The sequence below is a fragment of the Pseudomonas maumuensis genome, assembly GCF_019139675.1.
GTDB lineage: Bacteria > Pseudomonadota > Gammaproteobacteria > Pseudomonadales > Pseudomonadaceae > Aquipseudomonas > Aquipseudomonas maumuensis.
In genome coordinates, this window is sequence record NZ_CP077077.1 from 278,372 (window position 1) to 507,280 (window position 228,909).

The following is a 228,909-nucleotide window of genomic DNA, read 5'->3' on the forward strand; positions in this document are numbered from 1 at the left end:
CCGGGGCGACGTGCCCGCACCATTCGCAACCGACTGCCCGTTCTATGCCCTGCTGGAGTTCGAAGCCAGCACCGACGAGGTGGCCAACGAGGCGCTCGCCACCTTCGAGCACTGCGTCGAGCAGGGCTGGGTGCTGGACGGAGTGATGAGCCAGAGCGACACCCAGCTGAAGAACCTGTGGAAGCTGCGCGAGTACCTGTCCGAGACCATCTCCCACTGGACGCCGTACAAGAACGATATCTCTGTCACTGTCTCGAAAGTGCCGGCGTTCCTGCGCGACATCGACGCCATCGTCGGTGAGCATTATCCCGACTACGAGGTGGTCTGGTACGGCCATATCGGCGACGGCAACCTGCACCTGAACATCCTCAAGCCCGACCATATGAGCAAGGATGACTTCTTCGCCTCCTGCGCCAAGGTCAACAAGTGGGTGTTCGAGATCGTCGAGCGTTACAACGGCTCGATCTCCGCCGAGCACGGCGTGGGCATGACCAAGCGCGATTACCTGGGCTACAGCCGCTCAGCGGAAGAAATCGCCTGCATGAAGGCGATCAAGGCGGTGTTCGACCCGAACGGCATCATGAATCCGGGTAAGATCTTCGCTCCCGAATAAAAGCAGTGTTCACAGGAGTCGGCCATGAGTTACCAGCACCAGTACGTAGACGGCACGCGCATCCACTTCCCGCTGGGCAAGGTGGTGTGCATCGGCCGCAACTACGCCGAGCATGCCAAGGAACTGGACAACCCCATCCCCAGCGAGCCGCTGCTGTTCATCAAGCCCGGCAGTTGCGTGGTGCCCCTGGAAGGTGGCTTCAAGATTCCGACCGAGCGTGGCTCGGTGCATTACGAGGCGGAAATCGCGGTGTTGCTGGGCAAGCCGTTGTCGACCAAACCGACCGAGGAAGAAGTGCTCGACGCCATTTCCGGCTATGCCCCGGCCTTGGACCTAACCCTGCGCGACCTGCAGAGCAAGCTGAAGGAAAAAGGCCTGCCGTGGGAGCTGTGCAAAAGCTTCGACGGTGCTTGCGTGCTGCCGCCGTTCGTCTCGGCAGGGGCCGTCGAGGATCTGAAAGATATCGGTATTCGCCTGACCATCAACGGCGAAGTGCGCCAGGACGGCAACAGCGCCATGATGCTCAACCCCATCGTGCCGATGATCCAGCATATGGCTGCGTGCTTCTCGTTGCAGGCAGGTGATGTGATCCTCACCGGCACCCCGGCGGGTGTAGGACCGTTCGCGGTCGGCGACGAGTTGGTACTGGAGTTGCCAGGCCTCAGCCGGTTCGAAAGCCAGGTACTCTGACCCGAAGGTTCGCGCCTTTCCTCAAGAATGCAGCCGCGTTTACCGTTTTTTCACACCCTTTGCGGATAATGCGCGAACCTACGCTCACCCTCCAGGACCCTTGCATGCCTTCTCCTTCCAGCGCCTCCGTGTCCACCAAGCGCCCTTTCTACCGGCGCTGGTCCTTCGGCCTGGCTGCAGCAGCGGTTATCGGCTATGGCGTGGTATCGGCCATGCACTGGGACGACCGTGGCCTGCTGTGGATAAAGGAAGGCTTCGAAAGCCAGGCCGAGCGTCAGGAAAGCATCTGGCTGCCTAGCTACGTGGTCGACATCGATGCCAAACCATTGCCCGGGATGGAGCGCGACGAGGCGTCGGACTTGGCGTTCAACCCGCACACCCGCTCGTTGTTCGCAGTCATGGGCAAGCATCCGTTTCTGGTCGAGCTCACCCTCGATGGCGACGTGTTGCGCAAGATCCCCCTGGTGGGTTGGTCCAATCCGGAAGGTGTCGCGGTGCTCGAGGATGGCCAGATTGCCATCGTCGACGAGCGCAACCATGACCTGACACTGGTCAAGGTGGATGCCGCCACCACCTCGCTGAACCGTGCCGACTACCAGCCCCATGATCTGGGTGAAACGGAGGATGGCAACAAGGGCTTCGAGGCTGTTGCCTGGGACTTGATGCGCCAGCGCCTGATCATTGGCGCTGAACGACCGCCCAAGATGTATATCTGGAACACCGATGGGCGGAGCCCGCTCAAGGGCGAGAAACAGCCGTTGCCCAGCGAGGAACTGGATTTGCGCAACCTGTCCGCGCTGGGTATCGACCCGCGCACCGGGCATCTGCTGGCATTGTCGGCAGACTCCAACATGCTGCTCGAGCTTGACGAAAAGGGTGAGCAGGTCAGCTTCATGACCCTGCTGGGCGGCTTCAATGGTTTGGCTGACACCATTCCCCGGGCCGAAGGTGTGGCAATGGACGACCAGGGCAACCTGTACATGGTCAGCGAACCGAATCTGTTCTATCGCTTCAAAAAGAACTGACCGATCAGCCATTTCTGATGATGGCATTAAGCTTTGCTTCAGTTGATAGTGGTTAGCTACGCGCTCCTATTGCCGAGTCCGCCCGCATGCGCCGCCACATTCGCCTGATCTTCGTCTTCTTCGTGTTTGTCTGCCTGCTCATACTGGGGGCTGCCGGGCATGAGTTCCGCTTGTTCGAACGGGGCTGGTTCAACCTCAAGACTTGGTGGCAGCCGGCTGAGCAGAGCATCGGCCTGGATCGTTATCAGGTGGTGCTCGAGGCCAGGCCTATCGAGGGGCTGGACGACGACATCTCGGCGCTGACCTACGACCCCGACCGCAAGAGCCTGTTCACCGTTACCAATGCCAAGTCCGAACTGATCGAGCTGTCGCTGGATGGCCGTATCCTGCGCCGTGTCCCGCTGACCGGCTTCGGCGACCCCGAGGCGGTGGAGTACGTCGGGCCCAACAGCTACGTGATCACCGATGAGCGCCAGCAGCGGCTGATCCGCGTACGCCTGGACGATGACACCCTGTTCCTCGATGCCGCCGACGCCGAGCAGTTGTCCCTGGGCATTGGCCTGAACGGCAACAAGGGCTTCGAGGGTCTGGCCTACGACTCGGCGGGCAAGCGCCTGTTCGTGGCCAAGGAGCGGGACCCGATGATGATCTACGAGGTGCATGGCTTCCCCCACGAAAACCCCGGCAAGCCCTATGCCGTGCATGTGGTGCAGGATCGCAAGCGTGACCGGCGGTTGTTCGTGCGCGATCTGTCGAGCCTGCAGTTCGACGAGCGCAGTGGGCACCTGCTGGCGCTGTCCGACGAGTCGCGGCTGGTGCTGGAGCTCGATGTGAAGGGGCGGCCGCTGAGTACCTTGTCATTGCGCAAGGGGTTCCAGGGGTTGAAGCAGACCGTGCCGCAGGCGGAGGGGATCGCGATGGACGACGCCGGGACCATCTACCTGGTCAGCGAGCCGAACCTGTTCTATGTGTTCAAGCAGCCTTGATGGGATGAGGATGGCACCGGCTTCGCCGGTGTTCGCTGGCAAGCCAGCTCCCACAGGGTAGGGAGCTGGCTTGCCAGCGATTCGAGGGCGCAGCCTCGCTGGCGACTACTCGGCCTTCAGGCTCTTCACGCCCTCGGCGGTCCCCAGCAGCAGCACATCCGCCGGCCGCGCCGCGAACAGGCCATTGGTGACCACGCCGACGATGGCGTTGATCTGCGCTTCGAGTTCCACCGGGTTGGTGATCTGCAGGTTATGCACATCGAGGATGACGTTGCCGTTGTCGGTCACCACACCTTCGCGATAGACCGGGTCGCCGCCCAGCTTGACCAGCTGGCGCGCCACGTGGCTGCGGGCCATCGGGATGACCTCGACCGGCAGCGGGAAGGCGCCCAGCACCGGCACCAGCTTGCTCGCGTCGGCGATGCAGATGAAGGTCTTGGCCACTGCCGCGACGATCTTCTCGCGGGTCAGGGCCGCGCCACCGCCCTTGATCAGGTTGAGGTGGGCATCGCTCTCGTCGGCGCCGTCCACGTAGAACTCCAGCTCGCTGACGCTGTTCAGCTCGTACACCGGGATGCCATGGCCCTTCAGGCGCTGGGCGGTGGCCTCGGAGCTGGCGACGGCGCCGTCGAAGGCGGTCTTGTGCTGGGCCAGGGCGTCGATGAAGAAGTTGGCGGTCGAGCCGGTGCCGACGCCGACGACGCTTTTTTCATCCAGCTTGGGCAGGATGAGGTCGACGGCGGCCTGGGCGACGGCCTGTTTGAGTTGGTCCTGGGTCATGCGGGCTCCGGGAGGGGCAGGGCGGATATCGAAAGTTGCCTAGTATAACGGCTCCCGCGGCGTTGCTGTGGTCGTCCGACGTGGCGCTGCGGTAGACTCCCAGCCCTTGTCCCGCGGCCCAGTGATGCTTTCCGATGCTCGAACAGTACGTCAAGAAGATCCTCACCTCGCGCGTCTACGACGTTGCTGTCGAAACCCCGCTGCACACTGCCGGGCAACTGAGCAAGCGCCTGGGCAACACTGTGCTGCTCAAGCGCGAAGACCTGCAGCCGGTGTTCTCGTTCAAGATCCGCGGGGCCTACAACAAGCTGGCGCAACTGAGCGCCGAGGAGCTGGCCCGTGGCGTGGTCACCGCCTCGGCTGGCAACCATGCCCAGGGCCTGGCCCTGGCTGCGCGGGAGCTGGGTATCAAGGCGACCATCGTCATGCCCAAGACCACGCCGGAGATCAAGATCGAAGGTGTGCGCTCGCGCGGCGGCAAGGTGGTGCTGCACGGCGATTCCTTCCCCGAGGCGCTGGCCTACTCGCTGAAGCTGGTGGAGGAGAAGGGCTTCGTCTACATCCACCCCTACGATGATCCGCACACCATTGCCGGGCAAGGCACGGTGGCCATGGAAATCCTGCGCCAGCACCCCGGGCAGTTGGACGCGATCTTCGTGCCGGTCGGCGGCGGCGGCCTGATCGCCGGCATCGCTGCCTACGTGAAGTATCTGCGCCCGGAAATCAAGGTGATCGGCGTCGAACCGGACGATTCCAACTGCTTGCAAGCTGCCATGGCGGCCGGTGAGCGCGTGGTGCTGCCGCAGGTGGGGCTGTTCGCCGATGGCGTGGCGGTGGCGCAGATCGGCCAGCACACCTTCGATATCTGCCGTCATCATGTCGATGAGGTGATCACCGTCAGTACCGATGAGATCTGCGCGGCAATCAAGGACATCTACGACGATACCCGTTCGATCACCGAACCTGCCGGTGCCTTGGGCGTGGCGGGCATCAAGCGGTATGTCGAACTCAAAGGTGTGAGCGGGCAGACCCTGGTGGCCATCGACTCCGGCGCCAACGTCAACTTCGACCGCCTGCGGCATGTGGCCGAGCGCGCCGAGCTGGGCGAGAAGCGCGAGGCGATCATCGCCGTGACCATCCCCGAGCGCCCTGGCAGTTTCAAGGCCTTCTGCGAGGCCATTGGCAAACGCCAGATCACCGAATTCAACTACCGCAAGCACACCTCGGACGAGGCGCACATTTTCGTCGGTGTGCAGACCCACCCGGAAACCGATCCGCGTGCGGCCTTGGTGCAACATCTGACGGAACAAGGTTTTCCGGTCACTGATCTGACCGACAACGAACTGGCCAAGCTGCATATCCGCCACATGGTGGGTGGCCACTCAGCCGGCGCCAGCGACGAAATGGTGCTGCGCTTCGAGTTTCCGGAGCGGCCTGGTGCCCTGTTCAATTTCCTCAACAAGCTGGGCGGGCGCTGGAACATCTCGATGTTCCACTACCGCAACCACGGCGCCGCCGACGGGCGCGTGGTCGCGGGCCTGCAGGTGCCGGAGGAAGAGCGTCACCTGGTGCCGGCAGCCCTGGCCAAGATCGGCTATCCATACTGGGACGAGACCGAGAACCCGGCTTACCGGCTATTCTTGGGCTGAACCAGCCTCCCCACGATGAGGCCATTAGCGAAAAAGCCCGCTGAAGGATGATTTTCATATGGAACACCTGACCACCCTCAAGACCCTGCACATCCTCGCCACGGCCCTGCTGCTGCTCGGCGCCCTGGGCTTGGCGGTGTGGACCTGGCGTGCCCGGCGCAACGGCGACACCGAGGCCTACGGCAAACTGTTGCGCCGGCCGCTGGTGTTCGTCTGGCTGTTGATGGGGCTGTGCCTGGTGAGCATGCCGTTCACCGGCTGGTGGCTGGTACACCTGGTGGGCTGGCCGCTGGGGCAGACCTGGGTGCTGGCCTCCAGCGTCATCTATACCCTTGGCGCGTTTGCCGTGTGGTGGCTGGTGGCACGCCTGAACCGGCTGCGCAAGGCCGAAACCGTCGGTTTGAAATTCACCCTGGCGCTGGCGGTGTTCAGTGGCGTGTGCTTCTTGTCGATCGCCGGCCTGATGGGCGCCAAGCCGATCTGATAGCCCATTGCGTCACCTTGCCTTCATGCAAACCCGGTATATCAGTGCCATACCCGCTATGGCGACGTTCGCCCGATACGCAGTTTCCACCTCGCCGTAGATAAGCTTGGCGGGCGCGTTGCTGCGCGCTCAGGCTTTGTGGAACAATGCGGCGACATGCGTTTGCGAGGTTGCTGCCGTGATCGACCCGGATGGTTTTCGCCCCAATGTCGGGATCATTCTCACGAATGATGCCGGACAGGTGCTATGGGCTCGGCGGATCAACCAGGATGCCTGGCAGTTTCCCCAGGGTGGCATCAACCCTGATGAAACGCCGGAAGATGCCCTGTACCGCGAGCTGAACGAAGAAGTAGGCCTGGAACGCCAGGATGTGGAAATTCTTGCCTGCACCCGTGGCTGGTTGCGTTATCGTTTACCCCAGCGCCTGGTGCGCACCCACAGCCAGCCGCTGTGCATAGGCCAGAAACAGAAGTGGTTCCTGCTGCGCCTGGTGAGCAATGAGCAACGGGTGCGCATGGACCTGACCGGCAAGCCGGAATTCGATGGCTGGCGCTGGGTCAGCTACTGGTATCCGCTGGGCCAGGTGGTGACATTCAAGCGCGAGGTATACCGCCGCGCCCTGAAAGAGCTAGCCCCGCGCCTGCTGACGCGCGACTGACGACGGAGTCCGACCCCGAGCCATGCTCAATACGCTGCGCAAGATCGTCCAGGAAGTGAACTCCGCCAAAGATCTCAAGACGGCGTTGGGTATCATTGTCTTGCGCGTCAAGGAGGCGATGGGCAGCCAGGTCTGCTCCGTCTACCTGCTCGACCCGGACACCAACCGCTTCGTGCTGATGGCCACCGAGGGCCTGAACAAGCGCTCCATCGGCAAGGTCAGCATGGCGCCCAACGAGGGCTTGGTCGGCCTGGTCGGCACCCGCGAGGAGCCGCTGAACCTCGAGAACGCCGCCGACCACCCCCGCTACCGCTACTTCGCCGAAACCGGCGAAGAGAAATTCGCCTCTTTCCTCGGCGCACCGATCATCCACCACCGCCGCGTGGTCGGCGTGTTGGTCATCCAGCAGAAGGAGCGCCGCCAGTTCGACGAGGGCGAAGAGGCCTTCCTGGTCACCATGAGCGCGCAGCTCGCCGGGGTTATCGCCCACGCCGAGGCGACGGGTTCGATCCGTGGCTTGGGCCGCCAGGGCAAGGGTATCCAGGAGGCTCGCTTCGTCGGGGTGCCGGGTTCGCCGGGCGCCGCCGTCGGCCGCTCGGTGGTGATGCTGCCGCCCGCCGACCTGGAGGTTGTGCCCGACCGCACCGTCGAGGACATCGACAACGAACTCAAGCTGTTCAACAACGCCCTCGAAGGCGTGCGCGAGGACATGCGCAAGCTGTCGGCCAAGCTCGCCACCCAGCTGCGCCCCGAAGAGCGTGCGCTGTTCGACGTGTACCTGATGATGCTCGAGGACGCTGCCCTCGGTGGCGAGGTGGTCGAAGTCATCAAGACTGGCCAATGGGCCCAGGGCGCCTTGCGCCAGGTGGTCGGCGAACACGTCAATCGCTTCGAGCTGATGGATGACGACTACCTGCGCGAGCGGGCATCGGACGTCAAGGACCTGGGTCGGCGCCTGCTGGCGTACCTGCAGGAGGCCCGTTCGCAGTCGCTGGTCTACCAGGACAACACCATTCTGGTCAGTGAAGAACTGACCCCCGCCATGCTCGGCGAGGTGCCGGAGGGCAAGCTGGTGGGCCTGGTTTCGGTACTCGGCTCGGGCAACTCGCACGTGGCGATCCTCGCCCGGGCCATGGGCATCCCCACGGTCATGGGGGTGGTCGACCTGCCGTACTCGAAGGCCGATGGCATCGAGATGATCGTCGACGGCTACAAGGGCGAAGTCTTCACCAACCCCGGCGAAGTGCTGCGCAAGCAGTACAGCGACGTGGTCGAGGAAGAGCGCCAGCTGGCCAAGGGGCTCGATGCCCTGCGCGAGCTGCCGTGCATCACCCCGGACGGCCACCGCATGCCGCTGTGGGTCAACACCGGCCTGCTCGCCGATGTGGCCCGCGCCCAGCAGCGCGGCGCCGAGGGCGTGGGCCTGTACCGCACCGAAGTGCCGTTCATGATCAACCAGCGCTTCCCCAGCGAAAAGGAACAGCTGGCGATCTACCGCGAGCAGCTGCAAGCATTCCATCCGCTGCCAGTAACCATGCGCAGCCTCGACATCGGCGGCGACAAGTCGCTGTCGTATTTCCCGATCAAGGAAGAGAACCCGTTCCTCGGCTGGCGCGGCATCCGCGTCACCCTCGACCACCCGGAAATCTTCCTGGTGCAGACCCGCGCCATGCTCAAGGCCAGCGAGGGCCTGAACAACCTGCGTATCCTGCTGCCGATGATTTCCGGCATCCATGAGCTCGAAGAAGCCCAGCACCTGATCCACCGCGCCTGGGGCGAGGTGCGTGACGAAGGCACCGATGTGCCGATGCCGCCAGTGGGGGTGATGGTGGAGATCCCCGCCGCGGTGTACCAGACCCGCGAGCTGGCGCGCCAGGTCGATTTCCTTTCGGTCGGTTCCAACGACCTCACCCAGTACCTGCTGGCCGTGGACCGCAACAACCCGCGGGTAGCCGATCTGTACGACTATCTGCACCCGGCGGTGCTGCAGGCCCTGCAGACCGTGGTCAGCGTGGCCCACGAAGAAGGCAAGCCGGTGAGCATCTGCGGCGAGATGGCCGGTGACCCCGCCGCGGCGATCCTGCTGATGGCCATGGGCTTCGACAGCCTGTCGATGAACGCCACCAACTTGCCGAAGGTGAAGTGGATGCTGCGCCAGATCAACCTGAGCAAGGCCAGGGAACTGCTGGCCGATGCCATGAGCCATGACAACCCGCAGGTTATCCACAGCTCGTTGCAGCTGGCGCTGAAGAACCTCGGGCTGGCGCGGATGATCGGGCCTGGGGCCAATAAAACCCTTTGAATTTGAAGTTGCCTGTACCGGCCTCATCGCCGGCAAGCCGGCTCCCACAGGTTTGGTGTGATCCTTGTGGGAGCCGGCTTGCCGGCGATGAGGCCGGTACAGGCTGCAATCAAACCTTCAGGCTAACCTCGCCCAGATGCCCACCAAACGGCCCGAAACTGCGCTCGATCATGCGCCGTCGGCCTTGGTCATCGACGATCAACACCGTGCTCGCCCGCGTCCCATAGTTCTGGCTGGCGATGAACACGCTCGACAGCAGCCGCTCGGTGGCCAGCCCCACGCCAGTCTCAGGCAGTTCGCCGTCCGGCGCGGGCTGTGCATCGCCCAGCAGTGTCAGTAGCTGCCGTGGGTCGGCGTTCTCAAGCAATCCCTCGAGCCCGCTGCGCGCTTTGACCAGCTTCGGCCATGGCGTGTCCAGGCCGGCATTCGACAGCCCGTATACCCCAGGCTCAAGCAGGCGTGGCGCCGGCTCACGGGCGTGCAGGTAGCCCAATCGCTTGTCATCACCGACCAGCAGGTTGAACCCCGAGTACAGACCACTGCGGCTGGCTACCCGGTCCAGATAGGCTTCGACCCCCAGTTCGCCCTGTAGATAGGCCGCTACCAGTTCACCGCGTGAACGTGGTCCCAAAGGCTGGCGTGGGTCACGGATATTGGTCAGCGCCGCGAAGCGCCCGTTCGGCCCGAGACCCAGCCAGGTGCCGCCGGCTTCCAAGTCACGCCCGGCGTATACGCCAGGCGCGTCCTCCCAGGCACTCAGGGCCTGGGTCGGCCGCGCATAGAACTCGTCTCGGTTGGCCGCGACGATCAGTGGCCGGGCTGTCCCCGGCTGCCAGGCGAATACGATCAGGCACATAGGTTGTCCCCTGTGTTTTCGGCCACTCTACCCGCGCCGCCGGCCGCTATCCATCATCTGACACAGAGTTCACTAGAGCGCCGGGCGTGGCTTCCGTTACCATGCCGGATTGTTTTCCACAGGGGCGGCGAATGGAATTCGTACTCTATCTGCTGTTGGGCGCTTGCGCCGGCGTGCTGGCCGGGCTGTTCGGCGTCGGCGGCGGCATCATCATCGTGCCGGTGCTGGTGTTCAGCTTCACCTTGCAGGGCTTCGATCCTTCGGTGCTGACCCACCTGGCGGTCGGCACTTCGCTGGCGACCATCGTCTTCACCTCGATCAATGCCGTGCGCGAGCACCAGCGCAAGGGCGCGGTGCAATGGCCGATCTTCGCCTGGATGACCGTGGGCATCCTGCTCGGCGCGCTGGTCGGGGCCAAGACCGCCTCGCTGATACAGGGCCCGATGCTGCAGAAGATCATCGGCGTGTTCGCCCTGGTGATCGCCGCGCAGATGGCCCTGGACCTCAAGCCCAAGGCCAGCCGCGGCATTCCCGGCAAGCCCGGATTGACCGCCGCCGGCGGTGTGATCGGCTGGGCCTCGGCCATTTTCGGGATCGGCGGCGGATCACTGACCGTACCGTTCCTCACCTGGCGCAGCCTGCCCATGCAGCAGGCAGTGGCGACTTCGTCGGCCTGCGGCCTGCCGATCGCCCTGGCCAGTGCCCTGGGCTTCATGTGGCTGGGTTGGCACGAGGAACACCTGCCGGCCCACAGCCTGGGCTACGTCTATCTTCCGGCGCTGGTCGGCATCGCCGCCACCAGCATGTTCTTCGCCCGCTACGGCGCGCGCCTGGCGCACAAACTGTCGCCGCGCGTGCTCAAGCGCCTGTTCGCCGCGCTGCTGTTCTGCGTCGGACTCAGCTTCCTTATCTGAACCTAGAGGAAAGACAATGCTGCCTTACCCGCAGATCGACCCGGTGGCCGTGGCCCTCGGTCCACTGAAAATCCACTGGTACGGCCTGATGTACCTGATCGGCATCGGCGGCGCCTGGCTGCTGGCTTCGCGCCGGTTGAACCGCTTCGATCCCACCTGGAGCCGCGAGAAGCTTTCCGACCTGGTGTTCTGGCTATCGATGGGCGTGATCGTCGGCGGGCGCCTGGGTTATGTGCTGTTCTACGACCTGCACCAGTACCTGGCCAACCCGACGCTGATCTTCGAGGTGTGGAAGGGCGGCATGTCGTTCCACGGCGGTTTCATCGGTGTGATGCTCGCCGCGCTGTGGTTCGGCAAGCGCAACAACAAGTCGTTCTTCGAGCTGATGGACTTCGTCGCGCCGCTGGTGCCGATCGGCCTTGGCGCCGGGCGTATCGGCAACTTCATCAACGCCGAACTGTGGGGCAAGGCCACCGACGTGCCATGGGCCATGGTCTTCCCGCCGTTCAGCGACCCGGCTCAGTTGCCGCGTCACCCGTCGCAGCTGTACCAGTTTGCCCTCGAAGGTGTGGCATTATTCGCCATCCTTTGGCTGTACTCGCGCAAGCCGCGCCCGACCATGGCGGTTTCCGGCATGTTCGCGCTGTTCTATGGCATCTTCCGCTTCATCGTGGAGTTCGTGCGCGTACCCGACGCCCAGCTCGGCTACATCGCCTTCGGTTGGTTGACCATGGGTCAGTTGCTCTGCGTGCCGATGATTCTCGGCGGCATCTTCCTGATCTGGTGGGCCTACAACCGCAAACCGTCGGCCAAGGCCACCGTCTGATTTCCACGGCAGGGGCGCTCCCCCTGCCGTTCTTGTTACAGGTAAGCCATGAAACAGTATCTAGATCTGGTCCGTGACGTCATCGAAAACGGCACGCTGCAGGAAAACCGCACCGGTATCCGCACCATCAGCCTGCCGGGAGCGATGCTCAAGTTCGACCTGCAGAAGGGCTTTCCGGCCATCACCACGCGCAAGCTGGCGTTCAAGTCGGCGATCGGCGAGATGGTCGGCTTCCTGCGCGGCGTGAAGAACGCCGGCGAGTTCCGCGAGCTGGGCTGCAAGGTCTGGGACCAGAACGCCAACGAAAATGCCCAGTGGCTGGCCAACCCGTTCCGCCAGGGGCATGACGACCTCGGCGAAATCTACGGCGTGCAATGGCGCCAGTGGCCCGGCTACAAGCGCATCCCGCTGAGCAACCCGGCCGCCATCGAGATGGCCGAGAAGGCCGGCTTCCGACGTATCGCCCAGGACGAGGAGGACGGCCAGGCGTTCGTCATCCTCTACAAGGCCATCGACCAGGTGCGCCAGTGCCTGGACACCATCGCCAACGACCCGGGCAGCCGCCGCATCCTGTTCCACGGTTGGAACTGCGCCCAGCTCGACGAGATGGCCCTGCCGCCGTGCCACCTGCTGTACCAGTTCCACCCGAATGTCGAGACCCGGGAAATCTCCCTGACCCTCTACATCCGCTCCAACGACCTGGGCCTGGGTACGCCGTTCAACCTCACCGAGGGCGCGGCGCTGCTGTCGCTGTTCGGCCGCCTGACCGGCTACACCCCGCGCTGGTTCACCTACTTCATCGGCGATGCCCATGTGTACGAGAACCACCTCGACATGCTGGGCGAGCAGATGAAGCGCGAGCCGCTGGCGGCGCCGAAGCTGGTGATCAGCGACCGCGTGCCGGCGTTCGCCGAGACCGGCAAGTACGAGCCGGAGTGGCTGGAGAAGATCGAGCCAAGCGACTTCTGGCTGGAAGGCTACGAGCACCATGCGCCGATGACGGCGCCGATGGCGGTCTGACTCAAGGAAGTCGGGGGCTGCTTTGCAGCCCATCGCCGGCAAGCCGGCTCCCACAGGGGGACGCGTGACTCTGTGGGAGCCGGCTTGCCGGCGATGGGCCGCAAAGCGGCCCCAAGTCTCTAATGCCCGTGGCTACGCCCCACATGCGAATGCTCGGTCTCCGGTACCGACACCGCCCCATTCGTCTCCAACTGCTGCAAGATCGCGCACTCCGCCCCCTGCGCATTGCACTGTTGCCGCAGTTCCACCAGCTGTGCCTGCAGTGCCACCAGCCCATCGATCCTCGCCTGCACATGCTCGATATGCTCGTCGATCAGCGCGTTGACGCTGCCGCATGAGCCGTCGGGGCTGTCGCGCAGGTTCAACAGGCTGCGGATTTCGTCGAGGGTCATGTCCAGGGTGCGGCAGTTGCGGATGAAGGTCAGGCGCTCGACGTGGGCCTGGGTGTAGAGCCGGTAGTTACCGTCGCTGCGGGCAGGTTCCGGCAGCAGCTGTTCACGTTCGTAGTAGCGGATGGTTTCGACGGCACAGTCGGTGGCCTTGGCCAGTTCTCCGATCTTCATGGTGGCTAATCTCCAGCGAGGGGCTTGACCCTATAGTGGCTACAGGGTGTTCACTTGGCAACAACCCACTCTGTGGATATCTGCAGAGGCCAGTGCTCAGTTAAGGATGATTCCATGAACCAGCCTGTCAGCCCCGACCACAAACATGATCACGATCATGGCCACGGGCCCCACGCCCACGACTGCTGCGCCAGCAAAGCCGCCCCGGCTTTGGTGCAACTGACCGAGAAAGCCAGCGCCCAGGCGCAGCTAAGCCGCTTCCGCATCGAGGCCATGGACTGCCCCACCGAGCAGACACTGATCCAGGACAAGCTGGGCAAGCTGGCCGGTGTCGAGCAGCTGGAATTCAACCTGATCAACCGTGTGCTCGGCGTGCGCCATACGCTCGAGGGCACCACGGAGATCGAGCGGGCCATCGATAGCCTGGGCATGAAGGCCGAGCCCTTGGCCGCCGAGGATGATGGCGCCGCCAGCGCGCCCCAGGCCAGCAAGACCCGTTGGTGGCCGCTGGCATTGTCCGGTGTTGCGGCGCTTGCCGCCGAAATCGTGCATTTCTCTGGCAAGGCACCGGAGTGGGTGGTAGCCGCGCTGGCCCTGGCGGCCATCCTCGGTTGCGGTCTGGGTACCTACAAGAAGGGCTGGATCGCCCTGAAGAACCGCAACCTCAACATCAATGCGTTGATGAGCATCGCGGTGACCGGCGCCGTGTTGATCGGCCAGTGGCCGGAAGCGGCCATGGTGATGGTGCTGTTCACCGTTGCCGAATTGATCGAAGCCCGTTCACTGGACCGCGCGCGCAATGCGATCGGAGGGCTGATGCAACTGGCCCCGGACATGGCCACCGTGCAACAGGCCGATGGCCAATGGCGTGAAGTCGAAGTACGCGAGGTGGTCATCGGCGCGCGGGTGCGGGTGCGCCCGGGCGAGCGCATCGGCCTGGACGGTGAGGTGGTCAGTGGCCAGTCCAGCGTCGACCAGGCGCCGATCACCGGTGAAAGCCTGCCGGTCGAGAAGGCGGTCGGCGACAAGCTGTTCGCCGGCACCATCAACCAGGCCGGCGCGATGGAATACCGCGTCACCGCTGCCGCCGGTCAGTCGACCCTGGCCCGCATCATCAAGGCCGTGGAAGAAGCCCAGGGCGCCCGTGCGCCTACTCAACGCTTCGTCGACCAGTTCTCGCGCATCTATACCCCGGTGGTGTTCGTCGTTGCCCTGGCCGTCGCGATCATCCCACCGCTGTTCATGGCCGGCGCTTGGTTCGAATGGATCTACCGTGCCCTGGTGTTGCTGGTGGTGGCCTGCCCGTGCGCACTGGTGATCTCCACCCCGGTGACCATCGTCAGCGGCCTGGCCGCGGCGGCGCGCAAAGGCATCCTGATCAAGGGCGGTGTGTACCTGGAGGGCGGGCGCAAGCTGGACTTCCTGGCCCTGGACAAGACCGGCACCATCACCCACGGCAAGCCAGTGCAGACCGACAGCAAGGTGCTCGACCCACTGTTCGAAGGCCGCGCCCAGGCCCTGGCCGCGAGCCTGGCTGCACGTTCCGACCACCCGGTGTCCGGTGCCATCGCCCTGTTCGCCAAGGACCAGGATCTGCCCCTGAGCGAAGTCGCCGAGTTCGCCGCCCTGGCCGGTCGCGGCGTGCGCGGTGATATAGAGGGCCAGACCTACCACCTGGGCAACCATCGCTTGGTGGAAGAACTCGGCCTGTGCTCCCCGGCCCTTGAAGCCCAGTTGGATGTGCTGGAGCGCCAGGGCAAGACCGTGGTGCTGCTGCTCGACCGCTCCGGCCCTCTGGCGCTGTTCGCCGTGGCCGACACGGTCAAGGACAGCAGCCGCCAGGCCATCGCCGAGCTGCACGAGCTGGGTATCAAGACGGTCATGTTGACCGGCGACAATCCCCACACCGCCCAGGCCATTGCGGCCCAGGTGGGGATCGACCGCGCCGAGGGCAACCTGCTGCCGGCGGACAAGCTCGCCAGCATCGAGAGCCTGTATGCCCAAGGGCATCGCGTCGGCATGGTCGGCGACGGCATCAACGATGCGCCGGCCCTGGCCCGCGCCGAGATCGGTTTTGCCATGGCCGCCGCTGGCACCGACACGGCCATCGAGACCGCCGATGTAGCGCTGATGGACGATGACTTGCGCAAAATACCGACCTTCGTCAGGCTGTCGCGCCAAAGCGCGGCGATCCTCACCCAGAACATCGTGTTGGCCCTGGGGATCAAGGCCATCTTCCTGGCAATCACCTTCGCCGGCATGGCGACGATGTGGATGGCGGTGTTCGCCGACATGGGCGTGAGCTTGCTGGTGGTGTTCAACGGCTTGCGCCTGCTGCGCAAGTAAGCATCCGCAGCGCAGAATAGAGGTTATCCACAATGCTGAGCGCCGAGCTCAAAGCCTTCTACATGGTGGCCCGCCTGGGCAGCATCACCCTGGCGGCGAAGAAGCTCGGGCTCAGCCAGCCCACGGTAACCACGCACATCCGCAATCTCGAGGGCCAGTACAACGTCGAGCTGTTCTACCGCGGTGGCCGGCGCCTGGTTCTGAGCGAGGAGGGCGTACGCCTGCTGCCGATGGTTAAGGCGCTATTGCAACAGGAAGCCGACATCGAGTTCGAGCTGCGCAACAGCGGCCAGGCCCAGGGCAGCCTGCGCATCGCCGCCACCGCGCCGTACTACATCCTCGATCTGGTGAAGATCTTCCGCGAGCGCTTGCCGCAGGTGGAGGTGGCGGTGGACATCGGCAACTCGCAGCAGGTGCTGGAGATGCTCGAGGATTACCGAGTGGACATCGCCGCCTCGTCGCAATTGCTCGAAGACGCACGCCTGGTGCGCCGGGTGCTGGGCACCGACCCGCTGGTACTGGCGGTGCATCGCAATCATCCCTTGGCGCAACGCCAGGCGGTGTCGATCGAGGTGGTGGCCGGGCATTGCCTGCTGATGCGCGAAAAGGGCTCGACCACCCGCAAGCTCACCGAGCAGATGATGCAGGACGCCGGGGTTAAGGCCGGGGCGCTGCTGGAGATCGGCAGCCGTGAGTCGATCCGCGAGGCGGTGCTGCGCAATATCGGCATCAGCATCATTGCCCGCCATGAGGTGCCGCATAACCCCGAGCTGCGGGTGCTGGCGCTGGACGACGCACCAGTGATGCACGAGTACCTGTACTGCCTGAAAGAGCGGCGCCAGGCGCGGTTGCCGGCGGCGTTCCTGGGGGTGGCGCAGGAAGTGGTGGGTTCGCAGTTCTGACAGTTCTCTACTGGTTGCACCGGCCTCATCGCCGGCAAGCCGGCTCCCACAGTGTTGGCGCCGACTTGCTTTTGTGGGAGCTGGCTTGCCAGCGATAGGGCCCTCAAGGCCACTACAAAATCTGCCTATACCACTATCACCGGCTTTTGCCCCAACGCCACAGAACCTTCGCACAGCCTGCCTAGCATGGCCCCCATCGCTTCGATGAGGACCTGCCATGAACCACGTCACCCCGGGCGCACAGATGAAAGTGCGCGGCATCCACAAACGCTTCGGTGCCTTCACCGCGCTCAACGACGTGTCCCTGGACATCGCCGCCGGCGAGCTGGTGTGTCTGCTCGGTCCCTCGGGCTGCGGCAAGACCACCCTGCTGCGTTGCATCGCCGGCCTCGAGCGCCAGGACCGCGGCACGCTGTACATCGGCGACCGCGATATCTCCGAGCTGCCGCCCCAGGCCCGTGACTACGGCATCCTGTTCCAGTCCTACGCACTGTTTCCCAACCTCACCGTCGAAGCCAACATCGCCTATGGCCTGACCGGCAGCAACCGCGAGGCATCGCGCCAGCGGGTTAGCGAGATGCTCGAGCTGGTGGGCCTGGCCGGCAGCGAGAAGAAATACCCCGGCCAGCTTTCCGGTGGCCAGCAGCAGCGCGTGGCCCTGGCCCGCGCCTTGGCGCCGTCGCCCTCGCTACTGCTGCTCGACGAGCCCATGTCGGCCCTCGACGCTCGTGTTCGCGAGCATCTGTGTACCGAGCTGCGCCAACTGCAACGCCAGCTGGGCATCACCACGCTGATGGTCACCCACAACCAGGACGAAGCCATGCTGATGGCCGACCGCATCGCCGTGATGAACAACGGCCAGGTCGAGCAGTACGCCACGCCCCAGGAAATCTACGATCAGCCGGCCACGCCGTTCGTCGCCGAGTTCGTCGGCCAGGGCAACTGGCTGCCGTTCCAGCGCAGCAGTGCCAGTCATGCCCAGGTCGGTGGCATGCACATGCGCCTGGCCGACAACGCCGGCGCGGTCAGCAGCGGCCGACTGTTCTGCCGGCCCGAGGCGATCACCGTCAACCCGGTGGTGCATGAGGAAAACCTGTTTCCGGCCAAGGTCCGGGAAGTCACCTTCCTCGGCAACCGTTGCCGCATGAGCTTCGAGCTCGAGGCCCTGCCGGGCCATGCGCTGCTCGCTGAGTTGGCGCCCGAAGCCATGCCGCGCCTGGGTTCGCAGGACATCTGGGTGGCCCTGCCACCGCAGAGCCTGCAGGTGTTTGCCTGAGATGGCCGCGCCCATGACCCTGCCGCTCGCTCACACCAACGACAAGGCACGCAACGACGTCGCCCTGGGTGACCGGCTGTTCGTCGTCGGTGGCAAGAGCCTGCTGCTGATCCTGCTGGTGCTGGCGGTGCTGCTGCCGTTGCTGGCGATCTTTTGGCGAGGCTTCAGCGCTGAAGCCGGGCAGGGCGGGGGGCTGCTGGCCGCCCGCGAACTGTTTGCCAGCGCGAACTTCCACTGGCTGCTTGGCAACAGCTTGTCGGTGGCCCTCACCGTTGCTGCCATCGTCGTGCCGCTGGCCTACCTGTTCGCCTATGCCCTGCAACGCACGCTGATCCCGGCCAAGGGTTTGTGGCGCGGCATTTCGCTGCTGCCGTTGCTGGCGCCGTCGATGCTGCCGGCGATCGCGCTGGTTTATCTGTTCGGCAACCAGGGCCTGCTGCGCGGGCTGCTCAGCGACAACATCTACGGCTTCTGGGGCATCGTGCTTGGCGAGGCCATCTACACCTTCCCCCACGCGTTGATGATCCTGCTCTCGGCGCTATCACTGGCCGACGCACGGTTGTTCGATGCCGCTTCGAGCATGGGCGCGGGGCCTGCCCGGGCATTCTTCAGCATCACCTGGCCGGCTACGCGCCAGGCGGTGTTCGCAGCATTCTGCCTGGTGTTCACCCTGACCATCACCGACTTCGGCGTGCCGGTAGTGGTCGGTGGCGATTACCAGGTGTTGGCGCTGGAAGCCTACAAGGCGGTGGTCGGCCAGCAGCAGTTCGGCCGTGGTGCGCTGATCGGCATGGTGCTGCTGGTGCCGGCGCTGCTCAGTTTTGCCGTGGATGCCTGGCTGCGCCGCCGCCAGGGCGAGGCCATGAGCGGCCGCGCCCAGGTGTTCGAGCCCAAGCCTTCGAAGCTGCGTGATGGCTGCTACCTGGCCCTGGTGCTGCTGGTGTGCGCGGCGCTGCTGGCGGTGATCGGCATGGCGGTGTACTCGTCGCTGGTCAAGTTCTGGCCGTACAACCTGTCGCTGTCGCTCAAGCACTACATGTTCGAAGACACCGCTGGCGGCGGCTGGCTGGCCTATCGCAACAGCGTGACCATGGCCATCGGCACCGCGCTGATCGGCAGCGTGGTGATCTTCACCGGTGCCTACCTGATGGAGAAGACCCAAGGCCAGCGCCTGCTCAATCAACTGTTGCGCCTGCTCAGCTTCATCCCCATGGCGGTGCCCGGCCTGGTGCTGGGCCTGGGCTACGTGTTCTTCTTCAACCTCAACGGCAACCCGTTGCACGTGTTCTACGGCAGCATGGCGCTGCTGGTGGTTTGCACCATCGCCCACTACCTGACCACCGCGCAGATGACCGCCACCACCGCCCTGCGCCAGCTCGACGGTGAGTTCGAAGCCGCCGCGCTGTCGCTCAAGGCGCCGCTGTACAAGCACTTCGTGCGGGTCACCGTGCCGATCTGCCTGCCCGCGCTGCTGGACATCATCCGCTACCTGTTCGTCTCGGCGATGACCACGGTGTCGGCGGCGATCTTCCTCTACAGCCCCGACACCATCCTCGCCGCCGTTGCCGTTCTGAACATGGACGATGCCGGCAATGTTGGCGGCGCCGCTGCCATGTCGACCCTGATCCTTTTGACCAGCGCCGCTGCCTCCCTACTGTTGGCCGGCGCCTCGCGCGGCCTGCTGCGCCGCTCCCAGGCCTGGCGCCAACGTGCTCCCGGCCATTGACCGACTGCCCATACCAATAGGAACCGCATCATGTTCAAGCCCCTCGTACTTGCCGCTGCCGTATCCGCCGTGTTCAGCCTGCAGGCTTCGGCCGCGACCCAGCTGACCGTCTACACCGCCCTGGAGGCCGAGCAGCTCAAGAGCTACAAGCAGGCCTTCGAGAAGGCCAACCCGGACATCGAGATCAAATGGGTGCGCGATTCCACCGGCATCATCACCGCCAAGCTGCTGGCCGAAAAAGAGCGCCCGCAGGCTGACGCCGTGTGGGGCCTGGCGGCCTCCAGCCTGGCCATCCTCGACCAGAACGGCATGCTCGAAGCCTATGCGCCGAAGGACCTGGGCAAGATCTCGCCCAACTACCGCGACGCCGCCAATCCGCCGGCCTGGGTAGGCATGGACGTGTGGGCCGCGACGATCTGCTTCAACACCGTCGAGGCCGAGAAGCAGGGCCTGAGCAAGCCGGTGAGCTGGCAGGACCTGACCAAGCCTGAGTACAAGGGCAAGATCGTCATGCCCAATCCGGCTTCGTCCGGCACGGGCTTCCTCGATGTGAGCGCCTGGCTGCAGACCTTCGGCGAGCCGCAGGGCTGGGCCTACATGGATGCGTTGCACCAGAACATCGGCCAGTACGTTCATTCCGGCTCCAAGCCATGCAAACTGGCGGCGGCAGGTGAATTCCCGATCGGCATCTCGTTCGAGTACCCGGCCGTGCAGCTCAAGCGCCAGGGCGCACCGCTGGACATCGTCCTGCCCAAGGAGGGCCTGGGCTGGGAGATCGAGGCCACGGCGGTGATCAAGGGCTCGCCGAAAGTCGATGCCGCCAAGCGCCTGGCCGACTTCTCCGCCAGCCCTGCCGCCATGGAGCTGTACAAGGAGAACTTCGCCGTGCTCGCCGCCCCCGGCATCGCCAAGCCGCAGACCGAACTGCCGGCCGACTATGAGCAGCGCCTGATCAAGAACGACTTTGCCTGGGCCTCGAAGAACCGCGACCAGATTCTCGCTGAGTGGCGCAAGCGCTACGACGGCAAGTCGGAGAAAGTCGCCCAGCAGTAAGGCCCTCATCGCGGGGCAGGCCGGCTTCTATACTCAGGGAGCGGCTTGCCACGCGATGGCGTCAGACCAGGCAACGCAGGAGCCCACGCATGCCAACCTCTTCCCGGATCATCGACGACACCTTCGCCTTATATGAGCGCCATGGCAGCGCCGACTACATCGGCGAGGCCATCACCCAGCTCGAGCACATGTCCCAGTCAGCCCAACTCGCCATGGCCGAAGGCTACGACGACGAAGTGATCCTGGCCGCCTTCTTCCATGACATCGGCCATCTGTGCGAGGGCGAGGACATGGGCGGTTATGGCGTCGTCAGCCATGAGCGCATTGGTGCCGAGTATTTGCGCCGGTGTGGTTTCAGCGAGCGGCTGGCCAGGTTGGTGCAATACCACGTCGAGGCCAAGCGCTACCTGACCTTGCGCCAGCCCGGATACTACGATCGTTTGAGTGAAGCCAGCCGACGCACCTTGGCGTACCAGGGTGGGATGATGAACGATGCCGAAGCCGATGCGTTCGAGGCCGACCCGTTGTTCGGGGTCAGCCTGCGCCTGCGCGAGTGGGACGAGATGGCCAAGCGGGTCGGAGTGCCGGTGATGGATCTGCAAGTGTTGAAGGCAAAGGCATTGGCCGTACTCTGAACAATCTGGCGATTCTCCCTGCTGCTAGGTCCGCATCACTTCTCTGGGTCCTTGGGCAATCGCACGCTGACCCGCAACCCGCCCCCTTGGCGGTTCATCAGCTGCAGTTCACCGCCATGGCTGGCAACGATGCGCTGGGCGATGCTCAGCCCCAGCCCATAGCCGCCAGAGGCTTGGTTGCGTGAGCCCTCGCCGCGCACGAAAGGCTCGGTGACAGTCGCCAGCAAGCCTGGGTCGATGCCCGGGCCGCGATCGTCGATATGGATGTAAGCATCGGATGGTGTGCTTTCCAGCACTACCCCGACCTCCCTGGCATAGCGCAGGGCATTGACCAACAGGTTTTGCAGGCACCGTTGCAGTAGCAGGGCATCTACCTGGGCCAGGCCCACCTGGCCATGGATCGGCAAGGGCTCTTCGGCGCTGGCCAAATCCGCGCATTGGCGTGCCACCAGGCGGTCGAGGTCGACCGTTTGCAGGTTCTGCTGCTCGCCCGCCCGCAGGTAGTCGAGCACCTGGCCGATCATGCCGTCCATCTGCGCGATGTTCTGGCGCAGGCGTTCCTTGTGTTCGCTGTCCTCCAGCCGTTCCAGGCGCAGGCGCATGCGCGTCAGCGGCGTACGCAGGTCATGGGACACGGCGGCGAGGAAGTAGGCCTTGTCGTTGACCATGCGGATCAGCCGTTGCTGCATGGCATTGAAGGCCTGGGCGGCGTGCCGTACTTCCTCGGGGCCGTCCAGCGGCAACGGCGCCTGTTCCAGATTGCCACCCAGGCCACGGGCGGCATCGGCCAGGCGGCGCAGCGGGCGCAGGCACAAGCGTACCGCCACCAGGCACACCACCAACACGGCGGCGATGCGCAGGGCATAGACGCGCAGCAGGTAGTCGCTGATCAGCAGCCACGCCGACTCGCCGCTCCAGCCCTGCAACTCCTGGCCATCGATGACCAGCCAGTGGCCATCGGCGAGGGGCACGGTGAACGCGATATGCGCCTGGGCGGTGCGCAAGCCGAACAGGCTACGCCAGACGATGGGCTGGCCCAGTTCGTCGGTGAGCCTGGCTTCGAGCAAGCGTGCCTGCGGATCACGACCCAACTCATAGGTCAGCGCCTGGTGCAGCAACAGTTCGATTCTGCGCCAACCGCGCCGCTGGTCGTGCGCGCCCTCGGGCGGCGCTTCGGTGCAACGTACCTGGTAATGCCTCGCGACCAGTGCAGTCCCCTGGCAATCGGCCTGGGCGATCAGGCGCGCGCTGCGCGCTGCGATCAACCGCACGGGCGCTTCCAGCACCTGGGCGAAGCGTACGTCGAACCAGATGCTGCTGGACATCAACTGGATCACCAGGGTGCCGCTGATCATGATCAGCAGCAGTTGGCCGAAAAGCGTGCGCGGCCACAGCCGGCGAAGCAGCCGCACCTCAGGCGCCCAACGCTTCGCGAGCCAGGCTGAGCAGATAGCCTTCGTTGCGGATGGTGAGAATCTGCGCGCCGTGGCCTGGCGCCCGGCGCAGTTGCTGGCGCAGGCGGCTGATGCACATGTCCACCGAGCGATCGTCGGGCAGATGGTCGCGGCCGAACGCGCTGCGTGTCAGGTGGTCCCTCGAGACCACGCGGTTGTTGGCGTCCAGCAGTTCACGCAGCACACGGTAGTCGGAGCGTGGCAGGTTGAAGGCTTGGCCGTCCGGGTGAACGAGCAACCGTTTGACGTGATCGAGACGCAAGCCTGCAAACAGTTGTGCCTCGCTGGCCGACGTTTCGGGTTCTGTCTCCAGGCGCTGGGGGCGGCGCAGCACAGCCTTGATCCGGGCGACCAGCTCGCGTGGCTCGAAGGGTTTGGCCAGGTAATCATCGGCGCCTACCTCCAGGCCGATGATGCGGTCCAGGGTGCTGCCCCTGGCCGACAACATCACCACCGCCAAGCCCGGCTGTGTCTGCAGCTGCCGGCACAGGCTCAGGCCGTCCTCGCCGGGCAGCATCAGGTCGAGTACCACCAGGTCGACCTTGTGCCGGGCCAGTTGTTCGCGCATCTGCTCGCCGTTGGCGGCGGCACATACCTCGTAGCCGGCTTCTTTCAAGTAATCGCAGAGAAGTTCGCGGATCTCGTCGTCATCGTCGACGACCAGCAAGGTCGTGCTCATGGTCTTGGTGTACCTGTGCAAAGGGGAACTGTGAGGCTCATTACGTTCGATTACATCCCCGTACATGCCATCCATGGAGCCGAAGGGGCAGATGCCTAGAATCGTAACAAAAAATCATCTGCGAATACGAAACCTTCCCAAATGGTATGCAAGAGCATCATGACTGACACAACCCCCTTGGTCCGAGGCGGTAGTCGCCTCTCCCCGCTTGCCTTCTTCGTGGCCCTCGGGCTTAGCGGCACCGCCTTCGCTGACGGCCCGGTGCTGGAACTGGGCGCCACCAACATCGACAGCAGTACATTGCCGCTGGCCGACGATAGCGGCCAGATCGGCTACACCGTGCAGAACACACGCAGCTCGACGGGCTTGCAGCTGACACCCCGGCAGACGCCACAGACGGTCACCAGCATTACCCGCCAGCAAATGGAAGACCGTGATATCCACACCCTCGAGCAGGCCCTGGACACCACGCCGGGCGTGAGCATGAGCAAGATGGAAGTGGGCGGGCGCACCGACTTCCGCGCCCGCGGCTACTCGATCAGCAACTGGAAGATCGACGGCTTGCAGTTCCCCGGCGGTTCGGACTTCAGCGGTGGCGGCAACGCGCTGAACATGGACCTGTACGAGCGCATCGACATTGTCCGTGGCGCCAACGGCCTGCTCGGTGGTACCGGCGACCCTTCGGCCACCGTCAACCTGATCCGCAAGGCGCCGACCCGGATCTTCGGCGGCAGCGCCTACGCCACCTACGGCAGCTGGGACAAGCGCCGCCTGGGTGCCGATCTGAACCTGCCGCTGTCCGAGGACGGCCGCCTGCGTTCGCGTCTGGTCATGACCCAGCAGGACGCCGGCTCGTTCCGCGACAACCAGTCCGAACGCTCCCGCGCGGCCCTGGCCAACTTCGAATTCGACCTGGACGATACCACCACCCTGGGTGCCGGCTACCAGTACGAGTACAGCAAAGTGGTCGGCGGCGGCTGGGGCGCCAACATCCCGATCTGGTACGGCGACGGCAGCAAGACCGACCTGCCGCGCAGCACCAACGTGGTACCCAGCTGGAGCTTTGGCGAGTACATCACCCGCACCGCCTTCGGCTCGCTGGCGCACCGTTTCGACAACGACTGGAGCCTGGACCTCAAGGTTGCCCAGAGCAGCGGCGAGACGCTCAACCACCGTGGCCTGGCCAAGGTCAACTCGTCCGGCCGCGGCGTCTACGGCGGCTACTGGAACCAGGACGGCAGCGGCGCGGTGCTCAACGGCCTGCACAGCTCCACCGACACCACCCAGCAATCGGCGCAGATCGACCTGTCCGGCCCATTCCAGCTGTTCGGGCGCACCCATCAGGCGATGGTCGGCTACAACGACAGCCGCACCGTGGCCTGGTCACCGCAGTACACCTGCAGCATGGTCGGCGGCGGCAAGGCAGTGAACAGCGGCGTGGGTTGCCAGTTCCGGGCGAACAATGGCCTGGGGCTGGGCAACTGGCTCGACGGCGTGGACGACGACTACGCCATGCTGGCCTCGAAAACCGGCCTGCACAGCAAGACCACCACCCGTTTGCAGGGCTTTTATGCCGCCACCCGCCTGAGCGTCACCGACCCCCTGTCGCTCATCCTCGGTGTGCGCAGCACCGACTATTCGGCCACCACCGTCAGCGTCAACGGTGCGCGCAGCAACCAGCAGAACAACGGCATCGTCACCCCTTACCTGGGCGCGGTGTACGACCTGAACGACAACTACTCGCTGTACGCCAGCTACACCGACATCTTCAACCCGCAGACCGAAGAGAGCGCCAGCGGCACCAAGGTCGAGCCGATCCGTGGCCAGAGCTACGAAACCGGGATCAAGGGTGAATGGTTCGATGGTCGCCTGAACGCGTCCGCGGCCTACTTCCGCACCAGGCAGGAGAACAAGGCGGTGATAGACGGCGACCTGCTGACGCCGACCGGCGCCACCGCCTACAAGGCCGGCTCCGGCCAGGAAACCGACGGTATCGACCTGGAAGTCGCTGGCGCCCTGACCCCGAACTGGAACGTCTATGCCGGCTACACCTACCTGCACTTCCGCCGCCTGGACAGCGACGGGCGCAGCGACCCCTCGCACCTGTTCAAGGCCTCGACCACCTATCGCCTGTCTGGCCCGCTGGACCGCCTGACCCTGGGCGCTGGCGTGAGTGCGCAAAGCAACATCCGCGCGGTGTCCACCCCTGCCGGGCAGCCGAGCAACGGCGTCAGCCGCAGCGCCACCGACGTCAACTGGTCGGGTTATGCGATCTGGAACGCTATGGCCAAGTACCAGCTGACCGACGACACCAGCGTCAGCCTCAACGCCAACAACCTGTTCGACAAGCACTACTACACCCGTTACGGGTTCTATGCCGGGGCAATCTATGGCGACCCGCGCAACCTGGCGGTGACGGTGAGCACGGCGTTCTAGAACAGCTTTTGGCACCGCTGATGCTGGTTGATTTTTGATCATGTTCCTTATACGTTACATTCATCTAAATTTGTCACGTATAAAGAACATGGATCACTCATTGATCGTTGAGCGCCTGGGCGCGCAGGTTCGCACGCGAAGGCTTAACCGGGGATTGACCCAGCAGGCGCTCGCAACCTTGGCCGGTATCACCCGGCAAAAGATCATTGCCATGGAGAAAGGTAGCCTCTCAGTGGCCATCGGTGCATATGCACGTGCATTGGCGGCGCTCGGCTGCGAACTGCAGGTCATAGCGGCGGTGATGCCGACGCTTGACGAAATCGAGGGGATGTTCGAATGACGCCGCTGATAGTCGCGACACCCGAGGGTGACAGTGGAGCATTGCTGAGCAGTGCAGGCGACTATCTCTTCCGCTATGGCCCGCATACCGTCGCTGATGCCGCGATCAGCCTGTTGATGCCGGTCCGAACCGAGGAATACAGGCATCGCGAGCTGCATCCGGTGTTCCAGATGAACTTGCCCGAAGGGTATGTGCTCGAGCAATTGCGCAACCGCCTGGCGAAGATCGTTCAGGTCGACCCCATGCTTCTCCTGGCGTTGTCCGGCAGCAGTTCGCCGATCGGGCGTGTGCATGTCAGTTCGCAGGTAGTGGACACATTGCTGCGGCGGCAGACGTTTCCGGGAGAGAAGCTGGCGAATATCCTTTCATGGGATGGGGGAGAGGATATTTTCGCCGATCTGGTGGATCGCTACATTCTGCGCGCCGGCATTTCTGGTGTGCAGCCGAAGGTCCTGGTTCCGGAGCAACTGGACCCGTTGTCACAGCGCTTTACCTCGAAAACAGCCGAGCTGATCATCAAGAGCGGGCGCGACGAGTTCCCGGGCCTGGCGATCAACGAATTCCTGTGCATGTCGGTTGCGCAAACCTCTGGTCTGCCAGTGCCTCAATTCTTCCTGTCCGACAACGGCAAACTGTTCGTCATGCGCCGTTTCGATCGTGACGAGCAGAACAATCCACTTGGTTTCGAAGACATGGCTGCCTTGATGGGGCTTGGCGCCGAACAGAAGTACAGCAAGAGCTACGCTGCCATTGCCAAGGCGATCCGCCTGTTCTGCGCGCCTGAGCATCTTCGGCAATCGCTGCGGCAACTGTTCGAAATGGTTGCGCTCAGCTGTATCGTCGGAAATGGTGACGCCCATCTGAAAAATTTCGGGTTGTTGTACACCGATCCTCTTCGAGGCGATGCGCGCCTGGCTCCGGCGTACGACATCGTCAATACCACGGCTTACATACCGGAAGACGTGCTGGCGCTTTCGCTATCCGGCAACAAATCCTTGTTTGCGTCGCGGCAAGGCCTGCTGGACTTCGCACCGCTTTGCGACGTGAGCAACCCGGCTGAAGTCATTCGCAAGCAGCTTGAAGCATTGGAGCGAACACTGGCCAGGGAGTCCGCGCTTTGCGATCAGGCACCCAAGGTGGTTACCGCCATCAAGGCGAGCGCGGCGCCGTTCATTCAGACTTTTGGTTGAGCGGCATTTCCAGTCCGGGCGCGGCATGCGAAGTGGCCATGGTCGCATCCAGATGATCGTCGAGCTGTTCCCAATCCTCGCCGAACAACTCCACCGGGTGCATGGTCCGGTCCGCGCCATTGCCGCAGGCCAGCGCCTTGGCCGGGCAGTACAGGTTGCAGCCCCAGCAGATCCGTTCGGGATGGCTGGGGTTCGTGGGAAATCGCTTGGCCATGGTCTCCCTCCATGAAGTGGATGCCTGCGCTCAGGCTATGCCGCGCATGGCCAAGGGGCTTGATGCGGATCAATACCGCTAGCGGATCGGCCCGGGCGCCTGCACCTGTTTCATCAGGTCGTCATTCCACTGCCCCTCCACCTGCACATGCGCGGCGGCGCCGAGCATCACCGCCTCGATCAGGTTGTGATTGAGATAGGTGTACAGGCCGGGCTGGCGGAAGGTGTACAACGCCGCCCCCGCCGCGCCGCCGGGGATGAACCAGGTCTCCAGGTTGCGCTGCGGCGGGTTGGCGAACTTGCCCGAGGCCCAAACATAGTCGCCGTGGCCGCCGATCAGGTGCGGGCGGGTATCACGGTTGGCCTGGGAATGGACGATCAGCACGGTCTCGCCCACCTTGGCGGTGAGTGCCTGCTTGCCGGTCAGGGCGCCGACGCTGCCGTTGAACACCACATGGCTCGGCACCAGCCCTTTCATCAGCTGGCTCATGTCACCGAAGCTGGCCATGGGGTTGGCGTAGCGCTTGTACTTGCCGTCCTTGTCGCGGGGGATGTAGTAGTCCTGCTCGCCGATGTACCAGGCCTTGTCGTACCGCAACGGGCGGCCCTCGGGATCTTTCAGGCCGTCACGGGGCAGCACCATGATCGCGCCGTTCATGCCACACACCACATGCCAGGGAATCATCGCCCCGCCCGGCGCGCAGTGATACACGAACACCCCGGCACGGTCGGCCTTGAAGCGCAGCACCACCTGCTCGCCCGGCTTCACATGGGTCAGCTCACCGCCGCCGAGGGCGCCGGTGGAGGCGTGGAAGTCGATGTTGTGCATCATGCTGTTGCTGGCCGGGTTGACCAGTGTGAGCTCCACGTAGTCGCCTTCATGCACCACCATCAGCGGGCCGGGCACCGAGCCGTTGAAGGTCATGGCGTGGATGTAGGCGCCGGCGCTGTCGACAGCCAGTTCCTTCTCCTCGATGACCATGCGGAACTCGACAATGCGCGGCTTGCCGGGAGCGCGCTGGCTGTGAGGGTGGACCTGCGGCGGTGCCACCAGTTCGACGCTTACCCGCTCCAGTTTCGCCAGGTCAGGCACCGGGCCGGCGGCGGGCGAAGCAGTCGCGGCCTGGGCCAGGCTACTGCCTAGCGCCGAGGCACCCACGCCCAGCAACACAGTGCCGGCCAACATGCCACGCCGGGTCAGGGACACGCCTTCTTGCTCGTTCATGGGACTTCTCCTTAAGTCGACGAAAGTCGTCGGGCACAGGAATAGCCGCTTTGAAAGTAGGGTTTATTGAGCGAAAACAAGAAGTGGAGAGGGTGGACAATGTGTCGCAGGAGCGGAAACGAAAAAGCCCCGACATTCGTCGAGGCTTTTGAGGATGGTGCCGGCACCAGGAATCGAACCCGGGACCTACTGATTACAAGTCAGTTGCTCTACCATCTGAGCTATACCGGCACAGGGGCGTCATTATAGCGATGGATTCGGCGCTGTAAACCACTTCGTTGCATCCAGCGCACAAAACCCTAAGTCACCGAACTGAAAGGAGAATTTTCTTACCAGCCGCGGTGCATGGAGTTGACGCTTGGCTCGGGCTGGCCGGGGTTGAAGAACAGCTTGCCGTTGTCGCAGCCGCGCTTGCGGCAGCTGCCGTCGGCGTTGTGCAGGGGCAGGCCGCGGTCACCGCCCAACTGCATGCCGGGCATGTTCCAGTTCAGCGGGGCCGGCTTGCTGCTTGGCAGGCTGTTGGCGCAGCCGGTCATTGCCAGGGCGAGGGTCAGCAGGGCGAAAGGCTTGGTGTGTTTCACGATGTTCGAGTCCGTTCCGGGATCAGTCTTTGTTCAGGATGCGCTGGATGGTGCCGCCGCAGGCCATGTAGCAGGAGTCGTAGTCATTGCCGCAACTGTAGCTGCTCCCCGTGTTGAAGGGGTAGCTCGGGTAGTGGCAACTGTGACGCGCTTCCTTCTTGCTCTTGCCGTTCTGGCAGTACTGGTAGGCCCTCATCTCGGCCTGGTACAGCGCACGTTCGCTGTTGTCCTGCAGGCGGGCCATCTGCTGGCAGTGGTTGCGCTCCGTCGAACAGCTGTTGATGCAGTTCATGCCATGCGCGCTGGGCGGTGGCGAGTATCTATAGGTGTAGCTCGGGCCGCAGCCGGTCAGGGCCAAGGCCAGGCAGGCCAGCACGAGGGCGGCCAGACCATTGTGGAAAAGTGCCATGGGTGTTGCAGTCCTTGATCATTCGTCGCTGAACTCCAGCAAATCGCCGGGCTGGCAGTTCAGGGCGCGACACAGCTTCTCCAGGGTCTCGATCTTGAAACCCTTGATCTTGCCGTTCTTCAGCAGCGACAGGTTCGCTTCCGTGATACCGATGATTTCCGCCAGGTCCTTGGAACGCATCTTGTTCCGGGCCATGACGACGTCGAGGCGGATGATTATCGGCATAGGAAGCAGTCAGACATAACAGTTGTGTTCATCGCTGATGGTCTTGGCGTCACGCATGAGCAGCGAGAAGGCACACAGCAGGATGCCTTTCATGATCTCGTAGACAGCCTGCGATGATACACCGATCGAGAAGCTGAAGCTCCTTTCGCCGGCCGGCAGGTCGATGGCCAGGGCCAAGCCCTGCAAGGTGTAGGTCACCGGCCAAAGCAGCGGGGTGAAGATGCACAGCAGGCCGACCCACCACAGCAATTTGATATTGGCCGAGGTCCAGGTCTGCCCACGCGAGAGGCGGTGGAAGAACAGGCCGGTCAGGCCGAGGGCCACAACGGAAATCAGCGTGGGAATCATGTCCACCGCCAGTACCAGGCCGACGACCAGGGGGGATGCCTGGTAGCCGGGTTCGAGCAGCAGCGGCATCTGGTCGCCGTAGGCTTGCAGGTAGCCGTTGAAAATCTCGGGGAAGTCGAAGATGAAGAGCAAGGGCGTGATGGTCAGCTCGACGACCGCAGTTGCCCAGGCCAGGTAGGCGGCGAATGCGCCGATAGTGCGTAGGCGCGAACGCGCATAGGCCACGGATCTACTGTTCATGGGGTGCCTCCGTACAATGATGAACGGAGCGGATTATTCTTGAATAATTATCGTAAAACAATAATTAATTTTGAGTTTGTCTCGATGGCGACGGTTTGTCGCAGGGGTGGCCTTGCTGGTGATTGCTGGGCAAGCCGGCTCCTGCAAAGACAGCGTGGGGATTATAATTTACGAAGCTTTCAGCAAGCTTTACGGGGTTTTTTCTTGAGAAGTCCATTTTTCTCGAGAAATAATTAGACTCAACCTATCATTTTGACTAAGTCGATCAGCTAAGCTAATCTTGTGTTCATTATGTTGAACAGTAAAGCTTTCAAGCTCCTCTCCTCCTCCCGCCTGGTTTCCCGTGAACGTCACTGGACCGGCGACCTCTAGCGCCACCCTCCCTCTACAGCCGTAAACGTCTCTGTCTGGCGCCGATGCCTGTGCGCTCGGCCGCTGTCGCCCATGGGAGGGCACCATGCGTTCCTGGATCTACCTGATCGTCGCCATCACCTTCGAGGTGATCGGCACGGCGTCGATGAAACTCGCCGCCACTCATTTCCCCTTGATGGGGCATGCCGTCATGTACGTCATGATCTGTCTGTCGTATTTCTTCCTGGCCCTGGCGGTCAAGCGCGTGCCGGTGGGTGTGGCCTACGCGCTGTGGGAAGGGTTCGGTATCGTGCTGATCACCTTGATCAGTGTGCTCTGGCTCGGCGAAAGCCTGGGTTGGACCAAGGCCCTGGGCCTGGCGGTGATGATCGCCGGTATCCTGCTGGTCAAGGCCGGTACCCGCGCCAAGCCCGTCGAGCGTGAAGGGGAGGTCGTGCCATGCTGATTCCCTTCGCCTGGCTGGGCCTGGCCATCGTGCTGGAGGTACTGGCCAACCTGCTGCTCAAGTACTCCGACGGTTTCCGCCGCAAAGGCCTGGGTCTGGCCTCGATCCTCTGCGTGCTGGCGGCGTTCACCGCGCTGGCGCAGGCGGTGAAGGACATCGACCTGTCGCTGGCCTATGCCATCTGGGGCGGTTTTGGCATCCTTGCCACCGTGGCCATGGGCTGGGCCTTGTTCGGTCAGCGTCTGGCCGGGCGTGGTTGGTTGGGGCTTGCGTTGCTGCTGGTAGGCATGGGCTTGCTCAAACTGGCTTGACAAGTGCGCTGCCAAAGCGCTTGGCAAAATTGCTTATGCACAAGAAGCATTGGCCGCTTGCGCGAAAGGCATGCCGACCGGCTCTACCACCGGTCTTTGCGCAAAGGCCTGTTTTTACTGGCTTTGCGACCCGAGTCGGAATAAGCAAAGCAGCGCAAATAGCCCAAGGATCCAAGATTTGGTGATTTTCATCACAAGCTTGTTCACAGAGTTATCCACAGGCTGTCAACCGCGCTGCGGCGTTGCGTCGCGCTCAGCTAGTACCAGCAGATTGCGAGGCGTCAGCGGGTAATCGCAGAAAACACCGACACGCACCGCGTAACCGTGCTCCTGCAAAAACAGGGCTCGGTCGAGTACCAGCCACATCTCCAGGGGGCGGCGGAAGAGGTTGCGTACCAGCTCGAGGTTGCGCACATGGGCCAGGCGCCGCTGGCCGGCGGCCTCCAGGGCAGCCCAGTCGGGATGGCCGCAGATCGTCAGTTGCTTGAGTTCAGCCAGGTCGCGGCAATATTGCTCGTAGGATTTAGCCAGCCAGCTGACCGGCAGTGAGGGTGTAGGCAGGTATTCGTCCACACCCCGTTGTTGGCGCTGCAGCAGTTCGAACCCTAGGCGACGGGCCATGGACTGGTCGCGCTGGCGCCGAGTGCGCAGGCTGGAGGTGACCGCCTCGCTCAGCGGCAGGCCCAGGTCTTCCTGGGTCAATGCAAGGGCCGAGGTCTGGGCGGCGCCGGAGATCGGCTGATAGACCTTGCCCTGGATGCGGTTATAGCAGCAGGGCGCTACTGCGATCTGCCGACACCCTTGCTGACTTGCCAGTTGCAGCAACCGAACATGCAGGTCGCCGCAGGCGTGCAGGGCGACTGCGCTCTTGTCGCCATCCAGATGCCGGGCGCTGTCCGTGGCCATGACGTCCTGGTGGACATGGGTGGCGGCCAGGTGGTGATGTTCGCTCAGGGCCTTGCCGGCATCGACCAGTTCGGCGTCGTACTCCAGGCAGGTCAGTTGCTGGCCGGGTTGCAGCAGGCGTCTGCCCAGGTGGCCTTTGCCGGAGCACCAGTCGAGCCAGTGCCGCGCAGGCTGGTTGAACGCCAGGCGGCGGCTGAAGGCTTCGATCTGCTGCCATTTGCGGCCAGGGACGTTGACGTCGAGACGGTGGCCGGCGGGGTGCAGTCCGGCATCGGGCAGCTCGCCGACGACGGACAGTGCCTGCGCTTGTGAGGCCAGTTGTGCAAATGGGGCCGGGGCCGCAGGTTGCTCGGGCGCTTCGGCTTGCTCAAGGGTACGTTGGCGCAGCCATTGGGACAGCTCGGCGTGCTCGTCTTCCCAATCCAGGCGCAAGTGGTTGAACGGGCGCGGGCGCCACAGCTGCTGGTGCTGGAGCAGGAAACGGTCGAGGGCCTGGAAGCGCTCGAGCAGCTGCTGGTCGTGGAGGTAAGGCGTGGTCGGCATGCAGGCACCGCAGCGCTATCGAAAGGGGCCGCCAAGCAGCCCCGATGGTGTTTACAGCCTCAACGCCCTTGGCAGGCATCCACGCGCAGCCAGCGCTCCAGCACTTTGAAGCCCTGCACCAGCACGAACGAGATCACCAGGTAGAACACCCCGGCGGCAAAGAAGATCTCCACCGGCAGATAGGTGCGGGCAATGATGGTCCGCGCCATGCCGGTCAGTTCCAGCAAGGTGACGGTACTGGCCAGGGCGCTGGCCTTGAGCATCAGGATCACTTCGTTGCTGTACGCCGGCAGGCCGATGCGCGCAGCACGTGGCAGCATGATGTACAACAGCGTCTTGCCCCGCGACATGCCCAGTGCCCGGGCCGCTTCGATCTCGCCCTTGGGGATCGCCTGCAAAGCACCGCGCAGGATCTCGGCGATGTAGGCGGCGGTGTGCAGGGTCATGGTCAGCACCGTGCACCAGAACGGATCGCGCAGGTAAGGCCACAGCGAGCTGTTGCGTACCAGGTCGAACTGGGCCAGGCCGTAGTACACCAGGAACAGCTGCACCAGCAGCGGCGTGCCGCGGAAGAAGAAGATGTAACCGAAGGGCAGGGCGCGCACATACCAGTGTCGCGACGAGCGCGCCACGCCCAGTGGAATGGCCAGGATCAGGCCGGCGATGACGGCGATGGCCACCAGTTCCAGGGTCAGGGTGGCACCCTGGGCCAGGCGTGGCAGCCACTTGATGATGACTTCCCAGTTCATTTATTCGGCCCTCATGAAGCCGCGAGCGGCGCGCTTTTCCAGGAAGTGCATGCCGGTCATGGCAATCACGGTCAGGCCCAGGTAGATGCAGGCGGCCACGGCGTAGAAGGTGAACGGTTCCTTGGTGACGGTCACGCCGATCTGCGCGTGGCGCATGATCTCTTCCAGGCCGATCACCGACACCAGCGCAGTGTCCTTCATCAGGATCATGAACAGGTTGCCCAGGCCCGGCAGGGCGATGCGCCACATCTGCGGCAGGATGATCCGCGACAGGATGCGACCCTTGGACAGGCCCAGGGCCAGGCCCGCTTCACGATGCCCCTTGGGGATGGCCAGGATCGCGCCGCGGAATACTTCCGTGGCGTAGGCGCCGAAGCACAGGCCAAGGGCGATCACGCCGGCGGTGAAGGCACTGAGCTCCAGGCCAGGCATGTTCAGCAGTTCGCCAAGGCTGTTCATCAGCCCGACGGTGCCAAAGTAGATGAGCAGCACCCAGAGCAGTTCGGGTACGCCGCGCACCAACGTCGAATAAGTACCACCAAGCCATTGCAGCGGCTTGATCGGTGAGGTCTTGGCCAGGGCGCCAAGCAGGCCCAGGACCAGCCCCAGCAGCAAGGCGCAGAGCGCCAGTTTTACGGTCATCAGGGTACCGGCCATCATGGCCGGGCCGAATCCGTGCAGGTCGATATTCATGGGTAATTTTGTTCAAGGGACAGGCATCGCCAGGGCGGCGATGCCTGTCGGGGCGAATCAATAGATGCTGAACGGGAAGTACTTGTCGTTGATCTTCTTGTAGGTACCGTCGGCGACGATTTCCTTCAGTGCGGCATTGAGCTTGTTACGCAGCTCGTTGTCGCCTTTGCGTACTGCGATGCCGACCTTGTCGCTTTCGTTGACCGGTTCGCCCTTGAACTCGTAGTTCTTGCCGGCTTCGGACTTCAACCAGTCGTAGTTGGCGTACTTGTCGGCAAGGATGGCGTCGACGCGGCCGGAGGTCAGGTCCAGGTAGGCGTTTTCCTGGCCGTCATACAGATTGACCTTGAATTTGCCGTCCATACCGCCGTGATCGTCCAGCCAGGTAGCAGCCTGGGTGGCGCGCTGGGTGCCAATGGTCTTGCCTTCGAGCGATTTGTCGTCAGTCTTGAAGTCGACGTTCTTCGGCGCGATGAACTGCTGCTTGTTCGAATAGTACGGGTCGGTGAAGTCCACGGCCTGCTTGCGCTCGTCGGTGATCGACAGCGAGGAGACGATGAAGTCGAACTTCTTGGCGTTCAGGGCGGGAATGATGCCGTCCCAGTCGGAGGTGACCACTTCGCATTCGACCTTCATCTTGGCGCACAGGGCGTCACCGATGTCCTTGTCGAAGCCGACGACCTGGCCGCTGGCATCCTTGTTGTTGAACGGTGGGTAGGCAGCTTCGATACCCATGCGCAGTTTTTCCGCGGCCATGGCGTTGGCCGACATCACCAGCGTGGCAGCAGCTGCCAGGAGGAACTTCTTGTAGGTCTGCATGTATTGCTCCGTTAGCGGTGGCTGGACATGAATTGCTTGCAACGCGCCGAGGTCGGGTTCTCGAAGACCTGCTGCGGCGATCCTTGCTCTTCGACCAGGCCCTGGTGCAGGAAGACCACTTCACTGGACACCTGGCGGGCAAAGTTCATCTCGTGCGTCACCAGCAGCATGGTACGGCCTTCTTCGGCCAGGGCGCGGATGACGTTAAGCACTTCCTGAACCATTTCCGGATCGAGCGCCGAGGTTGGCTCGTCGAACAGGATGACCTTGGGTTTCATGGCCAGGGTACGGGCGATGGCGGCACGTTGTTGCTGGCCGCCGGAAAGCTGGGCAGGGTAGCTGTGGCGCTTGTCGAAGATGCCGACCTTGTTCAGCAGCGCCTCGGCATGCTCGATGGCCTCGGCCTTGCTCTGGCCAAGCACGCGGCGCGGCGCCTCGATGATGTTGTCGAGGATCGACATGTGCGGCCACAGGTTGAAATTCTGGAAGACAAAGCCGATCTCGCTGCGCAGGCGGTTGATCTGGCGATTGTCGGCGGCGATCAGGTCGCCGTTTTTCTGCGCCTTGAGCTTGAGGGCTTCACCGGCGACCAGGATCTCGCCCTGGTGCGGGTTCTCCAGCAGGTTGATGCAGCGCAGCAGGGTGGACTTGCCAGAGCCGGACGAGCCGAGGATGGAGATCACGTCACCGTCGCGCGCGGTCAGCGAAATGCCCTTGAGAATTTCCTGCTCGCCATAGCGTTTGTGCAGGTTGCGGATTTCCAGCGCGGGCGTGGCCTGGGCCATTTGCGGTCCTCATGTGTTCGGGTGCGTTCCCAGCTGTTGGCGGCCTTCCTGGCGAGCGCCACGCTAGCATAGCGGCGCAACGGCGGCCAACCGGGTCGCGGGGTGCTCGGGTCGCTGGTGGGACAGTTTGTCGCATCGCTGCAGTGGACTGTCGCCAGGATGTCCGCAATAGCGTTTTGCCCAGCACCGGAGCCTTGATGAAAAAAGGCGCGATGGTGCCAGCTTTGGCCCGGTCTGGGAAGCCGTTTTTGGCCGGGTGGCACTGTATCGCGGAGTTGGCAGGGGTCGGGTTGCGCCTGTTGGTTGCGCTTTCGGGTGTGCCAGTTTCGTGCGCTGGTGTTACCGAGGGGCACTTTCTGTGCGTTTGTAAGTGAGTATTTCCGTAATCCAGACTTGGCATGGGGTTTTGACGACCTTTCGGTCAAAGCTTGGCACAATGCCCTGCAAGCCGCGTCATTATTGGTGGCAGAAACATTTCAGACGAAAGTTATTCTCAGGTGGCCCGCTTATTGCCCTCTGGAAACCACTGAATGCGGCGACGCCTTTTCACACCCCGGCGCGCTGGCCAGTCATTCGTGTAGTCCACCTCCTTACAAAGGTAGTTTTATGAGCGGTAACAATTCCAATGACCTCGCTCAGGGGCTCAAGCAACGGCATGTGACCATGCTGTCCATCGCCGGCGTGATCGGTGCCGGGCTGTTCGTCGGCTCCGGCCATGCCATCGCCGCCGCCGGCCCCGCCGTGCTGCTGGCCTACGCCGCGGCCGGTACCCTGGTCGTGCTGGTGATGCGCATGCTCGGCGAAATGGCCGTCGCCTCGCCTGACACTGGTTCCTTCTCCACCTACGCCGACCGCGCCATCGGGCGCTGGGCCGGTTTCACCATCGGCTGGCTGTACTGGTGGTTCTGGGTGCTGGTGATTCCGCTGGAGGCCAACGCTGCCGCCGCCATCCTGCATGCCTGGTTCCCGTCGGTGGACCTGTGGGCGTTCTCGTTGATCATTACCCTGGCGCTGACCATCACCAACCTGTTCAGCGTGAAGAACTATGGTGAGTTCGAGTTCTGGTTCGCCCTGCTCAAGGTGCTGGCGATCATCGGCTTCATCGTCGTCGGTTGCGCGGCCATGTTCGGCATGGTGCCGAGCAGCCAGATCAGCGGCGTCAGCCACCTGTTCGACACCCAGGGCTTCATGCCCAATGGCCTGGGCGCCGTGCTGGCCGCCATGCTGACCACCATGTTCTCGTTCATGGGGACCGAGATCGTCACCATCGCCGCCGCCGAGTCGAAGGATCCGGGCAAGCAGATCAGCCGCGCCACCAACTCGGTGATCTGGCGTATCTGCCTGTTCTATCTGGTATCGATCTTCCTGGTCGTGGCCATGGTGCCTTGGAACGATCCGGCCCTGGCCGAGAAAGGTTCCTACCAGACCGTCCTCAGCCTGATCGGCGTACCTAACGCCAAGCTGATCGTCGACATCGTCGTGCTGATCGCCGTGACCAGCTGCCTGAACTCGGCGCTGTACACCTCTTCGCGCATGCTCTTCTCCCTGAGCAAGCGTGGCGACGCTCCGGCGGTTGCCCAGCGCACCACCAAGGCCGGCACCCCGCACTGGGCCGTGCTGCTGTCCACTGCCGCAGCCTTCTTGTGCGTGTTCGCCAACTTCCTGGCCCCGGCCGCGGTGTTCGAGTTCCTGCTGGCCAGCTCCGGCGCCATCGCCCTGCTGGTTTACCTGGTGATTGCCGTGTCGCAACTGCGCATGCGTGCCCAGCGTGAAGCCAGCGGTGAGAAGATCTCGTTCAAGATGTGGCTGTTCCCGGGCCTGACCTGGGCGACCATCGCCTTCATCGTCGCCATTCTGGTGGTGATGGCGCTGCGCGAGGATCACCGTGCCGAGATCATCGCCACTGCGATCCTGAGCATTGGTGTGGTGGCAGCTGGTCTGCTGGTGCATCGCAAGCGTGGCGCTGCTGCGCGTGTGGCGCTGGATAGCTGATCCACAAGTGAAATGAAAAGGCCGCGTCCTGTGAAGGGCGCGGCCTTTTTTGTCTGCACGGGGTGCGGTTCGACTCAGCCGAACTGCTTCTGCTGTTGTTGCTGCTTGGCCACGACCTCCGAGGCGGTGACATAGGCGTCCTGGAACTCGTCGCTCTCCAGCCAGGCCATGGTCGCGTCCTCGTCGGTGCCGTCCAGCCATTTGCGGTAGGCGGTGAACACCATGACGATGTAGTCGGTGGCGTGCTCTTCCTTGTGGCCCTTGAGCACCAGTGCCAGCAGTGGGTCGACCAGGAACACCGAGATCATCGGCACCAGGCCGTTTTGCTGGGATTCCTTCATCTTTTCGAACAGGCTGTTGTAGCTGCCCGATTCCATGGCCTTGTTGAACACCTGCTCGACACTGGCACTGTCGCCAGCGCTGGCCTTGACCGCCTGGCCGCTGCGCACCATGCGGTTCTGCTTGGCCTTGGTGGCGGCGCGCTTGGCGCGTTTCTGTTGCTTGGTGTTGGTGGCCATGGGTGGATCCTTGGGCTGACTGGTAAAGGCGCGTATTGAAGCGTAGTTGCGCGAGAAACCCAAGAGGCCGCCCAGCGGCCCCAAAGTGTTCAGCTCACCAGCGCCACCGGCTCATCCTCTTCGAACCCCCGCGACGCCCGCCCGACCAGCAGCGGATCCGGCGCATGCGCCACGCTGTGGTCCTTGTCTGGATAATCCAGCGAGTGCAGGAAGTGACGAATGCAATTGATCCGCGCGCGTTTCTTGTCGTCCGACTTGATCACCGTCCATGGCGCATCGGCCGTGTCGGTATGGAAGAACATCGCTTCCTTGGCAGCGGTGTAGTCCTCCCACTTGTCCAGCGACTTGATGTCGATGGGCGAGAGTTTCCAGTGCTTGAGCGGGTCGTCGCGGCGGGAGATGAAGCGGCGCAACTGTTCTTCGCGGTTCACCGAGAACCAGAACTTGAACAACAGGAGGCCGCTGTTGCACAGCATGCGTTCGAGGTCTGGTGCCTGGCGCATGAACTCCAGGTATTGCAGCGGCGAGCAGAAGTCCATCACCTTCTCGACCCCGGCGCGGTTGTACCAGGAGCGGTCGAAGAACACCATTTCACCGGCGGTGGGCAGGTGCTGCACATAACGCTGGAAGTACCACTGGCCCTTTTCCTGCTCCGAAGGTTTCTCCAGCGCCACGATTCGGGCGCCACGCGGGTTCAGGTGCTCCATGAAGCGCTTGATGGTGCCACCCTTGCCGGCAGCATCACGGCCCTCGAACAGTACGACGATGCGCTGGCCGGTTTCCTTCACCCAGTTCTGTACCTTGAGCAGCTCGATTTGCAGGTCGTGCTTGGCCTTCTCGTAGTCCTGGCGGCGCATGCGCGTGCGGTAGGGGTAGCTGGCCGGCAGGCGCGCCGAGGTGCTGTCCTCGCTGCTGCCTTTGCGGGCGTTGGCCACTTCCAGGGCGGCGGGTTGCTGGCTGACTTGGGTGATGGTCTCTGGCGCGGCGGCGCTGGCGGCAGGCTTGCGCTGGCGTGGGCGTCGGGTGCGGGGGGCAGGCTTGGCGCTATCGCCAGTCTCGGAAGTTGGAGGCAGGAGGATGGGGGTGGATTCTTCGCTCATGGAGGTCCTTGCGGGGTCGTTCGAATGTCCACCTTCCATCCTATGGACGTATGGCGAGTGGCTTTTTGATATCGATCAACCGGGCATTAAGGAGCTAAAGGAAAAATCGCAGGCAACAAAAAACCCGCACTAGGCGGGTTTCTTGTGTCGCTTCGGGTAACTTTGCAACCACCAGAAGCTGAAGGTGGTGCCCAGAGACGGAGTCGAACCGCCGACACGAGGATTTTCAATCCTCTGCTCTACCGACTGAGCTATCTGGGCGACGAGGTGCATTAAATAGATTTCCGAACCGATCGTCAACGACTTTTTTGAAAAAATTTAAATTAATTCCGTCGCTTACGTTTTCCAGGGTCAATTCGAGGGTGGCACGTAGCCTTCGGCCTGGGCGTAGTCCTCGCCGGCGAAGAACTTGTCCATCTCGGCCTGGATGAACTTGCGGTCCTCGGCATTCATCATGTTCAGGCGCTTCTCGTTGATCAGCATGGTCTGGTGGTCCTGCCACTCCTTCCAGGCCTTCTGCGAGATGTGCTCGAAGATGTCCTGGCCCTTGGCGCCCGGATAGGGTGGGCGGTCGAGGCCTGGGAGTTCTTCGTTGTACTTGCGGCACTTCACGGTGCGGGTCATCGCTTCTCTCCTGCAATCAGTTCGTCGGCCGCGCGTTGCAGCAGCTTCTTGACCGGGGCGGCGAGGCCCAGGCGCGGCGGGGTGGCGAGGTTATACCAGAGCCAGTCGGGCTCGGCCACGTGCGCGCCGACGGGGTCGACACGCACCAGCCAGGGCTCGATGGCCAGCTGGAAATGGCTGAAGGTGTGGGTCAGGCCTGCCAGGGCCTGGCTGCCGGCCAGGCGCAGACCGTGCTGGTAGGCGAGGTCTTCGAGCTGCTCGAGGCTGTCCAGCTCCGGCAGGCTCCACAGGCCGCCCCACAGCCCGGTGGAAGGCCGGCGGTAGAGCAGGATCGCGCCTTCGTGGTTGGTCAGCAGCGGCATCAGGGTCTTGCGCTGGGGCAGGGCCTTGCGCGGCTTGGGCTCGGGATAGCGGGTCTCTTCGCCGTGCAGGTGGGCTTCGCAACCGCGCTGCAACGGGCAGATCAGACAGCTGGGCTTGCTGCGCGTGCATAGTGTCGCGCCCATGTCCATCATCGCCTGGGTGTAGTGGTTGGCCCGGGTCATCGGCGTGAAGCGCTCGGCGCTGGCCCACAGTTGGTTGGCTACCTTCGGCTCGCCTGGGTAGCCGGCCTGGGCGGTGAAGCGGGCCAGTACGCGCTTGACGTTGCCGTCGAGGATCGGCGCGCGGATACCCATGCTGATGCTGGCGATGGCCCCGGCGGTGGAGCGACCGATACCGGGCAGCTCGGTGAGCTGCTCGACGCTGCGCGGAAACTCGCCGCCATGTTGCTCGACGACGATCTTCGCGGCCTTTTGCAGGTTACGGGCTCGGGTGTAGTAGCCCAGGCCCGTCCACAGGTGCAGTACCTCGTCCTCTGGCGCCTCGGCCAGCGCCTGCACGGTGGGCAGGGCCTGCATGAAGCGGTCGAAGTAGTTGAGCACGGTGCTGACCTGGGTCTGCTGCAACATGATTTCCGACACCCACACCCGATACGGGGTGATGCCCTGTTGCCAGGGCAGGTCATGGCGACCGTGCTGGTCGTACCAGTCCAGCACGGCGCTGGAGAACTGCTGGGGTGTCATCGCTTGAACAGCCCCTTCAATGCATCTTTGAGTTCAGGGCTCACCTTGTCTCCGAGTTTCTCTTCGAGTTTTTCATCGATCTTGTCTTTCAAGCGGTTGCCGGCCAGCTTGGCGGCAACCTTGCCCAGGCCGTCCTGATCCAGGCGGCAGGCCTTGGCGCCCAGCTCCAGCGGGCCGCGGCAGCGCAGCGGCACTTCGACGCCGACATAGCGCTCGTTGACCTGGCAGGCCGGGTCGGGCATGGCGCGCTGGTCGCCTTCGACGACCACGCCGACGTTGTAGTCCATGCCCAGCACGCGCAGGTCGAGGTCGCCGTGGCCGTTGACGGTCAGGCCTGGGATACGCACCTTGAGGTCCGGGTTGCTGGCCACGCCGTTACGCATTACCAGGCTGCCGCGCAGCTCGTGGAACGGCGTGTCCTTGCCACGGGGTTCGCCGCTGAGTTGCTTGCGGTTGAGGGTGGCGATGGCCTGGCACAGTTGCTGTTCCAGGTTGGCGTTGACCAGCACGCCGTCGTTGATGGTGAAGCTGGCATTGCCATTGAGCGTATCGACCAACGCCTTCTGGCTGTTGCCGGTGGCGGTGAGGTCGCTGTTCAGGGTAAGCAGGCCCTTGACCGGCGGCGCCTGCTCCGGGGATTCACGCTTGATGAAGTGTTCCACTGGCACGCGGTTGATCTTGGTATTCACGCCGATCTGCGGCACGGCAGGGCGTACATCCACGGTGCCCTTGGCCTCGAAGGTGCCGTTGTACAGGGCGCCGCGCAGGGTCTGCAGGGTGACCAGGCCGCCTTGGCCGCTGGCGGTCAGCTGCGCATCGCTGATCGGCAGCTTGTCCAGCGTCAGGGCGCCGAACGACAGGTCGGCCTGCAGATCGAGGGCGCGCAGACGATCGACCGGCAGCAACTTGTCGCTGCTCCAGGCAACTTGCGTCGGTGCGTCGGGTAGCGGCGTGGAGCCGGCGCCGGCGACGGCGCTGGCTTCCTGCTGCTTGACCTCGGCCTGGCGCGCTGCGGTGGCACCCTTGGCTTCCTCGCTCTTGGCCGGCAGGTAGCGGTCGGCGTCGAACTTGTCGCCCTTGAGGCGCACGCGCAAGGCCTGCTTGGCGAAGTCGTCCACGGCGACACGGCCGGTGAAGGTGCTGTCGTCCAGTTTCACCGCCAGGTCTTCGAGGGCGAGACTGTTCGGCGTGCCTTGCAGGCGGGTGACCAGTTCCAGCTTCTTGAACGCTGCCGCGTCCGCGGTGGCGGGCAGCGGGTGGCCGATACCGTCGAGGAAGGTGCGCAGGTCGAACTGGGCGATGGACAGGCCGCCGCTGACCTGCGGCGCCTTGTCGAGGTCGCGTACATTCAGCTCGCCCAGGGCGCGCAACTGGTTGGCCGAGACCTTCAGGCCGCTCCAGGAGGCGACATTGGCCGCCAGGTCGACCTGCACCTGGCCTTGAGCGGCGAAGGTCATGGTCTTGCCGGCCAGTGGCTCGCCCGAGGTTTCGCCGGACAGGCGCATGTCCTCGAGGTTGTAGCGCTTGAGCTTGCGGTCGAAGCGCAGCTCGCCGGTCAGCTCGGTGCGCGCCTTGATGTTCGGCTGGCTGGCGCTGAGGAAGGCGCTGGCCTTGAGCGGGATGTTCACGCCTTCATGCACCGGGCCGGTGCTCAACTGAATGCTTTCGGCGCCGTAGGTCAGGCCAGCTTTCTCATCGGTGTAAAGCACGCGGGCGTTGTTGACGGTCAGGCTGTCGATGTCGAGTTTGACCGAACGCTCGCCACTTTCCGGCTTGGCAGGTTCCGTCGCTGAGCTTGCATCGGGCGTGCTCGCCGGTGCGTTGGCGATCGCCGGGTCCGGCAATGGCTTGCCGATGTCTTCCCAGTTGCCATGGCCGTTGGCATCGCGGGTCAGCGTCAGGTTCAGGCCTTCGACCCGCACGTCGCTCATCTGCACTTCACGGCGCAGCAGCGGCAGCACGCGCACCGACAGGCCGAGCATCTGCAGGTCGGCGAAGGGCACCTTGGGATTTTTCAGCGTAGCGATGCTGGCCTCGTGCAGCTCCAGGCCCAGCCAGGGGAACAGGCTCCAGCCGATGTCGCCGTTGAGGGTCAGTTCCACGTGGGCCTTGTCGCGGGCCAGCTGGCGGATTTCTTCTTTGTAGTCGTTGGGATCGAAGAGGTGGGTCAGGGCGAAGCCCAGCGCCACGATGATCAGCAACAACCCGAGAAGCCCCAGCCCCAGGATTTTGCCGAACGCTTTCATGGGCGAGTCCTTGTAGTCCGATTATGAAATTCAGCGGCGAGTATAGCGCCGTGGCACTTGGCTCTGCGTATCCGACATTTCGACAGTGGCAATGGCAGCAGTTCATTTATTGCCTGTCCGGGCCTCATCGCCGGCAAGCTGGCTCCGACAGAGACGGCGCGATCCGTGTGTAAGGGCGTGCCGGAGAAAAAGCCGAATCTGGACTTGGATCGACCGATTCAGCTGACGAAAAAAACACGATATCAGATTGCTTTCATATCACCCGCTGCTGGTAATCTTGCGCCCGCCCGTGGAGCCCCGCGACCCATTGTCGCGGGTGATGCCTGAAACGGCCGGGCTGCCTTGCGTGCAGCCATACCAGAGCCGTCCACGCGCACAGCCCACCTACAAAAGGATCAATCCATGAACAGCAGTATCACGGCAGGAGCGGTGGCCAGCGCGCCAGGCTTTCTGTCGAAGGAGCGCATCATCGCCCGCCCGGGCTTCAACCGCTGGCTGGTGCCGCCGGCGGCCCTGGCCATCCATCTGTGTATCGGCATGGCCTATGGCTTCTCGGTGTTCTGGCTGCCGTTGTCCCAGGCCCTGGGAGTCAGCGCGCCAGTGGCCTGCGCCGCCGACATGGGCTTCGTCGCCCGCCTGTTCAGCGCCGAGTGCGACTGGCCGATCTCCATGCTCAGCTGGATCTACACTCTGTTCTTCGTGTTCCTCGGCTGCTCGGCTGCGGTACTTGGTGGCTGGCTGGAACACGCCGGCCCGCGCAAGGCCGGCCTGGTCTCGGCACTGTGCTGGTGCGGCGGCCTGCTGATCTCGGCGATTGGCGTGAAGACTCACCAGCTGTGGTTGATGTGGCTGGGCTCGGGGGTGATCGGCGGGATCGGCCTGGGCCTGGGCTACATTTCGCCGGTGTCGACCCTGATCAAGTGGTTCCCGGACAAGCGCGGCATGGCAACCGGCATGGCGATCATGGGCTTTGGTGGAGGTGCCATGGTGGGCGCTCCTCTGGCCACCGCGCTCATGGGCCACTTCGGCAGCACGACCGAGGTGGGCGTATGGCAGAGCTTTGTCGCCATGGCCGCGATCTACTTCGTGTTCATGACCGCAGGCGCCCTGGCCTACCGGGTGCCGCCAACCGGCTGGAAGCCCGAAGGCTGGACACCGCCGGCGAAGAAAGCCAACGCCATGGTCACCGACCGCCACGTGCATGTGAGCGTGGCCTGGAAAACCCCGCAGTTCGCCCTGGTGTGGCTGGTGCTGTGCCTGAACGTCTCGGCCGGTATCGGCATTCTCGGCATGGCTTCGCCACTGCTGCAGGAAGTGTTCGCCGGCAAGCTGCTGGGCAACGAGCTGACCTTCAGTGAGCTGAATGCCGCGCAGTTGGCGCAGATTGCCGCGATCGCCGCTGGTTTCACCGGTCTGCTGAGCCTGTTCAACATTGGCGGGCGCTTCTTCTGGGCGTCGTTCTCCGACTATATCGGCCGCAAGAACACCTACTTTGCGTTCTTCGCCCTGGGTGTGGGCCTCTACAGCCTGGTGCCGAACATGGGGCACATCGGCAACGTGGCGCTGTTCGTGGCGGCGTTCTGCATCATCCTGTCGATGTACGGCGGTGGCTTCGCCACCGTGCCGGCGTACCTGGCCGACCTGTTCGGCACGCAGATGGTCGGTGCCATCCATGGTCGCCTGCTGACTGCCTGGGCGGCGGCCGGCGTGCTCGGTCCGGTGCTGATCACTTACTTGCGCGAGGCGCAGCTGGCGGCGGGCGTGGAGCGGGCCGCGGCCTACGACATGACCCTGTACATCCTGGCCGGCCTGCTGGTGCTGGGGTTCATCTGCAACATGCTGGTGCGCCCGGTGGCGGACAAGTACTTCATGACCGACGCCGAACTGGCGGCCGAGCGCGCGCTGAGCCATGACAAGGGCGCCGATTCCGCGCGTTCGCTGGAGTGGCACGCGGCGCCGGGCAGCCTGCCGCTGGTGCTGGTGGCCTGGGCGGTGGTGGTGATTCCGCTGGCCTGGGGGGTGTGGATCACCCTGCAGAAGACGGCCGTTCTGTTCCATTGATGTAGCTGTACTGGCCTCATCGCCGGCAAGCCGGCTCCCACAGGTATTGCACTGCCGCGATCTCTGTGGGGACCGGCCTGCCAGCGAAAGGCTGCAAAGCAGCCCCAACTACACGCTTGTATAGACCTGTAAGCCTGTTGTCCCCCCGCAATTGCTTGCCTTGCCATATGTCATCCGCGTTTCAAGCCGGCGCGTTCTGGGCCTATAATGGAGCCCTTTTCGCCCAATGATTTTGCGGAGCTGGTGATGGTCGAACGTAAGGCTTCCGTCGAGCGCAATACCCTGGAAACCCAGGTCAAGTGCTCGATCAACCTCGATGGCAGCGGCAAGGCCCGATTTGAAATCGGCGTGCCTTTCCTTGAACACATGCTCGACCAGATCGCCCGGCATGGGCTGATCGACCTGGACATCGAGTGCAAGGGCGACCTGCATATCGACGACCACCATACCGTCGAGGACGTCGGCATCACCCTGGGCATGGCGTTCGCCCAGGCCATCGGCGACAAGAAAGGCATCTTCCGCTACGGCCATGCCTATGTGCCGCTGGACGAGGCCCTGTCGCGCGTGGTCATCGATTTCTCCGGCCGTCCGGGCCTGCAGATGCATGTGCCGTATACCCGCGCCAGCGTTGGCGGCTTCGATGTCGACCTGTTCCAGGAGTTCTTCCAGGGCTTCGTCAACCATGCCCTGGTGACCCTGCATATCGACAACCTGCGTGGCCACAACACCCACCACCAGATCGAGACCGTGTTCAAGGCGTTCGGCCGCGCGCTGCGCATGGCCGTTACCCTCGACGAGCGCATGGCCGGGCAGATGCCGTCCACCAAAGGGTGCCTGTAAATGCAGACGGTAGCCGTAATCGACTATGGCATGGGCAACCTGCACTCGGTGGCCAAGGCCCTGGAGCATGTGGGCGCCGGCAAGGTATTGGTGACCAGCGACGCCGCGGTGATTCGTGAAGCCGACCGCGTGGTGTTCCCAGGCGTCGGCGCGATCCGCGACTGCATGGCCGAGATCCGCCGCCTGGGCTTCGACAGCCTGGTGCGCGAAGTCAGCCAGGACCGCCCGTTCCTCGGCATCTGCGTGGGCATGCAGGCGCTGCTCGAGCGCAGCGAGGAAAACGACGGTGTCGACTGCATCGGCCTGTTCCCCGGCCAGGTGCGCTTCTTCGGTAAAGACCTCAAGGAAGACGGCGAGCACCTGAAGGTGCCGCACATGGGCTGGAACGAAGTCGGCCAGACCATCGACCACCCGCTGTGGCATGACATCCCCGACCGTGCGCGTTTCTACTTCGTGCATAGCTACTTCATCGAGGCAGGCAAGCCGGGCCAGGTGGTTGGTCGTGGCCACTACGGCGTCGATTTTGCTGCCGCGCTGGCCGAAGGTTCGCGCTTCGCCGTGCAGTTCCACCCGGAGAAGAGCCATACCCATGGCCTGCAGCTGCTGCAGAACTTCGTCGCCTGGGACGGGCGCTGGTAAATGAGCCGATCGAAGACCAAGGCCCCGATCATCACCCTGACTCCTGAGCAGGAGCGCGACGCGCTCGACACGCTCAAGCGCTTTCTCGAAGACCGTTTCGAGCTGGAGCTGGGATCGTTCGAGGTGGCCGAGGTCCTCGAGCTGTTCAGCAAAGAGATTGCACCCCATTACTACAACAGGGCGATTGCCGATGTTCAGCTGCACCTCAAGGAGCGGTTCGAGAGCATCGAAAGCGACCTGTGGGCGCTCGAGAAGCCCTGAATTCCAACGATTAGACAGGTTCCTCACATGCTGATTATCCCCGCTATCGATCTCAAGGACGGTGCCTGCGTACGCCTGCGCCAAGGCCGCATGGAAGACTCCACGGTATTTTCCGACGACCCGGTGAGCATGGCCGCCAAATGGGTCGAGGGTGGCTGCCGCCGCCTGCACCTGGTCGACCTCAATGGTGCTTTCGAAGGCCAGCCGGTCAACGGTGAAGTGGTCACGGCCATTGCCAAGCGCTACCCGAACCTGCCGATTCAGATCGGTGGCGGCATCCGTTCGCTGGAAACCATCGAACACTACGTCAAGGCTGGTGTCAGTCACGTGATCATCGGCACCAAGGCGGTCAAGCAGCCGGAGTTCGTCGCCGAGGCGTGCAAGGCCTTCCCGGGTAAGATCATCGTCGGCCTGGACGCCAAGGACGGCTTCGTCGCCACCGACGGCTGGGCCGAAGTGAGCAGCGTGCAGGTCATCGACCTGGCCAAGCGTTTCGAGGCCGATGGCGTCTCGTCGATCGTCTACACCGACATCGCCAAGGACGGCATGATGCAGGGCTGCAACGTGCCCTTCACCAAGGCCCTGGCCGAAGCCACGCGCATCCCGGTGATCGCCTCGGGCGGCATCCACAACCTGGGCGACATCAAGGCCCTGCTGGACGCCAAGGCACCAGGCATTATCGGCGCCATCACTGGCCGTGCCATCTACGAAGGCACCCTCGACGTCGCCGAGGCCCAGGCCTTCTGCGACAACTACCAAGGCTGAGGAGCGACCATGGCACTGGCCAAGCGCATCATCCCTTGCCTGGACGTGGACAACGGCCGGGTGGTCAAGGGCGTCAAGTTCGAGAACATCCGCGATGCCGGCGACCCGGTGGAGATCGCCCGGCGCTACGACGAGCAGGGCGCCGACGAGATCACTTTCCTCGACATCACCGCCAGCGTCGATGGCCGTGACACCACCCTGCATACCGTCGAGCGCATGGCCAGCCAGGTGTTCATCCCGCTGACCGTGGGCGGTGGCGTGCGCACTGTGCAGGACATCCGCAACCTGCTCAACGCCGGCGCCGACAAGGTGTCGATCAACACCGCCGCGGTGTTCAACCCGGAGTTCGTGGGCGAGGCGGCGGACCGTTTCGGTTCGCAGTGCATCGTCGTTGCCATCGACGCCAAGAAAGTCTCCGGCCCGGGCGAAACGCCGCGCTGGGAGATCTTCACCCACGGTGGGCGCAAGCCTACCGGGCTGGATGCGGTGGAGTGGGCGAAGAAGATGGAAGGCCTGGGGGCCGGTGAGATCCTGCTGACCAGCATGGACCAGGATGGCATGAAGAACGGCTTCGACCTGGGCGTGACCCGCGCCATCAGCGATGCGCTGGGGATTCCGGTGATTGCTTCCGGTGGCGTGGGTAACCTGCAGCACCTGGCCGACGGCATTTTGGAAGGGCATGCCAGCGCGGTGCTGGCGGCGAGCATCTTCCACTTTGGCGAGTACACGATACCGGAAGCCAAGGCCTACATGGCTTCGCGCGGGATCGTCGTACGCTGAAAAATTGATTGGGGCTGCTTTGCAGCCCTTTCGCCGGCAAGCCGGCTCCCACAGGTAAAGCGCAGGCCTTGAGGTTGGCGCGGTTGGTGTGGGAGCCGGCTTGCCGGCGAAAGGGCCGCAACGCGGCCCCGGTTGCTTTACCCGTGATTCTTGCCGAGCAACGCGTGATACAACTCGGTATCCCCGAGTATCCCCACCACCTTGTCGTTATCCTGCAGCACCAGCTTGTTGCCGGTTTGATAACGAATCTGCAGTGCCTCGCGCATGCCGATATCGGCATGCACCACGGTCGGCCTGCGTTCCAGCAAGCCCACGTCCTGCCCCGGCGCCCAGTTCTGCATGTCCAGGCCATTCTGGCCCTGGCGTGCGCGCTTGAGCGAGCCGCCTTCGCCAAGGTCCAGCCATGAGTCGATGCCAGGGTCCAGGCACACCGAACCGTTGACCCGCCGGCAATTGTCCAGGCTGCGCATCAGGCTGCGCCCGCACAGCACATTCAATGGGTTGGTGTGGGCGACGAAGGTGCGCACGTACTCATCGGCCGGGTTGAGCACGATCTCTTCCGGCTTGCTGTACTGGATAATGCGTCCGTCCTTCATGATGGCGATGCGGCTGCCCAGTTTCAGCGCCTCGTCCAGGTCGTGGCTGACGAACACGATGGTCTTGCTCAGCTTGCTCTGCAGGGCCAGCAGTTCGTCCTGCAGGCCCTGGCGGATCAGTGGGTCGAGGGCCGAGAACGGCTCGTCCATCAACAGGATATCGGCGTCCATCGCCAGCGCCCGGGCCAGGCCCACGCGCTGCTGCATGCCGCCGGAGAGTTCGTCCGGTTTCTTGTTGCGCCACTGGGTCAGGCCCACCAGCTCGAGCTTTTCATCCACCAGCTTGCGCCGTTCCTTCTCCGGCCGGCCCTGCATCTCTAGGCCGAAGCTGATGTTCTCGCGCACCGTCAGCCAGGGCATCAGGGCGAACTTCTGGAACACCATGGCGATGCGCTTGGTGCGCATCATCTTCAGCTCTGCCGGGGTGCAGTGGGCGATGTCGATGTGCTTGCCTTCGTGCTCGACGAACAGCTTGCCGCGGCTCACGGTGTTGAGGCCGTTGATGCAGCGCAACAGGCTGGACTTGCCCGAGCCGGACAGGCCCATCAGCACACAGATCTCGCCCTTGTTGATGTCCAGGTTGGCCTTTTCGACGCCGACCACCAGGCCCGTCTGCTTGAGGATCTGCTCACGGGTCTGGCCTTGGTCTAGCAGGGCCAGCGCTTCGCGCGGCTTGCTGGAGAAGATGACGTCGACGTCTTCGAAACGAATGATGCTCATGCCTCACCCCTTACCGGCAGCTCCGGTTGCTTGCAGATACGGTCGAGCATGATCGCCAGCAGCACGATGGCCAGGCCCGCTTCGAAGCCCAGGGAGATATCGGCGGTGTTCAGTGCGTTGACCACGGGTTTGCCCAGGCCGTCGGCGCCGACCAGGGCGGCGATCACCACCATCGACAGCGACAGCATGATGCATTGCGTCACCCCGGCGGCGATGCTCGGCATGGCGTGTGGTAGTTCGATGCGGGTCAGCAGTTGGCGGCGCGAGCAGCCGAAGGCCTTGCCGGCGTCCATCAGCTCCTGCGGCACGTCGCAGATGCCCAGATAAGTGAGGCGGATGGGCGCGGCGATGGCGAACACCACGGTGGAGATCAGCCCCGGCACCACGCCCAGGCCGAACAGGGTCAGGGTCGGGATCAGGTAGACGAAGGTGGGCACGGTCTGCATCAGGTCCAGCACCGGGCGCATGGCGGTATAGAACATCGGTTTGTGCGCCGCGGCGATGCCCAGCGGCACGCCGATGACCACGCAGACCACCGTAGCGAAGGTGACCTGCGCCAGGGTTTCCATGGTTTCCTGCCAGTAGCCCAGGTTGAGGATCAGCAGGAACGACAGGGCGACGAAGACGGTGAGCGCCCATTTGCGCTGAATCAGGTGCGCGAGGGCGGCGAACAGGGCGATGAGCACGAATGGGTTGAACCAGGTCAGGGTGCTGGTGACCCCATGGATCATGAATTCCAGGCCTGCGGCGATGGCGTCGAAGTAACTGGCGCCATTCTGGGTCAACCATTCGACGAATGAGGCGATGTACTGCCCCAGGGGTATTTTCTGATCGATAAGCATGATAGCGAGCTTCCACCTGCAAAGATTGAAATCAGTTCGGGGTGGGCACGGTCCCACCCCGCGGTGTTGCCATGGCGTCTTGCGTTATTGCGTCAGTTTGGCCTTGGCCGCCTCAAGGCCGGGTTTGCCGTCCACGGTGGTCACGCCGGCGAGCCAGGCGTCGAGCTTGCCGGGGTTATCCTTCAGCCATTTTTTCGCGGCCGCCTCGGGCTTCATCTTGTCGTCCAGGACATAGCCCATCATGGTGCTTTCATCCTTGAGCTCGAACGACAGGTTCTTCAACAGCTGGCCAACGTTGCCGCATTCCTGCGCGTAGCCCTTGCGGGTGTTGGTCAATACGGTGGCCTTGCCGAAGTCGGGACCGAAGTAGGCGTCCCCGCCGGTCAGGTACTGCATCTTGAAGCGGGTGTTCATCGGGTGCGGCTCCCAGCCGAGGAAGACGATCGCGTCTTCGCGCTTCTGCGCCCGGTCGACCTGCGCCAGCATGCCCGCCTCGCTGGACTGCACGATCTGGAAGCCGGCGTCCTTCAGGCCGAAGGCGTTGTCGTCGATCATCTTCTGGATGGTGCGGTTGCCATCGTTGCCCGGCTCGATGCCGTAGATCTTGCCCTTGAGCTCCTGCTTGAACTTGGGAATGTCGGCGAAGTCCTTCAAGCCCTTGTCATACAAAGCCTGGGGCACGGCCAAGGTGTACTTGGCGTTTTCCAGGTTGGCGCGCACGGTCTCGACGGTACCGGCATCGCGGTACTGCTTGATGTCGTTCTCCATGGTCGGCATCCAGTTGCCGAGAAACACGTCCAGGTCCTTGCCGGTGGCCAGCGACTTGTAGGTCACCGGTACCGAGATCATGGTGGTGTGGGTCTTGTAGCCCAGGGCTTCGAGCACGACGCTGGTGGTGGCGGTGGTGACCGTGATGTCGGTCCATCCGACATCGGAGAAACGCACCAATTGACACTGCTCGGGTTCGGCGGCCTGGGCCAGCAGTGGAGCGGACAGCAACGCGACCAGCAACAGCTTGGGTACACCTTTCATGGATGGACTCCTGTGATTTTATCTTCGGGTTCGCGTGGGGCGCCGGGCGTTCTCAGGGCTCCGGTCGACCAGGCCTGCAGAGGGCAGGATGCGAGGCCGTGCAATACGAGTCGCTTTCGATAATCCTCCAGCGTTCGGCAATCGCCTACTGGTGGCGTCGTATCCAGTACAGGACGGGTCGTATCCAGTACGGACGATGTCGTAACTGGATTTTTCCACCCCCTTACCTCGGTTTTTGCGTCGCCCTGCCGCTGGAAAACGGCGCACGAATGGCCCGTGCAGCGGCGGCGCTGCTGGACAAAAGTACGTCGGTTGCAGACGGCGAGGGGCTGGGCAAAAGCCCGATGATGCGAGCATTCAAGGCGGCTCGACTGATTCAGCCTAGCAGTTGCTCCGCCCTGCGCCTGGCGCGCAGAGACAAGCCCAGCAAGAGGTGATTCGACAATGGCCATCAGCGTGTTCGACCTGTTCAAGATCGGTGTCGGGCCTTCCAGCTCGCACACCGTCGGCCCCATGCGCGCCGGTGCGCTGTTCGTCCAGGGGCTGCGTGAGCGCGGCGAGCTGGAGCGGGTGCGGCGTATCGAAGTGAGGCTGTATGGCTCGCTGTCGGCCACCGGCGTCGGCCATGGCACCGACAACGCCACGATCATGGGCCTGATGGGCGAATGGCCGGACGCCATCGATCCCAGCCAGATCACCCCACGCATCGCCGACCTGCGCGAAACCAACGTGCTCAAGCTCGACAACCGCCTGCTCATCGAGTTCGTCTGGGCCCGCGACATGCTGCTGCTGGACGAGAACCTGCCGTACCACCCCAATGCCATGACCCTGATTGCCGAAGGCGAGGCGGGCGAGCTGCACCGCGACACCTATTACTCGGTGGGTGGAGGCTTCGTGGTCGATGCCGCCCAGGCCGCCAGTGGCGTGCTGGACGCCGACCAGACCGTGCTGCCCTACGACTTCGACAGCGCTGCCGAACTGCTGCGCCTGTGCAAGCAAAACGACCTGCGCGTGTCGCAATTGATGCTGAAGAACGAAAAGGTCTGGCGCAGCGAAGCCGAGATCCGCGCCGGCCTGCTAAAGCTCTGGCAAGCCATGCAGGAGTGCGTGAACAACGGCCTCAAACATGAAGGCATCCTGCCCGGCGGGCTCAATGTGCGCCGTCGCGCCGCCCGCCTGCACCGCAGCCTGCAGGAGCTGGGCAAGCCCAACGTGATCGGCTCGACCATGAGCGCCATGGAGTGGGTCAACCTGTTCGCCCTGGCGGTCAACGAAGAGAACGCCGCTGGCGGGCGCATGGTCACCGCGCCCACCAACGGCGCGGCGGGCATCATCCCGGCGGTGTTGCACTACTACATGCGTTTCTCCGATGCGGTGGATGAGTCCAACGTGGTGGACTTCTTCCTCGGCGCGGCTGCCGTGGGCATCCTGTGCAAGAAGAACGCCTCGATCTCCGGCGCCGAGGTTGGTTGCCAGGGCGAGGTCGGTTCGGCCTGCGCCATGGCTGCCGCGGGCTTGGCCGAAGTGCTTGGCGCTACCCCGGCGCAGCTGGAGAACGCCGCCGAGATCGCCCTGGAACACAACCTTGGCCTGACCTGCGACCCGGTCGGTGGCCTGGTGCAGGTCCCATGCATCGAGCGCAACGCCATCGCCGCGGTAAAGGCGATCAATGCCGTGCAAATGGCCCTGCGCGGTGACGGCGAACACTTCATCTCGTTGGACCAGGTGATTCGCACCATGCGCGACACTGGCGCCGACATGCATGACAAGTACAAGGAAACCTCTCGTGGGGGCCTGGCGGTCAGCGTCATCGAGTGCTGATGCGCTGTTCTGGCCCACACGTGACCGATGCGCCACATTCTGGCGCAGCGGTTGTCATCTACCGGCCGTCGCCTGTCGTTACCAGCAGGGTCGTTGTCGGTGACACTCAAGTCTGTCGCATCTGGGCAACCTTCCCACAAGTGCTACCGAATTGCTCAGAGCTGACACGCAAGGGCGCTGGCGCGCCCGTTTGCGTTTGACCTGACGCTCATCACCCAGGCCGCTGGAAGGCGCATGCCGACGTCGTTTTTGGGTTTTATTGGATGAGCGTTCAATTTCAGGCATGCCATTTGCGTTGAGATTGGCAAAGCCCCTGCATACGAAACGGGGCCATTACAAGAACAGTGCTCGCCTGAGGCACACCCTGCATTGTGTGAGGAGAAATCGCGATGACGTCGTACACCTCCGGGACCCCAACCCAGAACCGCACAGCACCCCAGTCCATTGGTTTTCTCCTGCTGGATAACTTCACCCTCATCTCCTTGGCATCCGCGGTCGAACCGCTGCGTATGGCCAACCAGCTGTCGGGCCGCGAGCTGTACCGCTGGCACACCCTGACCGTCGACGGTGGCCAGGTCTGGGCCAGCGATGGCTTGCAGATCACCCCCGATGCGGCCATGCACAGCGCTCCGCCGATCGACACCGTGATCGTCTGCGGTGGCGTCGGCATCCAACGCACCGTCACCCGTGAGCACGTCACCTGGCTGCAGGCCCAGGCCCGTCAGTCGCGCCGCCTGGGCGCGGTGTGTACCGGCAGCTGGGCATTGGCCTGCGCCGGGCTGCTCGACGGCTTCGATTGCAGCGTGCATTGGGAATGCCTGGCGGCGATGCAGGAGGCCTACCCGCGGGTGAACATGAGCACCCGCCTGTTCACCCTCGACCGCAACCGCTTCACCAGCTCCGGTGGCACCGCGCCGCTGGACATGATGCTGCACCTGATCAGCCGCGACCATGGCCGCGAGCTGTCGGCGGCGATCTCCGAGATGTTCGTCTACGAGCGCATCCGCAACGAGCAAGACCACCAGCGGGTACCGCTCAAGCACATGCTCGGCACCAACCAGCCGAAGCTGCAGGAAATCGTCGCGCTGATGGAGGCCAACCTCGAGGAGCCGATCGACCTCGACGAACTGGCGGTCTATGTGGCGGTGTCACGGCGCCAGCTGGAGCGCCTGTTCCAGAAGTACCTGCACTGCTCGCCGTCGCGCTACTACCTCAAGCTGCGGTTGATCCGCGCCCGGCAACTGCTCAAGCAGACGCCGATGTCGATTATCGAGGTGGCCTCGGTGTGCGGGTTCGTCTCTACACCGCACTTCTCCAAGTGCTACCGCGAGTATTTCGGAATTCCGCCGCGTGACGAGCGGGTTGGTTCGAATACCACCCAGCAGGTGGCGATGATGCCGATCCCGCAGGCCATGGCGCTGTCACCGCACAGTGGGCCGATGGCGGCGCTGAGCCAGGCGCGCAACGAGTCGACGTTTGCCAGCGTGCGTTTGTAGCAGGCATAGCACTCTCCTGAAAACGGGCTTGCCCGCGATAGTGTCGGCAGGGGCAACGTCGCTGCCTGATCGGACGCTATCGCGGGGCATGCTCCCTCCCACAGGTACAGCGCCCACCTCAGGCGCGCTTGTTGTACTGCGCCAGCGCTGGCAAAAGCTGCTTGTCGATGGCTTGGCGAACCGCCGGCAGGATCGTCGCACTGCCGGTGTACATCTGTTCCACCATGCCCTTGAGCGCTCGCGCGTTAGGCTCGGTAAGCCCCCGTACCACGACTTCGCACGCCTCTTCGGCACTGGCACCGGCCGGAATGTCGAAGCCTCGTGAGCGCAATTGACCTAACAGGTCGTCCTGGTCGATCAGATCCGCATGCATCATGGCTGTTGTCCTTTGCTCGTGGTGTTCAAGATCGATTCTGGGACGACAGCGCCAGGGGCGGCAAGGGTAGATTGTCGCGATGGCCGCTTTGGCTAAGAACAGGTCGTTTACGGCTAAATCGGACGGAGGCGAAGGACGCACACTGAAGTCATTCACGGCACCGAGGGCTTGGTCACCCTCACTTCATGCACAGTGGATGTTGCTCGCTCTTGATCCCGGAAGCTCACGGCTTTCCGGGATTTTTTTTGTTGCCTGGCTAAGGCACCTAGTAATTCTGTCAGTTGCTGACGGGGTGTCGATGGAGTCTTATGAAGCCGCGTGCAGTATCGATGAAAGGTGGGGTCGATACGGGCGGTGTTGTAAGTCATCAAAGACAGGGGAATAAAATGCATAAGATTTATAAGGCGGTACTCTGTGTTGGTCTACCTATTATCCTTTCGGCATGTGCTACAAAATCCGCTGTGGACGAGTCTCCGACTGCGAATAATTTGGTAGTTGGTTTTAGTAAATACAAGTATGGGGCAGGTGGATCCGAGTGTGCGGTCTACGTGCCTGATAACGGGACTGCGCCAGTATGCAAGGAGGCGCTGGATAACATGGAAGGAATCACTTCGTTAATTTTACATCAATGGCAGGGAGCCCGCATTGTTTGTTTTCGGACAGCGCAGGATCGGGACGCATTCTGCCTGCAGGGAGTTCTTCCAGATAACAGCATGAGAGAACGAATTGTTGCGGATATCAATTTTTTGACGGGTTATCCTGAGTTCCTTGATCCTTTAACGGCTAATAGAGTGGTTCCAATTTCATTCAAGGACGTCGTCAAGATTCAGAGCTGGAGGTTTGAAAATTGAATTGCTTGCCAGCTTCATGTCAGGGTGCATCCTGCGTAGTATTTAGTGATCTTGGGTTAGGTTAGATTTTGCTCTGCGGAGTACGTATTCGATGTATCGATTCAAGGAGAGTGATATGGCTATTCAGCGATGCTTGCCGTTATGCTTTGTTTTTTTCGGGGTTCTCTTGCTATCGGCTTGTAAAGTGCATGACCACTCGAAGGCCTCATCGGTGAACGATGAACCTAGGCTCTTTGAGATCAAGCAACCCATGGACCTCCAGCGTTTGTCGACCCAGGCTTCCAGCGATCCAGACGAAATTTTTCTGAAGGCGCTGCAGGGTTCGGCTGCTATAAAAGACGCACGATTTATCGATATCGATCCGGCCCTGGTGAAGGCGGGAACCAGTCGGCTGTCGGTGCCACTGCCGAACGGGAAAACCGTCACGTTCCAGCGGCGGCATGTTCATGAGGAGGGTGGCGATATCGCGTACTGGTATGGCGATATTGTGTCTGATCGCAAGCTACTCTACCCGTCCCCAAGCGAAGTTGAAATAGACCCGACCAGTCAAATGATACTGATGCGCCAAGGGCAGCGCCTGAATGGGACGATCTCTCTTCCCGGCCAGCGCTATCGCTTGGAGAATGCTGGCAATGGTCGACATACTATCCTTACGCTGGGTGCAAGCAACTTAGTATGTGAACCTATAGAGGGTTTGTCAGGAAGAAATGATGAACGCTCAGGCGGCGCTCCACCGCCCAAAGCGCGCAGTACTATTCGGGTCATGTTCGCGAGTACGGAGGAGGCGCGTGCAGCTTATCCTAATAGTCTTGAGGGAAGACTCAAGTGGCTGTTGTGGCAGGTTTCTACAAACTTCCAGAATAGTAACGTCGATGTCGAGTTTGAGTACGCCGGCTATATGCCGTTGGACCTCAGTGAACAGAGCTTTAATTTGAATCTAGACAAATTACTGGCCGAGATTCGCGGGCCAAACACAGATCTCGCAAAAAAAGTGGCTGCCGTCAGAGAGTCGAATCGGGCTGATTTGGTGCTCACTGCGGGTCTATTCACTCTCGCTGCTGGCAAGGCCCCCATCGGAGTCAGAAAGACGACGGCATTTAGTCTATTCTCTATAACTCATCAAGGCGATGCTCTCTCGAATCAAATAGGACATATGTTTGGGGCGCGGCATACCTGGAAGGATGGAAGCCCGCCGCCGCCGGGGGCTCCTTACGCTTTCGCACATGAGTTACGCGTGAATAACGCTAAGTATCGTACGATAATGGGTATTTTCGATGGCAGTGATCATTATGAGCTCAATCAGTTCTCTGATCCCACTGTCACCTTCGGGGGTATCCCGCTGGGAACGAAAGAGCACAGTGACACCGTTCGTCTGTTCAATGAGGTGCGTGATGAAATCGCCAATTTCTATCCTTAAATTTTAATATGCTGGTTGTTTTTCTCCGCTTTGTATAAGAAGGCATATCGACAGTTGATATGCCTTCTTTTTTCGATCAGGCATATTTACTTATGCATACCAATGGTCCGCCCCAGGTAGGCCGGAACCGTTTGGTTATCCTGCCCATCGACCAAGGTTTCCAGTTGCGCGAGGGTGCCTGCCGCAAACGGCGCAGACTTGGGCCCGGCCATGTCCACATGCACTAGCATTTGCTCGCTGGCGGCGAGCGCTTCATCAAAATCTTTCCTGTGCAAGCTGTGGTAAAGGTGCAGACGCTTGTTATCGAAGCCGATGATGTGTGTCTGCACCTCTACTTCAGTATCGAGTTTCACCTCGTGCAGGTAGTTGATGTGCGCCTCCAGGGTGAACAACGAATGCCCGCTCTGGCCCCGGGCATCGGCATCCAGGCCGATACGTTCCATCAGTGCGTCGGTGGCGTAGCTGAAGATCAGCAGGTAATAGGCGTCGCGCAGGTGGCCGTTGTAGTCGACCCAGTCCGGCAGCACCGGCGTGCGGTAGGTGATCAGTGCGGGCATCGTCGTCTCCTCTAGTCGCCGAAGGCCATGCCGTGGCTGGCCTTGCTGCTTTTCACCGCGTCCAGCACCGCCAGCAGTGTGTCATCACGATAGCGCTCCAGCGCGGCGATGCTGCGCTCGCCCAGTTGTTCGGCGGTGCCTTCGACCACATCGTCGATCAGTTTTTCGGTCAGCTCCGGCGCAGGCAGATAGGTCCAGGGCAGCTTCAACGCCGGCCCGAATTGGGCCATGAAGTGGCGCATGCCTGCATCGCCACCAGCCAGGGTATAAGTGAGGAAGGTCCCCATGAACGACCAGCGCAAACCGGCGCCAAAGCGAATCGCGTCGTCGATCTCGCCGGTGCTGGCGACGCCGTCGTTGACCAGGTGCAGGGCTTCGCGCCAGAGCGCTTCGAGCAGGCGGTCGGCGATGAAACCGGGGACCTCCTTGCGCACGTGCAGCGGGCGCATGCCCAGGCTGGTGTAAATGACTTTCGCGGCTTCGATGGCCTCGGCGCTGGTGTTACGGCCACCGACGATTTCCACCAATGGCAGCAGGTACACCGGGTTGAACGGGTGCCCCACTACGCAGCGTTCGGGGTGGGTCGCCGACTCGTAGAACTCGCTGGGCAGCAGCCCCGAGGTGCTGGAGCCGATGATTGCGTCGGGCTTGGCGGCGGCGCTGATCTTCGCGTGCAGGTCGAGTTTGAGGTCCAGACGTTCGGGGGCGCTCTCCTGAATGAAGTCGGCGCCGCGCACGCATTCCTCGATAGTGCTCACGAACCTCAGACGATCTTGCGATGCGCCGGGTGCCAAGCCTTGTTTTTGCAGGGCCGGCCAGGCATTGGTGATGCGTTTGCGCAGTGCGGTCTCGGCACCTGGGGCAGGGTCCCAGGCAATCACGTCCAGGCCGTGGGCCAGGGCACGCGCGACCCAGCCGCTGCCGATCACGCCACTACCCAGGGCGGCGAAGGTCTTGATGTCGGTGATGAAAGGCATATCTGGCTCCTACGGGGATATTAGCGGTGCTTGAGGTTCATCTTTTCCCGGCCTTCAGCCGGGGTGAGCACGCGGCCACCCATGCGGGTGATGATCTCGGCGGCCCGCTCGACCAGTTGACCGTTGCTGGCCAGCACGCCACGGTCCAGGTACAGGTTGTCTTCCAGCCCGACCCGCACATTGCCGCCAAGCAGCACCGCCTGGGCAGCCATCGGCATCTGCATGCGACCAATGCCGAAACCGGCCCAGGTAACGTCGGCAGGCAGGTTGTCGACCATGGCCTTCATGGTGGTGGTGTCGGCCGGGGCGCCCCACGGGATGCCCAGGCACAGCTGGAACAGCGGGTCTTGCAGCAGGCCTTCCTTGATCATCTGTTTGGCGAACCACAGGTGGCCGGTATCGAAGATCTCCAGCTCCGCCTTCACGCCTAGCTCGGTGATGCGCTTGGCGCCAGCACGCAGTTGGGCGGGGGTGGAGACATAGATGGCGTTGCCATCGCCGAAGTTGAGGGTGCCGCAGTCCAGGGTGCAGATTTCCGGCAGCAGTGCCTCGACATGGGCCAGGCGCTCCAGCGGGCCGATCAGGTCGGTGCCTGGGCCGAACTCCATGGGCGATTCGCCGGGACCGATCTCCAGGTCGCCGCCCATGCCGGCGGTGAGATTGACGATGATGTCGACGTCGGCCTCGCGGATGCGTTCCATCACTTCGCGGTAGAGGTTGACGTCGCGGCTGAAGCGGCCGGTCTGCGGGTCGCGAACGTGGCAGTGGACCACCGTGGCACCGGCCTTGGCGGCTTCGACGGCGGACTCGGCAATCTGTTTCGGGGTGACCGGGACCAGGTGGCTCTTGGCTACGGTGTCGCCGGCACCGGTGAGGGCGCAGGTGATGATGACGTCGTGGTTCATTGATCAGTTCCTTATGGTGTCTTTGCTGGCCCTATCGCCGGCAAGCCGGCTCCCACAGGGTTGGCGATGAACCCTGGCCGTGTGGATGTTCCGTGGGAGCTGGCTTGCCAGCGATGAGGCCGTGTCAGTTGGCGGTGAGCTTGAGGTTGTCCGCGGCTGGTTTGCCGTCGAAGGTGGTCACCCCGTCAAGCCAGCGGGCCTTGTCCTCGGGGTGGTCCTTGAGCCACTGGCGTGCGGATTCCAGCGCGTCCTTGTGGTCGAGCAGCGGCTGCATCATGCGGCTCTCGTCTTCGGCGCTGAAGCTCAGGTTGGCCAGCAGGCGGTGGGCGTTGGGGCAGCGCTGGGCGTAGTCCGGTGCGGTCACCGTCCACACCGTGGCGCGGCCCTCGTCCGGGCCGAGGGCGTCCTGGCTGTCGCCGAGGTAGACCATGTCGATGTTCACGTTCATCGGGTGCGGCGCCCAGCCGAAGAACACCACCGCCTCCTTGCGCCGCACGGCGCGGTCGACGGCGGCGAGCATGCCGGCCTCGCTGGACTCGACCAGCTGGAACTTGCCCAGGTCGAACTGGTTCTTGCTGATCATCGCCTTGATTTGGGTGTTGGCGCCGGAGCCGGGCTCGATGCCGTAGAGTTTGCCGCCGAGCTCCTTGTGGAACTTGTGGATGTCGGCGAACGTCTTCAGGCCCTTGTCGGCCAGGTACTTCGGCACGGCGAGGGTGGCACGGGCGTCTTCCAGGCTGGGCTTGTCGAGCACCTTGACCTGGCCGGCCTGGACGAACGGCGTGATGGTCTGGGTCATGATCGGGTTCCAGTACCCGAGGAACATGTCCAGGCGCTTGTCGCGGATACCGGCGAAGATGATCTGCTGCGAGGCGCTGGTCTGCTTGGTCTGGTAACCCAGGCCATCGAGCAGCACCTGGGCCATGGCGCTGGTGGCGATCACATCGGTCCAGTTGACCACGCCCAGGCGCACGTCCTTGCAGGCGGCGGGTTCGGCGGCAAAAAGCGGAGTAGCTACGGTAGTGCTGAGCGCGAGGGACAACAGGCTGCGGCGGATAAAGCGATGCATGGTGGCTCTCCATCGGCAGTGCGTATTGTTATCGGTTCTGGCCTCTGCGGGCCGTGAGAACACGCTACGCTGGCGGCAGGGTGGAAAATCGCACCCTGGCGACCAACACTTGCACGGAGGCGACCACCTTTGCCGCGGAGCATGCGATGCCGGAAACCATAGACTTCCTGTTGCTGCCAGGCTTTTCCGCCATGGGCTTCATCAGCGCCATCGAGCCGCTGCGCGTGGCCAATCGCTTTCGTGGCCCGCTGTACCGCTGGCGCGTGCTGAGCCTGGACGGTGAGGCGGTGCAGGCCAGCAATGGCATGTCGGTGAATGCCGACGGTGCGCTGGGGGAGGGTGAACACGGGCGCCTGCTGCTGCTGGTGGCCGGTTTCGAGCCGCTGGCGTGCTATGGGTTGAAGTTGCAGCACATGCTGCGTCGTCTCGACCATGAGGACGTGGTGCTGGGCGGGATCGACACCGGCGCCATGGTACTGGCCGAGGCCGGCCTGCTCGATGGTCACCGGGCCACCCTGCATTGGGAGGCGCTGGACGCGTTCAAGGAGCGCTATCCACGCCTGCAGGCAACCCAGGAGCTGTTCGAGATCGACCGCCGACGCATCACCTGCGCCGGCGGCACGGCCTCCATCGACCTGATGCTCGACCTGATCGCCCAGGCCCATGGCAGCGAGCTGGCGGTGCAGGTGTCCGAACAGTTCGTGCTCGGGCGCATACGTCCGCGTCAAGATCACCAGCGGATGCAGATAGCCACCCGTTATGGCTTGCGCAACAAGAAGCTGGTGAGGGTGATCGGCGAGATGGAGCGCAACACCGAATTGCCGTTGAACACCCAGGTGCTGGCCGATGGGGTGCAGGTGACACGGCGGCAGTTGGAGCGGCTGTTCCGCCTGCACCTGGATGACACGCCCAGTGGCTTTTACCTGCGTCTGCGCCTGGAGAAGGCCCGGCAGCTGTTGCGCCAGACCGACATGAGCGTGCTGGAGGTGGCGGTGGCGTGCGGGTTCGAGTCGGCGTCGTACTTCACCCGTTGCTACCGGGCGCGGTTCGAGCGGTGCCCGCGGGAGGATCGGCGGGTGGCGGTAGTGTCATGATGTGAACATGTGTGTTGCCTGTACTGCCCCATCGCCCGTAACCCGGCGATGAGGCAGTACAGGATCACTGCTGCCCGATGGTCTGCAGATACTCCGAGCGCTCATCGCTACGCTGCGCCACGCAGGTATTCCACGCTGCCTCGAAGGCCTTGCTCCCCGGTTTTTCGGCCCAGGTCTCGACCTTGCAGTCAGCGTCGCGCAGCTGGAGCCACAGCTTTTCGGCGGCCTCCATCTTGCCGCTCAGCGCCACGGCCTTGTCGCTTTCATCCGCGTACTGGTCGCGGATGCGCTGCATCAGGTCGTCGTAGGCCGCCTTCAGCTCGCGCTCGGCGGTTTGCTTGTTGTAGGCCGCGCACGCATAGCTCTGCTGGTCGGTGTCGACATTGTCGCAGGGCGTGCTTTCTTCCTCGGCGGCCTGAGCGCCGCCTGCGACGGCCAACAGAACCAGCCATGCCATTGATTTCATCCGTTTTCTCCTGAACAGGCTGACGAATTGCTGGGATTCTCGCTCAGCCCGACGGTAGGCGATAGCTCCCGCGGCGAAATGTTCATGAACGGCGTTATCGAGACTGTCTCTCATCTGCCAGGGCCGGGCCAGAGCATGCCGTTCCGGCCTTTGACGCTTTCGGCAAACCCCCTGTCGTTTTTGCATCGGGGCGCCTCGGGCCGCAGGCATATGCTGGCCCCAAAGCGCCGGCACAAGGTTCGGCGCCTGCAAACTCAAATAAAAGGGGACAGCCTGATGAGCCCAGCCGAACTTCACGCCGACAGCATCGTCATCGACGGCCTGATCATTGCCAAGTGGAACCGCGAGCTGTTCGAGGACATGCGCAAGGGCGGGCTGACCGCGGCCAACTGCACGGTCTCGGTGTGGGAGGGCTTCAAGGCCACCGTCGACAACATCGCCGCCAGCCAGAAGCTGATCCGCGAGAACGGCGACCTGGTGATGCCGGTGCGCACCACCGCCGACATCCGCAAGGCCAAGGAGCTGGGCAAGACCGGCATCCTCTTCGGCTTCCAGAACGCCCACGCGTTCGAGGACCAGATCGCCTATGTCGACGTGTTCAAGCAGCTCGGCGTGGGCATCGTGCAGATGTGCTACAACACCCAGAACCTGGTCGGCACCGGTTGCTACGAGCGCGACGGCGGGCTGTCGGGCTTCGGCCGCGAGATCGTCGCCGAGATGAATCGCGTCGGCATCATGTGCGACCTCTCCCATGTCGGCTCGAAAACCTCCGAGGAAGTCATCCTCGAATCGAAGAAGCCGGTCTGCTATTCCCACTGCCTGCCTTCGGGCCTCAAGGAACATCCGCGCAACAAGTCCGACGCAGAGCTGAAATTCATTGCCGACCACGGCGGTTTCGTCGGTGTGACCATGTTCGCGCCGTTCCTGGCCAAGGGTATCGACTCGACCATCGATGACTACGCCGAGGCCATCGAGTACACCATGAACATCGTCGGTGAAGACGCCATCGGTATCGGTACCGACTTCACCCAGGGCCATGGCCAGGACTTCTTCGAGTACCTGACCCACGACAAGGGCTACGCCCGGCGCCTGACCAACTTCGGCAAGATCATCAACCCGCTGGGTATTCGCACCGTCGGCGAATTCCCCAACCTCACCGAGACCTTGCTCAAACGCGGCCACAGCGAGCGCGTGGTGCGCAAGATCATGGGCGAAAACTGGGTCAGCGTCCTCAAGGATGTGTGGGGCGAGTAAGCCGCACTCCAAGCCTGAAAACCCCGGCCAGCAACGCCGGGGCATCCAAACAAAAATTTTATGGAGTTGAGTTTCCATGGCCAAGATCGCCCCGCAATTGCCAATCGAAGTCGACAGCGAGACCGGTGTCTGGACCAGCGATGCCCTGCCGATGCTCTACGTGCCCCGGCATTTCTTCGTCAACAACCACATGGGCATCGAGGAAGTGCTGGGCGCCGACGCCTATGCCGAGATCCTCTATAAGGCCGGCTACAAGTCCGCCTGGCACTGGTGCGAAAAAGAGGCCGAGTGCCATGGCCTGGAAGGCGTGGCGGTGTTCGAGCACTACATGAAGCGCCTTTCCCAGCGTGGTTGGGGCCTGTTCGAGATCCAGGACATCGACCTGGATAAAGGCACCTGCAGCGTCAAGCTCAAGCACTCGGCGTTCGTGTACGTCTATGGCAAGTGCGGCCGCAAGGTCGACTACATGTTCACCGGCTGGTTCGCCGGCGCCATGGACCAGATTCTCGCCGCTCGCGGCAGCTCGATCCGCACCGTGGCCGAGCAGGTCTACGGCGGGTCGGAAGAAGGCCACGAAGATGGCCTGTTCGTTACAAAGCCGTTGTAAGCCGGAGATAGCGTCATGGCCTTCGAAGCAATGTTCCAGCCGATCCAGATCGGCAAGCTGACCATCCGCAACCGCGTGCTCAGCACCGCGCACGCCGAGGTGTATGCCACCGACGGCGGCATGACCACCGACCGCTATGTGAAGTACTACGAAGAGAAGGCCAAGGGCGGTATCGGCCTGGCCATCTGCGGCGGCTCGTCGGTGGTGGCCATCGACAGCCCGCAGGAGTGGTGGTCGTCGGTCAACCTGTCCACCGACCGTATCATCCCGCATTTCCAGAACCTCGCCGACGCCATGCACAAGCATGGCGCCAAGATCATGATCCAGATTACCCACATGGGCCGCCGCTCGCGTTGGGACGGTTTCAACTGGCCGACCCTGATGTCGCCGTCGGGTATCCGCGAACCGGTACACCGCGCCACCTGCAAGACCATCGAGGTGGAGGAAATCTGGCGCGTGATCGGCAACTACGCGCAAGCTGCGCGCCGGGCCAAAGAAGGCGGCCTGGACGGCGTCGAACTGTCGGCCGTTCACCAGCACATGATCGACCAGTTCTGGAGCCCACGGGTCAACAAGCGTACCGACGAGTGGGGCGGCACCTTCGAAGGCCGCATGAAGTTCGGCCTGGAAGTGCTCAAGGCCGTGCGCAAGGAGGTCGGTGACGACTTCTGCGTGGGCATGCGCATCTGCGGCGACGAGTTCCACCCCGATGGCCTGAGCCACGAGGACATGAAGCAGATCGCCGCCTACTACGACGCCACCGGCATGCTCGATTTCATCGGCGTGGTCGGCTCGGGCTGCGACACCCACAACACCCTGGCTAACGTCATCCCCAACATGAGCTACCCGCCGGAGCCGTTCCTGCACCTGGCGGCGGGCATCAAGGAGGTGGTCAAGGTACCGGTGCTGCACGCGCAGAACATCAAGGATCCGAACCAGGCCACGCGTATCCTCGAAGGCGGCTACGTGGACATGGTCGGCATGACCCGCGCGCACATCGCCGACCCGCACCTGATCGCCAAGATCAAGATGGGCCAGGTCGACCAGATCAAACAGTGCGTCGGCGCCAACTACTGCATCGACCGCCAGTATCAGGGCCTGGATGTGCTGTGCATCCAGAACGCCGCCACCTCCCGTGAATACATGGGCGTGCCGCACATCATCGAAAAATCCACCGGGCCGAAGCGCAAGGTGGTGGTGGTCGGTGCCGGCCCAGCTGGCATGGAGGCTGCGCGGGTGGCCGCCGAGCGTGGTCACGACGTTACCGTGTTCGAGAAAAAGGAGCAGATCGGCGGACAGATCACCATCGCCGCCAAGGCGCCGCAGCGCGACCAGATCGCCGGTATCACCCGTTGGTACCAGCTGGAGTTCGCCCGCCTGAAGGTCGATCTGCGCCTGGGTACCGCGGCGGATGTCGCGACCATCCAGGACCTGCGCCCGGACATCATCGTCCTGGCGGTGGGCGGCCATCCGTTCGTCGAGCAGAACGAGCACTGGGGCGCCGCCGAAGGCCTGGTGGTGAGCAGCTGGGACGTGCTCGACGGCAAGGTCGCGCCAGGCAAGAACGTGCTGGTGTACGACACCATCTGCGAGTTCACCGGCATGTCGACGGCGGACTTCATCGCCGACAAGGGCAGCCAGGTCGAGATCGTCACCGACGACATCAAGCCGGGCGTGGCCATGGGCGGCACCAGCTTCCCGACCTACTACCGCAGCATGTACCCGAAAGAAGTGATCATGACCGGCGACATGATGCTGGAGAAGGTCTACCGCGAGGGCGACAAGCTGGTGGCGGTGCTCGAGAACGAGTACACCGGCGCCAAGGAAGAACGCGTGGTCGACCAGGTGGTGGTGGAGAACGGCGTGCGCCCCGACGAGCAGCTGTACTACGCGCTCAAGGAGGGTTCGCGCAACAAGGGCCAGATCGACGTGGAGGCGCTGTTCGCCATCAAGCCGCAGCCGATTCTCGGCCAGCCGGGCGACGGCTACCTGCTGTACCGCATCGGCGACTGCGTGGCCCAGCGCAACGTGCATGCGGCGATCTATGACGCCTTGCGCCTGTGCAAGGATTTCTGAGCCCAGGACCAACGCGGTCCCTATAGGTGCGGGCTTGCCCCGCGATAGCGTGACTGGACGCCATCGCGGGGCAAGCCGCTACTACAGAGAGACCGGCGCACGCTTACCGCTGTTGTGGGAGCCTCCCATGTTGAACACCCTTCTACCCATCCTGCTGTTCACCGCCCTTGCCCTGGCGGTGCTCGGCGCCCTGCGCCGGGTGCGCATGTGGCGGCGTGGGCGACCAAGCAAGGTCGACCTGCTCGGTGGCCTGCTGGCCATGCCACGGCGCTACCTGGTGGATCTGCACCATGTGGTCGAGCGCGACAAGTACATGTCGAAGACTCACGTCGCCACGGCAGGCGGCTTCGTGCTCTCGGCGTTGTTGGCGATCCTGGTTCATGGCTTCGGCCTGCACAGCAAGATCCTCGGCTACGCCTTGCTGGTGGCCACGGTGATCATGTTTTGTGGCGCCCTGTTCGTCTTCAAACGCCGGCTCACCCCCCCTTCACGGTTGTCGAAAGGCCCGTGGATGCGCCTGCCCAAGAGCCTGCTGATGTTCGCGGCGAGCTTCTTCATCGCCACCTTGCCGGTGGCGGGCATCCTGCCTGAAGGCACGGGTGGCTGGGTGTTGGTCGCACTGCTGGGTATCGGCGTGCTGTGGGGCGTGTCCGAGCTGTTCTTCGGCATGACCTGGGGCGGGCCGATGAAGCACGCCTTCGCCGGCGCCCTGCACTTGGCCTGGCACCGCCGCGCCGAACGCTTTGGCGGTGGTCGTTCCACCGGCCTCAAGCCGCTGGATCTGGAAGACCCGAATGCGCCGCTGGGCGTGGAAAAGCCGGTGGACTTCACCTGGAACCAGTTGCTCGGTTTCGACGCCTGTGTGCAGTGCGGCAAGTGCGAGGCCATGTGCCCGGCGTTCGCCGCTGGCCAGCCGCTGAACCCGAAGAAGCTCATCCAGGATATGGTCATCGGCCTCGCCGGAGGCACCGACGCACAGTTCGCCGGCAGTCCATACCCCGGCAAACCGCTCGGTGAACACGGCGGCCACCCGCACCAGCCGATCGTCAACGGCCTGGTCGATGCCGAAACCCTGTGGTCGTGTACTACCTGTCGCGCCTGCGTCGAGGAGTGCCCGATGATGATCGAGCACGTCGATGCCATCGTCGACATGCGCCGCCACCTGACGCTGGAAAAAGGCGCCACCCCGAACAAGGGCGCCGAGGTGCTGGACAACCTGATCGCCACCGACAACCCCGGCGGCTTCGCCCCTGGCGGGCGGATGAACTGGGCGGCCGACCTGAACCTGCAACTGCTCAGTGATGTGAAGCGCACCGAGGTGCTGTTCTGGGTGGGCGACGGCGCTTTCGACATGCGCAACCAGCGCACCCTGCGCGCCTTCGTCAAAGTGCTGAAAGCGTCCGGCGTGGACTTCGCCGTGCTCGGCCTGGAAGAACGCGACAGCGGTGACGTGGCACGCCGCCTGGGCGATGAAGCGACCTTCCAGCAACTGGCCAAGCGCAACATCCAGACCCTGGCCAAGTACCAGTTCCAGCGCATCGTCACCTGCGACCCGCACAGTTTCCATGTGCTGAAGAACGAGTATGGCGCCCTTGGTGGCGACTACCAGGTGCAGCACCACAGCACCTACATCGCCGAACTGATCGCCGCCGGCAAGCTCAACCTCGGCCAGCACAAGGGCGGCAGCGTCACCTACCACGACCCGTGCTACCTGGGTCGTTACAACGGCGAGTACGAAGCCCCGCGCGAAGTGCTCAAGGCCCTCGGTATCGAAGTGCGCGAGATGCAGCGCTCGGGCTTCCGTTCCCGTTGCTGTGGAGGCGGCGGCGGTGCGCCGATCACCGATATCCCCGGCAAGCAGCGTATCCCCGACATGCGCATGGACGATATCCGCGAGACCGAGGCCGAGCTGGTGGCCGTGGGCTGCCCACAATGCACGGCGATGCTCGAAGGCGTGGTCGAACCGCGCCCACAGATCAAGGACCTGGCCGAGCTGGTCGCCGATGTGCTGATCGAAGATGAGGCCCCCGCCAGCGCAAAGTCGCCAGCGGCCAAACGTGAACCTGCGGAGGTGCATTGATGAGCGACATCATCCGCCGCGACCCACGCGCCGAGTGGATCGCCCGTAACCGCCTGCACCCGCTGCATGCGGCGATGCAGACGCAACAAACCAGCTGGATGGGCCCCAATGGGCTGATGCGCAAGAACCCCCATGCGCTCGCTGCCGGCTTCATCGGCCCCGCCGGGATAAAGCGCATCGACCGCAGCGGCGCCCAGCAGGGCACCGGCGTCGGCGGTCGGCGCACGGCGGCTGCCGAAGTGCAGTTGCCGCTGCATAGTGTGGCTGCGCCTGCGTACTACATCGCCGTGGTGCCAGACATGGTCGGTGGCCGTCTCGGCAGCCACGACCGCGACCTGCTCGGCCTGGCCCACAGCCTGGCCGGTAGCGAGGGTGCGGTGCTGGCCGTGGTGTTCGGCGAGCATAAGGAAAGCAACTTTTCCACAGCCGGCGTCGACCGCCTGCTGGTCATCGAGGGTGAGGCCTTCGAGGGTTATGCACCGGAACAACTGGTCCAGGGTCTGCGGGCTGTGGATAACCAGTTCGCGCCGCGCCACTGGCTGCTGCCCGACAGCCGCAGCGGTGGCGGCGAGCTGGGCCGGCGCTTTGGCGCGGCCCTAGGCGAACGCCCGGCAACGCGGGTGTGGCAGATCAAGGACGGCCAGTGCATCGGCCGTGCCGGCGCGGGCCAGCAGGATATCCAGCGTGAGGTGCCGCGACTGATCCTGGCCGCCGCCGAATGCGCCGAACCGGTGAGCGAAACTCGGCATGAAGCCCTGCCGGTGGAGTTGTCCACAGGCGTGGCGCGCAGCCTGTCGCGTATCGAAGACCTTGGCTCGGTGGCCGTGGACCCGGCCGCCATCGCCATGGCCGAGGCCGAGTTCATCGTCTCTGGCGGTAACGGCGTCAAGGACTGGGATTTGTACCACCGGGCCACGGCGGCTCTCGGCGCTACAGAGGGTGCCTCGCGGGTGGCGGTGGACGACGGCTTCATGCCGCGCAACCGCCAGGTCGGCGCCACCGGCACCTGGGTCACCGCGCGGGTCTATGTGGCTGTGGGTATCTCCGGCGCCATCCAGCACCTGCAGGGCATCGGCGCCTGCGACAAGGTGGTGGCGATCAACATGGACCCGGGCTGCGACATGATCAAACGGGCTGACCTGTCGGTGATTGGCGACAGCTCGGCGATTCTCCAGGCACTGATCGAGGCTGTGGACAACTTCCGCAGCGGCGGCCAGCGCGACGCGGCATAGGGGCATGAGCATGAGTACCAAAGTCATCAGCCTGGTGTCGATCGGCGCCCACCCCAGCTCAGGCCGCGCCCGTCGCGCCGAGCAGGATGCCCGTGCCGTGGAACTGGGTTTGCAACTGGCTGGGGATAACTTGCAGGTGGTGCATGCTGGCGATCCTCATGAAGAGGCGCTGCGTGCCTACCTGGGCATGGGGCTGGATCATCTGGATGTGCTGGAGCAGCCCGTTGGCGCCGATGTGCTGGGCGTGCTCGGCGATTACCTGCGCAATGCCGGCGCCCAGTTGGTGCTGGCCGGCAGTCAGGCCGAGACGGGCGAAGGCTCGGGCATGCTGCCGTTCCTGCTGGCCGAGAAGCTGGGCTGGCCGTTGGTGGTTGGGCTGGCTGAGGTGGAATCCATCGACAACGGTACTGCTCAAGTGCTGCAGGCTCTGCCTCGTGGCCAGCGGCGTCGCCTGAAAGTGCGCCTGCCGTTGTTGGCGACTGTGGATAACGCCGCACCCAAGCCACGCCAATCAGCCTTCGGCCCGGCCCGGCGTGGGGTGCTGGCTGCGCGCACTGTAGAGGTTGTGGAGGATCCGGTGCTAGCCGAAGACGCCCTGCAACCGGCCCGCCCACGGCCCAAGCGGCTCAAGGTGATCAAGGCCAAGAGTGGCGCCGACCGCATGAAGGCCGCCACGGCCAAGGCCAGTGGTGGGGGCGGGAAGGTGCTCAAGGATGTTTCTCCACAGGAAGGGGCCGATGCCATTCTCAAGTTGCTGATGGAGGAGGGGGTGCTGCGTTGATTGCCATCAGGGGTCACGTCGTCTCCGTATAGCTCCGCTCCTGTTGGCCTTGCGTATCGCCCGTAGGTGCGATCATTGCTTTTGCCCACCGTTTCTGTTCGCCACACTGTGGATAAAGTGTTCGCCATTTGCTGGAGCGTACGAAAATCAAGGTGTACAGGCCTTTGAACGAAAAATGATCAGTGCATGCTTCGGCGAGTTGAAAGCCACGAATCTGGATTGGATACCTTTAGCAGCTACTTGCCCGCAAATGCTGTTGGCGCCTCTGTGGATAACATGTTGGACGAGTGCTACAGACCTTTATTTGCGCGGCGCTCATAAACTTGATCATCTTTTGATCGGTCGGCTAGCAGCCGCCACATAGGCATCTTGTGGATAAAAAGGGGGGCTGAAGGTCAAGAAGCTTGCCCTTGGCCTGGCATTTTTTACAGTTATCACAAATGCACGTCGGTGATAGCGTGCTTCCAGTCGGCGTGATGCAGCGCCGCGGGGCAGGCTCGCCCCTATCGACTGCCTTTTCAGAGTAGGAGTTGCGGGTAATGTCTAGCACGCTATTGGCAACTGACCGCCTTCACAGTCCGCTCGCTCGGTTTGGTACCAATAACAGCATTAGCGCATACACACCATACGGTCACAGGTACAAGCTGACAGAGAAACCTAGCTTGGGATTCACCGGCCAATTGCGCGAACCTGCATCAGATTGGTATCTGCTGGGCAATGGCCATAGGGTCTACAGTCCGGTACTCATGTGCCTGTGCTCTCCCGACAGACTCAGCCCTTTTGGAAAAGGAGGGGTTAATGCGTATGCCTATTGTCAGCGAGACCCGATAAATCTAGTCGATTCAAGTGGCAGATTTGCAGTAGAGATAGTTTCCTATTACCTCGCAGCGAAAATATCGTTGGAATTTATCAATGTTGGATTGAAGCAATGGAAGAAGCTGGTCACGGGGTCAAGTCGCCCTTGGTCAGACCCTTTGAAATATGCCGAATATACCAGTACTGCCCTGAAGGTATCGACCCTCACCTTTCTGGCAGGTGCCGAAATTACTAAAAGATCTGCGCCGGCGATTACAGATCCCAGCAATAATTTTCAGGTGCATATGCGCCAGGACCGACTCTGGGATGCGGACGTTGTAAAGGGCGTGGCGATGATTACCGGACTTACAGCCATTACGATAGATGGTTACGTTAATGGTGTCGATTTAGATAGGGCGAGAAAAAAGGCGCACCTAAATAAACATAAAAATGACATACGTCGGGGAGATGAAGGAACTGCTGGGGGAGATGCTGATGCCGCAATAAATGTTGACGATATTGACGTGGTCTGACGGCAGTCTGTCGGAGTTCGGCAATGCTCCAGGTTACCAACCCTAGGTTCTGTATGAAAACCTTTGAAACCTCACCGGAGCCTCTGGAAGCCTGATTTTCCGTAGAGTCTCGCTTTTTAGGCGAAGGATTCTGCCATGGCCAAGCGATACGAACTTTCCGACGCAGAATGGGAAATAGTCGCGGACTTCTTCGCAGCACATCGACGTAAAGGACGCCCAAGAGTTGACGATCGTTTGATGCTCAACGGCGTGTTGTGGGTGCTGTGCTCCGGTGCAACCTGGCGGGACATGCCTGAACGATTCGGGCCTTGGTCGACGGTTTATCAACGATTTCGGGACTGGCGAAACCAAGGAACCTTCAACAAGTTGCTCAAGCGGTTACACCTCAAACTCAATGCACAGGGCCAGATTGACTTGACCACCTGGTGCGTCGACTCAACCGCCGTGAGGGCCACCCGTGCCTCTGCCGGAGCAGGCAAAAAAGGGGGCTGAAGAGCCAACGGACCACGCACTTGGACGAAGCCGGGGCGGGTTGACGACGAAAATTCACATGGTCAGTGACGTCCGTGGCATCCCACTCCACTTCACGCTCTCAGCGGGTAACGCCAGCGACATCTCCCATGCTCAGCGACTGCTGGACGGTATCCACATCCCCTCGAATCGAGGTAGGCCACGCAAGCGCTGCCGCTGGCTCCTGGCCGACAAAGGCTATGACGCAGAATCCTTGCGGCAATACTGCGACCGCTATCGGATACAGCCGGTTATTCCGCTGCGTGACATGAAGCGCAAGCCGAAGCCGGGCTTACCGCGCCTGTTTGACAAGCCCAAGTATCGGCAGCGGAACGCTATCGAACGGCTGTTTGGTTGGTTGAAGGAGCACCGCCGCCTATTGCAAGCTAGCAGAAAGCTTCGTTGCTATGGTAACGCTGGCTTGCTGGCGGCGGTGTTTACGACATTATTTTTCGTACAGTACCTAGATTTCAAAGGGTTGGATGAGGCTGGTTGTTTTTTGATCAATTAAAAAATCCTTGTCATTCAAACTACGTCACCCAGCCTACTTGAGGGACTGTGGATAAAAACCCTTCGATTAGGCGCTTTCCCAGAGGGATACCTGGCATTTTTGTCAGTTTTCGCAGCACAACGGCAATGCTAGTTTGGCCCCAATCAACCCCCGTGAGAATAAGCACATGGCCAGGAAAAGTTTGCTTGGCGTAGACAGGCTGCAAAGCCCACATTCAAGAATGACTTCTTCTGGCCGGACAGCGATCGCCTACACACCCTATGGCTGGCGCCCCGCGCCGCAAGAGCCCTCTATGACGGAGTTCACTGGCCAACTGCGAGAGGTCGAATTGGGCTGTTACCTGCTGGGTAATGGTCATCGCGCTTTTTGCCCGTCGTTGATGCGGTTTTTTTCTGCTGATGTGATGAGCCCGTTTGGGACAGGTGGAGTGAATAGTTATGCCTACTGTCAAGGTGATCCTATTAACAAGATAGACCCTACAGGGCAAGCTGGCTGGCTTCCACACCATGTCACAATAGCAGCAAATGGATTAACTTTAGCTGCGACGGGGCTTGATTATGTTAATAAAAAAATTACAGGAGAGCATATTAGTTATACAGACCATGCCCGTCTGGCTGCAGCAGGAACTCTTGCATTATGGGGAGAGGTAGCTGGAATTCATCAATATCAAAGAGGTGACGAAGGGGGTGTTGTAGCTGATGTGACGACAGTTCTAGCCCCGCTAGTGTTTTTCGCTGATCAGCTTGGTCACTTCGGGATGAATTCTTATCGCTGGCTTAGGGAGCGTATGGCTGCTCGCAGTGGTACGCCGCCACCGTCTCCTAATCAGGTGATAGTCAATCGGAGAGAACCAAATATTGCAGATCGTAGAGCAACTACCGTTGGCGAGGCCGTGAATTTAGCTCAAATGATCCTTACACAGCAAGATGGAGTTCCAGTTACTGTCTTTCAATTCCCTCCCGCTGCCGAACTTCAGGATTCTCAGGCTTCAATCAGGGATGGAATAGGAACTTTCTAGTCTGTAAAGTATCGCAGGCGGTCTGCTGTTAATTATTTGGAGGTATAGAATGCGACCATCGATTATTTTGGGGGGCGACCATCAGTCGAGTAGAGTGATAGCCCTCACTCAAGGACTTTTGCAATGTGTTACTTATACGCCCTATGGTTATAACCGACCCCAGGTTGGGGGGGGGATTTTGGCTATACAGGGCAATACTTTGATGGTTGCTTGGAAAGGTATTTACTGGGTAATGGTTATCGAGTGTATAGCCCATGGCTGATGCGCTTTAATTCCCCGGATCGTATAAGTCCGTTTGAACGAGGGGGGATCAACGCCTATGCATACTGTGAGGGGAGTCCAGTTAACTGGCAGGACCATTCTGGGAGTCAAAGAAGTAAAGCAGGATCTATGCATGACCTCAGGCAGTCCGGTGCTTTATCGGATGTTTCTGTTAGGGCTATGCATGAAGTCTTTTCTTACGCAAAGTCCGTTCGGAAGCAATTGAGCCTCAGCCAGCTAGATGTGGAAGGTCGAGTCGGGGATGCTGAATACTTCCTTGATATAGCCAGGAGGGACAAACGGAAATTTGAAATAGCGCATCATAACCTTTTAGCGGCACTTGTTCCGTTGGAGGCTAAACTTCGTAATGTTCAAGGGTACAAGTCTAGGGTTGAAGGTGGTATCAAAAAGCTGAGTATTTATATAGGTAAAGTTGACGTTGAGATGTTTAAGGAGCCTTCGCACGATAGTGGTATGATTCCATTCGGAGAAAGTTATGAAGGAAATTATTTTAATTATTCAATTGATTCAATTGATTCGAGTGGCTCGAATGATTCAATACCTTATGAACGTCCTCGATTAGGCACTTGGCCTTCCTCTAAGATGGGCGAGGTTCGGCAGTGACTTTCGAATGGTGCCTTGATTCATATTAGGCTGCATGGGCGAAGACGTAAACTAGGCCATGTGCCTGAAGGAAGCCGGTATAGATTTTTCCCACCTAGAAGTCCCCAAAGCAAAATGGCATAAAACAAGCGATCTAAGCGATTGATATGCGTGACCCTGTGTAAACCCGCGCCATTCAAAGGGCCGCAACGCAGCCCTTTGGGAAAAGTAGTTGACTGTGCCCTTCTACTACCTTATTGAGCCTGTACTTCTCTCAAATAAGCCGCCGGCTCCGCCCCCAGATTGTTCAACAACCGCTGGCTGTACCAATCAATAAAATTCACCACCCCAAACTCATAAGTCTTCGAATACGGCCCCGGCTGGTAAGCCGTTGAATTTATCCCCCGCTGGTTCTCCTCCGCCAACCGCCGATCCTGGTCATTGGTGGCATCCCACACCTTGCGCATCTCTTCAGGGTTGTAGTCCACCCCCTCCACCGCATCCTTGTGCACCAGCCACTTGGTGGTGACCATGGTCTCCTGGGCACTGATCGGCCACACGGTGAACACGATCATATGGTCGCCCATGCAGTGGTTCCACGAATGCGGCAGGTGCAGGATGCGCATCGAGCCGAGGTCCGGGTTCTTGATGCGCCCCATCAGCTTCTTGCACGCCACCTTGCCGTCCATGGTCATCGACACGGTGCCCTTGAGCAGCGGCATGCGCACGATGCGGTTACGCAGGCCGTGGCTTTTGTGCAGGTAAGGGATCTTCTCGGCTTCCCAGGCGGCGGCGGAGGCGGCGACGTGGTCCTTGAATTCCTGGCTGGCGCGGGGGTCGTTGGTGTCGTCCCATTCCAGCAGGGTCTTCAGCAATTCTGGGTGCGAGCCGTTGCAGTGGTAGCACTCGCGGTTGTTCTCCAGTACCAGTTTCCAGTTGGCCTTTTCCATCAAGGTGGTCTGCACCGCCACCTTGGTGTTTTCCATGTCGTACGGTTCCATGTAGTGGTCGAGCGTGGCGAGGAACTCGTCGATGGCCGGTGGATTCTCGGCCAGGCTGATGAAGATGTAGCCCCCGGCCACCTTCACGTTCACCGGTTTCAGGCCGTAGTCCTTCATGTCGAAGTCGGCGCCCATCTCGGTGCCGGCGAACAACAGGCGGCCATCGAGTTCGTAAGTCCACTGGTGGTAATGGCAGACCAGCTTGGCCACCTTGCCTTTGTCGCTCACGCACAGCCGCGAGCCGCGGTGGCGGCAGACGTTGTGGAAGGCATGCACTTTACCTTCGGCACCGCGTATCACGATGATCGGGTTCTTGCCGATCTGCAGGGTGATGTAGTTGCCCTTGGTCGGGATCTCGCAAACCATGCCGGCGATCAGCCACTCCTTGTGGAAGATCTCCTGCATGTCGATCTGGAACAGGCGCTCATCGCAGTAGAACGGTTGCGGCAGCGAGTAGGTGCGCTCGCGGGTCTGCAGCATCTCGGCGGTTGCCTTGCGTGCAGGTTCCAGTGGATCGCCCAGGCTCAGGGTTGCGGTGACGTCCATCGTGTGGTCCTCGTGGCCGCGTGCGGCCGGCTGAAGTGGCTAATCGTTGTTGTAGTGCCGCAAGGCTGTCGTTGGATGAACAGCGTGTTGTTTTGCCGAGGAGTGTGCGTCCGGGCCGGGAAAGGACCATATCCACGGGCGACATGGCCGCATCGAATTCCGACGCGCCAGCCCTTGTAGCGCGGGGCTGGTCGCGATAAGCACGCCGATGTCGCGGATGGGAATGTACGTAGACGGCGCTATGCGCATTATCGGAGCCATAAGAAAGGCCGACAGTCGGCTGCTGGAGATGAACATGTCCGATACCTTCCTCAATCCGGTTACCACCCAGACCTGGGCCAATGGCCGCCACATCGTGCGCTGCGTCAAGGTCATCCAGGAAACCTGGGACGTGCGCACCTTCTGCTTCATGGCCGACCAGCCGATCATGTTCTTCTTCAAGCCCGGGCAGTTCGTCACCCTGGAGCTGGAGATAGAAGGCAAGCCGGTGATGCGTTCGTACACCATATCCAGCTCACCATCGGTGCCTTACAGCTTCTCGATCACCGTCAAGCGCGTACCGGGCGGGCTGGTCTCCAACTTCCTCCACGACACCATGCACGAAGGCGCTGAGCTGCCGGTGCATGGGCCGGTGGGGCTGTTCAACGCCATCGACTTTCCGGCCGGCAAGACGCTGTACCTGTCCGGCGGCGTCGGCATCACCCCGGTGATGTCCATGGCCCGCTGGTTCTACGACACCAACGCCAATGTCGACATGGTGTTCGTACACAGCGCCCGCTCGCCGAAAGACATCATCTACCACCGCGAGCTGGAGCAGATGGCCTCGCGCATCCCCAACTTCAGCCTGCATATCATTTGCGAGAAGCATGGGCTGGGTGAGCCGTGGGCGGGTTATCGCGGCTACCTCAACCAGCGCCTGATGGAGCTGATCGCCCCGGACTACCTGGAACGCGTGATCTTCTGCTGTGGCCCCACGCCCTACATGAGCGCGGTCAAGCGCATGCTCGAGGCGGTCGGCTTCGACATGAAGAACTACCACGAGGAGTCGTTCGGCGCGACGCCGCCGGAGGCCAAGGCCGACGCGGTGGAGCATGCCGAAGCGGCTGCCGATGCACCGGAAGTGGATGTGGCCGACCTCAACCTGGTGGAGTTCGTCGGCAGCGACAAGAGCATCCGCGTGGCCCCGGGCGAGACCGTGCATGCGGCGGCGGCCAAGGTCGGGCTGATGATCCCCAAGGCCTGTGGCATGGGCATCTGCGGCACCTGCAAGGTACTCAAGCTGGGCGGCGAGGTGGAGATGGAGCACAACGGCGGGATCACCGAGGAGGACGAGGCCGAGGGCTACATCCTGTCATGCTGCAGCGTGCCGAAGGGGGATGTGCGGATCGAGTATTGATCTGCATTGGGGGGGCCGCAAAGCGGCCTTGGTTGCATGGGGCACCTGATATTTTTGGCAGTTCCACTACCGCCGCAGCGCTGCCAATCTTCGGATGGCACTCTCGGCGAAGAACTGTGGACAATGCCTACCTACTTGCTTGCCTGTGACAAACGGTACACCCCCTTCGACGGCATTGGTTTTTCCGGTCGCGGCTATACCCCCTATGGGGCGTTAACGTCACTGACCAGCCCGATGACAGGTTTCTGTGGCCAGCCTCGTGACCCCCGGATGGATCGCTATCCGCTGGGCAATGGGCACCGTCGGTACAGTCCTGCCTTGATGCGGTTCCAAGAACCTGACGCGTTGAGTCCGTTCGACGAGGGCGGCATCAACGCGTACATGTATTGTGCGGGAGATCCGGTGAACCGGATTGATCCGACTGGGGGTTACTCTGCCTTGGTCTCGCAGATCATTCAGCGCTCCGGGACCATCGCATTGCATGCTGCCTCCCCGCTGGCATTGTTGTTGGGACCCGAGCCCAAGGGGACGTTGGCGGTGAACGCCACACGGGTTGCCCTGGCTGGCTCCGCCACCAGTGTGGTGGCAGCAGGGTTGGGGTTGGCCGGGGTGGCGGCGGCAACCTATGTTGCCAATGCCGGGACTGCTCTGCTGGCAGCGGGAGCAGGGACTCGAATTGCCAAGGCGGTCTGGGAGAACCGAACGGAGCTCTGGCAGTATGTCAAGGACAGTGTCAGCACCAATGCAAGGGCAGTGCTGGGGCTGCGCAGAGAAAGTCCAGTCGGAGTAACTGGTGGAATTTCCAACGATCGTGTCTTCACAATTGACGACGAAGAGACTTTGCCGGCTGACGCTGCGAATGGCATCAGGGTTGGGTCTGATGCCATTAAGCCGGGTGTATGGACTTGAGACATCGCTGACACATGTGCGGGGACATGGTGGACACATTATCGCTTACCGTCGGGGTTGTTGAAGTCGATGGTTCGCAGCTTGTGCTGGCAGAAGTAAACATCAAAATGGTCAGGCCCTTGATCGCTGCGGCGGAGCGCCAACACATAGCCTGCTAGCGCCTTGGCTATCCGAAATGAGCGTTTCTTGAAGCGGAACTGACTGCTGTAGGGTTTCACCAAAATATCATCGGGACCGTATTCAACGGGCGGTAGACGGCTTGGGAAAGCCCGCCTGCTCATCTGGTAGCGATCTGCCGGTACTTTGTAGCCCAACTGCTGATGAGGACGCTTGTAGTTGTAAATGCCCCGCCAGAGGTCGAAAGCTTCTTGCGCTTCTCGCAGATCCCGAAAACTGCGCCCGGTTAGTACCTCGGCCTTGAGCGTCCGGTGGAATCGCTCATCCTTGCCATTGGTTTGTGGGTGGCCTGGCCTGCTGAAAGTCAGTCGAATTCCCAGACGAACCAGCCAGATACCTAGCGGTGTGAGTTCTCCGGGATTTCTTGGCGCCCCCCAGGGCGAGCCATTATCCGCGTTGATCTGCACGGGCAGTCCATACCGGCTGAACAGATCGGTCAGGTGCTCCATGACCAACCCTGTGCGCTGATGTGTGCAGGCCTGTATCACAAGGTTAAAGCGTGAGTGGTCATCAATCAGCGTCAGCGGATAACAAGGTCCCTGAGCCGTTTGGAAGAAACCTTTAAAATCGATCTGCCACAGATCATTCGGGGCTTCGCGCTCAAAGCGTGTCCATGGTTTAGCCGCCTCGGAGGCCTCCGCGGTGATCAATCCATGCCGATGCAGGACATTGGTTACGGTACTGGCACAGATGCGCTGATCAAGCAGGTGACTGATCTTTCGGCCACCCCACGTGGAGTGCTCCTTACGGATGGCAATCACTTCCTCTTCTAGCCCAGGCTGAGTCTTGCGAGGGCTGACGGCTGGCTTTCGAGAGCGCTCCTTCAAGCCGAGCAAGCCCTCCTGTCGAAATCGATTGAGCCATTTGTAACCCGTCTGAGGGCTAATGCCGAACCGGCGGCATAGCTCCCTCATATTGGCGCCCGGGTGATTGGCCAGGCTAACGAACTCTTCTCTTAAGCTCATGGCATCTCTCGCGTTCCAAGGCATGGTCGTATTCCCGGCAGATTGCTTGCCGAAAAGTGTCAACCATGTCTCCGCACACGTGTCCACCATGTGTCCGGTCCATACAGCCGGGGCAAAGTACTAGCGGGCTTGCCCCGCGATGACTGTGAAGGTCAGGTACGGAATCGCGCCACCAAACCGTTCAAATCCACCGCCAGACGCGACAGTTCGGCACTCGCCGCGCTGGTCTGATGTGCCCCGGTAGCGCTCTGCACCGACAGGTCGTTGATGTTCACCAGGTTGCGGTCCACCTCGCGGGCCACCTGGGCCTGCTCCTCGGCGGCACTGGCGATCACCAGGTTGCGCTCGTTGATCTGCGCCACCGCGCCGGCGATGGTGTCTAGCGCCAGGCCTGCGCCACGGGCGATGTTCAGGGTCGATTCGGCGCGCTCGGTGCTGGTGCGCATCGAGTCCACCGCCTGCTCGGTACCGCCCTGGATGCTGCCGATCATCCGTTCGATCTCGCTGGTGGACTGCTGGGTGCGGTGGGCCAGGGCGCGCACCTCGTCGGCGACCACGGCAAAACCACGGCCCGCCTCGCCGGCCCGGGCGGCCTCGATGGCGGCGTTGAGCGCCAGCAGGTTGGTCTGATCGGCCAGGCCACGGATCACATCGAGCACTTTGCCGATATCGCGCGACTGCTCGGCCAGGTGCGCGATCAGCTTGGCGGTGGCCTGCACATCGCCGCTCATGCGCTCGATGGCGCCCACGGTCTCCAGTACCAGGTCGCGGCCATCGCCAGCCGAACGGCTGGCTTCGCTGGAGGCTTCCGAAGTGCTGACCGCATTGCGTGCCACTTCTTCGACGGCACTGGTCATTTCGGTGACGGCGGTGGCGGCCTGTTCGATCTCGTTGTTCTGCTGCTGCAGGCCACGGGCGCTTTCGTCGGTGACGCTGTTCAGCTCTTCGGCGGCGGAGGCCAGCTGGGTGGCGGAGCCGGCGATCAGTTGCAGGGTGTCGCGCAGCTTGTCCTGCATCTTGGCCATGGCTTGGAGCAGGCGCGCGGCCTCATCGGTGCCGTCGGTGTGGATGCTGTGGGTCAGGTCGCCTTCGGCAATCTGCTCGGCGGCCTTGAGCGCCTCGTCGATGGGCTTGACGATGCTGCGGGTGAGCAGGAAGGCGAACAGCAAGGTCAGCACCGTGGCCGCAACCAACAGGCTGATGACCAGGGCGAAGGCGCCGCTGTACTGGTCGGCCGCCTGGGCATTGGTGGCGCTGGTCTGGTCGGTGTTGATGCGTACCAGCGCGTCCATGATCTTGTTGATCTGCTCGGAGTTCTCCAGCAGGTCGCGGTTGAGCAGGTCACGCAGGGCATCGAGGTCACCGGCCTGGCTCAGGCTGCGCATGCGCGCCTCGAGCTGGCGGTACTGGTTGAGCAGCACGCCGTACTGGTCGAAAGCGGCCTTCTCGTCGGCGGCGGTCACCAGCGGCTCGTAGGCGCGGCGGGCCTTGTCGATCTGCGCGTTACGCTCGTCCAGCAGGCGCAGGGTGTCTTGCTGGGTGGCCGGCTCGCGGTTGAGCAGCAGGCGATAGGAGAGGGTGCGCAGACGCAGGTTCAGCGCGGTCAGCTCGTCGAGGGTCTTGATGCTGGGCACGCTCACTTGCTCGATGGTCACGCCGGCCTGGCGGATGTTGCCCATCTGGATCAGCGAGAAGATACCCAGGCCGAGCATCAGCACGCCGATCACGGCGAAACCGAGCAACGCGCGGGGCGCGATATTCATATTGCGTAGGGACATGGAGGCGGTTTCCAAGGCAGAGGAGGTGCCGCGATCCATGCGACGGAAGAAGACCTGCATGCCTATCGGTCGTGACCGGACAGTCTTGAGGGTGAACTGACGAAATTGTGAGGCAGCTAACGATTTTCCTGACCAGTGGTTGATCCAGGTCGGAACAAGGACGGCGATCCTGGGTCAACCTGAACCCGGCAAACACCCTTTGAATCCGATATTTAATGGCGGGGGCGGCGGTTTTTCCTTATCGTGTGCGCCCTTTGCAACAACCGAGATAGACGCATGTTGGAAACTTCCCTGAATCAACTCGAGCAACTGGTCAGCGACCTGATGCACAAGAACGCGCAGCTGGCCGAACAGAACGCCAGCCTCAGCCAGGAACTGGCCCAAGCCAAGGAAGAGAACGACAGCCTGCAGTTGTCGCTGATGGAACAGGAAGAGAAGCACGGTGCTACCGCCGCGCGCATCCAGGCCTTGGTCGAGCGCGCCAGCGCAGGTGTCGTGAACGCATGAGACTGCAAGCGCAGCCGATCAATGTCGTGTCCATCCTGGGCAACGACTATTCGCTGAAGGCCCCCGAGGGTCAGGAAGAAACCCTGAATCAGGCCGTGCGCATGCTCAATGTCGCTTTGGCCGAGACCAAGCGCAGCTTCCCGACCTTGATCGGCGACAAGCTGCTGGTGCTGGCCGCTCTGAACCTGTGCTCCAGGCAGATCGAACTGCAGCGCGAGCACGACCGCACCCTCGAGCGCACCCAGGCGCAGATCGACGCCACGGTCGATGCCATCAGCAGGGCCGTCTCCGACGTCTGACGGATGTCATCGCCGGGGCTTCGTGGGAGAGGGCTTGTCCGGCGACGGGGGTGTCCAGCCTGTCGCAGATCACTGGAATAACTGGATACTTAAGTGTATACACTTCCCGAAAAACAATAATTATCGGGGAGTGGCACATGCGCATCTGGCGGCGGAGCATTCAATGGCAATTGATCGCGAGCATGGGCGCCGCCCTGCTGGCGAGCATCCTGGTGGTGGTGGCGATCTACACGATGGCGCTCAACCGCCTCACCGAGCGCTACCTGGTGGACACGGCCTTGCCGGCCAGCATCGAAGCCATCCGCAACGATATCGAGCGCATGCTCGGCCGCCCGCTGGTGGCGGCTGCGGATATCGCCGGCAATACCCTCCTGCGTGACTGGCTGGCTGCCGGCGAAGACCCCGCTGCGTTACCGGCGTTCATCGAGTACCTCGATGCCGCCAAACAGCGCAACCATGCTTTCACTACCCTGTTCGCCTCCACGGTGAGCGGCAACTACTACAACGAAAAAGGCCTGGACCGCACCCTCAGCCGCGCCAACCCCAAGGACAACTGGTTCTACGGCTACATCGACAGCGGCGCCGAACGCATGTTGAACATCGATATCGATGGCTCCACGGGGGAACTGGCGCTGTTCATCGACTATCGCGTGGAAAAGGCCGGTCAGCTGGTGGGCGTGGCAGGCATGGGCCTGCGCATGACCGAGCTGTCCAAGTTGATCCACGACTTCAGCTTCGGCGAGCACGGCAAGGTGTTCCTGGTGCGCAACGACGGGCTGATCCAGGTGCATCCCGACCAGCAGTTCAGCGGCAAGCGTCAACTTGCCGAGCAGCTGGACGTCGAGGCGGCGAAGGCTGTGCTGGTGGGCGGCGAGGGCCTGCGCAGCAGCCGTTTCCAACGTGATGGCGAGGACTACCTGGCCTTGGGCTTGCCCTTGCGCGACCTGAACTGGACGCTGGTGGCCGAGGTGCCGGAAGCCGAGATCTACGCCCAGGCGCGCCAGGCCGTCTGGCAGACCTGCCTGATCGGCGGCGGCGTGGCGCTGATCTCGTTGTTGCTGGTGGTGCTGCTGGCGCGCGGTCTGGTGCGGCCAATCCGCCAGGTCACGGCGGCGCTGGTGCAGATCGGCGGTGGCGCGGGCGACCTCAGCCATCGCCTGGACGATACGCGCCAGGACGAACTGGGCGATCTGGCCCGGGGCTTCAACCGTTTCCTCGACAGCCAGCGCGGCCTGATCGGCGAAGTGCTGAACACCACCGAGCGCCTGCACCGGTCGGTGGAGCAGGTAACCCTGGTGGTAGACAACACCGCCGAGCGCTCGGGCCGCCAGCAGGAGATGACCGAGATGGTCGCCACCGCCGTGCATGAGATGGGCCTGACCGTCCAGGACATCGCCCAGAACGCCGGCTCCGCCGCCCACGCCTCGCAGTCGGCGCGGGATGAGGCGCTGCAGGCGCGGGAAGTGGTGCGCCGCTCCATCCACAATATCGAGGGTATGTCCGGCGAGATTGGGCGCGCCGCCGAGGCCGTGACCCAGTTGGCCGACGAGGTTGCCTCGATCGATGAAGTGCTGGCGGTGATCCGCAGCATCTCCGAGCAGACCAACCTGCTGGCGCTCAACGCCGCCATCGAGGCGGCGCGGGCCGGCGAGATGGGCCGGGGTTTCGCGGTTGTCGCCGATGAAGTGCGCACCTTGGCGCGGCGCACCCAGGTGTCCACCGACGAAGTGCAGCAGATGATCCAGCGCCTCAAGCACGGCGCCGGCATGGCGGTGGCGTCGATGCAGGCCGGGCAAACGGCCACCGGCAACGGGGTCGAGTCGAGCCAGCGTACCGGCACCTCGCTCGGTGCGATCACCGATCAGGTCGAGCGCATCAGCGGCATGAACGAGCAGGTGGCCACGGCCACCGAGGAGCAGTCGGCGGTGACCGAGGAGATCAACCGGACGGTGCAGGGGATTTCCGACCTGGCGCGGCAGACAGCCAGCGAAGTGCAGGGTTGCCGCGACGAGTGCCAGGCGCTGCGTGGGCTGGCCGATGACCTGGCGCGGCAGATGGGTGGCTTCCGCCTTTGAATCGCAGGCGAGCGCTTTGCGCTCGTTTCGCCGGCAAGTCGGCTCCCACAGGTGATCGCTTAACCCTGTGGGAGCCGGCTTGCCGGCGATGGCGGCCTGTCAGGCGTTGAAGATAGCGCGGATATCCGCCGCCAGCTCCCGCACGCGCGATTCCTGGGTATCCCACGAGCACATGAACCGTGCACCACCGCTACCGATGAAGGTATAGAAGCGCCAGCCTTTGTTGCGCAGCGCCTCCAGCGCATGTTCCGGCATCTGCAGGAATACCCCGTTGGCCTCCACCGGGAACATCAGCTCCACCCCCGGCAGGTCACTCACCAGCGACGCCAGCAGCTGCGCGCAGTGGTTGGCATGCCGGCCATGGCGCATCCAGGCGCCGTCTTCGAGCAGCCCGACCCACGGCGCCGACAAGAAGCGCATTTTCGAGGCCAGCTGCCCGGCCTGCTTGCAGCGGTAGTCGAAGTCCTCGGCCAGGTCGCGGTTGAAGAACAGGATCGCCTCGCCCACCGCCATGCCGTTCTTGGTGCCGCCGAAGCACAGCACATCGACGCCAGACTTCCAGGTCAGCTCGGCTGGCGAGCAGCCGAGGAAGGCGCAGGCGTTGGTGAAGCGTGCGCCGTCCATGTGCAGGTTCAGGCCCAGCTCCTTGCAGGTGGCGCTGATCGCCTTGAGCTCGTCGGGGCGGTAGACGGTGCCCACTTCGGTGGCCTGGGTGAGGGTCACCACCCGTGGCTTGGGGTAGTGGATGTCCTGGCGCTTGAGTGCTACTTCGCGGATCGACTCGGGGGTGAGCTTGCCGTTGACGCTAGGCGCGGTCAGCAGCTTGGAGCCGTTGGAGAAGAACTCCGGCGCGCCGCATTCGTCGGTCTCGACGTGGGCGGTCTCGGAGCAGATCACGCTGTGGTAGCTCTGGCACAGCGAGGCCAGGGCCAGGGAGTTGGCGGCGGTGCCGTTGAAGGCGAAGAACACTTCGCAGTCGGTCTCGAACAGCTTGCGGAAGTATTCCGAGGCGCGCTCGGTCCACTGGTCGTCGCCGTAGGCGCGTTCGTGGCCCTGGTTGGCCTTTTCCATGGCGGCCCAGGCTTCGGGGCAGATGCCGGAGTAGTTGTCGCTGGCGAATTGTTGGTTGTTGTCGGTCATGACGCCTGTCCTTTTGTACGACGCAGGCACGCACTCTAAACCATCGATTTGGCGGTTGCCTATACAGGCCATCGCTATCCCTGTGGGAGCCGGCTTGCCGGCGATAGCGTCCGCCCATTCAGCGACGTTTCTGCGTCTGGCCCCATCGCCGGCAAGCCAGCTCCCACTGGGCTGTGTGGCGCTTGGGGTAGCAATGTCGTAAACGCGCCATTGCAAGGCGCGCGCAGGCATCTGTGCGCCCCGGCCCGGTCATACCATCGCTGCAAAGGGTGGGAAAACCCTCACCAGACAAGAAACGATCGCTGCCGGGAGATACACGATGTTCAGCAAGCAAGACCAGATCCAGGGTTATGACGACGCACTGCTGGCGGCGATGAATGCCGAGGAACAGCGCCAGGAAGATCACATCGAGCTGATCGCCTCGGAGAACTACACCAGCAAGCGCGTGATGCAGGCCCAGGGCAGCGGCCTGACCAACAAGTACGCCGAAGGCTACCCAGGCAAGCGCTACTACGGTGGCTGCGAGCATGTGGATAAAGTCGAGGCGCTGGCCATCGAGCGCGCCAAGCAGCTGTTCGGCGCCGATTACGCCAACGTCCAGCCGCACTCCGGCTCCTCGGCCAACGGCGCCGTGTACCTGGCCCTGCTGCAGGCCGGCGACACCATCCTGGGCATGAGCCTGGCCCACGGCGGCCACCTGACCCACGGCGCCAAGGTGTCGTCTTCGGGCAAGCTGTACAACGCCGTTCAATACGGGATCGACACCGCAACTGGCCTGATCGACTACGACGAGGTCGAGCGCCTCGCCGTCGAGCACAAGCCGAAGATGATCGTCGCCGGCTTCTCGGCCTACTCCAAGACCCTGGATTTCCCGCGTTTCCGCCAGATCGCCGATAAAGTCGGCGCGCTGCTGTTCGTCGATATGGCCCACGTCGCCGGCCTGGTCGCCGCCGGCCTGTACCCCAACCCGATCCCCTTCGCCGACGTGGTCACCACCACCACCCACAAGACCCTGCGCGGTCCGCGTGGCGGCCTGATCCTGGCCAAGTCCAACGAAGAGATCGAGAAGAAGCTCAACGCCGCCGTGTTCCCCGGCGCCCAGGGCGGCCCGCTGATGCACGTGATCGCCGCCAAGGCGGTGTGCTTCAAGGAAGCGCTGGAGCCTGGGTTCAAGGCCTACCAGAAACAAGTCATCGAAAACGCCCAGGCCATGGCCCAGGTGTTCATCGAGCGCGGCTACGACGTGGTCTCCGGCGGCACCGACAACCACCTGTTCCTGGTCAGCCTGATCCGCCAGGGCCTGACCGGCAAGGACGCCGACGCCGCCCTGGGCCGCGCCCATATCACCGTCAACAAGAACGCCGTGCCCAACGACCCGCAGTCGCCGTTCGTCACCTCGGGCCTGCGCATCGGCACCCCGGCCGTCACCACCCGCGGCTTCAAGGTCGCCCAGTGCGTGGCCCTGGCCGGCTGGATCTGCGATGTGCTGGACAACCTGGGCGACGCCGATGTCGAGGCCGATGTGGCCAAGAACGTCGCCGCGCTGTGCGCCGACTTCCCGGTCTACCGCTGAGTGGAGCAGAACACCATGCAACGTTATTCGGGCTTCGGCCTCTTCAAGCACTCTCTCAGCCACCACGAGAACTGGCAGCGCATGTGGCGCACGCCAACGCCGAAGAAGGTCTACGACGTGGTCATCGTCGGCGGTGGCGGCCACGGCCTGGCCACCGCCTACTACCTGGCCAAGGAGCACGGCATCACCAATGTCGCGGTGATCGAGAAGGGCTACCTGGGCGGCGGCAACACCGCCCGCAACACCACCATCGTGCGTTCCAACTACCTTTGGGACGAGTCGGCTCATCTGTACGAGCATGCCATGAAGCTGTGGGAAGGCCTCTCGCAGGACATCAACTACAACGTGATGTTCTCCCAGCGCGGCGTCTACAACCTGTGCCACACCCTGCAGGACATCCGCGACTCCGAGCGCCGGGTCAACGCCAACCGCCTCAATGGTGTCGACGGCGAGCTGATCCGCACCGAACAGGTGGCGGCCGAGATCCCCTACCTGGACTGCTCGAAAAACACTCGCTACCCGATCCTCGGCGCCACCGTGCAACGACGTGGCGGCGTGGCTCGCCACGATGCCGTGGCCTGGGGCTTCGCCCGTGCCGCCGACGCCCTGGGCGTGGACCTGATCCAGCAGACCGAAGTGATCGGTTTCCGTAAGGAAAACGGCGCGGTGATCGGTGTCGAGACCAACAAAGGTTTCATCGGCGCCAAGCGCGTCGGCGTGGTCACCGCCGGTAACTCCGGGCACATGGCCAAGCTCGCCGGCTTCCGCCTGCCATTGGAATCGCATCCCCTGCAGGCACTTGTCTCGGAGCCGATCAAGCCGATCATCGACAGCGTGATCATGTCCAACGCCGTGCATGGCTATATCAGCCAATCCGACAAGGGCGACCTGGTGATCGGTGCCGGTATCGACGGCTGGGTCGGCTACGGCCAGCGCGGTTCGTACCCGGTCATCGAGCACACCCTGCAGGCGATCGTCGAGATGTTCCCGATCCTTTCCCGCGTACGCATGAATCGCCAGTGGGGCGGCATCGTCGACACCACCCCCGACGCCTGCCCGATCATCTCCAAGACCCCGGTGAAGAACATGTTCTTCAACTGCGGCTGGGGCACCGGCGGTTTCAAGGCCACCCCGGGCTCGGGCAACGTGTTCGCCGCGAGCCTGGCCAAGGGCGAGATGCACCCGCTGGCCGCGCCTTTCTCCATCGACCGTTTCTACAACGGTGCGCTGATCGACGAACACGGCGCCGCTGCCGTCGCCCACTGACCCGGAGACAACCGTCATGTTGCAAATCTTCTGTCCCCACTGCGGCGAGCTGCGCTCCGAGGAAGAATTCCACGCGTCCGGCCAGGCGCATATCGCCCGCCCGCTGGACCCGAACGCCTGCTCCGACGAGGAGTGGGGCACCTACATGTTCTTCCGCGACAACCCGCGTGGCATCCACCACGAGCTGTGGGATCACGTTGCCGGCTGCCGCCAGTACTTCAACATCACCCGCGACACCGTGACCTACGAGATTCTGGAAACCTACAAGATCGGCGAGAAGCCTCAGGTCACCGCCGCCTCGAAACAGAGCAGCGCGCCAGCGACCGCCAAGGGCCAAGGGGAAAAAGTATGAGCCAGACCTATCGCCTCGCCAGCGGCGGCCGTATCGACCGCAGCAAGGTGCTGAACTTCACCTTCAACGGCAAGACCTACCAGGGCTATGCCGGCGACACCCTGGCCGCCGCGCTGCTGGCCAACGGCGTCGACATCGTCGGGCGCAGCTTCAAGTACTCGCGCCCACGCGGGATCATCGCCGCCGGTACCGAAGAGCCGAACGCGATCCTGCAGATCGGCGCCAGCGAAGCCACCCAGATCCCCAACGTGCGCGCCACCCAGCAGGCCCTGTACGCAGGCCTGGTGGCCAGCAGCACCAACGGCTGGCCGAACGTCAACAACGACATGATGGGCATCATCGGCAAGGTCGGCGGCAACATGATGCCGCCGGGGTTCTACTACAAGACCTTCATGTACCCCAAGTCGTTCTGGATGACCTACGAGAAGTACATCCGCAAGGCCGCGGGCCTGGGCCGCGCGCCGCTGCAGAACGACCCGGACAGCTACGACTACATGAACCAGCACTGCGACGTGCTGATCGTCGGCGCCGGCCCCGCCGGCCTGGCCGCCGCGCTGGCTGCCGCCCGTAGCGGCGCCCGAGTGATTCTCGCCGATGAACAGGAAGAGTTCGGCGGCACCTTGCTCGATAGCCGTGAAACCCTCGACGGCAAACCGGCCGCCGATTGGGTCAGTGCGGTTGTGGCCGAGCTGGAAAGCCTGCCGGAAGTTACCCTGCTGCCGCGCAGCACGGTCAACGGCTACCACGACCACAACTTCCTCACCATCCACGAACGCCTCACCGACCATCTTGGTGACCGCGCCCCGATCGGCCAGGTGCGCCAGCGCGTACACCGTGTGCGCGCCAACCGCGTGGTGCTGGCGGCTGGCGCCCATGAGCGCCCGCTGGTGTACGGCAATAACGACCTGCCGGGCAACATGCTCGCTGGCGCCGTGTCCACCTATGTGCGCCGCTATGGTGTGGCCCCAGGCCGTAAGCTGGTGCTGTCGACCAACAACGACCATGCCTACCGCGCCGCGCTGGACTGGCACGATGCCGGCCTGCAGGTGGTGGCCATCGCCGATGCCCGCCACAATCCACGTGGTTCGCTGGTCGAGGAAGCGCGTGCCAAGGGCATCCGCATCCTCACCTCCAGCGCCGTGATCGAGGCCAAAGGCAGCAAGCACGTCACCGGCGCCCGTGTGGCCGCCATCGATGTGCAGGCGCACAAGGTCACCAGCCCCGGTGAAACCCTCGACTGCGACCTGATCGCCACCTCCGGCGGCTACAGCCCGGTGGTACACCTTGCCTCGCACCTGGGCGGCCGCCCGGTCTGGCGTGAAGACATCCTCGGCTTCGTGCCGGGCGATGCCCCGCAGAAGCGTGTGTGCGTCGGTGGCGTGAACGGCGTCTACGCCCTCGGTGACGTGATCGCCGACGGTTTCGAAGGCGGTGTTCGCGCCGCCACCGAGGCCGGCTTCAAGGCCAGCGTCGGCACCTTGCCGAAAACCCTGGCGCGCAAGGAAGAGGCCACCGTGGCGCTGTTCCAGGTGCCCCACGATAAAGGCACCGCCCGTGCGCCGAAGCAGTTCGTCGACCAACAGAATGACGTCACCGCCGCGGCCATCGAGCTGGCCACCCGCGAAGGCTTCGAGTCGGTCGAGCACGTCAAGCGCTACACCGCGCTGGGCTTCGGCACCGACCAGGGCAAACTGGGCAACATCAATGGCCTGGCCATCGCCGCCCGTTCGCTGGGGATAGGCATCCCGGAAATGGGCACCACCATGTTCCGCCCCAACTACACGCCGGTGACCTTCGGCGCGGTAGCGGGCCGGCACTGCGGCCACCTGTTCGAGCCGGTGCGCTTCACCGCGCTGCATGCCTGGCACATCAAGAACGGCGCCGAGTTCGAGGACGTCGGCCAATGGAAGCGCCCGTGGTACTTCCCCAAGCCCGGCGAAGACATCCACGCCGCCGTGGCCCGCGAATGCAAGGCCGTGCGTGACAGCGTCGGCCTGCTGGACGCCTCGACCCTGGGCAAGATCGATATCCAGGGCCCGGACGCCCGCGAGTTCCTCAACCGCATCTACAGCAACGCCTGGACCAAGCTCGACGTGGGCAAGGCCCGCTACGGCCTGATGTGCAAGGAAGACGGCATGGTCTTCGACGACGGCGTGACCGCTTGCGTCGGCGACAACCATTTCATCATGACCACCACCACCGGCGGCGCAGCCCGCGTGCTGCAGTGGCTGGAGCTGTACCACCAGACCGAATGGCCGGAAATGAAGGTGTACTTCACCTCGGTCACCGACCACTGGGCGACCATGACCCTGTCCGGCCCCAACAGCCGCAAGCTGTTGGCAGAGGTCAGCGACATCGACCTGGACAAGGACGGCTTCCCGTTCATGAGCTGGAAGGAAGGCCTGGTCGGCGGCGTGCCGGCGCGGGTGTTCCGCATCTCGTTCACCGGCGAGCTGTCGTACGAGATCAACGTGCAGGCCAACTACGCCATGGGCGTGCTGGAGCAGATCGTCGAGGCGGGCAAAAAGTACAACCTGACCCCGTACGGCACCGAAACCATGCACGTGCTGCGTGCCGAGAAGGGCTTCATCATCGTCGGCCAGGACACCGACGGCTCGATGACCCCGGACGACCTCAACATGAGCTGGTGCGTGGGCCGCAACAAGGCCTTCTCGTGGATCGGCCTGCGCGGCATGAACCGTGAAGACACCACCCGCGACAATCGCAAGCAGCTGGTGGGCCTCAAGCCTGTGGACCCGAACGTGTGGTTGCCGGAGGGCGCCCAGCTGGTGTTCGACCCCAAGCAGCCGATCCCGATGGACATGGTCGGCCACGTCACCTCCAGCTACGCGGCCAACTCCCTGGGCTATTCGTTCGCCATGGGCGTGGTCAAGGGCGGTCTCAAGCGCATGGGCGAGCGGGTGTATTCGCCGCAGGCCGATGGCAGCGTGATCGAGGCGGAAATCGTGTCCTCGGTGTTCTTCGATCCGAAGGGTGAGCGGCAGAACGTTTGATTCCGGGCCCTGTGGGTGCAGGCCAGGCCCTTCGCCGGCAAGCCGGCTCCCATAGGTTCGATGCAGTTCCTGAGGTCGACGCGGTCCCTGTGGGAGCTGGCTTGCCAGCGATGGGGCCAGCGCATCCATCCAGTTGCTGCATCGCTTCGACGAACACGAATTCAAGGCAGGTAAGAAATGAGCGCTATCAACGTCTTCCAGCAAAACCCCGGCGCCGACGCCAAGGCTCAGTCGCCACTGCACCACGCCGACCTGGCCAGCCTGGTCGGCAAGGGCCGCAAGAACGCAGGCGTGACCCTGCGCGAAAAGAAATTCCTCGGCCACCTGACCCTGCGTGGCGACGGCCATGACCAGGCCTTCGCCGGCGGCGTGCACAAGGCCCTTGGCCTGGAGCTGCCGGTGGCCCTGACGGTGGTCGCCAACAATGAGATGTCGCTGCAGTGGGTCGGCCCGGACGAGTGGCTGCTGATCGTCCCCGGCGGCCAGGAGTTCACTGTGGAGCAGAAGCTGCGCGATGCCCTCGACGGCCAGCACATCCAGGTGGTCAACGTCACCGGCGGGCAGACCCTGCTCGAGCTGCGCGGCCCCAACGTGCGCGACGTGCTGATGAAATCCACCAGCTATGATGTACACCCGAACAACTTCCCGGTCGGCAAGGCCGTCGGCACTGTGTTCGCCAAGTCGCAACTGGTGATCCGCCGCACCGCCGAGGACACCTGGGAGTTGGTGATTCGCCGCAGCTTCTCCGACTACTGGTGGCTGTGGCTGCAGGACGCATCGGCCGAGTACGGCCTGGCCATCGAAGCCTAAGGAGCAGCACCATGAGTCGGGCACCGGACACCTGGATTCTCACCGCCGACTGCCCGAGCATGCTCGGCACGGTCGATGTGGTGACGCGTCACCTCTACGAGCAGCGCTGCTACGTCACCGAGCACCACTCCTTCGATGACCGGCTTTCGGGGCGGTTCTTCATTCGTGTGGAGTTCCGCGCCGCGGACGGCTTCGACGAGGAGGGCTTCCGTGCCGGCCTCGCCGAACGCAGCGAAGCCTTCGGCATGGCCTTCGAGCTGACTGCGCCCAACCACCGCCCCAAGGTGGTGATCATGGTGTCCAAGGCCGACCATTGCCTGAACGACCTGCTGTACCGCCAGCGCATCGGCCAGTTGGCGATGGACGTGGTCGCGGTGGTGTCCAACCATCCCGACCTGGAGCCCCTGGCGCACTGGCACAAGATTCCCTACTACCACTTCGCCCTCGACCCCAACGACAAGCCGGCGCAGGAGCGCAAGGTGCTGCAGGTGATCGAGGAGAGCGGCGCCGAACTCGTCATCCTCGCCCGCTACATGCAAGTGCTGTCGCCGGAGCTGTGCCGGCGGCTGGATGGTTGGGCGATCAACATTCACCACTCGCTGCTGCCTGGGTTCAAGGGCGCCAAGCCGTATCACCAGGCCTACAACAAGGGCGTGAAGATGGTCGGCGCCACCGCGCACTACATCAACAACGACCTGGACGAAGGGCCGATCATCGCCCAGGGCGTGGAGGTGGTGGATCACAGCCACTACCCGGAAGACCTGATCGCCAAGGGGCGGGATATCGAGTGCCTGACCCTGGCGCGGGCGGTCGGCTATCACATCGAACGGCGGGTGTTCCTCAACGCCAATCGCACGGTCGTGCTCTGATAGATCGCCGGGGCTGCTGCGCAGCCCTTTCGCTGGCAAGCCAGCTCCCACAGGTTCTGCGCGGACACTGTGGGAGCTGGCTTGTCGTGGCGACGAACCGCAGCGAATGGGCCGCAAAGCGGCCCCAGGTTTTTGCGCCGCAAACAGGCATCCCCCTGTCGCATCCAGTCACCGCCCGATCCCCCATCAAGCCCACAATCCCTTCATTCCAGTAACACAGGCCGCCCACGGAAAGGCGGCGCTTTCCACCACCGCTGCATAAATACAAATCAAGCGAGGTAAGAGCATGTCTGGTAACCGTGGAGTGGTGTATCTCGGCGCGGGCAAGGTCGAGGTGCAGAAGATCGACTACCCCAAGATGCAGGACCCGCGCGGCAAGAAGATCGAGCACGGTGTCATCCTCAAGGTGGTCTCCACCAATATCTGCGGCTCCGACCAGCACATGGTCCGTGGCCGCACCACCGCCCAGGTCGGCCTGGTACTGGGCCACGAAATCACCGGTGAAATCGTCGAGATGGGGCGTGACGTCGAACGCCTGAAGATCGGCGACCTGGTGTCGGTGCCGTTCAACGTCGCCTGCGGCCGTTGCCGTTCGTGCAAAGAGATGCACACCGGTGTCTGCCTTACCGTCAACCCGGCCCGCGCCGGCGGCGCCTACGGCTATGTCGACATGGGCGACTGGACCGGCGGCCAGGCCGAATACGTGCTGGTGCCGTACGCCGACTTCAACCTGCTGAAACTGCCGGACCGCGACAAGGCCATGGAGAAGATCCGCGACCTGACCTGCCTGTCCGACATCCTCCCTACCGGTTACCACGGCGCCGTCACCGCAGGCGTTGGCCCAGGCAGCACCGTGTACGTCGCGGGAGCCGGCCCGGTCGGCCTGGCCGCCGCAGCGTCCGCCCGCCTGCTGGGCGCCGCCTGCGTGATCGTCGGCGACCTCAACCCGCTGCGCCTGGCCCACGCCAAGTCCCAGGGCTTCGAGGTGGTCGACCTGTCCAAGGACACCCCGCTGCACGAGCAGATCATCGATATCCTCGGCGAGCCGGAAGTGGACTGCGCGGTGGATGCCGTTGGCTTCGAGGCCCGTGGCCATGGCCATGAAGGCGCCAAGCACGAAGCACCGGCCACCGTGCTCAACTCGCTGATGCAAGTGACTCGGGTCGCCGGCAAGATCGGTATCCCGGGCCTGTACGTGACCGAAGACCCGGGCGCGGTGGATGCCGCCGCCAAGATCGGCGCACTGAGCATCCGCTTCGGCCTCGGCTGGGCCAAGTCACACAGCTTCCACACCGGGCAGACCCCGACTATGAAGTACAACCGCCAGCTGATGCAGGCGATCATGTGGGATCGCATCAACATTGCTGAGGTGGTGGGGGTGCAGGTGATCAGCCTGGATCAGGCGCCCGAGGGGTATGGCGAGTTTGATGCGGGGGTGCCGAAGAAGTTTGTGATTGATCCGCATAAGACGTTTAGTGCGGCTTGATAGAATGCACCAATGCCCCGTTTCGGGGCATTGGTTTTTTAGATGTTTAACGTACTGTTATGCAGGGCTGGTGGGAGTGTCAGTTAAGACTCCCCCAGTCTCAGTACTTGGTTTGCTTTTGAAATGTCACTCTGGAGTGATGGCTGAATAGCTCTTAACTCTAGCCAGTCACCTATGAAATTGTATTGTGCTCGCAAGAATTTCATTTGTGATTGAGCCGTTGTTTCGGCTTCACTGGCCCGATTGTAATGCGCTCTTTCACCCCTGTCTGAGCCGGTACTTCTCGCCATGGTTTTTTGAGCTGTTTCTACTTGTTTCTCTTGCGCGATGTATTGCTGGGCGTGTGCTCTTGAGTTGTATCGGTTGAATTTTTCGATTAACGCATTCGACTCATTAATTCCTTTGGATATGGCTTCTTTGTACTCTGTTCCCAGTTTGACTGGTTTGTTCGCGTTAAGCATGCGTTTCCCATTTTCTGTGAAAGACTCGAACAGCCTTCCCTGATCGATTCCAATGGGGTCCAGTAAATGCCCAAGGGGCCTTTTAATAACAACGTGACCGCTTGGATCAATGTTATTGATGGGGTCACCTGAGCAGTACATGTAGCTATTGATGCCGCCGCCACCGAATGGGCTTAGGTGGTCCGCCGAGATGAAACGCATTAATTGTGGGTTGAATACTCGATATCCGTTACCCAGCAGGTAGTGGCCAGTGTCTTCACGTAGTTGAGCGTTGAAACCTAAGGCAAGGGGCTTGGTTAATACTGCGGAGAAGCCTCCGTAAGGCGCATACGATAATCTACGTTCGTCCGACAGTTGGCGGTGGAGCAGAATGGATCCTTGCATGTCTGAAGCCAGCAAGCTGATGCCTGACTTGAGCTTGTATTGTTGTGCCATGTGAGCTCCGTCTGGAAGCAGGTTTTGCTCCACTCTGCGACGAAGGTTAGCCAAGTGACAACTGGCAAAAATATCAGGTCTGCGGAAACCTCCTACTGATTCTCGGGTTGTTTCTCACTGGATTCATGAGAGTGCAGGAAATATCCTGCGCGATCTGTCGATGCACGTCTGATTGTCCGAGGAAATCCTGCTCACTAGGCTCTCCCGGTCGCTGTCGGTTCAGCGATCGGGTGTGGAAACCCGGATACGCATTCTGGAACGTGTCGTCATGGCGGCTGTACGCGGGAGGCTTTATGCCTACCGGGTTTTCCTGAATGCATCCGGGTTTCCACCCCGTGTACAGCTGCCACCATTTTTGTGTGGAAACGAATGGTGCAGCATCACTGCATTCAGGTGACTGCCATGAAAAAAATCGTTCCCGACCCACCCGAAGACCTCCACGCCAAATTCCAGCTCCCACCCGGTCAATCCCTCTCCACCGCCATCCTCGAAGGCGCCGTGCCCATCGAGGAAGTGCTGATGAACGTCTGCCATTTCATGTTCATCGCCTATACCGACGGCTACCACGCCCAGGAACTGGCGACCGAAGGCGATCTGAAGCAGCTCCAGGCGTCGAGCCTGCAGCACCTGACCGTCGCCTGGGGGCAGGTCGATGCGTTGGTGGGGGCGTTGAAGCAGGTGCCTGCATCGGGGTTCTATCAGCCGGGTTGAAATAGCCGGGGCCGCAGTGCGGCCTATCGCCGGCAAGCCGGCTCCCACAGGACCACGCAGGGCTTAGGCTATCGCGCAATCCACTGTGGGAGCTGGCTTGCCAGCGATTGGCCCTGGGATGAACACCGATGGCCGGCCCGGAACAAACCCCCGGCACCCCAGTCCAACCCCTCGTTTCCCGGCCATTTCGGCCGACGAGGTCTCTCCCGATGAAAGCATTCACCCTGGCAACTCTGATGACCCTGGCTGCAAGCCCGGTGTTCGCCTTCAACCTGAGCGACGCGGCCAATGCCGTCTCGGCCATACAGAACCAGAACCAACAGGCCCAGGGGCAAGCGCCAGCCGCCCAGGCCAACCTGCTCAATACGCTGGGCAGCGAATTGAAGATCACCCCCGAGCAGGCTATCGGCGGCGCGGGGGCCATGTTGGGCCTGGCGCGCAACAACCTCAGCGGCGATGACTACGGGCAGTTGACCAAGGCCGTGCCGGGGCTCGACCTGCTGTCCGGCAACAATGCGCTGGGTGGGCTGAACGGCCTGGGGCAGTTGCTGGGCAATGACAAGAACAGCTCGGCTTTGAGCAATGCGCTAGGCGGTGAAGTCGAGAACCGCAATGACCTGGACAACGCCTTCAAGGCGCTGGGCATGGATACCGGGATGATCGGCCAGTTCGCGCCGTTGATCCTGCAGTACCTGGGGCAGCAGGGGATTGCCGGGTCGTTGCTGCAAAACCTGGGAAGTTTGTGGGGTAGCCCGGCGGTAGCCACCCCGTCGGTCTGATCCAAGATGTTGTAGGAGCGGGGCAAGCCCGCTCCTACAGAAAATGTGTGGGACTATGCGGTCTCGGAGAAATCCACCAACTGCACCGGTCGACGGAAACCAGCCGTCAGCACCGCCAAGTACGCCAGCCCCAACGCAAACCAGCACAAGCCGATCACTAGCGTCAGCGCCGACAGGCTGGTCCACAGCCACAAGGTCAGGCTCAACCCCACCAGCGGCACCGCGCCATAGCGCAGCAGGCCCAGCGGTGTGCGCTGGTTGACGTCATCCATCAGGTGGGTCTTCACCACCGCTAGGTTCACCGCCGAGAACGCCACCAGCGCGCCAAAGCTGATCAGCGAGGCGAGGGTGGCCAGGTCGATCACCAGTGCCAGCAGCGAGAACGCCGACACCAGCAGGGTGGCGAACACCGGCGTGCCGAAGCGCGGCGACAGGTAGCCGAAGCTGCGCTGCGGCAGCACGCGGTCGCGGCCCATGGTGAACAGGATGCGCGACACCGCCGCCTGCGAGGCCAGCGCCGAGCCCAGGCTGCCGGCAACGAAGGCAGCGGTGAAGAAGTTGGCGAGGAACTGGCCGCCGGCCTTCATCATCACTTCGTTGGCCGCGGCATCGGTGTTGGCGAAGGTGCTGCCCGGCAGCACCAGCTGGCTGACATAGGCCAGCACGGTGAACAGCAGCCCGGCCCCGAGGGTGGTGAGGATGATCGCCCGCGGCACGTCGCGGCGGGCGTCCTTGCATTCTTCGGCCAGGGTCGACACGGCATCGAAGCCGAGGAACGACAGGCACAGCACCGCTGCCCCCGCCATCAAGGTAGCGAAGCCCGGCGCGCTGCCATCACCGCGCAGCGGCGCCAGCAGGTCCACCGGCTGCCCGGCCAGGCCCTGCCAGGACAGGGCGACGAACACGCCGATGAAGACGATCTGCGCGCCGACGATCAGGTTACTGGTCTTGGCCACCGAGTGGATGCCGACCACGTTGAGCACGGTCACCACGGCGATGGCCGCCAGCACGATGGCCCAGGCCGGGATGGCCGGGAAGGCGATGTTGAGAAACAGCCCGATCAGCAGGTAATTGATCATCGGGATGAACAGGTAATCGAGCAGCAGCGACCAACCCGCCAGGAAACCCACGTTGGGGCCGAACGCCATGTTGGTGTAGGAGTACGCCGAGCCCGCGACCGGGAAGCGCTTGACCATGAAGCTGTAGGAGGTGGCGGTGAACAGCATGGCCAGCAGGGTGACCAGGTAGGCTCCGGCGGTACGGCCACCGGTGAGTTCGGTGACGATGCCGTAGGTGGTGAAGATGGTCAGCGGGACCATGTACACCAGGCCGAAGAACACCAGGGCGGGCAGGCCTAGGACGCGGCGCAGTTGCGCGGGGGCGGAGCAGGGAGGGTTGGCCATCGATCGATCCTGGCTTTTCTTGTAGTTGTGGTTGATCGATTTTTATCCACTCAGGCGGGTGGTGACAAACAAAGAGTTGCTTATGTCGATTATAAATCTGGATTTTAATCGGGGTTTGGTGGGGTATTCATAGGCCCTATCGCGGGCAAGAGCGCGACAGGGCCATTGGTTTCAGCGCATCTCTGCGCGCAATTGCGCGATCCGCTGGTCTTTGTCCAGCCACAGCTGGTTGACCCAGGCCTGCACGGTCTGGCGGAACGCCGGGTCGTTCTCGTAATCGCCCTCACACAGCGCCGGGTCCAGTTCGCGCACGCGGATGTCGATGATCACCCGGCTGATGCTGCCGTTGAGCAGGTCCCAGAACCCCGGCGCCTTGTCGCCCGGGTAGACGATGGTCACATCGAGCAGCGCATCCAGCTGCTCGCCCAGCGCCGCCAGCACGAAAGCCACGCCGCCGGCCTTGGGCTTGAGCAGGTGACGGTAGGGCGATTGCTGCTCGGCGCGCTTGGCCTCGGTGAAGCGGGTGCCTTCGAGGTAGTTGACCACCGTCACTGGCTGGCGCTTGAACAGCTCGCAGGCGGCCTTGGTGATCTCCAGGTCCTTGCCCTTGAGTTCGGGGTGCTTGTCGAGGAAGGCCTTGCTGTAGCGCTTCATGAACGGGTAATCCAGGCCCCACCAGGCCAGGCCCAGCAGCGGTACCCAGATCAGCTCTTTCTTGAGGAAGAATTTGAAGAACGGCACGCGGCGGTTGAGGCTCTCGATCAGCGCCGGGATATCCACCCAGGTCTGGTGATTGCTCACGCACAGGTACGAGGTGTCCTGGCGCAGCGTGTCGACGCCGCGGATGTCCCATTGGGTGGGGATGCATAGGGCGAAGATGGCCTTGTCGATTTCCGACCAGGTTTCGGCGATCCACATCACCGCGGCCGACGCGTAGTCGCGGCCACGGCCCGGCAGCACCAGCTTGAGCAGGGCGAAGACCAGCAGCGGGCCGATCAGCACCAGGGTGTTGAGCAGCAGCAGGGTGAGGGTGAGGATGCCGGTCAGCAGGCGACGCATAAGGGGACTCTTGTTGTGTGAGGTGAACGGTTGGCAATGATAAGCAGGGTATGGCCCTTAGCCAAACGTCGTACGTCCATTAACTGGGACAAATGTTTCACATTATGTTGTTTAACCTGTGGCGACGAACCTATCCTGCCCGCACAGTCTAAGCACTGACCCCTCTCAAGGAAGCCTGCCCTGTGAAACCCTTGCTTGCCCTGCTGTCCCTTCTGGCGCTGCCGGTAATGGCCGCCGAACCGACGCTCTATGGCCGTTACGAGAACATCAAGCTGCCGGAGATCGGCCAGACCCTCAAAGCCAAGATGGATACCGGCGCCTGGACCGCTTCGCTGTCGGCCAAGGACATCGAGATGTTCACCCGTGATGGCAACGAGTGGGTGCGCTTCCGCCTGGCGACCGAGGGCGCCAGCGACAAGCTCTACGAGCATGAAGTGTCGCGTATCAGCAAGATCAAGAACCGCGCCGAGGAAGATGACGAGGAGGAGTCGCCAGCGCTCTCGCATCGCCCGGTGATCGACCTGGAAATGTGCCTGGGCGATGTGAAACGCACCGTGGAGGTCAACCTGGTCGACCGCAGCAATTTCCGCTATCCGCTGTTGATCGGCTCCAAGGCCCTGCGCAAGTTCAAGGCGGCGGTGGATCCGCGCGAGAAGTTCACGGCAGGCAAGCCGGGCTGCTGATACAGCAGTTGCAAGCATAGAGCGACAAGCTGCAAGAAACGGCGGATCGGTGTAAGTTGCCGCGATCCGCTTTCACTTGAAGCTTGCAGCTCGAGGCTTGCCGCTCAGATGCCCCACATCCTCATCGTCGAAGACGAATCCGCCATCGCCGACACCCTCATCTACGCCCTGCAGGCCGATGGCCACAGCACCGAGTGGGTGACCCTCGGCAGCGCCGCCGTCGAGCAGCAGCGCCTGCGCCCGGCCGACCTGGTGATCCTCGATATCGGCCTGCCCGATATCAGTGGCTTCGAGACCTGCCGCCAGCTGCGCCGCTTCAGCGAGGTGCCGGTGATGTTCCTCAGCGCCCGCGACGCCGAGATCGACCGCGTGCTGGGCCTGGAGATCGGCGCCGACGACTACGTGGTCAAACCGTTCAGCCCACGCGAGGTGGCGGCGCGGGTGCGGGCGATCCTCAAGCGCATGGCGCCGAGGGTTGAAGTGGCCAGCGACAGCACGCCGTTCCAGCTCGATACCCTGGCGATGCGCATCAGCTACCGGGGCCAGGCGCTGGCGCTCACCCGCCACGAGTTCCGCTTGCTGCAAAGCCTGCTCGAGCAACCGCGCCGGGTGTTCAGCCGCGAGCAACTGCTCGATGGCTTGGGCGTGGCTTCGGACGTGGGCTACGAGCGCACCATCGACAGCCATATCAAGAGCCTGCGCGCCAAGCTGCGCCAGGTCGCCCCTGACGCCGAGGCGATCCAGACGCATCGCGGCCTGGGCTACAGCTACAGCCCGGAGCACGCCTGATGCGCCTGGGGATTCGCATTTTCCTGGTGTACTTCCTGTTCGTCGGCCTGGCGGGTTACTTCCTGCTCAATACGGTGCGCGAGCAGATCCGCCCGGTGGTGCGTCAGTCATCGGAAGAAACCCTGGTGGACACCGCCAACCTGTTGGCCGAGATCCTTCATGACGATGTTAAGAACGGCACCCTGACCCAGAGCCGCCTGTCGCAGGTGCTGGCTTCCTATGGCGAGCGCCGCCCCAGCGCGCAGATTTGGGGATTGGCGAAAAACCAGGTCAGCCACCGGATCTACGTGACCGATGCCAAGGGCATCGTTCTGCTCGACTCCAGTGGCCAGGACTTGGGCAAGGACTATTCGCGCTGGAACGACGTCTATCTCACCCTGCGTGGCCAGTACGGCGCACGCTCGACCCGCAGCGACCCGGATGACGAAAGCACCTCGGTGATGCATGTGGCGGCGCCGATCCTCGACGGCGGCCAGATCATCGGCGTGGTCACCGTGGCCAAGCCCAACAGCTCGCTGCAGCCATACATCGACCGTTCCGAGCGGCGCCTGCTGATCCTCGGCCTGGGGCTGATCGTGCTCGGCCTGTTGGTCGGTGCGGCGCTGTCGTGGTGGCTGACCCGCTCGCTGCGCCGCCTCACCCACTATGCCCAGGCGGTCAGCGAAGGCCAGCGCGCCGCGCTGCCGCACTACAAGGGCGGCGAGCTGCTGCAGCTGGCCACGGCGGTGGAGCGCATGCGCACGCAGCTCGAAGGCAAGGCTTATGTCGAACGCTACGTGCATACGCTCACCCATGAACTCAAAAGCCCGCTGGCGGCGATCCGTGGCGCCTCGGAGCTGCTTCAGGGCGACATGCCGCAAGAGCAGCGTACGCGCTTTGCCGGCAATATCGAGCGCGAGAGCGAGCGTCTGCAACAGATGATCGAGCGCCTGCTCAACCTGGCCCGGGTCGAGCAGATGCAGGCCCTGGAGGATGAGCAGCAGGTGGCGGTGGCGGCGTTGGTCGACGAACTGCTGCTGGCCCATGGCACGAGGATCGACGGTGCCGGGTTGCAGGTTCGCCAGCGGATCCCGGCAGGGCTCAGGCTGCTGTGCGATCCATTCCTGATGCGCCAGGCGCTGGCCAACCTGCTGGACAACGCGCTGGATTTCACCCCGCAGCAAGGCGCGCTGGCCTTTGAGCTGGAGCGCGACGGCGAGCGGGTGGCCTTGAGCCTGTTCAACCAGGGTCAGGCTATCCCCGAATATGCCCTGGGCCGGGTCAGCGAGCGGTTCTATTCGCTGCCAAGACCGGGGACCGGGCGCAAGAGCAGCGGGCTGGGGCTGAACTTCGTCGCTGAGGTGATGCAGCTGCACGGCGGGGCGTTGGCGGTGGACAACGTCGAGGGTGGCGTGCGGGTGAGGTTGTGGCTGCCGGCGCGGCGCGTCAGTTGAATTGCCGGGGGTCGCTTTGCGGCCCTTTCGCCGGCGAGCCGGCTCCCACAGGGATTTGCGCATGGCATGCGCCAATCTCCACACAATCTCCACATTCCCTCCCCAAGGGCTCCACGCAGTGGGCAGACACTGCCCGCATCGCAAACGGAGCCCAACCCCATGAACAAGACCCTAGGTTTCAAGCTCGGCCTGATCGCCGTGCTGATCCTGCTGCTGCTGATTCCCCTGCTGATGATCGGCGGCTTGATCGACGAACGTCAGCAACTGCGCAACAACGTGCTTGGCGAGATCGCCGCGAGCTCCAGCTTCGACCAGCTGGTCAGCGGCCCGGTCGTGGTGGTGCCTTATCGCAAGTACGAGCGCCGCTGGATCGACAAGGACGGCAAGAGCGTCCAGGAAACCAGTACGGTCCACGGCCAGCTGTACTTCCTGCCGGAAACCTTCGAAATGGATGTGGGCGTCGATACCGAGCTGCGTGCCCGGGGCATCTACCAGGCGCGCCTGTTCCATGCCAAGAGCAGGATCAGCGGCCGCTTCAAGCTGCCCGAGCGCTGGGGCATCGAGAAGGACTACGACGACTATCGCTTCGACAAGCCGCGGCTGATGGTCGGCATCAGTGATATCCGTGGCATCGAGAACAGCCTTGAACTGAAGTTGGACGACCAGAGCCTGCCGTTCCAGCCCGGCAACGGTGTCGATTGGTTGCCTGGCGGCGTGCATGTGGACCTGCCGCAGTTCAGCGAGCCGCAGGCCCGGGAGTTCACCTATGCCTTCGACCTGGACCTGCTGGGCACCGGGCAACTGGCCGTGCTGCCGGTCGGGCGCAGCAGTACCGTGGACATGCGCGCCAACTGGCCGCACCCGAGCTTCATCGGCAACTTCCTGCCCAGCCGCCGCGCCATCGACGAGAAAGGCTTCAGCGCCCACTGGCAGACCACGTTCTTCGCCACCAACCTGGAAGAGGCGGTGCGCCTGTGCGCCACGGCGCAGAAGTGCGCTGACTTCACCGACCGGGCTTTCGGCGTCAGCTTCGTCGATCCGGTGGATCAGTACCTCAAGAGCGAGCGGGCGATCAAGTATGCACTGTTGTTCATCGCCCTGACCTTCGCCGGCTTCTTCCTGTTCGAGGTGCTGAAGAACCTCAGCATGCATCCGGTGCAGTACATCCTGGTGGGCGTGGCCCTGGCGTTCTTCTACCTGCTGCTGCTGTCGTTGTCGGAGCACCTGGGGTTCGGCCTGGCCTATGGGCTGTCGGCGTCGGGCTGTGTGCTGCTGATCGGCTTCTACCTGGTGCATGTGCTGCGCAGCCTGGGATGCGGGGTGGGCTTTGCGGCGGGGTTGGCGGCGTTGTACGGCATGCTCTACGGGCTGCTCAGCGCCGAGGACTACGCACTGCTGATGGGCTCGTTGCTGTGCTTTGGCCTGCTGGGCGTGTTCATGGTGCTGACCCGCCGGTTGGACTGGTCGCGAGTGGGGAGGGGCGTATGAGGGAGGACAGAGAGATCGGGCGTTGGTTGGCGTTCAGGATTGCGCAGTTGTTTCCTGTGATACCGCGATAACGCCGGGGCTGCCGTGCAGCCCAATCGCCGGCAAGCCGGCTCCCACAAGGATTGCGCTGAACCCTGTGGGAGCCGGCTTGCCGTGGCGACGAACCGCGGCGATTGCGGTGTATCAGGCTACAGGGGCTGTAGCCACCATCGACGGCCGCTTCGACACCTCGGCATACCACGCCGCCAGCCCCGGCTGCTGCTCACGCCAACCGAACTCCGGCTGGCGCAGGTCCAGGTAGCCCAGCGCGCAGGCCACGCCAATCGCTGCCAGGTCGAACCCCGAAGCCAGCTCCGCCAGGTGCTCCTGTTCCAGGTTGGCCAGGCTGCGGCGGATCTTCTCGCCCTGCGCTGTCACCCAACCGTCCCACTGCTTGTCCACCGGGCGCAGGAAGGTCTCGTAGCGCGTGGCTACCGCAGCATCCATGATCGCGTCGGCCTGGGAGGCGAGGGTCAGGCGGCGCCAGCGCGCCGAGCCCTCACGGGGGATCAGCGGCAGGCCGACGTGCTGGCTGTCGAGGTATTCGCAGATCACCCGGCTGTCGTGCAGCACGCTGCCATCGTCCAGGCGTAGGGCCGGGATCTTGCCGATCGGGTTGTCCCGGTTGAGCTGATCGTCGCCGCTCACCGGGCTGATGTTGACGCCCTGCACGGTGACGCGACTCAGCTGGCCGGTCTCGTGCAGGACGATCATCACCTTGCGCACGAACGGCGACAACGGCGAATGGAACAGGATCATGGCTCAGTTGCCCTGCAGGCTGGGCGGCAGGCACACACCGGTGCCGCCGATGCCGCAGTAGCCGTCCGGGTTCTTGGCCAGGTACTGCTGGTGGTAGGCCTCGGCGAAGTACACGGTCGGCGCTTGGGCGATCTCGGTGGTGATCTCGCCAAAGCCTGCCTTGCTCAGTTCGGCCTGGAAGGCGGCCTGGCTGGCCTGGGCTTCCTCGAGTTGCTGCGGCGAGGTGCAGTAGATCGCCGAGCGGTACTGGGTGCCGACATCGTTGCCCTGGCGCATGCCCTGGGTCGGGTTGTGCAGCTCCCAGAACATCGCCAGCAATTCGCGGTAGCTGACCTTGTTCTTGTCGAACACCACCAGCACCACTTCGGTATGGCCGGTCAGGCCCGAGCAGACTTCTTCATAGGTCGGGTTGGGGGTGAAGCCGCCGGCGTAGCCGACCACGGTGCTGACCACGCCTTCGCGCTGCCAGAAGCGCCGTTCGGCGCCCCAGAAGCAGCCCAGGCCGAAGATGGCGAAATCGATGTCGCCTTCGAAGAACGGGCCGAGCAGCGGGGTGCCTTCGAATACGTAGTGGAACTCGGGCAGGGTCATCGGGGTTTCGCGGCCAGGCAGGGCCTGTTCCGCGGTGGGCAGGACGTTTTTGTTCACCAGGATTTCCGAACGCAGGACCATGGCCGTTCCTCTGTGTCTTTTCAGTTGGAAAGGTGTTGGCCCGATCGCCGGCAAGCCGGCTCCCACAGGGTTATACGTTCTACTGTGGGAGCCGGCTTGCCGGCGATGGGGGCCGAATGGTTCCTATAGTGCCCGAGGTTTGTGCCGCTGTCAGTCCACCGGCCCACGCGGATAGCGGCGCAGTTTTTCGCTCAGCTCGCGCCCTGGGATAGGGCGGTCGAACAGGTAGCCCTGGCCGACGTCGCAGCGGTGCCGACGCAGGAACGCCAGCTGCTCGGGCGTCTCGATCCCTTCGGCGACCACCTTGAGCTTGAGGTTGTGGGCCATGGCCACCACCGCCGAGGTGATCTCCATGTCGTCCTGGTTGTCGGGGATTTCGTTGATGAAGCTGCGGTCGATCTTGATGATGTCGATCGGGAACTTCTTCAGGTAGCTCAGCGACGAGTAACCGGTGCCGAAGTCGTCCATGGCCAGGGTCAGGCCCAGGGCCTTGAGCTCGTCGAGCTGGCGGTGGGTGTCTTCGGTGGCTTCGAGCAGCAGGCCTTCGGTCAGCTCCAGCTCCAGCAGGTGCGGCGGCAAGGCTTCCTCCTTGAGGATGCTGCCGATCGAGCCGACCAGCTCCGGGTCGGAAAACTGCTTGGGCGACAGGTTGATGGCCACGTGCAGGTTGCCCAGGCCAGCCTCGCGCAGTTGCTGGCTCATGCGGCAGGCCTGGCGCACCACCCACTTGCCGATGGGGATGATCAAGCCGGTTTCCTCGGCCACGCTGATGAACTGGTCGGGGCGGATCATGCCGCGCTCGGGGTGGTTCCAGCGCAGCAGCGCTTCCAGGCCCAGTAGGCGACCGCTGCGCAGGCACAGCTTGGGCTGGTAGAACACTTCCAGTTCGTTCTGGGTCAGGGCGCGGCGCAGGTTGTTCTCGACGAACAGCTTGTAGCTGGCCTCGGCGTTGAGCACCTCGGTGAACACCTGGACCTGGTGCTTGCCGTTGGCCTTGGCCTTGTGCAGGGCCAGGCCTGCATTCTTCATCAGCGTGGCTGGGTCGCTGCCGTGCAGCGGCGCGCAGGCCAGGCCCACGGAGGCAGTGACGTTGATCAGCTGGTTGTCGACGAACATCGGCTTGTCGAGGGTGCGCAGCAACTGGTGGGCCACGCTTTGGCCGTCATCGAGGCTGGTGTCGTCGAGCAGCACGGCGAACTCGTTGCTGGCGAAGCGTGCCAGGCTGCCGCCGTTGCTCAGGCTGTTACGCAGGCGTCGGGCCAGGCTGATCAACAGTTTGTCGCCGGTCTGGTGGCCGAGGCTGTCGTTGATCCGCTTGAAGTTGTCGATGTCCACCAGCAGCAGGCAGATCGGGCTGTTGCTGTCGCGGGCGAAGCGCTCGTCGAGGTTGCGGATGAACGCCGGGCGGTTGCCCAGATTGGTCAGGTTGTCGGTGTAGGCCAGGCGCTCGATGCGCTGCTGGGCCAGCTTGCTCTGGGTGACGTCTTCGTAGATGCCGATGTAGTGGGTCAGCTCGCGGTTGTCGCCGTACACCTTGGAGATCGACAGTTGCCCCCAGTAGGGCTCGAGGTTCTTGCGCCGGCTCTTGAACTCGCCCTGCCAGCTGTTGCCCATGGCCAGGCTCGACGGCGAGTCGAACAACAGCTCGCTGAGGTTTTCCAGCGCCGGCAGTTCGGCCAGGTGGTGGCCCTGGACTTCCTCGGTGCTGTACTGGGTGATGGCGGTGAAGCTGGGGTTGACGTACTCCACCACGCCGTCGCGGTTGACCAGCAGGAAGGCGCTGGCGCTCTGCTCCACGGCCCGCTGGAACAGGTGCAGGGCGCTGGCGGCGGTGCGTCGGTTGTGGTTGTTGATGACCTGGGCGAACTGGTCGGCCAGCTCGCCGGCGAAGGCGATTTCGTCCGACTGCCAAGCCCGCGGCTGGCCGGTCTGCTCCAGGCACAGCACGCCGACCACCTGGCCATCGATGCGGATACTGGCATCGAGCATGGCGTTGTCGTCGGTGCTGTACAGCGACTCGGCCATCTCACGGGTGCGCGGGTCGTGGCTGGCGTTGTGGGCATCGATGGCGCGGCTGGCGTGCAGGGCTTCGAGGTAGTCGGGGAAGCGGCTGGCGTCGATCGCCTCGGGCATGCGGTGCTGCTGTTCGCGGCGGTACCAGGCGCTGATCGGCTCCAGGCGCTGGTCGTTCAGGTACCAGATGCTGGCGCAGTCGACCCGGTAGATCTCGCACGCGCTGCGGGTGATCAGCTCGGCGGCTTCGAGCAGCGAATTGCCGACGCTGTAGCGCTGGCGCGCCAGGCGCAGGATCAGGTCTTGCTGGGCGCGTACTCGGTCGAGGTGCTCGAGCTGCTCCTGCTGGGCGCGCTGGTTCAGTTGCAGGGCCAATTGCAGGCGGTTGTTGCGCGACTCCAGGTCGTTGGCGTCGAGGTCGGGGGCGTCCTGCTGTTGGTCGTCGAACACCGTCAGGTAGCCGCGCAACAATTGGCGGTTGTGCTGCTTGTAGCTTTCGCCGACTTCCAACAGGCGCAGTGGCGCGGGGCTGGCGTGCAGGGTATAGCGCACCCGGTAGTAGCCGCGTTGGGACAGTTGCAGCTGGATCTCGTCGTGCAGCTTGTAGCGTGCCTCCGGCTCCATGAGGCTGGCATAGGGCGAGCCGATCAGGGCGCAGAGCTCGGCGGCGGGCAGGCCGAACTGGCGGTCGCAGGCCGGATCGAGGTAGAGCATCGCCCAACTGGCTTCGTTCAGCCGTTCGAAGCGCAGCATGCCGAGCCGCGAGGGCACGGGGAGCTGCGTCACGACCTCGGCCGCCACACGGCTGGCGGCATCGGGTTGGCTTTTCATCGAAGACTCGCTTGAACTGGGGCGCGGCCTGAGGCACGGCGTATCGGGCAAGGTTGCATTATGTCCCGTGGGCTGGCAAGCGGCCATGCGGGATGCTGTGAACAGGTTGTCGGCCAACAGGATGAAATCTGAAGCGAAGCCCTTCGTGGGAGCGGGCCCTATAAAAAAAAGCCCCGCCAATTGGCGGGGTTGAGGTACGAGCGTGGCAGCTCGAAAACGGTGCTGCCCCCCGAGTGAGGGGCAGCGTGCAGCTATTACAGCAGCATGGTGCGGATATCGCCCAGCACGTCGCCCAGGCGCTTGGTGAAGCGCGCGGCGGCGGCGCCGTTGATCACACGATGATCGTAGGACAGCGACAGCGGCAGCATCAGCTTGGGCTGGAAGGCCTTGCCATCCCAGACCGGCTGCATGGTCGCCTTGGACACACCAAGGATCGCCACTTCCGGCGCGTTGACGATCGGCGTGAAGCCGGTGCCGCCAATGTGGCCGAGGCTGGAGATGGTGAAGCAGGCGCCTTGCATGTCGTCGGCCGACAGCTTCTTGGTGCGCGCTTTCTCGGCCAGTGCAGCGGCTTCGGCAGCCAGTTGCAGCAGGCTCTTCTGGTCGACGTTCTTGATCACCGGGACCAGCAGGCCGTCCGGGGTGTCCACGGCGAAGCCGATGTGTACGTACTTCTTGCGGATGATCGCCTTGCCGCTTGGCGCCAGCGAGCTGTTGAAGTCCGGCAGTTCCTTGAGCAGGAAGGCGCAGGCCTTGAGCAGCAGCGGCAGCACGGTCAGCTTGACGCCAGCCTTCTCGGCCACGGCCTTCTGCGCAACGCGGAAGGCTTCCAGCTCGGTGATGTCGGCGGAGTCGAACTGGGTCACGTGCGGCACGTTCAGCCAGCTGCGGTGCAGGTTGGCGGCACCGACCTGCATCAGGCGGGTCAGGGCGACTTCTTCGACTTCACCGAACTTGCTGAAGTCCACGGTCGGGATCGGCGGGATGCCGGCACCACCGGTGGCGCCGGCAGCCGGGGCTTCCTTGGCCTTCTGCATCATCGCCTTGACGTAGACCTGCACGTCTTCCTTGAGGATGCGGCCGTGCGGGCCGGTAGCCGCGACCGAACCCAGGTCGACGCCGAACTCACGGGCCAGCTGACGAACTGCCGGGCCTGCGTGAACCTTGGCATTGCTGCCGGCGGCAGGGGCGGTGGCAACCGGTGCTGGGGCAGCAGCCGGGGCGGCAGCGGCAGGCGCCGCGGCTGGAGCAGCCTCAGCCTTGGCCGGAGCAGCGGCGGCTGGTGCTGGAGCAGCAGCAGGGGCAGCGCCAGCGGCTTTGATCTTGAAGATCAGGTCGCCGGTGCCGACTTCGTCTTCCAGTTTGCACAGCACGGCTTCGATCACGCCGGCGGCGGGCGACGGGATCTCCATGGAGGCCTTGTCGGACTCCAGGGTGATCAGCGACTGGTCGGCTTCGACGGTGTCGCCGACCTTGACCAGCACTTCGATGATCTTGGCCTTGCCCGACGAGCCGATGTCCGGCACGTGGATGTCCTGCACGCTGGCGGCAGCCGGGGCTGCGGCCGGAGCAGGGGCGGCTTCGGCCGCAGGCGCTGGGGCAGCAACTGGCGCCGGAGCAGCAGCGGCAGGCGCCTCAGGTGCCGCGGCAGCGGCACCCTCGACTTCCAGGACCAGCAGCTCGTCGCCTTCTTTCAGGCGGTCGCCCAGCTTGACCTTCAGTTCCTTGACCACGCCGGCCTTGGGGGCCGGGATCTCCATGGAGGCCTTGTCGGACTCCAGGGTCAGCAGGCTCTGGTCGGCCTCGATACGGTCACCGACCTTGACGAACAGCTCGATGATTTCACCTTCACCGCTGCCGATGTCAGGTACGCGAATGAGTTCGCTCACTTAAAAATACTCCTCAGCAGTCCAGTGGGTTGCGCTTGTCCGGGTCGATGCCGAACTTGACGATGGCGTCAGCCACAACCTTGGGTTCGATCTCGCCACGGTCAGCCAGGGCTTCCAGGGCAGCCAGCACCACGAAGTGGCGGTCGACTTCGAAGAAGTGACGCAGCTTCTTGCGGCTGTCGCTGCGACCGTAACCGTCGGTACCCAGGACTTTGAACTCTTTGCTCGGCACCCACTGGCGAATCTGCTCGGCGAACAGCTTCATGTAGTCGGTGGAGGCGATGACCGGGCCCTTGCGACCGGCCAGGCACTCTTCGACGTAGGTCTGCTGAGGCTTCTGGCCAGGCTTGAGGCGGTTGGCGCGTTCCACGGCCAGGCCGTCGCGACGCAGTTCGTTGAAGCTGGTGACGCTCCACACGTCGGCGCCGACGTTGAACTCTTCACGCAGGATCTTCGCCGCTTCGCGGACTTCGCGCAGGATGGTGCCGGAGCCCATCAGCTGTACGTGGTGCGCGGCTTCGCGGGTGTCTTCCTCGAGCAGGTACATGCCCTTGATGATGCCATCCTCGACACCGGCCGGCATGGCTGGCTGCTGGTAGGATTCGTTCATCACGGTGATGTAGTAGAAGATGTCCTGTTGCTCTTCGGTCATCTTCTTCATGCCGTCCTGGATGATCACCGCCAGCTCGTAGCCGTAGGTCGGATCGTAGGTGCGGCAGTTCGGGATGGTGCCCGCCATCATGTGGCTGTGACCGTCTTCGTGCTGCAGGCCTTCACCGTTGAGGGTGGTACGGCCGGCGGTACCGCCGATCAGGAAGCCACGGGTGCGGCTGTCGCCAGCGGCCCAGGCCAGGTCGCCAATGCGCTGGAAGCCGAACATCGAGTAGAAGATGTAGAACGGCAGCATCGGCTGGTTGTGGCAGCTGTACGAGGTACCGGCAGCGATGAACGACGACATGGCGCCGGCTTCGTTGATGCCTTCCTCGAGGATCTGGCCCTTCTTGTCTTCGCGGTAGAACATCACCTGGTCTTTATCGACTGGCTCGTAGAGCTGGCCGACCGACGAGTAGATGCCCAGCTGGCGGAACATGCCTTCCATACCGAAGGTACGGGCTTCGTCCGGGATGATCGGGACGATGCGCTGGCCGATGTCCTTGTCCTTGACCAGCTGCGCGAGGATGCGCACGAAGGCCATGGTGGTGGAGATTTCGCGGTCGCCCGAGCCGTCGAGGATCGCTTTCAGCGTTTCCAGTGGCGGGGTCGGCACGCTGAAGCTCTTGGCGCGGCGTTGTGGCACGAAACCGCCCAGGGCAGCACGGCGCTCGGCCAGGTACTTGGCTTCGGCAGAACCTTCTTCGGGCTTGAAGAACGGCAGGTTCTCAAGGTCGGCATCCTTGACCGGGATGTCGAAGCGGTCACGGAAGTGACGCAGGCTGTCGACGTCGACCTTCTTGGTGTTGTGCGCGGTGTTCTTGGCTTCGCCGGCACCGGTACCGTAACCCTTGATGGTCTTGGCCAGAATGACGGTCGGCTGCTCTTTGTGGTTCACGGCCTGGTGGTATGCCGCGTAGACCTTGTACGGGTCGTGGCCGCCACGGTTGAGCTTCCAGATCTCGTCGTCGGACAGGTCTTCGACCATGGCCTTGAGCTCTGGGGTGTTGAAGAAGTTCTCACGGACGTACGCGCCGTCCTTGGCCTTGTAGTTCTGGTACTCGCCGTCGATGACTTCGTCCATGCGGCGCTGCAGGGCACCGTTGGTGTCCTTGGCCAGCAGTGGATCCCAGAAGCGGCCCCAGACGACCTTGTTGACGTTCCAGCCACCGCCACGGAACACGCCTTCGAGTTCCTGGATGATCTTGCCGTTGCCGCGAACCGGGCCGTCGAGGCGCTGCAGGTTGCAGTTGATGACGAAGATCAGGTTGTCCAGCTTCTCGCGGCCGGCCAGGGCGATCGCGCCCAGGGATTCCGGCTCGTCGCACTCGCCGTCGCCCATGAAGCACCAGACCTTCTGCTTGCCGGCCGGGATGAAGCCACGGGCTTCCAGGTACTTCATGAAGCGCGCCTGGTAGATTGCCTGGATCGGGCCCAGACCCATGGAAACGGTCGGGAACTGCCAGAAGTCAGGCATCAGCCACGGGTGCGGGTACGAAGACAGGCCGTTGCCGTCCACTTCCTGACGGAAGTTGTTCATCTGCTCTTCGTTGATGCGGCCTTCCATGAAGGCACGGGCGTAGACGCCTGGCGAAGCGTGGCCCTGGAAGAAGATCAGGTCGCCGCCGTGTTCGTCGGTCGGGGCCTGGAAGAAGTAGTTGAAGCCGATGTCATACAAGGTGGCGCTGGAGGCGAAGCTGGAGATGTGTCCGCCCAGGTCCGAGTCTTTCAGGTTGGTGCGCATGACCATGGCCAGGGCGTTCCAACGCACCATCGAGCGAATGCGGCGTTCCATGAACAGGTCGCCGGGCATGCGTGCTTCGTGGGTGACAGGGATGGTGTTGCGGTACGGCGTGGTGATGGCATACGGCAGCTGCGAACCACTGCGGGTGGCCAGCTCGCCCATACGGGTCATCAGGTAATGAGCGCGGTCTTCGCCTTCTTTGTCGAGGACCGACTCCAGGGCATCCAGCCATTCCTGGGTTTCGATTGGATCGAGGTCTTGCATGGCTTGCTCCAGGGCGGAAAGGCCACCAGAATCGATGGCCTGAGTTTGCGACTGGCCTTATGGGCAGACGTCGTGAATTCTTGGATTACCGGACAGTCATCCGGCGCGGTGTAGTTTTACTACAAATGCTTTCGCATTTCATGCTTTTGCACGTTGGGCGTAGTAGTAAAACTACACAAATGCGACGTTTGGTCGCACCCTGGGTTGTGAGGAAAAACGTTCATGTTGGTTGGCGTTGTGTTGCTAACGGGTGGATCTTGATGTTTTTTGCCAATCTTTCGGTTTTTTCCGCTATTTCCAACTTTTGTATGACAGTCCAACCGTGGTCCAGCCTGCGCTTGACCCCCTCAACCCCTCTCATTCACGCCGATCAAGGATAGACCATGCGCCTGCCTTTGCCGCTCGATCTGCCTGCCGCTCTCCAACCACTGGTCGTTCGTAATCGACAGTTCCTAGCAGACGCACTGGTTGCGCACCCTGACCTGGCGACAAGCAGCTGGACAGAAGATCAGCGTCGGCAGTTCGATCAGGTGGCGGCGGCCAGCGAGTTCGTGCTCACCCAGGCCCAGCGCGAGCCGGCGATGCTGTTCGACCTGTTGGCCGGCGGCGAGATGGCACGTGCCTTCGCACCAGGCGAATTGCGCGCGCGCATCAAGGGCGCCGCCCAGGCCGCGCAATCCGAGGACGAGTTGGCGCGCAACCTGCGCCGCGAGCGCAATCGCCAGCAGTTGCGCATTATCTGGCGCGACGTCACCCGCCAGGCGGCGTTGGCCGAGACCTGCCGCGACCTGTCCGACCTGGCCGACGCCAGCATCGACGAAGCCTATCAATGGCTCTACCCACGCCATTGCCAGCAGTTCGGCACCCCCATCGGCAATCGCAGCGGCCAGCCCCAGCACCTGGTGGTGCTGGGCATGGGCAAGCTGGGCGCGGTGGAGCTGAACCTGTCGTCGGACATCGACCTGATCTTCGCCTTTCCCGAGGGCGGTGAAACCGAGGGCGTGAAGCGCTCGCTGGACAACCAGGAGTTCTTCACCCGCCTGGGCCAGCGCCTGATCAAGGCGCTCGACCCGGTCACCGTCGATGGCTTCGTGTTCCGTGTCGACATGCGCCTGCGCCCCTACGGTTCGGCCGGCGCGCTGGTGCTCAGCTTCAATGCCCTGGAGCAGTACTACCAAGACCAGGGGCGCGACTGGGAACGCTACGCCATGATCAAGGCGCGGGTGGTGGCCGGCGACCAGGCGGCCGGCGCGCAGCTGCAGGAGATGCTGCGGCCGTTCGTCTATCGGCGCTACCTGGACTTCTCCGCCATCGAGGCGCTGCGCACCATGAAGCAGCTGATCCAGCAGGAGGTGCGGCGCAAGGGCATGGCCGACAACATCAAGCTGGGGGCCGGCGGCATCCGCGAGGTCGAGTTCATCGCCCAGGCATTCCAGCTGATCCATGGCGGACGCGACCTGAGCCTGCAGCAGCGGCCATTGCTGAAAGTGCTGACCACCCTCGAGGGTCAGGGCTACCTGCCGCCGGCGGTGGTTGCCGAGCTGCGCGACGGCTATGAGTTCCTGCGTTATACCGAGCACGCGATCCAGGCCATCGCCGACCGCCAGACCCAGATGTTGCCGGACGATCCGACCGACCGCGCACGCATCGCCTACATGCTGGGCTTTGCCGACTGGGATGGCTTCCATGCCCAATTGATGCACTGGCGTGGGCGGATCGACTGGCATTTCCGCCAGGTGATCGCCGATCCGGACGAGGATGAGGCCGAGGGCGAACTGGTGGTCGGTGGCGAATGGTCGCCCCTGTGGGAGCAGGCCCAGGACGAAGAGGCTGCCGGGCGTCAGTTGCAGGAGGCCGGTTTCCACCAGCCTGCCGAGGCGCTGCGCCGGCTCAATGCGCTGCGGGTCAGCCCGACGCTGCGCTCGATGCAGCGCCTCGGCCGTGAGCGTTTGGATGCCTTTATCCCGCGTCTGCTGGCCCAGGCGGTCGAGCACGACAACCCGGACCTGGTGCTGGAACGGGTGCTGCCCCTCGTAGAGGCTGTGGCGCGCCGCTCCGCCTACCTGGTGCTGCTCACCGAAAACCCCGGCGCGCTGCGTCGTCTGTTGACGCTGTGCGCGGCCAGCCCATGGATCGCCGAGCAGATGGCCCGTTACCCGCTGCTGCTCGACGAACTGCTCAACGAAGGCCGGTTGTTCAGCCCGCCGCTGGCCCCTGAGCTGGCCGCCGAGCTGCGCGAGCGACTCACCCGTATCCCCGAGGACGACCTGGAACAGCAGATGGAGGCTCTGCGCCACTTCAAGCTGGCCCATAGCTTGCGCGTGGCCGCCTCGGAGATCAGCGGCAACCTGCCGTTGATGAAAGTCAGCGACTACCTGACCTGGCTGGCCGAGGCCATTCTCGACCAGGTGCTTGCCCTGGCCTGGCGCCAGACCGTGGCGCGCCATGGCCAGCCCCAGCGCAGTGACGGCAGCCTGTGCGACCCTGGCTTCATCATCGTCGGCTACGGCAAGGTCGGCGGCCTCGAGCTGGGCCACGGCTCGGACCTGGACCTGGTGTTCATCCACGATGGCGACCCGAACGCCGAAACCGACGGTGCCAAGCCGATCGACAGCGCGCAGTTCTACACCCGCCTGGGCCAGCGCATCATCCACCTGCTGACCACCCAGACCAACTCCGGCCAGCTCTACGACGTGGACATGCGCTTGCGTCCGTCCGGCGCCTCGGGGTTGCTGGTGAGCTCGCTGGGCGCCTTCGAACGCTACCAGCAGAACGAGGCCTGGACCTGGGAACACCAGGCCCTGGTGCGGGCCCGGGTGCTGGTGGGTTGTCCGCTGGTGGCGAGTGCGTTCGAGGGCGTGCGGGCCAAGGTACTCGGCCAGCCCCGCGACCTGGACAAGCTGCGCGTCGAAGTGAGCGAGATGCGCGCCAAGATGCGTGACAACCTGGGCACCAAGGCCACCGCCGCAGGCACGGCGGGCAATGCCTTCGATGCCGGGCAGCCCTTCGATATCAAGCAGGATGCCGGCGGTATCGTGGATATCGAATTTATGGTGCAATACGCCGCTTTGGCCTGGTCCCACGACCATCCGGCCATACTGCGCTGGACCGACAACATCCGTATCCTCGAAGAGCTCGAACAGGCCGGGTTGATGCCCGCCGCCGACGCCGTGCTGCTGCGCGAGCTGTACAAGGCGTTCCGCTCGGCCTCGCACCGCCAGGCCTTGCAGATGCAGGCCGGGGTGATCGACGCGGCGCAGTTCGCCGAGGAGCGCCGTGAGGTAAGGCGGATCTGGGGGCAGCTTGGGTTGACCTGAGCTTGCCGGGGCCGCGCTGCGGTGAACAGGGCGCAGCGCGCCCTCGGTGGTACACTGTCCGCCACATAGCCTGAATATAAAGAGGGGAGGCCAGGTTGTAGCGCAGCCTGCAGCCTCCCCGAATGTTTCTGGATAAAGCATGAGAATACTGATCATTGGCCCCAGCTGGGTCGGCGACATGGTGATGGCGCAGACCCTGTTCCAGAGCCTCAAACAGCAGCACCCCGACTGCGTGATCGACGTGTTGGCACCCGAGTGGAGCCGGCCGATCCTCGAACGCATGCCCGAGGTGCGCCAGGCCTTGAGCTTTCCGCTCGGTCACGGCGCGCTGGAGCTGGCCACGCGGCGGCGCATCGGCAAGTCGCTGGCCGGCCAGTACGACCAGGCGATCCTGTTGCCAAATTCGCTCAAGTCGGCGCTGGTGCCGTATTTCGCCGGCATCCCCAAGCGCACCGGCTGGCGCGGCGAGATGCGCTACCTGCTGCTCAACGATGTGCGCAAGCTGGACAAGGCGCGCTACCCGCTGATGATCGAGCGCTTCATGGCCCTGGCCTACGCACCGGGTACCGAGCTGCCCAAGCCGTATCCGCGCCCGGCCCTGCAAATCGAGGCCGCCAGCCGCGAGGCTGCCCTGGCCAAGTTCGGCCTGGAGCTGGACCGCCCGGTGCTCGCCCTGTGCCCCGGCGCCGAGTTCGGCGAGGCCAAGCGCTGGCCCGCCGAGCATTACGCCGAGGTGGCCGAGGCGATGATCCGCCAGGGCTGGCAGGTGTGGTTGTTCGGTTCGAAGAACGACCACCCGGTCGGCGAGCAGATCCGCGACCGGCTGATCCCGGGCCTGCGTGAAGAATCCTGCAACCTGGCCGGCGAGACCTCGCTGGCCGAGGCCATCGACCTGATGTCCTGCGCCAGCGCCGTGGTGTCCAATGACTCCGGGCTGATGCACGTGGCCGCCGCCCTCAACCGTCCGCTGGTGGCGGTGTATGGCTCGACCTCGCCGGGCTTCACCCCGCCGCTGGCCGACCAGGTGGAAGTGGTGCGCACCGGTATCGAATGCAGCCCCTGCTTCGACCGCACCTGCCGCTTCGGCCACTACAACTGCCTGCGGCTGTTGGAGCCGGCGAAAGTGATCGCCGCCTTGCACAGCCTGGGTGGCTCCGACCTGATCGCAACCGTGGCCGAGGTCGACTGAGTGCGGGTCCTGATCATCAAGACGTCGTCGCTGGGCGATGTCATCCATACCTTGCCGGCGCTTACCGACGCCGCCCACGCCATCCCCGGCATCCGTTTCGACTGGGTGGTGGAGGAAGGCTTCGCCGAGATCCCCAGTTGGCATCCTGCGGTCGACCAGGTGATCCCGGTGGCGATCCGCCGCTGGCGCAAGAATATCTGGCAGACGCTCAAGAGCGGCGAATGGAAGGCCTTCAAGCAGCGCCTGCGCGAGCACAAGTACGACCTGGTGATCGATGCCCAGGGCCTGGTCAAGTCGGCCTGGCTGACCCGTTACGTGAAAGCGCCGGTAGCCGGCCTGGACCGTTACTCGGCCCGCGAGGGCTGGGCCAGCCGCTTCTACGACCGGCGGCTGTCGGTCGCCGTCGGCCAGCATGCCGTCGAGCGCGTGCGCCAACTGTTCGCCCTGGCCCTGGCCTACGACCTGCCGGAAGGGCTGGGCAACTACGGCCTTGACCTCAACCGCCTGCAACTGCCGCCCGCCGCGCCTTACGTGGTGTTCCTGCATGGCACTACCTGGGCAACCAAGCACTGGCCCGAGGCCTACTGGCGCGAGCTGGCCGAGCGCATGGGTCGGCGCAAGCTGCAGGTGATGCTGCCATGGGGCAACCCTGCGGAAAAAGCCCGTGCCGAGCGTATCGCCCAGGGCTTGAACAATTGCCAGGTGCTGCCCAAATTGAACCTGGCGGGCGTGGCCCGTGTGCTGGCCGCCGCCAAGGCCTGCGTGGCGGTGGACACCGGCCTGGGCCACCTGGCCGCCGCCCTGGATGTGCCGACCATCTCCCTGTTCGGCCCCACCAACCCTGGTTTGACCGGTGCCTACGGACGCGCCCAGATCCACCAGGCGAGCAACTTCCCCTGCGCCCCGTGCCTGCAGAAGAAGTGCACCTACAAACCGAGCGCCGAGGACCTGCGCCGGTTCGATCTCAAACGCGAGTGGCCGCTGTGCTTCACTCGCCTGAATCCCGAGCATGTGGCGGGCCGCTTGAGCGCGCTGCTGCTGGCTGAGGATGTTCGTTGATGCAACTGGCTTTTGTGCTCTACAAGTATTTCCCCTTTGGCGGGCTGCAGCGTGACTTCATGCGCATCGCCCTCGAATGCCAGAAGCGTGGCCACCAGATCCGTGTGTACACGCTGATCTGGGAAGGCGACATTCCACCGGGCTTCGAGGTGCTGGTGGCGCCGGTCAAGGCGCTGTTCAACCACCGCCGCAACGAGAAGCTCAGTGCGTGGATGGCCGCAGACTTGGCCAAGCGTCCGGTCGATCGCCTGGTCGGCTTCAACAAGATGCCCGGCTTGGACGTCTACTACGCCGCCGACGGCTGCTTCGAGGACAAGGCCCAGACCCTGCGCGGCGGCCTCTACCGCCGTTGGGGCCGCTATCGCCACTTCGCCGAGTACGAGCGGGCGGTGTTCGCCAAGGATGCACGCACCGAGATCCTGATGATCTCCGAGGTGCAGCAGCCGCTGTTCATCAAGCACTACGGCACGCCCGAGGCGCGTTTCCATCTGCTGCCGCCGGGTATTTCCCAGGACCGCCGCCGCCCTGCCGACGCCGAGGCCATCCGCGCCGCCTTCCGCCAGGAATTCGGCCTGGCCGACGATGAGCTGCTGCTGGTGCAGATCGGTTCGGGCTTCAAGACCAAGGGCGTCGACCGCAGCCTCAAGGCCCTGGCGGCGCTGCCGTCGGCCCTGCGCAAACGCACGAAGCTGATGGTCATCGGCCAGGACGACCCCAAGCTGTTCCAGGTGCAGAGCACGGCACTCGGCCTGGGTGACCAGGTGCAGTTCCTCAAGGGCCGCAGCGATATCCCGCGTTTCCTGCTCGGTGCCGACCTGCTGATCCACCCCGCCTACAACGAAAACACCGGGACCGTATTGCTCGAGGCGCTGGTCGCCGGCCTGCCGGTGCTGGTGTCGCGGGTGTGCGGCTACGCCCACTACATCGCCGAGGCCGACAGCGGCCTGGTGCTGGACGATCCGTTCGACCAGGACCAGCTCAACGCCTACCTGCAACGCATGCTCGAGGACGCCGCGGCCCGTGCAGCCTGGTCGAGCAACGGCGTGGCGTTCGCCGCCACCGCCGACCTGTACAGCATGCCGCAACATGCCGCCGACGTGATCCTCGGGCAGGAGACCGCATGAAGCTGATACTGGCCGAACCGTTCAAGCGCCTGTGGGCCGGGCGTGACCCCTTCGACGCCGTCGAGGCCTTGCAAGGCGAGGTGTACCGCGAGCTTGAAGGTCGTCGCACCCTGCGCACCGAGGTCGATGGCGCAGGTTTCTTCGTCAAGATCCACCGTGGCATCGGCTGGGGCGAGATTTTCAAGAACCTGTTCAGCGCCAAGCTGCCGGTGCTCGGCGCCGGCCAGGAATGGCGGGCGATCCAGCGCTTGCATGAAGTCGGCGTGCCGACCATGACCGCAGTGGCCTACGGCGAGCGCGGCGGCAACCCCGCCACCCAGCATTCGTTCATCGTCACCGAGGAGTTGGCACCGACCGTCAGCCTGGAAGACTTCAGCATCGACTGGGTCAGGCAGCCGCCCGAGCCGCGCTTGAAACATGCGCTGATCGCCGAGGTGGCGAAGATGACCGGCGGCATGCACCGCGCCGGGGTCAACCACCGCGACTGCTACATCTGCCACTTTCTGTTGCATACCGACCGCCCGGTGACGGCGGAAGACTTCAAGCTGTCGGTGATTGACCTGCATCGCGCCCAGACCCGGGCGAAAATTACCCGCCGCTGGCGCGACAAAGACCTGGCTGCCCTGTATTTCTCGGCCCTGGACATCGGCCTGACCCGCCGCGACAAGCTGCGCTTCTTGCGCGGTTACTTCCAGCGCCCTTTACGTCAGGTGCTCAAGGATGAGGCCGCGCTGCTCGCCTGGCTGGAACGCAAGGCGCAGAAGCTCTACGACCGCAAGCAACGTTACGGGGACGCACTCTGATGGCGAGCTGGAACCTGGCGCCTGGGTACGCGCACCTGGCGGCCGATTTCGGCAGCATCGACGCGGTGTTCGCTATCAAGGGCGAGCGGCTGACCCGCGACCCGCTGAGCGAGGTCATCCGCATCGAACGGGATGGGGTCAACTATTACGTCAAACGCTACACCGGCGCCGGCAAGCACATGCGCCGTTACCTGGGGCGACCGCGGGTCAAGGCCGAGTGGCAGAACCTCAAGCAGTTCGCCAAGTGGGGTATTCCTACCGCCGAGGTGGTTGCCTGGGGCCTCGAGCGCCAGGGCCTGGCGTTTGGCCGGGGGGCGATGATCACGCGCGAACTGCCTTGTACCGAGGACCTTTCGGTGCTCGCCGAGCGCAACGATCCACGCCTGCGTGACGCGGCCTGGGTCGATCATGTCAGCCGCCAGCTGGCGCGGCACACCCGGGTGATGCACGATCACCATTTCGCCCATAACGATCTGAAGTGGCGCAACCTGCTGGTCGATGACCAGGGCACGCTGTTTTTCATCGACTGCCCGACGGGCGACTTCTGGCGCGGCTTCATGCTTCGCCATCGGTTGATCAAGGACCTGGCCTGCCTGGACAAGGTCGCCAAATACCACCTGTCGGCGACTCAGCGCTTGCGCTTCTACCTGCAGTACCGCGGCCACGCGCGCTTGCATGCGCGTGACAAGAAGCGCATTCGCCAGGTGTTGGGCTTTTTCGAGGGAAGGGAATGACCGATTATCTGGCCAGCGCCGACCAGGCGCTGTTGCAAAGACATGGCCTGGGCGACTTCGAAGCGCTCTGGGCGCTGCAGCTGGACGCCGTGGATGAGCCCAATACCGGCCGCGGCGGCTGGAGCAGCGTGTTCCGTCTGGAGCTGGAGGGCAAGGGCTACTACCTCAAGCGCCAGAGCGACTACTTTACCCGCAGCCTGCAGCGACCATTCGGCGAGCCGACGTTCGCCCGCGAGTTCCGCAACATCAGCCGCTACCAGAAACTCGATATCCCCGCCTTGCAGGCGGTGTTCTACGGCGAGCGCAAGCAAGGCGGCCAGCACCGCGCGATCCTCATGACCCGTGCGCTGGACGAATGGACCGACCTCGAACAGCTGCTCGCCCATTGGCCACAGACGCCCGCGCCACAACGCGAAGCGGTCCTCCAGGCTTGCGGACGGCTGGCCCGCACCCTGCACGCCGCCGGGCAGATGCACGGTTGCTTCTACCCCAAGCACATTTTCCTGCGTGAGCGCCGCGAGGGCTGGCAGGCGCAGTTGATCGACCTGGAAAAGACCCGTCCGCTGCTGTTCGGCATGCGTGACCGGGTCAAGGACCTGGAGCCGCTGCTGCGCCGCGCCCGGGCCTGGGGCGAGGCGGACGTGCGCGTGCTGTTGGCCGCCTACCTGGAGCAACCGGCGGACAGCGCCCTGGTTTCCACCTGGCTGCAACGCCTGACCCAACGCCGTCGCCACAAAGAGGCCCGCTGATGCGCCTGTGCGAACTGAAGGAGGCCGGGCGTAGCCCGAGCCTGCCCCTGACCATCACCCTCGCCGACGCCGCAGGCAGCGCCGACTTGCAACTGCTCAGCCTGCTACGCGTGCTGCCCGGCCAGCGCTATGTCGGCGCCGGCATCTGGCGTGGCACCAAGGTGCTGGCCAAGTTGCTGGTCGGCGGCAATGCCGCCCGTCACTTCCAGCGTGAACGCGATGGCGCCCGGCTGATGGCCGAACAGGGCCTGACCACCCCGCGCCTGCTGGTCGATGGCCTCAAGGAAGGCGAGGGCGGCTGGCTGCTGTTCGAATACCTCGATCACGCCGAAAGCCTCGGTGACGCCTGGGCCAAGGTGGAATCATTGCCGATGCTCGCCGATGAGCAGCACCTGGTACTCGGCGAGGCCTTGACCGCCATTGCGCACCTGCACGCCAAGGGCCTGTGGCAGGAGGACCTGCACCTGGACAACCTGCTGCGCCAGGACGGCCAGCTGTACCTGATCGACGGTGCCGGCATCAAGGCCGAAACGCCTGGCCAGCAGCTGTCGCGCCAGCGCGTGCTGGAGAACCTCGGGGTATTCTTCGCCCAGTTGCCCAAGCGCCTGGAGCCTTTTATCGAGGAGGCGCTGGTGCATTACATCCTGGCCAACGCCGAGCATGCGCTGCCGCTGGAGGCGTTGCAGAAGCAGGTGGACAAGGTGCGCAACTGGCGCCTGAAAGACTACCTGGACAAGGCCGGGCGCGAATGCACGCTGTTCAGCGTCGAACGTAGTCTGTCGGGCCTGCGCGCCATCCGCCGCGGCGAGGTCGCGGCGCTGCTGCCGGTGTTCGAGCAGGCCGATGCGCTGATCGACCAGGGCCACCTGTACAAGACCGGTGGCGCGGCCAGTGTGGCGCGTATCGAGGTGGGCGGGCGCAAGTTGGTGCTCAAGCGCTACAACATCAAGAACACCGCCCACTGGTTCAAGCGCTTCTGGCGTCCGAGCCGGGCCTGGCATTCGTGGATCGAGGGTCACCGCCTTGAGTTTCTCGACATCGCCACGCCTCGCCCCCTAGCGGTGTTGGAGCAGCGGGTGATGGGGCTGCGCAGCACGGCCTACCTGGTGACCGAGTACGCCGACGGGCCGGACCTGATCGAGTGCTTCGCACCCTACGTGCAAAGCGGCGAGGCGCCCGACGAGCAGGTCGAGGCCCTGGTGCGGGTCATGCAACAGCTGATCCGCGAGCGCATCAGCCATGGCGACTTCAAGGGTCACAACCTGTTCTGGCAGGACGGCCAATGGTCGCTGATCGACCTCGACGCCATGTGCCAGCATGCCACCCAGCTAAGCTTCGCGCCGGCCTTCGCCCGCGACCGTGCGCGGCTGTTGCGCAACTGGCCGAGTGGCAGTGCGCTGCACCAGCGGTTGAACCAGGTGTTGCCGCGTTTGGCTGATTGAATGATCGGTTGAAGCGACTGTGTAGGGGCGGCACAAGGCCGCTCCTACGCTATTTACCGCCGCCAGAACCCACTCAGGCCCAGCCCGGCTGAAAGGCCCAGCCCCACCCAGGCCAGTACATCCCACATCCCATCCCCGAGTAGTGCGGCAAACAGCCCGGCCGCACTGAGCACGGCGATCAGCGCCGGCCAGGCGAAGATCCTGCCGGTGCTTTGCGACTTGTGGCTCATGCCCGCACCTCCCGCGGCTTACGTTGCTTGCCCCACCACAGGTACAGGCCGCTGCCCAGCACGATGATGGTCAGGATATCGAGCACGGCCCAGAGGATCTGCATGGGGCGGCCGCCGTAGTCGCCGAAGTGCAGGGGCTGTGACAGGCCCATGGCGTCCATGTACCACGGGCGCTCGCCCACGGCGGTCACTTCCAGGGTGCGCGCGTCGATCAGTATCGGTGTGAACAGGTGCGAGGTCAGGTTCGTGGCGCCATTCATGAATACCGCATAGTGGTGCTCGCTGGAGAAGCGCGTGCCGGGGAAGGCGATGAAGTCCGGGCGCATGCCCGGTGCGGCCTGTTCGGCGATCTTCAGCAACTGCGTGGCCGGGGCGCGCTCGGTGAGCGGCGGGGCATCGCGGTAGGGGGCGACCATGGCCGCCAGGCTGTCGTTGCGCCAGGCAGCGATCACCAGGTCGGACAGGGCGCTGATAACCCCAGTGACGCCGACCACCAAGGCCCAGGTCAGGGTGACCACGCCGATCAGGTTGTGCAGGTCGAGCCAGCGCAGGCGCCGGGATTTGTCGTGGCGCACCGTGGCGAATTTCAGCCGGCGCATGAACGGCGCGTACAGCACCGTGCCGGAGACGATCGCGACGACGAACAGCAGGCCCATGAAGGCCAGCCACAACTTGCCGGGCAACCCGGCGAACATGTCCACGTGCAGGCGCAGCATCAGCATCATGAAACCGCCGTTGGCTGCCGGCATGGCCACGGCCTCACCGGTGCGGGCGTCGAGCATGAAGGTGTGCGATTGGTCGGGGTGGGTGCCGGCGGTGGCGGCCATGATCGCCACCACGCCGTTGGGTTCGTCCTCTTCGTAGCCGAAGTACTGCATGACTTCGCCAGGGCGATGCTGCTCGGCCTTGAGCACCAGTTGCTGCAGGTCCAGGTGCGGGGTGCCGGGAGGCATCTCGCGCAGTTCGGGGGCATCGCCCAGCAAGTGTTCCAGCTCGTGGTGGAAGATCAGCGGCAGGCCGGTCAGGGCCAGCAGCAGCAGGAACAGCGTGCATACCAGACTGCTCCAGGTATGGATCGCTGACCAGCGGCGGATGGTTTGGCTTTTCATCACGGTTCCGTCTTTGCCTGAAGGATCGAGGGGCTGCTGTGCAGCCCATTCGCGGGCAAGCCCGCTCCCACAGGGAAAGCGCAGATCTCAGGGTATGCGCACTACCTGTGGGAGCGGGCTTGCCCGCGAATGGGCCGCAAGGCGGCCCCGTCACTCAGAACTTGTAGGTGGCGCTGGCGACGACGCTGCGTTGGTCCCCGTAGTAGCAGTAGTACCCGTCGCAGGTGGACAGGTAGTCCTTGTTCAGCAGGTTGCTGGCGTTGACCGCCACCGAGGCACCCTTGAGGCTGTTGTCCAGGCGGCCCAGGTCGTAATGCACGGCGGCGTCGAACACAGTGTAGGCCTTGCTCTTGCCGAGCCAGGTGTTGGCTTCGTCACCGTAGCGGCTGCCGGTGTAGCGTGCGCCAAGGCCGATGCCGAAGCCGTCAAGCACACCGGTATGCCAGGTGTAGTCGGCCCACAAGGAGGCCTGCTGGTTGGGCATCTGTTGCAGACGGTTGCCTTTGTACTGCCCTTTCTGGACTTCGGACTTGGCCAGTGTGTAGGCGGCGATCACTTTCAGGTTGTCGGTGACGTCGGAGACGGCTTCCAGTTCCAGGCCGTGGACCTTGACCTCACCGGTCTGGCTGGAAATCGGCACCCCACTCACGTTGTTGGTGACGGTCACGTTCTTCTGGGTAAGGTCATACACCGCCGCAGACAACAGGGTGTTGGAGCCAGGTGGCTGATACTTGAGACCCAGCTCCCATTGCTGGCCTTCGGTCGGTTTGAATGACTTCTCGACGTCTGCGTTCGAGCCGCTGCTTGGCTGGAACGACTCGGCATAGGACAGGTAGGGAACAAAGCCTGAATCGAACACGTAGCTGAGCGCCGCGTTGCCGCTGAACTGCTTGTCGCGCTGGGTGTTGGTGGCATTGCCCTTGTTGCGGAACGTGGTGCCGGTATGCACCCAGTCCTCACGCCCGCCCAGGGTCAGGCGCCATTTGTCGAGCGCCATCTGGTCCTGGATGTAGAGCCCGGTCTGCACGGTTTTCTGGTTGTAGTCCAGATAGGCCGCGGAGCGGTCCGGGCGGATGATCGGCAAGCCGTACACCGGGTTGTTGACGTTGGTGGCTGGTACGTCGAAGCCATAGATCGAGAGGAAGTCGGACTCGGTGCGCTGGTGGTCCAGGCCGATCAAAACCGTGTGGCTGATGTCACCAGTGGTGAAGTCGGCCTGGAAGTTGTTGTCGAGCGCGAATTGGCTGATGTCCTCATCGACGTTGGTGGACATGCGGTTGGCATTGCCCTCGTTGTCCACCGGGCCGCCGGGTTGGAAGTAGGCACCAACGGTGAGCGTCTGGAATGACAACTCGCTCTTGGTGTAGCGCAGATTCTGGCGGAACTGCCAGACATCGTTGAAACGATGCTCGAAGGCATAGCCCAGCGCGTAGTAGGTGCGGTCGTAGTATTCGTAATCCGGGTCACCCAGGTTCTTGTGGCGGGAGACCTTGCCGAACGGCATGTCGATCTTGGTGCCTTGTATCGGGTAGAACTGGCTGGTGGCGCCGGTATCGTCGCGGGTGAACTGGCTGAGGAAGGTCAGCGATGTGTCGTCGTCGATGTTCCAGGTCAGGCTCGGGGCGATGTTGTAGCGCTTGTTGTCCATATGGTCGATTTGCGTGCCGCTGTCGCGTACCACGCCGCTGACGCCATAGAGGAACTGACCCTGCTCATCGAGCTTGCCGGTGCTGGCGAAGTTGATCTGGCGGTGGTTGTCGCTGCCGTACTGCAGCTGGATCTCATGGCTGCTCTCGGCCTGGGGGCGGCGGCTGACCATGTCCAGCAGGCCGCCGGGCGGGGTCTGGCCATACACCGACGAGGCCGGGCCACGCAGCAGCGCAAGGCGGTCGAGGTTCCAGGTTTCGGCTTTTGGGTTGGCATACACGCCGCGGGGCAGGGGCAGGCCGTCGAGGAACTGGGTCGGCTCGAAGCCGCGCACGCGCATCCAGTCATAGCGGGTGTCGCTGCCGAAACTGGCGGAGACGATGCCGGGCATGTACTTCACCGCATCATCCAGGCTCTGCACGCCGCGGTCGCTCATCTGCTGGCGGGTGGCGACGGAAATGGAGCGTGGGACTTCGACCAGCGCGGTGTCGGTCTTGGTGCCGGCGGCGGTGCGCTTGGCGGTGTAGCCCTCCACCGGGCCCCAGGCGCTTTCAAAGCTGCTGTTGGCGTCGATGTTGGTCTCCGGCAGCGCCAGGCTGCCTTCCGCCACCAGGCTGTAGCTGCCGGCGCTGCTTTGCTGCAACTGCAGGCCGGTACCACGCAGGGCTGCCTGTAGCGCGCCGATACCGTTGTACTGGCCGCTGACCGGCGCCGAATTGCGCCCACTGACCAGGGCCGGGTCCAGCGCCAGGGCGATGCCGGCCTGGCTGGCGATCTGGTTCAGGGTGCTGGCCAGCGGTGCGCTGGGCAGGTTGTAGGCACGCATGGCGGACTGTTCGGCGGCGAACAGGGCGGTGCTGGCCAACGGGGTGGCCAGGCCGATGGCCAGGGCCATCAGGCTGGGGCGAAGCAAAGCATCAACGGCACGGGACATTCAGCGGCTCCTCGACGAAATAGTGCTGACTGCTTCCTTGCCGAGCGAGAGTGGGAAAGTGACAGAGGGGTGTGAAAAAAAATACGACTGATTTGCACAATCCTTTGGGAGGCGGCAAGCCGGCTCCCAAAGGGCGGTCTGGCTGGGGCTATTTGGCGGTAACGGTGACCCACCATGGCGTATGCCGCTCGATCTTCACCGGCAGCACCGGTTGCAGCGAGGCCAGGGCCAGGTCGGTGTCGGTCAGCGGGAAACTGCCGCTCACGCGTAGCTCGGCCACTGCGTCGCTGACGCCCAGGTGGCCGCTGCGGTATTGGCCGAGGGTGGCCACCAGGTCGGCCAGGCGCACGTTGTCCACCACCAGCATGCCGCGGGTCCAGGCGTCGCTGCCGACCGCCACGGGGCTGACACTGCCCAGGCCGTCGGCGCTCATCAGCACTTGCTGGCCTTCGCGCAATACCTGTTCGTCGCCACTGTGCTGTGGCTTGGCGGCCACCGATGCCTGCAGCACCTCCAGGCGTGTGCCGGCCTCCTCGCGCTTGACCAGGAAGCGGGTGCCCAGCGGGCGCAGGCGGCCCTCCTCGGTACGCACCAGCAATGGGCGGCTGTCCTTATGGCCGGTTTCCACCGAGATTTCACCCTGGTGCAGGACGATCAGCCGTTGCTCGCCCTGGAAGTCGATGTCCACCGCGGTCTTGCTGTTGAGGCTGAGCAAGGTGCCGTCTTCCAGGCGCAGAGTGCGCAGCTCGCCGGTCCCGGTGCGTTGGTCGGCCAGCCAGTAGGTGGGCGACAGTGTCGGTGTGCCGGCCCAGGCCAGCAGGCCGCCGAGCAGCAGCATGCCAGCCAGGCCGCCCAGGCGCTGGCGCAACCCGGCCCGGGATTGCAGCAGGGTGTGGCGTACGGGCCCGGCGGCAGCGTTGACGCGCTGGTCGAGCATGCCCAGTTGCAGCCAGGCGCGGGCGTGCTCCTCGTGGGCGGCGTGCCAGCGCGTGAATTCGCTGCGTTCGTCCGGGGTACCGCTACCTTCGTCGAGGCACAGCTTCCAGGCGATGGCCGCTTCCAGCACCTGGCTGGAAACCGGGGCATGCTTCATGTCGGCTCCCCGTAAAGGGCGACATAGCACTGGCGCAGGCCTTGGGCGAGATACTGGCGCACGCGCGAGACCGACACCCCGAGGCGCTCGGCGATCTCGGCGTGCCCCAGGCCGTCCAGGCGGTTGTAGAGGAAGGCTGCCCGGGCCTTGCTCGAGAGCTTGCCCAGCAAGCGGTCGATGGCCTTGAGGTCTTCGAGGATCAGGTGTTGCTGTTCCGGTGACGGGTGCTCGGCTTCGGGCAGCAGCGCCAGTTCCGCGAGGTAGGCCTGCTCGAGGGCAGCGCGGCGGAAGTGGTCGAACAACAGGCCCTTGGCCACGGCGACCAGGAAGGCGCGGGGTTCGCGGGGAGCGTCCAGACGCTCACGGCCGAGCAGGCGTACGAAGGTGTCCTGGCTCAGGTCCTCGGCGCGCTGGCGGCAAGCGGTGCTGCGCTGCAGCCAGGCCAGCAGCCAGGTGCGATGGTCGCGATACAGCGCGCCGACCAGTTCGGCATGTGGACTGTGCGCAGACGTCAAGAAGCGTTCCCCGGGAAAGAATGCGTTAACTAACGATAATTATTCGCGATTGTGGCAGAGGCAGGGGGGAGGGCGCAATTGACGCTTATCGGATTGCCAGCATGACGGGGGAGCGCGATAAAAGTCAGAGACCGTGGTGCTGCGCCTTGCGTCGTCGCCACTGGCGTAGCCGCTGTTCCAGCTGCAACGGGCTGTCCAGTTGCTGGCGGCGGGCTTGGCTGAACAGGATCAACGCCAGCTCCGCAGTGACTTGGGCATCGGCGCTGGCATGGTGGCGGGCCTGGACTTCGAGGCCGAAACGGGCGATCCAGTCGTCCAGCCCGGCCTCGCGCAGCACGGTGTCGGGGTTGAGCATCGGCGCGAGCTCCGCCACGTCGAGAAACGGATGCTGCAGGCGCAGGCCCAGGCTGTCTTTCAACGCCCGGGCCAGCATGCGCTGGTCGAACGGGGCATGGAACGCCAGTACCGGACTGTCGCCGATGAACGTCATCAGGTCGAGCAGGGCTTCGGCCGGTTCGCAGCCGGCGGCCAGGGCGCTGGGGCCCAGGCCATGGATTAGCACGCTGGCGTTGGTTTTCTGTTCGGGGCGGCGCAGGGTTCGCTCGAACGGCCGACCGAGGTCGATGGCACCGTCCTCGATGGCCACCGCGCCGATCGACAGCACCTGATCGCGATTGAGATTCAGGCCGCTGGTCTCCAGGTCCAGCACCACCCAGCGCTGTTCGCGCAGGGAGCACACGCCCAGGGGCGCAGGGCCGGGCAGCGCGGCCAGGCGCCGCTGCAGCGCCGTATCGAGTTCGGGGGCTGTGGGGCGCAACCAGGCGAACAGGTTCACAACTGGTACCGCAGGGCCAGGCTGCTTTGCAGGCGCTGGGCCTGGCGCAGGGACTCGCGCAGGATGCGCCGATCCAGGTGGTTGAGGCTGTCCGGGTCGAGTCGGTTGGAATAGGGCTGGTTTTCGCGGCTCTGACGCTGGTGTTGCTGCATGCGGGTCTGCTGGATGAAGTGGTAGGCCTCTTCATAGGCGGCGCCGTCGAGCGGGTCGATGATGCCCTTGGCGATCAGCTGGCGCAGCCGCTCCAGGGTATTGCACGCCGTTATGCCATGGGCCAGGGCCAGCAGCCGAGCGCCATCGACGAACGGGGTCAGGCCCTGCACCTTGAGGTCGAGGGTGGCGGCCTTGTCGTCACCCTGGCGGGTCAGCACGAACTCGCGCAGGCGCCCGACCGGTGGACGCTGGCGCAGGGCGTTGTCGGCCAGCATGCGCTGGAAGATGCGGTTGTCCGCGACCTGCTCCAGCAGGCCCTGGCGCAGTTGCTCGCAGCCTTGCTCGTCGCCCCAGACCACGCGCAGGTCGAAGTAGATGCTCGAGCCCAGCAGGTTCTCGGGGCTGGCTTCGCGCACGAAGCCGGCGAAGCGCCGCGCCCACTCGTTGCGCGACAGGCACAGCTCGGGGTTGCCGGCCATCACGTTGCCTTTGCACAACGTAAAGCCGCACTGGGCCAGGTTGTGGTTGATCTGCTGGGCCAGCGGCAACAGCCTGGCGCGGATGGCGTTGGCCTCGGCACCGTCACGGGCCTCGAAGAGAATGCCGTTGTCCTGGTCGGTGTGCAGGGTCTGTTCGCGCCGGCCTTCACTGCCGAAGCACAGCCAGCTGAATGGCACGCCTGGGTCGCCGCGCTCGGCGGTGGCCAGTTCGATCACCCGGCACACGGTGTGATCGTTGAGCAGGGTGATGATCTGGGTGATCTGCGTCGAGGAGGCGCCATGGGCGAGCATACGCTCGACCAGTTGGCCGATCTCGCCGCGCAGTGACACCAGGGTATCCAGGCGCGGGGCATGGCGGATGGTGCGCGCCAGGTGTACCAGGTCGACCCGTTGCAGGGAGAACAGATCACGCTCGGAAATTACCCCGCACAGGCGCTGGCTTTCGACCAGGCAAACGTGAGCGATATGCCGCTCGGTCATGGCCATGGCGGCATCGAAGGCGCTTGCGTTAGGGGGTAGGTAGAACGGTTGAGCGGTCATGTAGCGTTCGATGGGCGCGGTCAGCTCGGCACTGGCATCGGCCACCACCTGGCGCAGGTCGCGTAAGGTGAAGATGCCGATGGGGTGGCGCTGTTCATCGATGATCACGATGCTGCCGACCTGTTGTTCGTGCATCAGCCCCACGGCTTCGCGCAGCGCGGTGTGGGGGTGGCACACCACCGGATGACGCAGCGCCAGTTCGCCCAGCGGCGTATTGAGCGAATACTGGGTGCCCAGGGTTTCCACGGCGCGCTGGCGCACTTGCTGGTTGACCTGGTCGAGCAGGCTGCTGACGCCGCGCAGGGCGAAGTCGCGGAACGCCTCGGACATGGAAAACACACGAATGAACGCGGCCTTGCCCAGTTGCAGGCAGAAGGTGTCCTCGCCGGCCAGGTGCTCGGTGCGGGTGGCACGCTCGCCGAGCAACGCCGCCAGCGGGAAGCATTCACCGCTGGTGATCTCGAAGGTGGTCTCGGTGCCTGGCTTGGTGACATGGTGGCGTTCGCCGACCACGCGCCCCTGCTTGACGATATAGAAGTGCTCGACCGGGCCCTCGGCGGGCGTGATGATGCTTTCGCCGCTCGCGTAGAAGCGCAGCTGGCACTGTTCCACCAGGTAAGCCAGGTGGCTGTGTTCCATCTGGTTGAACGGCGGGAAACGCTGCAGGAACTGCAGGGTGCCCTGGATGTTTTGCAGTACCGCTGTTCTGCCGGCCTGGGTGTAGGCGTCCATTTTGCTCATGAAGCTGACCGTATCGCTACGCCGAACTATATATATCTATCTATAGGGTTCGGCTTTGTTGTTCTCGGCCTCCATGGTCGGCTGGCCGTACTGTGGTGCCCATTGGACGTAAGTCTAGAGCGGGGCTGTCAAGGACCCGACGAAAGGCGAACCGGGCTATGTAGATTTCGCGGTCCTAAGCTGTGAACGAGAATTTTTTGACGAGATGGGCCATGGCCGAGCATGACGACATACTGAGTGACGCCGAGCGCGAGGCATTGGCCGGGGTGACTGCGCCTGTCGCGGCGCGTCCCGTGGTGCTGGTGGTGGACGACAACCCGGTGAACAGCGAGGCGCTGAGCTTGTATCTGAAGAGCCGAGGTATCGCCTGCATGACGGCTGACGGTGCGCAGGAAGCGATGTTGAAGCTGCATTACGAACCGCGGATCGCGCTGATGATCACCGACCTGCGCATGGAGCCCAAGGATGGCCTGGAGCTGATTCGCCAGGTTCGCGAGACCGAGCGGGCGGCGCTGTCGATCATCGTGGTGTCGGGCGACACCGATGTGAAGGAGGCGGTGGACGTGATGCACCTGGGGGTGGTGGACTTTTTGCTCAAGCCGGTGGACCTGGGCAAGTTGCTGGAGCTGGTGCGCAAAGAACTGAGAATGGATTAATCGTATAGGGTCTGCTTCGCAGCCCAATCGCCGGCAAGCCGGCTCCCACAAGGATAGTGCTCACCTGTGGGAGCCGGCTTGCCGGCGATTGGGCCGCAAAGCGGCCCCTGGATGACTTACAACCCGTTGCGCGCCTTGAACTCGCGGCGACGACGGTGCAGGACCGGCTCGGTGTAGCCGTTCGGTTGCTTGGCACCCTCGATCACCAGCTCGATCGCCGCCTGGAACGCGATGTTGTCATCGAAGTTCGGCGCCATCGGGCGGTACAGGGCGTCACCGGCGTTCTGCTTGTCCACCACCGCGGCCATGCGCTGGAGGCTTTCCAGCACCTGCTCCTGGGTGACCACGCCATGGCGCAGCCAGTTGGCCAGCAGCTGGGCTGAAATGCGCAGGGTGGCGCGGTCTTCCATCAGGCCGACATCGTTGATGTCCGGCACTTTCGAACAGCCCACGCCCTGGTCGATCCAGCGCACCACGTAGCCGAGGATGCCCTGGGCGTTGTTGTCCAGCTCGTTGCGGATCTCTTCGGCCGACCAGTTGGTGTTGGCCGCCAGCGGGATGGTGAGGATATCGTCGACCGAAGCTTGGGTGCGCGAAGCCAGCTCGCGCTGACGGGCCTGCACATCGACCTTGTGATAGTGCAGGGCGTGCAGAGTGGCGGCGGTCGGCGACGGTACCCAGGCGGTGTTGGCGCCGGCCAGCGGGTGGGCGATCTTCTGCTCGAGCATGGCGGCCATCAGGTCTGGCATGGCCCACATGCCCTTGCCGATCTGTGCACGGCCCTGCAGGCCGGTGGCCAGGCCGACGTCGACGTTGTTGTTTTCGTAGGCGCCGATCCACTTCTCGTTCTTCATGGCGCCCTTGCGCACCACGGCGCCGGCCTCCATGGAGGTGTGGATCTCGTCACCGGTGCGGTCGAGGAAGCCGGTGTTGATGAACACCACGCGCTCGGCCGCAGCCTTGATGCAGGCCTTGAGGTTGACCGTGGTACGGCGCTCCTCGTCCATGATGCCGACCTTGACGGTGTTGCGCTTCATGCCCAGCAGGTCTTCGACGCGGCTGAAGATCTCGGCGGCGAACGCCACTTCTTCCGGGCCATGCATCTTCGGCTTGACGATATAGACGCTGCCGGTACGGGTGTTCTTGCGGCTGGTGTTGCCGTTGAGGTTGTGCAGGGCGATCAGGTTGGTGAACAGGCCGTCCTGGATGCCTTCGGGGATTTCGTTGCCCTGGGCGTCGAGGATCGCCGGGTTGGTCATCAGGTGCCCGACGTTGCGCACGAACAGCAGCGAGCGGCCATGCAGGGTCACGCTGCCGCCATTGGGCGCGGCGTATTCGCGGTCCGGGTTCATGGTGCGGGTGAAGGTCTTGCCGCCTTTGTTCACGCTTTCGGCCAGGTCGCCTTTCATCAGGCCCAGCCAGTTGCGGTAGACGATGACCTTGTCGTCGGCGTCGACGGCGGCGACCGAGTCTTCGCAGTCCATGATGGTGGTCAGTGCCGATTCCATCAGGATGTCTTTCAGACCGGCGGCGTCGGTGCTGCCGACCGGGGTGCTGGCGTCGACCTGGATCTCGAAGTGCAGGCCGTTGTGCTTGAGCAGCACGGCGGTCGGCGCGGCGGCATCGCCGTGGAAACCGATCAGCTGGGCATCGTCACGCAGGCCGCTGTTGCTGCCGCCCTTGAGCGCGACTACCAGCTTGCCGCCTTCGATGCGGTAGGCGGTGGAGTCGACATGGGAGCCGGCGGCCAGTGGCGCGGCCTGGTCGAGGAAGGCGCGGGCGAAAGCGATCACCTTGTCGCCACGGACTTTGTTGTAGCCCTGGCCTTTTTCGGCGCCGCCCTCATCGCTGATGGCATCGGTGCCGTACAGCGCGTCATACAACGAGCCCCAACGGGCGTTGGCGGCGTTCAGGGCGAAGCGGGCGTTCATCACCGGCACCACCAGCTGCGGGCCGGCCATGACCGCGATCTCTTCATCGACGTTCTGGGTGGTGGCCTGGAAGTCCTCGACGGCTGGCAGCAGGTAGCCGATTTCCTCGAGGAACGCCTTGTAAGCCACGGCGTCGTGGGCCTGGCCTTTGCGGGCCTGGTGCCAGGCGTCGATCCTGGCTTGCAGCTCGTCGCGCTTGGCGAGCAGGGCTTTGTTCTTCGGAGCGAGGTCTTTAATGATCTCTGCCGCCCCGGCCCAGAACGCATCGGCCTTGATGCCGGTTCCAGGGATCGCTTCGTCGTTGACGAAGTCGTACAGGGCCTTGGCGACCTGAAGGCCACCGACTTGAACGTATCCAGTCATTGCTTGCCTCACCTCTGCTCAGCTATTTCGCTTTCGCTCTTCTGTATTAAGCCTGTAGCGCTTCTCTAAACACGGCACCAGTGCATGCCCGCGTGATCCGGGGCGGCTGGGTGCGGCTCGCCAGACGGGCCGGCGGGCGGTTGGCGTATTTTCACAGGCGCCTTGGCAGACATCGAAACGACGTTTTTGTAGTCCGCGCCGATGCATACTACATGAAGCAGCAGGCAGGTAAACATCAGACTAAAAGCGTCGCTCTGCGACCGATTGGTCGCATGGGGTCACGCTGGGAGACGACATGTTCGCAAAAAACAGGGGGATTGTTCCAGATAAATCTTGAAACAGTACACGATACGTTGCTGTGACTGTCCTGCGGCAGGTTGCCGCGCCTTGCCTATACTGATTCGATCCCCGTATCGCCCCCATCTGCGGCGGCGCTTGCAGACGAATGAAGGAGTGGCCCCGTGGACCATCTTGTACTGACCGTGATCGCCCCTGACAAGGCGGGGCAGGTCGAACGTATCGCCCAGTGCATCGCCGATCACAATGGCAACTGGCTGGAAAGCCGCATGTCACGCATGGCCGGGCAGTTCGCCGGGATCCTGCGGGTGGCGGTGCCGGCGGAGAACTACGCCGAACTGGTCGAGTCGCTGCAGAAGCTGGGCGACCACGGCATTCGTGTATTGATCGCCGAAAGTGGCATCGAGCCGTCCTGCACCTGGAAACCGATCGCGATGGAACTGGTGGGCAACGACAGGCCCGGCATCGTGCGTGACATTACTCGCCTGCTGGCAGAGCTTGGTGTGAACGTGGAGCGTCTGAGCACCGAGGTGCGCCCGGCGCCGATGAGCAGCGAGCCATTGTTCCAGGCCGATGCGCTGCTGGCGCTGCCGTTGACCTTGTCGCTGGATGATTTGCAGGCAAGGTTGGAGAGCCTGGCGGATGATCTGATGGTGGAGTTGCGGTTGCGGCCGGAGGATTGATGCAGGCAATCGCGGGGCAAGTCGCAACGGCGAACCGCCGCTCCCACGGTTATCCCGATTTAACGGGGACGCCCCTGTGGATAACCTGGGGGCGTACCGCTACAGCCCAATAGCCACGCCGGTTAGCCGGCATTGAGCAAAAAACACTCAGTTATCAGTAGCTTGTGCACAAACCACGGGGACGAGGGTGTGGATAACCTCTGGAGACCTTGCTGCAGACCACGCATTTCGTGGTCTGCAGCTGTTTGATCATTAATTGATCAGGCGCGCTTGCGCAAACTCAGCCAGGCATCGACGCTGTACACCGCCAGCCCCGCCCAGATGCACGCGAACGCCAGCAGGTTGCTGGAGGTCAGGTGCTCATCGAACAGCCACACCGCCTGCAGCAGCACCAAGGTCGGCGCCAGGTACTGCAGGAAGCCCAGGGTGGTGTACGGCAGGTGGCGCGCGGCGGCGTTGAAGCACACCAGAGGTATCAGGGTGACCGGGCCGGCGGCGATCAGCCACAGGGCCTCGCTGCTGTTGAAAAACGCGAGGCTGGCGCTGTTGGCCGTCGGGTGCAGCAGCAGCCAGCCGATCGCCAGTGGTACCAGCATCCAGGTCTCGACCACCAGGCCGGGCAGCGCCGCGACTGGTGCCTGCTTGCGGATGAGCCCGTAGAAGCCGAACGACAGGGCCAGCGCCAACGATACCCAGGGCAGGCTGCCGACCTGCCAGACCTGTTGCGCCACGCCCAGGGCCGCCAGGCCCACTGCCAGCCATTGCAGGCGGCGCAGGCGCTCACCGAGCAACAACATGCCCAGTAGTACGTTGATCAGCGGGTTGATGTAGTAGCCCAGGCTGGCTTCGAGCATGCGCCCGTTGTTTACCGCCCATACGTAGGTCAGCCAGTTGCCGGCGATCAACGTGCCGCTCAGGGCCAGGATGGCCAGGCGCCTGGGATTGTCACGCAGTTCGCGCCACCAGCCGGGGTGCTTCCATACCAGCAGCAGGAGAGAGCCGAACAGCGCCGACCAAAGCACCCGATGGACGATGATCTCCACCGCCGGGACGCTCTGGATCGCTTTGAAGTACAGGGGGAACAGGCCCCAGATGATGTAGGCGCCAAGGCCCAGAATGTACCCGCGACGCGGGTTTGCGGCGTGCATGCAGAATCCTTGCTTAGGTAACTAAATAAAGCGACGCCTATTGTAGACAGAGCGCGGCGCAGACCTAGAACAATTTCAGCGGTTGTTCATCGAGCGCGGCCATCTGTTCACGCAGGGCCAGGATCTGGTCACCCCAGTAGCGCGGCTGGCCGAACCACGGGAAGCTGCGCGGGAATGCCGGGTCATCCCAGCGCCGCGCCAGCCAAGCGCTGTAGTGCAACTGGCGGAGGGCGCGCAGCGGCTCGATCAGGGCCAGTTCACGCGGGTCGAAGTCGTGGAACTCGTTGTAGCCGTCAATCAGCTCGGCGAGCTGGCCGAGGCGCTCCTCACGGCTGCCGGCAAGCATCATCCACAGGTCCTGCACCGCGGGGCCCATGCGGCAGTCGTCGAGGTCGACCACATGGTAGATATCGTCGCGGTGCATCAGGTTGCCAGGGTGCAGGTCGCCGTGCAGGCGGATCAGCTGGTGCGGGGTGCGGGCGTAGATATCCTCGACCCGCTTGAGGAGGTCGCGAGCCACGGATTCGAAGGCCGGCAGCAGTTCGCGAGGAACGAAGCCGCCGTCCAGCAGGGTGTTGAGCGAGGCATGGCCAAAGTTGTCCACAGCCAGCTGTTCACGGTGTTCGAATGGCCGGATGGCCGCCACGGCATGCAAGCGTCCGAGCAACTGACCCAGGCGGTACAGCTGGTCGAGGTTGCCCGGCTCCGGAGCATGGCCGCCACGGCGCGGGAACAGGGCAAAGCGAAACCCCTGGTGCTCGAACAGGGAGCGGCCCTCGTGCAACAGCGGCGCCACCACGGGCACTTCGCACTCCGCCAGCTCGGCGGTGAAGGCGTGTTCTTCGAGGATTGCCGCATCGCTCCAGCGCCCGGGGCGGTAGAACTTGGCGATCAGCGGTTGTTCCCCCTCGATGCCCACCTGATAGACACGGTTTTCGTAGCTGTTGAGCGCCAGCACCCGCGCATCGCTGAGAAAGGCCAGGCTTTCCACGGCGTCCAGCACGAGGTCGGGGGTGAGGGTGTCGAAGGGGTGGGACATGAAAGGCTCCAGGCGCGGGGACAGCGTGGCTGCATGTTACCCCAATCACATGGCACGCCCCGCCCTTGTCGTAGCCGGTTAGACCGGCACCCCCAGCAACACGAACGACGGATGGAACTGCACCCGCATCATGCTCTGCGGCCCGACTTGATACTGCGCCAGCCAGTCAGCCTCGGCGAAAGCGCACAAAGTCTGCCCGTTACCTAGTGCCAGGCGCACCTCGACTGCACCGTCCTGTTCACCGACAAGCTCCTCGACCTTGGCCTCCAGGCAATTGCTGCCTTGCTCCGCCAGCTCGCCCGGCCCCAGCAGCCGCACCCATCCTGCCTTCAACAGCGCCACCACCGTGCCACCCAGTGCCAGCTCCAGCCGCTCGGTACTGCCCCGGGTGATCAAGGCCTCGATCTCCAGGCTGCCGCCCAGATCCAGGCTGATACGGTCATGCCGGCCTTCGCGGCGCAGCCCGCTGATCCGCCCTTGCAACTGGTTGCGCGCACTGGTGCGCAGCATCAGCCGACCGAGCAACGCGAGGTCGTTGCTGTCCTCGGCGGATTCCAGGATCTCTGCCTGCAATGCCTGCAGGCGCTGGTACAGGCGCAGTACCCGTTCGCCCTCGGCGGACAGCCGGGCGCCACCGCCACCCCGGCCCCCGGTGCTGCGTTCCACCAGGGGCTGCGCGGCCAGGTTGTTGAGTTCGTCGATGGCATCCCAGGCGGCTTTGTAGCTGATCCCCGCGGCCTTGGCGGCACGGGTGATGGACCCCTGCTCGGCGACATGTTGCAGCAGGGCAATGCGCTGTGGGCGGCGGGCGATGTGCTGGGCGAGCAAGGCGGGCAGGGACATGGGCGGGCATCAGGCGTGGTGTAGGTCCCGCGACGTTGCCGCCGTCACCGGGGCAAGTCAAGCCTGGCCCGGGCGCGGTGTGCGCGCCAGGCAGTAGATATCCACCCGCCGGGCACCGGCCTGGCGCAGCAACCGGGCGATGGTCTGCGCGGTCGCCCCGGTGGTCAGCACGTCGTCGACCAGCGCCAGGTGCAGGCCCTCCAGTTCACTGCCCGGGGTGAGGGCGAAGGCTTGGCGCAGGTTGCGTTGCCGGGCCTTGGCACCGAGCGACTGTTGCGCCGGTGTATCGCGCGCCCGCTGCAGCAAGTGCTCGTCGCAGAGCAGGCGCAATTGTCTGGCGAGCCAGCGGGCGAGCATCGCCGCCTGGTTGAAGCCGCGCTGGCGCAGTCGTCGTCCGGCCAGGGGAACGGGCAACAAGCGGTCAGGCCGTGGCAAGCCTTCGTGATAGTGCTGGCTCAGGCTCTGGCCGAGCAATTGGGCCAGCAACCGCCCCAGGGGCCACTGGCTGTTGTGCTTGAAGCGGCTTATCAGGGTGTCGACGGGAAAGCCGTAATGCCAAGGCGCGATCACCCGTTTGAATGCCGGTGGGTGGCGGCTGCAGTTGCCACAGAGAAGGTCGTCCAAGGCCAGGGGCAGCGCGCAACGGCGGCATTGCTCTTGAAGCCAGGGCAGCGCCTGCTCGCAGGCGAGGCACAGGGGATAGGGCTGCCCTGCGGGCTCGTCGCAAAGCAAACAGAATTGATCGATATTTGTACAGATGTAAACCAGCATCTTCTTGATTGGTTGACAGTTCATAGGCCTTCCGTGACTATGCGAGCTATCCGTGATGCGCTGGTGGGTTTCCCTGTCCCGGCGTCAGTCAGACCATAGATAAGGAAACGCCGATGAGCGCCAGCGCAATTGCAACAACCCGTCACGACTGGTCCCTGGCCGAGGTCAAGGCACTGTTCCAGCAGCCGTTCAATGACCTGCTGTTCCAGGCCCAGACCATGCACCGCGCGCATTTCGACCCCAACCGTGTGCAGGTCTCCACGCTGCTGTCGATCAAGACCGGCGCCTGCCCGGAAGATTGCAAATATTGTCCGCAGTCCGGCCACTACAACACCGGGCTGGAAAAACAGAAGCTGATGGAAGTGCAGAAGGTGCTGGAGGAGGCCGCCCGGGCCAAGGCCATCGGTTCGACCCGCTTCTGCATGGGCGCGGCGTGGAAGCATCCCTCGGCCAAGGACATGCCCTACGTGCTGGAGATGGTCAAAGGGGTCAAGGCCATGGGCCTGGAAACCTGCATGACCCTCGGCAAGCTCGACCAGGAGCAGACCCAGGCCCTGGCCCAGGCCGGCCTGGACTACTACAACCACAACCTCGACACCTCGCCGGAGTTCTACGGCAGCATCATCACCACCCGTACCTACAGCGAACGCCTGCAGACCCTGGCCTACGTGCGTGACGCCGGCATGAAGATCTGTTCCGGCGGCATCCTTGGCATGGGCGAGTCGCTGGACGACCGCGCAGGCCTGTTGATCCAGCTGGCCAACCTGCCCGAGCACCCGGAGTCGGTGCCGATCAACATGCTGGTCAAGGTTGCCGGCACGCCGCTGGCCGACGAGGAAGACGTCGATCCGTTCGACTTCATCCGCATGCTCGCCGTTGCCCGGATCCTCATGCCCAAGTCCCACGTGCGCCTGTCGGCCGGCCGTGAGCAGATGAACGAGCAGATGCAGGCACTGGCGTTCATGGCCGGAGCCAACTCGATCTTCTACGGCGAGAAGCTGCTGACCACGGCCAACCCGCAGGCCGACAAGGACATGCAGCTGTTCGCCCGCCTGGGTATCCAGCCTGAAGCCCGCGAAGAGCACGCCGACGAAGTGCACCAGGCCGCCATCGAGCAGGCGCTGGTCGAGCAGCGCAGCAGCGAGCTGTTCTACGACGCAGCCTCGGCCTGAGCATGGCCTTCGATCTCGCCGCGCGGCTGGCCGAACGGCGTGCCGCGGACCTCTATCGCCAGCGGCCGCTGCTGGAAAGCCCGCAAGGGCCGCAGGTGGTGGTCGATGGGCAGCCGCTGCTGGCCTTCTGCAGCAATGACTACCTGGGCCTGGCCAATCACCCCGAGGTGATCAAGGCCTGGCGCGATGGCGCCGAGCGCTGGGGTGTCGGCGGTGGCGCCTCGCACCTGGTGATCGGCCACAGCACGCCGCACCATGCCGTTGAAGAAGCGCTGGCCGAGTTGACCGGGCGCCCTCGCGCGTTGCTGTTCTCCACTGGCTACATGGCCAACCTCGGGGCCATCACCGCGCTGCTGGGGCAGGGCGACACAGTCTTGCAGGACCGCCTCAACCACGCTTCCCTGCTCGACGGCGGGCTGCTCAGTGGCGCCCGCTTCAGCCGCTATCTGCACAACGACCCGGCCAGCCTGAGCAGTCGCCTGGAGAAAGCCACCGGCAATACCCTGGTGGTCACCGATGGCGTGTTCAGCATGGATGGCGATTGCGCCGACCTGCCGGCCCTGGCCAAGGCCGCCCGCAGCCGCGACGCTTGGCTGATGGTCGACGATGCCCATGGCTTTGGTACCTTGGGCGCCAACGGCGGCGGCCTGGTCGAGCATTTCGGCCTGGGTGTCGATGACGTGCCGGTGCTGATCGGCACGCTGGGCAAGGCCTGTGGCACCGCCGGCGCCTTTGTTGCCGGCAGCGAGGACCTGATCGAGGCACTCGTCCAGTTCGCTCGGCCCTACATCTACACCACCAGCCAGCCGCCGGCGTTGGCGTGCGCCACGCTCAAGGCGCTGGAGCTGCTGGGCCGGGAGCGCTGGCGGCGTGAGCACCTGGCCGCGCTGGTCCGGCAGTTCCGCACGGGCGCCGAAGAGATCGGACTGACCCTGATGGACAGCCACACCGCAATCCAGCCGATCCTTATCGGCGATGCGGGGCGGGCGCTGGCATTGTCCCGCTTGCTGCGCGAGCGCGGTTTGTTGGTCACGGCGATTCGTCCACCCACCGTGCCCGCCGGCAGTGCCCGTCTGCGGGTGACCCTGAGCGCCGCCCACAGTGAGGCGCAGGTGCAGCTATTGTTGAATGCATTGGCCGAGTGTTATCCACAGCTGGAGTCCGCCGATGCGTAACCGAATGATCCTTCTGCCCGGCTGGGGGCTGGGCACCGCCTCACTGGAACCGCTGGCCGCCAGCCTGCGTGCCCAGGACCCGCGCCTGCAGGTCGAATTGATCCCGTTGCCGGACTTGGCCGACAGCGACCCGCAGGCCTGGGTCGACTACCTCGACCGCAAGCTGCCCAACGACGTGTGGCTGGGCGGCTGGTCGCTGGGTGGCATGCTCGCCAGCGCCCTGGCGTACAAGCGCGGCGATCATTGCTGCGGCTTGCTCACCCTGGCCAGCAACCCCAGTTTCGTCGCTCGGCCGGATTGGCCGCACGGGATGGCGCCGGATACCTTCGGTACCTTCCTCGATGGCTGCCGCAGCCATACCCAGGTGACCCTCAAGCGTTTCCGTACCTTGTGCAGCGAAGGTGCGCAGCAACCGCGCACCTTGCTGCGCCAACTGGGCGTCGGCGTGCCCGACACCGATCCGCTGTACCTGGCCACCGGGCTGGAGGTGCTGGCCAGCCTTGATACACGCGCTGCCCTGGAGCAATACGGCGGCCCGCAGCTGCACCTGTTCGCCGGCAGTGACGCGCTGGTGCCGGTGGAGGCTGCCAAGGCCCTGAGCGACCTGTTGCCCGACGTGGAAGTCGGCTTGGTCGAAGACAGTTCCCACGCCTTCCTGCTGGAGTACCCGCAGGAGCTGGCGGCGGGCATCAAGAGTTTCCTGCATGAGAGTGGCGATGACTGATCTTTCCCAGCCCAGCTTGCCTGGTGCCCTGCCGGACAAGCGCCAGGTGGCGGCTTCGTTCTCGCGCGCCGCCGCCAGCTACGACAGTGTCGCGGCCCTGCAGCGCGCCGTAGGCATGGCGCTGCTGGAGAAACTGCCCGCAGGTTTCGCCCCTGCGCGCTGGCTGGACATGGGCAGTGGCACCGGCCATTTCAGCCGGGTCCTGGCCGAGTGCTTCAGCGATGCCGACGGTGTTGCGCTGGACATCGCCGAGGGCATGTTGCGCCATGCCCGTGAGCACGGCGGCGCCCGGCACCATGTGGCGGGTGACGCCGAGCGTCTGCCGTTGCGCGATGGCAGTGTCGACCTGCTGTTCAGCAGCCTGGCGGTTCAGTGGTGCGGCCAGTTCGCCAGCGTGCTGGGTGAGGCTCGGCGGGTGCTGCGTTCAGGCGGGGTGCTGGCATTCAGCAGCTTGTGCGTGGGCACCCTTGATGAGTTGCGTGCCAGCTGGCAAGCCGTCGATGGTATGGTGCACGTCAATCGCTTCCGGCGTTTCGAGGATTACCAGCGTCTATGCGGGGACAGCGGCCTGGAGCTGATCGACCTGGAGCGGCGTCCCCATGTACTGCACTACCCCGACGTGCGCAGCCTGACCCACGAGCTCAAGGCACTGGGTGCGCACAACCTCAACCCGGGGCGTCCGTCGGGGCTCACCGGGCGCGCGCGGATGCAGGGACTGTTGCAGGCCTACGAACAGTACCGCCAGGCGCAAGGTCTGCCGGCCACCTACCAGGTGGTCTACGGCGTCTTGCGCAAGCCGTCGGTTGGGGAGCAGTGACATGAGCCAGGCCTATTTCATTGCCGGCACGGACACCGATGTCGGCAAGACCACCATCGCCGCGGGGTTGCTGCATGCGGCGCGGCAACTGGGGTTGAGCACTCTGGCGGCCAAGCCGGTGGCGTCCGGGTGCGTGGTGACGACAAAGGGGCTGCGCAACAGCGACTCGCTGGCGCTGATCGACGAAAGCTCGGTCAAACTGCCCTATGAAGCGGTCAACCCCTTTGCCTTCGAACCGGCCATCGCCCCGCATGTGGCGGCCCGCGAGGCCGGGGTGGCGCTGAGCGTGCCGGCGCTGCGCGATGCGATGCAGCAGGTGCTGGCGCATCACGCCGACTTCACCTTGATCGAAGGCGCCGGTGGCTGGCGGGTGCCGCTGTCCGACCATGCCAACTTGTCGGATTTGGCCATCGCCTTGAGGCTACCGGTGATCCTGGTGGTGGGGGTACGCCTGGGGTGCATCAACCACGCCTTGCTCAGTGCCGAGGCCATCGCCCGGGACGGCCTGCAACTGGCGGGATGGGTGGCGAACATCGTCGATCCGCGTACATCGCGCTTGGAAGAGAACCTGTCCAGCCTGGCCGAGCGCCTGCCAGCGCCATGCTTGGGGCGGGTGCCCTGGTTGAAGCAGGCTGGCGCGGACGCGGTGGCCGAGCATTTGCATCTGGACTTGCTGGATTAGGCCTTTGCCTATCAGCTGGCACTAGGCTATTAGGGATTTAAACGGGCCTTTTTCCCGGTCTGCTGCTTTAATAAGGCCTGTTCATCATCCAGCGTCATGGAGTCCTGACATGGAAATCAATGCAAGTTCCGCTTTCTACGCGGGGCTGGGTGCCATCCAGAACGGGCAGAACCGCGTCGACCAGGCCGCCCAGCAGATCGCCAGCGGTGCCGTCGAGCGCGGTGCCAGCGGACAGTCCACAGACTATCAGGCCGAGCGGCTGCGCGGCGTTGACCGCAGCCAGCAGATGGACTTGGCCACCAGCACCGTGCAACTGGCCCTGGGCAAGCACGAAGTCGAACTGGGAGCCAAAGTCGCCAAGGCTTCCGATGAAATGCTCGGTCGGTTTATCGACACCTACGTCTGATCCGCTGAATCACATTCGCTTACTTCGCGGGGCAAGCCCGCTTCCACTCGTGGGAGCGGGCTTGCCCCGCGATGCGTTTGAGGGTGATTGGCTGAAAAGTCATATTCGGCGGCATAAATGCCATTGTTAGCCCTCCTTGACAGCGAGGCCTCCTAAACGTAAGTTTCAAACAACTGTTTGACCGAAAGCCGCCAAGAGCTGGTCGGTACCCGCGGTCTCCCTACCGAACTCATCACAGAGGTTCATCGCAATGCCTGATTACAAAGCCCCCTTGCGTGATATCCGCTTCGTCCGCGACGAACTGCTCGGCTATGAGGCGCATTATCAGAGCCTGCCGGGCTGCCAGGACGCCACGCCCGACATGGTCGACGCGATCCTGCAGGAAGGCGCGAAGTTCTGTGAAGAGGTACTGGCCCCGCTGAACCGCGTCGGCGACCTGGAAGGCTGCACCTGGAGCGAATCGGGCGTGAAGACCCCGACCGGCTTCAAGGAAGCCTATCAGCAGTTCGTCGAAGGCGGCTGGCCGAGCCTCGCCCACGACGCCGAGCACGGCGGCCAGGGCCTGCCCGAATCGCTGGGCCTGGCCCTGAGCGAAATGGTCGGTGAGTCGAACTGGTCGTGGGGCATGTACCCCGGCCTGTCCCATGGCGCGATGAACACCATCTCCGAGCACGGTACCCCCGAGCAGCAGGAAACCTACCTGACCAAACTGGTGTCCGGCGAATGGACCGGCACCATGTGCCTGACCGAACCGCACTGCGGCACCGACTTGGGCATGCTGCGCACCAAGGCCGAACCTCAGGCCGATGGCAGTTACAAAGTGTCCGGCACCAAGATCTTCATCTCGGCCGGTGAGCACGACATGGCCGATAACATCGTCCACATCGTCCTGGCCCGCCTGCCCGACGCCCCGGCTGGCACCAAGGGTATCTCGCTGTTCATCGTGCCGAAATTCCTGCCCAACGCCGAAGGCGGCGCGGGTGAGCGCAACGGCGTGAGCTGCGGCTCGCTCGAGCACAAGATGGGCATCCATGGCAACGCCACCTGCGTGATGAACTTCGACAGCGCCACCGGCTACCTGATCGGCCCGGCCAACAAAGGCCTGAACTGCATGTTCACCTTCATGAACACCGCTCGCCTTGGCACCGCGCTGCAAGGCCTGGCCCACGCCGAAGTAGCGTTCCAGGGCGGCCTGAAATATGCCCGCGATCGCCTGCAGATGCGCTCGCTGACCGGCCCTAAAGCACCGGAAAAAGCCGCCGACCCGATCATCGTCCACCCGGACGTGCGCCGCATGCTGCTGACCATGAAGGCGTTCGCCGAAGGCAACCGCGCGATGGTGTACTTCACCGCCAAGCAGGTGGACATCGTCAAGTACAGCCAGGACGAGGAAGAGCGCAAGAAGGCCGACGCGCTGCTGGCCTTCCTGACCCCGATCGCCAAGGCGTTCATGACCGAGGTCGGTTTCGAGTCTGCCAACCACGGTGTGCAGATCTACGGCGGCCACGGCTTCATCGCCGAATGGGGCATGGAGCAGAACGTGCGCGACAGCCGCATCTCTATGCTGTACGAAGGCACCACCGGGATCCAGGCCCTCGATCTGCTCGGCCGTAAAGTGCTGATGACCCAGGGCGAGGCGCTCAAGGGCTTCACCAAGATCGTCCACAAGTTCTGCCAATCCCAGGAAGGCAACGCCGCCACCAAGGAGTTCGTCGAGCCGCTGGCCGCGATCAACAAGGAATGGGGCGAGCTGACCATGAAGATCGGCATGGCCGCGATGAAGGACCGCGAGGAAGTGGGTGCCGCATCGGTGGACTACCTGATGTACTCCGGCTATGCGTGCCTGGCCTACTTCTGGGCCGACATCGCCCGCCTGGCAGCCGAGAAACTGGCCGCCGGCACCAGCGAAGAGGCGTTCTACACCGCCAAGCTGCAGACCGCGCGTTTCTACTTCCAGCGCATCCTGCCGCGTACCCGTACCCACGTCGCGGCGATCCTGTCCGGCGCCGACAACCTGATGGCGATGAAGGAAGAAGACTTCGGTCTTTCCATCTAAACCTGGATGGCTGTATCGAGCCGCCTGCCTTTACCGGCAGGCGGCTTTTTTTCGCCTGTGATTTGGGCTCGAACAGCCGGTCGTGGGACACGGCCGCGCCTGCACATGTCGCATCCAGTTACGAGAAAGTCTCAAGCTGGCGCCGGTCCTTGCCGTTAAACCTTCCGTTTATTCATCTATTCATGTGCGCTGCCGATGAAGTAGGGGCACAATGCCATTATTGATCTGCCGGGTCGGAGATTACCCTTGTTTCGTCTATCCGCTGTACGTACGAGCCACTTCCTGCCATCGCTGTTTCTTCTGCTGGCGGGGCTCGCTGCAGCCTATGTGAGAGACCTCAGCGTCTTCTTCACATCGCTGTTCAATGTCCTACCCACCTTGGTTCTGTTGCTGGGCGGCGCCTACTGCGCGGTGTATCGCCGCCAGCGCGAACTGTTCCTGATGGTCACGGTGTACATCGCCTATTTCCTGCTCGACACCCAGACCGATTTCTACCGCGACAATGGCCGGGTCCGTGAGGATGCCGCGGTGATTTTTCACCTGGTCTGCCTGTTGTTGCCAGCGCTGTTCGGCCTGTACGGCGCCTGGCAGGAACGCACGCACCTGGCCCAGGACCTGCTTGCCCGGTTCGCCGTGCTGTTCGCCGTGAGCAGCGTGGCGGTGGCGTTGGAGCAAAGTTTCCCCGAGGCGCTGCTGGGCTGGTTGGCCGAGATCCGCTGGCCCTCGCTGCACGGCCAGTGGATGAGCCTCATCCAGTTGGCCTATCCGCTGTTTCTGGCGGTGTTCATCCTGCTGGTGGTGCAGTACTTGCGTGAGCCCAGGCCGTTGCATGCCGCGCAAATCATTGGCCTGATCGGCATCTTCTGGATGCTGCCCAAGACCTTCATCCTGCCGTTCACCCTGAACATCATGTGCAGTCAGGTGATGTTGATGATCGCCGCCGCGGTGTCTCATGAGGCCTACCAGATGGCCTTCCGTGATGAACTGACCGGCCTGCCGGGGCGGCGTGCCCTGAACGAGCGAATGCAGCGTCTGGGGCGCAACTACGTCATCGCCATGACCGACGTCGACCATTTCAAGAAATTCAACGACACCCACGGCCACGATGTCGGCGACCAGGTGTTGCGCCTGGTCGCCAGCCGCTTGTCCAAGGTGACCGGAGGCGGTCGCGCCTACCGTTACGGTGGAGAGGAGTTCGCGCTGGTGTTCGCCGGCAAGACTGCCGAAGAATGCCTGCCGCACCTGGAGGCAGTGCGCGAGATGATCGCCAACTATGCAATCCAGCTGCGCGACCAGAACAGTCGGCCGCAGGATGACTCTACCGGTCGCCAGCGCCGTGGGGGCGGGGTCAATACCACGGTTTCGGTAACCATCAGCATCGGCGTCGCCGAGCGCCAGGTCGAGCACCGCAACCCCGACGAAGTGCTCAAGTCCGCCGACCAAGCGTTGTACAGCGCCAAGGGTGCGGGGCGTAACTGCGTCATGACCTTCGGCCAGCAGTCGCGGCGCGGGGCCGTGCGTATGGCAAGTTAGCGCGTGACTATGCCGGACTATTCGGTCGCATGATGACCCTATGTCTCGTAAAAGTTGTTCGGTTACACTGCGGTCATCCCAGTGCCGCGGCCCCCTCGGGCCGCCCCGACCCCGATAGCGAGAGGTTGTCATGGCTGAATATAAAGCGCCCCTGCGCGATATGCGCTTCGTCCTCAATGAAGTCTTCGACGTGGCCACGCTCTGGTCGCAACTGCCGGGCCTTGCCGAGGCGGTCGATGCCGACACGGCGATGGCCGTGCTCGAGGAGGCCGGCAAGGTCACTGGCAAGACCATCGCACCGCTGAGTCGCGCCGCCGACGAGGAGGGCTGCCACTGGGACAATGGTGCCGTGCGCACTCCGGCAGGCTTTATCGAGGCCTACAGGACCTTCGCCGAAGGCGGTTGGGTCGGCGTGGGCGGTGACCCGCAATTCGGTGGCATGGGCATGCCCAAGGCGGTCTCCGCTCAGGTCGAGGAAATGGTCAACGCTTCTAGCCTGTCCTTCGGCCTGTATCCGATGCTCACCGCCGGTGCCTGCCTGTCGATCAACGCCCACGCCAGTGAAGCGCTGAAGGAAAAGTATCTGCCGAACATGTATGCCGGCGTCTGGGCAGGCTCGATGTGCCTGACCGAACCCCACGCCGGCACCGACCTGGGCATTATCCGTACCAAGGCCGAGCCCCAGGCCGATGGTAGCTACAAGGTCAGCGGTACCAAGATCTTCATCACCGGCGGCGAGCACGACCTCACCGAGAACATCATTCACCTTGTATTGGCCAAGCTGCCGGACGCCCCGGCGGGTCCGAAAGGCATCTCTCTGTTCCTGGTACCCAAGTTCCTGGTCAACGAAGACGGCAGCCTGGGTGCGCGCAACCCGGCCAGCTGCGGCTCGATCGAGCACAAGATGGGTATCCAGGCCTCGGCCACCTGCGTTATGAACTTCGACGAGGCGGTTGGCTATATCGTCGGTGAGCCGAACAAGGGCCTGGCGGCCATGTTCACCATGATGAACTACGAGCGCCTGGGTGTTGGTATCCAGGGGCTGGCCTCGGCCGAACGCTCCTACCAGAACGCCGTGGAGTACGCCCGCGACCGTCTGCAGAGCCGCGCTCCGACCGGCCCGCAGGCCAAGGACAAGGCGGCGGATCCGATCATCGTCCACCCGGATGTGCGGCGCATGCTGCTGACCATGAAGGCGTTGATCGAAGGCGGTCGGGCGTTTTCCACCTACGTGGCGCTGCAACTCGACACCGCCAAGTACAGCGAGGATGCTGCGACCCGCAAGCGCAGCGAGGAGCTGGTGGCGCTGCTGACCCCGGTGGCCAAGGCCTTCCTCACCGACCTGGGCCTGGAATGCACCGTGCATGGCCAGCAGGTCTTCGGTGGCCATGGCTACATCCGCGAATGGGGCCAGGAGCAGCTGGTACGCGATGTGCGCATCACCCAGATCTACGAAGGCACCAACGGTATCCAGGCACTGGATCTGGTCGGCCGCAAGGTAGTGGCCAGCGGTGGCGCCTACTACAAGCTGTTCGCCGACGAGATCCGCCAGTTCATCGCCACCGCCGGCGGCGAGCTGAGTGAGTTCACCAAGCCGCTGGCGGCATCCCTTGACCAGCTCGACGAGCTGACCGCCTGGGTGCTGGATCAGGCCAAGGGCAACCCCAACGAAATCGGCGCGGCCTCGGTCGAGTACCTGCACGCGTTCGGCTATGTCGCCTACGCCTACATGTGGGCACTGATGGCGCGTGTGGCCAAGGCGGGCGAGGGCGATGCCGACTTCTATGGTGCCAAGCTGGGGACTGCACGGTTCTACTTCGCGCGCCTGCTGCCGCGGGTTCATTCGCTGGTAGCGTCGGTGAAGGCCGGTAGCGAGTCGCTGTACCTGCTGGACGCAGCGCAGTTCTGACCCCTCCGTCGGGCTGCCTGGCAGCCCTTTTGCGGCATGAGGCCGCCTCCGCAACGGATGCATTTCCGGCTGCGGAGGCGGCCTTTTGTTTTGTCGACGGCATGTGTTTATGAATGAGCCTTTTGTGTAAGCGTTGGCTTACACGACGTGGTGACGTTTCGCCTCTTTCCTAAGATTGGATCCACGGTTACTCTTTCTTACATGGACGTAGCGCAGGACGCGCAATGGACAGAGCAGGACGCCTTACATGGAAGTTGCGCAGGAAGCGCGAAAAGTTAGAACAGGGACAAGAAGGATTTCCTGCCAGGATGGCGGGGTGATAGGGATGTCGAAGGGAAACAGTCTGGAAAACCCCGCTTAGGCGGGGTTTTCTTTGTGCGCGTGTTTCAGCCCAGCACGTCCAGTGGCGAAACACCCAGCTGGCGTGGGTCGGCTTCTTCCTCCAGCAAGCTACGCAGCAGCTCGACCGCAGCCTGTTGGCGTTGCGCATCGCGGAACACCAGGCCTACCTTGAGCGGCACCCGCGGCTCGCTCAGGGGCTTCCACAGCAGTTGCTGATCATCCTGCGCGGCATCCTTGGCCCGTCCTGGGAGGATGGTCGCCAGCGCCGTGTGCGCCAGGCTGTCGAGAATCCCCGCCATATTGTTCATTTCCGCTTGCACCTGCGGTCTGCGGCCCTGGCTGGCCAGCTGCGCCTTCCAGATCTGGCGGATCTGGAACTCTTCCCCCAGCATCAGCATGGGCAGGTCAGCCGCCTGACGAATCGAGACTTTCTTGAAGTCTTTCAGGGGGTGGGTGCTGGGAATGACCAACTGCAATTCGTCTTCGTACAGCAATATGCCGTGCAGCCCCGGCTGGCGCGGTGGTAGATAGCTGATGCCGATGTCCAGGCTGCCGTTGAGCAGGCGCCGTTCGATCTCAGATCCCGACAGTTCATAGAGCTGCACGACCAGATGCGGCTGGGCGTTGCGCACCCGTTCCAGGAGCTGCGGTACCAGGCCCGGCCGCACGGTTTGCAACACGCCGATGGCCAGCGTGCGCAGCGACTGGCCCTTGAAGTTGCCCATGGCCTCGTGGGCCCGTTGCAGACCATCGAGCAGGGGCACGGCGTGGTTGTACAGGGTGTGGGCGGCGAGCGTTGGCAGCAGGCGCTTGTTGCTGCGTTCGAACAGGCTCAGGTCGAGACTGCGTTCGAGTTGGCGGATCTGCTGCGACAGTGCCGGCTGCGACAGTGACAAACGCTCGGCGGCACGGCCCACATGGCCTTCCTCGTAGACCGCGACGAAGTAACGCAGTTGGCGAAAATCCATAAGTAATGCTTATCGAAAAAGCTGAAAAAACGAAATGGCCGCGGACCGGCCAGAAGCCTAGTCTATCGCCGTATTCCAACGGGTTACAGCGTTCATAAAGGCGATTGTTACCCCGGATGAAAAACACTTTTGATAGGCAAGACAAAATATCCGATTCCGGCGCCAGACCGGAACCTTGACCGCCCACCCGTGATTGGCCGGAGCCCCGATGAACCTGTTCAACCTGCGCCGCTCGGCACCTGCCGTCACCGAGCCCGAGCGTGCCCCGGTGATCGCACCGGCCACCGCGCAGCGCTCCCGCGAGCGGCTGATGCCCAGCATCGAACGTGCGCCGCAGGTGTTCGTGCGTGGCCAGGGATCGTGGTTATGGGACGACGAGGGGCATGCCTACCTCGATTTCACCCAGGGTTGCGCGGTCAACAGCCTGGGACACAGCCCCAGCGTATTGGTCAAGGCCCTGAACAACCAGGCCCAGGCCCTGATCAACCCCGGCGTGGGGTACCACAGTCGTGGGCTGCTGAGCCTGGTGGACCTGTTGTGCCGCAGTACCGGCAGTGATCAGGCCTATCTGCTCAACAGCGGTGCCGAGGCCTGCGAGGGCGCGATCAAGCTGGCGCGCAAATGGGGCCAGCTACACCGCAACGGTGCCTATCACATCATCACTGCCAGCCAGGGCTGCCATGGCCGCACGTTGGGGACCTTGTCGGCCTCCGACCCATTGCCGTGCAATCGCTGCGAGCCCGGTTTGCCGGGCTTCAGCAAGGTGCCGTTCAACGACCTGGCGGCGCTGCACGCAGCGGTCGACTCGCGCACCGTGGCGATCATGCTCGAGCCGATCCAGGGCGAAGCCGGGGTGATCCCGGCCACCCGTGACTACCTCCAGGGCGTCGAGCGCTTGTGCCGCGAGTTGGGCATTCTGCTGATTCTCGATGAGGTTCAGACCGGTGTAGGACGTTGCGGCGCGTTGTTGGCAGAAGAATCCTACGGCGTGCGGGCCGACATCATCACCCTCGGCAAGGGCCTCGGCGGTGGCGTGCCCCTGGCGGCGCTGCTGGCCCGTGGCCGCGCCTGCTGCGCCGAGCCGGGCGAGCTGGAAGGCAGTCACCATGGCAATGCGCTGATGAGTGCTGCCGGGCTGGCGGTGTTACAGACCGTGCTCGAGGCGGGCTTTCTCGAACAGGTGAGGGACAGCGGTCGGCACCTGCGCGATGGCCTGAGTCGCCTGGCGGGTCGCTACGGCCAGGGCGAGGTACGTGGCCAGGGGTTGCTCTGGGGGCTGCAACTGCGTGAAGACAGTGCGGCGCAACTGGTCGAGGCCGCGCTGCAGGAGGGCTTGTTGCTCAATGCGCCGCAGGCCGACGTGGTGCGCTTCTCGCCGGCGCTGAGCGTGAGCAAGGGCAACATAGACGAGATGCTTTTGCGCTTGGCCCGGGCGTTCACCCGGCTGCATGCACAGCAGCACAATCGTCGCGAAGTGCCGGCCTGATCGGTTGCACTGGCGAACAGAATTTCAACGAACCGTCTGGCGTTCCTGCGCATCGCCCCTGGCCTGAAATACATGGCCCGGGGCGTTTTTTTTGCCCGGTGGAACCTCCGCGAGGCACGGCTAGTCTGTGTTGATACACCCTCAAGGAGCGCAGCACATGGACTTCATCCGCATCATCATCGCCATCATCCTGCCGCCGCTGGGCGTGTTCCTCCAGGTAGGGTTCGGTGGCGCATTCTGGCTGAATATCCTGCTGACCTTGCTGGGTTACATCCCTGGGATCGTGCATGCGGTGTACATCATCGCCAAGCGCTGAAGGCTGGGGCTACGCAGTAGCCCCAGGTGAGTTACCGGCCTAGCAACCGGCAGTAGAACTTCCACTCTTCCTCGAGCGCATGCGCCAGGTTCGCCGCCTGGCGCAAGCCATGCCGCTCGTCCGCGTAGAAATGCCCCTCAGCCTCGATACCATTGGCCTTGAGGGCTTCAAGCATGCTGCGTGTCTGCTCCGGTACCACCACCGCATCCAGCTCACCCTGGAAGAAAATCACCGGTACCTTGATTCGCCCGGCGTGCAGCAGTGGTGTGCGCTGGCGATACCGCTCTGCATCGCGCTGCGGGTCGCCGATCAGCCAGTCCAGGTAGTCGCCTTCGAACTTGTGGGTGGCCCGGCCCAGCGCCTCGGGGTCGCTGACGCCGTACAGGCTGGCGCCGCCACGGAACACATCCTGGAAGGCCAAGGCGCACAGGGTGGTGTAGCCCCCGGCGCTGCCACCGCGGATGAACGCCTGGCCAGGGTCGATCAGGCCCCGGTCGGCAAGATGCCTGACTGCGGCGCAGGCATCCTCCACGTCGCATTCGCCCCAACGCAGGTGCAGCGCCTCGCGGTAGGCGCGGCCATAGCCGGTGCTGCCCCGGTAGTTGAGGTCGGCGACGGCAAAGCCACGCTGGGTCCAGTACTGGATGCGCGGGTCGAGCACCGGGTAGCAGGCCGAGGTCGGGCCGCCGTGAATGAACACCACCAGTGGCGATGACCCGCTCGTACCTTTCATGGCCGGGTAAAAGAACCCATGGGCCGTGCCTTCGCCACTGGCATAGCTGATCGGTTGCGGGAGGCTGATGTCCCTGGCGGGCAGCACCTCGGCGCCACCTGCCAACACCCGGACTTCATGGCTACTCCGGTCGATGGCGATCACGGCCGGTGGACTGATCGGCGAGGCGGCTACGGCATAGAGCTGCCCGTCATCCAGCGCCAGGCTGCGCAAGCGCGTATACCCACTGGCATAACGCTCCACCTCGCCATTGGCACGGCGCAGCCCGAGTTGCCCGAAACCGTCTTCGAACCAGCTGGCCAGATAGCTGGCGGGGCCAAGGGCCAGCCAGGTGCTGGCGCCCAGTTGCCAGGGGGCGGCGGCATGGTCTGCGGATGCGGCGGGCAGGCGTTGCCAGTGTCCGTCGACTTCGCCCCAAGGCTGCCAGAAACCGTCGCGGTCGGAGAGGCAGTACAAGCGGCCTTGTTCATCGAAGCGGGGCTGTTGCAACGATTCGTCCTGCGCTGCGATGCAGTGTGCCGCGCCCCATTCGCCAGAAGGTTCACGTTCCCGGGACATCAGCCGGGTAACGGTCCAGGGTTGCGCCGGGCGGTCCCACTCGATCCAGGCCAGGCGGCGCCCGTCGTGGCTCAGCGTTGGCGCGGCGTAGAAGCCGGCACCTTCGGCCAGGACTTCGCGATGATCCGCCGTGAGGCCGACCAGGCGATGCTCGACCTGTTCTGCGTGGTGCTCCTCGACGGCCAGAACCTGGCCCGCATGCCACTGCACATCGCCGTAGCGGCAGTCGTCGGCATGGGTAAGCGGGCACGGTGGACTGCCGTCGAGGTCCTGGGAATAGACCTGCTGGTCCTTTTCGTTGATGAACACCAGCCCGTCGCCAGCGAGGCAGAAACTGCCACCACCGTACTCGTAGACCCGGCTACGCACACTGAACCCGTCCGGGGTCAGGCAGCGAGCCTGGTGGTCGCGCCAGTGCCAGATGCGGCAGGCGCCATCGGCGGGCCGGAACTCGTTCCAGAACACACCGTGCTCGCCGACCTTCAGTTCGGCGAAATCGGTCCCGGCGGCCACCGCCTGGGTGGCGCTGAACTCAGCCGCGGGCAATAACATGGGAGTTGCGCTCGTTGCGGAAGGTCATCTGTTCAATCTCCAGCGTGGCGTGCTCGGCTTCCTCGCGGGCCTTGAGGATGATGCCGTGGTCCGGTGACTTGGCGCACACCGGGTCGGCCTTGCTGGCATCGCCGGTGAGCATGAAGGCTTGGCAGCGGCAGCCACCGAAGTCCTTTTCCTTCTCGTCGCACGAGCGGCACGGCTCGGGCATCCAGTCATAGCCGCGGAAGCGGTTGAAGCCGAACGAGTCGTACCAGATGTGGCGCAGGTCATGGTCGCGCACATTGGGGAACTGCACCGGCAGCTGGCGCGCGCCATGGCAGGGCAAAGCGGTGCCGTCCGGGGTGATGGTCAGGAACAGGCTACCCCAGCCATTCATGCAGGCCTTGGGGCGCTCTTCGTAGTAGTCGGGGGTAACGAAGATCAGCTTGCACGGGCTGCCTTCGGCCTTGAGCTTGGCGCGGTACTCATTGGTGATGCGCTCGGCCCGTTCCAGCTGGGCGCGGGTCGGCAGCAGGCCAAGGCGGTTGAGGTGCGCCCAACCGTAGAACTGGCAGGTGGCCAGCTCCACGAAGTCGGCCTCAAGGGCGATGCACAGCTCGATGATGCGGTCGATCCGGTCGATGTTGTGCCGATGGGTGACGAAATTGAGCACCATCGGGTAGCCGTGGGCCTTCACCGCCCGGGCCATCTCCAGCTTCTGCGCGAAGGCCTTCTTCGAGCCGGCCAGCAGGTTGTTCACCTGCTCGTCGCTGGCCTGGAAGCTGATCTGGATATGGTCCAGCCCGGCCTGCTTGAACGCGGCGATCTTCTGCTCGGTCAGGCCGATGCCGGAGGTGATCAGGTTGGTGTAGTAGCCCAGGCGCCTGGCTTCGCCGATCAGCTCGGCGAGGTCCTGGCGCACCAGCGGTTCGCCGCCGGAAAAACCGATCTGTGCGGCGCCCATCTCGCGGGCTTCGGCCATCACCTTGAACCACTGCTCGGTGCTCAGCTCCTTGCCCTGCTCGGCGAAATCCAGCGGGTTCGAGCAGTACGGGCACTGCAGTGGGCAGCGGTAGGTGAGTTCGGCCAGCAGCCACAACGGCAGGCCGACCGGCACCTCAGGCGAGGGTGATCCAGTGTTCGGCACGAGCCACCTCCATGAATTGCTCGATGTCGTCGGCGACTTCGGGCACACCGGGGAACTGCTGTTGCAGCTCGCCGATGATCGCGGCGACGCTGCGCTGGCCATCGATCAGCCCGCCGATCAGGCCGGCGCTGTCGTTGAGCTTGATCATCCCCTCGGGGTACAGCAGCACATGGCCCTTTTGCGCGGGCTCGTACTGGAAACGATAGCCGGGGCGCCAGGCGGGCACTTGTTGACGGTCGAAACTCATAGGGCGATCCCCTTGTGCCAGACCCGCTCGGCGGTGACGCTGTGGTACGGCGGGCGGTTCAGTTCATAGGCCATGCTCATGGCGTCGAGCATGCTCCACAGGATATCCAGCTTGAACTGCAGGATCTCCAGCATGCGCTCCTGCCCTTCGCGGGTGGTGTAGTGCTGCAGGGTGATCGCCAGGCCGTGTTCCACATCACGCCGGGCCTGGCCCAGGCGGGTACGGAAGTATTCGTAGCCGGCCGGGTCGATCCACGGATAGTGCTGCGGCCAGCTGTCCAGGCGCGATTGGTGGATCTGCGGGGCGAACAGTTCGGTCAGCGAGCTGCTGGCGGCCTCCTGCCAGCTGGCGCGGCGGGCGAAGTTGACGTAGGCGTCGACGGCGAAGCGCACGCCGGGCAGCACCAGCTCCTGGCTGCGCAGCTGCTCGGGGTCCAGGCCCACGGCCTGACCGAGGCGCAACCAGGCCTCGATGCCGCCGTCCTCTCCGGGTGCGCCATCGTGGTCGAGCAGGCGCTGGATCCACTCGCGGCGGATTTCGCGGTCCGGGCAGTTGGCCAGGATCGCCGCATCCTTCATCGGGATGTTGACCTGGTAGTAGAAGCGGTTGGCCACCCAGCCCTGGATCTGCTCGCGACTGGCGCGGCCTTCATACATCGCCACGTGGTAGGGGTGATGGATGTGGTAATAGGCGCCCTTGGCGCGCAGGGCCTGCTCGAACTCGGCAGGGGACATCGGCGTTGCGTCGCTCACAGGGCCTCCTTACAACTCGATACTCATGCCATCGAAGGCGACTTCCACGCCGCGGCGCTGTACTTCGGCACGTTCTGGCGAGTCTTCGTCAAGGATCGGGTTGGTGTTGTTGATGTGGATAAGCACCTTGCGCTGGCGCGGGAAGCCGTCCAGCACCTCGAGCATGCCGCCCGCGCCGTTCTGCGCCAGGTGGCCCATCTCGCGGCCGGTGCGGGTGCCGACGCCGCGGCGCTGCATTTCATCATCCTCCCACAGGGTACCGTCGACCAGCAGGCAGTCGGCGCCATGCATCATCTCCAGCAGCTTGGCGTCGACCTGGCCCAGGCCCGGTGCGTAGAACAGCTTGCCGCCGGTGCGGGTGTCCTCCACCAGCAGCCCAAGGTTGTCGCCGGGGTGCGGGTCGAAACGGTGCGGCGAGTAGGGCGGCGCGGCGCTGCGCAGCGGGAAGGGAGTGAAGCGCAGGTTCGGGCAGGCGTCGATGACGAAGCTGCCAGCGAGCTCGATGCGGTTCCACACCAGCCCGCCGTTCCAGTGGCTGAGCATGTTGAACAGCGGAAAGCCGGTGGTCAGATCCTGGTGGACCATGTCGGTACACCACACCTGGTGCGGGCAGCCTTCGCGCAGGCTGAGCAGGCCGGTGGTGTGGTCGATCTGGCTGTCGAGCAGGACGATGGCATCGATACCGGTGTCACGCAGGGCACGTGCCGGCTGCATTGGCGCGAAAGCCTGGAGCTGGGCGCGGATGTCCGGTGAGGCATTGCACAGGATCCAGTGCTCGCCGTCGTCGGACAGGGCGATGGACGACTGGGTACGCGCCGTGGCGCGCAGGGTGCCGTCGCGGTAGCCCTTGCAGTTGACGCAGTTGCAGTTCCACTGGGGGAAGCCGCCACCGGCGGCGGAACCGAGAATCTGGATGTACATGCGCGCCCTCGTAAACGCTGATCCGAAAAACGACAACGCCCCGGCGGGCCGAGGCGTCGTAACGCACTGCCGCTTAGCGGTTGGCGAAGTACATGGTCACTTCGAAGCCGATACGCAGGTCAGTGTATGCAGGTTTGGTCCACATGGGATTGCTCCTTCCGAATGGGGGTTGAGGTGGTCGGTACAGCATTGGGTTCTCTCAGCCGCGAGAGGTTCCATTGACCGAGATTGCGCTATCTTACAAGAAAAATTTGTACCGAAAGGTTAATTCTTCGAAATGCGCCCTTGCGCAAGTGGTAACAATCGCGCCGCCTGTCATCGCCATTCGCTGTTCGGGGCGGCGGCATTGGCCAGGCACAGCCAACCGTGGCTGGCATCGATCAGTTGCTGCAGCAGTTCGTCCAACTGCACCTGTCCGACATTGAGAATAGACCGGCGCATGAATGACAGATCTGCATTGTGTGCCGCCGTATGCGCCTGCCAGGCCCATTGCGCGACATCGGCATTGCTCATCGCCGTTTCCTCGAATTGATCGGCCAGTTGCGTTCGAGACGCTGGGGCCAGCGCAACGCCCTGGCGCAGCAGATCCAGCAGATGGCCGAGGATCTGCGGGTGGCTGGCATGCGGTGACTGCACGCCGAACAGCAGCCCGCCGTAGCCTTCGATCTGACGAAAGGCGCTGAACACCGCATAGCCCAACTGCAGTTCGACGCGCAGGCGCTGATAGACCGGGCCTTGCAACAGGTGGGCGAGCAGGCGACCGGCGGCCTGGAGATCAGCCGGCAGCGGGCAGAACAGCAACAGCGCGGGTTCGCTGCCCGAAGTCGTGATCTGACGCCAGTGGCGCCCTTGGATCGGGCGCGCTGGCGAGGGCTCGACCGGTTGTCCCATGAGGCCTTGTAATGCGCCTCCCAGAGCCCACTGTTGCGACGAGTCGAACCCTTGGGCCAGTCCCTGCCAGCGGGCCTGTTGCCAGAGTCGGTCAAGCTGCGCCTGGTCCGCTATGCAGGCCGGCAGCGGCTGCGTTTCGCCCATCAGCACGGCGTCCGGCAGGGCCTTGAGCAGGGCGCGGATCGGTATCAGCGGTGCTTCGGCGGCCGTCGGCGCGTGCCAGTGCGCCTCGGCTGGAGCGCGCAGCAAGGTCAGCGCTTCCTGGCTGGCGGTGACCACGGCCAAGGGGTGTCCGGCCAGATGCAATTGCCAGTATTCACCCCTGGCTTCGAAGTCCAGTTGCAACGCCGCCGGCCCGGCGCGCTCGCGCAGGGGGCGCAGGCTGTGTTCGAGGACCGTCCGCAGGCGTTGACGCACGGGTGAGCGAACATGCCAGCGCAGATCGAGGGCTGCGAACTGGCGTGAGGGCGGCAGACAGCCGTCGATAACAAGTCCGTCTGGCAATGAAGCGCCGTTCGTGGTCGGTGCTGTGGCCAGCAACGCCTCCTCGGGAGGTAGTTGCCAGTCTCCAATGGGCGTGGTGGGGAGGTCGTCCAGTAGTGCCTCGAAGGCGGCCAGGCCCTGTGCCGTGAGCCCTGTGAATGGCCGGTCGGCACTGTCGCGCTGGGCCAGTTCGAGAGCGCTGGCGGCCTGCGCCCGACGTTGCTGCAGGCGAGCGAAGCGTTCGTTTAGCCGTTTGCTGTCCTGCCGCCGTAGAAAACCCAGCCAGCCGTGCAGCAGCTCCCGGGTCTCGGTCAGGCAGGCCTCGTCCGACAGCTGCAACTGGACATGCCAGAGCAACTGCCCGGCATGGGCGTGGAGTTGTTGCGCCTTGCAGTCCTGCAGCCAGCCCCGTTTGCGCAAGGCATCCAGCCAACCGCCAGGCCGGCTGTCGTTGAGCTGGACCAACAACAACTCAAGCGCCTGCTCCGCGCCTTGCGGCACGCTGTCATGGGCGAACAGCCAGTCATGACGGGCGCCCCATGCGGTTGGCTGGCGCAAAGGTGCTTCGAGCAAGGCGGGCGGTCGGTCGCGGACGGTGCCCGTACCCTGGGCGAACAGCTCGCCGTACCGTCTGCCCAGTTGTGCCAGTTCATCCAGCGACTGTGGGCCCACCAGGCTCAAGGTGAGTTGCCCGCCTTGGTAGTGGCATTGGTGGAATTGTCTCAACCCTTGCTGGAAGGCAGGGCTTTCCAGCGGCAGGCTGTAGCGGTTGCCTGCATGGAAAGCGCTCAGCGGATGGCGCGCCGACACCGATTGCAACAGGGTGAACTGGCGTTGGGCTTCGGGGTTGCGCGACCAGGCGATGAACTCGGCATGGATCACCTCGCGTTCGCGGCGCTGACGCTCGAGGGAGAAGTCCGGTTCGACGAGCATCTGGCACAGGCGCTCCAGCCCACCGGCCAGCGCCGGGGGCGGCACTTCGAAGAAGAAGTCGGTGGTGCGCTCGCGGGTACTGGCGTTGACCTGGCCACCCAGGCCCTGGACATAGCGCATTAGGCCGTCGTCCAGCGGGAAGCGCGCGGTGCCGAGGAAGAACAGGTGTTCGAGAAAGTGCGCCAGGCCCGGCCAGCGCGCCGGGGCATCGTGGCTGCCGGCATGCACCCGCAGCGCCGCCGCCGCGCGCTTGAGGCGCGGGGCATGGCGCAGGGTCAGGTGCAGGCCGTTGGCAAGGGTAAGGTGGCGGATGGCGTCGGACATGACGCCATGCTAGCGCGCAATGCTGAGGTTGTCTGGTCTGGCCCTGTCGGAGTTAATGCAGATCCCGGCGCAGGTCCGCCAAGTAGGGAAACGCTTCGCGCCCTTTCAATATCCGCTCGCGCTGCAGCTCTGCCAGCAACAGTCCCTCCTCGTGGCCGGCTATCGCCAGCACATCGCCGTCCGGCCCGATGATGCTGCTCTGCCCGCAATACTGGATCTCGCCCTCGCTGCCGCAGTAGTTGGCGTATACCAGGTAGCACTGGTTCTCCTGCGCCCGAGAGCGCACGGTCACCTGGCAGACGAAGTCGTAGGGCGCCATGTTCGCCGTCGGCACCAGGATCAGCTCAGCGCCGTTCAGCGCCAGGCGCCGGGCGTTCTCCGGGAACTCGATGTCGTAGCAGATCAGCAGACCGACCTTCCAGCCGTCCAGCTCGACTACCGGGAAATGATCGGCGCCTGGGCTGAACATCGAGCGGTCGAGCTCACCGAACAGGTGGGTCTTGCGGTAGTTGCACAGGCTGCGGCCATGGGCGTCGATCAGTTGCACGCTGTTGTAGATCGCCCCGTCTTCGGCCCGCTCCGGATAGCCATAGACGATGGCGATCCGGTGCGCCTGGGCAATCTCGACCACGCTCATCGCCGAGGGGCCGTCCTCGGCCTCGGCCAGGCGTTCCACCTGGTCCAGGCCGATGTTGTAGCCGCTGAGGAACATCTCCGGGCACACCAGCAACTGCGCGCCGCGGGCAGCGGCCAGCTGGGCCTGGTGCTGTAGGCGCTCGAGGTTGCCGGGCACGTCCAATGGCTTTGGCGTGCCCTGGTACAGGGCGATGCGCATGGCGCTACTCCTTCGCTCAGTCGGCCAGGGCGATCGGACCTATTTCGTGGAACACATCACCTGGGCCGGGGTTGTCCGGGTGGGTCTGGCCACCGAAGTGGTTGATGATACCCCACACGGCATTGAGCGACGTCTGCACCGCGCCTTCGACCCAGGCTGGGGTCCACGATACGTCGTCACCGGCGATGAAGATGCCGCGCTGCTCGGCGGGCATGTCGGCCTGCATGAAGTGCGCGTACATGCGCTGGTTGTAGCGGTAGTGGCCCGGCAGCGCGCCCTTGAAGGCACCGAGGAAGTGCGGGTCGGCCTCCCACGAGATGGTGATCGGATCGCCGATGATATGCCCGGCGATATCGGTCTTGGGGTAGATCTTCTTCAGCGCGTCGAGGGCCAACTGCACGCGCTTTTCGGTCGGGTGCGGCAGCATCTTCAGGGCGTCGCTCATCCAGGCGTAGGACAGGCAGATCACCCCCGGCTTGTCGTCGCCGTTGTCGAACAGGTAGGTGCCGCGGGTCAGGCGGTCGGTGAGGGTCATGCTCATGAGGTCGCGGCCGGTCTCTGGATCCTTGTCCTTCCAGAACGGGCGATCGACCATGACGAAGGTCTTCGACGACTGCATGTAGCGGGTGCGGTCCAGGGCCATCCACATTTTCTGCGAGAACAGCGACTCTTCGCAGTCGATCTGGGTGGTCAGCAGCCAGCTCTGGCAGGTGGTGAGCACAGCAGCGTAGTGGCGCACGTCACCGTAGTTGTCGGTGACCGCCAGGCGCCCATCGCTGGCGCGGGCAATGCGCTTGACCCCGGTGCGCGGCGCGCCGCCATGCAGCGTACTGAGGCTGGTGCCCGCCGGCCAGTGGGCGCAGCGCTCCGGTACATGGCGCCAGATGCCTTGTGGCACTTGCTCGACGCCGCCGACCACCAGGTGCTGGTGGTCGTCGCAGTTGGTCATCACCACGCGGAAGATTTCCAGCATCGAGTTGGGGAAGTCCGAGTCCCAGCCGCCGGTGCCGAAGCCCACCTGGCCGAACACCTCGCGGTGCTGGAAGCTCAGTTTGGCGAACGAGCGCGAGGTAGCGACAAAGTCATAGAAGGTGCGGTCGTCCCACAGCGGCACCAGCTTGTTCCACAGGTCTTTCAGGCGCGGTACGTCGCGGTCGCGAATGGCCTGCTGAATGTCGGCGAACTGCGCACCGCTCTCCAGGGCGTCGGCCCAGGCGTCGGCCACTTCGTGGAACAGCTGTGGCAGGTCGGCGGATTTCTCGGCGTAGTAGGTCTGGCCTTCCAGGTCGATCACCGTGCTGCCCGATGCCGACGTCAGCGGGTTGGGGAAGGGCTTGGTCTCCAGGCCCAGCTTGTCGACGTAGTGGTAGAACGCCGTGGACGATACAGGGAAGCGCATGCCGCCCAACTCGGCGACGATGCCGTCGGTGCCGTTGAACGCCTGCGAGCGCAGCCGGCCACCCAGCTTGGAAGCCTCGTACACCACGGGTTTGAGGCCCAGCTTCATTAACTCGTAGGCCGCCACCAGCCCGGCAATACCGCCACCGACGATCGCCACCTCTTCGCCATGGCGTGCCTCGGGAATGCTGCCCAGGCCGGCCGGGTGCTCCAGCCAGTCGTCGAAGGCGAAGGGGAAGTCCGGGCCGAAGATGGTGATGGGTTTCTTGCCGTCGGCGGGGTGGCGGTTTTTCTTGTTCATGTAATGACCTTGCCAGGGGCTGCGCAGGGGGCGGAGCCTGAGTATAGAGAATGCCTGGTGGCCATTTTATGAAGTGGGGTGTTCGTTATTAAGGTGAAAATTGACGTCGTTATGTGATTTGTTTCGTCTTGATGATTGATGATTATTAAAAAATGACGAATCAGCTCAACGATGCCAGATGCTCGACGGTTTCAGGGTACTTCTGCACCAGCCGGATTAGCGCCACGGCCTGGGCGTTGGGCTTGGAGCGGCCTTGCTCCCAGCTCTCCAGGGTGCGGGCGTTGGTGCGCAGGTATGCGGCAAACACTGCCCGGGACATGTTCAGGCGCTGGCGCAACTCAGTCAGTTCATTGGGGGCCAGCGGGGCCAGCTCCTCGAAGGCTACCTTGTGCGAACGCAGGGTCAGTTTGCCGGCGCGCTCATCGGCAAGGGCGTCGAAACCTTCGGTGAGTTCAGTGAAGATGTTGCGTGGCATTGGTCGTCCTCATCAGGTATTCGCGTTCAAGCAGGTTCTTCAGGGCCTGGCGTTGCTGCGGTGTCAGGTCATCCTGGACTTTTTTTCCGTAAAGCGTGAAAAGCCAGAACTGCAGCCCAGCCTGCCACCAGTAGTAGATGATCCGGGTGCCGCCTCGCTTGCCTTTATGGTGTAGAGCATCGGCGAAACGCACCTTCCTGAGGCCGCCCGTTCCCTTGATGACGTCACCCGCATGGGGATGCAGAAGCAATACGCGTTGCAGAGACCGGAAATCTTCGTCGTCCAGATACTGGCTGCGAAAGCGCTCGAAAGCGGGTAGTTCGATAAATAGGGCATCCATTTTTTTGTACGTGATTCGCGTATAGTTTGTGGTGAGGTTTGTGCTACGTCAATAGGGCAGACGTCATCAGCCTAAACGTGGATCGAGGGAGTGCTGGCGGGGGAGAGTTGCCGGATATGTCATTGGGAGGATGCTAGGTTTTTGTTTGTCAGACCATTTCCTACAGACGTGAAATTTAACGAGACCTATCCTGCAGGCTCTGTCGCTCCGGTCTGGCTGTGCGGGTAAACCTTCGCGGTTAACTTCAGCCCGTCACTGCAAATTCGGTGATCGGGCGTGAGAACCCGGCGATCAAACTGGAGGCATGCTGTCATGGCAGCTGTGCGCGGGCAGGTTCTGCCTGGCCGGAATGTAGCCTCCAACTTCGCCGGTTCTCACCTCGCGCATGGCTGCCACCCATTCCCGTGAGAAGGTTGCGTGGTGGCTTCCTTGAGCCGGCAATGGAGGCAATACCCATGAAAAAGATCGTCCCCGACCCATCCCTCGCCCTGAACCCAACCACCGAGCAGTCCTTCTGTTCCTGCCAATCCAGCCATCCCCCGATCTTCACCGTGCGTCCCGGCGTCGATGCCGCCGACGCCCTGGTTCACGCCAGCATGCTGGCCCGGGCCATCCAGGAAATCGCCGACGACTATGCCCTGCACCATGCCCCCGAGGCGGGGCGGGCGATGATCTGGTCGATCCTGCATTCGGCGGAAACGGTACGGGCACTGCTGGAGGGGCTGCTCGACGCAATGGAGGCCTGAGGGTCTCAGCCTGGCTGCCCGCGGTCCACCTTGCTGCTGAGGATGATCGACGTGGTGGTCTTCTCCACCCCGTCGAGGCTGCCGATCAGGTCGAGCAACTGGTCCAGCTGCTCCGGTGAGTCGCTGAGCAGCCAGGCCACATAGTCGAATTCGCCACTGACCGCGCACAACTGCTGGACCTGCCCCATGGCGCTCAGGTGGCGCACGATGTCCTTGCCCGAGCGCGGCTGCGCCTTGATCCCCACGTACGCCTGCAGGCCGCCGCCGATCAGGCGTTGCCCCAGGCGGACGCCGTAGCCGGTGATCACCTTGTTGCGCTCCAGGCGTTCGAGGCGCGAGTTCACCGTGGTACGGGCGATCCCCAGTTGGCGGGCGAGCGTGGCGACGCTTTCGCGGGCGTTGATCTGCAACAGGGAGATCAATTGGCGATCGATGGCGTCGAGGGTGATGGAGGAGGTGGCCGGCATGGTAGGTCTCTTTTGTCGAGCTGCTAGCCTATGCAAGCGCGACCGATTCGCGCAAGGCGAGCAGGACTGTCATGCCGTCAATGTGTGGAAGGGCCGCTGAAGGAAGTAACACTGAGTTTCACGAAGTGGACTGGCGGCGACCTGTTACAGATTACCTAATCAATCGGGCTACGCTGCCGCGCAGGCAGTTAGAGTTGAAGCAGAGCTATTGCAGGAACGGCCTTGCCCCACGATGGGCCGCAAAGCGACCCTCAATCGTGGTGTTTCGCCGTTATCAACGTGCGGCGCTCGTCTGTGCAGTGGTGGCGCAGGGGGACTTCAGGCCAGCGGTCATGCTCTCGACGTTGTCGAGCATCTCGTTGCCCTTGTTGACCTTCTGCGCGTTTTCCGCCAGCTGCATGCGCTGGTCGTAAGTAGCAGAGGTGCCATTCATGCTGTTCTTGGTTTCCAGTACGGAGTTGGCGATGCTGAGCAGGCTACGCCCGGTCGAGATCAGGTTGTCGGTTGCACTGGGTGTGCAGGGGGCGTTGCCGCCGGCCATCTGACTGGGCTGCTGGCCCTGGTTGTAGGTGCCCGGTGCCACGCAGCCGACGAGCGTGGCCAGCATCGGTACGACGAGCAGGGCCCCAAGCGTTCCTTGGATGTTCATGTGACGTTCCCTCGATCACTGGGCTCCGACCCGGTGCCGAAGCGATGGAGGGATTCTAGAAACGCGGCCGTGATGGCGAAATAGAACGGGTGTGCTAAAGGCACTTTGCCGCTGTAGGGGGTGCAGGGGAAGTCAAGGATGTGACCCCTGAACAGCGGGCAAGTTGCTGGGATTGGGGCACAAAAAAACCGCACATCGGCGCGGCTTCTTTATGTTTGGTGGGCCCACACGGACTCGAACCGTGGACCAAAGGATTATGAGTCCTCTGCTCTAACCAACTGAGCTATAGGCCCTCAGCAGGAGCGCTGGATTATAACGAGGGTTTCGATAGCGTGCCATCCGAAAGATCCGTTTGTGCTATGCGAAGAAAGGTCGCCGCGAATTCCTCCGGTGGCAGGGGCAGGCTGACGATGTAGCCCTGGATCTGCTCGCAGCCTTCGGCGGCGAGGAAGCGCTGCTGCGCTTGGTTTTCCACGCCTTCGGCAATGATCGTCAGTTGCATGCTACGGCCCAGGGCGATGATGGCGCGGGCGATGGCGGCGTCGTGAGGATCGTCGGGCAGGCCGCGGATGAACGACTGGTCGATCTTCAGAATATCCAGCGGCAGGCGCTTGAGGTAGCTGAGCGAGGAGTAGCCGGTGCCGAAGTCGTCGATGGCCAGTTGTACGCCAAGTTGCTTGAGTTGGTGCAGCACGCTCAGCGCCTCTTCGGCCTGGCTCATGATGAAGTTTTCGGTGATCTCCAGCTGTAGGTCACCCGCCTTGAGCTGGTAGTTACGCAGCAGTTGCTCGATGCGCCGGGCCAGGTTGGGTTGACGCAGTTGGGCGCCGGCAAGGTTGATCGAGAGCGGGCCGAAGGCGTGGTAGGTCTTCTTCCAACTGTGCATCTGCCGGCAGGCCTGCTCCAGTACCCAGTCGCCCAGTTGGAGAATGCTGCCGTTCTCCTCGGCCAGGTGGATGAACTGCTCGGGCGGTACGTCGCCGAACGTCGGGTGACTCCAGCGTATGAGCGCCTCGGCGCCCACCAGGCTCTGGGTTTTGAGGCTGAACTTGGGCTGGTAGCACAGGCTCAGCTCATTGCGTTCGATTGCGCGGCGCAATTCGTGTTCCAGAGCGATGCGCTCGCTGGCCTGGGTGGTCAGTTCGCGGGTGTAGGCTTCGACCCGGTTGCGGCCCTTGGCCTTGGAGCGGTACATGGCGGCGTCGGCGTTGCGGATCAGGTTGGCGACATCGGTGCCATCCTGGGGATACAGGCTGATGCCAATGCTGGCGCTGGTGAAGAACTCGTGTTCACCGGCCTGGAACGGTGCGTGGAAGCCGGCCAGCAACTTGTTGGCAATGGCGCTGGCATCGCTGGGCTTGTGCAGGCCGGGCAGAAGAATGATGAACTCGTCGCCACCCAGGCGGGCCACGGTGTCGACATCGCGCACCTGTTCCTTGAGGCGTTGGGCGATACCCTTGAGTAGCAGGTCACCCACCGGGTGGCCGAGGCTGTCGTTGATGTGTTTGAAACGGTCGAGGTCGAGGAACAGCACCGCGCCCTGTCGGTTGGAGACCTGGGCGCAGTTGAGGGCAGCCTGCAGCCGGCTTTCGAACAGGGTGCGATTGGGCAGACCGGTCAGCGGGTCGTGATGGGCCTGGTAGTCGAGCTTGGCCTGGGCGTGCTTGAGGCTGGAGATGTCGGCGAACACGGCGACGAAATGGGTGATCTCGCGCTCGTGGTTGCGCACGGCGCTGATGGTCAGCCAGCCGGGGTACAGCTCGCCGTTCTTGCGTTTGTTGTAGATCTCGCCCTGCCAGTGGCCTTCCGCGGTCAGTTGGTGCCACATGGCGGCGTAGAAGGCGCTGTCATGCTGGCCGGAGGCGAGCAGGCGCGGAGTTTGGCCGAGGGCTTCGATCTCGCTGTAGCCGGTGATCTCACTGAAGGCACGGTTGACCGCGCTGATGCGTTGGTCCGTGTCGGTGATCAGTACCCCTTCGGCGGTGTTCTCGAACACCGTGGCGGCCAGTTGCAGTTTCTCCTGCATCAGGTGGCGTTCGGTGATGTCGCGAGCGATGGTCAGCATGCAGTCGACGCCGCCGATCGGCAGGGGCCGGGCAGACAGTTCACAAAGGCGGATCTGCCCATCGCTGCGGCGGATATGGCAGCTGAAATCGCGCACGAAACCGTCACGCTGCAGTTGCTCGACCAGGCGTTGGCGCTCGTTGAGGTCGACCCAGATACCCAGGTCCAGCGAGGTCTGATCGACCGTGGGGCTGATGTCGTAGCCGGTGAGTCGGCAGAAACCTTCGTTGACTTCCAGCAGCAGGCCGTCGCTCTGGCGCGACAGCAGCAGGCCATCGGGTGAGGCGTGGAAGGCCTTGGCGAACTTCTCTTCGGAGGTCTGCAATTGCTGCTGGGTTTCCTTGAGCTGGCTGATATCGCGGATCGCCACCACCAGCGCAGGCATGCTGTCGAGGTCGAAGGTCTCGGCTGAGGTCAGCCCGGTGAACAGTTCGCCATTGCTGCGGCGGAAGGTCATTTCCAGGTTGCGGATACCGCCGCGGTGCAGGCGCTCGAGCAGTGCGGGGCCGGTGCCGGCCACGCCCCACAGGCCAAGCTCGGTGGCGGTGCGCCCGATCACCTGCGCAGGGCTCAGGCCGATCAGTTCCTCGAACGCTTCGTTGACCTCCAGCAGGCAACCGTCGCTATGCCGGGCGATGACCAGAATATCCGGGCACTGCTGGAACACCGAGGCGAACTTCTGTTCCGACAGGCGCAAGGCGTCCTCGGTATGCTTGGTCTCGCTGATGTCGATCATCAGCCCGCGCATCAATGGCTTGTGGCCGTGCTCGATCATGCTGACGATGTTGCGCACCCACAAGGTATGGCCGTCGGCGCGGATCACCCGGTAATCCAGGCTGTGGTCGCGCCCGGCGGCGGTTTCGCTGTCGCAGTAGGCCTGGGCCCACAGGGCGTCTTCCGGGTGCAGGATGCTGCGCCAGAAGCCTGGCTTGAGCCATTCACCCGTCGGGTAGCCGAGCAGGTCTTCGGCGTGGGGCGAGACATAGCTGTAGCTGAAGTCATTGGCATCGGCCTCCCAGGCTACCGCCGACAGGCTTTCCACCAGGCCTCGGTAGTGGTACTCGCTGCTGCGCAGTTCCTGTTCCAGGGCGATGCGCCGGGAAATCTCCGAACTCAACCGGCGGTTGATGCGGATCACCACAGCCAGGATGGCCATCAGCACCAGCACCGCCGGCAGGCCGTAGAGCAGCACGTCGTGCCAGAAAGTCCGTTGATCGACGACGTTACCCACCCAGCGCTGCTGAATATGGCTGACTTCACTGCTGCTCATGTCAGCCATGACCTTGTCGAGGATGCCGACGAGCATCTTCTGTTGCCGAGGCACGGCCATGGCCAGCTGGTAGCGGTATGGCGTTTCACCGCTGACATACAGGCCATCGAGCTTGAGCTGGCGCAGGCTCCAGATGCTGGAGGCGAGGTCGCCGACCACGGCGTCCACCTCGTCGGTGGCCAGCGCCTGTAAAGCGGAGCTGACATTGGGCATGGCCACCAGGTTGAGGTCCGGGTGGTGGGTGCGCAGCAGCTCGTGGGGGGCGTAGTTCTCCACCACGGCGATCTTCAAGCCGTAGAGGTCCTTGAGGTTGCGCGGTTGCGCGCCGCCTGAGTGGGCGAGGATGACGATCGGGAAGTCCAGGTAAGGGCGGGTGAAGGCCAGGTAGCCCTGCCGCTCCGGGGTGGACATGATGCCGGGCAGCAGATCGAGCCGGTTGCTGCGTGCCTGCGCGAGGACTTCGGTCCAGCTGCTGGGCTCGATCGGTTTGAGGGTGATCCCCAGGCGTTCCTGGATCAAGGCGATGTAATCGGCGGCCAATCCCTGGTAGCGACCTTCCTGGTCGCGGAATTCGAATGGCGGCCATGAAGCATCGACGCCCAGACGCAGCTGCGGGTGGGCGCTGAGCCAGGCTTTTTCCTCGTCGGTCAGGGTCAGGGCGCCGGCCGTTGTGTTCCAGGCGAGCAGGATCAGCAACAGGAGGGCCGGCATCAGGGGCATAGCGGCCTCTCGATCAGGGGGTCTGATTCGAGTGTAGACGGGCATCCCGCCCGCTGGGTAGACAGTGGCCACGACCTTCTGTCACATAAGAAAAACCCCGGCCTGGGCCGGGGTTCGTCTTTACTCGTCGAGGAAGGAGCGTAGGTGCTCGCTTCGCGTCGGGTGACGCAGCTTGCGCAGCGCCTTGGCTTCGATCTGACGGATCCGCTCGCGGGTCACGTCGAACTGCTTACCGACTTCTTCGAGGGTGTGGTCGGTGTTCATGTCGATGCCGAAACGCATGCGCAGCACTTTGGCTTCGCGTGCGGTCAGGCCCGAGAGCACGTCACGGGTCGCTTCCTTGAGGCTTTCGACCGTGGCCACGTCGATCGGGGACTGCATGGTGGAGTCCTCGATGAAGTCGCCCAGGTGCGAGTCTTCGTCGTCACCGATCGGGGTTTCCATGGAGATCGGCTCTTTGGCGATCTTCAGCACCTTGCGGATCTTGTCCTCAGGCATCTCCATGCGTTCGCCCAGCTCTTCCGGGGTCGGTTCGCGGCCCATTTCCTGCAGCATCTGACGGGAAATACGGTTGAGCTTGTTGATCGTCTCGATCATGTGCACCGGGATACGGATGGTGCGCGCCTGGTCGGCGATCGAGCGGGTGATCGCCTGGCGAATCCACCAGGTGGCGTAGGTCGAGAACTTGTAGCCGCGACGGTATTCGAACTTGTCCACCGCCTTCATCAGGCCGATGTTGCCTTCCTGGATCAGGTCGAGGAATTGCAGGCCGCGGTTGGTGTATTTCTTGGCGATCGAGATCACCAGACGCAGGTTCGCCTCGACCATTTCCTTCTTGGCGCGGCGAGCCTTGGCTTCACCGATGGACATCCGGCGGTTGATGTCCTTGATCTCGGCGACGGTCAGGCCGGTCTCGGTCTCGAGGTCGATCAGTTTTTGCTGGCAGGCGACGATGGCGGCGTCTTTCTCACCCAGGGCGGCGGCCCATTTGGTGTTGCGCTTGGCCAGGTCACCGGACCAGGTCTGGTCGGTCTCGTTGCTCGGGAACAGGCGCAGGAAGTCGGCACGCGGCATGCGCGCGTCACGCACGCACAGTTGCATGATGGCGCGTTCTTGCTGGCGCAGGCGATCAAGGGCACCGCGTACGCGCTCGACCAGAGCGTCGAACTGCTTCGGTACCAGTTTGATCGGCATGAACAGGTCAGCCAGTGCCTGCATGGCACCCAGGCTTTCGGCGTGAGCGCGACCGTGCTTCTTCAGAACTTTGAGGGTGATGGCGAGCTGCTCGGAGACCGCGCCGAAACGCTGGGCGGCAACGACCGGGTCCGGACCGCTTTCGGCCTCTTCCTCGTCGTCGCCATCGCCGCTTTCTTCGTCTTCGTCGTCGCTCTCTTCCTTCGCGGCAGCGGCCTTGGCACCAGGGATCGGTACTTCTTCGGTCGGTGCGGCGATGTTGTCGTCAGGGTCGATGTAACCGCTGAAAACGTCGGAAAGACGGCCACCTTCGGAGGTGACGCGGTCGTATTCGCCGAGGATGTGGTCGACAGTGCCCGGGAAGTGAGCGATGGCGCCCATGACTTCACGAATGCCTTCCTCGATACGCTTGGCGATTTCGATCTCGCCTTCGCGGGTCAGCAGCTCGACGGTACCCATTTCGCGCATGTACATGCGCACCGGGTCGGTCGTGCGGCCAATATCGGTCTCGACAGCCGCCAATGCGGCGGCGGCCTCTTCGGCTGCGGCCTCGTCAGTGTCGGCTTCCGCCAACAACAGGGCATCCGCATCCGGAGCACTCTCGAATACGTTGATCCCCATGTCGTTGATCATGCGGATGATGTCTTCCACCTGCTCCGGATCTGAAATATCCTCTGGCAGGTGGTCGTTGACCTCCGCGTAAGTCAGGTAGCCCTGCTCACGACCGCGGGTGATCAACTCTTTGATACGAGATTGCTGTTGCGCTTTTCCGGACATAACACCCTATCCACTGAAGGTCTTGGCGGGCAAAAAACAAGCCGAGGATTATACCCGAGCATGGACCTCACGCGCCAGATGAGGTCGGGGTTTGTGCGGGAACATTCCGGCTTAACAGGGCGAGCAGCTGAGATTTTTCCTCTGCGCTCAACTCGCTTAGACGCGCTTTCCTGAGCAGATGTTCCAGGCTGCGCTCGCGCTGGCGAGCGGACAAGCTAGTTATAGTGTCGAAAAACTGTTGTTCAAGGTTGTCGGCATCGATCAACCATTCCTTTTCCGCCAGGGCGCGCAGCAGGCGACCCTGTTCGGTCCCGTGCCAGCGTGCGATCAGCTGCATTGAGCTTAGCTTAGGATTCTTCTGCGCGGCCTCGATCAGGGCCACCAGCAGCTGGCTGTACAGTTGCTCTTCGTCGGCGAAGTAGCTGGCGTCCTCGACCTTGCCGGCCAGCAGCGGGTGATGCAGCAAGGTGCGCAGAGCCGATAGCGTCGGTGGTTCCACTGGCGCGGGTACCCGGGGTGGCGCTTCGCCGCGCTGGCCATCGCGCTGCCACGGCTTGCCACCTTTCTTGTCCCAGGGTTTGCCGTCCCACTGCTTCTTGCCGCCACCTTTGCTCGGCGTCCAGGGACGTTGCTCCTGTTGTGGCGCGGCATAGTCGGGCTGGTAGTGCATATCGCCATGGTCAGGCACGTAGCTTGCCATGGCGTCGTAGTCGTAGCTTGGGTCGTAATCCGGCGCGCTGGGTGCTGGCGCGCTCTGGGCCAGTTGCTCCATTTGCTGCGGGTCGAGCCCGGTGATGTCTTTCAGGCGGTTGCGCATCAGTTGGCGCAGGTTGGCCCCCGGGACCTTTTCGATCAGCGGTGCGGCCAGCGTCACCATGTGCGCCTTGCCTTCCAGCGAGCGTGGGTCGGCCTCGTTGCTCAACTGCTCGAAGAAATAGTCGGCCAGTGGCTGGGCGTGCTGGTTGATACGGGCCTGGAAGGCGTCGGTACCTTCGGCACGCACCAGGCTGTCCGGGTCTTCGCCTTCGGGTAGGAACAGGAAGCGTGCGCGGCGACCGTCCTGCAGGCTCGACAGGGTCGCCTCCAGGGCGCGCCAGGCGGCCTTGCGGCCGGCCTGGTCGCCGTCGAAGCAGAACAGCACACTGGGAACCACGCGGAACAGGCGCTTGAGGTGGTCCTCGCTGGTGGACGTGCCGAGGGTGGCCACCGCATTGCGCAAGCCCTGCTGGGCGAGGGCGATCACGTCCATGTAGCCCTCGACCACGATGATCTCGTCGAGGTTGCGGTTGTGTTTGCGCGCCTCGTACAGGCCGTACAGCTCCTGGCCCTTGTGGAATACCGGGGTTTCCGGGGAGTTCAGGTACTTGGGCTTGTCGTCGCCCAGTACCCGGCCGCCGAAAGCGATGACCCGGCCGCGGCTGTCGCGGATCGGGAACATCACCCGGTCGCGGAAGCGGTCATAGCGCTTGCCGCTTTCGGCGTTTTCGATCAGCAGGCCGGCGTCGATCATCACTTTCTGTTGCAGCGCGTCGGCACCCAGATGCTTGAGCAGGTTGTCCCAGCCCGGAGGCGCGAAGCCCAGGCCAAAGTCGCGGGCGATCTCGCCGGACAGGCCGCGCCCCTTGAGGTACTCCACCGCCGCCTTGCGGGTGGTGTGGCTGCGCAGGGCTTGGCGATAGAACTCGCTGGCCGCCTCGAGCAAGGGGTACAGCGGCGAGTCGGTCGGCTGGCGTGGCTTCTGCCCGCGGCGGCCTTCCTCGCGGGGGACTTCCATGCCGGCCGCGCGGGCCAGTTCCTCGACTGCCTGGGGGAAGTCCAGGTTGTCGTGGTCCATGACAAAGCCGAGGGCGTTACCCCCAGCGCCGCAACCGAAGCAGTAGTAGAACTGCTTGTCGGGGCTGACGGTGAAGGAGGGGCTCTTTTCCTTGTGGAACGGGCAGCAGGCGGAAAGATTCTTGCCGGTCTTTTTCAGCTGGATGCGCGAACTCACCACATCGACGATGTCGGTGCGGTTGAGAAGGTCATCGATAAAACTCTGGGGAATCAGCCCGGCCATGGCAGCCTCGTCATCTGGCAACTGGCAAGTCTAAACGCTTGTGCGCGGGTTTGGCGTGGGGTGTCGCAGGAAGAGGTGTGTGCTCGTCGGTAGCCGGTGAGGGCTCGTCAGAAAAGACGTGCACGCCTGGCCAAAGACCAGTTCTGACGCGTTGAGGCAGGTTGCCCATGGCTTTTGCCGGGGCGCCCCAGGCGCATGGCCAAGGGTTTCAAGCAACCGCTACCATAAGCCCGGCACGAGGCCGGGCATGGCAGAAGCTTTGCGTAGAACGGCTGTACTTAGTACAGACGAACGGCGCGGCGCTGTTCGCGCTGAACTTTCTTCGCGTGACGCTTAACAGCGGCAGCGGCTTTGCGCTTACGCTCGGCGGTCGGCTTCTCGTAAAACTCGCGGCTACGAACTTCAGCCAGTACACCGGCTTTTTCGCAGGAGCGCTTGAAACGACGCAGAGCTACGTCGAAGGGTTCGTTCTCTTTAACTTTGACGGCTGGCATCCAGGGCTACCTTAATTCATTACCGGGGTAGACGTGCTCCTGGCAAAACATAAGGTGTGCTGGAGAACGTCGGTTTTCAAGGGTTGCGGATGTTAACCCTTAGCTGGCCGGAATGCAAAGCCTCTGATCGAAAACCGCTGGTCGGCACCGGACACGGGGACTATCATGCGCGCCTTCGAATTCAGCCTCCACAAGGCACGGACCCATGCTAGTACTGGGATTGGAAACATCCTGCGACGAAACTGGCGTCGCATTATACGACAGCGAACGCGGCCTGCTGGCCGACGCGCTGTTCAGCCAGATCGACCTGCACCGCGTCTATGGCGGCGTGGTGCCCGAACTCGCCTCGCGCGATCACGTCAAGCGCATGCTGCCCCTGATTCGCCAGGTGCTGCAGGAAGCCGATTGCGTTGCCACCGAGATCGACGCCATCGCCTATACCGCAGGCCCCGGCCTGGTCGGCGCGTTGCTGGTGGGCGCCTCTTGCGCCCAGGCACTGGCGTTCGCCTGGGATATTCCGGCGATCGGCGTGCATCATATGGAAGGCCATCTGCTGGCGCCGATGCTCGAAGAGCAGCCACCGCAGTTTCCGTTCGTCGCCTTGTTGGTTTCCGGTGGCCATACCCAGCTGGTTCGGGTCGATGGTATCGGCCAGTACGAACTGCTGGGCGAGAGCCTGGACGACGCCGCCGGCGAGGCGTTCGACAAGACCGCCAAGCTGATCGGCCTCAATTATCCCGGTGGCCCCGAGATTGCCCGCCTGGCTGAGCAGGGTACACCTGGGCGCTTCGTGTTCCCGCGTCCAATGTGCGACCGCCCTGGTCTGCAGTTCAGCTTCAGTGGCCTGAAGACCTTTGCCCTGAATACCTGGCAGCAATGCCGCGATGCCGGGGACGACAACGAGCAAACCCGTTGCGACGTGTCGCTGGCGTTCCAGCAGGCGGTGGTGGAGACTCTGACCATCAAGTGCAAGCGCGCCCTCAAGCAGACCGGCCTCAAGCGCCTGGTCATCGCCGGCGGCGTGAGCGCCAACAAGGCCTTGCGCGTTTCCTTGGAGGAGATGCTGGCCAGCATCAAGGGCAACGTCTACTACGCCCGCCCACGCTTCTGCACCGACAACGGTGCGATGATCGCCTATGCCGGTTGCCAGCGTCTGTTGGCCGGGCAGCAGCAGGACCTGGCGATCAGCGTGCAGGCGCGCTGGCCGATGGAGCAACTGCCGGCGGTATGAGGTGAGCCGGGGGGCTGCGCAGGTCTCAGAAGTGGCGTTCGCGCCCGGCGAACAGGTCACGCAGATTGTTGCGGTGGCGCCAGACGATCAGCACTGTCAGCACGGTCATCGGCAGCAGCGCTTCAGGCTCGCGCCAGGCCAGTAGAGGCAAGGTCAGCGGTGTGGCGATCAACGCCGCGAGCGAGCTGGTGCGGGTCAGGTAGAAGGTCAGCAGCCAGGCGCCGATGGCCAGCAGGGCGGCGGGAAAGTACAGCGCCATGAGCATACCGGCGGCGGTGGCCACGCCTTTGCCGCCCTTGAAGCGGAAGTACACCGGGAACAGGTGGCCGAGCACCGCGCAGATGCCTACCCAGGCCTGCTCTTGCTGGTCGAGCCCGGCCAGGCGTGCCAACAGTACGGGCAACATGCCCTTGCACAGGTCGCCGAGCAGCGTCAGGATCGCCAGTTTGCGGCCCGCCAGGCGTAGCATGTTGGTGGCGCCGGCATTGCCGGAACCGCTGGAGCGCGGGTCGGGGCTGCCACTGAGACGGCTCAGGACAATGGCGAAGGACAGAGAGCCGAGCAGGTAGGCAAGCAGCGCCAGTGACCAAAACATGCTAACTATTCCGGGCGAGGACGCCCTGATTCTAACGGCGCTCGTCGCCCTTGTCGTGCTGTGGAGAGAAGTGCTTGGACAGAGTGTTCATCGAAGGCCTGGAAGTCGATACCGTGATCGGCGCCTATGACTGGGAGCGGGATATTCGCCAGTGCCTGCGCCTGGACCTGAGCTTCGCCTGGGACAACCGCCCGGCGGCGGCCGGTGACGACCTGTCGCTGGCACTGGACTATGCCAGTGTCTCGGCACGTATCCAGGCGTTCGCCGAACAGGCCCGTTTCGAGCTGGTCGAGACCTTCGCCGAGCGCTTGGTCGCGGTGTTGATGGCGGAATTCAACATTCCCTGGGTACGCCTGAAACTCACCAAGCCGGGCGCGGTACCGGCGGCCCGGGGTGGTGTTGGCGTGGAGATCGAGCGCGGATGTCTCTAAGCACGGTATACCTTGGTCTGGGCAGCAACATCGAGCGTGAGCGGCACTTGTGCGCCGGCCTCGATGCCCTCGCGGGCATCCTCAGCGATATGCAGTGTTCCGCAGTGTTCGAGAGCCAGGCGGTAGGGATCAAGAGCGGTCCGTTCTACAACCTGGTGGTGCGCGGGCGCACCGAGTTGCCGTTGCTGGAACTCGATCGCCGGCTCAAGTTCATCGAGGCCGACAATGGCCGCTACGCTCCGGACCGCAAGGGGCTGCCGCTGGATATCGACGTGCTGATGTTCGATGACCTGTGCGGGACCTTCGATGGCCTGGTGTTGCCGCGCGCGGAGATCCTGAAGAACGCCTTCGTGCTTTGGCCGCTGTCGTTGCTGGCCCCGGAGCTGATGCACCCGGGCGAGGGCAAATCCATGGGGCAGTTGTGGCGGGAAGCGCGCATCGAGCAGGTACTGGCGCCGGTACCGTTCGAATGGCGCGGGTTGCAGTTGACCCCCGCTTAGCCTGCGCCGGCCTCTTCGCGGGTCTACCTGCGAAGAGGCCGGGCAGATCAAGCAGCCTTGTAGGCTTCGAGCGCTTTCAGTCGTTCACCTTTGAGCGCTTCGCCCAGGCCCTGGCCGGCAAGCCCGGCCTCCAGCAACGGCTTCACATCCACGGCACGCGCCGCTTCAGCGGCCCCGCGCAAGTACTCGGCTTGTGGATAACCTGAACCCAGCGCCGCCATCTCGCACGCGGCGATGAAGTCCTCGAAGCGCTGTGGCCGTCTGTACACGTCGAACTTCTGCAGCATCTCCAGCAGGCTTGCAGCTTCCAGCTGCGGAGCCTGGTCCGCCCGCTCGGCAAACTCCCCCACCAGCATCGCCAGTTCCTGGCATTCACGCGGTGCCTTGAAGCGCTGGTTCAGCGCCTTGAGCGCGGCGGGCTGCAGCCCGCGCAGCAGGCACGCCCAGCGCACTGCCAGCGGCTGCTGGTGCGTTGCCGCCTGGTGCAGCGCTGCCAGTGTATTGGCGCCCTCAAGCTCGGGCATCAGCTCGCTCAACCCGCCGCAGCTGCGCAGCACCTCAATGAACACCTGCGGTTCGCTTTCCATCAATGCACGCTCGATCTCCTTCCAGCTGCGCTCGGCGGTCAACGCCTGCAGTTCGCCCGATTCGGCGATCTGGCGCATCAGTTGCAACGTCTCATCGGCCACGCGAAAGCCCAGCGGCGCGTAGCGAGCGGCAAAGCGGGCAACGCGCAGCACCCGCAAGGGATCTTCGGCGAATGCCGGGGAAACATGACGCAGGAGACGTTGCTCGAGATCTGCCTTGCCATGGTAGGGGTCGTGCAGGTTACCGTACTCGTCCTCGGCCATGGCATTGATGGTCAGGTCGCGGCGAACCAGGTCTTCCTCGAGGGTGACTTCGGGGTTTGCATGGAAGGTGAAACCACCGTATCCGCGGCCGCTCTTGCGTTCGGTGCGGGCCAAGGCGTATTCCTCGCCCGTCCTGGGGTGAAGGAAAACCGGGAAATCGGCACCGACCGGGCGAAAGCCCTGGGCCTGCATCTGTTCGACCGTGGCGCCGACCACCAGCCAGTCGATGTCGCTGACCGCGCGGCCGAGCAGGCGGTCGCGCACGGCGCCGCCAACCTTGTAGATCTGCATGTGGAACCTCCATTACTGGCGACAGGATACCTTGTCGGCAGCAATGGAGGTGGATGGCGGCTAGAGGTGATGCACCACCGCCAGGTCCATGCGCCCGTAGTCGCCGGCCTCGCTATGCTCGCCGCGCGGCGGCATGTGGTGGGTCTTCATCACCTGGTCGCCCTGAACGGTCTCCAGGTGGATATCGAAGCCCCACAAGCGGTGCAGGTGCTTGAGCACCTCTTCGGTGGAGTCACCCAGGGGTTTGCGGTTGTGCTGCTGGTGGCGCAGGGTGAGCGAGCGGTCGCCGCGGCGATCGATGCTCCAGATCTGTACGTTGGGTTCACGGTTGCCCAGGTTGTACTGGGCGGCCAGTTGCTCGCGGATGGTGCGGTAGCCGGCCTCGTCATGGATCGCCGGGACCAGCAGGTCGTCGCGCTGGTCATCGTCGAGGATGCTGAACAGCTTGAGGTCGCGCATCACCTTGGGCGACAGGTACTGCAGGATGAAGCTTTCGTCCTTGAAGCTGCTCATGGCGAACTTGATGGTCGAAAGCCAGTCACTGCCGGCGATGTCCGGGAACCAGCGGCGATCCTCCTCGGTGGGGTGCTCGCACATGCGACGAATGTCGGTGTACATCGCAAAGCCCAGGGCGTACGGGTTGATGCCGCTGTAGTAGGGGCTGTCGAAGCCTGGCTGGAACACCACGCTGGTGTGCGACTGGAGGAACTCCATCATGAAGCCCTCGGTGATCAGGCCCTCGTCGTAGAGATCGTTCATCAGCGTGTAGTGCCAGAAGGTCGCCCAACCTTCGTTCATCACCTGGGTCTGGCGTTGTGGATAGAAGTATTGGGCGATCTTGCGCACGATGCGCACCACCTCGCGTTGCCACGGTTCGAGCAGTGGTGCGTGTTTCTCGATGAAGTAGAGAATGTTCTCCTGGGGTTCGGCGGGGAAGCGCGCATCGTCCCTGTCGCCACCCTTTTCGGCGCCCTTGGGAATGGTCCGCCAGAGGTCGTTGATCTGCCGTTGCAGGTGCTCTTCACGCTCCTTCTGCCGGCGCCGTTCCTCTTCGGCGGAGATGGGATAGGGGCGTTTGTAGCGATCCACGCCATAGTTCATCAGCGCATGGCAGGAGTCGATCAGGTCTTCGACCGCGTCGATGCCATGACGCTCCTCGCACTGGGCAATGTACTGCTTGGCGAACACCAGGTAGTCGATGATCGAGCTGGCGTCGGTCCAGGTGCGGAACAGGTAGTTGCCCTTGAAGAAACTGTTGTGGCCATAGCAGGCGTGCGCGATCACCAGTGCCTGCATGCACATGGTGTTTTCTTCCATCAGGTAGGCGATGCACGGATCGGAATTGATCACGATCTCGTACGCCAGGCCCATCTGGCCCCGACTGTAGGACTTCTCGGTGCTGAGGAACTGTTTGCCGTAGGACCAGTGGTGATAGCCCAGCGGCATGCCGACCGAAGCGTAGGCGTCCATCATCTGCTCGGCGGTGATGACTTCGATCTGGTTGGGGTAGGTATCCAGGGCGTAGCGGGCGGCCAGGCGACTGATCTCGCGGTCGTAGGTCTGGATCAGCTCGAACGTCCATTCGGAGCCGGTGGAAATGGGTTGGCGTCTCTGCTCTCTGGCGGTCATGTGGCTAACCTGCGCTGGAAGAGTTCACGGAAGACCGGGTAGATATCGCCGGCCGATACCAACTGCTGCTGGGCGAAGGTGTCGGGAAATGCTTCGCCGATGCGCTCGTACTCGTACCACAGCGCCTGATGTTCGCGTGGGGTGATCTCGACGTAAGTGTAGTACTGCACATGCGGCATGATCTGGTTGGCAAGGATGTCGCGGCAGATCGGCGAATCGTCGTTCCAGTTGTCGCCGTCCGAGGCCTGGGCGGCATAGATGTTCCAGTCGCTGGCCGGATAGCGCTCGGCCATGACTTCCTGCATCAGCTTGAGCGCGCTGGAGACGATGGTGCCGCCGGTCTCGCGGGAGTAGAAGAACTCTTCTTCGTCCACTTCGCGGGCGCTGGTGTGGTGGCGGATGAATACCACCTCGATGCGGTCGTAGTTACGCTTGAGGAACAGGTACAGCAGGATGAAGAAGCGCTTGGCGATGTCCTTGGTGGCCTGTGTCATGGAGCCGGAGACATCCATCAGGCAGAACATCACCGCCTTGGAGCTGGGGTTGGGCTGCTTGATCAGCAAGTTGTACTTGAGGTCGAAGGTGTCGAGGAAGGGCAGGCGATTGATGCGCGCCTTGAGACGCTCGATCTCGGCCTCGGTGTCCTGGATGTCGGTGAAATTGTCCGGCTCCTCGACTTTCAAACGCTCCAGCTCTTTTTGTGCCTCACGCAACAGTGCGCGGCTGCTGCCGGTCAGGGCGATACGTCGGGCGTGGGCCGAGCGCAGGGTGCGAACGATGTTGATGCGCGAGGGATTGCCCTCGTTGGCGATACCGGCGCGGACGGTCTTGAACGTGTCGGCACCGGTGAGATGGCGTTTGACCAGGTTGGGCAGCTCCAGGTCTTCGAACATGAATTCGAGGAATTCTTCCTGGGTGATCTGGAACACGAAATCGTCCATGCCTTCGCCGGAGTTGCCGGCCTTGCCGCGCCCACCGCCACCGCCGCCACCTTGTGGCCGGGCGATGTGTTCGCCGGCGGTGAACTCCTTGTTACCTGGGTGAACGATGGTCTGCTTGCCGCCGCGACCGTGGTGTAGCACCGGTTCGTCGATGTCACGTCCCGGGATACTGATCTGCTCGCCGTGTTCCATGTCCATGATGGAGCGGCGGCTCACGGCCTCTTCGACGGCTTTCTTGATGTGCTCACGGTAACGCCGCAAGAAGCGCTGGCGGTTGACCGTGCTCTTGTTCTTGCCGTTCAGGCGTCGGTCGATAACGTAGCTCATGGGCCCTCCGGTAGCTGGGTACAGCTGCAAGCTTCAAGCTACGAGCTGCAAGTAAAAGCAGTCGCTGCCGCCACGGGCCGGCGGTGTGCCGGGGCACACCGCCAAGCGCCCGGGGCGTGCCGCTTTTACTGCGATTTCCTGACCCGCAGGTACCATTCCGACAGCAGGCGTACCTGTTTGTCTGTGTAGCCACGCTCCACCATCCGGGTGACGAAGTCGTTGTGCTTCTGCTGGTCTTCCTTGCTGGCCTTGGCGTTGAAGCTGATGACCGGCAGCAGGTCTTCGGTGTTGGAGAACATTTTCTTCTCGATCACCACCCGCAGCTTCTCGTAGCTGAGCCAGCTGGGGTTCTTGCCATTGTTGTTGGCGCGGGCGCGCAGCACGAAGTTGACGATCTCGTTGCGGAAGTCCTTCGGATTGCTGATGCCGGCCGGCTTCTCGATCTTCTCCAGCTCCTCGTTGAGGGCGATGCGGTTGAGGATCTCGCCAGTCTCCGGGTCGCGGTACTCCTGGTCCTGGATCCAGAAGTCGGCGTACAGCACGTAGCGGTCGAAGATGTTCTGGCCGTACTCGCTGTAGGACTCCAGGTAAGCGGTCTGGATTTCTTTGCCGATGAACTCGATATAGCGCGGCGCCAGGTACTCCTTGAGGTAGCGCAGGTAGCGTTCGCGTACCTCGGCGGGGAACTGCTCCTGCTCGATCTGCTGTTCCAGCACGTACAGCAGATGCACCGGGTTGGCGGCAATCTCATGCGGATCGAAGTTGAATACCTTGGAGAGAATCTTGAAGGCGAAGCGGGTCGACAGGCCGTTCATGCCCTCGTCGACGCCTGCGGAGTCGCGGTACTCCTGGATCGACTTGGCCTTGGGGTCGGTGTCCTTGAGATTCTCGCCGTCGTAGACGCGCATCTTCGAGTAGATGTTGGAGTTCTCCGGCTCCTTGAGGCGCGAAAGCACGGTGAACTGCGCAAGCATCTTGAGTGTGTCGGGCGCGCAATGCGCCTTGGCCAGCGAGCTGTTGATCAGCAGCTTGTCGTAGATCTTGATCTCGTCGCTGACGCGCAGGCAGTAAGGCACCTTGACGATGTAGATACGGTCGATGAAGGCTTCGTTGTTCTTGTTGTTGCGGAAGGTGTGCCATTCCGATTCGTTGGAGTGGGCCAGCAGGATACCGGTGTAGGGGATCGCCCCCAGGCCTTCGGTACTGTTGTAGTTGCCTTCCTGGGTAGCGGTGAGCAGTGGGTGCAGCACCTTGATCGGCGCCTTGAACATCTCGACGAATTCCATCAGGCCCTGGTTGGCCCGGCACAGCGCGCCCGAGTAGCTGTAGGCATCGGCGTCGTTCTGCGGAAACTCCTCGAGCTTGCGGATATCCACCTTGCCGACCAGGGCCGAGATGTCCTGGTTGTTCTCGTCACCTGGTTCGGTCTTGGCAATGGCAATCTGGTTGAGGATCGACGGATAGAGTTTTACCACCCGGAACTTGCTGATGTCGCCGCCGAACTCCTGCAGGCGCTTGGTGGCCCAGGGCGACATGATGGTATTGAGATAGCGGCGCGAAATGCCGAACTCTTCCTCGAGGATTGCACCGTCCTCGGTGGCGTTGAACAGCCCGAGTGGCGACTCGAAGACCGGTGAGCCCTTGATGGCGTAGAACGGCACCTTTTCCATCAGTTGCTTGAGCTTCTCGGCCAATGACGACTTACCGCCGCCCACCGGGCCCAGCAAGTAGAGGATCTGCTTCTTCTCTTCCAGGCCTTGGGCGGCGTGGCGGAAGTAGGAGACGATCTGGTCGATGCACTCTTCCATGCCATGGAAATCGGCAAAGGCCGGATAGCGGCGGATCACCTTGTTGGAGAAGATCCGCGACAGCCGGGAGTTGCTTGAGGTGTCGATCAGCTCTGGTTCACCGATGGCCAGCAACAGCCGCTCGGCCGCCGAGGCATAGGCGCTGCGATCCTCTTTGCACAGCTCGAGGTACTCCTGCAGCGAAAGTTCTTCCTGGCGGGTGGACTCGAAACGTTGTTGGAAGTGGCTAAAAATGCTCATGACGTCACCTCGCTCGATACGTGGAGACGACGCCGGATCAGTCAGCCGATGCTGGCATGCAACCGGTTTTGCCGGTTGCTGTATACCCCCCAGAACACCCTGTAACGCTACCGATGACCCGCACGCCGGTGTACCGGCTCTCCCCTTTTTTGGATGGCCTGGGCTTAAGGATAGTTGGTTATACGAGAGGTCAAGGGCGGGGAGCGGAGAAGACGCCTACGACCGTTCGTCAGGTCGGGCGCCAGCCCGCGCCAAGCGCGGGCTGCAGGAAAAATGAAAAAATTATTCGGCGCTGCCCTGGGCGGTTTCCGCCGGGTAGGTGTTACGCCACAGTTCGAAGCCACCATCGATGCTGTAGACGTTGGAGAAGCCCTGGCCGACCAGGTAGGCGGCGGCACTCTGGCTGGAATTGCCGTGGTAGCAGACTACCAGTGTAGGCGCGTCCAGGTCGGCGCTGCGGATGAAGTCGGCGACCGAATGATTATCCAGATGAGTGGCGCCGGCGATATGGCCGGCGGCAAACGCCTGTGGGTCGCGGATATCGACCACGACCGCACCTTCGGCACGCAGGGCGAGGGCTTGTTCGGGGGAGATACGCTTGAATTCGCTCATGGGTGCGGTTCCTTCAGTGCTGGTCGTTGAGTGGTGCCGGCGGGCGAGGGGTGCCTTCGCGAGTGCAGTCGCAGCGGTGGAATTCGCCGCTGTCGACATTGTACAGGGTCATCGCGCCCCCCCAGACACAGCCGGTATCCAGGGCAATCACGCCGGGGACGTCGACCCGGCCTTCGAGGGCGGCCCAGTGACCGAAGATGATCTTCACATGGCGCGAGCGGCGGTCCGGGTGATCGAACCATGGTTTATAGCCTTTGGGGGCGCTGTCGGCGCCTTCCTTGGTCTTGAGGTCGAGCTTGCCGGTGGCGGTGCAGAAGCGCATGCGGGTGAAGTAGTTGGTGATCACTCGCAGGCGTTCGACGCCGGCCAGGTCTTTGCTCCACTTGTTCGGCTCGTTGCCGTACATACCGTCCAGATACAGTTTCAGGCGATTGTCGTCGCGCAGCACTTCCTCGACTTCCGCCGCCAGCTCCAGCGCTTTGCCCAGGGTCCACTGTGGTGGGATACCGGCATGGGCCATGGCGATGCCGCGAGCTTCGTCGTAGTGCAGCAGTTTCTGCTGGCGGAGCCAGTCGAACAGCTGATCGGCGTCCGGGGCTTCGATGATCTCGCGCAGGGTGTCGCTCTTCTTTAGGCGTTCGACATTGTGCCAGGCGGCCAGCAGGTGCAGGTCGTGGTTGCCCAGCACGCAGACCAGCGCGTGGCGGATCGAGTAGAGATAACGCAAGGTCTCGAGGGACTCGGGGCCACGGTTGACCAGATCGCCCACCAGCCACAGGCGATCGACGGCCGGATCGAAGCGCACGCGTTCGAGCAGGCACTTGAGTGGTTGCAGACAGCCTTGCAGGTCGCCGACGGCATAGGTGGCCATCAGTGTAGGGCCCCTGGCACGGCGAGGCGGAACGGCGCGATCTGGGCATCGAAGCGTTTGCCGTCCTCGGCGAACATCTGATAGCTGCCCTGCATGGTGCCGACGCGGGTGCTGATCACGGCGCCGCTGCTGTAGGTGTGGCTCTGGCCAGGCTCGATCAGCGGCTGTTGGCCGATCACGCCAGCGCCGCGCACCTCCTCGACTTCGCCGTCACCGTTGGTGATCAGCCAGTGGCGGGACATCAGTTTGGCCTTGACCGTGCCGTTGTTCTGCACGGTGATGGTATAGGCGAAGGCGAAACGGCTGCTTTCGGGGTCGGATTGTTCTTTGAGGTAGCGGGTCACGACGCTGACGTCGATCTGGTAGCGGGGGTCGGACATGCAAGGGCCTTGGGCAAACGAACGCAATAACGCAGTCTAGGTCATCGGCGGGGGGCAGGGCCAGTCCGGGCAGGGGGCTTTGTCAGCCCTATCGCCGGCAAGCCGGCGATAGGGTGGTGCAGGTGTGATCAGGCCTGCTGTTCGGCCAGCTTGTCGGCCAGGCGCACGAAGGCGGCGAGATCGAGCTGCTCGGGGCGCAGGCTGCCGTCGACGCCTGCGGCTTCGATGGCCTGGCTGTCGAGCAGGCCTTTGAGGGTATTGCGCAGGGTCTTGCGGCGTTGGTTGAACGCTTCGCGTACCACCTGCTCGAGCAGCTGCGGGTTCTTGGCCGGATGCGGCAGGACTTCATGGGGCACCAGGCGCACGATCGCCGAGTCCACCTTTGGCGGCGGGTTGAAGGCACCAGGGCCGACGTTGAACAGGTGCTCCACGCGGCAGTGGTACTGCACCATGATCGACAGCCGGCCCCAATCACCGCCGCCTGGCCCTGCCGCCATGCGCTCGACCACTTCCTTCTGCAGCATGAAATGCATGTCGCGGATCAGGTTGGCATGGGCCAGGAGATGGAAGATCAGTGGCGTGGAGATGTTGTAGGGCAGGTTGCCCACCACCTTCAGGCTGCGCTCTGGCACGCCCAGCTGGTTGAAGTCGAACTTCAGGGCATCGCCCTGGTGCAGGCGGAAGTTGCCGCGCCCGGCGAACTTGTGTTGCAGGATCGGCACCAAGTCCTTGTCCAACTCCACCACGTCCAGCTGGGCGCCGCTGCCCAGCAGGCCCTCGGTCAGGGCGCCTTGGCCCGGGCCGATTTCCAGCAAATGTTCGCCGGCCTTGGCGTTGATCGCCCGCAGGATGCGGTCGATGATTCCGGCGTCATGCAGGAAGTTCTGGCCGAAGCGCTTGCGCGCCCGGTGTTGGTAGTGCTCGGTCATGGTCGGTTCTCGGCCATCTGGTAGGCGGTTTCCAATGCGACGCGCAGGCTGCCGGTGTCGATCCGGCCGCTGCCGGCCAGGTCCAGGGCGGTGCCATGGTCGACCGAGGTGCGGATGATCGGCAGGCCCAGCGTCACGTTGACCGCGGCGCCGAAGCCCTTGTATTTGAGTACGGGCAGGCCTTGGTCGTGGTACATCGCCAGCACCGCGTCGCAGTGCTCCAGATATTTGGGGGTAAACAGGGTATCGGCTGGCAGCGGGCCGCGCAGGTCCATGCCTTCGGCACGCAGTCGCGCTAGTGCCGGCTCGATGATGTCGATTTCTTCGCGGCCCAGGTGGCCGCCTTCTCCGGCATGCGGGTTGAGCCCGCAGACCAGGATGCGTGGGTTGGCGATGCCGAACTTGTCGCGCATGTCCGCATGCAGGATGCGGGTGACACGTTCCAGGCGTTCGCCAGTAATGGCGTCGGCGACATCGCGCAGGGGCAGGTGGGTGGTCACCAGTGCCACGCGCAGCCCGTGGGTGGCCAGCATCATCACCACTTGCGCAGTATGGGTTAGGTCGGCGAGGAACTCGGTGTGCCCGGAGAAGGCAATGCCGCTCTCGTTGATCACGCCCTTATGCACGGGGGCGGTGATCATTCCGCCGAACTGCCCGTCAAGGCAGCCCTGGCCGGCCCGGGTGAGTGTTTCCAGGACGAAGGCGGCATTGGCTTTGTCCAGCTGTCCGGCCACCACCGGCTTGGCCAGCGGCGTGTCCCAGACGTACAGGCTGCCGGCTGGGGCAGGCTGGTTCGGGAAACTGCCGGGGGTTACGGGCAGCAGGGTGACGGCCAGCCCCAGTTGCGCGGCCCGCTCGACGAGCAGGTCACGACTGGTGATGGCGATCAGGGGGTGGGGCTGGACCTCGGCGGCGAGCAGCAGGCACAGGTCGGGACCGATGCCGGCTGGCTCGCCGGGGGTGACGGCGAAGCGCAGGGGTTTCACTGGGCGACCTGGTCGGCGCCAGGCAGCTTGATTTCAACGTAGGCTTCGTCGCGGATCTGGCGCAGCCAGTTCTGCAGCTCTTCGTCGTACTTGCGGTTGCGCAGGACGTTCATGGCCTGCTGCTCGCGAGCCTGTTCGGTGCTGTCGGTGGCGCGGCGGCCCAGCACTTCCAGCACATGCCAGCCGTACTGAGTCTTGAACGGCTTGGTCACCACGCCTTGCTCGGCGTTGGCCATCTGCTCGCGGAACTCAGGTACCAGGCTGTTCGGGTCGACCCAGTTAAGGTCGCCGCCGTTGAGCGCAGAACCCGGATCCTCCGAGAAGCTCTTCGCCAGATCGGCGAAGTTTTCACCGTTTTGGATCCGGTCGTACAGGCGCTCGGCCAATTGCTCGGTGGCTGCTTCACTGCGGATTTCGCTCGGCTTGATCAGGATGTGGCGCACATGCACTTCGTCGCGCAGGATGCTCTGGCTGCCGCCACGTTTCTCTTCAAGCTTGAGGATGATGAAGCCATTGGGGATGCGGATCGGCTGGGTGATGTCGCCGACCGCCATGCTGCTGAGCATCTTGGCGAAGTCTGGTGGCAGCTGGCCTGCCTGGCGCCAGCCCATCTCACCGCCTTCCAGGGCGTTTTCACTGCGAGAGCGGGCGATGGCCATCTGGCCGAAGTCCGCGCCTTGCTTGAGCTGTTGGTAGACGTCGCCTACCTGGCGCGCGGCGGCCTGGATGGCCTCCGAGTTGGCGCCTTCTGGGGTCGGGATGAGGATGTTGGCCAGGCGGTACTCTTCCGACATCTGCATCTTGCCCAGGTCCGAGTTGAGGAAGTTCTTCACTTCCTGCTCGGAGACCTGGATACGCTCGGCCACACGGCGCTGACGTACGCGACTGATGACCATCTCGCGCTTGATCTGCTCGCGGGCATCGTCGTACGACAGGCCGTCATGGGCCAGGGCGGCGCGGAACTGTTCCAGCGACATGCCATTGCGCTGGGCAATGGTGGCGACGGCCTGGTTCAGCTCTTCGTCGGTGATGCGGATGCCCGAGCGCTCGCCGATCTGCAGTTGCAGGTTTTCGACGATCAGGCGCTCCAGCACTTGCTGTTCCAGCGCGTCGGTGGGCGGCACACCGCCGCCACGCTTGGCGATGGTCTGCTGCACTTCGCGAACGCGCTGGTTCAGCTGGCTCTGCATGACCACGTCGTTGTCGACGGTGGCCACGATACGGTCGATGGGTTGTACCGCGGCATGCACCGCGCCACTCAGCATTGCGGCGCCCAGCATCAGCGGGCGCAGACGATCAATAAGCTTGCTCTTCACGGGTACGGTAACCTTGAATGCCTTGGTCCAGGAACGATTCGACCTTGTTGCCGACTACACCACCGAGCCCTTTGAGCACGATCTGCAGGAAGATACCGTGGTCGCCTTTCTCGTTTTGCGGGACGGCCTGGCTGAAGTCGTCGTAGTCGATCCAGTAGCGGTTGATCAGGCGCAGCTTCCAGCAGCAGTTGTCGTACTCGAAGCCGCCCATCGCTTCCAGGGTGCGATTACGGTTGTAGTCATGCTGCCAACGAGCGATGACGCTCCACTGCGGCACGATCGGCCAGATGACCGAGAAGTCGTGTTGCTGGATCTTGTAGTAATCCTTGATGTAGTTCGGATCGCCCGGAGTGCCATAGTCACCACCACCGACTTTCCAGAGACCGGTCGCCGAGTCGTAGGTGATCAGGTCGTTGCGGTAGCGGTAGCCGAGGTTGACGACCTTGTTCGGGTTGTCTTCAGGCTGGTAGTGGAACATCGCGCTGCCCGAGCGGGTGCTGCGGCTGTCCGGATCCCAGTTGAAGTCCGAGTTGAAGCGCCAATCGCGGTTGAAGGCGTATTCGTACTCCAGCGCGTATGGCGAGACGTCCGACTGGCTGTCCTTGCGGGTGCGATAGTCGATACCTGGCAGCTGGGCCTTGCGATCCTTGAAGTAGAGCGCCTGGCCGATGCTGAAACGCTGACGTTGGAAGCCATTGTCCTCGATCCAGCGGTTGGTCACGCCCAGCGACAACTTGTTCTCGTCACCGATGCGATCGGTTCCGCTGAAACGGTTGTCGCGGAACAGCGAGGCATAGTTGAAGGTGTTCTCGCCAGTGTCGAACAGCGGGATATCCTTCTGATCCTTGTACGGAACATAGAGGTAGAACAGGCGCGGTTCGAGAGTCTGGCGGTAGTTGGTACCGAACAGCTGGGTGTTGCGGTCGAAGTACAGGCCGCTGTCAACGCTGAAAATCGGGATGTCGCGGTTAAGCGAGCTGCTGTAGCTGCCGTAGGCCGGGTTTGTCGATTGTGCTATCGCCTGGGCCTTGCCCTGACTGTCCAGATCCAGATCGTAATTGGTATAGACATACTTCAGCTTGGGCGTGATGAAGCCATAGCTGGCTTGCATTGGCAGGCTAATCGCCGGGGCAAGATTGAGGCGGGTACCGTTGGCGCGAGCGATACCGGAAACGTTCTCGTCCAGGCGACGGCCAGGAATACCGCCTGCGGAAGTGTCCGGGTTGCCGTCCTTGTCCAGTACGAAATCGTTTTTCAGATCACGGTCGAAGCGAACAGCCTCGGATTCGTAGCTCAGGTCGAAGCCGCCCGGGTGGAACGGCAGCATGCCATTGAAGGTGACCTGCGGTAGCTTGTCGTAGGGTGTGATCTGCGAGATGGTTGCCATTTCGTAGGCGTGCAGGTTCAAGCGCGCAGTGTAACTATCGCCTCGATAGGTGAGCGCACCTTGCTGATTCACGAGGTCGCGTTTCTCGACTCCGATCTGGTCAGACTCCAGGTCCTGGAAATAGAACGGGTCACTGATATCGGTGTAGTCCACCTCGGTCATCAGGCGATCGTCCAGGCCACCCTTGTGCTGCCAGTTGACCATCCAGCGATCTTTCTTGTAGTCCGTCTGCCGTTCGCGGTCGTCGTCCTTGTCGTTCAGGAAACCACCACCGAACTGCCCTTCGCTGGACTTGGTCAGATAACGGAACTCACCTTCCATCAGCAGGCCGCGCTTGGCCATGTAGCGCGGGTACAACGTGGCATCGTAGTTCGGTGCCAGGTTGAAGTAGTACGGCGTGACCAGCATGAAGCCGGTGTCGCTGGTGGAGCTGAACGACGGTGGCAGGAAGCCGGACTGGCGACGGTCGTCGATCGGGAAGTAGATGTACGGTGTGTAGAACACCGGGAAATCCTTGACCCGCAGCGTCACGTTGGTCGCGGTACCGAAGCCGGTGGCCGGGTTCAGGGTGATGTTGTTGCCCTTGAGCTGCCACGCGTTGCTGCCCGGCTCACAGGTGGTATAGGTACCGTCCTTGAGGCGGATGATGGCGTTTTCCGCACGTTTGGCGTACAGCGCGTTGCCGCGGATGTGCGACTTGTGCATCACGTATTCGGCGTTGTCGACCCGGGCCTCGCCGGTATCGAGCTGGATCTGCGCCTCGTCGCCAACCACCAGCGAGCCATTGTCGCGGATCTTGACGTTGCCCTTGAGCTCGCCGCGGTTCTCGGCCTGGTACAGGTTGGCCTCGTCGGCCTCGGCCTGCATGCTGCCCTGGCGCATGACCACGTCACCGGCGAGGGTGGCGATCTGCTGCTCCTGCTGGTACTTGGAGACCTTGGCGTTGATGTAGGTCGGCGACTCGTCCTTGGGCGTGGAGTCGTTCATGCCCGGGCGGGTCGGCTCGATGTAGGCGCCGCCGCAGTACGGTCCGGTCTCGGCCAGTTGCGCGGCGGTGAGCTTCTCGCGCGGAACCCAGTCCAGATGGCTGTAGTCTTCGCTGCGCGACTTCAGGCCGCGGCCCTTGGCCTCGGTGACCAGCATCGGCTTTTCGGCCTCGGTCGCGGCGACTTCGCCCGGTGCCTCGGCACCCGAGCTGGCAGCGGCGGCACCCGGGTGTACCGGGCGCGGAGGCAGGTTGGCTGCGGTCTTGGGCTTGCAGTCCCAGCCACCGGAAGCGGACACTTGGCAGTCGAACTGCTCGGCGGCCACCACGTACGACGTGGCCAGGGGTTGCAGGGCCAGCAAACCGCCAGTCACCAGCAACGGAAACTTTCTACGAAACGCGGGGGATTTCAATGCCATCTTATTAGTCCGGGCTTCCTGCGTGCCATCTGCCCGCGTGTGGGGGCCGCACGCCTCTCGATGGTCTGAAAAAGATGCTGGATAATAAAGCATGACCCGCTTGACGGCTAGGGCCGTCGGAGAACCCTTGTAATGCCCGATCACGATGTACGCCTGCAACAACTGACCGCCTGGCTTGCCGGGCAGCTGGAGAACCTCTTCCGTGCCAATGCCTGGGGCGATGTGCCCGCCGGCAGCCTGACCGCCGCCAGCAGCGATGCGAGTTTCCGCCGCTACTTCCGCTGGGAGGGCGCCGGGCACAGCTTCGTGATCATGGATGCGCCGCCGCCACAGGAAAACTGCCGCCCGTTCGTCGACATCGATCATCTGCTGGCCAAGGCGGGTGTGAACGTGCCGGTCATCCATGCCCAGGATCTGGAGCGCGGTTTCCTGTTACTGGGGGACCTGGGTCGTCAGACCTACCTGGACATCATCGATCAGGACAACGCCGACGCCCTGTTCGCCGACGCCATCGATGCGCTGCTGGCGCTCCAGCGTTTGCCGATGGACGCGCCACTGCCCAGCTACGATATCGCCCTGCTGCGCCGTGAGGTCGAACTGTTCCCCGAGTGGTATGTGGGCCGCGAACTTGGCCTGAGCTTCAGCGACGCGCAGCAGGCCACCTGGCAGCGGGTCAGCCAGCTGCTGATCGACAGTGCCCTGGCCCAGCCCAAGGTGCTGGTACACCGCGACTACATGCCGCGCAACCTGATGCACAGTGCGCCAAATCCAGGCGTGCTGGATTTCCAGGATGCGGTCTATGGCCCGGTCACCTACGACATCACCTGCCTGTTCAAGGACGCCTTCCTCAGTTGGCCCCAGGCCCGCGTCGAAGGCTGGCTACGGGACTACTGGCACAAGGCGCAGGCCGTCGGGATTCCGGTACAGGCTGACTTCGAAGCCTTCCAGCGTGCCAGCGACCTGATGGGAGTGCAGCGCCACCTCAAGGTGATCGGCATCTTCGCGCGCATCTGCCACCGCGACGGCAAGCCACGCTACCTGGCCGACGTGCCGCGTTTCTTTGCCTATATAGATGAGGTGATCAGCCGCCGGCCTGAGCTGTCCGAGCTGGGCCAACTGATTGCCGAACTCCAGGCCGGGGCGCGTTCATGAAGGCGATGATCCTGGCGGCAGGCAAGGGTGAGCGCATGCGCCCGCTGACCCTGCACACGCCCAAGCCGCTGGTGCGAGCCGCCGGCAAGCCGTTGATCGAGTACCACCTCGAGGCGCTGGCCCGTGCCGGTATTGGCGAGGTGGTCATCAACCATGCGTGGCTCGGTCAGCAGATCGAGGATCACCTGGGCGATGGCAGCCGCTTTGGCCTGGCGATCAGCTATTCGCCGGAAGGCGAGCCGCTGGAGACCGGTGGCGGGATCCTCAAGGCGCTGCCGTTGCTGGGTGATGCGCCGTTCATCCTGGTCAATGGCGATGTCTGGACCGACTATGACTTCGCCGGCCTGAATGCGCCGTTGCACGGCCTGGCGCATCTGGTGCTGGTGGACAACCCCGGCCACCACGGCCGTGGCGACTTCCGCCTGGCGGACGGGCAGGTGAGCGATGGCGATGACGCCCCGGGAACGCTGACTTTCAGTGGTATCTCTGTGCTGGACCCGGCGCTGTTTGCAGGTTGCCAGCCCGGCGCATTCAAACTGGCCCCCCTGTTGCGCAGTGCCATGGCCGAAGGGCGGGTCAGCGGCGAGCACTATGCCGGACACTGGATCGATGTCGGCACCCTCGAGCGTCTGGCTGACGTCGAGCGTCTGATCGGGGAGCGTGCCTGATATGTGGTGGCCGAGCACAGTGATTGGTGCCGGTGCCGGTTTCGCCGTGGCCAGCATCCCCGGTGCGTTGCTGGGGGCGCTGCTGGGCCAGGCCATGGATCGGCGCCTGCGGCTGCAGGGTTGGGAAGACGTGCGCGAGCGCCTGGGCGGGCGCCCGGCACTGCGTGACGAAGAGTTGCTGTTCGTGTTGCTTGGCCGCTTGGCCAAGAGTGATGGCCGGGTTGTCGAGGGTCACATCCAGCAGGCGCGACAAGAGATGTCCCGTCTGGACCTGGCGGAACCTGCTCGGATGCGAGCGATTGCCGCGTTCAACCGCGGGAAGTCGGGCAAGGAGCGCCTTGGGCACTACCTGCGCCGTATCAGGGTGCAGCCCCACGGCGCCGAAGGCACCTTGCGCGCCTGTTGGCGCATGGTCTGGGCCGACGGCAAGGCCGGGCGGCAGGAACGCGACCTGTTGCTGGGCTGGGGCCAGCAGCTGGGGCTCAGTCGCAACCAGGTGCAGGCCTTGTCGCTGGAGTATGAGCCGCGCCGGTCGTCGATCGAGGGCGGTGTCATGACCTATGCGGCGGCGCTGAGATTGCTGGGGGTGGAGCCGGACACCGAGGCCGACAAGGTCAAACAGGCCTATCGGCGCCTGCTCAGCCGGCATCATCCAGACAAACTGGTGGGAAGTGGCGCCAGCGAAGCGAAGGTGCGCGAGGCAACCGAGCTAACCCGCGAGCTGCATCAGGCTTATGCCATGATCCGCAAGCGCAGGGGCTTGTAACGCCATTGCGGGCAGGGCCGCGCCTGCCGGGGTAGGCAGGCGCGGTCATTTTTACTCTGCCTTTGGCGTCAGCCAGCCGCGCACCCGACGCAACAGTTGTTCCTGCTCCGCTGCCTTGTTGCCAGGCACGGCCATCAGCGAAAGCTGTCGGTACAGGCTGCTCTTCTGCCGCTTGCTGGCCTGCAGGCGCTGCTGGGCCGCGAGCCGATCGGCTGTGCGGGTGGCGTAGTAGAGGTCGGCGGTCGGCACCTTCAGGGTCGGTGTCAGACTCAGCAGGTCATGCTCGACCCGCGCCGGTGTCTGCGCGGCGACCATCACCAGTTTCTGCACCTGGGGCGGTTGCTTTTCGCTGAGATAACGCGCGGCCCAGTACGCGCCACTGCCGCTGCCCAGCAACACGATGCTGCGCGCCTTCTGCTGCTGGGCATAGGCCACGGCGGCGTCGAGGCGGGCGAAGATACGCTCGGCATCCTCCTCGCTGGTGTGCTCGTCGGCTTCGACCGCGTCGGTGTTCTCGGCGGCATCTGTTTCCGGTGCGGTCGCCTGGGCAACGTTGGCGTTGGCATCGGCAGGCGTGTCCTTGGCCGGAGCCGACTCGCCGCCCTCTTTTTTCGGTTCGACTGCTGGCTTGGCCGCGACCCGCGCCTGTGGGCGCTCGGCCAGCAGGTCGGGCATGCTCAGGCTCAAGGTGCTCCAGCCTGCATCGGGGAAGCCACGGCGCAGCGGGCCAACGGTGGTGGGCCAGTCGGCGCTTTCGCCCGCGCCAGGGACAATGATCACAGCACCTTGCGGATCGCTGTCGTTGGCCGGCTTCCACAGCGCCAGGAAGTTTTCACCATTGGCTTGCAAAGTCTGCTGTTCGGCCTTGGGTACCTGGCGCTCGAGGGCCAGGGCATCGTCCTGGCTGCGCTCGAGTAGCGGTGGGCGCGGGGCGGGAGTGGGAGCGGCCGCCTCGGCGGGCGCTTGGGGTTTCTCGGTGTCGTCGGCTTGGGCCGCGAACGGCAGGGCCGAAGCCAGGCAGAACATTGCCAGCGTCGTGCGATAAAGTGTGAACATCGATCAATCCAAGGCCAGAATCATACCGGCAGCCTAATGGTATTTGCCCGCGACGGCCACGCCAGGTGGCCGTCATTGCCAAGACGAGCGTAGAGATGAAGCGAGTGCGTTGCCTGTGGGTTATCGGCTGGTTGTGCCTACCCTTGATCGCTCTGGCCAAGCCCCAAGCGCCGCCCGCCGTGGTGCTGGATCCAGCCCAGCAGCAATGGCTGGACGAACACCGCGGCTTGCGCGTCGGCCTGGTACTGCAGGCGCCCTATGCCCAGTTCGACCGCCGCCTGCAGCAATTCTACGGGGCGAACGTCGAGCTGGTCGGCGCCTTGTCCCAGGCGTTGGGCCTGGATCTGACCTGGCGCGGCTTTGCCGACCAGGCCGCCCTTGAACATGCCTTGCAGGCGGGCGAGATCGATTTCGCCCCAGGCCTTACGCAAACACCTGCCAGCCTGCGGCTGTGGTTGTTCAGTGACCCTTACATGCGCGTACCGCAATTGGTGGTGGGTATGCGCAGCGGTGCGGTGGCAGTTGAGCTGGAGAAGCTGACCACCAGCGAGCGCCTGGCCGTGCGCATGCCCAGTGCCTTGGCGGATTACCTGCGTGGCAATTACGGCAACCTCAACGTGCAGGGTGTGCCCAACGAGCGGGAGGCCCTGCAACTGGTGCTGGGTGGGCAGGCCAGCTTCGCCGTGCTGGACGAGGCGCAGCTCAGCCGGCTGTCCCGCGAGGGCGAGTTCGCCGACCTGGCGGTGGTGGGCGACATCGGTTTGCCACAGTTGCTGCGGGTCGGTTCGCGGCGCGATTGGCCGGTGCTGGCCGATATTCTCGAGCGTGCCTTGCAGGCCCTGCCGGCCAAGACCCTGGAGCAGATGCACCAGCGCTGGTTGCAGCCCAAGTATCCACGGTTCTCCGAGTCCGCCGGATTCTGGCAGAACCTGGCCTTACTGTTCGGCCTGCTGCTGCTGTGTGCCCTGGCGACCCTGACCTGGCAGCGCCGTCAGCAGCGTGGCTTGGAGCGGGGGTTGCTGGCGGCCCGCGAGAGTCTGGTCGAGCGCCAGGTGCGTGAGGAGGCTTTGCGCCTGAGTCAGTTTTCTATCGACCAGAGCACGGTGGGCATCCTCTGGGTCAACTGGGACAGCCATGTGCGCTACGCCAATCATGCCGCCGAGCGCATGCTGGGCTTTGCCGAGGGAGCGCTGTTGGAGCTGCCGCTGGTCGTTATCGAACCGAACCTGAAGATGGACCGCTGGCTGGAACTGTGGAAGCGTGCCCGTACCGGAGATGGCGGCGAGCAGCAGTTCGAAAGCCAGTGTCGGCGCGCCGACGGCAGCCTGTTCCCGGTCGAGTTGTCGCTGTCGTTCCTGCGTTTTCGCGATGCCGAGTACCTGGTGGTGTTTCTCGCCGATGTCACCGAGCGCAGGCGCGACCTGGCCGCGCTGCGCGAAAGCGAGGCGCGACTCAAGGGGATCGCTGGCAACGTGCCGGGGCTGGTGTTTCGCCTGGAGCGCGATCCGGCCGAAGGCGACCCGGAGTTTCCCTACATCAGCGAAGGCAGCGAGGCGCTGGTCGGCTACACCCCGGCGGCGATCCAGCACCCGCAGATGGGGCTGCGCAACCTGGTCCACCCGGAGGATCGCGCCGACTACCATCGGGTCCAGGACCTGGCCTTGGCCAGCGATCAGGACTGGTCCTGGCAGGGGCGTATCCTCACCCGCCAGGGCGAGCAGCGCTGGGCCGACATCAAGGCGACCACTCGCCGCCTGGCCGATGGGCGCATGGTGTGGGACGGCGTGGTCTGGGACATCACCCAAGGCAAGCAGGCCGAGCTGGCGCTGGCCGGGTCCCAGGAGCAATTGCGCGAGTTGTCGGCGCACCTGGAAAGCGTGCGCGAAGAGGAGAAGGCGCGGATTGCCCGCGAAGTCCACGACGAATTGGGGCAGATGCTCACGGTGCTCAAGCTTGAGGTGTCGATGTGCGAGCTGGCGTTCGCCGAGCTGGATCCCGCCCTCAACGAGCGCCTGGCGAGCATGAAGCGTCTGATCGCCCAGTTGTTCCAGCTGGTTCGCGACGTGGCAACAGCCCTGCGCCCGCCGATCCTCGACGCCGGCATCGCCTCGGCCATCGAGTGGCAGGCGCGGCGTTTCGAGGCGCGCACACAGATCCCCTGCCTGGTGCAGGTACCGGACAATCTGCCACCCTTGAGCGATGCCAAGGCCATCGGCCTGTTCCGTATCTTGCAGGAGGCGCTGACCAACGTCATGCGCCATGCCCAGGCGCACACGGTGCAGATCGAACTGGTTCACGAGGCCGGGCAGTTGCGCATGACCGTGATCGACGACGGCGTGGGGTTTGCCATGGAGGCGGCACGGCCGACTTCGTTCGGCCTGGTGGGTGTGCGTGAGCGGGTGCTGATGCACGGTGGCAGTATGAGCCTGGACAGCGAGCCGGGCGAGGGCACCAGCCTGAGCGTGGCGATTCCTTTGAAGCAGGAGAAACAATCGTGATTCGAGTGCTGGTGGCGGAAGACCACACCATCGTCCGGGAAGGCATCAAGCAATTGATCGGCCTGGCCAAGGATATGCAGGTGGCGGGCGAAGCGGGCAATGGCGAGCAGTTGCTGGAGGCCCTGCGCCACACGCCGTGCGAGGTGGTGCTGCTGGATATCTCCATGCCTGGGGTGAATGGCCTGGAGGCGATCCCGCGGATCCGCGCGCTGAACAACCCGCCGGCGATCCTGATGCTGTCGATGCATGACGAGGCGCAGATGGCTGCGCGGGCGCTCAAGGCCGGTGCGGCGGGCTATGCGACCAAGGACAGCGACCCGGCGCTGTTGCTCACGGCCATCCGCCGGGTGGCGGGGGGAGGGCGCTACATCGACCCGGCCCTGGCCGACCGCATGGTGTTCGAAGTGGGCCTGACCGAAACCCGGCCGCTGCACACGCTGCTGTCGGAGCGCGAATTCTCGGTGTTCGAGCGCCTGGCCCAGGGTGCCAACGTCAACGACATCGCCCTTCAGCTGGCGCTGTCGAGCAAGACCATCAGCACTCATAAGGCGCGACTGATGCAGAAGCTCAAGGTCAACTCGCTGGCGGAGCTGGTGAAGTACGCCATGGAGCACAAGCTGGTGTGAATGTTCTGGTTACGACAGGTAATCCATAACTGGGACCGCCGCTGCCACGATCCCATGCGTCATAGTTGTCTGGGAGCGTCACCCTTGTAGGGCGATCCCTACAACAAGTCTTCCATCCGGATGATGGCATTCTCTCAGCGCCCCCGATTTCCGGGGCTTTGCGCTTCTTCTACGCTTTTGCCTACGCAGTCATTCCAACAAGAAGGTGCAGGGCATGAGCGAGGCGAATTCGAACGAGACGCTGGTCAGCTTCCGAGGTGTGCAGAAGAGCTACGACGGCGAATCGCTGATCGTCAAGGACCTCAACCTGGACATCCGCAAGGGCGAGTTCCTGACCCTGCTCGGCCCTTCCGGTTCGGGCAAGACCACCAGCCTGATGATGCTGGCCGGCTTCGAGACCCCCACCGCCGGCGAGATCCAGCTGGCCGGGCGCTCGATCAACAATGTGCCGCCGCACAAGCGCGACATCGGCATGGTGTTCCAGAACTACGCACTATTCCCGCATATGACCGTGGCCGAGAACCTGGCCTTCCCGCTGACCGTGCGCAACCTCAGCAAGACCGACGTCAGCGAACGGGTCAAGCGCGTGCTCGGCATGGTCCAGCTCGATGCCTTCGCCAAGCGTTATCCCGGCCAGCTTTCCGGTGGCCAGCAGCAACGGGTGGCACTGGCCCGCGCCCTGGTGTTCGAGCCACAGCTGGTGCTGATGGACGAACCGCTCGGCGCCCTCGACAAGCAACTGCGCGAACATATGCAGATGGAGATCAAGCATATCCACCAGCGCCTGGGCGTGACCGTGGTCTACGTGACCCACGACCAGGGCGAGGCGCTGACCATGTCCGACCGGGTGGCGGTGTTCCACCAGGGCGAGATCCAGCAGATCGCCGACCCGCGCACCCTTTACGAAGAACCTTGCAATACCTTCGTCGCCAACTTCATCGGTGAGAACAACCGTATCAACGGCACCCTGCTGGCCAGTGACGGTAATCGTTGCCAGGTGCAACTGGCCCGTGGCGAGCGGGTCGATGCGCTGGCGGTCAACGTCGGCCAGGCCGGTGACCCGGTGACCCTGTCGATCCGCCCCGAGCGGGTACGCCTGAACGGCCACAGCGAGAACTGCGTCAACCGCTTCTCCGGTCGTGTCGCCGAGTTCATCTACCTCGGCGATCACGTGCGGGTGCGCCTGGAGGTCTGTGGCAAGGCCGATTTCTTCGTCAAGCAGCCAATCGCCGAGCTCGACCCGGCCCTGGCTGTGGGCGACGTGGTACCGCTGGGCTGGGAGGTGGAGCACGCCCGCGCGCTCGATCCGATTGCCGACGCCCATTGAAGGTTTGCTTCACCAACCCTGAACTGTGGAGAGAATAATAATGCGCAAGCAGTTGAAACTGACCGCCCTGGCCCTTGGCTTGGTCGCCGCCGGCCAGGCCATGGCCGCCGACCTGACCGTGATTTCCTTTGGTGGCGCGAACAAGGCGGCCCAGGTCAAGGCGTTTTACGAGCCATGGGAGAAGGCGGGCAAGGGCAAGATCGTCGCCGGGGAGTACAACGGCGAGATGGCCAAGGTCAAAGCCATGGTCGATACCAAGAGCGTCAGCTGGAACCTGGTCGAGGTGGAGTCGCCGGAGTTGGCCCGGGGTTGCGATGAAGGCATGTTCGAAGAGCTCGATCCCGCACTGTTCGGTGATGAAGGCGACTACGTGCCCGGCGCCATTCAGCCGTGCGGCGTGGGCTTCTTCGTCTGGTCCACGGTGCTGGCCTACAACGCCGACAAACTCAAGAGCGCGCCTGCCAGCTGGGCCGACTTCTGGGACACCAAGAAATTCCCGGGCAAGCGCGGCCTGCGCAAGGGCGCCAAGTACACCCTCGAATTCGCCCTGATGGCTGACGGCGTCGCACCCAAAGAGGTGTACAAGGTGCTGGCGACCAAGGAAGGCCAGGACCGCGCCTTCAAGAAACTCGATGAACTCAAGCCGAGCATCCAGTGGTGGGAAGCCGGTGCCCAGCCGCCGCAGTACCTGGCCTCGGGTGACGTGGTCATGAGCTCGGCCTACAACGGTCGTATCGCCGCGGTGCAGAAGGAAAGCAACCTCAAGGTGGTGTGGAACGGCGGCATCTACGACTTCGATGCCTGGGCCATCCCGAAAGGCGCCAAGGATGTGGAAGAGGCGAAGAAATTCATTGCCTACACCGTCCAGCCCGAGCAGCAGAAGACCTACTCCGAGAACATCGCCTACGGCCCGGCCAACTCCAAGGCCGTCCCGCTGCTGGCCGATGCGGTGAAGAAGGACATGCCGACCACTCCTGAGAACATCGCCAATCAGGTGCAGATCGACGTGGCCTTCTGGGCCGACAACAGCGAACAGCTGGAGCAACGCTTCAACGCCTGGGCGGCTAAGAAGTAAACCATCTGGAGCCTTCATCGCCGGCAAGCCGGCTCCCATAAAACCTGTGCAGTACTTGTGGGAGCCGGCTTGCCGGCGATGGGCTGCGCAGCAGCCCCAATTTCAGCCTGTATCGCGGAGTTCGCCATGGCCACTGCAGTGCCCCTCAACGAAGGCGCGGGTAAAAGCCTCAAACAGCGCCTCAAGCATGCCGAGCGGGTCAACCGCTGGAAGGCCCAGGCGTTGATAGCGCCGCTGGCGCTGTTTCTCCTGCTGGTGTTCCTGGTGCCGATCGCGGCGCTGCTGTACAAGAGCGTCGGCAACCCCGAGGTGGTCGCCGGCCTGCCGCGCACCGTCGAGGCGGTGGCGCAGTGGGACGGCAAGAGCCTGCCCGGCGAGGAGGTCTACAAGGCCCTGAGCCAGGACCTGGCCGAGTCGCGCAAGAACCAGACCCTGGGCGACCTTTCCAAACGCCTGAACATGGAGCTGGCCGGCTACCGCAGCCTGCTGGCCAAGACTGCGCGGGCGCTGCCGTTCAAGGCCGAGCCTGCCTCCTATAAAGAAGCCTTGCAAACGCTGGACGAGCGCTGGGGCGATCCAGCCTACTGGCAAGCGATCCGTCGCAATACCAGCACGATCACCTCTTTCTACCTGCTGGCTTCTGTCGATCACCGTATCGACGACCTTGGCGAACTGGCCAAGGCCACGCCGGACCAGGCCATCTACCTCGATATCTTTGCCCGCACCTTGTGGATGGGCGTGGTGATCACCGCCATCTGCCTGGTGCTGGCCTACCCGCTGGCCTACTTGCTGGCCAACCTGCCGACCCGTCAGAGCAACCTGCTGATGATCCTGGTGCTGCTGCCGTTCTGGACCTCCATCCTGGTGCGGGTGGCGGCCTGGATCGTGCTGTTGCAGTCAGGCGGGCTGATCAACAGTGCATTGATGGCCATGGGCATCATCGATCAGCCGCTGGAGCTGGTGTTCAACCGTACCGGCGTGTACATCTCCATGGTGCATATCCTGTTGCCGTTCATGATCCTGCCGCTGTACAGCGTGATGAAGGGGATCTCGCCCAGCTACATGCGCGCGGCAATCTCCCTCGGCTGCCATCCGTTCGCCAGTTTCTGGCGGGTGTACTTCCCGCAGACCTACGCCGGTGTCGGCGCCGGCTGCCTGCTGGTGTTCATCCTGGCCATCGGCTACTACATCACTCCGGCGCTGCTGGGCAGCCCGAACGACCAGATGGTCAGCTACTTCGTCGCCTTCTACACCAACACCAGCATCAACTGGGGCATGGCCACCGCCCTGGGCGGGCTGTTGCTGCTGGCCACCGTGCTGCTGTACCTGATCTATAGCTGGCTGGTCGGCGCCAGCCGCCTGCGCCTGAGCTGAGGAGCCTTGTCATGCTGAGCCCTTACATGTCGCCCGTGGAGCGGGTGTGGTTCTACAGCCTGCGCATCCTGTGCGGCCTGATCCTGCTGTTCCTGGTGTTGCCGGTGCTGGTGATCATCCCGCTGTCGTTCAACAGCGGGAGCTTCCTGGTGTACCCGCTGCAAGGTTTCTCGCTGCACTGGTACCAGGACTTCTTCGCCTCCGCCGAATGGATGCGCGCCTTGAAGAACAGCATCATCGTCGCCCCGGCGGCCACGCTGCTGGCCATGGTGTTCGGCACCCTGGCGGCCATCGGCCTGACCCGAGGCGACTTCCCCGGCAAGTCGCTGGTGATGGCGCTGGTGATCTCGCCGATGGTGGTGCCGGTGGTGATCATCGGCGTGGCCAGCTACCTGTTCTTCGCGCCGTTGGGCATGGGTAACAGTTTTACCTCGCTGATCCTGGTGCATGCGGTGCTGGGTGTGCCGTTCGTGATCATCACCGTTTCGGCCACGCTGCAGGGGTTCAACTACAACCTGGTGCGTGCGGCGGCCAGCCTCGGCGCCTCGCCATTGCTGGCCTTCCGTCGGGTGACCCTGCCGCTGATCGCCCCTGGGGTGATCTCCGGGGCGCTGTTCGCCTTCGCCACGTCGTTCGATGAGGTGGTGGTGACCCTGTTCCTCGCCGGGCCCGAGCAGGCGACCCTGCCACGGCAGATGTTCAGCGGCATCCGCGAGAACCTGAGCCCGACCATCGCGGCGGCGGCTACGCTGCTGATCGCGTTCTCGGTAGTGCTGCTGCTGACGCTGGAGTGGTTGCGTGGGCGTAGCGAGAAGTTGCGGACCCAGCAGCCGGCCTGAGGGCTCAATCGCGGGCAAGCCGGCGATGAGGGTGGCGCAGGCGTCTGACGATGCTGGGCGCTGGCGCACACCCTTGATACCAATCAGCCCTGTTGGTCTTCCCTGAGTTACAATGCGCGCCACCGTGATTCTGCCCAACAGGTGCGCCATGCAGCCCTACGCTATTGCCCCCTCCATTCTGTCCGCCGATTTCGCCCGCCTGGGCGAGGACGTCGACAAGGTCCTGGCCGCCGGGGCCGACATCGTCCACTTCGATGTCATGGACAACCACTACGTGCCCAACCTGACCATCGGCCCGATGGTCTGCAGCGCCCTGCGCAAGTACGGGGTGACGGCACCCATCGACGTACACCTGATGGTCAGCCCGGTCGATCGCATCATCGGTGACTTCATCGAGGCCGGCGCCACCTACATCACCTTCCACCCGGAAGCCTCGCAGCACATCGACCGTTCGCTGCAACTTATCAAGGACGGCGGCTGCAAGGCCGGCCTGGTGTTCAACCCGGCTACCAGCCTGGATGCGCTGAAGTACGTGATGGACAAGATCGACATGGTCCTGCTGATGAGCGTCAACCCGGGCTTCGGCGGCCAGAAGTTCATCCCCGGCACCCTCGACAAGCTGCGCGAAGCCCGTGCCCTGATCGACGCCAGCGGTCGTGACATCCGCCTGGAGATCGACGGTGGCGTGAACGTCAACAACATCCGCGAGATCACCGCCGCCGGTGCTGATACCTTCGTCGCCGGCTCGGCGATCTTCAATGCCCCGGACTACAAGGAAGTCATCGACAAGATGCGTGCCGAAATGGCGCTGGCACGCGCATGAGCGGCTTCGAGCAGCTGTTCCCGGGGACACTGCCCAGGCTGGTGATGTTCGATCTGGATGGCACCCTGATCGATTCGGTACCCGACCTGGCCGCAGCCGTCGACCGCACGCTGCTCGAACTCGGGCGACCGCCTGCAGGCCTGGAGGCCGTGCGTCACTGGGTGGGTAACGGCGCCCAGGTGCTGGTGCGCCGGGCCCTGGCCGGTGGTATCGACCACGCCGCAGTGGATGACGAACTGGCCGAGCGCGCGCTGGCGCTGTTCATGGAGGCCTATGCCGACAACCATGAACTCACCGTGGTCTACCCCGGCGTGCGCGACACCCTGCGCTGGTTGCGCAAGCAGGGTGTGGAAATGGCGCTGATCACCAACAAGCCCGAACGCTTCGTTGCCCCCTTGCTCGACCAGATGAAGATTGGGCGCTATTTCCGCTGGATCATCGGTGGCGACACCCTGCCACAGAAGAAACCTGACCCTGCGGCGCTGCTGTTTGTCATGAAAATGGCCGGCGTCAGCGCCGAGCAGGCGCTGTTCGTCGGCGACTCGCGCAGCGACGTGCTGGCCGCCAAGGCCGCGGGGGTGCAGTGCGTCGGCCTGAGCTACGGCTACAACCATGGCCGCCCCATCGACGAGGAGTCGCCCAGCCTGGTGCTCAGCGACCTGCGCCTGCTGTTGCCCGGTTGCTTAGTCACCGACACTGGGATAACGTTGGCGGACCTTCAAGCCCCGCAAAGCAGAGACAACGACGTGGTGGTTACTGGCAAATTCTGGATGAAAGTCATCAAGGCCCTGGCCCGCTGGCGCTGGCGCGCCTGACTCCCGCCCGCCGGCGCCTGCCGGTACATCCGTTTGCCCGCCCCCATTGCTGCTTGCCCCCGAGGCTACACATGACCCGCGAAGAATTCCTGCGCCTGGCCGCTGCCGGCTACAACCGCATTCCCCTGGCCTGCGAAACCCTGGCCGACTTCGACACGCCGCTGTCGATCTACCTGAAACTGGCTGACCAGCCCAACTCCTACCTGCTCGAGTCCGTGCAAGGTGGCGAGAAATGGGGCCGCTACTCGATGATCGGCCTGCCGTCGCGCACCGTCATGCGTGTGCATGGCTACCATGTGAGCATCCTGCAGGATGGCGTCGAGGTGGAAAGCCACGACGTCGAAGACCCGCTGGCTTTCGTCGAGGCGTTCAAGGACCGTTACAAGGTCGCCGACATCCCAGGCTTGCCGCGCTTCAATGGTGGCCTGGTCGGTTACTTCGGCTACGACTGCGTGCGCTACGTGGAAAAACGCCTGGGTGCCAGCCCGAACCCCGATCCGCTGGGCGTGCCGGATATCCTGCTGATGGTCTCCGATGCCGTGGTGGTGTTCGACAACCTGGCCGGCAAGATGCATGCGATCGTGCTGGTCGATCCGGCCGAAGAGCAGGCGTTCGAGCAGGGCCAGGCCCGCTTGCAAGGTTTGCTGGACACCCTGCGCCAGCCGATCACCCCGCGCCGTGGCCTGGATTTAAGCGGGCCACAGGCAGCCGAACCCGAGTTTCGCTCCAGCTACACCCGTGACGACTACGAAAGCGCGGTGGGCCGGATCAAGGAATACATCCTGGCCGGGGACTGCATGCAGGTGGTGCCATCCCAGCGCATGTCCATCGACTTCAAGGCCGCGCCCATCGACCTTTACCGGGCGCTGCGTTGCTTCAACCCGACGCCGTACATGTACTTCTTCAATTTCGGCGACTTCCATGTGGTCGGCAGCTCGCCCGAGGTGCTGGTGCGGGTGGAAGACAACCTGGTGACCGTGCGCCCGATCGCCGGCACCCGTCCGCGTGGGGCGACCGAGGAAGCCGACCGTGCGCTGGAAGACGACCTGCTGTCGGACGACAAGGAGATCGCCGAGCACCTGATGCTGATCGACCTCGGTCGCAACGACGTGGGCCGTGTATCGTCCACCGGCAGTGTGCGCCTGACCGAGAAGATGGTGATCGAGCGCTACTCCAACGTCATGCACATCGTCTCCAACGTCACCGGCCAACTGCGTGAGGGCCTGACCGCCATGGACGCACTGCGAGCGATCCTGCCGGCCGGCACCCTGTCGGGCGCGCCGAAGATCCGCGCGATGGAAATCATCGACGAGCTCGAGCCGGTCAAGCGTGGTGTCTACGGTGGCGCGGTGGGCTACTTTGCCTGGAACGGCAACATGGATACCGCCATCGCCATCCGCACCGCGGTGATCAAGGACGGCGAACTGCATGTGCAGGCCGGTGGCGGCATTGTCGCCGACTCGGTGCCGGCGCTGGAGTGGGAAGAGACCATCAACAAGCGCCGGGCGATGTTCCGTGCGGTGGCGCTGGCCGAGCAGACCTGCTCCAAGTAGGTTGATCGGGGTCGCAACGCGGCCCGGCGCCCACAGGGATCGCATCTGCCTTGAGCCAGATGCAGTATCTGTGGGAGCCGGCTTGCCGGCGATGGGCCGCAAAGCGGCCCCTGCCACTCAGAAGTCTAGACTCAACGCCACACTCACCCCCTGCTGGCGCACCTCATCACTCTTGCGCCAGTTGTAGTTCCCCCGCAGGTTCACCCCCGGCACCAGTTCATGGGTCAGCCCCAGGCTGGCCCGTGTCAGATTGCTGTGCGGCGTATAACCGGTGAGCGTGAAGTCGTTCGCCGGCAGGCTGGTCAGGTGCATGCGCAAGTCTTGCTGGTCATCCTCGAACTCATGCTCGCGGGCCACCTCGGCAAACAGCTTTGTCGTCGGCAGCACTTGCACGCTACCCAGCAGGCCCGCTCCGAGCCGGCGCGACGTACGTTCCTGATCATCGAAACCGAGCGCCGTGGAGCGGCCGCTCTTCTCGTCGTAGCCATCGACCTTGACCCGCGCATAGTCGGCACTGATGAACGGCGCCAATTGCCAGTGGCTGCTCTCGGGCGCCAGGTTGTAGCCCACCCGGCCGGTGACGGCCCAGGCCTCGCCATCGGTGTCGCCTTTCTCGCTGCGGTCGTTCACACCCAGGGCGAAGGTGCGCTTGAGGTCGCGGTAATCCAGGTGACCGGCGGTCAATGCCGCATCAGCCCACCAGCGATCCTGGCGGAACTGAGCGAAGGCGCTGGCCAGGTAGCTGTCGAGCTTGTAGTCCGAATCATCCTGGCCCGCCTCGAGCTTTTGCCGGTACACGCCGGCTGCCAGCCCCACGCGCCAGGCGTCGTCGAGCCGGTAGCTGCCGCCGAGGGTCAGGTTATAGCCGCGCCCGTCACCGCTGGCGGCGCTGCGCTGGCTGCCGAAGTCCAGGTCCTGGCCGCCGGTGGCGACGAAGGCCTGCCATTGACCGACGGCCTGCCAGGGTGTCTGCCACTGGTTGCGCAGTTCATCCTGGTGGGCGCGGATACTGGCGTGGGCGATTTCCGGGAGCAGGGTCAGCTCCCACGGCGCGGCCAGGATCGAATAGGCATAGTCGGCGATCAGCTGTTGGCCGGCGATGGTCGGGTGTACCGAGTCGTTGAACAGCAGCCTGGTCGGATCCGGTGTCGTACCGCTCATGCCGTAGATCGGGTTGCCCACGCAGCCGTCGCCGCTGTAACAGGTGCCGACCAGGTTCTGGTCGGCGGCCAGGCCGAACTGGGCGGGGCTGGTGAGGGCCTCTTGCAACAGGGTGGGAATGTTGAGCGGAATGATCTCGGCGTCGATCTGCCCGAGCTGGCTAACCAGCGACTGGTTGAACACGCTGGACAGTTGCGACAGCGGCCCTTGCTGGGGCGTGCCGCTGAAATTCGGTGTCTGGCCCAGGTTTGGCAGCAGCCAGACCATGATGTAGCGCGCCCCGCCCTGTTGCAGCGCCTGGGCGCTGGCCGCCAGGCGGGCACCTGCTGCGGCTGCGGTCGCGGGGCTGTTGACCAGGCCCTGGAGGAAGTCGTTGCCGCCACCGGTCAGGTAGTACAGGGCATTGGGGTCGGCGCGCAGGCCGTTGGCCAGGTAGCCGTCACGCTCGCGCAGGACCACCCCCGCGCCAGGGCGCCCGGGCGGGATGACCGCTTTCGAGGTGTCGGTGATCGAGTCGAGGATCTGTTGGGTGGTGTAGCCGCCCACGGCCCAGTTGTTGCCATCGGGCGTGCCTTGCAACTGGTTGGTGAGTGATGTCGATGGTCCCAGGGCAGTTTCCGAAAAGCCCAGCCTGCCCCCCAGGATCATCGGCGAGACGGGCGCGTAGTTGCCATCGGCATCGCGGTTGGTGAAACGCATGCCTGGCGTGCCGCCGGTCAGGTCGGGAAACTGCCCGGCATCACTGAGGCTGTCGCCGAAGACGATGAGCGATGAATAAGGGGAGGGTCCGGCCATCGCCTGGCTGCAAGCAAAGGCGAGGATGCCGAGGGCGGAGTACAGGAAGGGCGTCTTGCGCATGCATGAATTTCCTTTTCGTTGTTTTTATTGAAGCAAGCCGCATGACCTTAGCAAATCGCCGCTCTTCGCCCACCATCGCATTGGTTTCCCCGTGTTTACGGGCGTATTGCGCCCGTCGCCCCGGTAAGCTACTGTGCCCTGACGTATGAACGAGACCTACCCCGTGTTGATCGTCAGCAAACTCTTGATGCGCGTTATCAAGGCCGTCGCCCGTTGGCGTTGGCGCGCCTGACTTTATCTCCTGCCGGCATGCCCGGCCCGCTTCTGTTTGCCTTCCTTTCGCTTCACCCGCCACTGTCTATGCATAGGGTGGCTGGGAAGGCTTGAATCAAAAAGTCAGTATTCAAGAGGTTCGTTCCAGATGTTACTGATGATCGACAACTACGACTCCTTCACCTACAACGTCGTGCAGTACCTCGGCGAGCTCGGTGCCGAGGTCAAGGTCATTCGCAATGACGAAATGACCATCGCCCAGATCGAAGCCCTGAACCCCGAGCGCATCGTCGTCTCCCCGGGCCCCTGCACGCCGAGCGAGGCCGGTGTGTCCATCGAGGCCATCCTGCATTTTGCCGGCAAGCTGCCAATCCTCGGCGTGTGCCTGGGCCACCAATCCATCGGCCAGGCCTATGGCGGTGATGTGGTGCGAGCCCGCCAGGTGATGCACGGCAAGACCAGTCCGGTGTTCCACCGCGACCTGGGTGTGTTCGCCGGCCTGAACAACCCGCTCACCGTGACCCGCTACCACTCGCTGGTGGTCAAGCGCGACACGTTGCCCGACTGCCTGGAAGTGACCGCCTGGACCGCGCATGAAGACGGTTCCGTCGACGAGATCATGGGCCTGCGTCATAAAACCCTGAACGTCGAAGGAGTACAGTTCCACCCGGAATCCATCCTCACCGAGCAGGGTCACGAGCTGTTCGCCAACTTCCTCAAGCAGACCGGCGGACGCCGTTAAGGACCGATCATGGAAATCAAGACCGCTTTGAGCCGCATTGTCGGCCACCTGGACCTGTCCACCGAGGAAATGCGCGACGTCATGCGCCAGATCATGACCGGCCAGTGCAGCGAGGCGCAGATCGGCGCCTTCCTCATGGGCATGCGCATGAAGAGCGAGAGCATCGACGAGATCGTCGGCGCGGTGTCGGTGATGCGTGAGCTGGCCGACAAGGTCGAGCTGAAGACCCTCGACGGCGTGGTCGACATCGTCGGCACCGGCGGCGACGGCGCCAACATCTTCAACGTGTCCACCGCCTCCGCCTTCGTGCTGGCGGCTGCGGGCTGCACGGTGGCCAAGCACGGCAACCGCGCCGTCTCCGGCAAGAGCGGCAGCGCCGACCTGCTGGAAGCCGCCGGCATCTATCTGAACCTGACGCCAGTGCAGGTGGCCCGCTGCATCGACAGCCTCGGCATCGGTTTCATGTTCGCCCAGACCCACCATACCGCGATGAAGCACGCAGCCGGCCCGCGTCGCGAGCTGGGGCTGCGCACCTTGTTCAACATGCTCGGCCCGCTTACGAATCCGGCCGGTGTGAAGCACCAGGTGGTCGGCGTGTTCACCCAGGCCCTGTGCCGCCCATTGGCCGAAGTGCTGCAGCGCATGGGCAGCAAGCATGTGCTGGTGGTGCACTCCAAGGATGGCCTGGACGAGTTCAGCCTGGCTGCGCCAACCTTTGTCGCTGAACTGAAGAACGACCAGATCACCGAGTATTGGGTCGAGCCGGAAGACCTCGGCATGAAGAGCCAGAGCCTCCATGGCCTGGCGGTCGACGGCCCGCAAGCCTCGCTGGAGCTGATCCGCGATGCCCTGGGCCGGCGCAAGACCGAGAACGGTCAGAAGGCCGCCGAGATGATCGTGCTCAACGCTGGCGCGGCGCTGTATGCCGCTGATCACGCGATGACCCTGGCCCAGGGTGTCGAGCTGGCTCACGATGTCCTGCACACCGGCTTGGCCTGGGAAAAACTCCAGGAACTGGGCGCCTTTACCGCGGTATTCAAGGTGGAGAACGAAGCATGAGTGTACCGACGGTGCTGGAAAGGATCATCGCCCGCAAGTTCCAGGAAGTGGCCGAGCGCAGCGCGCGGGTCAGCCTGGGTGAGCTCGAGCGCCTGGCCAAGGTGGCCGATGCCCCGCGTGGCTTTGCCAATGCCCTGATCGAGCAGGCCAGGCGCAAGCAGCCGGCGGTCATCGCTGAAATCAAGAAGGCTTCGCCGAGCAAAGGTGTGATCCGCGAAAACTTCGTGCCGGCGGAAATTGCCGTCAGCTACGAGAAGGGTGGCGCGACTTGCCTGTCGGTGCTGACCGACGTGGACTACTTCCAGGGCGCTGACATCTACCTGCAGCAGGCGCGTGCCGCCGTTTCGCTGCCGGTGATCCGCAAGGACTTCATGGTCGATCCTTATCAGATCGTCGAGGCCCGCGCCCTGGGTGCCGACTGCGTGCTGTTGATCGTGTCAGCGCTGGACGATGTGAAAATGGCCGAGCTGGCGGCCACGGCCAAGGACGTCGGCCTCGACGTGCTGGTCGAAGTGCATGACGGCGATGAGCTGGAGCGTGCGTTGAAGACCCTCGACACACCGTTGGTCGGGGTCAACAACCGCAACCTGCATACTTTCGAGGTCAGCCTGGAGACCACCCTCGACCTGCTGCCGCGCATCCCGCGTGACCGTCTGGCGATTACCGAAAGCGGCATCCTCAACCGGGCCGATGTCGAGCTGATGGAGATCAACGAGGTGTATTCCTTCCTGGTCGGCGAGGCGTTCATGCGCGCAGAGCAGCCAGGGCTGGAGCTGCAGCGGTTGTTCTTCCCCGAGCAGGTGAAGAAGTCCGTTCAGCAACTGGACTGATCGAACAGAAAGCCGGCGTTTTTGCCGGCTTTTTCGTAAGCGACGGCCTCATCGCGGCACCGTCCCGCGATGTGGCCGGTGAACATCACATCAAAGGTGGATCAATGACCGATCAACCCCAGGCCCTCACCGTCGAACAAGGCCTGCATGCCGAACAGGACCTGCTGGCCGCCGTGTGCCGCGGCGAGCGCGAATCCGGCGTGCTGTTCTGGCGCCCGACCGACCATGCCCTGGTCATGCCCCGACGCATGAGCCGCCTGGACAACTTCGAGGCCGCCTGTGCGGAACTTGCGATTGCCGGTTGGCCGGTGCTGCTGCGCGAAACCGGCGGCGAGCCTGTGCCGCAATCCCATGCAACGGTGAACGTGGCACTGGTCTATGCCGCGCCGCGCAGCGAAGGCGACCATGGTCGCATCGAGAACGCCTACGAGCGTCTGTGCCTGCCGCTGTGCGATGTCCTGCGCGAATGGGGCGGAGTCGCCTCGGTGGGCGAGATCGACGGCGCCTTCTGTGATGGCCGCTACAACGTCAATCTCAATGGCCGTAAGCTGGTCGGCACGGCCCAGCGCTGGCGCCAGGGCCTGGGTGGCAAGCGCCCGGTGGTGCTGGTACATGGAGCGTTGCTGCTGGACAACGAACGCGAATCGATGGTGGCGGCGGTCAACCGCTTCAACGAGTGCTGTGACCTGGAGCAGCGCTGCCGGGCCGACAGCCATATCGCCCTGCACGAAGTGGCGCCTGCCGCGCCGTGGTTCGAGCGTCTGAATCAGGCCTATGCGCAGGTGCTCGCGGCGCTACCTACGGACTAGCGGGTGCCGTAGACCACCATGGTCTTGCCCTTGACCTGCACCAGGCTGCGTTCCTCGAGGTCCTTGAGGACGCGGCCGACCATCTCCCGTGAACAACCGACGATACGACCGATCTCCTGGCGGGTGATCTTGATCTGCATGCCATCGGGGTGGGTCATGGCGTCAGGCTGCTTGCACAGGTCGAGCAGGCAGCGGGCGACGCGACCGGTGACGTCGAAGAATGCCAGGTCGCCGACCTTGCGCGTGGTGTTACGCAGACGCTGGGCCATCTGGCTACCCAAGGCGTAGAGGATGTCCGGCTCCAGGCGCGCCAGTTCCCGGAATTTGTCGTAACCGATCTCGGCTACTTCGCACTCGGTCTTGGCACGGACCCAGGCGCTGCGCTGATGCTCCTGGCCGGCAGGTTCGAACAATCCCAGCTCGCCGAAGAAATCGCCGCTGTTGAGGTAGGCGATGATCATCTCGTGGCCGTCGTCGTCCTCGATCAGGATGGTCACCGAACCCTTGATGATGAACGACAAGGTCTCGGCCCGGTCACCGGCGCAGATGATGTTGCTCTTGGCGGCGTAGCGACGGCGCTGGCAGTGGGCCAGCAGCTTGTCGATGTTCTTGATTTTGGGTGGCAGGGCTGAGGAGACCATCACGAAATCCTGTTCGATGCGACGCATTGGCTTTTTATAGAGGCTGCCTGGCAGCACGCGCCAGTCATTTGGCGCCAGCTTATCAGACACTTCAATCTGAATCGGCACAAAAGCGACGTGGCTTGAGCTTTTCCGACAGCCTCGCAAGGTCTAAGCTGACACCCTTTTACGAGATCGGGAGTCCGGATAGATGAAGGCACGCATCCAGTGGGCCGGTGAGGCAATGTTCCTCGGTGAATCGGGAAGTGGCCATGTGGTGGTCATGGACGGTCCACCAGAAGCCGGAGGCCGCAACCTGGGCGTGCGCCCGATGGAAATGCTCCTGCTCGGCCTGGGTGGCTGCAGCAGCTTCGACGTGGTCAGCATCCTCAAGAAATCCCGCCAGGCCGTGGAAAGCTGCGAAGCCTTCCTCGAAGCCGAGCGTGCCGGTGAAGACCCCAAGGTGTTCACCAAGATCCACATGAACTTCGTGGTCAAAGGGCGAGGGCTGAAAGAGGCGCAGGTCAAGCGCGCAGTGGAACTGTCGGCCGAGAAGTACTGCTCGGCGTCGATCATGCTCGAACGTGCCGGTGTGGAGATCACCCACGGTTACGAAATCGTCGAGCTCGGTTGAAAGCCCCTGGCGCCTGACCGTCAGGCGCCTTGCTGGCGCAGGCGTTCGGCGCCCAGCAACAACTCCAGCCCAGGGATCAGCGCGAGCACCAGCCACGGCGTATTCACGCCGAGCAACATGAGGATTTCAATGTTGCTCCAAGTGGTGCCGAAGTGCTCGGCAAACAGCACGCACTGCAGGTACGCCGTGATTATGCCGGCCAGTACGAACGTGCCGACCAGCAACCGGCGGCTGATAACAAAGCCACCGAGCAGCAGGAACAGCAATTGCCCGGGTAATGTACCCAGCAACAGTTCGACGGTGCTGTTGCTTTCGGGGTCGGTGAGCGTTGGCAGTTCTAGGCTGAAAGGATCTTGCCCGACGCTGGCGAGCATCAGGCAGACGAACAGATAGGCGACCGGGGTCAGCGCCAGGCTCTGCAGCAATCGGGTCATCGCCAAGCGCACGATCAGCGCCGCAGCGCTGGCAGCCACTGCAACAGGCCAGCGGGCAATCTTGCTCGAAGCTGCTCGCTCATCGCCTCACGGCGTTTCTGATAGAGCACGCCCAAGGCGATCACACCCAGGCCAATCAGGCTCAGCACCACCGGGAACAACAGCGAATCGGCGAACACCTCGTGGGAAAGATGCCCAAGGTAGACCGCCACGCCCATTGCGCCGAAGACCATGAATACTGGCCGGCGCAGCAATACCGCCAGGCCCATCAGTCCCAGGTTGATCAGGCAATAGAGAAATTTGCCCCATTCACTGCTGCTGTCCATCAGCGTCAACCCGCCCCAGAACGCCACCAGCCCGGCGAGATAACCCCAGAAGGCATAGTCGCGCTTGGTGCGCCCGTCGACCACGAGGAACACCAGCAGCAGGCCAAGGCCGAACCACAGCGATACCGTGCGCCGTTGTTCCCAGGTAAATACCTCACCGTGGAACCATTCGCTGAGGTCCATGGACATGAACCACAGCGCCACGGCAATCGGCATGACGATGAACGGGAAGGGGATCAGGCGCAGCATCAGCAGGCCGGCGAGTACCGTCGCCAGCTCCATCACCACCCAGCCACCCTGTACATGGGTGAAGTACCAGTCGTAGCCACCTCTGATGTCGTTCAGCGGCCACCAGCCGACCAACCGCTCGATGGCGAACACCGCCAGCGGCACGATACTCACGGCCACGGCGGCCAGCACACCGGCGGCAATGGGTTGGGCGCGACGCTGCAGGGAGAGGGCGAACAGGGTGATACCGACGATATACAGCAAGGCGAAAGCCAGCAGCGCGCTGTCGCCGATGCGCATCCAGGCCTCGGTGAGCATCCAGCCCATGGCGCCCATGATCAGCAGCGCGCCCAGGTAGAAGGCGACGTGGGCCAGCTGGAAGCTGGCACGGCTGGGCGGTTGCTGGCGCAGGAACGCCAGCAGGGCCTGGTCTTGGCCGGGCTGCAGGATGCCGGCAGTCACGGCGCGAGCCAGGTCCCTGGCGTCGAAGCGGTCCATGCGGGGAAACCTCAGATACGGTAGGTGCTCTTGGTCATGACCTTGGCCAGCAGGCTCATGCCAAAGCGCACGGGCGCCGGGAAGCGGTAGCCGCCGGCTTCCAGCGCGGACTCGGCATGGTGTTCCTCGTCGACGCGCATCTGTTCGAGGATGGCGCGGGACTTGCCGTCGTTCTCGGGGATCTGCTCCAGGTGTTCGTCCAGGTGCTTGCACACCTGATGCTCGGTAGCTGCGACGAAGCCCAGGCTGACCTTGTCGCTGACCAGCCCGGCGAGGGCGCCGATGCCGAACGACAGGCCGTAGAACACTGGGTTGAGCACGCTGGGGTGGCTGTTGAGCTGGCGAATACGCTGCTCGCACCAGGCCAGGTGGTCGATTTCTTCTTCCGCCGCATGCTCCATCGCCTTGCGCACCTGGGGCAGCTTGGCGGTCAGGGCCTGGCCCTGGTACAGCGCCTGGGCACAGACTTCGCCGGTGTGGTTGATGCGCATCAGGCCGGCGATATGGCGGGATTGCTGCTCATCGAGCTCGGCGTCCGGCTGGACGATCGCCGGCGAGGGGCGGGCGGGTTGGCCGCTGAAGGGCAGCAAGGTGCGCATGGCGGTATCGGCCTGCAGCAACAAGCGGTCGAGCGGCGAGTAGTGACGTTCGGTAGCCATCGGGCACCTCCGCTGAAGTGATGCCCGACAGTCTACCTCAATACCCTTGGGCGGGCTTGCCTTGGATCAGCCCGGCGGCCAGTGCATCTGGCGCTGGCCAAGCACGTGCATGTGGATGTGGTAGACGGTCTGGCCGCCTTTCGGGTTGCAGTTCATGACCACGCGGAAGCCTTCCTCGCAGCCCTGCTCGACGGCCAGGCGCTGGGCGGTGAACAGGATATGGCCGGCCAGGGCCTTGTCCTCTTCGGTCAGGTCGTTGAGGGTGCGGATGTGTTTTTTTGGAATGACCAGAAAATGCACAGGTGCCGCTGGGGCAATGTCCTTGAAGGCCAGGATCTGGTCATCTTCGTAGATGATATCCGCCGGGATTTCCCGGTTGATGATTTTGAGGAATAGATCGTCCACAGCACGTGCTCCATGGTGAGTGTCGGGGCTGAGTGTACTGAGCCCGACGCTGCTCGCCCAGTGGCTATTCCATGCCGACCGGGCAGTAGCGCCGGTGGATAACGCCGGCCAGCTTGCGCGCCAGCCAGCGCGGTAGCAAGCGTGGGGCGAAGGCCAGCCAGCGGTTGCGCCTGCCGGGCAGGATCAGGGCGCGGTTCTTGTCCAGGGCGCGCACCGCATACAGGGCGATTTCCTCGGGGCTCAGGCAGCGGGTGTTGCCTTCCAGCCGGGGAATGCGACGTCTGGCTGAGCGCACCGGTCCGGGGCACAGCACCGACACCTTGATCCCGGTGCGCTTCAGTTCTTCGCGCAATGCCTCGGAAAAACTCAGCACATAGGCCTTGCTGGCCGCGTAGGCGGCCATCCACGGCCCGGGGGCGACGCCGGCAAGTCCCGCGACATTAAGGATCTGCCCGCCACCCTGGATCGCCATCAGGTTGCCGATGGCATGGCACAGGCGACTGAGCGCGAGGATGTTGACCTCGAGCAGGTCCTGCTCATCTGCCCATTCATGCGCCAGGAATGGCCCGTAGGTGCGCTGCCCCGCGCAGTTGACCAGAAGATCGATACGCCGCTCGCCTTCCTCCAGCTCGAGCACGAAGCCCGACAGGCGCAAGGGTTGGCTGAGGTCGCAGGCACGGAACAGCACTTCCACGCCAAAGCGTTGAGTGAGTTCGATGGCCACCGGCTCCAGCGTTTCGCGCTGGCGCGCCACCAGGATCAGGTTGCGCCCGCGCCGCGCCAGAGCCTCCGCCAGGGCCAGGCCCAGGCCGCTGGAAGCACCAGTGATCATGGCGTAACGGGTCATGCAAGGCTCCTGGGGCGAAAGGGGCGCCTAGTGTACAGCGTGGCCATTTTGCTACAAGGCGTTGCTGCGCAGCTGCTGGCTGCGTTCGAGGGCCGCTCGGTATTCGTCCTGCAAGCGCCCGATCAGGTCACCGGCAGTGGGCAGGTCATGGATCTCGCCGACACCCTGGCCGGCCGACCATACGGTCTTCCAGGCCTTGGCTTCCTCGTCCAGCGGCTTGAGCTTGCCGGCCTCGTGGCTGCTCTTGAGCGCGGCCAGGTCGTACCCGGCCTGCTCGAGGCTCTGGCGCAGGAAGCTGGCGGGGATGCCGGACACCGCCGGGGTATGCACGATATCGGCCGCACCTGCGCCCAGGATCATCTGTTTGTAGGCGTCCTGGGCCTGGCTCTCGCGGGTGGCGATGAAGCGTGTGCCCATGTAGCCCAGGTCCGCCCCCAGCAACTGTGCGGCCAGCAGTTCGTGACCATGGTTGAGGCAGCCCGCCAACAGTAGGGTCTTGTCGAAGAACTGGCGGATCTCCGCAACCAGGGCGAACGGGCTCCAGGTGCCGGCATGGCCCCCGGCGCCGGCCGCCACGGCGATCAGACCGTCGACACCTGCCTCTGCGGCCTTTTCGGCGTGGCGGCGGGTGGTCACGTCATGGAACACCAGGCCGCCATAGCCGTGCACCGCGTCGACCACCTCCTTCACTGCGCCAAGGCTGGTGATGACGATGGGCACCCGATGCTCGACGCACAGTGCGAGGTCGGCCTGCAGGCGCGGGTTGCTCGGATGCACGATGAGGTTGACCGCATAAGGAGCGGGTGCCTGCAGTTCGGCCAGCCCTGCTTCGATCTCCTCCAGCCAGGCCTTGAACCCTGCACTGTCACGCTGGTTCAGGGCCGGGAAGCTGCCCACCACGCCATTGGCGCAACAGGCCAGCACAAGCCGGGGGTTGGAGATCAGGAACATCGGCGCCGCGACCAAAGGCAGACGCAGGTGTTTTGCGAGCGAGGCGGGCAGGGACATGGCGAAACTCCTGTAGGCGGGTGGATATCGTCAGAACGGTTTGACCACCACGAGAATTACGACGCCCAGCAGCATCAGCACCGGTGCTTCGTTGAACCAGCGGTAGTACACGTGGCTGCGGGTATTGGTGCCAGCAGCGAAGCGTTTGCGCTGGGCGCCGCACATGTGATGGTAGACGGTGAGCAGTGCGACCAGGGTGAGCTTGGCGTGCAGCCAGCCCTGGCTCAGCCAGCCGGGGTTCAGGTATAGCATCCAGCCGCCGAACACATAGGTGGCGATCATCGCCGGGTTCATGATGCCCCGGTACAGCTTGCGCTCCATGGTGACGAAGCGCTCGAGGCTGATGCTGTCCTGGCTCTGGGCGTGATAGACGAACAGCCGTGGCAGGTAGAACAGGCCGGCGAACCAGCAGACCACGCTGACGATATGCAGCGCCTTGATCCATAGATAGAGCATGGGGAGTTCCTTCAGGTTTTCACGGTCGTCAGATAGTAGAGGCCAAGGGGCCGAAGGGTCATCCCAAGAGTTGTTACAGGCGCCTTGGCCCCCTATTATCGTGCGCTTTCCAGTGGTCTCGTTGATAAGGGGCAAGCGTCATGATCAAGGTCGGTATCGTCGGCGGCACGGGTTACACCGGTGTCGAACTGCTGCGTCTGCTGGCGCAGCATCCACAGGCCGAAGTGGCGGTCATCACTTCGCGCTCCGAGGCGGGCGTGGCGGTTGCCGACATGTATCCGAACCTGCGCGGCCACTACGACGGCCTGGCGTTCAGCGTTCCGGACAGCAAGACCCTGGCGGCCTGCGATGTGGTGTTCTTCGCCACGCCCCACGGTGTCGCCCACGCCTTGGCCGGCGAGCTGCTGGCCGCCGGGACCAAGGTCATCGACCTGTCCGCCGATTTCCGCCTGCAGGACGCTGTCGAGTGGGGCAAGTGGTACGGCCAGCCTCACGGCGCGCCAGAGCTGCTCAAGGACGCGGTCTACGGTTTGCCTGAGGTGAACCGCGAGAAGATCCGCCAGGCACGGCTGATCGCGGTGCCGGGTTGCTATCCGACCGCCACCCAACTCGGCTTCCTGCCATTGCTGGAAGCCGGCCTGGCCGATCCATCGCGCCTGATCGCCGACTGCAAGTCGGGCGTCAGCGGCGCCGGGCGTGGTGCCGCTGTGGGCTCGCTGTTCTGCGAGGCTGGGGAGAGCATGAAGGCCTACGCGGTCAAGGGCCACCGTCACCTGCCGGAGATCAGCCAGGGCCTGCGCCAGGCAGCCGGCAAGGATATCGGCCTGACCTTCGTGCCGCACCTGACGCCGATGATCCGCGGCATCCATGCCACCTTGTACGCAACGGTCGCCGACACGTCCGTCGACCTGCAGGCGCTGTTCGAGAAGCGTTATGCCAATGAACCGTTCGTCGACGTGATGCCCGCCGGCAGCCACCCGGAAACTCGCAGCGTGCGCGGTGCCAACGTTTGCCGTATTGCCGTGCATCGGCCGCAGGGCGGTGACCTGGTGGTGGTGCTGTCGGTGATCGACAACCTGGTCAAGGGCGCGTCGGGCCAAGCGGTGCAGAACCTCAACATCCTGTTCGGCCTGGATGAACGCATGGGCCTGTCCCACGCGGGCCTGCTGCCGTAAGCCAGCGTACGTCGCCAAGGCCCGCCGCGTGCGGGCCTTTTTCGTGGGGCCGACTAAAGCCGCACAATTGTTGACCGATTTTCTCGGACAAGCGGATAATACGCCCCATCGAGTTTTATGGCGGCACTGCGCCGGGAGAATCAACATGAGCGTCGAATCCTTCACCCCCACGGCTTTGGAGTTCACCCCCGGGGCTGCGCACAAGGTGAAGACCTTGGTCAGCGAAGAGGGCAACGAGCGGCTGAAGCTGCGTGTGTTCGTGACCGGCGGCGGTTGCTCGGGCTTCCAGTACGGCTTCACCTTCGATGAGGACGTGGCCGATGACGACACTATCGTCGAGCGCGAAGGCGTCGCGCTGGTCGTCGACCCGATGAGCTACCAGTACCTGGCCGGCGCCGAGGTGGATTACCAGGAGGGCCTGGAAGGCTCGCGCTTCGTGATCAAGAATCCGAACGCCACCACCACCTGCGGTTGCGGTTCGTCGTTCTCGATCTGATCAGGTCGGGCATAAAAACGCCGCGCATATGCGCGGCGTTTTGCATTCAGGCGGGGTAGATCGCGCCGAGGATACGCAGGCCTTTGGCGGCGGTCACACTGGGCCGATTGGCGGGAATGCCTTCGAGGCAGCAATGAGCCAGCCAGGCGAAGGCCATGGCCTCCACCCAGTCGGGGTCCACGCCATGCGCGGCTGTGCTGGCAACCTTGGCCCCAGGCAGCAGGGCGGCCAGGCGAGCCATCAGGACGCCGTTGCGGGCGCCACCACCGCAGACCAGCAGGGCTTCAGTCCCTGACTGAGCCTGGCGTAGCGAGTCGATGATGGTGTTGGCCGTCAGCTCCAGCAGCGTGGCTTGGACATCTTCGTCGCGATAAGCGGGTAGCCGGGCCAGGTGGGCATCCAGCCACGGCAGGTTGAATACCTCGCGCCCGGTGCTCTTCGGGCCGCTGCCCGCGAAGAACGGATCGCTCAGCAGCGCCTTCAACAAGCCGTGCTGCACGCAGCCGCTGGCCGCCCAGGCGCCATTGGCATCAAAGGCCTGGCCTTGCTTGCGCTCGATCCAGGCATCCAGCAACACATTGCCCGGCCCGCAGTCGAAGCCATGTACCGGTTGGTCCCGCTCGATCAGGCTGAGGTTGCTGAAGCCGCCTACGTTGAGGATCGCCAGGCTGTGGCCAAGATGGCCGAACAAGGCTTCGTGAAATGCCGGTACCAGGGGGGCACCCTGGCCGCCTGCCGCCACGTCGCGGCGGCGGAAGTCGCCCACCACGCAGATGCCGGTGAGTTCGGCCAGCAGGGCCGGGTTGCCAATCTGCACGGTGAAGCCGCGAGCCGGCTCATGGCGGACGGTCTGGCCGTGGCTGCCGATGGCGCGAATGGCCTCGGGTTCCAGGCCTTGGGCGTCCAGCAAGTGGTTGATGCCCTGGGCGGCCAGCGTGGCCCAGCGGTTCTCTGCCAGTGCGGCACGCGCGATCTCGTCGGGGCCGCTGGCGCAGAGGCCGAGCAGGTCCTGGCGCAGGTCGACGGGCATGGGGATGTAGTGGGTTGCGAGCAGCCGTAGCTGCTCGTCTTGCTGGATCAGAGCGATGTCCAGGCCATCGAGGCTGGTGCCGGACATCACCCCCAGGTAGAGCGCCATGGGCTCAGCGCTTGTTGGCTGCGAGCAGGGTGGCCTTTTCCTGATCCATGCGGGCAATCAGGGGCTGGCTCTGCTGGTTGAAGCGCTGGCGCTCGGCCTTGGCAATCGGATCGGCCATCGGCACCTTCTGGCTCAGTGGGTCGACATGCACGCCATTGACCTGGAACTCGTAGTGCAGGTGCGGGCCGGTCGACAGGCCGGTAGTGCCGATGTACCCGATGATCTGCCCCTGCTTGACGCTGGAGCCGGTCTTGATGCCCTTGGCGAAGCCCTGCATGTGGCCATAGAGCGTCTTGTACGAGTTGCCGTGGGCAATGATCACGGTATTGCCGTAGCCGCCACGGCGGCCGGCGAGCTCGATGCGACCGTCGCCTGCAGCCTTGATTGGCGTGCCGCGTGGCGCGGCGTAGTCCACGCCCTTGTGCGCACGGATCTTGTTGAGGATCGGGTGCTTGCGACCGGCGGAGAACCGCGAGCTGATGCGGGCGAAATCCACTGGGGTGCGGATGAACGCCTTGCGCAGGCTGTTGCCGTCGGCGGTGTAGTAGTTGGTGTTGCCCTGCTTGTTGGTGTAGCGCACGGCGGTGTAGGTCTTGCCGCGGTTGGTGAAACGGGCGGAGAGGATGTTGCCGGTGCCGACCACCTTGCCGTCCATCATCTTCTGCTCGTAGACCACGTCGAATTCGTCGCCCGGGCGGATGTCCTGGGCGAAATCGATGTCGTAGCCGAGGATGCGCGCCATGTCCATGGTCATGCTGTGGGACAGGCCGGCGCGCTGGGCAGAGGCGGACAGCGAGCTCTTGATCACGCCGTGGGCGTAGGCGGTGCGCACCACCGGCTTACTGACCTCGCGCTCGAAGGCGAAGCCCTTGTCGGTGCGGTTCAGGCGGATGGTCTCGAGGTTGCTGACCTTGCTGTGCAGGCTTGCCAGCTGGCCGTCCTTGTCCAGCTCGAATTGCAGCACCTGGCCATGCTTGAGCTGGCTGAACTGCTTGGCCTGCTTGTTGCTGGCCAGTACGTCGTGAACGACGTTGGCAGGCAGGCCGACCTTGTTGAACAAGGTCGAGAGCGTATCGCCGCGGCTGACGACCACTTCGCGGTGACCCGGGGCCTTGTCCTCCGGTTTTGCCGCAGGGGCTGGCGCGGGTTCCGCCTTGGCGGTCTCGGCTTCTGCACCTTCGATCTGGGCGAAGGGCGAGTCGCTGTTCTGCTCGGCTTGTACCAGTGGGGCGCCGTGGGACTCGTCCTTGAGCTGTTCGACCGGGCTTTCCAGCTCCAGGCTGAGGGTGGTTTTCTTGGCTTCCACTTCGCTGGACGGGAACACCAGCAAAGCCAGACTGAGAAGGGCGGCGATGCCGCTGGCGGCCAACAGATGGCTTTTCGGATAAAGCGGGGGCGCTTTAGGCGTTTCGTTGGTCATAGATAAGGTGACTTTGAAAAAAGTGAAATGGAAAAGATGAATGACATGATGAAGATGAAATAACTGTATAAAATATAACCAAATCCATTCTCACGCAAGGGCGCGTAGACGTTGCGGTGCGCCGTTCGGGTCACAATCCGTTGCGAAACTTGTATTTGATGGCCGATCTTGTATGGTTGGCTCCCCTTGAATCCTAGCGTTGCGGGTCTGTCTATGAAGTCGGTTGAAGAGCAGCTGGCGCTTATCAAGCGCGGTGCGGAAGAGGTATTGGTCGAGTCGGAACTGGTGGAGAAGCTCAAGCGCGGCCAGCCGCTGCGCATCAAGGCGGGCTTCGACCCAACCGCGCCCGACCTGCACCTGGGGCACACGGTGCTGATCAACAAGCTGCGTCAGTTCCAGGAGTTGGGCCACCAGGTCATCTTCCTGATCGGCGACTTCACCGGCATGATCGGCGACCCCAGCGGCAAGAGCGCTACTCGCCCGCCACTGACCCGCGAGCAGGTGCTCGACAACGCCGAGACCTACAAGCAGCAGGTCTTCAAGATTCTCGATCCGGCGAAGACCGAGGTGGCGTTCAACTCCACCTGGATGGACACGCTCACGCCTGCCGACTTTATTCGCCTGGCCTCGCAGTACACCGTGGCGCGCATGCTCGAACGCGATGACTTCGACAAGCGCTACACCACCAACCAGCCAATCGCGATCCATGAGTTTCTCTATCCGCTGGTGCAGGGTTACGACTCCGTCGCCTTGAAAGCCGATGTCGAGCTGGGTGGCACCGACCAGAAGTTCAACCTGCTGATGGGGCGCGAGCTGCAGCGCGCCTATGGCCAGGAGGCGCAGAACATCGTCACCATGCCGCTGCTTGAAGGGCTGGATGGCGTGAAGAAGATGTCCAAGTCGCTGGGCAATTATGTCGGCATCCAGGAAGCCCCTGGGGTGATGTACAGCAAGCTTGTGTCGATTCCCGATACCTTGATGTGGCGTTACTTCGAGCTGCTGAGCTTCCGTTCGATGGAAGAGATCGATCAGTTCCGGGCGGATGTCGAGAACGGTGCCAACCCGCGGGACATCAAGATCAAGCTGGCCGAGGAAATCGTGGCGCGTTTCCATGGTGAAGAGGCCGCGGCCAATGCGCACCGTGCTGCGGGTAACCGCATGAAGGAAGGCGAGCTGCCAGAAGACCTGCCGGAGATCGAAGTGGCCGCTGCTGAAAATCTGCCGATCGCCGCCGTGCTGAACCGGGCTGGCCTGGTGAAGAACTCGGCGCAGGCGCGGGATCTGCTCGGCGCCGGCGCGGTCAAGGTGGATGGTGAGGTGATCGACCGTGACTTCATGTTTGTGCTCGGCGCGACCCACGTGTGCCAGGCAGGCAAGAAGGCGTTTGCTCGGGTTACCCTCAAGGCTGAGTGATTGCCTGCAGGTGTAGCTATATAGAAGCGGGGAGGCCGGTAGGCCTCCCCGCTTTTGTTTTAGCGCTGCTTATATAGGTGGCAGGGCGTCGGCAAGCACCTGGCGCGATCTTTTTGATTTTTATGAAATTAACGGTTGACGGGCTTTCAGATCCCCTTATAATGCGCCCCACTTCCAGCGACATCGGAACGAAAAATTCCTTGAATATCAATGAGTTGATCGATCAAGAGGGGTGCGGAGGTGCTTCGGTCGTCAGATCGGCAGCGGTGAAAAAGGCAGTTGACAGCAGGTTGTAACGCTGTATGATTCGCCTCCCGCTACGAGCGATCGCAGCGAGTCAAGTGTTTGAAGTTGAACGGGTTTCTCGCAAAATACTTCAAAATAAACGCTTGACAGTGAATGAGGAAAGCGTAGAATGCGCGCCTCGGTTGAGACGAAAAGCTCTTAACCAAACGCTCTTTAACAAATTGAATCAAGCAATTCGTGTGGGTGCTTGTGAGTGCGGACTGATAGTCGCCAAGATTATCAGCATCACAAGTGGCCATGCGAGAAATCACATAGTCATTTGAGATTGCTGAGCCAAGTTTAGGGTTTCTTAAAAACCCAAGCAGTATTGAACTGAAGAGTTTGATCATGGCTCAGATTGAACGCTGGCGGCAGGCCTAACACATGCAAGTCGAGCGGATGACGGGAGCTTGCTCCTTGATTCAGCGGCGGACGGGTGAGTAATGCCTAGGAATCTGCCTGGTAGTGGGGGACAACGTTTCGAAAGGAACGCTAATACCGCATACGTCCTACGGGAGAAAGCAGGGGACCTTCGGGCCTTGCGCTATCAGATGAGCCTAGGTCGGATTAGCTAGTAGGTGAGGTAATGGCTCACCTAGGCGACGATCCGTAACTGGTCTGAGAGGATGATCAGTCACACTGGAACTGAGACACGGTCCAGACTCCTACGGGAGGCAGCAGTGGGGAATATTGGACAATGGGCGAAAGCCTGATCCAGCCATGCCGCGTGTGTGAAGAAGGTCTTCGGATTGTAAAGCACTTTAAGTTGGGAGGAAGGGTTGTACGTTAATACCGTGCAATTTTGACGTTACCGACAGAATAAGCACCGGCTAACTCTGTGCCAGCAGCCGCGGTAATACAGAGGGTGCAAGCGTTAATCGGAATTACTGGGCGTAAAGCGCGCGTAGGTGGTTCGTTAAGTTGGATGTGAAAGCCCCGGGCTCAACCTGGGAACTGCATCCAAAACTGGCGAGCTAGAGTATGGTAGAGGGTGGTGGAATTTCCTGTGTAGCGGTGAAATGCGTAGATATAGGAAGGAACACCAGTGGCGAAGGCGACCACCTGGACTGATACTGACACTGAGGTGCGAAAGCGTGGGGAGCAAACAGGATTAGATACCCTGGTAGTCCACGCCGTAAACGATGTCAACTAGCCGTTGGAATCCTTGAGATTTTAGTGGCGCAGCTAACGCATTAAGTTGACCGCCTGGGGAGTACGGCCGCAAGGTTAAAACTCAAATGAATTGACGGGGGCCCGCACAAGCGGTGGAGCATGTGGTTTAATTCGAAGCAACGCGAAGAACCTTACCAGGCCTTGACATGCAGAGAACTTTCCAGAGATGGATTGGTGCCTTCGGGAACTCTGACACAGGTGCTGCATGGCTGTCGTCAGCTCGTGTCGTGAGATGTTGGGTTAAGTCCCGTAACGAGCGCAACCCTTGTCCTTAGTTACCAGCACGTTATGGTGGGCACTCTAAGGAGACTGCCGGTGACAAACCGGAGGAAGGTGGGGATGACGTCAAGTCATCATGGCCCTTACGGCCTGGGCTACACACGTGCTACAATGGTCGGTACAGAGGGTTGCCAAGCCGCGAGGTGGAGCTAATCTCACAAAACCGATCGTAGTCCGGATCGCAGTCTGCAACTCGACTGCGTGAAGTCGGAATCGCTAGTAATCGCAAATCAGAATGTTGCGGTGAATACGTTCCCGGGCCTTGTACACACCGCCCGTCACACCATGGGAGTGGGTTGCACCAGAAGTAGCTAGTCTAACCTTCGGGAGGACGGTTACCACGGTGTGATTCATGACTGGGGTGAAGTCGTAACAAGGTAGCCGTAGGGGAACCTGCGGCTGGATCACCTCCTTAATCGAAGACATCAGCCTGCTGATGAGCTCCCACACGAATTGCTTGATTCATTGTGTAAAGACGATGCTGTAACGCGACCCTGTTATAGGTCTGTAGCTCAGTTGGTTAGAGCGCACCCCTGATAAGGGTGAGGTCGGCAGTTCAAATCTGCCCAGACCTACCAATTACTTGGTGCGGCTGGTCAATGGGGCCATAGCTCAGCTGGGAGAGCGCCTGCCTTGCACGCAGGAGGTCAGCGGTTCGATCCCGCTTGGCTCCACCACTCTTTCAGGTTTCGCAGCACTGCTCAGAACTTAGAAATGAACATTCGGTGATGAATGTTGATTTCTGACTTTTGTCAGATCGTTCTTTAAAAATTCGGATATGTGATAGAAATAGACTGAACACCAGTTTCACTGCTGGTGGATCAGGCTAAGGTAAAATTTGTGAGTTCTGCGCGAAAGCGCGACGTACGAATTTTCGGCGAATGTCGTCTTCACAGTATAACCAGATTGCTTGGGGTTATATGGTCAAGTGAAGAAGCGCATACGGTGGATGCCTTGGCAGTCAGAGGCGATGAAAGACGTGGTAGCCTGCGATAAGCTTTGGGGAGTCGGCAAACAGACTGTGATCCAGAGATCTCTGAATGGGGGAACCCACTCAGCATAAGCTGAGTATCTTGTACTGAATACATAGGTGCAAGAGGCGAACCAGGGGAACTGAAACATCTAAGTACCCTGAGGAAAAGAAATCAACCGAGATTCCCTTAGTAGTGGCGAGCGAACGGGGACCAGCCCTTAAGCTGGTTTGAGATTAGTGGAACGCTCTGGAAAGTGCGGCCATAGTGGGTGATAGCCCCGTACACGAAAATCTCTTGCCAGTGAAATCGAGTAGGACGGAGCACGAGAAACTTTGTCTGAACATGGGGGGACCATCCTCCAAGGCTAAATACTACTGACTGACCGATAGTGAACCAGTACCGTGAGGGAAAGGCGAAAAGAACCCCGGAGAGGGGAGTGAAATAGAACCTGAAACCGTATGCGTACAAGCAGTGGGAGCCTACTTTGTTAGGTGACTGCGTACCTTTTGTATAATGGGTCAGCGACTTATATTCAGTGGCGAGCTTAACCGAATAGGGGAGGCGTAGCGAAAGCGAGTCTTAATAGGGCGCTTTAGTCGCTGGGTATAGACCCGAAACCGGGCGATCTATCCATGGGCAGGTTGAAGGTTAGGTAACACTGACTGGAGGACCGAACCGACTACCGTTGAAAAGTTAGCGGATGACCTGTGGATCGGAGTGAAAGGCTAATCAAGCTCGGAGATAGCTGGTTCTCCTCGAAAGCTATTTAGGTAGCGCCTCATGTATCACTGTAGGGGGTAGAGCACTGTTTCGGCTAGGGGGTCATCCCGACTTACCAAACCGATGCAAACTCCGAATACCTACAAGTGCCGAGCATGGGAGACACACGGCGGGTGCTAACGTCCGTCGTGAAAAGGGAAACAACCCAGACCGTCAGCTAAGGTCCCAAAGTCATGGTTAAGTGGGAAACGATGTGGGAAGGCTTAGACAGCTAGGAGGTTGGCTTAGAAGCAGCCACCCTTTAAAGAAAGCGTAATAGCTCACTAGTCGAGTCGGCCTGCGCGGAAGATGTAACGGGGCTCAAACCATGCACCGAAGCTACGGGTATCACCTTTGGTGATGCGGTAGAGGAGCGTTCTGTAAGCCTGTGAAGGTGAGTTGAGAAGCTTGCTGGAGGTATCAGAAGTGCGAATGCTGACATGAGTAACGACAATGCGAGTGAAAAACTCGCACGCCGAAAGACCAAGGTTTCCTGCGCAACGTTAATCGACGCAGGGTTAGTCGGTCCCTAAGGCGAGGCTGAAAAGCGTAGTCGATGGAAAACAGGTTAATATTCCTGTACTTCCAGTTATTGCGATGGAGGGACGGAGAAGGCTAGGCCAGCTTGGCGTTGGTTGTCCAAGTTTAAGGTGGTAGGCTGAGATCTTAGGCAAATCCGGGATCTTAAGGCCGAGAGCTGATGACGAGTGCTCTTTAGAGCGCGAAGTGGTTGATGCCATGCTTCCAAGAAAAGCTCCTAAGCTTCAGATAACTGGGAACCGTACCCCAAACCGACACAGGTGGTTAGGTAGAGAATACCAAGGCGCTTGAGAGAACTCGGGTGAAGGAACTAGGCAAAATGGCACCGTAACTTCGGGAGAAGGTGCGCCGGTGAGGGTGAAGCACTTGCTGCGTAAGCCCACGCCGGTCGAAGATACCAGGCCGCTGCGACTGTTTATTAAAAACACAGCACTCTGCAAACACGAAAGTGGACGTATAGGGTGTGACGCCTGCCCGGTGCCGGAAGGTTAATTGATGGGGTTAGCGCAAGCGAAGCTCTTGATCGAAGCCCCGGTAAACGGCGGCCGTAACTATAACGGTCCTAAGGTAGCGAAATTCCTTGTCGGGTAAGTTCCGACCTGCACGAATGGCGTAACGATGGCGGCGCTGTCTCCACCCGAGACTCAGTGAAATTGAAATCGCTGTGAAGATGCAGTGTATCCGCGGCTAGACGGAAAGACCCCGTGAACCTTTACTATAGCTTTGCACTGGACTTTGAGCTTGCTTGTGTAGGATAGGTGGGAGGCTTTGAAGTGGGGACGCCAGTTCTCATGGAGCCATCCTTGAAATACCACCCTGGCAACCTTGAGGTTCTAACTCAGGTCCGTTATCCGGATCGAGGACAGTGTATGGTGGGTAGTTTGACTGGGGCGGTCTCCTCCCAAAGAGTAACGGAGGAGTACGAA

Annotated in this window: 202 protein-coding genes, 5 tRNA genes, 2 rRNA genes and 6 pseudogenes (2 of these 215 only partly in view); 115 read left to right on the forward strand and 100 right to left on the reverse strand. The window is 63.3% G+C overall.

Going from position 1 to position 228,909, the window contains the following annotated elements; all coding sequences use genetic code 11:
• The 4 genes from KSS90_RS01320 to KSS90_RS01335 form a co-directional block, all read left to right on the forward strand.
• Positions 1-613: the final stretch of a D-2-hydroxyglutarate dehydrogenase gene (locus tag KSS90_RS01320; protein ID WP_217867938.1), read on the forward strand. Its footprint begins 785 nt before the window's first position; only the last 613 of its 1,398 coding nucleotides appear in the window; its start codon lies off the left edge, out of view; the stop codon is at positions 611-613.
• A 24-nt stretch (positions 614-637) separates the two neighbouring features.
• A complete protein-coding gene (locus KSS90_RS01325) occupies positions 638-1,303 on the forward strand; it encodes a fumarylacetoacetate hydrolase family protein (protein WP_217867939.1) in 666 nt (221 codons plus the stop codon).
• 104 nt (positions 1,304-1,407) lie between these two features.
• Positions 1,408-2,328, forward strand: a complete 921-nt coding sequence (locus KSS90_RS01330) for an SdiA-regulated domain-containing protein (RefSeq protein ID WP_217867940.1) — start codon at positions 1,408-1,410, stop codon at positions 2,326-2,328.
• 86 nt (positions 2,329-2,414) lie between these two features.
• Positions 2,415-3,314, forward strand: a complete 900-nt coding sequence (locus KSS90_RS01335) for an SdiA-regulated domain-containing protein (protein WP_217867941.1) — start codon at positions 2,415-2,417, stop codon at positions 3,312-3,314.
• A 105-nt stretch (positions 3,315-3,419) separates the two neighbouring features.
• Here KSS90_RS01335 and rpiA read toward each other — a convergent pair whose 3' ends face one another.
• On the reverse strand, positions 3,420-4,094 hold the full coding sequence (gene rpiA / locus KSS90_RS01340; protein WP_217867942.1) for a ribose-5-phosphate isomerase RpiA: 675 nt from the start codon (positions 4,092-4,094) through the stop codon (positions 3,420-3,422).
• Between the two features lie 134 nt (positions 4,095-4,228).
• Between rpiA and ilvA the strand changes: the two genes are divergently transcribed.
• From ilvA to ptsP, 4 genes are all read left to right on the forward strand, one after another.
• Complete coding sequence (gene ilvA, locus KSS90_RS01345) at positions 4,229-5,743, forward strand: threonine ammonia-lyase, biosynthetic (protein ID WP_217867943.1); 1,515 nt, start codon at positions 4,229-4,231, stop codon at positions 5,741-5,743.
• A gap of 58 nt (positions 5,744-5,801) precedes the next feature.
• Positions 5,802-6,227 (forward strand): DUF2269 domain-containing protein, encoded by a 426-nt coding sequence (locus KSS90_RS01350; protein ID WP_217867944.1) that lies wholly within the window; start codon positions 5,802-5,804, stop codon positions 6,225-6,227.
• Positions 6,228-6,405: 178 nt separating this feature from the next.
• Complete coding sequence (locus tag KSS90_RS01355; RefSeq protein ID WP_028688498.1) at positions 6,406-6,885, forward strand: RNA pyrophosphohydrolase; 480 nt, start codon at positions 6,406-6,408, stop codon at positions 6,883-6,885.
• 22 nt (positions 6,886-6,907) lie between these two features.
• Positions 6,908-9,187: a phosphoenolpyruvate--protein phosphotransferase gene (gene ptsP / locus KSS90_RS01360; RefSeq protein WP_217867945.1), complete on the forward strand. Its 2,280-nt coding sequence runs from the start codon at positions 6,908-6,910 to the stop codon at positions 9,185-9,187.
• A 109-nt stretch (positions 9,188-9,296) separates the two neighbouring features.
• On the opposite strand, the gene KSS90_RS01365 is transcribed toward ptsP, so the two are convergent.
• Entirely contained in the window at positions 9,297-10,043 is a 747-nt protein-coding gene (locus KSS90_RS01365; RefSeq protein ID WP_217867946.1) for an NRDE family protein, read from the reverse strand.
• A 131-nt stretch (positions 10,044-10,174) separates the two neighbouring features.
• Here KSS90_RS01365 and KSS90_RS01370 point away from each other — a divergent pair, with 131 nt between their 5' ends.
• Genes KSS90_RS01370 through KSS90_RS01380 form a run of 3 tightly spaced genes read left to right on the forward strand, consistent with a single transcriptional unit; the run spans position 10,175 to position 12,803 of the window.
• Positions 10,175-10,957 carry a sulfite exporter TauE/SafE family protein gene (locus KSS90_RS01370; RefSeq protein ID WP_217867947.1) on the forward strand — a complete coding sequence of 261 codons (783 nt, stop codon included), beginning with the start codon at positions 10,175-10,177 and terminating at the stop codon, positions 10,955-10,957.
• A 16-nt stretch (positions 10,958-10,973) separates the two neighbouring features.
• Entirely contained in the window at positions 10,974-11,783 is an 810-nt protein-coding gene (gene lgt / locus KSS90_RS01375; protein WP_217867948.1) for a prolipoprotein diacylglyceryl transferase, read from the forward strand.
• Between the two features lie 48 nt (positions 11,784-11,831).
• Positions 11,832-12,803: a thymidylate synthase gene (locus tag KSS90_RS01380; RefSeq protein ID WP_217867949.1), complete on the forward strand. Its 972-nt coding sequence runs from the start codon at positions 11,832-11,834 to the stop codon at positions 12,801-12,803.
• Positions 12,804-12,922: 119 nt separating this feature from the next.
• On the opposite strand, the gene cadR is transcribed toward KSS90_RS01380, so the two are convergent.
• Complete coding sequence (cadR, locus tag KSS90_RS01385; RefSeq protein ID WP_217867950.1) at positions 12,923-13,366, reverse strand: cadmium resistance transcriptional regulator CadR; 444 nt, start codon at positions 13,364-13,366, stop codon at positions 12,923-12,925.
• Positions 13,367-13,480: 114 nt separating this feature from the next.
• Here cadR and KSS90_RS01390 point away from each other — a divergent pair, with 114 nt between their 5' ends.
• The 6 genes from KSS90_RS01390 (at position 13,481) to KSS90_RS01415 (ending at position 21,304) form a co-directional block, all read left to right on the forward strand.
• A complete protein-coding gene (locus tag KSS90_RS01390) occupies positions 13,481-15,712 on the forward strand; it encodes a heavy metal translocating P-type ATPase (protein ID WP_217867951.1) in 2,232 nt (743 codons plus the stop codon).
• Between the two features lie 32 nt (positions 15,713-15,744).
• A complete protein-coding gene (locus tag KSS90_RS01395) occupies positions 15,745-16,614 on the forward strand; it encodes a LysR family transcriptional regulator (RefSeq protein WP_217867952.1) in 870 nt (289 codons plus the stop codon).
• 217 nt (positions 16,615-16,831) lie between these two features.
• Positions 16,832-17,890, forward strand: a complete 1,059-nt coding sequence (locus tag KSS90_RS01400) for a putative 2-aminoethylphosphonate ABC transporter ATP-binding protein (protein ID WP_217867953.1) — start codon at positions 16,832-16,834, stop codon at positions 17,888-17,890.
• A 1-nt stretch (position 17,891) separates the two neighbouring features.
• Positions 17,892-19,616, forward strand: coding sequence for a putative 2-aminoethylphosphonate ABC transporter permease subunit (locus tag KSS90_RS01405; protein ID WP_217867954.1), 1,725 nt, complete (start codon positions 17,892-17,894; stop codon positions 19,614-19,616).
• Positions 19,617-19,646: 30 nt separating this feature from the next.
• Positions 19,647-20,669: a putative 2-aminoethylphosphonate ABC transporter substrate-binding protein gene (locus KSS90_RS01410; RefSeq protein ID WP_217867955.1), complete on the forward strand. Its 1,023-nt coding sequence runs from the start codon at positions 19,647-19,649 to the stop codon at positions 20,667-20,669.
• Positions 20,670-20,758: 89 nt separating this feature from the next.
• Complete coding sequence (locus KSS90_RS01415; protein ID WP_217867956.1) at positions 20,759-21,304, forward strand: phosphonate degradation HD-domain oxygenase; 546 nt, start codon at positions 20,759-20,761, stop codon at positions 21,302-21,304.
• 35 nt (positions 21,305-21,339) lie between these two features.
• On the opposite strand, the gene KSS90_RS01420 is transcribed toward KSS90_RS01415, so the two are convergent.
• Both KSS90_RS01420 and KSS90_RS01425 read right to left on the reverse strand, forming a co-directional pair.
• Entirely contained in the window at positions 21,340-22,716 is a 1,377-nt protein-coding gene (locus tag KSS90_RS01420) for an ATP-binding protein (RefSeq protein WP_217867957.1), read from the reverse strand.
• A gap of 1 nt (position 22,717) precedes the next feature.
• Entirely contained in the window at positions 22,718-23,437 is a 720-nt protein-coding gene (locus KSS90_RS01425) for a response regulator (protein WP_217867958.1), read from the reverse strand.
• A gap of 141 nt (positions 23,438-23,578) precedes the next feature.
• On the opposite strand from KSS90_RS01425, the gene KSS90_RS01430 reads away from it, so the two are divergent.
• From KSS90_RS01430 to KSS90_RS01440, 3 genes are all read left to right on the forward strand, one after another.
• Positions 23,579-25,873 (forward strand): TonB-dependent siderophore receptor, encoded by a 2,295-nt coding sequence (locus KSS90_RS01430; RefSeq protein WP_217867959.1) that lies wholly within the window; start codon positions 23,579-23,581, stop codon positions 25,871-25,873.
• Positions 25,874-25,961: 88 nt separating this feature from the next.
• Positions 25,962-26,213 (forward strand): helix-turn-helix domain-containing protein, encoded by a 252-nt coding sequence (locus KSS90_RS01435; RefSeq protein WP_094010985.1) that lies wholly within the window; start codon positions 25,962-25,964, stop codon positions 26,211-26,213.
• Positions 26,210-27,403 carry a type II toxin-antitoxin system HipA family toxin gene (locus KSS90_RS01440; protein WP_217867960.1) on the forward strand — a complete coding sequence of 398 codons (1,194 nt, stop codon included), beginning with the start codon at positions 26,210-26,212 and terminating at the stop codon, positions 27,401-27,403. Before KSS90_RS01435 ends, KSS90_RS01440 begins: the two co-directional genes overlap by 4 nt.
• Here KSS90_RS01440 and KSS90_RS01445 read toward each other — a convergent pair.
• The 7 genes from KSS90_RS01445 to KSS90_RS01475 form a co-directional block, all read right to left on the reverse strand.
• Positions 27,384-27,617, reverse strand: coding sequence for a DUF3079 domain-containing protein (locus KSS90_RS01445; RefSeq protein ID WP_217867961.1), 234 nt, complete (start codon positions 27,615-27,617; stop codon positions 27,384-27,386). The two genes, KSS90_RS01440 and KSS90_RS01445, sit on opposite strands and share 20 nt — an antisense overlap.
• Positions 27,618-27,695: 78 nt before the next feature.
• Entirely contained in the window at positions 27,696-28,841 is a 1,146-nt protein-coding gene (gene nirK / locus KSS90_RS01450) for a copper-containing nitrite reductase (protein WP_217867962.1), read from the reverse strand.
• Between the two features lie 155 nt (positions 28,842-28,996).
• Positions 28,997-29,072: transfer RNA gene (locus tag KSS90_RS01455), tRNA-Thr, on the reverse strand.
• A 98-nt stretch (positions 29,073-29,170) separates the two neighbouring features.
• Positions 29,171-29,422, reverse strand: a complete 252-nt coding sequence (locus KSS90_RS01460; RefSeq protein ID WP_023629982.1) for a hypothetical protein — start codon at positions 29,420-29,422, stop codon at positions 29,171-29,173.
• A 22-nt stretch (positions 29,423-29,444) separates the two neighbouring features.
• Positions 29,445-29,831, reverse strand: a complete 387-nt coding sequence (locus KSS90_RS01465; protein WP_046853791.1) for an Aq_678 family protein — start codon at positions 29,829-29,831, stop codon at positions 29,445-29,447.
• Between the two features lie 18 nt (positions 29,832-29,849).
• The gene (locus KSS90_RS01470; RefSeq protein WP_023629980.1) at positions 29,850-30,056 is read right to left on the reverse strand and encodes a helix-turn-helix domain-containing protein; all 207 of its coding nucleotides are present in this window, start codon (positions 30,054-30,056) and stop codon (positions 29,850-29,852) included.
• A gap of 9 nt (positions 30,057-30,065) precedes the next feature.
• Positions 30,066-30,644: a hypothetical protein gene (locus KSS90_RS01475; protein WP_217867963.1), complete on the reverse strand. Its 579-nt coding sequence runs from the start codon at positions 30,642-30,644 to the stop codon at positions 30,066-30,068.
• A gap of 457 nt (positions 30,645-31,101) precedes the next feature.
• On the opposite strand from KSS90_RS01475, the gene KSS90_RS01480 reads away from it, so the two are divergent.
• Together KSS90_RS01480 and mdtI are read left to right on the forward strand one after the other, a co-directional pair.
• A complete protein-coding gene (locus KSS90_RS01480) occupies positions 31,102-31,461 on the forward strand; it encodes an SMR family transporter (protein WP_217867964.1) in 360 nt (119 codons plus the stop codon).
• On the forward strand, positions 31,455-31,772 hold the full coding sequence (gene mdtI / locus KSS90_RS01485) for a multidrug/spermidine efflux SMR transporter subunit MdtI (RefSeq protein WP_023629978.1): 318 nt from the start codon (positions 31,455-31,457) through the stop codon (positions 31,770-31,772). Before KSS90_RS01480 ends, mdtI begins: the two co-directional genes overlap by 7 nt.
• Before the next feature lie 225 nt (positions 31,773-31,997).
• Here mdtI and KSS90_RS01490 read toward each other — a convergent pair whose 3' ends face one another.
• Genes KSS90_RS01490 through KSS90_RS01510 form a run of 5 tightly spaced genes read right to left on the reverse strand, consistent with a single transcriptional unit; the run spans position 31,998 to position 36,267 of the window.
• Positions 31,998-33,221 carry a methyltransferase gene (locus KSS90_RS01490; protein WP_217867965.1) on the reverse strand — a complete coding sequence of 408 codons (1,224 nt, stop codon included), beginning with the start codon at positions 33,219-33,221 and terminating at the stop codon, positions 31,998-32,000.
• A 59-nt stretch (positions 33,222-33,280) separates the two neighbouring features.
• Entirely contained in the window at positions 33,281-33,970 is a 690-nt protein-coding gene (locus tag KSS90_RS01495) for an ABC transporter permease (RefSeq protein ID WP_217867966.1), read from the reverse strand.
• A complete protein-coding gene (locus KSS90_RS01500) occupies positions 33,971-34,663 on the reverse strand; it encodes an ABC transporter permease (protein ID WP_023630848.1) in 693 nt (230 codons plus the stop codon).
• 57 nt (positions 34,664-34,720) lie between these two features.
• A complete protein-coding gene (locus KSS90_RS01505; protein WP_217867967.1) occupies positions 34,721-35,482 on the reverse strand; it encodes an ABC transporter substrate-binding protein in 762 nt (253 codons plus the stop codon).
• Between the two features lie 11 nt (positions 35,483-35,493).
• Complete coding sequence (locus tag KSS90_RS01510; RefSeq protein ID WP_046853793.1) at positions 35,494-36,267, reverse strand: ABC transporter ATP-binding protein; 774 nt, start codon at positions 36,265-36,267, stop codon at positions 35,494-35,496.
• A gap of 606 nt (positions 36,268-36,873) precedes the next feature.
• On the opposite strand from KSS90_RS01510, the gene gabP reads away from it, so the two are divergent.
• Complete coding sequence (gabP, locus tag KSS90_RS01515) at positions 36,874-38,259, forward strand: GABA permease (RefSeq protein ID WP_217867968.1); 1,386 nt, start codon at positions 36,874-36,876, stop codon at positions 38,257-38,259.
• A 74-nt stretch (positions 38,260-38,333) separates the two neighbouring features.
• Here the strand turns inward: gabP and KSS90_RS01520 are convergent, their stop codons facing one another.
• The 6 genes from KSS90_RS01520 to KSS90_RS01545 form a co-directional block, all read right to left on the reverse strand.
• Positions 38,334-38,777 carry a hypothetical protein gene (locus KSS90_RS01520; protein WP_217867969.1) on the reverse strand — a complete coding sequence of 148 codons (444 nt, stop codon included), beginning with the start codon at positions 38,775-38,777 and terminating at the stop codon, positions 38,334-38,336.
• An 89-nt stretch (positions 38,778-38,866) separates the two neighbouring features.
• Entirely contained in the window at positions 38,867-39,877 is a 1,011-nt protein-coding gene (ppk2, locus tag KSS90_RS01525; protein ID WP_225933119.1) for a polyphosphate kinase 2, read from the reverse strand.
• A gap of 185 nt (positions 39,878-40,062) precedes the next feature.
• Positions 40,063-40,138 (reverse strand) — tRNA-Phe (locus KSS90_RS01530).
• A gap of 90 nt (positions 40,139-40,228) precedes the next feature.
• Positions 40,229-40,501, reverse strand: a complete 273-nt coding sequence (locus tag KSS90_RS01535) for an oxidative damage protection protein (RefSeq protein WP_011536185.1) — start codon at positions 40,499-40,501, stop codon at positions 40,229-40,231.
• On the reverse strand, positions 40,498-41,565 hold the full coding sequence (gene mutY / locus KSS90_RS01540; RefSeq protein WP_217867970.1) for an A/G-specific adenine glycosylase: 1,068 nt from the start codon (positions 41,563-41,565) through the stop codon (positions 40,498-40,500). Before mutY ends, KSS90_RS01535 begins: the two co-directional genes overlap by 4 nt.
• Positions 41,562-43,811: an AsmA family protein gene (locus KSS90_RS01545; protein WP_217867971.1), complete on the reverse strand. Its 2,250-nt coding sequence runs from the start codon at positions 43,809-43,811 to the stop codon at positions 41,562-41,564. Before KSS90_RS01545 ends, mutY begins: the two co-directional genes overlap by 4 nt.
• A 402-nt stretch (positions 43,812-44,213) precedes the next feature.
• Between KSS90_RS01545 and KSS90_RS01550 the strand changes: the two genes are divergently transcribed.
• The 6 genes from KSS90_RS01550 (at position 44,214) to hisF (ending at position 49,157) form a co-directional block, all read left to right on the forward strand.
• A complete protein-coding gene (locus KSS90_RS01550) occupies positions 44,214-45,872 on the forward strand; it encodes an OFA family MFS transporter (RefSeq protein WP_217867972.1) in 1,659 nt (552 codons plus the stop codon).
• Positions 45,873-46,118: 246 nt separating this feature from the next.
• Positions 46,119-46,712 carry an imidazoleglycerol-phosphate dehydratase HisB gene (gene hisB, locus KSS90_RS01555; RefSeq protein ID WP_217867973.1) on the forward strand — a complete coding sequence of 198 codons (594 nt, stop codon included), beginning with the start codon at positions 46,119-46,121 and terminating at the stop codon, positions 46,710-46,712.
• Positions 46,713-47,351 (forward strand): imidazole glycerol phosphate synthase subunit HisH, encoded by a 639-nt coding sequence (hisH, locus tag KSS90_RS01560; protein ID WP_046853802.1) that lies wholly within the window; start codon positions 46,713-46,715, stop codon positions 47,349-47,351.
• A complete protein-coding gene (locus KSS90_RS01565; RefSeq protein ID WP_110734378.1) occupies positions 47,352-47,612 on the forward strand; it encodes a DUF2164 domain-containing protein in 261 nt (86 codons plus the stop codon).
• Between the two features lie 27 nt (positions 47,613-47,639).
• Positions 47,640-48,377, forward strand: coding sequence for a 1-(5-phosphoribosyl)-5-[(5-phosphoribosylamino)methylideneamino]imidazole-4-carboxamide isomerase (gene hisA / locus KSS90_RS01570; RefSeq protein WP_134689913.1), 738 nt, complete (start codon positions 47,640-47,642; stop codon positions 48,375-48,377).
• A gap of 9 nt (positions 48,378-48,386) precedes the next feature.
• On the forward strand, positions 48,387-49,157 hold the full coding sequence (gene hisF, locus KSS90_RS01575) for an imidazole glycerol phosphate synthase subunit HisF (RefSeq protein ID WP_217867974.1): 771 nt from the start codon (positions 48,387-48,389) through the stop codon (positions 49,155-49,157).
• Between the two features lie 137 nt (positions 49,158-49,294).
• Here hisF and choV read toward each other — a convergent pair whose 3' ends face one another.
• The 3 genes from choV to KSS90_RS01590 form a co-directional block, all read right to left on the reverse strand.
• Entirely contained in the window at positions 49,295-50,473 is a 1,179-nt protein-coding gene (gene choV / locus KSS90_RS01580; RefSeq protein WP_102681807.1) for a choline ABC transporter ATP-binding protein, read from the reverse strand.
• Complete coding sequence (choW, locus tag KSS90_RS01585; RefSeq protein ID WP_217869716.1) at positions 50,470-51,318, reverse strand: choline ABC transporter permease subunit; 849 nt, start codon at positions 51,316-51,318, stop codon at positions 50,470-50,472. Before choW ends, choV begins: the two co-directional genes overlap by 4 nt.
• Positions 51,319-51,399: 81 nt before the next feature.
• On the reverse strand, positions 51,400-52,347 hold the full coding sequence (locus KSS90_RS01590; RefSeq protein ID WP_217867975.1) for a choline ABC transporter substrate-binding protein: 948 nt from the start codon (positions 52,345-52,347) through the stop codon (positions 51,400-51,402).
• Between the two features lie 98 nt (positions 52,348-52,445).
• Here KSS90_RS01590 and KSS90_RS01595 point away from each other — a divergent pair, with 98 nt between their 5' ends.
• The 3 genes from KSS90_RS01595 to gbdR all read left to right on the forward strand — a co-directional run bounded on the left by KSS90_RS01595 (position 52,446) and on the right by gbdR (position 55,664).
• On the forward strand, positions 52,446-52,784 hold the full coding sequence (locus KSS90_RS01595) for a hypothetical protein (protein WP_217867976.1): 339 nt from the start codon (positions 52,446-52,448) through the stop codon (positions 52,782-52,784).
• 7 nt (positions 52,785-52,791) lie between these two features.
• A complete protein-coding gene (locus KSS90_RS01600) occupies positions 52,792-54,168 on the forward strand; it encodes an L-serine ammonia-lyase (RefSeq protein WP_217867977.1) in 1,377 nt (458 codons plus the stop codon).
• A gap of 389 nt (positions 54,169-54,557) precedes the next feature.
• On the forward strand, positions 54,558-55,664 hold the full coding sequence (gbdR, locus tag KSS90_RS01605) for a choline metabolism transcriptional regulator GbdR (RefSeq protein ID WP_028688457.1): 1,107 nt from the start codon (positions 54,558-54,560) through the stop codon (positions 55,662-55,664).
• Between the two features lie 118 nt (positions 55,665-55,782).
• Here the strand turns inward: gbdR and KSS90_RS01610 are convergent, their stop codons facing one another.
• Positions 55,783-56,040 (reverse strand): hypothetical protein, encoded by a 258-nt coding sequence (locus KSS90_RS01610; RefSeq protein WP_217867978.1) that lies wholly within the window; start codon positions 56,038-56,040, stop codon positions 55,783-55,785.
• A 308-nt stretch (positions 56,041-56,348) separates the two neighbouring features.
• Between KSS90_RS01610 and KSS90_RS01615 the strand changes: the two genes are divergently transcribed.
• Positions 56,349-56,891, forward strand: coding sequence for a hypothetical protein (locus KSS90_RS01615; RefSeq protein WP_217867979.1), 543 nt, complete (start codon positions 56,349-56,351; stop codon positions 56,889-56,891).
• A gap of 115 nt (positions 56,892-57,006) precedes the next feature.
• Positions 57,007-58,308: a zinc metalloprotease gene (locus tag KSS90_RS01620; RefSeq protein WP_217867980.1), complete on the forward strand. Its 1,302-nt coding sequence runs from the start codon at positions 57,007-57,009 to the stop codon at positions 58,306-58,308.
• An 86-nt stretch (positions 58,309-58,394) separates the two neighbouring features.
• On the opposite strand, the gene KSS90_RS01625 is transcribed toward KSS90_RS01620, so the two are convergent.
• The 4 genes from KSS90_RS01625 to choX form a co-directional block, all read right to left on the reverse strand.
• Complete coding sequence (locus KSS90_RS01625; protein WP_217867981.1) at positions 58,395-58,865, reverse strand: thioesterase family protein; 471 nt, start codon at positions 58,863-58,865, stop codon at positions 58,395-58,397.
• A gap of 11 nt (positions 58,866-58,876) precedes the next feature.
• The gene (locus KSS90_RS01630) at positions 58,877-59,842 is read right to left on the reverse strand and encodes an L-carnitine dehydrogenase (RefSeq protein WP_217867982.1); all 966 of its coding nucleotides are present in this window, start codon (positions 59,840-59,842) and stop codon (positions 58,877-58,879) included.
• 20 nt (positions 59,843-59,862) lie between these two features.
• Positions 59,863-60,747, reverse strand: coding sequence for a 3-dehydrocarnitine:acetyl-CoA trimethylamine transferase CdhC (cdhC, locus tag KSS90_RS01635; RefSeq protein WP_217867983.1), 885 nt, complete (start codon positions 60,745-60,747; stop codon positions 59,863-59,865).
• A 124-nt stretch (positions 60,748-60,871) separates the two neighbouring features.
• On the reverse strand, positions 60,872-61,816 hold the full coding sequence (gene choX, locus KSS90_RS01640; protein WP_102681800.1) for a choline ABC transporter substrate-binding protein: 945 nt from the start codon (positions 61,814-61,816) through the stop codon (positions 60,872-60,874).
• 146 nt (positions 61,817-61,962) lie between these two features.
• On the opposite strand from choX, the gene KSS90_RS01645 reads away from it, so the two are divergent.
• Positions 61,963-62,910 (forward strand): GlxA family transcriptional regulator, encoded by a 948-nt coding sequence (locus KSS90_RS01645; RefSeq protein WP_217867984.1) that lies wholly within the window; start codon positions 61,963-61,965, stop codon positions 62,908-62,910.
• A gap of 64 nt (positions 62,911-62,974) precedes the next feature.
• Here KSS90_RS01645 and KSS90_RS01650 read toward each other — a convergent pair whose 3' ends face one another.
• On the reverse strand, positions 62,975-63,376 hold the full coding sequence (locus KSS90_RS01650) for a lysozyme inhibitor LprI family protein (protein WP_217867985.1): 402 nt from the start codon (positions 63,374-63,376) through the stop codon (positions 62,975-62,977).
• A 276-nt stretch (positions 63,377-63,652) separates the two neighbouring features.
• Between KSS90_RS01650 and KSS90_RS01655 the strand changes: the two genes are divergently transcribed.
• The 12 genes and pseudogenes from KSS90_RS01655 (at position 63,653) to KSS90_RS01700 (ending at position 75,658) form a co-directional block, all read left to right on the forward strand.
• Positions 63,653-64,630 carry a dipeptidase gene (locus KSS90_RS01655; protein WP_217867986.1) on the forward strand — a complete coding sequence of 326 codons (978 nt, stop codon included), beginning with the start codon at positions 63,653-63,655 and terminating at the stop codon, positions 64,628-64,630.
• A 76-nt stretch (positions 64,631-64,706) separates the two neighbouring features.
• The gene (locus tag KSS90_RS01660; protein WP_012316656.1) at positions 64,707-65,237 is read left to right on the forward strand and encodes a DUF5943 domain-containing protein; all 531 of its coding nucleotides are present in this window, start codon (positions 64,707-64,709) and stop codon (positions 65,235-65,237) included.
• 15 nt (positions 65,238-65,252) lie between these two features.
• Entirely contained in the window at positions 65,253-67,313 is a 2,061-nt protein-coding gene (dgcA, locus tag KSS90_RS01665; RefSeq protein WP_217867987.1) for a dimethylglycine demethylation protein DgcA, read from the forward strand.
• A 127-nt stretch (positions 67,314-67,440) separates the two neighbouring features.
• Positions 67,441-69,393 carry a dimethylglycine demethylation protein DgcB gene (dgcB, locus tag KSS90_RS01670; RefSeq protein WP_217867988.1) on the forward strand — a complete coding sequence of 651 codons (1,953 nt, stop codon included), beginning with the start codon at positions 67,441-67,443 and terminating at the stop codon, positions 69,391-69,393.
• Entirely contained in the window at positions 69,393-70,625 is a 1,233-nt protein-coding gene (gene etfA, locus KSS90_RS01675) for an electron transfer flavoprotein subunit alpha (RefSeq protein WP_217867989.1), read from the forward strand. The genes dgcB and etfA overlap by 1 nt, the downstream gene beginning before the upstream one ends.
• 10 nt (positions 70,626-70,635) lie before the next feature.
• Positions 70,636-71,406, forward strand: coding sequence for an electron transfer flavoprotein subunit beta (gene etfB / locus KSS90_RS01680; RefSeq protein WP_217867990.1), 771 nt, complete (start codon positions 70,636-70,638; stop codon positions 71,404-71,406).
• Between the two features lie 539 nt (positions 71,407-71,945).
• Positions 71,946-72,245: pseudogene (locus KSS90_RS25530) on the forward strand (RHS repeat-associated core domain-containing protein); the annotation flags it as partial.
• A 60-nt stretch (positions 72,246-72,305) separates the two neighbouring features.
• Positions 72,306-72,734 (forward strand): hypothetical protein, encoded by a 429-nt coding sequence (locus tag KSS90_RS25535; protein WP_225933209.1) that lies wholly within the window; start codon positions 72,306-72,308, stop codon positions 72,732-72,734.
• Positions 72,735-72,869: 135 nt separating this feature from the next.
• A pseudogene (locus tag KSS90_RS01690) lies at positions 72,870-73,711 on the forward strand (IS5 family transposase).
• Positions 73,712-73,975: 264 nt separating this feature from the next.
• On the forward strand, positions 73,976-74,773 hold the full coding sequence (locus KSS90_RS01695) for an RHS repeat-associated core domain-containing protein (RefSeq protein WP_225933167.1): 798 nt from the start codon (positions 73,976-73,978) through the stop codon (positions 74,771-74,773).
• Between the two features lie 186 nt (positions 74,774-74,959).
• Positions 74,960-75,127: pseudogene (locus tag KSS90_RS25725) on the forward strand (RHS repeat-associated core domain-containing protein); the annotation flags it as partial.
• A 36-nt stretch (positions 75,128-75,163) separates the two neighbouring features.
• A complete protein-coding gene (locus KSS90_RS01700) occupies positions 75,164-75,658 on the forward strand; it encodes a hypothetical protein (protein WP_225933210.1) in 495 nt (164 codons plus the stop codon).
• Positions 75,659-75,891: 233 nt separating this feature from the next.
• Here the strand turns inward: KSS90_RS01700 and gbca are convergent, their stop codons facing one another.
• Entirely contained in the window at positions 75,892-77,184 is a 1,293-nt protein-coding gene (gene gbca, locus KSS90_RS01705; protein WP_217867994.1) for a glycine betaine monooxygenase oxygenase subunit, read from the reverse strand.
• A 295-nt stretch (positions 77,185-77,479) separates the two neighbouring features.
• Here gbca and gbcB point away from each other — a divergent pair, with 295 nt between their 5' ends.
• Positions 77,480-78,580, forward strand: coding sequence for a glycine betaine monooxygenase reductase subunit (gbcB, locus tag KSS90_RS01710; protein WP_217867995.1), 1,101 nt, complete (start codon positions 77,480-77,482; stop codon positions 78,578-78,580).
• Between the two features lie 123 nt (positions 78,581-78,703).
• On the forward strand, positions 78,704-79,489 hold the full coding sequence (locus tag KSS90_RS01715) for an RHS repeat-associated core domain-containing protein (RefSeq protein WP_225933120.1): 786 nt from the start codon (positions 78,704-78,706) through the stop codon (positions 79,487-79,489).
• 38 nt (positions 79,490-79,527) lie between these two features.
• On the opposite strand, the gene KSS90_RS01720 is transcribed toward KSS90_RS01715, so the two are convergent.
• The 3 genes and pseudogenes from KSS90_RS01720 to KSS90_RS25800 all read right to left on the reverse strand — a co-directional run.
• Positions 79,528-80,655 carry an IS481 family transposase gene (locus KSS90_RS01720; RefSeq protein WP_217869717.1) on the reverse strand — a complete coding sequence of 376 codons (1,128 nt, stop codon included), beginning with the start codon at positions 80,653-80,655 and terminating at the stop codon, positions 79,528-79,530.
• Between the two features lie 128 nt (positions 80,656-80,783).
• On the reverse strand, positions 80,784-81,656 hold the full coding sequence (locus tag KSS90_RS25795) for a methyl-accepting chemotaxis protein (RefSeq protein ID WP_371918340.1): 873 nt from the start codon (positions 81,654-81,656) through the stop codon (positions 80,784-80,786).
• Positions 81,639-82,469 (reverse strand): annotated as a pseudogene (locus KSS90_RS25800) (MCP four helix bundle domain-containing protein); the annotation flags it as partial. The gene KSS90_RS25795 and the pseudogene KSS90_RS25800, both read right to left, overlap by 18 nt.
• Positions 82,470-82,685: 216 nt before the next feature.
• On the opposite strand from KSS90_RS25800, the gene KSS90_RS01730 reads away from it, so the two are divergent.
• The 4 genes and pseudogenes from KSS90_RS01730 to KSS90_RS25810 all read left to right on the forward strand — a co-directional run bounded on the left by KSS90_RS01730 (position 82,686) and on the right by KSS90_RS25810 (position 85,290).
• Entirely contained in the window at positions 82,686-82,916 is a 231-nt protein-coding gene (locus KSS90_RS01730) for a hypothetical protein (RefSeq protein WP_011536153.1), read from the forward strand.
• On the forward strand, positions 82,913-83,215 hold the full coding sequence (locus KSS90_RS01735) for a cell division protein ZapA (RefSeq protein WP_217867998.1): 303 nt from the start codon (positions 82,913-82,915) through the stop codon (positions 83,213-83,215). Before KSS90_RS01730 ends, KSS90_RS01735 begins: the two co-directional genes overlap by 4 nt.
• Before the next feature lie 233 nt (positions 83,216-83,448).
• Positions 83,449-84,426 (forward strand): annotated as a pseudogene (locus KSS90_RS25805) (cache domain-containing protein); the annotation flags it as partial.
• Between the two features lie 135 nt (positions 84,427-84,561).
• Positions 84,562-85,290 (forward strand): methyl-accepting chemotaxis protein, encoded by a 729-nt coding sequence (locus KSS90_RS25810; RefSeq protein WP_437180079.1) that lies wholly within the window; start codon positions 84,562-84,564, stop codon positions 85,288-85,290.
• A gap of 99 nt (positions 85,291-85,389) precedes the next feature.
• Here the strand turns inward: KSS90_RS25810 and KSS90_RS01745 are convergent, their stop codons facing one another.
• Positions 85,390-86,430 (reverse strand): threonine aldolase family protein, encoded by a 1,041-nt coding sequence (locus KSS90_RS01745; RefSeq protein WP_217868000.1) that lies wholly within the window; start codon positions 86,428-86,430, stop codon positions 85,390-85,392.
• A 319-nt stretch (positions 86,431-86,749) separates the two neighbouring features.
• Here KSS90_RS01745 and KSS90_RS01750 point away from each other — a divergent pair, with 319 nt between their 5' ends.
• The 7 genes from KSS90_RS01750 (at position 86,750) to fdhA (ending at position 95,800) form a co-directional block, all read left to right on the forward strand.
• A complete protein-coding gene (locus tag KSS90_RS01750) occupies positions 86,750-88,003 on the forward strand; it encodes a serine hydroxymethyltransferase (protein ID WP_217868001.1) in 1,254 nt (417 codons plus the stop codon).
• A 15-nt stretch (positions 88,004-88,018) separates the two neighbouring features.
• Positions 88,019-89,269 (forward strand): sarcosine oxidase subunit beta family protein, encoded by a 1,251-nt coding sequence (locus KSS90_RS01755; RefSeq protein WP_046857448.1) that lies wholly within the window; start codon positions 88,019-88,021, stop codon positions 89,267-89,269.
• A 16-nt stretch (positions 89,270-89,285) separates the two neighbouring features.
• Positions 89,286-89,621, forward strand: coding sequence for a sarcosine oxidase subunit delta (locus KSS90_RS01760; RefSeq protein ID WP_217868002.1), 336 nt, complete (start codon positions 89,286-89,288; stop codon positions 89,619-89,621).
• Positions 89,618-92,635: a sarcosine oxidase subunit alpha gene (locus KSS90_RS01765; protein ID WP_217868003.1), complete on the forward strand. Its 3,018-nt coding sequence runs from the start codon at positions 89,618-89,620 to the stop codon at positions 92,633-92,635. The genes KSS90_RS01760 and KSS90_RS01765 overlap by 4 nt, the downstream gene beginning before the upstream one ends.
• Positions 92,636-92,812: 177 nt before the next feature.
• Positions 92,813-93,445, forward strand: coding sequence for a sarcosine oxidase subunit gamma (locus KSS90_RS01770; protein WP_217868004.1), 633 nt, complete (start codon positions 92,813-92,815; stop codon positions 93,443-93,445).
• A gap of 11 nt (positions 93,446-93,456) precedes the next feature.
• A complete protein-coding gene (gene purU / locus KSS90_RS01775) occupies positions 93,457-94,314 on the forward strand; it encodes a formyltetrahydrofolate deformylase (RefSeq protein ID WP_023631289.1) in 858 nt (285 codons plus the stop codon).
• Between the two features lie 286 nt (positions 94,315-94,600).
• Positions 94,601-95,800: a formaldehyde dehydrogenase, glutathione-independent gene (fdhA, locus tag KSS90_RS01780; protein ID WP_217868005.1), complete on the forward strand. Its 1,200-nt coding sequence runs from the start codon at positions 94,601-94,603 to the stop codon at positions 95,798-95,800.
• Between the two features lie 83 nt (positions 95,801-95,883).
• Here the strand turns inward: fdhA and KSS90_RS01785 are convergent, their stop codons facing one another.
• Positions 95,884-96,696: an RHS repeat-associated core domain-containing protein gene (locus KSS90_RS01785; protein WP_217868006.1), complete on the reverse strand. Its 813-nt coding sequence runs from the start codon at positions 96,694-96,696 to the stop codon at positions 95,884-95,886.
• Positions 96,697-97,098: 402 nt separating this feature from the next.
• Between KSS90_RS01785 and KSS90_RS01790 the strand changes: the two genes are divergently transcribed.
• Positions 97,099-97,407, forward strand: a complete 309-nt coding sequence (locus KSS90_RS01790; protein ID WP_217868007.1) for a hypothetical protein — start codon at positions 97,099-97,101, stop codon at positions 97,405-97,407.
• A 209-nt stretch (positions 97,408-97,616) separates the two neighbouring features.
• Positions 97,617-98,186 (forward strand): DUF2780 domain-containing protein, encoded by a 570-nt coding sequence (locus KSS90_RS01795; protein WP_217868008.1) that lies wholly within the window; start codon positions 97,617-97,619, stop codon positions 98,184-98,186.
• 53 nt (positions 98,187-98,239) lie between these two features.
• On the opposite strand, the gene KSS90_RS01800 is transcribed toward KSS90_RS01795, so the two are convergent.
• Both KSS90_RS01800 and yihG read right to left on the reverse strand, forming a co-directional pair.
• Positions 98,240-99,589 carry an APC family permease gene (locus KSS90_RS01800; RefSeq protein ID WP_217868009.1) on the reverse strand — a complete coding sequence of 450 codons (1,350 nt, stop codon included), beginning with the start codon at positions 99,587-99,589 and terminating at the stop codon, positions 98,240-98,242.
• 171 nt (positions 99,590-99,760) lie between these two features.
• On the reverse strand, positions 99,761-100,648 hold the full coding sequence (gene yihG, locus KSS90_RS01805) for a 1-acylglycerol-3-phosphate O-acyltransferase, YihG family (protein WP_046857441.1): 888 nt from the start codon (positions 100,646-100,648) through the stop codon (positions 99,761-99,763).
• Positions 100,649-100,830: 182 nt separating this feature from the next.
• Between yihG and rloA2 the strand changes: the two genes are divergently transcribed.
• From rloA2 to creD, 4 genes are all read left to right on the forward strand, one after another.
• Positions 100,831-101,331: a retropepsin-like aspartic peptidase RloA2 gene (gene rloA2, locus KSS90_RS01810; protein ID WP_217868010.1), complete on the forward strand. Its 501-nt coding sequence runs from the start codon at positions 100,831-100,833 to the stop codon at positions 101,329-101,331.
• Between the two features lie 108 nt (positions 101,332-101,439).
• Positions 101,440-102,120 carry a two-component system response regulator CreB gene (gene creB, locus KSS90_RS01815; protein WP_038707205.1) on the forward strand — a complete coding sequence of 227 codons (681 nt, stop codon included), beginning with the start codon at positions 101,440-101,442 and terminating at the stop codon, positions 102,118-102,120.
• A complete protein-coding gene (gene creC / locus KSS90_RS01820) occupies positions 102,120-103,553 on the forward strand; it encodes a two-component system sensor histidine kinase CreC (RefSeq protein WP_217868011.1) in 1,434 nt (477 codons plus the stop codon). The genes creB and creC overlap by 1 nt, the downstream gene beginning before the upstream one ends.
• 159 nt (positions 103,554-103,712) lie before the next feature.
• On the forward strand, positions 103,713-105,041 hold the full coding sequence (creD, locus tag KSS90_RS01825) for a cell envelope integrity protein CreD (protein WP_217868012.1): 1,329 nt from the start codon (positions 103,713-103,715) through the stop codon (positions 105,039-105,041).
• 183 nt (positions 105,042-105,224) lie between these two features.
• On the opposite strand, the gene KSS90_RS01830 is transcribed toward creD, so the two are convergent.
• The 5 genes from KSS90_RS01830 to aceE all read right to left on the reverse strand — a co-directional run bounded on the left by KSS90_RS01830 (position 105,225) and on the right by aceE (position 113,903).
• A complete protein-coding gene (locus KSS90_RS01830; RefSeq protein WP_217868013.1) occupies positions 105,225-105,839 on the reverse strand; it encodes a glutathione S-transferase in 615 nt (204 codons plus the stop codon).
• Positions 105,840-105,842: 3 nt separating this feature from the next.
• Positions 105,843-106,511, reverse strand: coding sequence for a peptide-methionine (S)-S-oxide reductase MsrA (gene msrA / locus KSS90_RS01835; protein ID WP_023632108.1), 669 nt, complete (start codon positions 106,509-106,511; stop codon positions 105,843-105,845).
• Positions 106,512-106,661: 150 nt separating this feature from the next.
• Positions 106,662-109,355: a putative bifunctional diguanylate cyclase/phosphodiesterase gene (locus KSS90_RS01840; protein WP_217868014.1), complete on the reverse strand. Its 2,694-nt coding sequence runs from the start codon at positions 109,353-109,355 to the stop codon at positions 106,662-106,664.
• Between the two features lie 254 nt (positions 109,356-109,609).
• The gene (aceF, locus tag KSS90_RS01845) at positions 109,610-111,244 is read right to left on the reverse strand and encodes a dihydrolipoyllysine-residue acetyltransferase (protein WP_217868015.1); all 1,635 of its coding nucleotides are present in this window, start codon (positions 111,242-111,244) and stop codon (positions 109,610-109,612) included.
• Positions 111,245-111,257: 13 nt separating this feature from the next.
• On the reverse strand, positions 111,258-113,903 hold the full coding sequence (gene aceE, locus KSS90_RS01850) for a pyruvate dehydrogenase (acetyl-transferring), homodimeric type (RefSeq protein WP_217868016.1): 2,646 nt from the start codon (positions 113,901-113,903) through the stop codon (positions 111,258-111,260).
• A 383-nt stretch (positions 113,904-114,286) separates the two neighbouring features.
• Between aceE and glnE the strand changes: the two genes are divergently transcribed.
• The 8 genes from glnE to KSS90_RS01890 all read left to right on the forward strand — a co-directional run bounded on the left by glnE (position 114,287) and on the right by KSS90_RS01890 (position 124,320).
• Positions 114,287-117,220 (forward strand): bifunctional [glutamate--ammonia ligase]-adenylyl-L-tyrosine phosphorylase/[glutamate--ammonia-ligase] adenylyltransferase, encoded by a 2,934-nt coding sequence (glnE, locus tag KSS90_RS01855; protein WP_217868017.1) that lies wholly within the window; start codon positions 114,287-114,289, stop codon positions 117,218-117,220.
• A 139-nt stretch (positions 117,221-117,359) separates the two neighbouring features.
• Positions 117,360-118,409, forward strand: coding sequence for a lipopolysaccharide heptosyltransferase II (waaF, locus tag KSS90_RS01860; protein ID WP_046857431.1), 1,050 nt, complete (start codon positions 117,360-117,362; stop codon positions 118,407-118,409).
• Positions 118,410-119,468 carry a lipopolysaccharide heptosyltransferase I gene (gene waaC / locus KSS90_RS01865; protein ID WP_217868018.1) on the forward strand — a complete coding sequence of 353 codons (1,059 nt, stop codon included), beginning with the start codon at positions 118,410-118,412 and terminating at the stop codon, positions 119,466-119,468.
• On the forward strand, positions 119,468-120,592 hold the full coding sequence (locus tag KSS90_RS01870; protein WP_217868019.1) for a glycosyltransferase family 4 protein: 1,125 nt from the start codon (positions 119,468-119,470) through the stop codon (positions 120,590-120,592). Before waaC ends, KSS90_RS01870 begins: the two co-directional genes overlap by 1 nt.
• A complete protein-coding gene (rfaP, locus tag KSS90_RS01875; protein ID WP_217868020.1) occupies positions 120,589-121,395 on the forward strand; it encodes a lipopolysaccharide core heptose(I) kinase RfaP in 807 nt (268 codons plus the stop codon). The genes KSS90_RS01870 and rfaP overlap by 4 nt, the downstream gene beginning before the upstream one ends.
• The gene (locus KSS90_RS01880) at positions 121,395-122,129 is read left to right on the forward strand and encodes a lipopolysaccharide kinase InaA family protein (protein ID WP_217868021.1); all 735 of its coding nucleotides are present in this window, start codon (positions 121,395-121,397) and stop codon (positions 122,127-122,129) included. Before rfaP ends, KSS90_RS01880 begins: the two co-directional genes overlap by 1 nt.
• The gene (locus tag KSS90_RS01885) at positions 122,126-122,878 is read left to right on the forward strand and encodes a lipopolysaccharide kinase InaA family protein (protein ID WP_217868022.1); all 753 of its coding nucleotides are present in this window, start codon (positions 122,126-122,128) and stop codon (positions 122,876-122,878) included. The genes KSS90_RS01880 and KSS90_RS01885 overlap by 4 nt, the downstream gene beginning before the upstream one ends.
• Positions 122,878-124,320, forward strand: coding sequence for a lipopolysaccharide kinase InaA family protein (locus tag KSS90_RS01890; protein ID WP_217868023.1), 1,443 nt, complete (start codon positions 122,878-122,880; stop codon positions 124,318-124,320). The genes KSS90_RS01885 and KSS90_RS01890 overlap by 1 nt, the downstream gene beginning before the upstream one ends.
• Positions 124,321-124,373: 53 nt before the next feature.
• On the opposite strand, the gene KSS90_RS01895 is transcribed toward KSS90_RS01890, so the two are convergent.
• The 7 genes from KSS90_RS01895 to KSS90_RS01925 form a co-directional block, all read right to left on the reverse strand.
• A complete protein-coding gene (locus tag KSS90_RS01895) occupies positions 124,374-124,550 on the reverse strand; it encodes a DUF4175 domain-containing protein (RefSeq protein ID WP_217868024.1) in 177 nt (58 codons plus the stop codon).
• Positions 124,547-125,659 (reverse strand): PepSY-associated TM helix domain-containing protein, encoded by a 1,113-nt coding sequence (locus tag KSS90_RS01900; RefSeq protein WP_217868025.1) that lies wholly within the window; start codon positions 125,657-125,659, stop codon positions 124,547-124,549. The genes KSS90_RS01895 and KSS90_RS01900 overlap by 4 nt, the downstream gene beginning before the upstream one ends.
• Before the next feature lie 154 nt (positions 125,660-125,813).
• Positions 125,814-128,240, reverse strand: coding sequence for a TonB-dependent siderophore receptor (locus tag KSS90_RS01905; RefSeq protein WP_217868026.1), 2,427 nt, complete (start codon positions 128,238-128,240; stop codon positions 125,814-125,816).
• A 148-nt stretch (positions 128,241-128,388) separates the two neighbouring features.
• Positions 128,389-129,333, reverse strand: coding sequence for a FecR domain-containing protein (locus KSS90_RS01910; RefSeq protein WP_217868027.1), 945 nt, complete (start codon positions 129,331-129,333; stop codon positions 128,389-128,391).
• The gene (locus tag KSS90_RS01915; protein ID WP_217868028.1) at positions 129,330-129,848 is read right to left on the reverse strand and encodes an RNA polymerase sigma factor; all 519 of its coding nucleotides are present in this window, start codon (positions 129,846-129,848) and stop codon (positions 129,330-129,332) included. Before KSS90_RS01915 ends, KSS90_RS01910 begins: the two co-directional genes overlap by 4 nt.
• A gap of 124 nt (positions 129,849-129,972) precedes the next feature.
• Positions 129,973-130,683 carry a 3'-5' exonuclease gene (locus KSS90_RS01920; RefSeq protein WP_217868029.1) on the reverse strand — a complete coding sequence of 237 codons (711 nt, stop codon included), beginning with the start codon at positions 130,681-130,683 and terminating at the stop codon, positions 129,973-129,975.
• Positions 130,680-132,617: a putative nucleotidyltransferase substrate binding domain-containing protein gene (locus KSS90_RS01925; RefSeq protein WP_217868030.1), complete on the reverse strand. Its 1,938-nt coding sequence runs from the start codon at positions 132,615-132,617 to the stop codon at positions 130,680-130,682. The genes KSS90_RS01920 and KSS90_RS01925 overlap by 4 nt, the downstream gene beginning before the upstream one ends.
• Before the next feature lie 205 nt (positions 132,618-132,822).
• Between KSS90_RS01925 and KSS90_RS01930 the strand changes: the two are divergent.
• Positions 132,823-133,273 (forward strand): annotated as a pseudogene (locus tag KSS90_RS01930) (response regulator).
• A gap of 116 nt (positions 133,274-133,389) precedes the next feature.
• On the opposite strand, the gene KSS90_RS01935 reads toward KSS90_RS01930, so the two are convergent.
• The gene (locus KSS90_RS01935) at positions 133,390-135,567 is read right to left on the reverse strand and encodes a malate synthase G (protein ID WP_217868032.1); all 2,178 of its coding nucleotides are present in this window, start codon (positions 135,565-135,567) and stop codon (positions 133,390-133,392) included.
• Between the two features lie 461 nt (positions 135,568-136,028).
• Here KSS90_RS01935 and KSS90_RS01940 point away from each other — a divergent pair, with 461 nt between their 5' ends.
• The gene (locus KSS90_RS01940; protein ID WP_046857418.1) at positions 136,029-136,547 is read left to right on the forward strand and encodes a glycine cleavage system transcriptional repressor; all 519 of its coding nucleotides are present in this window, start codon (positions 136,029-136,031) and stop codon (positions 136,545-136,547) included.
• 260 nt (positions 136,548-136,807) lie between these two features.
• Here KSS90_RS01940 and rarD read toward each other — a convergent pair whose 3' ends face one another.
• The 4 genes from rarD to KSS90_RS01960 all read right to left on the reverse strand — a co-directional run bounded on the left by rarD (position 136,808) and on the right by KSS90_RS01960 (position 140,372).
• On the reverse strand, positions 136,808-137,695 hold the full coding sequence (gene rarD, locus KSS90_RS01945) for an EamA family transporter RarD (RefSeq protein WP_046857417.1): 888 nt from the start codon (positions 137,693-137,695) through the stop codon (positions 136,808-136,810).
• A gap of 64 nt (positions 137,696-137,759) precedes the next feature.
• Positions 137,760-138,734 (reverse strand): serine/threonine protein kinase, encoded by a 975-nt coding sequence (locus tag KSS90_RS01950; protein WP_217868033.1) that lies wholly within the window; start codon positions 138,732-138,734, stop codon positions 137,760-137,762.
• 78 nt (positions 138,735-138,812) lie between these two features.
• Entirely contained in the window at positions 138,813-139,577 is a 765-nt protein-coding gene (locus KSS90_RS01955) for a TOBE domain-containing protein (protein ID WP_217868034.1), read from the reverse strand.
• A 57-nt stretch (positions 139,578-139,634) separates the two neighbouring features.
• Positions 139,635-140,372: a ComF family protein gene (locus KSS90_RS01960; protein WP_217868035.1), complete on the reverse strand. Its 738-nt coding sequence runs from the start codon at positions 140,370-140,372 to the stop codon at positions 139,635-139,637.
• Positions 140,373-140,461: 89 nt separating this feature from the next.
• Here KSS90_RS01960 and bioB point away from each other — a divergent pair, with 89 nt between their 5' ends.
• From bioB to KSS90_RS02005, 9 genes are all read left to right on the forward strand, one after another.
• Entirely contained in the window at positions 140,462-141,520 is a 1,059-nt protein-coding gene (bioB, locus tag KSS90_RS01965; protein WP_046857413.1) for a biotin synthase BioB, read from the forward strand.
• Between the two features lie 2 nt (positions 141,521-141,522).
• Positions 141,523-142,695, forward strand: coding sequence for an 8-amino-7-oxononanoate synthase (gene bioF, locus KSS90_RS01970; RefSeq protein WP_217868036.1), 1,173 nt, complete (start codon positions 141,523-141,525; stop codon positions 142,693-142,695).
• Entirely contained in the window at positions 142,688-143,419 is a 732-nt protein-coding gene (locus KSS90_RS01975; RefSeq protein WP_217868037.1) for an alpha/beta fold hydrolase, read from the forward strand. Before bioF ends, KSS90_RS01975 begins: the two co-directional genes overlap by 8 nt.
• Entirely contained in the window at positions 143,412-144,236 is an 825-nt protein-coding gene (bioC, locus tag KSS90_RS01980; protein WP_217868038.1) for a malonyl-ACP O-methyltransferase BioC, read from the forward strand. The genes KSS90_RS01975 and bioC overlap by 8 nt, the downstream gene beginning before the upstream one ends.
• Before the next feature lies 1 nt (position 144,237).
• Positions 144,238-144,918, forward strand: coding sequence for a dethiobiotin synthase (gene bioD, locus KSS90_RS01985; RefSeq protein ID WP_217868039.1), 681 nt, complete (start codon positions 144,238-144,240; stop codon positions 144,916-144,918).
• A 109-nt stretch (positions 144,919-145,027) separates the two neighbouring features.
• A complete protein-coding gene (locus KSS90_RS01990; protein ID WP_217868040.1) occupies positions 145,028-145,324 on the forward strand; it encodes a pyrroloquinoline quinone biosynthesis protein PqqE in 297 nt (98 codons plus the stop codon).
• Positions 145,325-145,574: 250 nt separating this feature from the next.
• Positions 145,575-147,380 (forward strand): phenylacyl-CoA dehydrogenase, encoded by a 1,806-nt coding sequence (locus KSS90_RS01995; protein WP_217868041.1) that lies wholly within the window; start codon positions 145,575-145,577, stop codon positions 147,378-147,380.
• A 246-nt stretch (positions 147,381-147,626) separates the two neighbouring features.
• Positions 147,627-148,913, forward strand: coding sequence for a GGDEF domain-containing protein (locus KSS90_RS02000; RefSeq protein ID WP_217868042.1), 1,287 nt, complete (start codon positions 147,627-147,629; stop codon positions 148,911-148,913).
• Between the two features lie 130 nt (positions 148,914-149,043).
• Positions 149,044-150,822: an acyl-CoA dehydrogenase C-terminal domain-containing protein gene (locus KSS90_RS02005; RefSeq protein WP_217868043.1), complete on the forward strand. Its 1,779-nt coding sequence runs from the start codon at positions 149,044-149,046 to the stop codon at positions 150,820-150,822.
• A gap of 386 nt (positions 150,823-151,208) precedes the next feature.
• Here KSS90_RS02005 and KSS90_RS02010 read toward each other — a convergent pair whose 3' ends face one another.
• A complete protein-coding gene (locus KSS90_RS02010; protein ID WP_217868044.1) occupies positions 151,209-152,132 on the reverse strand; it encodes a LysR family transcriptional regulator in 924 nt (307 codons plus the stop codon).
• Positions 152,133-152,340: 208 nt separating this feature from the next.
• Here KSS90_RS02010 and KSS90_RS02015 point away from each other — a divergent pair, with 208 nt between their 5' ends.
• Together KSS90_RS02015 and KSS90_RS02020 are read left to right on the forward strand one after the other, a co-directional pair.
• Entirely contained in the window at positions 152,341-153,618 is a 1,278-nt protein-coding gene (locus tag KSS90_RS02015) for an aspartate aminotransferase family protein (RefSeq protein ID WP_217868045.1), read from the forward strand.
• Between the two features lie 157 nt (positions 153,619-153,775).
• Positions 153,776-153,934 carry a YqaE/Pmp3 family membrane protein gene (locus KSS90_RS02020; protein ID WP_009681539.1) on the forward strand — a complete coding sequence of 53 codons (159 nt, stop codon included), beginning with the start codon at positions 153,776-153,778 and terminating at the stop codon, positions 153,932-153,934.
• A gap of 31 nt (positions 153,935-153,965) precedes the next feature.
• Here KSS90_RS02020 and KSS90_RS02025 read toward each other — a convergent pair whose 3' ends face one another.
• The 11 genes from KSS90_RS02025 to KSS90_RS02075 all read right to left on the reverse strand — a co-directional run bounded on the left by KSS90_RS02025 (position 153,966) and on the right by KSS90_RS02075 (position 164,806).
• A complete protein-coding gene (locus tag KSS90_RS02025) occupies positions 153,966-155,777 on the reverse strand; it encodes a S9 family peptidase (RefSeq protein WP_217868046.1) in 1,812 nt (603 codons plus the stop codon).
• The gene (gene pqqE / locus KSS90_RS02030) at positions 155,758-156,906 is read right to left on the reverse strand and encodes a pyrroloquinoline quinone biosynthesis protein PqqE (protein WP_217868047.1); all 1,149 of its coding nucleotides are present in this window, start codon (positions 156,904-156,906) and stop codon (positions 155,758-155,760) included. Before pqqE ends, KSS90_RS02025 begins: the two co-directional genes overlap by 20 nt.
• Positions 156,878-157,153, reverse strand: a complete 276-nt coding sequence (gene pqqD / locus KSS90_RS02035) for a pyrroloquinoline quinone biosynthesis peptide chaperone PqqD (RefSeq protein WP_046857401.1) — start codon at positions 157,151-157,153, stop codon at positions 156,878-156,880. The genes pqqE and pqqD overlap by 29 nt, the downstream gene beginning before the upstream one ends.
• Positions 157,150-157,887, reverse strand: coding sequence for a pyrroloquinoline-quinone synthase PqqC (gene pqqC, locus KSS90_RS02040; RefSeq protein ID WP_217869718.1), 738 nt, complete (start codon positions 157,885-157,887; stop codon positions 157,150-157,152). The genes pqqD and pqqC overlap by 4 nt, the downstream gene beginning before the upstream one ends.
• A 27-nt stretch (positions 157,888-157,914) precedes the next feature.
• A complete protein-coding gene (pqqB, locus tag KSS90_RS02045) occupies positions 157,915-158,826 on the reverse strand; it encodes a pyrroloquinoline quinone biosynthesis protein PqqB (protein WP_046857399.1) in 912 nt (303 codons plus the stop codon).
• Positions 158,827-158,899: 73 nt separating this feature from the next.
• The gene (pqqA, locus tag KSS90_RS02050; protein ID WP_003243383.1) at positions 158,900-158,971 is read right to left on the reverse strand and encodes a pyrroloquinoline quinone precursor peptide PqqA; all 72 of its coding nucleotides are present in this window, start codon (positions 158,969-158,971) and stop codon (positions 158,900-158,902) included.
• 170 nt (positions 158,972-159,141) lie between these two features.
• Entirely contained in the window at positions 159,142-161,457 is a 2,316-nt protein-coding gene (gene pqqF, locus KSS90_RS02055; protein WP_217868048.1) for a pyrroloquinoline quinone biosynthesis protein PqqF, read from the reverse strand.
• A 52-nt stretch (positions 161,458-161,509) separates the two neighbouring features.
• Entirely contained in the window at positions 161,510-162,292 is a 783-nt protein-coding gene (locus KSS90_RS02060; protein ID WP_217868049.1) for a carbon-nitrogen hydrolase family protein, read from the reverse strand.
• A gap of 16 nt (positions 162,293-162,308) precedes the next feature.
• Complete coding sequence (locus KSS90_RS02065) at positions 162,309-163,991, reverse strand: flavin monoamine oxidase family protein (RefSeq protein ID WP_217868050.1); 1,683 nt, start codon at positions 163,989-163,991, stop codon at positions 162,309-162,311.
• A 160-nt stretch (positions 163,992-164,151) separates the two neighbouring features.
• Entirely contained in the window at positions 164,152-164,466 is a 315-nt protein-coding gene (locus tag KSS90_RS02070; RefSeq protein ID WP_023630006.1) for a helix-turn-helix domain-containing protein, read from the reverse strand.
• The gene (locus KSS90_RS02075) at positions 164,444-164,806 is read right to left on the reverse strand and encodes a toxin (RefSeq protein WP_217868051.1); all 363 of its coding nucleotides are present in this window, start codon (positions 164,804-164,806) and stop codon (positions 164,444-164,446) included. Before KSS90_RS02075 ends, KSS90_RS02070 begins: the two co-directional genes overlap by 23 nt.
• Positions 164,807-165,261: 455 nt before the next feature.
• Here KSS90_RS02075 and KSS90_RS02080 point away from each other — a divergent pair, with 455 nt between their 5' ends.
• On the forward strand, positions 165,262-165,552 hold the full coding sequence (locus tag KSS90_RS02080) for a DUF3077 domain-containing protein (RefSeq protein WP_217868052.1): 291 nt from the start codon (positions 165,262-165,264) through the stop codon (positions 165,550-165,552).
• A 5-nt stretch (positions 165,553-165,557) separates the two neighbouring features.
• On the opposite strand, the gene KSS90_RS02085 is transcribed toward KSS90_RS02080, so the two are convergent.
• From KSS90_RS02085 to rpsU, 7 genes are all read right to left on the reverse strand, one after another.
• Positions 165,558-166,019 (reverse strand): Lrp/AsnC family transcriptional regulator, encoded by a 462-nt coding sequence (locus KSS90_RS02085; RefSeq protein WP_094011516.1) that lies wholly within the window; start codon positions 166,017-166,019, stop codon positions 165,558-165,560.
• A gap of 274 nt (positions 166,020-166,293) precedes the next feature.
• A complete protein-coding gene (locus tag KSS90_RS02090) occupies positions 166,294-166,668 on the reverse strand; it encodes a hypothetical protein (protein WP_217868053.1) in 375 nt (124 codons plus the stop codon).
• Between the two features lie 216 nt (positions 166,669-166,884).
• Positions 166,885-166,961, reverse strand: a tRNA-Ile gene (locus tag KSS90_RS02095).
• Between the two features lie 17 nt (positions 166,962-166,978).
• Positions 166,979-170,722 carry an EAL domain-containing protein gene (locus KSS90_RS02100; RefSeq protein WP_217868054.1) on the reverse strand — a complete coding sequence of 1,248 codons (3,744 nt, stop codon included), beginning with the start codon at positions 170,720-170,722 and terminating at the stop codon, positions 166,979-166,981.
• Between the two features lie 120 nt (positions 170,723-170,842).
• Positions 170,843-172,693 (reverse strand): RNA polymerase sigma factor RpoD, encoded by a 1,851-nt coding sequence (gene rpoD, locus KSS90_RS02105; RefSeq protein WP_217868055.1) that lies wholly within the window; start codon positions 172,691-172,693, stop codon positions 170,843-170,845.
• Positions 172,694-172,760: 67 nt separating this feature from the next.
• Entirely contained in the window at positions 172,761-174,749 is a 1,989-nt protein-coding gene (gene dnaG, locus KSS90_RS02110; RefSeq protein ID WP_217868056.1) for a DNA primase, read from the reverse strand.
• 278 nt (positions 174,750-175,027) lie between these two features.
• Complete coding sequence (gene rpsU, locus KSS90_RS02115; RefSeq protein WP_003255575.1) at positions 175,028-175,243, reverse strand: 30S ribosomal protein S21; 216 nt, start codon at positions 175,241-175,243, stop codon at positions 175,028-175,030.
• Positions 175,244-175,448: 205 nt separating this feature from the next.
• On the opposite strand from rpsU, the gene tsaD reads away from it, so the two are divergent.
• The gene (gene tsaD, locus KSS90_RS02120) at positions 175,449-176,474 is read left to right on the forward strand and encodes a tRNA (adenosine(37)-N6)-threonylcarbamoyltransferase complex transferase subunit TsaD (protein ID WP_046857388.1); all 1,026 of its coding nucleotides are present in this window, start codon (positions 175,449-175,451) and stop codon (positions 176,472-176,474) included.
• Positions 176,475-176,499: 25 nt separating this feature from the next.
• Here the strand turns inward: tsaD and plsY are convergent, their stop codons facing one another.
• A complete protein-coding gene (gene plsY / locus KSS90_RS02125; protein ID WP_217868057.1) occupies positions 176,500-177,069 on the reverse strand; it encodes a glycerol-3-phosphate 1-O-acyltransferase PlsY in 570 nt (189 codons plus the stop codon).
• Positions 177,070-177,143: 74 nt separating this feature from the next.
• Between plsY and folB the strand changes: the two genes are divergently transcribed.
• Together folB and folK are read left to right on the forward strand one after the other, a co-directional pair.
• Positions 177,144-177,500, forward strand: a complete 357-nt coding sequence (gene folB, locus KSS90_RS02130; RefSeq protein WP_046857386.1) for a dihydroneopterin aldolase — start codon at positions 177,144-177,146, stop codon at positions 177,498-177,500.
• On the forward strand, positions 177,491-178,000 hold the full coding sequence (gene folK, locus KSS90_RS02135; RefSeq protein WP_217868058.1) for a 2-amino-4-hydroxy-6-hydroxymethyldihydropteridine diphosphokinase: 510 nt from the start codon (positions 177,491-177,493) through the stop codon (positions 177,998-178,000). The genes folB and folK overlap by 10 nt, the downstream gene beginning before the upstream one ends.
• A 47-nt stretch (positions 178,001-178,047) precedes the next feature.
• Here folK and KSS90_RS02140 read toward each other — a convergent pair whose 3' ends face one another.
• The 11 genes from KSS90_RS02140 to KSS90_RS02190 form a co-directional block, all read right to left on the reverse strand.
• Complete coding sequence (locus KSS90_RS02140; protein ID WP_217868059.1) at positions 178,048-179,142, reverse strand: multifunctional CCA addition/repair protein; 1,095 nt, start codon at positions 179,140-179,142, stop codon at positions 178,048-178,050.
• A gap of 60 nt (positions 179,143-179,202) precedes the next feature.
• Positions 179,203-180,771 (reverse strand): SpoVR family protein, encoded by a 1,569-nt coding sequence (locus KSS90_RS02145; RefSeq protein WP_046857383.1) that lies wholly within the window; start codon positions 180,769-180,771, stop codon positions 179,203-179,205.
• Positions 180,768-182,039 carry a YeaH/YhbH family protein gene (locus tag KSS90_RS02150; RefSeq protein WP_217868060.1) on the reverse strand — a complete coding sequence of 424 codons (1,272 nt, stop codon included), beginning with the start codon at positions 182,037-182,039 and terminating at the stop codon, positions 180,768-180,770. The genes KSS90_RS02145 and KSS90_RS02150 overlap by 4 nt, the downstream gene beginning before the upstream one ends.
• A gap of 125 nt (positions 182,040-182,164) precedes the next feature.
• Positions 182,165-184,087 carry a PrkA family serine protein kinase gene (locus KSS90_RS02155; protein WP_023629260.1) on the reverse strand — a complete coding sequence of 641 codons (1,923 nt, stop codon included), beginning with the start codon at positions 184,085-184,087 and terminating at the stop codon, positions 182,165-182,167.
• Positions 184,088-184,369: 282 nt separating this feature from the next.
• Positions 184,370-184,699 carry a thiosulfate sulfurtransferase GlpE gene (gene glpE / locus KSS90_RS02160; RefSeq protein ID WP_217868061.1) on the reverse strand — a complete coding sequence of 110 codons (330 nt, stop codon included), beginning with the start codon at positions 184,697-184,699 and terminating at the stop codon, positions 184,370-184,372.
• A gap of 13 nt (positions 184,700-184,712) precedes the next feature.
• Positions 184,713-185,570, reverse strand: coding sequence for a symmetrical bis(5'-nucleosyl)-tetraphosphatase (locus tag KSS90_RS02165; protein ID WP_217868062.1), 858 nt, complete (start codon positions 185,568-185,570; stop codon positions 184,713-184,715).
• Positions 185,570-185,950 (reverse strand): Co2+/Mg2+ efflux facilitator ApaG/CorD, encoded by a 381-nt coding sequence (apaG, locus tag KSS90_RS02170; RefSeq protein WP_046857379.1) that lies wholly within the window; start codon positions 185,948-185,950, stop codon positions 185,570-185,572. Before apaG ends, KSS90_RS02165 begins: the two co-directional genes overlap by 1 nt.
• Before the next feature lie 128 nt (positions 185,951-186,078).
• A complete protein-coding gene (gene rsmA, locus KSS90_RS02175) occupies positions 186,079-186,879 on the reverse strand; it encodes a 16S rRNA (adenine(1518)-N(6)/adenine(1519)-N(6))-dimethyltransferase RsmA (RefSeq protein WP_217868063.1) in 801 nt (266 codons plus the stop codon).
• A complete protein-coding gene (pdxA, locus tag KSS90_RS02180; RefSeq protein WP_217868064.1) occupies positions 186,876-187,865 on the reverse strand; it encodes a 4-hydroxythreonine-4-phosphate dehydrogenase PdxA in 990 nt (329 codons plus the stop codon). Before pdxA ends, rsmA begins: the two co-directional genes overlap by 4 nt.
• Positions 187,862-189,181 (reverse strand): peptidylprolyl isomerase, encoded by a 1,320-nt coding sequence (locus tag KSS90_RS02185; RefSeq protein ID WP_217868065.1) that lies wholly within the window; start codon positions 189,179-189,181, stop codon positions 187,862-187,864. Before KSS90_RS02185 ends, pdxA begins: the two co-directional genes overlap by 4 nt.
• The gene (locus tag KSS90_RS02190) at positions 189,162-191,972 is read right to left on the reverse strand and encodes an LPS-assembly protein LptD (RefSeq protein WP_217868066.1); all 2,811 of its coding nucleotides are present in this window, start codon (positions 191,970-191,972) and stop codon (positions 189,162-189,164) included. Before KSS90_RS02190 ends, KSS90_RS02185 begins: the two co-directional genes overlap by 20 nt.
• Positions 191,973-192,104: 132 nt before the next feature.
• Here KSS90_RS02190 and KSS90_RS02195 point away from each other — a divergent pair, with 132 nt between their 5' ends.
• From KSS90_RS02195 to KSS90_RS02205, 3 genes are read left to right on the forward strand one after another with little or no spacing between them, the layout of a single operon-like run.
• On the forward strand, positions 192,105-193,124 hold the full coding sequence (locus KSS90_RS02195; RefSeq protein WP_217868067.1) for an aminoglycoside phosphotransferase family protein: 1,020 nt from the start codon (positions 192,105-192,107) through the stop codon (positions 193,122-193,124).
• Positions 193,121-193,792, forward strand: a complete 672-nt coding sequence (gene murU, locus KSS90_RS02200) for an N-acetylmuramate alpha-1-phosphate uridylyltransferase MurU (RefSeq protein WP_217868068.1) — start codon at positions 193,121-193,123, stop codon at positions 193,790-193,792. The genes KSS90_RS02195 and murU overlap by 4 nt, the downstream gene beginning before the upstream one ends.
• A gap of 1 nt (position 193,793) precedes the next feature.
• Positions 193,794-194,558 carry a TerB family tellurite resistance protein gene (locus KSS90_RS02205; protein WP_217868069.1) on the forward strand — a complete coding sequence of 255 codons (765 nt, stop codon included), beginning with the start codon at positions 193,794-193,796 and terminating at the stop codon, positions 194,556-194,558.
• Between the two features lie 51 nt (positions 194,559-194,609).
• Here the strand turns inward: KSS90_RS02205 and KSS90_RS02210 are convergent, their stop codons facing one another.
• Positions 194,610-195,614 carry an alpha/beta hydrolase family protein gene (locus tag KSS90_RS02210; protein ID WP_217868070.1) on the reverse strand — a complete coding sequence of 335 codons (1,005 nt, stop codon included), beginning with the start codon at positions 195,612-195,614 and terminating at the stop codon, positions 194,610-194,612.
• Positions 195,615-195,709: 95 nt separating this feature from the next.
• On the opposite strand from KSS90_RS02210, the gene KSS90_RS02215 reads away from it, so the two are divergent.
• The 9 genes from KSS90_RS02215 (at position 195,710) to trpE (ending at position 206,544) form a co-directional block, all read left to right on the forward strand.
• Complete coding sequence (locus tag KSS90_RS02215; protein WP_217868071.1) at positions 195,710-198,112, forward strand: PAS domain-containing sensor histidine kinase; 2,403 nt, start codon at positions 195,710-195,712, stop codon at positions 198,110-198,112.
• Positions 198,106-198,738 (forward strand): response regulator, encoded by a 633-nt coding sequence (locus KSS90_RS02220; RefSeq protein ID WP_217869719.1) that lies wholly within the window; start codon positions 198,106-198,108, stop codon positions 198,736-198,738. The genes KSS90_RS02215 and KSS90_RS02220 overlap by 7 nt, the downstream gene beginning before the upstream one ends.
• A gap of 214 nt (positions 198,739-198,952) precedes the next feature.
• Positions 198,953-200,065: an ABC transporter ATP-binding protein gene (locus KSS90_RS02225; protein ID WP_139668073.1), complete on the forward strand. Its 1,113-nt coding sequence runs from the start codon at positions 198,953-198,955 to the stop codon at positions 200,063-200,065.
• A 40-nt stretch (positions 200,066-200,105) separates the two neighbouring features.
• A complete protein-coding gene (locus KSS90_RS02230) occupies positions 200,106-201,140 on the forward strand; it encodes an ABC transporter substrate-binding protein (protein ID WP_217868072.1) in 1,035 nt (344 codons plus the stop codon).
• A 126-nt stretch (positions 201,141-201,266) separates the two neighbouring features.
• The gene (locus KSS90_RS02235; protein WP_217868073.1) at positions 201,267-202,514 is read left to right on the forward strand and encodes an ABC transporter permease; all 1,248 of its coding nucleotides are present in this window, start codon (positions 201,267-201,269) and stop codon (positions 202,512-202,514) included.
• An 11-nt stretch (positions 202,515-202,525) separates the two neighbouring features.
• Positions 202,526-203,353, forward strand: coding sequence for an ABC transporter permease (locus KSS90_RS02240; protein ID WP_217868074.1), 828 nt, complete (start codon positions 202,526-202,528; stop codon positions 203,351-203,353).
• A gap of 148 nt (positions 203,354-203,501) precedes the next feature.
• Positions 203,502-204,176 carry a ribulose-phosphate 3-epimerase gene (gene rpe / locus KSS90_RS02245; protein ID WP_031315131.1) on the forward strand — a complete coding sequence of 225 codons (675 nt, stop codon included), beginning with the start codon at positions 203,502-203,504 and terminating at the stop codon, positions 204,174-204,176.
• Positions 204,173-204,991, forward strand: a complete 819-nt coding sequence (locus tag KSS90_RS02250) for a phosphoglycolate phosphatase (RefSeq protein ID WP_023630656.1) — start codon at positions 204,173-204,175, stop codon at positions 204,989-204,991. The genes rpe and KSS90_RS02250 overlap by 4 nt, the downstream gene beginning before the upstream one ends.
• 71 nt (positions 204,992-205,062) lie before the next feature.
• On the forward strand, positions 205,063-206,544 hold the full coding sequence (gene trpE / locus KSS90_RS02255; protein ID WP_217868075.1) for an anthranilate synthase component I: 1,482 nt from the start codon (positions 205,063-205,065) through the stop codon (positions 206,542-206,544).
• 117 nt (positions 206,545-206,661) lie between these two features.
• On the opposite strand, the gene estP is transcribed toward trpE, so the two are convergent.
• Positions 206,662-208,563 carry an esterase EstP gene (estP, locus tag KSS90_RS02260; protein ID WP_217868076.1) on the reverse strand — a complete coding sequence of 634 codons (1,902 nt, stop codon included), beginning with the start codon at positions 208,561-208,563 and terminating at the stop codon, positions 206,662-206,664.
• Positions 208,564-208,924: 361 nt separating this feature from the next.
• Here estP and KSS90_RS02265 point away from each other — a divergent pair, with 361 nt between their 5' ends.
• The 4 genes from KSS90_RS02265 (at position 208,925) to KSS90_RS02280 (ending at position 212,216) form a co-directional block, all read left to right on the forward strand.
• Positions 208,925-209,518, forward strand: coding sequence for an aminodeoxychorismate/anthranilate synthase component II (locus KSS90_RS02265; RefSeq protein WP_046857364.1), 594 nt, complete (start codon positions 208,925-208,927; stop codon positions 209,516-209,518).
• A 9-nt stretch (positions 209,519-209,527) separates the two neighbouring features.
• Complete coding sequence (trpD, locus tag KSS90_RS02270) at positions 209,528-210,577, forward strand: anthranilate phosphoribosyltransferase (protein ID WP_046857363.1); 1,050 nt, start codon at positions 209,528-209,530, stop codon at positions 210,575-210,577.
• On the forward strand, positions 210,574-211,407 hold the full coding sequence (gene trpC, locus KSS90_RS02275) for an indole-3-glycerol phosphate synthase TrpC (protein WP_217868077.1): 834 nt from the start codon (positions 210,574-210,576) through the stop codon (positions 211,405-211,407). Before trpD ends, trpC begins: the two co-directional genes overlap by 4 nt.
• 104 nt (positions 211,408-211,511) lie before the next feature.
• Positions 211,512-212,216, forward strand: a complete 705-nt coding sequence (locus tag KSS90_RS02280) for a lipoate--protein ligase family protein (protein WP_217868078.1) — start codon at positions 211,512-211,514, stop codon at positions 212,214-212,216.
• Here KSS90_RS02280 and crp read toward each other — a convergent pair.
• Positions 212,213-212,857, reverse strand: a complete 645-nt coding sequence (crp, locus tag KSS90_RS02285; protein WP_031314625.1) for a cAMP-activated global transcriptional regulator CRP — start codon at positions 212,855-212,857, stop codon at positions 212,213-212,215. The genes KSS90_RS02280 and crp overlap by 4 nt on opposite strands.
• A 190-nt stretch (positions 212,858-213,047) precedes the next feature.
• Between crp and KSS90_RS02290 the strand changes: the two genes are divergently transcribed.
• Positions 213,048-213,470, forward strand: coding sequence for an OsmC family protein (locus KSS90_RS02290; RefSeq protein ID WP_023532673.1), 423 nt, complete (start codon positions 213,048-213,050; stop codon positions 213,468-213,470).
• A 20-nt stretch (positions 213,471-213,490) separates the two neighbouring features.
• Here KSS90_RS02290 and KSS90_RS02295 read toward each other — a convergent pair whose 3' ends face one another.
• The 7 genes from KSS90_RS02295 to hemJ form a co-directional block, all read right to left on the reverse strand.
• Positions 213,491-213,943, reverse strand: coding sequence for a hypothetical protein (locus tag KSS90_RS02295; protein ID WP_225933121.1), 453 nt, complete (start codon positions 213,941-213,943; stop codon positions 213,491-213,493).
• A complete protein-coding gene (locus tag KSS90_RS02300) occupies positions 213,919-214,956 on the reverse strand; it encodes a DUF2157 domain-containing protein (RefSeq protein WP_217868079.1) in 1,038 nt (345 codons plus the stop codon). The genes KSS90_RS02295 and KSS90_RS02300 overlap by 25 nt, the downstream gene beginning before the upstream one ends.
• Before the next feature lie 11 nt (positions 214,957-214,967).
• On the reverse strand, positions 214,968-215,615 hold the full coding sequence (gene coq7 / locus KSS90_RS02305; protein ID WP_023629307.1) for a 2-polyprenyl-3-methyl-6-methoxy-1,4-benzoquinone monooxygenase: 648 nt from the start codon (positions 215,613-215,615) through the stop codon (positions 214,968-214,970).
• Between the two features lie 66 nt (positions 215,616-215,681).
• Positions 215,682-216,020, reverse strand: coding sequence for a histidine triad nucleotide-binding protein (locus KSS90_RS02310; RefSeq protein WP_011531867.1), 339 nt, complete (start codon positions 216,018-216,020; stop codon positions 215,682-215,684).
• A 64-nt stretch (positions 216,021-216,084) separates the two neighbouring features.
• Positions 216,085-216,867: an SDR family NAD(P)-dependent oxidoreductase gene (locus KSS90_RS02315; protein ID WP_023629308.1), complete on the reverse strand. Its 783-nt coding sequence runs from the start codon at positions 216,865-216,867 to the stop codon at positions 216,085-216,087.
• A gap of 51 nt (positions 216,868-216,918) precedes the next feature.
• Positions 216,919-217,875, reverse strand: coding sequence for an NAD(P)H-dependent flavin oxidoreductase (locus KSS90_RS02320; protein ID WP_217868080.1), 957 nt, complete (start codon positions 217,873-217,875; stop codon positions 216,919-216,921).
• Between the two features lie 30 nt (positions 217,876-217,905).
• The gene (gene hemJ / locus KSS90_RS02325; protein ID WP_023629310.1) at positions 217,906-218,331 is read right to left on the reverse strand and encodes a protoporphyrinogen oxidase HemJ; all 426 of its coding nucleotides are present in this window, start codon (positions 218,329-218,331) and stop codon (positions 217,906-217,908) included.
• 140 nt (positions 218,332-218,471) lie between these two features.
• Here hemJ and argC point away from each other — a divergent pair, with 140 nt between their 5' ends.
• Both argC and erpA read left to right on the forward strand, forming a co-directional pair.
• Positions 218,472-219,506, forward strand: coding sequence for an N-acetyl-gamma-glutamyl-phosphate reductase (gene argC / locus KSS90_RS02330; RefSeq protein ID WP_217868081.1), 1,035 nt, complete (start codon positions 218,472-218,474; stop codon positions 219,504-219,506).
• A gap of 145 nt (positions 219,507-219,651) precedes the next feature.
• Positions 219,652-220,002, forward strand: coding sequence for an iron-sulfur cluster insertion protein ErpA (gene erpA, locus KSS90_RS02335; protein ID WP_046857357.1), 351 nt, complete (start codon positions 219,652-219,654; stop codon positions 220,000-220,002).
• Positions 220,003-220,048: 46 nt separating this feature from the next.
• On the opposite strand, the gene KSS90_RS02340 is transcribed toward erpA, so the two are convergent.
• Both KSS90_RS02340 and KSS90_RS02345 read right to left on the reverse strand, forming a co-directional pair.
• Entirely contained in the window at positions 220,049-221,140 is a 1,092-nt protein-coding gene (locus KSS90_RS02340) for an anhydro-N-acetylmuramic acid kinase (RefSeq protein ID WP_217868082.1), read from the reverse strand.
• A gap of 4 nt (positions 221,141-221,144) precedes the next feature.
• Entirely contained in the window at positions 221,145-222,560 is a 1,416-nt protein-coding gene (locus KSS90_RS02345; protein WP_217868083.1) for a peptidoglycan DD-metalloendopeptidase family protein, read from the reverse strand.
• 213 nt (positions 222,561-222,773) lie between these two features.
• Here KSS90_RS02345 and tyrS point away from each other — a divergent pair, with 213 nt between their 5' ends.
• The 5 genes from tyrS to KSS90_RS02370 all read left to right on the forward strand — a co-directional run.
• Entirely contained in the window at positions 222,774-223,973 is a 1,200-nt protein-coding gene (gene tyrS / locus KSS90_RS02350) for a tyrosine--tRNA ligase (protein WP_214500663.1), read from the forward strand.
• Between the two features lie 615 nt (positions 223,974-224,588).
• Positions 224,589-226,125, forward strand: a 16S ribosomal RNA gene (locus KSS90_RS02355).
• Positions 226,126-226,211: 86 nt separating this feature from the next.
• Positions 226,212-226,288: transfer RNA gene (locus tag KSS90_RS02360), tRNA-Ile, on the forward strand.
• Between the two features lie 23 nt (positions 226,289-226,311).
• Positions 226,312-226,387: transfer RNA gene (locus KSS90_RS02365), tRNA-Ala, on the forward strand.
• A gap of 245 nt (positions 226,388-226,632) precedes the next feature.
• Positions 226,633-228,909 (forward strand): 23S ribosomal RNA (locus KSS90_RS02370); it runs 616 nt beyond the window's last position.
• Together the 16S and 23S rRNA genes with 2 tRNA genes alongside form the textbook arrangement of a ribosomal RNA operon.

Coding starts and splice junctions, on each gene's coding strand:
- KSS90_RS02090 (WP_217868053.1), bottom strand. CDS start 166,668: ATGAACATCCAAGGAACGCTTGGGGCCCTGCTCGTCGTACCGATGCTG.
- coq7 (WP_023629307.1), bottom strand. CDS start 215,615: ATGGCTACCGAACGTCACTACTCGCCGCTCGACCGCTTGTTGCTGCAG.
- gbdR (WP_028688457.1), top strand. CDS start 54,558: ATGACGTCGTACACCTCCGGGACCCCAACCCAGAACCGCACAGCACCC.
- KSS90_RS01535 (WP_011536185.1), bottom strand. CDS start 40,501: ATGACCCGCACCGTGAAGTGCCGCAAGTACAACGAAGAACTCCCAGGC.
- KSS90_RS01840 (WP_217868014.1), bottom strand. CDS start 109,355: ATGAAAAGCCAACCCGATGCCGCCAGCCGTGTGGCGGCCGAGGTCGTG.
- KSS90_RS01655 (WP_217867986.1), top strand. CDS start 63,653: ATGAGCCCAGCCGAACTTCACGCCGACAGCATCGTCATCGACGGCCTG.
- KSS90_RS01565 (WP_110734378.1), top strand. CDS start 47,352: ATGAGCCGATCGAAGACCAAGGCCCCGATCATCACCCTGACTCCTGAG.
- KSS90_RS02250 (WP_023630656.1), top strand. CDS start 204,173: ATGAGCGGCTTCGAGCAGCTGTTCCCGGGGACACTGCCCAGGCTGGTG.
- KSS90_RS01765 (WP_217868003.1), top strand. CDS start 89,618: ATGAGCCAGACCTATCGCCTCGCCAGCGGCGGCCGTATCGACCGCAGC.
- etfB (WP_217867990.1), top strand. CDS start 70,636: ATGAGTACCAAAGTCATCAGCCTGGTGTCGATCGGCGCCCACCCCAGC.
- KSS90_RS01935 (WP_217868032.1), bottom strand. CDS start 135,567: ATGACTGGATACGTTCAAGTCGGTGGCCTTCAGGTCGCCAAGGCCCTG.
- bioD (WP_217868039.1), top strand. CDS start 144,238: ATGAGCCAGGCCTATTTCATTGCCGGCACGGACACCGATGTCGGCAAG.
- creD (WP_217868012.1), top strand. CDS start 103,713: ATGAACAAGACCCTAGGTTTCAAGCTCGGCCTGATCGCCGTGCTGATC.
- KSS90_RS01365 (WP_217867946.1), bottom strand. CDS start 10,043: ATGTGCCTGATCGTATTCGCCTGGCAGCCGGGGACAGCCCGGCCACTG.
- KSS90_RS01770 (WP_217868004.1), top strand. CDS start 92,813: ATGAGCGCTATCAACGTCTTCCAGCAAAACCCCGGCGCCGACGCCAAG.
- cadR (WP_217867950.1), bottom strand. CDS start 13,366: ATGAAGATCGGAGAACTGGCCAAGGCCACCGACTGTGCCGTCGAAACC.
- rpe (WP_031315131.1), top strand. CDS start 203,502: ATGCAGCCCTACGCTATTGCCCCCTCCATTCTGTCCGCCGATTTCGCC.
- KSS90_RS01610 (WP_217867978.1), bottom strand. CDS start 56,040: ATGATGCATGCGGATCTGATCGACCAGGACGACCTGTTAGGTCAATTG.
- KSS90_RS01830 (WP_217868013.1), bottom strand. CDS start 105,839: ATGATCCTGTTCCATTCGCCGTTGTCGCCGTTCGTGCGCAAGGTGATG.
- KSS90_RS01750 (WP_217868001.1), top strand. CDS start 86,750: ATGTTCAGCAAGCAAGACCAGATCCAGGGTTATGACGACGCACTGCTG.
- KSS90_RS01800 (WP_217868009.1), bottom strand. CDS start 99,589: ATGGCCAACCCTCCCTGCTCCGCCCCCGCGCAACTGCGCCGCGTCCTA.
- trpD (WP_046857363.1), top strand. CDS start 209,528: ATGGAAATCAAGACCGCTTTGAGCCGCATTGTCGGCCACCTGGACCTG.
- hisA (WP_134689913.1), top strand. CDS start 47,640: ATGCTGATTATCCCCGCTATCGATCTCAAGGACGGTGCCTGCGTACGC.
- KSS90_RS01870 (WP_217868019.1), top strand. CDS start 119,468: ATGCAACTGGCTTTTGTGCTCTACAAGTATTTCCCCTTTGGCGGGCTG.
- KSS90_RS01405 (WP_217867954.1), top strand. CDS start 17,892: ATGGCCGCGCCCATGACCCTGCCGCTCGCTCACACCAACGACAAGGCA.
- KSS90_RS01755 (WP_046857448.1), top strand. CDS start 88,019: ATGCAACGTTATTCGGGCTTCGGCCTCTTCAAGCACTCTCTCAGCCAC.
- rsmA (WP_217868063.1), bottom strand. CDS start 186,879: ATGACCGAGCACTACCAACACCGGGCGCGCAAGCGCTTCGGCCAGAAC.
- KSS90_RS02140 (WP_217868059.1), bottom strand. CDS start 179,142: ATGCAGATCTACAAGGTTGGCGGCGCCGTGCGCGACCGCCTGCTCGGC.
- trpC (WP_217868077.1), top strand. CDS start 210,574: ATGAGTGTACCGACGGTGCTGGAAAGGATCATCGCCCGCAAGTTCCAG.
- KSS90_RS01400 (WP_217867953.1), top strand. CDS start 16,832: ATGAACCACGTCACCCCGGGCGCACAGATGAAAGTGCGCGGCATCCAC.
- KSS90_RS01645 (WP_217867984.1), top strand. CDS start 61,963: ATGCCGGAAACCATAGACTTCCTGTTGCTGCCAGGCTTTTCCGCCATG.
- KSS90_RS02190 (WP_217868066.1), bottom strand. CDS start 191,972: ATGGCATTGAAATCCCCCGCGTTTCGTAGAAAGTTTCCGTTGCTGGTG.
- KSS90_RS01885 (WP_217868022.1), top strand. CDS start 122,126: ATGACCGATTATCTGGCCAGCGCCGACCAGGCGCTGTTGCAAAGACAT.
- mutY (WP_217867970.1), bottom strand. CDS start 41,565: ATGACACCCCAGCAGTTCTCCAGCGCCGTGCTGGACTGGTACGACCAG.
- crp (WP_031314625.1), bottom strand. CDS start 212,857: ATGGTCTCCTCAGCCCTGCCACCCAAAATCAAGAACATCGACAAGCTG.
- KSS90_RS02315 (WP_023629308.1), bottom strand. CDS start 216,867: ATGACCCGTTACGCCATGATCACTGGTGCTTCCAGCGGCCTGGGCCTG.
- KSS90_RS01480 (WP_217867964.1), top strand. CDS start 31,102: ATGCGTTCCTGGATCTACCTGATCGTCGCCATCACCTTCGAGGTGATC.
- KSS90_RS02065 (WP_217868050.1), bottom strand. CDS start 163,991: ATGAACAAGAAAAACCGCCACCCCGCCGACGGCAAGAAACCCATCACC.
- KSS90_RS01590 (WP_217867975.1), bottom strand. CDS start 52,347: ATGAAAGGTGTACCCAAGCTGTTGCTGGTCGCGTTGCTGTCCGCTCCA.
- gbca (WP_217867994.1), bottom strand. CDS start 77,184: ATGGACGTCACCGCAACCCTGAGCCTGGGCGATCCACTGGAACCTGCA.
- glnE (WP_217868017.1), top strand. CDS start 114,287: ATGCGCCTGCCTTTGCCGCTCGATCTGCCTGCCGCTCTCCAACCACTG.
- KSS90_RS02205 (WP_217868069.1), top strand. CDS start 193,794: ATGTGGTGGCCGAGCACAGTGATTGGTGCCGGTGCCGGTTTCGCCGTG.
- KSS90_RS01785 (WP_217868006.1), bottom strand. CDS start 96,696: ATGGCACAACAATACAAGCTCAAGTCAGGCATCAGCTTGCTGGCTTCA.
- KSS90_RS01410 (WP_217867955.1), top strand. CDS start 19,647: ATGTTCAAGCCCCTCGTACTTGCCGCTGCCGTATCCGCCGTGTTCAGC.
- KSS90_RS01880 (WP_217868021.1), top strand. CDS start 121,395: ATGGCGAGCTGGAACCTGGCGCCTGGGTACGCGCACCTGGCGGCCGAT.
- KSS90_RS01695 (WP_225933167.1), top strand. CDS start 73,976: ATGACTTCTTCTGGCCGGACAGCGATCGCCTACACACCCTATGGCTGG.
- KSS90_RS01600 (WP_217867977.1), top strand. CDS start 52,792: ATGGCCATCAGCGTGTTCGACCTGTTCAAGATCGGTGTCGGGCCTTCC.
- KSS90_RS01615 (WP_217867979.1), top strand. CDS start 56,349: ATGAAGCCGCGTGCAGTATCGATGAAAGGTGGGGTCGATACGGGCGGT.
- KSS90_RS01390 (WP_217867951.1), top strand. CDS start 13,481: ATGAACCAGCCTGTCAGCCCCGACCACAAACATGATCACGATCATGGC.
- choV (WP_102681807.1), bottom strand. CDS start 50,473: ATGAGCATCATTCGTTTCGAAGACGTCGACGTCATCTTCTCCAGCAAG.
- rpiA (WP_217867942.1), bottom strand. CDS start 4,094: ATGACCCAGGACCAACTCAAACAGGCCGTCGCCCAGGCCGCCGTCGAC.
- KSS90_RS01795 (WP_217868008.1), top strand. CDS start 97,617: ATGAAAGCATTCACCCTGGCAACTCTGATGACCCTGGCTGCAAGCCCG.
- KSS90_RS01660 (WP_012316656.1), top strand. CDS start 64,707: ATGGCCAAGATCGCCCCGCAATTGCCAATCGAAGTCGACAGCGAGACC.
- KSS90_RS01520 (WP_217867969.1), bottom strand. CDS start 38,777: ATGGCCACCAACACCAAGCAACAGAAACGCGCCAAGCGCGCCGCCACC.
- KSS90_RS02085 (WP_094011516.1), bottom strand. CDS start 166,019: ATGCCGGCCACCTCCTCCATCACCCTCGACGCCATCGATCGCCAATTG.
- KSS90_RS01745 (WP_217868000.1), bottom strand. CDS start 86,430: ATGACCGACAACAACCAACAATTCGCCAGCGACAACTACTCCGGCATC.
- KSS90_RS02265 (WP_046857364.1), top strand. CDS start 208,925: ATGTTACTGATGATCGACAACTACGACTCCTTCACCTACAACGTCGTG.
- rpsU (WP_003255575.1), bottom strand. CDS start 175,243: ATGCCAGCCGTCAAAGTTAAAGAGAACGAACCCTTCGACGTAGCTCTG.
- trpE (WP_217868075.1), top strand. CDS start 205,063: ATGACCCGCGAAGAATTCCTGCGCCTGGCCGCTGCCGGCTACAACCGC.
- KSS90_RS01465 (WP_046853791.1), bottom strand. CDS start 29,831: ATGGCACTTTTCCACAATGGTCTGGCCGCCCTCGTGCTGGCCTGCCTG.
- hisH (WP_046853802.1), top strand. CDS start 46,713: ATGCAGACGGTAGCCGTAATCGACTATGGCATGGGCAACCTGCACTCG.
- KSS90_RS01895 (WP_217868024.1), bottom strand. CDS start 124,550: ATGAGCCACAAGTCGCAAAGCACCGGCAGGATCTTCGCCTGGCCGGCG.
- KSS90_RS01380 (WP_217867949.1), top strand. CDS start 11,832: ATGAAACAGTATCTAGATCTGGTCCGTGACGTCATCGAAAACGGCACG.
- KSS90_RS02165 (WP_217868062.1), bottom strand. CDS start 185,570: ATGGCCACCTATGCCGTCGGCGACCTGCAAGGCTGTCTGCAACCACTC.
- KSS90_RS02235 (WP_217868073.1), top strand. CDS start 201,267: ATGGCCACTGCAGTGCCCCTCAACGAAGGCGCGGGTAAAAGCCTCAAA.
- glpE (WP_217868061.1), bottom strand. CDS start 184,699: ATGAGCGAATTCAAGCGTATCTCCCCCGAACAAGCCCTCGCCCTGCGT.
- KSS90_RS01510 (WP_046853793.1), bottom strand. CDS start 36,267: ATGGCCCAGGCCACGCCCGCGCTGGAAATCCGCAACCTGCACAAACGC.
- tyrS (WP_214500663.1), top strand. CDS start 222,774: ATGAAGTCGGTTGAAGAGCAGCTGGCGCTTATCAAGCGCGGTGCGGAA.
- plsY (WP_217868057.1), bottom strand. CDS start 177,069: ATGTTTTGGTCACTGGCGCTGCTTGCCTACCTGCTCGGCTCTCTGTCC.
- KSS90_RS02155 (WP_023629260.1), bottom strand. CDS start 184,087: ATGAGCATTTTTAGCCACTTCCAACAACGTTTCGAGTCCACCCGCCAG.
- KSS90_RS01490 (WP_217867965.1), bottom strand. CDS start 33,221: ATGCCGACCACGCCTTACCTCCACGACCAGCAGCTGCTCGAGCGCTTC.
- KSS90_RS01440 (WP_217867960.1), top strand. CDS start 26,210: ATGACGCCGCTGATAGTCGCGACACCCGAGGGTGACAGTGGAGCATTG.
- msrA (WP_023632108.1), bottom strand. CDS start 106,511: ATGGTCCTGCGTTCGGAAATCCTGGTGAACAAAAACGTCCTGCCCACC.
- KSS90_RS02010 (WP_217868044.1), bottom strand. CDS start 152,132: ATGGATTTTCGCCAACTGCGTTACTTCGTCGCGGTCTACGAGGAAGGC.
- yihG (WP_046857441.1), bottom strand. CDS start 100,648: ATGCGTCGCCTGCTGACCGGCATCCTCACCCTCACCCTGCTGCTGCTC.
- KSS90_RS01435 (WP_094010985.1), top strand. CDS start 25,962: ATGGATCACTCATTGATCGTTGAGCGCCTGGGCGCGCAGGTTCGCACG.
- KSS90_RS02345 (WP_217868083.1), bottom strand. CDS start 222,560: ATGACCAACGAAACGCCTAAAGCGCCCCCGCTTTATCCGAAAAGCCAT.
- hemJ (WP_023629310.1), bottom strand. CDS start 218,331: ATGCTCTATCTATGGATCAAGGCGCTGCATATCGTCAGCGTGGTCTGC.
- KSS90_RS01910 (WP_217868027.1), bottom strand. CDS start 129,333: ATGAAGCATGCCCCGGTTTCCAGCCAGGTGCTGGAAGCGGCCATCGCC.
- rpoD (WP_217868055.1), bottom strand. CDS start 172,693: ATGTCCGGAAAAGCGCAACAGCAATCTCGTATCAAAGAGTTGATCACC.
- KSS90_RS01730 (WP_011536153.1), top strand. CDS start 82,686: ATGTTGGAAACTTCCCTGAATCAACTCGAGCAACTGGTCAGCGACCTG.
- KSS90_RS01500 (WP_023630848.1), bottom strand. CDS start 34,663: ATGAATATCGACCTGCACGGATTCGGCCCGGCCATGATGGCCGGTACC.
- KSS90_RS01720 (WP_217869717.1), bottom strand. CDS start 80,655: ATGCCTTGGAACGCGAGAGATGCCATGAGCTTAAGAGAAGAGTTCGTT.
- KSS90_RS01995 (WP_217868041.1), top strand. CDS start 145,575: ATGCCTGATTACAAAGCCCCCTTGCGTGATATCCGCTTCGTCCGCGAC.
- KSS90_RS02060 (WP_217868049.1), bottom strand. CDS start 162,292: ATGCGCATCGCCCTGTACCAGGGCACGCCAAAGCCATTGGACGTGCCC.
- KSS90_RS02240 (WP_217868074.1), top strand. CDS start 202,526: ATGCTGAGCCCTTACATGTCGCCCGTGGAGCGGGTGTGGTTCTACAGC.
- KSS90_RS02025 (WP_217868046.1), bottom strand. CDS start 155,777: ATGTTATTGCCCGCGGCTGAGTTCAGCGCCACCCAGGCGGTGGCCGCC.
- rfaP (WP_217868020.1), top strand. CDS start 120,589: ATGAAGCTGATACTGGCCGAACCGTTCAAGCGCCTGTGGGCCGGGCGT.
- murU (WP_217868068.1), top strand. CDS start 193,121: ATGAAGGCGATGATCCTGGCGGCAGGCAAGGGTGAGCGCATGCGCCCG.
- KSS90_RS01545 (WP_217867971.1), bottom strand. CDS start 43,811: ATGAAAGCGTTCGGCAAAATCCTGGGGCTGGGGCTTCTCGGGTTGTTG.
- bioB (WP_046857413.1), top strand. CDS start 140,462: ATGAGCGCCAGCGCAATTGCAACAACCCGTCACGACTGGTCCCTGGCC.
- KSS90_RS02280 (WP_217868078.1), top strand. CDS start 211,512: ATGACCGATCAACCCCAGGCCCTCACCGTCGAACAAGGCCTGCATGCC.
- KSS90_RS01700 (WP_225933210.1), top strand. CDS start 75,164: ATGCATGACCTCAGGCAGTCCGGTGCTTTATCGGATGTTTCTGTTAGG.
- bioC (WP_217868038.1), top strand. CDS start 143,412: ATGACTGATCTTTCCCAGCCCAGCTTGCCTGGTGCCCTGCCGGACAAG.
- KSS90_RS01415 (WP_217867956.1), top strand. CDS start 20,759: ATGCCAACCTCTTCCCGGATCATCGACGACACCTTCGCCTTATATGAG.
- hisF (WP_217867974.1), top strand. CDS start 48,387: ATGGCACTGGCCAAGCGCATCATCCCTTGCCTGGACGTGGACAACGGC.
- KSS90_RS01430 (WP_217867959.1), top strand. CDS start 23,579: ATGGTATGCAAGAGCATCATGACTGACACAACCCCCTTGGTCCGAGGC.
- KSS90_RS01950 (WP_217868033.1), bottom strand. CDS start 138,734: ATGTCCCACCCCTTCGACACCCTCACCCCCGACCTCGTGCTGGACGCC.
- nirK (WP_217867962.1), bottom strand. CDS start 28,841: ATGAACGAGCAAGAAGGCGTGTCCCTGACCCGGCGTGGCATGTTGGCC.
- KSS90_RS25810 (WP_437180079.1), top strand. CDS start 84,562: ATGGTCGCCACCGCCGTGCATGAGATGGGCCTGACCGTCCAGGACATC.
- KSS90_RS02020 (WP_009681539.1), top strand. CDS start 153,776: ATGGACTTCATCCGCATCATCATCGCCATCATCCTGCCGCCGCTGGGC.
- KSS90_RS01905 (WP_217868026.1), bottom strand. CDS start 128,240: ATGTCCCGTGCCGTTGATGCTTTGCTTCGCCCCAGCCTGATGGCCCTG.
- KSS90_RS01630 (WP_217867982.1), bottom strand. CDS start 59,842: ATGCCTTTCATCACCGACATCAAGACCTTCGCCGCCCTGGGTAGTGGC.
- KSS90_RS02015 (WP_217868045.1), top strand. CDS start 152,341: ATGAACCTGTTCAACCTGCGCCGCTCGGCACCTGCCGTCACCGAGCCC.
- aceE (WP_217868016.1), bottom strand. CDS start 113,903: ATGCAAGACCTCGATCCAATCGAAACCCAGGAATGGCTGGATGCCCTG.
- KSS90_RS01735 (WP_217867998.1), top strand. CDS start 82,913: ATGAGACTGCAAGCGCAGCCGATCAATGTCGTGTCCATCCTGGGCAAC.
- KSS90_RS01495 (WP_217867966.1), bottom strand. CDS start 33,970: ATGAACTGGGAAGTCATCATCAAGTGGCTGCCACGCCTGGCCCAGGGT.
- mdtI (WP_023629978.1), top strand. CDS start 31,455: ATGCTGATTCCCTTCGCCTGGCTGGGCCTGGCCATCGTGCTGGAGGTA.
- dnaG (WP_217868056.1), bottom strand. CDS start 174,749: ATGGCCGGGCTGATTCCCCAGAGTTTTATCGATGACCTTCTCAACCGC.
- KSS90_RS01715 (WP_225933120.1), top strand. CDS start 78,704: ATGCCTACCTACTTGCTTGCCTGTGACAAACGGTACACCCCCTTCGAC.
- KSS90_RS01330 (WP_217867940.1), top strand. CDS start 1,408: ATGCCTTCTCCTTCCAGCGCCTCCGTGTCCACCAAGCGCCCTTTCTAC.
- pqqB (WP_046857399.1), bottom strand. CDS start 158,826: ATGTACATCCAGATTCTCGGTTCCGCCGCCGGTGGCGGCTTCCCCCAG.
- ilvA (WP_217867943.1), top strand. CDS start 4,229: ATGCTCGAACAGTACGTCAAGAAGATCCTCACCTCGCGCGTCTACGAC.
- tsaD (WP_046857388.1), top strand. CDS start 175,449: ATGCTAGTACTGGGATTGGAAACATCCTGCGACGAAACTGGCGTCGCA.
- dgcA (WP_217867987.1), top strand. CDS start 65,253: ATGGCCTTCGAAGCAATGTTCCAGCCGATCCAGATCGGCAAGCTGACC.
- KSS90_RS02290 (WP_023532673.1), top strand. CDS start 213,048: ATGAAGGCACGCATCCAGTGGGCCGGTGAGGCAATGTTCCTCGGTGAA.
- hisB (WP_217867973.1), top strand. CDS start 46,119: ATGGTCGAACGTAAGGCTTCCGTCGAGCGCAATACCCTGGAAACCCAG.
- KSS90_RS01475 (WP_217867963.1), bottom strand. CDS start 30,644: ATGAACAGTAGATCCGTGGCCTATGCGCGTTCGCGCCTACGCACTATC.
- KSS90_RS01325 (WP_217867939.1), top strand. CDS start 638: ATGAGTTACCAGCACCAGTACGTAGACGGCACGCGCATCCACTTCCCG.
- KSS90_RS01445 (WP_217867961.1), bottom strand. CDS start 27,617: ATGGCCAAGCGATTTCCCACGAACCCCAGCCATCCCGAACGGATCTGC.
- lgt (WP_217867948.1), top strand. CDS start 10,974: ATGCTGCCTTACCCGCAGATCGACCCGGTGGCCGTGGCCCTCGGTCCA.
- KSS90_RS02215 (WP_217868071.1), top strand. CDS start 195,710: ATGAAGCGAGTGCGTTGCCTGTGGGTTATCGGCTGGTTGTGCCTACCC.
- KSS90_RS01370 (WP_217867947.1), top strand. CDS start 10,175: ATGGAATTCGTACTCTATCTGCTGTTGGGCGCTTGCGCCGGCGTGCTG.
- apaG (WP_046857379.1), bottom strand. CDS start 185,950: ATGTCCGACCCCCGCTACCAGATCGACGTCAGCGTCGTGACCCGCTAC.
- KSS90_RS01425 (WP_217867958.1), bottom strand. CDS start 23,437: ATGAGCACGACCTTGCTGGTCGTCGACGATGACGACGAGATCCGCGAA.
- rarD (WP_046857417.1), bottom strand. CDS start 137,695: ATGCACGCCGCAAACCCGCGTCGCGGGTACATTCTGGGCCTTGGCGCC.
- KSS90_RS02100 (WP_217868054.1), bottom strand. CDS start 170,722: ATGCCCCTGATGCCGGCCCTCCTGTTGCTGATCCTGCTCGCCTGGAAC.
- KSS90_RS01890 (WP_217868023.1), top strand. CDS start 122,878: ATGCGCCTGTGCGAACTGAAGGAGGCCGGGCGTAGCCCGAGCCTGCCC.
- KSS90_RS25795 (WP_371918340.1), bottom strand. CDS start 81,656: ATGGCCAAGATGCAGGACAAGCTGCGCGACACCCTGCAACTGATCGCC.
- KSS90_RS01470 (WP_023629980.1), bottom strand. CDS start 30,056: ATGCCGATAATCATCCGCCTCGACGTCGTCATGGCCCGGAACAAGATG.
- KSS90_RS01925 (WP_217868030.1), bottom strand. CDS start 132,617: ATGAGCAAAATGGACGCCTACACCCAGGCCGGCAGAACAGCGGTACTG.
- KSS90_RS02075 (WP_217868051.1), bottom strand. CDS start 164,806: ATGGATGCCCTATTTATCGAACTACCCGCTTTCGAGCGCTTTCGCAGC.
- ptsP (WP_217867945.1), top strand. CDS start 6,908: ATGCTCAATACGCTGCGCAAGATCGTCCAGGAAGTGAACTCCGCCAAA.
- argC (WP_217868081.1), top strand. CDS start 218,472: ATGATCAAGGTCGGTATCGTCGGCGGCACGGGTTACACCGGTGTCGAA.
- KSS90_RS02225 (WP_139668073.1), top strand. CDS start 198,953: ATGAGCGAGGCGAATTCGAACGAGACGCTGGTCAGCTTCCGAGGTGTG.
- KSS90_RS01760 (WP_217868002.1), top strand. CDS start 89,286: ATGTTGCAAATCTTCTGTCCCCACTGCGGCGAGCTGCGCTCCGAGGAA.
- KSS90_RS01620 (WP_217867980.1), top strand. CDS start 57,007: ATGGCTATTCAGCGATGCTTGCCGTTATGCTTTGTTTTTTTCGGGGTT.
- estP (WP_217868076.1), bottom strand. CDS start 208,563: ATGCGCAAGACGCCCTTCCTGTACTCCGCCCTCGGCATCCTCGCCTTT.
- KSS90_RS01650 (WP_217867985.1), bottom strand. CDS start 63,376: ATGAAATCAATGGCATGGCTGGTTCTGTTGGCCGTCGCAGGCGGCGCT.
- bioF (WP_217868036.1), top strand. CDS start 141,523: ATGGCCTTCGATCTCGCCGCGCGGCTGGCCGAACGGCGTGCCGCGGAC.
- folK (WP_217868058.1), top strand. CDS start 177,491: ATGTCTCTAAGCACGGTATACCTTGGTCTGGGCAGCAACATCGAGCGT.
- gbcB (WP_217867995.1), top strand. CDS start 77,480: ATGTCCGATACCTTCCTCAATCCGGTTACCACCCAGACCTGGGCCAAT.
- KSS90_RS02005 (WP_217868043.1), top strand. CDS start 149,044: ATGGCTGAATATAAAGCGCCCCTGCGCGATATGCGCTTCGTCCTCAAT.
- KSS90_RS01350 (WP_217867944.1), top strand. CDS start 5,802: ATGGAACACCTGACCACCCTCAAGACCCTGCACATCCTCGCCACGGCC.
- KSS90_RS02210 (WP_217868070.1), bottom strand. CDS start 195,614: ATGTTCACACTTTATCGCACGACGCTGGCAATGTTCTGCCTGGCTTCG.
- fdhA (WP_217868005.1), top strand. CDS start 94,601: ATGTCTGGTAACCGTGGAGTGGTGTATCTCGGCGCGGGCAAGGTCGAG.
- KSS90_RS01990 (WP_217868040.1), top strand. CDS start 145,028: ATGGAAATCAATGCAAGTTCCGCTTTCTACGCGGGGCTGGGTGCCATC.
- KSS90_RS02320 (WP_217868080.1), bottom strand. CDS start 217,875: ATGTCCCTGCCCGCCTCGCTCGCAAAACACCTGCGTCTGCCTTTGGTC.
- KSS90_RS02230 (WP_217868072.1), top strand. CDS start 200,106: ATGCGCAAGCAGTTGAAACTGACCGCCCTGGCCCTTGGCTTGGTCGCC.
- pqqC (WP_217869718.1), bottom strand. CDS start 157,887: ATGTCCCCTGCCGAGTTCGAGCAGGCCCTGCGCGCCAAGGGCGCCTAT.
- KSS90_RS02080 (WP_217868052.1), top strand. CDS start 165,262: ATGAAAAAGATCGTCCCCGACCCATCCCTCGCCCTGAACCCAACCACC.
- KSS90_RS01395 (WP_217867952.1), top strand. CDS start 15,745: ATGCTGAGCGCCGAGCTCAAAGCCTTCTACATGGTGGCCCGCCTGGGC.
- KSS90_RS02150 (WP_217868060.1), bottom strand. CDS start 182,039: ATGAGCTACGTTATCGACCGACGCCTGAACGGCAAGAACAAGAGCACG.
- gabP (WP_217867968.1), top strand. CDS start 36,874: ATGAGCGGTAACAATTCCAATGACCTCGCTCAGGGGCTCAAGCAACGG.
- ppk2 (WP_225933119.1), bottom strand. CDS start 39,877: ATGAGCGAAGAATCCACCCCCATCCTCCTGCCTCCAACTTCCGAGACT.
- KSS90_RS02340 (WP_217868082.1), bottom strand. CDS start 221,140: ATGGCGCTCTACCTGGGGGTGATGTCCGGCACCAGCCTCGATGGCCTG.
- etfA (WP_217867989.1), top strand. CDS start 69,393: ATGAGCGACATCATCCGCCGCGACCCACGCGCCGAGTGGATCGCCCGT.
- dgcB (WP_217867988.1), top strand. CDS start 67,441: ATGTTGAACACCCTTCTACCCATCCTGCTGTTCACCGCCCTTGCCCTG.
- KSS90_RS01335 (WP_217867941.1), top strand. CDS start 2,415: ATGCGCCGCCACATTCGCCTGATCTTCGTCTTCTTCGTGTTTGTCTGC.
- cdhC (WP_217867983.1), bottom strand. CDS start 60,747: ATGAACCACGACGTCATCATCACCTGCGCCCTCACCGGTGCCGGCGAC.
- KSS90_RS01900 (WP_217868025.1), bottom strand. CDS start 125,659: ATGAAAAGCCAAACCATCCGCCGCTGGTCAGCGATCCATACCTGGAGC.
- KSS90_RS01960 (WP_217868035.1), bottom strand. CDS start 140,372: ATGAACTGTCAACCAATCAAGAAGATGCTGGTTTACATCTGTACAAAT.
- KSS90_RS01790 (WP_217868007.1), top strand. CDS start 97,099: ATGAAAAAAATCGTTCCCGACCCACCCGAAGACCTCCACGCCAAATTC.
- KSS90_RS01955 (WP_217868034.1), bottom strand. CDS start 139,577: ATGTCCCTGCCCGCCTTGCTCGCCCAGCACATCGCCCGCCGCCCACAG.
- KSS90_RS01975 (WP_217868037.1), top strand. CDS start 142,688: ATGCGTAACCGAATGATCCTTCTGCCCGGCTGGGGGCTGGGCACCGCC.
- KSS90_RS01550 (WP_217867972.1), top strand. CDS start 44,214: ATGAACAGCAGTATCACGGCAGGAGCGGTGGCCAGCGCGCCAGGCTTT.
- pqqF (WP_217868048.1), bottom strand. CDS start 161,457: ATGTCCGACGCCATCCGCCACCTTACCCTTGCCAACGGCCTGCACCTG.
- creB (WP_038707205.1), top strand. CDS start 101,440: ATGCCCCACATCCTCATCGTCGAAGACGAATCCGCCATCGCCGACACC.
- KSS90_RS02070 (WP_023630006.1), bottom strand. CDS start 164,466: ATGCCACGCAACATCTTCACTGAACTCACCGAAGGTTTCGACGCCCTT.
- KSS90_RS01505 (WP_217867967.1), bottom strand. CDS start 35,482: ATGCAGACCTACAAGAAGTTCCTCCTGGCAGCTGCTGCCACGCTGGTG.
- KSS90_RS02195 (WP_217868067.1), top strand. CDS start 192,105: ATGCCCGATCACGATGTACGCCTGCAACAACTGACCGCCTGGCTTGCC.
- erpA (WP_046857357.1), top strand. CDS start 219,652: ATGAGCGTCGAATCCTTCACCCCCACGGCTTTGGAGTTCACCCCCGGG.
- creC (WP_217868011.1), top strand. CDS start 102,120: ATGCGCCTGGGGATTCGCATTTTCCTGGTGTACTTCCTGTTCGTCGGC.
- purU (WP_023631289.1), top strand. CDS start 93,457: ATGAGTCGGGCACCGGACACCTGGATTCTCACCGCCGACTGCCCGAGC.
- KSS90_RS01625 (WP_217867981.1), bottom strand. CDS start 58,865: ATGCCCGCACTGATCACCTACCGCACGCCGGTGCTGCCGGACTGGGTC.
- pqqD (WP_046857401.1), bottom strand. CDS start 157,153: ATGAGTTTCGACCGTCAACAAGTGCCCGCCTGGCGCCCCGGCTATCGT.
- KSS90_RS02300 (WP_217868079.1), bottom strand. CDS start 214,956: ATGGACCGCTTCGACGCCAGGGACCTGGCTCGCGCCGTGACTGCCGGC.
- KSS90_RS02145 (WP_046857383.1), bottom strand. CDS start 180,771: ATGACCGCCAGAGAGCAGAGACGCCAACCCATTTCCACCGGCTCCGAA.
- waaF (WP_046857431.1), top strand. CDS start 117,360: ATGAGAATACTGATCATTGGCCCCAGCTGGGTCGGCGACATGGTGATG.
- choX (WP_102681800.1), bottom strand. CDS start 61,816: ATGCATCGCTTTATCCGCCGCAGCCTGTTGTCCCTCGCGCTCAGCACT.